This window comes from Paenibacillus sp. GL_099_B (assembly GCF_057835695.1).
The window spans coordinates 576,715-807,400 of record NZ_CM174430.1 but is presented as its reverse complement, the minus strand read 5'-3'; the positions used below and the strand labels follow the sequence as shown (position 1 = coordinate 807,400).

Genomic DNA, 230,686 nt, shown 5'->3' with positions numbered 1-230,686 from the left:
TACGCGGAAACGCTGATATAGTCTTCGAGTTTAAATGAGTAACCTTACTATTTTTTATATTGATAGACTTCCTGTTTGATAGAAGTCTTAGTTTTAATTGCCTCATCCACCAGTTTGAACACTGGCGGAGGGAAAGATTTGAGCTGGAGAAGCGAAAGCGGTCGCCTTTGCCCCCCGGAATGTTTCCTTTTGAAAAAAGGATTCCAATCAAAACATTCCGGGGGCAACAGCGATCGTAAGCCAAACTTTCCCGTAGCCTACACTCAAACCTTAGCCTCCTCAAACTTTCCCGAAGCTCGCTCAAACTTTACACTCTATTATTTCGTTAAATGGTTATAAATATCGACGTATCTTGCGGTTGTGGCCTCCACTACTTCTTGTGGCAGCGGGTCAGGTTTGCTGTTCTTGTCCCAATCGCTGCCTAACAGATAGGTGCGCACTGGCTCTTTATCCATGCTGTCGATCTCGATGTCGAGTGCATAATTCTCCTTGGCCCAGAAGCGAGAAGCGTCTGGAGTGAAGATTTCATCGATCAGAATGACTTTGTCATCGACCATGCCGAACTCGAATTTGCAGTCTGCAAGAATGATGCCCCGCTGATCGCAATAGTCGCGAGCAAATTCGTACAGTCGCAGGCTCTTTTCCTGAAGCTCGATCGCGAGAGCATCTCCGACAATTTCTTTCATTCGATCCATCGGGATGTCTTCGTCGTGACCGACATCATTTTTGGCTGCCGGGGTGAAGATGGGAACGTCGAGCTTGGCGTTTTTGCGAAGTCCATCCGGCAGCTTGATGCCGTTGACCTCTCCGCTTTTCTCATATTGTCTCCATCCGCCTCCGGTAATGTATCCACGTACCACACATTCAATATCAATGCGCTCGGCTTTGCGGGTCACCATGATGCGATCTTTGAGCAGTTCAGGATCAGTGATGATATCGCCCAATTGGTTTACATCCGTATGCACCACGTGGTTATCCATCATGTCGCCCGTCAGTTCAAACCAGAAACTACTCAGTTTATTAAGCACATTGCCTTTCTCGGGAACGGCTGGGTCCAGCACATAGTCAAATGCCGAAATCCGATCCGTAACCACGATGAGAAAATGTTCACCCAGATCGTACAACTCACGTACTTTTCCCTTATATAACAAAGGAGCTTTAACGAGATCTGCCGCAGTGGACAGCGCCATGGAGGCTCACCTTCTTTCAGGAGATGTAAAATATAAGTTCCATTTCCCTAATCTCGCTAACCACTCCGAATGCAGAACAACCTTTCGATCGCTGTTATTCCCGGATTTTTTGATTCCACTTTTCCAAAGTGAAAATCCGGGAATAAAGGCGAGCGCTTCGCTTCTCCAGGTTTTTTCTGCCTTCTTCGTTCCAAGCGTGATCACATAACCAACCTATATTTAAGTAGTAATTAGTCGTTCAAACCAAGCTTTTTGAAGATGGTGTCTACGTGCTTCAGGTGCCATGATGGGTTAAACGCATCTGCGATTTCCTCTTCGCTCAGCACTTCAGTGATTTCCGGTGTGGATTTCACGATGTCTTGGAACTGGCGTTGTTCTTCCCATGCCTGCATTGCACGTGGTTGAACGGTATCGTACGCTTGCTCGCGGCTGAAACCTTTGTCGATCAACTTGGTCATCACTCGACCGGAGAATGGCACGCCGAAGGTGCGCTCCATATTACGTTTCATATTTTCAGGGAATACCGTCAAGTTCTTCACGATGTTACCGAAACGGTTCAGCATGTAGTTCAGCAGCATCGTTGCATCCGGCAAAATGATACGCTCTACGGAAGAGTGCGAGATATCACGCTCGTGCCACAGTGTCACGTTCTCGTATGCCGATACCATATGTCCGCGAATAACGCGGGACAGACCGGAGATATTTTCACTGCCGATTGGGTTACGTTTGTGCGGCATTGCCGAAGATCCTTTTTGACCTTTCGCAAATGCTTCTTCCACTTCACGGAACTCACTCTTTTGCAGCGCACGTACTTCTGTAGCGAACTTGTCCAGAGATGTTGCGATCAACGCCAGTGTAGCCATGTATTCTGCATGACGGTCACGTTGCAGCGTTTGGGTCGAGATTGGTGCAGGCTTCGTGCCCAGTTTCTCGCATACAAACTCTTCAACAAATGGATCGATGTTCGCGTATGTGCCGACTGCTCCAGAGATTTTACCGTATTGTACGTTGTCTGCGGCGTGGCGGAAACGCTCCAGATTCCGTTTCATTTCTTCATGCCATAGTGCCATTTTCAGACCAAACGTCGTTGGCTCCGCATGTACCCCATGTGTACGTCCCATCATTGGCGTGTGCTGATAAGTCAGCGCTTTTTCACGTAAAATTTCGATAAAGTTCACGATGTCACGTTCCAATATTTCGTTTGCCTGACGCAGTACATATCCAAGAGCCGTATCAACGACATCCGTGGAAGTCAGTCCGTAATGCACCCATTTCCGCTCAGCACCCAGACTTTCAGATACCGTACGTGTGAAAGCAATAACGTCATGACGTGTTTCCTGTTCAATCTCGTAAATGCGGTCGATGTCAAAAGAAGCATTTTGACGAAGCAATGCTGCTTCTTCCTTAGGAATGACGCCAAGCTCTGCCCAAGCTTCACATGCACAAATTTCAACTTCCAGCCATGACTTGAATTTGTTCTCCTCAGTCCAAATGGCTCTCATTTCGGGTCTGCTATAACGTTCGATCATAAATTTGTATTCCTCCAAAGATTAGTTTGTTCAATCCATTGTAATCCTTCTTCGACATCCTGACAGAGCAGATTGACATGCCCCATTTTCCGTCCTGTCTTTGCTTCAGTTTTACCATATATATGAAGCTTAGGAATCACACCGAGTTCCAACGCTTCCGCGTCAGCCTGACCGGTTCTGGCAATTATACCTTCCAGATGTTCTCCAAGCACATTGACCATAACAACCGGGCTCAATAATGAAGTATCTCCAAGCGGCAATCCGCAAATCGCACGAATATGCTGTTCAAATTGTGATGTGGCACAGGCCTCCATCGTATAGTGGCCGGAATTATGCGGCCTAGGTGCCAACTCATTCACATACAGTCTTCCATCTGCCGCAACAAACAACTCCACTGCGAGCAATCCAACGGCTTGTATGGATTGAGCCACTGCTGCTGCCAACTTCTGCGCCTCAATCTGTATTTCAGTCGCCACTCTTGCGGGTACAATCGAAGCATGCAAAATGTTGTTCACATGAATGTTCTCCGCAGGCGGGAACGTCTTAATTTCTCCATTCGTGCTGCGTGCAACAACGACTGAAATCTCGCAGTCAAATTTAATAAATTGCTCCAATACCAGTTCAGCACCGGTAGCTGCGAGTTCTTCATAGGCAGCTATCGCCTGATTGATTTCGCGAATAACCCGTTGACCCTTGCCGTCGTATCCGCCGGTCACTGTCTTCAGTACACAAGGAACACCAAGTTCACTCACGGCTGCCTTCATTGTGTCCTTGCTTGTAATTTCCCGGTAAGGGGCTACACGTACACCAGCCGCCTCAATGGCTCGTTTTTCACGCAAACGATGCTGGGTTGTGTACAATAACGCACTTCCTTGCGGTACATAGGATTCCCGTTCTAGGAGAGAAGCAACATCTGCGTCTACATTCTCGAACTCATAGGTGATTACATCACACTGCCGAGCCAGTTCGAGTGCAGCCTTTTCATCGTCATACCCCGCTTCAATCTGATCGGCAACTTGTCCACAAGGAGCATCTGCTGCAGGATCAAGTGTAACGAACCGATAACCCATCGCTGTTCCGGCAAGTGTCAGCATCCGTCCAAGCTGCCCGCCTCCGAGAACACCAATGGTTGTTTTTCCTGGGAGCAAGACACGTTCTGCTTCGCCTGATGATCCGGGTTGAATTTTTGTATTTGTCATATTTCGCCACTGCTTTCGAGCACTTCTTGTTTGATTCGCTCTCTGCGGGCTTCGCTGCGACGTTGGACATCCTGGTCAAAAGCACCGATGATCTGAGCCGCAAGCAATCCGGCATTCGTTGCACCTGCTTTGCCAATCGCTACCGTTGCAACGGGAATGCCACCAGGCATCTGAACAATGGACAGCAAGGAATCGAGACCATTTAGCGCCTTGGATTGTACGGGAACCCCAATGACCGGGAGCATCGTTTTGGAAGCGACCATACCGGGCAGATGTGCTGCCCCACCCGCACCTGCAATGATAACCTTGAATCCACGGCCAATTGCTTGCTCCGCATATTCAAACATCAAATCTGGTGTGCGATGCGCGGATACGACCTTTTTTTCATACCCAATCTCCAGCTCGTCCAGCACCTCACAAGCATGCTTCATCGTTTCCCAATCCGACTTACTGCCCATAATCACAGCCACCTGTACTGACATGAATACATCCAACTCCCGTCTGAGCGTTTTGGTTTCATCCTGTTGCTTCTCGTTTAATTGTGAAATGAAAAAATCCGCTACCCGCGAAAACATCACATTTTCTCCGGACACCGGACTCCAAGAAATACGTATCCCGCATTTGGGCATGCCAAAGGCAGGCTTGCTGTCCGCATCTGATTTCATGCGACTCTCAGCCGTATCTCCTCGTAGTCCGGAAATTTACGGTTCCCGGGTAGATACTTCCGGGCCCTATTCCCGGCGTTATACGAGCAAATATCTATTTCAACAAATTAGTTCAATAATATTGAAAATTCCACATCTTTCGAACCCACTCGACCTTATATATAACTGATCGACACATCTAACATTCTAACAATCCCCTACAGCTAATGTCAACTTAAAGACGAACATTTAACATATTGACAAATTTAATGTTCGGAAATAACCGATCATTCGGAGATACAGCATCCCTTTTATTCCAAAAAAGAAAGCCGACCCCTCTTCAACCTATCGAAGACAGCCGGCTTTTTCTCTTTTATGTGTACACACATATTCTATAATTATTTCACGATAAGTACCGGAACCTGAGCATGCTGCACTACGTTGTGACTGACGCTGCCCAAGACAAATTCCCGGATTCCACCAAGGCCACGGCTACCAATAATGATGATATCCGATCCGTTCTCTTTGGCATAATCGAGAAGGACCTCGGCAGCAGCTCCTTGAATCAGATCCACGTTCGCTGTAACGCCAGCAGCCTGAATCCGCTCTTTCGCTTCATCTGTCGTTTGCACCGCCAGATTATAGTAGTCATTATTCAAAGAAGGTGGCAGAGGTGCTAATCCTTCCCCGATGAATACACGTGGAAAGTCAAAAGCATGAATAACATCCAAGACAGCACCCGGTGAAACTTTGGCTAACTCAATCGCACGATCAAGCGCTTTATTTGAAGCTTTCGAACCATCATATGCTACTAGTATTTTGGAGAATAACATGTAAATCCCGTCCCTTCCTTTATATGTAGAACATTCGAAGCCAGCTTCGGTCTGACATAAAATACAAGAACCATGTAACTCCTTTTTAAACGTCCCCAGGTCTAAATGAACCATTTATAAGAAACATTTTACATAATCATTCTAGCCACTCACCTGGAGTACAGCAGATCCCAACCATTCAATCCATACCTTATTGCAGGAAATAACCATAAATAACCGCATTCAGAAACAACAACAACGGAATGCCAATCGTGAAGCTGGGATGTTTTGTTTTGTGACGTTTACGATACATTGCAATCCATACCCCCAATGCCCCACCAATAAAGGCCAGCAGGAACAGCGTTCGTTCGGGTGTACGGTCTCGACGGCGCTGCGCACGTTTCTTGTCGTCCGACATGACCAGGTAACCTACGACATTGATAAATAAAAACCACAGTATCAATCCGGTTTGCATATAATTCTAGCGGTCCCCCTGTCCCGGGACATCTCCCTGTACCTCCATTATAATCCTCTGAAGGAACATGATCAACGCGAGAAGGGAACCGCAAAGATATTTAGAAGCAATGAATCCCGAATACCGAACCTATGACTCCTGTTTAGGAATACCATTCAGGTTTGGTGCTCTTTTTGCTGCCTTGTCGGGACGTACAGAGATACTCTCTTCCTGAATGCTGTCTTTGTTCTGCTGATTATGAATCTTTTCTGGTTTGTTATGTGGCATCTGCGTATCACCTCCTAGGCTTACGTTGCCTGAAAAAGGAGAATCTTATACGACGGTCTTACTCTCCCTTTTTCTCCATGGCTGCCTTCAACAGTTCTCCCAGATTGGAACCGATCGACTCCTGTTTCGCAAATTGTTTGACCAGCTTTTGCTGATCACGTTTGTTCACATGCTGTTTGTCTTTATCCAATGTTTCCGTTATGCCGCAAGGCAGACATTGCACGTACAAACCTGCCTTAGCCTCTTTAATTTCCATCTTTTTGTGACACTGTGCACAGCGACGGTTGGATAATCGTTTCTCTGCCGAACGACGATATCCGCAATCCTCTGTTGGACACACGAGGAACTTGCCACGTTTGCCCTTCTTCTCCAGCAAGCGTGCGTTACAATCCGGGCAGTGACTATTGGATACATTATGTGGCTTATACTCCGCTTTGCTACCTTTTACCGTAGATACAAGCTCTTTCGCCATTGAACGAATGCTCTCCAGGAAAGGCTCTGGCTTCCCTTGTCCACGAGCAATGCGCTCCAGTTCAGCTTCCCAGCGGGCTGTTAAATCCGGTGTACGCAGCTGAGGAGCAGCAAGTTCAATTAACTGCTTTCCTTTTCCCGTTGGATGCATGCTGTTCCCTTGACGATCAATGGTGTCGGAACTTACCAGCTTCTCGATAATATCCGCGCGTGTAGCCGGAGTACCCAGTCCATACTTCTCCATTTGGGAAAGCAAAGCTGCTTCGGTATACCGTTTGGGTGGCATCGTCCGTCCACTTTTGATATGACAACGTTGAACCGTCACGGACTGACCTTGCTGCACGTCTGGCAAAAGCGCACGCTCATGGTCTGAAGAATCGTCAGCACGATCATCATCCTCATTGCTATAATCTCCGCCGTATACTTCACGCCAGCCGCTTTCTTTCACCGTTGTGCCTTTCACATGAAAGGAATCGTTGCCCACCTGAACAGTGATCGCAACAGAGTCGTACTTCGCAGCCGGATAGAACAAGCTGATAAAACGGCGTACGATCAGATCGTATAGCTTACGTTCCTCTGGATTCAGCTGATTGAGGAGAACCGTCTGTTCTGTTGGAATGATCGCATGGTGATCAGTTACCCTGCTGTCATCCACGATACGTTTGGTGATATTCAGATTTTTGCGCAACAACGGACGAGCCAGAGACGCATAGGGGCCAATCGCTACACTATCCAGTCGTTCTTTCAGCGTTCCCGTCATATCCGATGTCAGGTAACGGCTGTCTGTACGTGGGTAGGTTACCAGCTTGTGCTGTTCATAAAGACGCTGCAGCACATTCGATGTTTGCTTGGCGGAAAAACCATATTTCCGGTTGGCATCCCGTTGTAATTCCGTCAGGTCATAAGCCAGCGGATGCGGCTCAACCTTTTCGCTTTTTTTCACTTGGGCAATCGTACCCTTGCGACCCTCTATTCGTTTCTTCAATTCTTGTGTCTCTTGCGGATCGAAGATGCGTGAATCCCCACCTGCAGCGCGCCATACCGCCTGGAAACCTCCCAGATCGGCCGTTAACGTCTCATACTCTTGGGAACGGAATCCGTTGATCTCATTTTCCCTGTCCATAATCATGCCAAGTGTAGGGGTCTGTACCCGTCCAGCTGACAATTGTGCATTAAATCGAACCGTCAATGCACGCGTCACGTTAAGACCAATCATCCAATCTGCTTCTGCCCGGCAACGTGCCGATTCATAGAGACGATCAAACTGGCTACCTGGCTTCAGTGATGCAAATCCATCCTTGATGGCCTTGTCCGTCTGGGATGATATCCACAGCCGTTTAAACGGCTTTTTCCACTGGGCCATTTGCATAATCCAACGAGCCAGCAATTCACCCTCACGTGCTGCATCCGTTGCAATGACCAATTCACCAACATCCTGACGTTTCATCAGCTGCTGTACCGCTTTGTATTGATGGTTGGTCTCTTTGAGTACCTTCAGCTTGGTGCGATCAGGCAGAATCGGCAGATCCTCCAGATTCCAGGTTGCATACTTTTTGTCATAGTCCTCTGGTTCAGCCAATCCAACAAGATGCCCAAGCGCCCAGGTCACGATATATTTCGGGCCTTCCATATAGCTTTTATGTTTATCACGCGCTCCCATCACTCTGGCTATTTCTCGTGCCACAGATGGTTTTTCTGCGAGTACTAATGTTTTCAATCCATATCTTCCTTTCTTTGATAAACCTATGACTCTCTTGCTTCTATCGTAATTAAAAGAGTTCTTCTACTTCTATCTTTTCATTATATCATTTCATGGTATTGGTTTGCTTTGGCTTAACAAATAACGATTTGTCCCATAAGATGCCTATCTTTCGGCTCTTATGTCATATTAGTTAACATAATATTCTTCGACATTTTTCTTCCGCGCATGGAATTAGGAGCATTTGGTAGGTTCTATAGCGGAAAAATAGTATGTATACGTTTTTTTGGATAAATATGAGTGTTGTAAGAATACCTTACATGTACTTAGAATGTGAAAAAAGCAACTATATCAGATTCGCCAACACACATCATTGATACACAGGAAGGGAGCGTGGATGCATGACTTATCATGGATCTGTATTGAAAAAAAGTGGGGCCTTGTTACTGGCCGGAGCGGTTGTTGCCACAACATGGGGAGGAACGGTTCCCTCAGCGTCAGCTGCAACGGCAACGCCTTCTAGCAAAACTACGGTTGCAGCCGTAACAGCTGGTAAGGTACCTGTCACAGCAGCAGCATTTGTTCAAGCCATGGAAGAAGCGGCTACACTTGCAGGTGTTCCTTTTTCCATGGACAAACTTTCCGGCACAACAGTACAGCGTAAAGATGCTGCTTTAGCTTTGCAAACCTGGCTGAAGCTGGAGTCCACTCCAGAATCGTTCAAGGATGTTCCGGATCAGGCGAGTTTTTCCAGTGCCGTTGGTGCGCTGAACACCGCGGGGTTGATGAAAGGATATACAGACTCCCTCTTCCTTCCTAATGCAGTACTGACCCAAAATGATGTTGCTATATTGAAAGACCGCATTTATAACTACATAAAACCATTTGTTCTGGAGGAAGCGACCATTACGGATCTCCAGGCTGCCATGACGCAAGGAAAGCTGACATCCAAAGAACTCGTGCAGAAGTACCTGGATCGGATTGAAAAATATGATGATCAGGGTGTGAGCATTAACGCAGTTCTGACCTTGAACCCGGATGCTCTCAAAATCGCTGAAACGTTGGATGAAGAACGTGCAGCTCAGGGCCCTCGCGGACCTTTACATGGTATTCCGGTTTTAGTTAAAGATAACTTCGATACCAACGATATGCCTACAACCGCAGGTTGTATCTGTCTGAAAGATTCCGTACCTGCTCACGATGCTGAACAAGTGAAGAAACTCAAAGCAGCAGGGGCTATTATTTTGGGCAAAACCAATCTGCATGAATTCGCATTCGGCATTACCACGTCCAGCTCACTGGGTGGACAAACACTGAATCCTTATGCGCTGGATCACTATCCAGGCGGGTCAAGTGGTGGTACGGGTGCCGCCATTGCCTCAAACTTTGCAGCTGCGGGTATGGGTACTGACACGGGCGGATCAATCCGCATCCCTTCCAGCTTCAACAGCCTTGTCGGTATTCGTCCAACAATCGGACTGTCCAGCCGTGAAGGAATCATCCCTCTTGCATTGACCCAGGATGTCGGTGGTCCTATGGCTCGTACCGTAAGTGATGCTGCAATCATGCTGGATGCTACAGCCGGCTATGACAAAAACGATGTCGCTACAGCTTATGCTGTAGGCAAAATCCCTTCCAGCTATACAGACTTCCTGGATGTAAACGGTCTGAAAGGTGCACGGATCGGTGTGGCCACCGAGCTCATCTCAAGCACCAAAGCTGAGGAAAAAGCCGTCGCTGATGTGATTAACAATGCTGTAGAAGAACTCAAAACGTTGGGAGCTACGACAGTCCCGATCAGCATTCCAAACCTGGCGGAAATCAACAAATACCCAAGCTTGAGTGGATACGAGTTCAAATTCCAACTTAATGACTATCTGGAGTCTCTTGGTGACGAAGCCCCTTATCACAGCTTGTCCGAAATTATTGCTTCCGGACAGTTCGACAAGTCACAAGAACAGTCGATGAAGACTCGCGATGCACGGGAAACGTTGGAGACTGCCGAATATAAGGATATCGTCCTGAAACGTACCCAAATCACGCGTGAGTCCTTGCTGAAAGTTATGGCGGACAATAACCTGGATGCCATCATCTATCCTACGTCCACGCAAGCCGCTGGTGTTATTGGCGAAGGACAAAACTCCGGTGGTAACAACCGCTTGAGTCCATTCTCTGGCTTCCCGGCAATTACCGTACCTGCTGGATTTACAACTGAAGGTCTTCCAGTAGGTATGGAATTCCTGGGCCGCGCCTTTGATGAAGGAACTTTGATCAAGCTGGCTTACAGCTATGAGCAAGGGACTCATCACCGCCAAGCACCTAAGCTCACGCCATAAATCGTTCATCAGGTTAAGCACTCTTTATTGCTACACCAAAAAAGTCCATCCAAATTCATGTAGCCATGAATTTGGATGGACTTTTCACTATTTTGTCCGTTTTGTCCGCTACTGTTCGATAGATTACCTGTTCGTTGTTTTTCTGTATTGCCACTTCAACAGCTCCCAAGCAAAGGCTACATCTTATTGCTGTTGCCAGTCACTAATTGAATAATCCTTCTTGGCCAGTTTTTCTTCCACTAAAAAGTTTTTCGTGCCTTCTAGTAGCTTCAACCCTTCCTCCGTAAACGCCGTATCCTTGATTTCACTGATCGGATTTACCTGCTTCGCCAGTTCAGGTGTAGTGTCCCCAATTTCAGCGAGGAACTGATAATATTCATCTTCATGCTGCTTGAGGTCAGTTAAAGCCTTTTGCCTTGCCTCATTCCATACTTGAGGAAAATCAGGGAATTTAGCGAGGAAATCCTCCGCTACAACTGTAACGCTGCTGCCTAGAAGATCTGGATGCTGTGAAGCATCATCCAGATGCGTATAGCCTTCGGAAATGAGCTTTAGCGCGGGTACACCCAGGTTGGTAGTTGCATCCACATCCCCTCTTGCCAATGCAGCAGTTGCATCCGGAGTTAACATATGAACCAGCTTGTAGTCGGTTACTCCTTCTTCCTGAAGCAGGCCGACCACGTAACGGTGCATGAAGGAACCTTTTTGAATTGCAATTGTTTTGCCTTGCAGCTCCTTAACCGTTTTTGGACCGTCCTTTTTACCAATCAGATAACCCACATTGTTAACCATGGATTGAGTTATCAGCCTGGTCTTCGCTCCGGAAGCATAAGCAATAATGGCTGGCGTATCGCCCAAGCTGCCAAAATCCAGCCGTCCGCTGATCAACGATTCTGTCTGGTCAGGTCCATTGGGGAATCCGGTCAGTTTCACTTCCGTAATACCGTATTTTTTCATTTCCTCTTGAATAATACCTTTATATAGTCCCCACCCCTCGGCACCACCAGGCAAATTCAGCTTGTTTGAGCCAATATAACCATAATTGAGAACGGTAGGTATATCGTCTGACCTTTGACCGCTTGTCGCCTTCGATTGACCTTCATCATTTGAGCCTGTCGCGCTACTGGTATTTCCTGAACCAACGTTATTCCCACAAGCCTGAAGAGTCAGTATTACCATAACAATGCTAACCAGAACCGACAGCCGCAGCCACATTGCAGTTGTCACTCGGGTATTCTTCTCCTTGTATCTGTGTGCCTGTTTCATTGTTGGTTTCCCCCTTGAACATTTGCATCTTCAGAATCCGGCTCTCGCAGAGAGTTGTACCATAAAGTTATGACTTGCTACTGGCTTTCTGCCCTTGCCCCAGCCTACCTTCTCACGATATCCACCTAGAAATCCCTGCTCCTGAAGCTCCTGCTCGGTTATTCCAGTAAGCTTTTCGGAATCAGGTGCAACATACAAGGCATCCACTGGACAATACAGCTCACACATGAAACAGGTCTGACAGTCGTTCTGCCGTGCAATAACGGGTATTCCACCCTCTACTCGATCGAAGACATTGGTTGGACAGACGGCTACACATTGGTTGCACTCTATACACTTGGTCGCACTGATAACTTCAATCACAAGGGAACACTCTCCTTCGCCACTTCCTCGGTTTTCACCCATACCTGATCCAGTCCGCCACTGATCAGCCGATGATGCTGTGCCGTATCGGACTCTTTGTAATCCTCACGTTTGTGCATACCTCTGGATTCCGTGCGAACCAGTGCAGAGTTGTACATCCAACGTGCGGTAGCCGTCATGGCGGCTGCCTCACGAGCCTTCACACCTTCCGGTGTTCGCTGAACCTGTATATTGCGTTGAATGCTCCATAACTCATCAAGACGACCAAGCGCCGAGGACAAACCTTGCTCTGTACGGAACAAGTTCACTTCATAAGGCTTCACCTCAGCCTGCACAGCGGATACATATTCTGCTGTGCGAGCTGCCGTCCCTTGCTTCACTTGCCCTTGCACCAGTGGAGCAGAAGATAAGCCTGACGGATTACGTTTTGCAGCATTGTGCCCGAGCTCCAACACGTACTCTGCCGCGCCCTCCCCGGCGAAAGATCCGGAAGACATCGCCCACGCTGCATTATGGCTGCCACCTCCAGTAAATCCACCACAGATCAACTCGCGTGTAGCTGCATCTCCTGCTGCATAAAGACCCGGTACGCCAGTTCCACAATTTTCATCCGTCACCCGAATACCGCCAGTTCCACGAACTGTCCCCTCCAGACGCAGCGTGATCGGGAACAACTCCTTGAATGGATTAATTCCAAGCCGATCAAACGGCAGGAAAAAGTTCGTTTGCGCTACTCTCAGCAACGGCTGTAGATCTTCCGGCGCCTGATCCAGTCTGGCGTAAACCTGACGTCCAGCCATTAGATGGCGAGCGATGACAGAGCGCCCCTTTTTGGAGCCTGCCCCTTCAACAAGGGTGCCATCTTCATGATAAAAGCTGGCATAATTGTAATAGGCCGTCTTCGTTACGGAAGAGAACGTCGGGCAGATGGCATATGCATTGGAAAACTCCATGCCTGAAAGAGACGCTCCCGCCTCGGCTGCAAACAGGTAACCGTCGCCAGTAAGTACGTTGCAACCCAACGCTTTGCTGAGAAATGCGCATCCTCCAGTAGCAATAACAACAGCCCCTGCATGAATAGTCCATGTTTTCCCACTCTGCGTCTGTACTCCGGCTGCACCTGCTACACCATATTCATCCGCAAGCAACTCCATGGCTGGGCTATGGTCCAATATTTTAACCCCTGCCCTTTTTACCAGCTTACGCATCAGTCGCATATATTCCGGCCCTTGCAGACCACGACGATGCTGCTGGCCTTCTTCATTGATCGGAAAAGGGTACCCTGATACTCCCAGTCGATTCATATTGTCATATGTTCGATTCAGCACCCGATCCATCCAGCGATGCTCGGCCAGTTGACCTCCCATAAAATACCGGCTAGCCTTCGCTTCTTCCCGTAGCTTCTCATCAGGCTTCACATACCACACCCCTGTTCCAGAAGGGGCAGTGGCTCCGCTTGAGCCGCAATATCCCTTGTCAGCCAGTACAACTGAGGCTCCTTTAGCAGCTGCCGCGAGAGCTGCCCATGTACCCGCTGGTCCTCCACCAATAACCAGTACATCTGCCAAAAGGAATAATGAATCTTCTCGTACCGCTTCACTCATGTGCATTGACCTCCCTGAAATGTTCAGCCCTGGTAGCTGTCTCGCCAGAACAGAAATTTACGTTCTATCATACGAAAGAGCGAATCAATCCCCTTGCCGACAATAGCGAAAATGAGAATACCGACAAAAATGATGGCCGTATTGGCATTCTGCTTACCCTCATTGATCAGAAATCCGATTCCAGACTGTGAGCCGATCAATTCCGCCACGACCAATCCAATCCAGGCTACGGCTAACGAGAGCCGGAGCCCCAACAAAATACCCGGCAGTGCTGCTGGAAGAATCAACCTGCGTATTCGCTGATACGGGCTGAAACCGAGTACCTGTGCTACTTCATATAGTTTTTTGTCCACCCCACGAATGGCCATAAAAGTGTTGATGTATAAAGGAAAAAAGGAACCACTCATAATAATGACCACCTTGGATACTTCTCCGAAGCCAAACCACAAAATAATGAGAGGTGCAATCGCCAGATGGGGCATAAGTCGAAGCACCTGTACGCTCGGGTCCAACATATATTCTGCTTGACGAAAGAGTCCGGTTAGGATACCAAAAAACAGTCCGAGTACCCCGCCAATCAGAAATCCCAACCCTGCACGCCCCATACTGACGCCAAGATGATGGATTAGCTCTCCTGTTGCCGCAAGCTCGGTCAATGTGCTGAGGATACTCAGTGGGGTTGGAAGAAATTCAGCCGATAACCACCCTATGCTGCCAGCAATCTGCCATAACGCCAGTGTACCCAGTGGAATCAGCGACCCGATGACCACATCCGACAGCGAGGTTTTCCATGAACGCGATGGTAGCTGTAAACAAGAGATTACTTTAGTCCGTGCAGCAACGATCGGAGCTGTTCCGCTGATATCTCTGGAGTCCAGCGCGCTTTTAGCTGTTTTCATTATGGCTTCCGTTCCCTCGTTCATACTGCATCCCTCCTATCATTTCGAGCTTTGTCATTCATTCTTTAGCCTTTCAATTAACCTGAAATGCTGTCCTTCCATCGCAATAATCGCTGTTCCAGCAGTCGAACCAATGTATCGCTTAACAACCCTGCTGCAGCAAAAATGAATATACCCACGAACACGACAGGTGTATCTGCGAACTGCCGAGCATCCGACATCATATAACCGATGCCTGAGCTGGAAGCAATCATCTCTGCCACGACCAATGCCAGCCAAGAAAGCCCAAGTGACAATCGCACGCCAAGTATAACGTTTGGCACAGCCGCCGGAAGCACAAGGCGGGTAACTTGCTTGATCCGGCTGTAACCCAGCACCCGTGTCACCTCAAACAACTTATTGTCCACCCCACGTATGCCCATAAAAGTTTGAATATATAAAGGAAAGAATGCAGCCTTTGCTATCAACAGCACCTTTGATTCCTCGCCTATACCAAACCAGAGAATGAATAAAGGTACAACCGCAAGGCTTGGAATCATACGAATCATTTGTAACGTAGGGTCCAACAGTTTTTCTGATTTGCGAAACAAACCTACCAGAATACCGAAGAAGAGGCCAAGACCCCCGCCAAGAAAGAATCCCGCCAATGCTCTCACAGCACTAATTTGCAGATTAGCCCACAAATCTCCCGAAACAACCAGAGTCACCAAAGCCACTGCGATTGTATAAGGCGTCGGGAACAGCATTTCCGAAATGATTTCGTAATGCCCCAAAGTTTGCCACAGCATCAACACAATACCCGGCAAAATAAGACCTAATGCAAATTTTACTGTTTTGCCGGTTTTTTTATCGGTCGCTTTGAGCGTTGCCGCTTGTTCTGACATTAGATAATATCCTCCTCCACTCACTTAAACGTATTTATTTTATTGAATTACTCGGATTAATATGTGAAGTGTATCAATCAGGTTAACTTCATTTAAATCCCGGCCCCATCCTTAAGTTCCAACTCTTCCAATTTCTCAAACTCACTTAATACCTTTAACCGAACTTCTTGAAATGAATTCGAAGCTTTCTTTCGAGGATAAGGTAGTTCAATAGGTACGATTTTTCGAATTTGTCCCGGGCGGGGTTCCAAAATCACTACACGCTCACCCAGAAAAACTGCCTCATCAATATCATGGGTTACAAAAATCATCGTTGTCTTGTTGGTGCGCCAAATATCTAGTAGCACCGCCTGCATATGAGCCCGAGTGAATGCATCTAGCGCACCAAACGGTTCATCAAGCAGCAGAATTTGGGGACTTCGGAGCAGCGCTCGCGCAATGGCGACACGCTGGGCCATACCACCCGACAACTCGCGCGGATAGGCTTGTTCAAATCCTTGCAGTTTCACCAGTTCAATTAGTTCATTCACCTTGCGTCTGACTTCCGGGTTACCGAGCGGCAGATCAGAAGCGATGTTCTTCTCTACAGTGAGCCAGGGAAAGAGTCGATGCTCCTGAAAAATAAAGCCCTTATCGATCCCTGGTCCTTTAATTTCGTTCCCATTCAGCGTTACGCTACCAGTATAACCGCGATCCAGTCCCGCTACGATACGCAACAAGGTGCTTTTTCCACAGCCACTTGGCCCTATAATCGTTATGAACTCTCCTTCTTTCACATGTAAATCCACATTATACAAAGCCTGGACCGACCCTCCTGTGGTATCAAACTGCTTGTTTAGTTGAGATATAGCCAATAACGTCTCACCCATTTGAGTCCCCCTCCCAGATGAAAAGTACAAAAAAGAGGTATCCTGCAAATATACCTTTGCAGGATACCTCTGTCTAAACAGTCGGTATATAAAATTATAGTAAAACAAAGTAAATCAATTGGAATTTGTATGATTAAATTATCATCTTTCCTTAAGCCTGTCAATACACAACATAAAATTACCCATAAATACAACTAAAGGATTGAGCTTTATTTTATAGGACTGTCCGGTACACTCCATCTAAGCACAAGCCCTGCGTAGGTCAGGCCGCCTCCAAAACCAAACAGGGCTATTTGATGCCCGTGCTTTAATTTCCCTGCGTCTACTGCAAGCTGTAAAGCGAGCGGAATGGAAGCTGCCGAGGTATTTCCTCGGTACTCCACACTTGTTAAAGTGCGTTCCAATGGGATAGGACCGCGTTCACAAACCGCTTCAATCATTCTTAGATTCGCACTATGGGGTACAAACCAATCGATTTGCTCCGGTTTCATCTCTGCTTTGGCTATAAGCCCACTCAATTGTTCTGGAATCGTGCGTACTGCCCACTTATAGATCTCTCTGCCATTCTGGACAAGGCATCCCTCACCCTGCAGAGGTACGCCATTCATCTCCGAAGATAGACCCGTCTTATAGAGATGAATACCTCCTTCACCACTCGTACCTGAAATGGCTGCCATAAAGTCACCTTTCCCAGCAGCTCTTTCTACCAAAAACGCTCCTGCCCCGTCCCCGAACAATACACATGTCGTACGATCTGTATAATCGGTAATCTTGGACAACGTCTCTGCTCCAATAACCAACACTTTATGATACATACCACTGGTTACCAGACTGTCAGCCAACTGCAATCCATACGTAAATCCTGCACATGCCGCATTCAAATCAAGTACTCCCGTATGTGGAATCTTGAGATTCGCCTGTACTCTGGATGCTGTGCTGGGAAATGAATATTCAGGTGTGCTGGTAGCAACCAAAATCATATCCACATCTTCTACGCTAACATTATAGCGACGCATCATATCTTCTACAGCCTTGGTAGCCAGATCCGATACAAATTGATCATCTGCTGCAATGCGCCGTTCTCTCATCCCTGTACGCTGTACAATCCATTCATCACTTGTGTCGACCAGCTTCTCCAAATCAGCATTACTTAATATTCGATCCGGTACATACGTACCCATTGCGGTAATGGTTGACATTGATTGATTCATACCGGTAGTCACCTCGTTTGTTTTTTTATCATTATAGCACTAAGTATTAGTACTTGGTACTAATTTTAAAAATATTTATTATGATTCTTTTGCCAGTTGTTTACTTTAAGTGATCTCTTCATCCTATTACCCAGAGTCATGCAAGCTATCGCATGCATTTTTGATGAAGAATTGTGGAGATCCTCTGAGTAACATGAAGAATGCCTTAATTAAATGCGTTTTCTATAGACAGTCCATTCCAACAGGAGGAAAATAAACAGATTGCCCTACATTACTAAAGAATTGAGATGATGTATACCTATGAAAAAAGAATTTAATATCCTTGCCGTTTCCGGCAGTCTGCGCAATCAGTCCTCCAATACGTTACTAATGCATGCCATGATTAAGCTGGCTCCTCCTAACCTTAAGTTTGGAGTATATGATGAATTAAACGATCTACCGCATTTTAACCCTGACCTCGATGTCGAGGAAGGTCCAGAGTCCGTGCAAAATTTGAGAGCCCAACTGAAACATTCGGACGGAGTTCTGATCTGCACCCCGGAGTATGGAAATGGAGTTCCTGGGGTCTTAAAAAACGCATTAGATTGGATTGTATCTTCTGGAGAATGGCTTAATAAACCCACCATTGCCATCGCTGCTTCTCCAAGCCCCATGGGCGGTGACAAAGCCCATGCTTCACTATTGCTGACGTTAAACATGATTAATGCCCAAGTCTTACATGAGGCCTCTCTAACCATTCCTCATATTACATTGAAGATGAATAAACAAGGAGTCATCGTTGATTCAGAGACCCAGCATGCATTGGAGAACTCGCTTTTAAGCCTAGGGGATGCATGCAACCAAATGGATAAATAGACAGAGAGTCTGCTTAAATTAAACTGACTATACAGAAATGAACAGCCTAAAAAGATTTAACACATCCACATAAATTAAAATAAAAAAAACAGCCCTGGATTTTCTCCGGGCTGTTACGGTTTATATTAGATACCTCGTATTAAACAAATAAAAACCACCACCGAATAACATCGGCAGTGGTTCTTTGCTTGGCGGCGTCCTACTCTCCCAGGACCCTGCGGTCCAAGTACCATCGGCGCTAGAGGGCTTAACGGTCGTGTTCGGGATGGGTACGTGTGGAACCCCTCCGCCATCGCCACCAAACGCATAGCTTAGCTTACATTCAGAGATCATTCTCTGAAAACTAGATCCGAAACGAAATGTGCGATTTACAACCTGCATATTGGATAAGCCCTCGACCGATTAGTACTGGTCAGCTCCATGCATTGCTGCACTTCCACCCCCAGCCTATCTACCTCGTCGTCTTCAAGGGGTCTTACATACTGGGAAATCTCATCTTGAGGGGGGCTTCACGCTTAGATGCTTTCAGCGCTTATCCCTTCCGTACATAGCTACCCAGCGGTGCTCCTGGCGGAACAACTGGTACACCAGCGGTACGTCCATCCCGGTCCTCTCGTACTAAGGACAGCTCCTCTCAAATTTCCTACGCCCACGACAGATAGGGACCGAACTGTCTCACGACGTTCTGAACCCAGCTCGCGTACCGCTTTAATGGGCGAACAGCCCAACCCTTGGGACCTACTTCAGCCCCAGGATGCGATGAGCCGACATCGAGGTGCCAAACCTCCCCGTCGATGTGGACTCTTGGGGGAGATAAGCCTGTTATCCCCAGGGTAGCTTTTATCCGTTGAGCGATGGCCCTTCCATGCGGTACCACCGGATCACTAAGCCCGACTTTCGTCCCTGCTCGACTTGTAGGTCTCGCAGTCAAGCTCCCTTATGCCTTTGCACTCTTCGAATGATTTCCAACCATTCTGAGGGAACCTTTGGGCGCCTCCGTTACTCTTTAGGAGGCGACCGCCCCAGTCAAACTGCCCACCTGACACTGTCCCCGCACCGGATTACGGTACCAGGTTAGAACCTAGATACGATCAGGGTGGTATCCCAACGGTGCCTCCACGCAAGCTGGCGCTCACGTTTCAAAGGCTCCCACCTATCCTGTACAGATCGTACCCAAATTCAATATCAAGCTGCAGTAAAGCTCCATGGGGTCTTTCCGTCTTGTCGCGGGTAACCTGCATCTTCACAGGTATTAAAATTTCACCGGATCTCTCGTTGAGACAGCGCCCAAGTCGTTACGCCATTCGTGCGGGTCAGAATTTACCTGACAAGGAATTTCGCTACCTTAGGACCGTTATAGTTACGGCCGCCGTTTACTGGGGCTTCGGTTCACAGCTTCGGATTGCTCCTAACCGCTCCCCTTAACCTTCCAGCACCGGGCAGGCGTCAGCCCGTATACTTCGCCTTACGGCTTCGCACAGACCTGTGTTTTTGCTAAACAGTCGCTTGGGCCTTTTCACTGCGGCCCCCTCGTGCTATTCACACTACCGGGGCACCCCTTCTCCCGAAGTTACGGGGTCATTTTGCCGAGTTCCTTAACGAGAGTTCTTCCGCGCGCCTTAGAATTCTCTTCTCGCCTACCTGTGTCGGTTTGCGGTACGGGCACCATCACCTGGCTAGAGGCTTTTCTTGGCAGTGTGAGATCATGACCTTCGCTACTATAATTTTCGCTCCCCATCACAGCCCAGCCTTAACGATGTGCGGATTTGCCTACACATCAGCCTCACTGCTTAGACGGACATCCATCAGTCCGCGTCACTACCCTGCTGCGTCCCCCCATTGCTCATAACGGCTTACGGTGGTACAGGAATTTCGACCTGTTGTCCTTCGACTACGCCTTTCGGCCTCGCCTTAGGTCCCGACTTACCCTGAGCGGACGAGCCTTCCTCAGGAACCCTTAGGCTTTCGGCGGATCAGATTCTCACTGATCTTTTCGTTACTCATACCGGCATTCTCACTTGTATAATGTCCAGCGCTCCTTACGGTACACCTTCAACCCTTATACAACGCTCCCCTACCCCTGATGCAAAGCATCAAGCCATAGCTTCGGTGGTGTGTTTAGCCCCGTTACATTTTCGGCGCAGAGTCACTCGACCAGTGAGCTATTACGCACTCTTTCAATGGTGGCTGCTTCTAAGCCAACATCCTGGTTGTCTGTGCAACTCCACATCCTTTCCCACTTAACACACACTTGGGGACCTTAGCTGATGGTCTGGGCTGTTTCCCTTTTGACAATGGATCTTAGCACTCACTGTCTGACTCCCGGAAGTAAGTCTATGGCATTCGGAGTTTGACTGAGCTTGGTAACCCTTGCGGGCCCCGCACCCAATCAGTGCTCTACCTCCACGACTCTGTTTTCCGAGGCTAGCCCTAAAGCTATTTCGGGGAGAACCAGCTATCTCCGAGTTCGATTGGAATTTCTCCGCTACCCCCACCTCATCCCCGCATTTTTCAACATGCGTGGGTTCGGGCCTCCAGTGCGTGTTACCGCACCTTCACCCTGGACAGGGGTAGATCACCCGGTTTCGGGTCTACGTCCACGTACTAAGTCGCCCTATTCAGACTCGCTTTCGCTGCGGCTCCGGCTCTTCACCTTAACCTTGCACGGGAACGTAACTCGCCGGTTCATTCTACAAAAGGCACGCCATCACCCCTAAAACGGGCTCTGACTTTTTGTAAGCACACGGTTTCAGGTTCTATTTCACTCCCCTTCCGGGGTGCTTTTCACCTTTCCCTCACGGTACTGCTTCACTATCGGTCGCTAGGAAGTATTTAGCCTTGGCAGATGGTCCTGCCGGATTCATACGGGGTTTCACGTGCCCCGCACTACTCGGGATACATCTCGGAGAGAACAGACTTTCAATTACAGGGCTTTTACCTTCTTTGGCGGGCCTTTCCAGACCTCTTCGCTTAACCGGTTCCTTTGTAACTCCATGTGAGACGTCCCACAACCCCAAAGAGCAAGCTCTCTGGTTTGGGCTTCTCCGCGTTCGCTCGCCGCTACTGACGGAATCACTATTGTTTTCTCTTCCTCAAGGTACTTAGATGTTTCAGTTCCCTTGGTATGCCTCTACATAACCTATGTATTCAGTTATGAGTAACTGGAAATTACCCCAGCTGGGTTTCCCCATTCGGACACCCCCGGATCAAAGCTTGCTTACAGCTCCCCGAGGCAGTTTCGTTGTTCGCCACGTCCTTCATCGGCTCCTAGCGCCTAGGCATCCTCCGTGTGCTCTTAGTAGCTTAACCATATCGCTCGTGTTCGAGCTGTCTCTTCCCTTGTTTTGCTTGCGCAAAGCCAAAAGTCGTTCCATTTCGATCACTCGCTCATGCAATCTACCTTATAAACACTTCACTTGTTTACACAAGATCAGCTTAAAGGAATGTTCTAATTCGCAAAATTTCGTTTCGATATCTAGTTTTCAAAGAACAAGCTCCATGCAAAAGCAAGCTGTTTGAGAGTTTGAGCTCTCAAAACTGAGCAACGAGTGAGTAGTTTTGCAGATCTAGTCTGCGTATTTGAATGTTTCCACTCGGGAAACGATTCTCCATAGAAAGGAGGTGATCCAGCCGCACCTTCCGATACGGCTACCTTGTTACGACTTCACCCCAATCATCTATCCCACCTTCGGCGGCTGGCTCCTTGCGGTTACCCCACCGACTTCGGGTGTTATAAACTCTCGTGGTGTGACGGGCGGTGTGTACAAGACCCGGGAACGTATTCACCGCGGCATGCTGATCCGCGATTACTAGCAATTCCGACTTCATGCAGGCGAGTTGCAGCCTGCAATCCGAACTGAGACCGGCTTTTTAGGATTCGTTCCACCTCGCGGCTTCACAGCCCGTTGTACCGGCCATTGTAGTACGTGTGTAGCCCAGGTCATAAGGGGCATGATGATTTGACGTCATCCCCACCTTCCTCCGGTTTGTCACCGGCAGTCACCTTAGAGTGCCCACCCGAAGTGCTGGCAACTAAGATCAAGGGTTGCGCTCGTTGCGGGACTTAACCCAACATCTCACGACACGAGCTGACGACAACCATGCACCACCTGTCTCCTCTGTCCCGAAGGAAAGATACATCTCTGTACCGATCAGAGGGATGTCAAGACCTGGTAAGGTTCTTCGCGTTGCTTCGAATTAAACCACATACTCCACTGCTTGTGCGGGTCCCCGTCAATTCCTTTGAGTTTCAGTCTTGCGACCGTACTCCCCAGGCGGAGTGCTTAATGTGTTAACTTCGGCACCAAGGGTATCGAAACCCCTAACACCTAGCACTCATCGTTTACGGCGTGGACTACCAGGGTATCTAATCCTGTTTGCTCCCCACGCTTTCGCGCCTCAGCGTCAGTTACAGCCCAGAGAGTCGCCTTCGCCACTGGTGTTCCTCCACATATCTACGCATTTCACCGCTACACGTGGAATTCCACTCTCCTCTTCTGCACTCAAGTCACCCAGTTTCCAGTGCGATCCGGGGTTGAGCCCCGGGATTAAACACCAGACTTAAATGACCGCCTGCGCGCGCTTTACGCCCAATAATTCCGGACAACGCTTGCCCCCTACGTATTACCGCGGCTGCTGGCACGTAGTTAGCCGGGGCTTTCTTCTCAGGTACCGTCACCTTGAGAGCAGTTACTCTCCCAAGCGTTCTTCCCTGGCAACAGAGCTTTACGATCCGAAAACCTTCATCACTCACGCGGCATTGCTCCGTCAGGCTTTCGCCCATTGCGGAAGATTCCCTACTGCTGCCTCCCGTAGGAGTCTGGGCCGTGTCTCAGTCCCAGTGTGGCCGATCACCCTCTCAGGTCGGCTACGCATCGTCGCCTTGGTGAGCCGTTACCCCACCAACTAGCTAATGCGCCGCAGGCCCATCCCCAAGTGACAGATTGCTCCGTCTTTCCAGTTCTCTTCAGGAGAAGAAAACAACTATTCGGTATTAGCTACCGTTTCCGGTAGTTGTCCCAAACTTGAGGGCAGGTTGCCTACGTGTTACTCACCCGTCCGCCGCTAACTATCAGAGAAGCAAGCTTCTCTGATAGTCCGCTCGACTTGCATGTATTAGGCATGCCGCCAGCGTTCGTCCTGAGCCAGGATCAAACTCTCCAATAAAGTATTGAAAAGAGCGATAAGCTCATTTTGAAACTGACGAGATTAAAAATCTCATTTGTGCTCCAGTCGATTCAAGCCAAGGCTTGTCTCAAACTTTCGCGTTCATTCTGCAAGCAGAATGTTTACTCACTCGTTGTTCAGTTTTCAAAGATCAAACTTGTTTCACTGCCGGGTGTTGTTCACCTCAGCAACTTTTATATCTTATCACATCCGAACCAACTTTGCAAGCTCTTTTTTTAAGTTTCTTTCGAAGCTTATTTGTTTCGCTTGCCGCACTGTGTTTCTCGTGTTTTCTTGGCCGGACTTAGAATATACCATGTACAGATTCGGAACGCAAGCTTTATTTTCAATTTATCTGTTAGCGGTTCTCTTCTTCTTCCCTACTCCTATTATACCTTATACGATACCCATCCCTCATCAGCAACTATCTTTCCAATCTCGGAGAATAGCGTCTCTCTCACATTACACCGATATCTATGTATATATAGTAGATATAACTTTCAAACTAGTTATATCCAGCTTGCTGTTTACTCACCTCAATCCGTTCAGATACACCTATCTGCCCAATTCATAATCATTTATAAAACCAAGAAACAGAATCAGTTGTTTCCACTTCCGTTTTCATGAACCCTAGATGTTGCTATGTAATCCTTATCGTGATGTTTTTCAAGTTTGCTATTTTAGTACACACATTAGGGCCTAATGATCTCACCGTCCGAGCTATTTACATCAAAAAAACCAACGCTATGCTTTTTAGCCAACTCACGCATCATTTTATAGGCATCTTCCGCAACAGACCATGCGCATGCAGCATAAATCACTTCTTTTCCAAGCGAGTATTCTGTTAATCGATTATCTGTTCCCGCTTCTTCCATCGCTTCAAACACATCGTCGTCCACATTCATAGAAGGAGATGTCAGTACAAGTTCTTCATAGAAACGTTGCAACTACTCTGAACTCACCTTAATGTCCGAGTAGGAATGATCTTCCGACCGCTTTGACTGGATCAAAAACCATCAAATCCTAACTCATGTTTGTTCCTCCTTTATATATAGAAGAAAGTCGATTTCATTTATCCTACAAAATAAGAATATCCCCTGCGCGTAACATTTCAAATTGTCTCCTGTCCCTTATTTCAAAGTTTATGCCACTTATATAGAAGAAACAAAAAAAGCGAAAGCCACGATAACATACCGAGGCTCCCGCTTCCTTCATTTACATTATAACGAATCATCATAAGTAACGACCCAATTCATTCAGTCAAACCTTTATTCTCCACCTATAAATACATACCGACATATAACAATGATAGCCAATATCCACATAAGCCAGTGGATCTTCACTTTGCGCTCCGTAACCAGGTTACTGAATACGGCTAGAATTACATAGGATACAATCCCTGCGGAAATCCCGTTTGCAATTCCTCCAGTGAAAGGCATCAATACGATTGTAAGGAACGCCGGGAAAGCTTGTAGGAAGTCATCCCACTCAATGCTGCGAACCTGACTCATCATCAAGACACCCACGATGATCAATGCCGGAGCTGTTGCAGCGGACGGAACAACCAATGCCAGCGGAGCAATAAACAAGGCCAGGATGAACAGGATACCTGTCGTTACAGAGGTCAGACCTGTACGTCCACCAGCTTCGACGCCAGAGGCACTTTCAACAAATGCGGTAATTGTACTTGTACCCAGTGCAGCCCCTGCACTTACACCCACTGCATCGACGAGCATTGCTTTACCAATTGTTTTCTCGCCTTTTTTCTTATCCTTCATAATCCCCATTCGTGTTGCTGTACCTACCATCGTTCCGAATGTGTCAAACAGCTCTACAAAGGTGAAGATAAAGATGATCTCAAACAATCCAAGACTAATTGCACCTTTCAAATCCAGTTGTCCAACTGCCAGATCGCTGAAGTTAGGCAACCAGCTTGCACCGGACAAACCGCTGAGATTCGTAACGCCCATAGGGATACCAATCAACGTTGTAGCAATGATACCGATTAGCAGTGCACCTTTGACGCGCATAACCATCAGTACAGCTATAATGAGCAGCCCAATCAGTGCCAGTAATGCATCATGATGCGTGATGAAATTACCCAAAGACAGATTAAAACTGCTGCCAGGAATCGGTTGGCTCAGATCTGCATCAGGTGCAACATTAACTGTTACAGCGACCAGATTAGCCAGTTTGAAACCTACAATGGTAATAAAGAGACCAATACCAACTGTGATTGCCATTTTTAATGAGTCTGGAACTGCAACGAGCAGCATTTGACGAATTTTGGTCACTGTCAAAATAATAAACACGATACCAGAGATAAATACGGCTCCGAGAGCTGCCTGCCAGGAAATCGCACCGTTGGAACTCAGAACCACGGTCATGAAGTAAGCGTTCAAACCCATACCTGGTGCAAGGGCGATCGGAATGTTAACGAACAATCCCATAATGATGGTCATCAAACCAGCACCTACGGCTGTTGCAAAAAATACTGCATTGTCCGACATACCGGCTCCGGCTGATCCCAAGAACAACGTGTTTACGAAAAGAATGTACGCCATTGTCATAAAGGTAGTAAGACCCGCAACAATCTCCGTTCTAACGTTCGTTCCGTTTTCTTTTAGTTTAAAGAAACGATCCATAATTCACTAATTCCTCCTTAGAGATGTTGAAGCCTTATTGAAAAACGACAAATACCCCTGAAGATGAATGCATCACCCAGGGTTTTAGCTGATGAGGAGTGGCACTGTGCCAATTACGGAGAACAAAAAAAATTCTAATGTGCGTGATGTCATGCCCGACGCAATCATGTAGAATTCATGTGCTCAGCCTTCTCCTCTTCGTAGCCAGATCATTAGGGTGATCTCGTAGAGACTCCCAGGCCAATCCCCGGGATTATACGAAGTAGTATGCGCTATTTGTGTGTTTCCAATCACTATTTTAGGAGGGTTACCTCTAGTTTGTCAATGAGAAAAACGAATATTATTATCACTTATCATATAAATCGTTCGTATTATTTAACAAAATGAACCAGTTCAGCGGTTTACCACCCAAATTAAACTGAGGTTTCACAAATCAAAAAGCTACCGCAATCAAAGGCGGCAGGCACACTTTGATTGCGGTAGCTTCATGGGTTACCGTACCGAGAAGATGGTTATGTGATGAGGATCATGTATTTGGATATTCAAAAAGCTTAGGTATGGAGAGCAGGCTGCTACGGTTACTAGTTCATTTTTTTACATGATAGGTCCTACGCCATATATTCTAAATCTCTGTCTGAAGCACGTCCTGTGCCTGCTGTTGTTCCTGACCTGTATTATCGGTCGATCCCTCAGACAATTCCTGATTCTGGGCTTGATCGGAAGATGAATCTGCTGCCTCTAAGTTCACAAATGAAGAATCCCCCGCACCAAGAGCCAAGTCCTGCATACCCGAGCCGCATCCTGCCAGCATCACCATCAGAAACGCACTTCCAATGCCCATCTTCCATTTGCTCATATTGTCGGTTTTACGCATACATTCAATTCTCCTTTCAGTTGCCATATAGCCGTATTCTGTACTTAGTGTACAAGCCCGACATGAAAACAATATGAAACGAACTTAAAAAAGAAATTAAATATTCAGAGATTCATCGTTATACCACCATCCGCTCTCATCCCACATGCCTGCTGCCATTATCGCCTTCTTCGCCACTTTTTGCTGTTTGGCACTTTTCAAATGACTTTCCAAGAATTTATGATGAATCAGGGATTCGATATATTCGGCATTAATATGCTTAATTTGCAGAAGAGCGAGCTCTTTCAGACTTTTGGAAGTCTTTGCCCATTCAATATTCTCCACATTCACATTGTTCAGGAAAACACGCTGTAATTCAGTCAGATTTTCAAGAGACGGCAGACTCGTTAGATGCGGTTGGTCCTCAATCCCTAATAAGCGCAATCCCTTCAGTTCAGGCAATACGGATAGGTCCGATAAACCTTTCACTCTTAGGAGCTTCAACAATTGCAAGGAATCCATGCCCGCAAGGCTATCCAGATTCTCTGCTCCACCAAAACTGAGATGAAGTTCGCGCAAATTCGTTAAATCTTTTAAGTATCCCAATTCCTTTAATGGCATTCCCGAAATATAGAGGGACCGGAGTGAAGACAATGTTCCGATCGTTTCGATGTTAGTTGTATGACCATTCACACTCAGCATGTTAAGTGCGGTAAACCGGCTGAGCACAGACAAATTGGTTTTCTTTGTTTTGGTTTTGCCGATGCTGAGCTGTTGTAAAGTAGTGGGTACAAGTTCTAATACATCAAGAGATTCCGCTTCGAATACGTCAAAAGCAAACTCTTTTAGCCTTAGCAATTCACCTAAGCCCTCAATCCCATGAATGCGTCTGTTGCAATCAATCGCAAGCTTTTCTACATGGTTCATATATTTTAGAACAGACAAGTCGCCAGATTGCGAATGAAAGCCATATATACGAAAAGTAACATCGGGTCTGTTTGCAAACAGCTCCTCATTCAATGTCTGAATCAAGTTTACATCCGGGTTCAAGCTCGAGTCTTTCCTTCATCCGTCGTAGTTCCTCCTTACAGAGTGTTCTTCTTCGTAATATCTATTGGATGGTCCATTGATTATCGTAAACCAAAGTATAAATAACGTCTGGTGCAAACACAAAATTAAAAAAAGAGACCGAAGCTCCTTTGACGGAAACTCCGATCTCTTGTTATTAAATCTGTATAGATAACTTCTATTCCCACTCAATCGTTGCTGGTGGTTTGGAAGTTACGTCATACACGATACGGTTTACGTTATCCACTTCGTTAACGATCCGCACGGTGATTTTCTCCAATACGTCCCAAGGGATACGTGCCCAGTCAGCTGTCATACCATCGATGGATGTTTTAAAATTTTCATAAACAAAATTGCATTTTACGTTTCATAGCTCATCGACACGGACAGTCTTGTTTAAGTTTCCCTCCCTTATCAGATTAATTTTCTCCACGAAACATGTATACTAATATTAGGATGGGAGGAGAAATATGAGAATTAACAATAATCTGCCAGCATTAAACGCCAAAAATAGAATTAATAATAATAGTAATTCCAAAAAAACTTCTTTTGAAAGACTTTCATCCGGTCTACGCATTAATCGCGCTGCGGATGACGCTGCTGGTCTAGCTATTAGCGAAAGTATGCGTGCTCAGATTCGGGCTTTAGAGCAAGGGGCAAGAAATATCCAAGATGGAATTTCATTAATTCAAACTGCGGAAGGTGCTCTCGATAGCATAACAAACGGGCTTCAAAGGATCAGAGAACTACTTGTTCAAAGGGAAAACGATACATACACCTATAGTGATAAAGAAACAATTAATCTAGAAATTACACACAACCTCCGAAATATAGAGGATATAACAAACAACACACAATTTAATGGAATCTACCTTTTGAACGGGTCACTTACTAATGCTGCTATCCATACAGGTACTGAAACAATTCCGCTAAGTATTAATGACATGCATCTGGACCTATATTATCGGGAGAATTTTAACGATCAAAATAGGTTTTCACAATGGCATCCTGCGCAAGGTTTCTGGACAGTCCAGAACGGTTCATTGACACAGTCCACTGAAGGAGTTGGTGACAAAACGATTCTCTCGGAAGTTATTCAAGGCAACGATATGACCATCACAGTCAATGGAAAATTCATGACGACACATCCGGATGGAAATATTGGCATAATTATTAAAGGAAACGACTTTAACAACCAAGTTTTTGGTTGGTATAGCCAGTACGGTGGATTATATATTGGAGAACGCGTAAACGGATCATATCGATTAATTACCTCCATAGTGGTGGATCCTGCGCAATTGGATCAGAACTATGAACTTACTGGAACTGTTGTAGGCAATTATTATACTTTTTCTGTCACGGGTGTAGGAAAGATCGAAGGCTATTCTGCCAATACATCCATGCTTGAAGGCTACACCGGATTGTTCACCGCTTTTTCGGAAGCAAGTTTTGATGATTATGAAGTCATTCCTCATCTCACAGTATCAGATATCAAAACCGCTTTAGATAAAGTCACAGGGGAGCGTGCAAAATTAGGCGCCTATCAAAATCGACTAGAGTACGCCTATAACAACACATCCAACTATTCTGAGAACCTTACAGCATCCGAGTCACGAATCAGGGACACTGACATGGCCAAAGAAATGATAAAGATATCTACACTGAGTATTCTAACCGAGGCCTCTCAAGCCATACTTGCTCAAGCAAACAGTCAACCCCAACGAATACTGGAGTTAATTCGGAACTAGGGTTGATTATTTCATCTAACCAAAATAAAAAGCTCATTCTTGATAACAATTTATCAAGAATGAGCTTTTTATTTAAAAATTCAAGGGTTCCAACCATATCAGGGCTTCTAAGCAATGAAGTCCACTAATATTTCACAACCTATTCCCACTCAATCGTTGCTGGTGGTTTGGAAGTTACGTCATACACGATACGGTTTACGTTATCCACTTCGTTAACGATCCGCACGGAGATTTTCTCCAATACGTCCCAAGGGATACGTGCCCAGTCAGCTGTCATACCATCGATGGACGTTACAGCACGGATACCTACAGTATAGGAATACGTACGCGCATCACCCATAACCCCAACACTCTTCATGTTAGGCAGGGCCGTAAAGTATTGCCAGATTTCGCGGTCAAGACCGGCTTTGGCAATCTCCTCGCGCAGGATGTAGTCCGAATCACGAACGATTTTGAGCTTGTCCTCCGTTACTTCGCCCAGTACACGGATAGCTAGACCCGGACCTGGGAATGGCTGACGCCATACAATTGCTTCTGGCAGACCGCACTCTTCGCCGACTTTACGCACTTCGTCTTTGAACAAGGCACTCAGTGGTTCGATCAGCTTGAAGTTCATGTCCTCAGGCAATCCGCCCACATTGTGGTGGGATTTGATGGTCTGAGCTGTCGCTGTGCCACTTTCCACGATATCCGTGTACAGTGTACCTTGCGCCAGGAATGCAAAATCATCAAACTGCTTGGACTCTTCGTCAAATACGTAAATAAACTCGTTACCGATGATTTTACGTTTTTGTTCCGGATCATCCACACCTACCAGTTTGGACAGGAAACGCTCTTGTGCATCGATTTTAACAACTTTCATGTCGAATTTGCCGACGAACGTCTCCATTACGCTCTCCGCTTCGCCTTTGCGCAGCAGACCATGGTCGATAAACATACATGTCAGTTGGTCACCGATGGCTTTGTGAAGCAACGCAGCAACAACGGAAGAATCTACACCGCCGCTAAGTGCGCACAATACTTTACCGTCGCCCACTTTTTCACGAATATCCTTGATCGTATCTTCGATGAACGTCTCCATGCTCCAGTTGCCTTCACAACCACAGATTTCGTACAGGAAGTTTTTGATCATTTCATTACCGCGAACAGAGTGGCGTACTTCTGGATGGAACTGAACAGCATACAATTTGCGCTCATCGTTACTCATTGCTGCGATTGGCGCACTTTCCGTGCCTGCATCCAGTTTGAATCCAGCAGGAAGAGCAACCACATGGTCACCATGACTCATCCATACCGTATGTTCACCTTCGATACCTTGTGCGAGAGCAGCACCTGGTGCAAACTCAATATCCGCTTTACCGTACTCACGCTTCTCAGAACGCTCCACTTTACCATCAAGCTGTTGCGCCATGAGCTGCATACCGTAACAAATTCCGAAGATTGGCAATCCCAGATCATAAACGGCCGGATCTACGTGTGGTGCATTTTCTGCATAAACGCTAGATGGTCCGCCCGAGAAGACGATTCCCTTTGGTGATAATTCTGCGATTTTCTCCGCCGGTGTGTTATACGGCAAAAGCTCGCTGTATACGCCCAGATCCCGGATTCTTCTGGCGATTAACTGGTTGTATTGGCCCCCAAAGTCAAGGACAACCACTATTTCATTTTGCTTATTCATTACCGAGCCTCCCTCAATTAATGAAACTAATTATACGCAACGACAAAACATACCGTCAAGGAAAGGCGAAACTCCTTTTTTCGACATCTCAAAACATGGCATATTCAACGCCTGAGATTACAATATTTAGTCGAATATTCTCGCCTCCATTCTATATATTTCCGATCGGAAATATAAGAAAAGGGTTGACGCACTATTTTCAGCATAAAAGAGATCTTCCGCATGAAGCTCACGGTGTATGATCGCGGAAAGACGCCTCGTTCGCTTTATGGGCGAGAAAGGCGTCCTATGTTTAGTGCTGCGCTGTACTTCGTGTTACAGCGCCTGCATGCGCCGGGCCAGTTGAAGTGCCCGGCGCAGAAAGTCCAGACTGTCCGCGCGCAGCGGACGGTCCGGCCCGTACAGCAGCCGTTCCCAGTCGGCTGCAAACCGCGCGATGTCCGCGCCGTCTGTGCCTGCGGCCACGGCGGGTGACGCTGCATATTCACGCAGCGTCATTCCCGGCGACCGCGGGCCGTAGCGGCGCGCGAGCGCGGCCCAGACCGGAGAGGCGGCGCTAAGCAGCCGCTCGCGGTCCGGAAAGCTGCTGCGCGGCCACGCCAGCAGCAGCCTCAGCCGCAGCGCGGGGCGTAGCCGCCGCATGCGGATGGCCCCAGCGGCGCACAGCAGCGCCGCTGCCGCAAGGGCTGCCGCGAGCCATGGGTGCGCGGCAATGGCCCGTGCGCGGGCGAGCAGCCATGCGCCCGCGTGAGCAGCCCCGCCGTCCGTCTGCGGCGGAGTTACGGCAACGGGCTGCTGCCCGCTGAGCGCAGCCGCGTCTTGGGCTTCACCCTGCGTCATGGTGAAGCCTGGCGTAGCCTCGAACGGCATCCAGCCCGCGCCTGGAAAATACACTTCTACCCAGGAGTGTGCATCTCCCTGGGTCACGATGTATTGCCCAGAAACGTCCGCGTCCGCTTCCCCGGGTCCGAACCCCTTAACCCAACGTGCCGGGATACCCTCTGCACGCAGCAGCACAATCATAGCTGTTGAGAAATGATTGCAATATCCCTGCCGCGTAACGAATAGAAAATCGTCCACAAAATCAGTTCCGCGCGGTGGCATACGGGTATCCAGCGTATATTCGGCGTGGTCAGCAAGGTAAGTTTTTACAGCCTGCACGGCATCATAACGGGTCTCACTTCCCTGAATGATTTCCTTAGCAAGTGCCTGCACGCGTCCGGGAAGCGTAGTTGGTAGCTGCAGATACGTTCTGCGAATTGCCGCCGGATCTTTCATGTTGGACTTCTTTCCCAGAAGGCGAAGTTGTTCAGGTGTTGCCACGGGAATCATGATGTCTGCCGTATAACTTTTGACCGGTTGATCATCATAGGTAGCCGCGAGCCATAACGTTGCGGAATCTTCATTTGATAGCAGTAAACGTTTATTCTTCTGATTATCCCTGTTCTTATCCTGGAACGAAAGATTGAGTGGCATTCCACCTGTAAAGAGGGGATTGGGTCCTCTCCACTCTCGCTTCATCGTTACCGTTTGACGAATACGTTGCCAATAGGCTAGGTACTCCCAACCATCGGTACGCACCAATCCGGATGGACTTGCCGTCTCAAAGCTCTGCACAGGATCACTCCAGGTGCTTCCGTTATAATATGAACGGGTCTCGCCCCGCCAATACGTAGCTTCCGGACTTTTCGCCGTAAAAAAGATCGTGTCTCCCTGCACCAAAGGTGCGCCCATTGGTGCATCCGCTGTACTATATCCTGTGACGGCGGTTGTGGCAGGAATACTTCCGTGCTGTGTATAGCCTGCCCAGCGGGCCAGCCGTTCACCCATCTGCTCAAGGGATATACGTTCCGGTGGAGGAATGGAAGCAAGTTGACCAGGGATCGCTGAGAAAAGTACCATACCTGCAGACACCGCAAGCGTTACCGTGCACCAACGGCCATAAGGACTATGCTTAAAGATCGGTGTAGTGACCCCGCCATTAAGGCGAAGCAACTGTAACATGGCCTGAATGAGTAGAATCCACAGCACAGAACGTATCACCGAAGCATATACATCCAGCCCGGCAAAGGATTCAAGCAGCAGCAAATAGACCAATGTTGCACTGCCAAAAAGCATCACACTTCGTCGCAGCAGTACAAGGGACTGCACGGAAGCCATCAGCATGCTCCAACCGCACATCATGAGCAGACCTCTTGTCTCCACACTAATCGAGTGAAAACGCCACGTACTCATGAAACTACCCATATCGGCAGCAAGAGTGGTCGGATAGGTAACTGCCCATCCAGCAAGGTCATTACCTCCATACATGCAACATAATGCGGCTAGAGCAATGAAGAGTCTAATCAGTATTCCCGTGATCCAGCCCGTACGAAGCAACCCCGCGAGCAGTAAGGCCCCCGTTAATCCTGCCATCACGGATAAGAATCGTTCACTGCCCTGCTGACCCGTTGACGTAACCGGATAAATCCACTCCATGGACAATATAAGCAAAATGGCAGAAAGACCGATTCTGTAAAGGAGAGGCTCCGAATTTTGGCCATGACTCTTCAAATCTACTCCAGATGTCCTGGTTTCCGCTTTATATATGGAATGCACAGACTCTAACCCCAAACTTGCGGTGTGCCTCCGGTCAGCCACAGTGGAATTCGCTTGAGAGTTTCCATTATGCTCCCACATCCGTTACCTCCGCCTTTCTCATTGAAGGTAAAGAGCCGTCTGTAATCCAATGGATCTGTACTCCACTTTGACGAAGCTGTTCCACACTTTCATTGTCCATGTCACGAATAGTTTGATCTGTTGCAATGGACTGTGCTGTTGCTACAGCTACAGTGGTATCTGCCGCATCAACATGATGTCCTCGCTTCTGAGCCATATGGCTGCTGAGTGATTCCGCTCGCGATATAGGTGATGAACCTTCTCCGGCCATGAACTCCGTTAACTGGACCTCTACCCTGTATCCCAACCCGATTGCACACATTACCCACTCCACCAAAGCGTCATCCATTTTGCCAGTGAGGATCACAATTCGTGAGCCGATCGCCATTCTATCCAACATCTCTGTACGAAGCGATGGAGATACAGCTTGAGGCGCGGAAATTCGTGCCTGCGCCAGCTTGTCCAGCGCATGGTTTTCAGGCGAGTGCAGGAGTTCTTGCTGCCATTTCTCCTGATGAGCAGATCCTGACCCACCACCTTCCGTCCACAGTTGATAAGGAATGTTGTCACGTTCAGCGGTATGAATCCAACGGGCAGCTGCACGGACTACACGTTCAAAAGCGGGCGTATCTCTCTTCTCTGACTGCCGCACTTCATAACCGGATGCGCCTTCATACACCAGTATACCCAGCGAGACAGAATCAGAGGTTTCAGGCAAAAAAGTCTGAAGTCGACCCGTTTTGGCTGTGCTTTTCCAATGAACACGCCCAAGTGGGTCTCCTTGCTGATATTCCCGGAACTCAGGACTGCGATTCCCTTGACTGCTTCTTCGCTCAGACAGTGCATCTTCTCCCACTGCCGAGTATTCTCCGGGATTATTCTCACCCCATTCCGCTGCTTGGGGAACAACAATGAGCGAGGTATGATTCACAGTCTCTGCGGAGACCGTATTCCATCCGAAAACATCACCCCAGTACAATCTGCTTGATTCCCATCTGTATACACCTCTGCGCAAACCCGATAATTCATATTGATACGTAAACTGGCGACGGGTTCCCGGAAATAGTAACTTACGGTGTACACCGGCAGGTGTATTCTCACACAGAATGATCCATAACAGTGGAATCGGGCAGTCGAATTTCAGTTCCACGGCCACTCGCGTTCTTTCGCCTACCACAACCCGATTCGCATGCATTTGCCGCCGAATGTTAATATTGCGCGGACCGAGAAAATGGATAATCAGTGCGCTTGCGAGCATCAAGGCTGCCATAATGGATAGAAAAAGCGCGGCCTTGCCGCCATGCCATACATACAAAGAGGCAAAAGCTATGACCAGGACAGCACCCAACATCCGTTGACCCAGCGCAGTCATTGACGCCGTCCCCTTCCCTGTGCCGCCATCTGTACAGGTACAGGAACCGATGACAGAGCTTCCTGAATCACCTGCGCCTGTGCCCAGATTTCCGCTCTGTTCTGGGATTTCAATTGAACGCGATGGGAAAGGACAGGCAAAGCCATCTCTTTCACATCATCGGGAATGACATAACTGCGTCCTTGCAGGTAAGCAAACGATTGTGCAGCGGCCATCCAGGCCAATGTTCCGCGCGGGCTGATACCCAATCTTACCGCCGGATGACTTCTGGAGGCAACGGCCACAGCAACCAGATACTGTTTGACAACAGAGTCCACATGTACATGTTTTACTTCACGCTGCATGGCTACGACTTCTTCAGCAAGCATGACAGGGCGAAGTTCATCAAGCAGTTCTCTGCTTTGCATCCGGGTTAACAGTTCGACTTCCTGCTCCGGATCAGGGTACCCCAGTCCGATCTTCATGATAAAACGATCCAACTGCGCTTCAGGCAGACGATAAGTGCCCTCAAACTGCAACGGATTCTGCGTCGCCAGCAAAAAGAATGGGCGCGGCAAAGCATAGGTTGTGCCATCCACCGTAATGCGTCGTTCCTCCATCGCTTCCAGAAGTGCCGACTGGGTACGGGGGGAAGCGCGATTGATTTCATCGGCCAGAACAATATTGGACATGACGGGGCCTGGTCGAAACTTGAATTCTCCCGTATGCGGATGATACATCGACGTGCCCGTCACATCTGCCGGCATCACATCCGACGTGAACTGAATTCGTCCCATGGAGCAATCCAGCGCAGAAGCGACGGCGCGAACCAGCATCGTTTTGCCTGTACCCGGTACATCTTCCAGAAGTACATGACCTCCACTAAGCATTGCAGTTAACACATAACGAATCTCTTGTTTTTTGCCAATGATCACACTTTCAACTCGCTTCATAACTCTATTCAGCAATTCAACGGCATGCTCATGTTCCATTCGGATATAAGACATTTCTCCTGATCTCCTTCCATCCATCGGCATTCCTGAACCATACTAATCTATGATTCAGTGTTGCCCGGAAGTAGAGAGAATAGTCCTGCACGAACGACTTTATTCAGATCAATTTATCCAAATACATGCTGTTAGCAGCTGCCAGAGGAACGCTGGCTTTAACCGTCCATTCCTTTTCATTCACCTTTAGTGAATCCACGGTTACTCCCATATGCTCCATCAATTCACGTAGCGGAACCCAAATCGTTCCTCCCTGGCTCTGCACGACTCCCTCTGTCATCCTGTCATTCATCTGGTCTGCACGTTTCGTTGTCAGGTCTCCGCTGATACTGTCTGCATGGATGGTTCGGTCTTTCCATACGGCTGTAGCTGTCCTGGTCTCTGCATTCCAGCGAGCGCTGCCACCGAACTTTTTCATAAAGGTCCGCAAAGGCACCATGATCCGCTGATCTTCCACGCGAAACTCTCCTTGCTTCAATGTGGCTGCTGCCAAGCCGATTTCCACCTTCAGTTCCTTGCCAGCCAACCACAAGTTGCTGTTCTCTTGTACATTTTCTGCGACCCATTCCTTACCCGGAGCTTTGCGTGACTTGTATTTACCATTGGAATCGATGCGGAATTGAACAGGCTGATCCGAGGCCTTCATCGTGTCAAAACGAAAACCCTGATCGCGGTAATACTTGATAATGCCAGGTAGTGCTTTTACCGTCTCGGCATGAGCGCCTCCATCATGCATCAATACAATAACCGAATGTGCCCCGGCAGGCACCTTGGTCGCATTGTGTAAGATTTCTTTGGCCGGAACACCCTTCCGTTTGGAATCACCGCTGTCTACGTTCCAGTCCATAACGGTGTACCCGCCCAATTTCAGCAGATCAAAATAACTCTTATCAAAATGTCCGTAGGTACCTCCCGGTGCCCGGACCAGATTCGGTCGAAATCCGGTAATTCGCTCTACTACTGCCTCTGTCTGTTTGATCTGCTTCCAGAACACTTTGAAATCACTGTACAGCTGTTCATAATTATGATTAAACGTATGATTGCCCAAAGCATGTCCATCTTCCACAACCGCACGGATCATCTCAGGATAACGTTCTGCTTGCTCACCAAGCACAAAAAATGTAGCCAAAACCTGTTCCTTGCGCAAAATATCCAATACTTCACGGGTATGGTTACCCGGTCCATCGTCAAAACTCAAATAGACTACCTTGTCTTGAGGATTCTCTTCTTGGGAGGCGGGTGCATCAGACCCCGATACAGAGGAAGCGTAAGTTGTGCCTGCCGATGCAGCGAATACACACAGCAGTACCACAATGCGAAGTATAAGCACAGACCATTTTCCAGATAAAATTGTATGTATTGGTGTTACCATGTTCGAATCAACCTCCAACGTCTCTAGTGAATTTGCTGATAGACTTCAGCAGATTTGTTAGAATTATATGGAGGGCGCGCTGAAAAAAGACGCGATTTTGTTTTATAATTTTTCACAATTTGGGATGGCTCGTGATTGATTCTTGGCTTCGGATTAGGTAGCATAATGGACAGGTAGGATCGTGAACAAAACTCCTTGGAGAGTACGTATCTCCTCCCACCCTGTCTGCAGGAGAGTGAAGTCTATTGGAATTGCTTGAGAAGGTCCAGCATCTGTTTGGATCCTACGGATACAGCGTTTTGTTTTTTGGCTTATTGCTGGAATTCATCGCCCTTCCCTTCCCGGGAGAAACGACTATGGCTTATGCAGGTTTTCTGTCCTACAAGGGTCATCTGGACTTCGGAATACTCGCCATCCTCGCTTTTCTGGGAACGACGATTGGCATGACGATCACTTATTTTATTGGGGCCAAAGCAGGTCTGCCGTTCATTACACGATATGGAAAATGGTTTCTGATGAAACAGGACAAGCTGGATAAAACGCAAAAGTGGTTTGCTAAGTACGGCAATGCCCTGATCTTCATCGGTTATTTCATTCCGGGAGTGAGACATTTCACCGGATATTTCGCGGGTATAGCCGCTGTTCCCTTTCGCAAATTCGCTCTCTACGCCTATTCAGGCGCACTGTTCTGGGTCATGCTGTTCCTGGGCATCGGCAAAATATTTGGACCTCAATGGAACACGGCGTTTCAGCTTGTTCATCAATATGCACCTTACATCGTGGCGGGGATTGGACTGCTGCTGATTGCAGCCGTACTGTACCGTTATCGAAAAGCGTGGGCAGCCCGATCGTTGCGCAAGCCTGCCGCTATTCGGCAAAGACAAAAATAAACGATAGCATTCACATATCTATCGATGATATCAATGGTTGAATTCAGACACATTTAGCGCAGAGGTTTTTCTGCCCTATTAGATGTGGGACCTCCGGGTTAACCTTTCTGTTAATAGTAAGGAGCTGCATATTGCGGCTCCTTTTTTTCATGTTCTTTTTTATTTTGTGGGATATTCAATAACACTTTTGTGATAATCCTGATTCATCCAGGTCATACTAATTTGCAAATATAGGGTGTATAAGGGGTGAAGGAATGAGTACAGCAGCGCAGAGCAGTCAGGATCAGAGAATATCTCCGAATCTTACGGAAAATACGGATTATTGCAAGAAAGTGATGGGGAATAGCAAAGACTTGATGATTCGTCCTCTGCAGTGTTTGCACAAATGGCCTTCTGTCATGTTGTACATCGATGGGATGGTAGACGTGCAGATTGTGAATCATTCCATTCTGGAATCCTTGTTACAGACCCGTGAACTGCCTGACTTTTCGGCGGAAAACGAGCATTTGAGCTATCTCCAGAATGATGTCTTAGTCGCCAGCAATGTAGTATTAATCAAAGAGTTAAAAGATGTTCTTGACGCCCTTCTGGCGGGCTTTGCGGTTGTACTCCTAGAAGGTTCCGATCAGGGACTGAAAATTGCAGCTGCAGGATGGGAAGATCGTGCCGTCGGTGAACCGATTTCCCAGACGGTTGTAAGAGGACCCATGGAAGGCTTCAATGAAAATTTGCGTACGAATACAGGCTTGATACGCAAACGAATTCGAGACCCCCATCTCTGGATTGAAGAAAGGGAGATTGGCCGAGTTACCAACACCAGGGTTGCTGTGGTCTATCTCGAACATATTGTCGATCAGGAGGTTGTAAAAGAACTGCGGCGCAGACTTGATGAGATTGATATTGACGCTATTCTGGAAAGCGGATATATCGAAGAACTGGTGCAAGACAAAACAGGTACGATCTTCCCTACGGTCTATAACAGCGAGCGACCAGACACCGTATGTGCTGCTTTGCTGGAAGGTCGGGTTGCGATCATTATAGACGGTACTCCCTTCGTACTGCTTGTCCCAGCCTTGTTTGTTCATTTCTTTCAGTCTCCCGAAGACTACTACCAACGGGCCGATATTAGCTCATTAATTCGAATGATTCGTTACCTGGCCTTCTTTATCGCGCTGCTCGCTCCATCCTTTTATATTGCCATTACAACCTTTCATCAAGAGATGCTGCCTACCAACCTACTTATCAGTTTGGCAGCGCAGCGTGAAGGCGTTCCATTCCCAGCATTTATTGAAGCCATCTTAATGGAGTTGACCTATGAAATTTTGCGGGAAGCTGGCATACGGATTCCGAAAACGGTCGGTCAGGCCGTTTCCATTGTGGGTACCCTTGTAATTGGTCAAGCTGCGGTAGATGCAGGCGTTGTATCGGCTGCCATGGTTATTATCGTATCCATTACAGCGATATCCAGTTATGTTATTCCAGAAAATGGATTATCCATTTCTGTACGGATTCTACGATTTGTCCTGATGATTCTGGCTGCTGCCTTTGGTTTCTACGGAATTCTGATGGTTCTGCTAATTACAGTAACCCATTTATGCAGTTTAAGATCTTTCGGTGTGTCTTATATGTCCCCATTCGCACCTTACATTGGGAAAGATCTCAAAGATACTATCTTCCGCGTGCCTTGGGCCCGGATGAAGACCCGTCCACTTTCTACCGGAACTGCGAATGAAACCAGACAAGCTGACAAAAAAACGAAGCGATAATCGGTAAGGAGAACGTGTATGAACAAATGCCTACAATTGATTCTGTCTTTTGCCGTTCTGCTCCCTCTCCTTACCGGATGCTGGGATCGCCAGGAACTCAATGAACTCGGTATTATGCTGGGACTGGGTGTGGACAAGGATGGTGATATGATTAAAGTGAGTGCTCAAGTGGTTGTCCCTAATGAAGTTTCGTCCAAATCAGGGGGAGGCAAAGGGACCCCTGTGACTCAGTATCAGGCTTCTGCCCCAACGCTGTTTGAAGCTATTCAGAAACTGACAGAGTCAAGCCCACGTCGTATCTTTATGGCGCACATACGTATTTTGGTATATGGCGAAGAATACGCCCGCAAAGTCGGGATTTATGATGTGACCGAAGCTCTAATGCGGGAACCTACAGTTCGGCCTGACTATTACGTCATGGTGGCAAGAAATACAACGGCTTCCAAAGTGCTTGACGTGATGACACCTCTTGAAAACTTACCTGCGGAGAAAATGTTCAATTCATTAGATGTCTCTACCAAGACATGGTCACCGACAACAACTGTAACTGGCGATCAGTTAATGGAATATATTTTGTCTCCCGGAATACAGCCTGTGATTACCGGTGTAGAGGTCGTTGGCAATCCGGAGAAAAGCGGACATCAAGAAAATATTGCAACTATTAAAGCTCCTGCGCGACTGAATTCAACCGGGCTGTCTGTATTCAGAGGAGATAAACTGATTGGCTGGCTAACGGAGGATGAATCCAAGGGGTATAACTACATTCGAAACAATGTAGTATCCACCATCAGTCATCTGCCTTGTCGCAAAGACGGATATGTGACCTTCAAAGCACTCCGCACAACGACAAAACGGAGTGCAAAAGTCGTTGACGGACATCCTGTAATCAACATCAAAATGAAAAATGTATCCTCCATCGGTGCGGTGGAATGTGAAATAAAAATTGGTTCAATGAAAGTACTCAAAGAATTGGAACGAGATAGTGAGGAACGTCTTGTAGATCTAATGCAAAAATCCGTCAAATCGGTACAGCGCAAATTCCACGTTGATATTTTCGGATTCGGGCAAGAGGTCTATCATGCTGATCCCAAGTTCTTCAAAAAGGTGGAGAAGGATTGGGATCACTATCTAGAAGATCTGGATGTCGATTACAAAGTTAATGTGCAAATCAAACGTGTAGGCACATTGGATGATTCATTCAGAGATCAAATTAGGGAGTGAGACAGGTGTTACTTACACTTAGTGTAGTTGTGACTGCAGGGATCATTGGATGGTACGATCTGCCTGGGCTCATACGTCGCAAGGAATGGAAAGAAACAGCTGTTTATGGTGTCTTGCTGATCATTGCTACCTTTCTAAGCATTTTCGCGGCAAACCTGTGGGAAATCCCAAGCCCACTTTATCTCATCATATGGATCTATGAACCTGTAAATCAATTTCTGGCACACTTGACTGGAACTTAAGGGAAAAAGGAGGGGACATTATGCTTGAGAAGGGCCGCATCGGAACAAGACAATTGTCCATCCTCATTTTCATGATGGTGGTCGGGGATATGATGCTCATCTATCCCTCGGTCATCACATCCTATGCCAAACAAGATGCCTGGATATGTGCTCTTATCGGGGTTCCATTGGGAATGGGCCTCATCCTTATGTTTTTAAAGCTGTGCAACCTGTATCCGGAGAAAAATCTGATACAGATTGCACGGAGCATTCTGGGATTTTGGCCAGGCACTCTGGTATCCGCATTTTACCTATTCTTTTTTGTTATAGGTGCCTCCACACACACACGAGAGGTTGGAGATTTCCTTACCTCCCAAATCTTTCAGTACACCCCGATTCGCGTCATCATTCTAATGTTTGTGATTACGGTTGGTTGGGGGTTATATCATGGTCTGGAAACGATGGGGAGAAGCAGTGAATTGCTGATGCCTATCCTGATTGTGTTTATTCTCGTGCTTGCATTCTGTTTACTGCCTCAAGTTGATCCCAGCAACTTGAAACCTATAACGGATACCGGCGTCGTGCCCATCCTGCAGGGCATTCTCGTAAGTATCATATATCCGGTAGGTGAACTGGTCCCCATTATGATGATTATTCCCTACACGCTAAAACAGGCTCATCGAACTCGGGATGTTCTTATGGCAGCAGGACTTGGCAACTTGTTGCTGGCAATATTGGTTACCATCTCTCTGCTTGTTCTAGGTGCTTTTCTTACACAGCACAACATCTATGCTTCCTTTAATTTATCTCAGAAGATTAACATCGGTGGTTTCTTTGAGCGTATTGAAGCCATCATGGCCTCTTCCTGGCTGATCTCCACGTATGTTAAAGCGATGGTGTATATGTACGCATTTATCGTCGGATGCGCCGAACTATTTAAGCTCAAGCAGTATCGAATACTCATCCTGCCTGCATCATTGCTTATATTCGGCCTTGCCAATCTGGTTTCGCCCAATTTGACCTTCATCGTCATTACGGTCGTCCCATATTGGGTAGATTGGGACACCACATTGAGCATTATTTTGCCGGGACTATTACTGTTGGTGCATATGTTCAAAAAGGGCTGGAAAAACAAACCTTCGGTATAAGGTAATGCTGGAGTTCTACTATGTCAGTAAGGAGGCTGGAGACCATGATAATTAAAGATAAAATTACCATTAGGCAATTCACCTTGCTTACCTTTCTTGTCATGGTTGGGGATATGATTTTGATCTATCCATCGCTGGTCACTACCTTGGGTAAACAGGATGCATGGATATGCTCATTCCTCAGTCAGCCCATCGGTCTATTTATCATTTGGATTTTGTACAAACTACAACAAACCTCCCCTGAACTATCTTTAATAGAAATTTGCAAGAAATTGCTTGGTACATGGATTGGATCGGTCTTGTCTATTGGTTACCTATTCTATTTTGCAATAGGCGCTGCCATTTGTATCCGCGAAGTTGGAGACTTTATGACGACTCAAATCTACCTCGAGACCCCCATCCGTGTCATTTTGATTATGCTCATGTGTTCACTGATCTGGGGCCTAATGAAAGGATTGCAAACCATGGGAGCAACCAGTGAACTATTGACCCCTATTGTTGTTGTCTTCATGGCACTCCTGTTCGTGGGGTTGCTGCCCAACATAAAAGTTTCACATCTGCAGCCTATCTTTAACATCAGCCGGGTTCATTTGATTGAAACCGTTGTACGTGGAGCATTTACATCCTTCGGGGAGTTGCTCGTGCTTACGATGATTCTTCCTTATGTAGTGTCAGGGCCGCACCTTAAACGAGACCTGTTGCTTGCCACTTTCTGCGGAGGTCTGCTCCTGTGTATACTGTTATTGTTTTCCCTTATGGTTGTGGGTCCTTTCCTAACCCAACATAACATTTTTATTTCGTATACCCTGTCTCAAAAAATTAATATCGGTAACTTCTTTGAGCGTATTGAAGCCTTCATGGCTACTGCCTGGTTAATTGCGACCTATTTCAAAAGCCTGCTGTACATGTTCGCTTTTGTTATCGGACTAGCTCAGCTGTTTCAGTTGAAAACCTACAAACCGCTCATTCTCCCTTCATCCTTGCTCATGTTTGCATTGGCCATCCTGATCTCCCCCAATGTCATTTTTTATATCGAAACCATTATGCCTGCATGGGTGGATTGGGACATTACTTGCAGTTTTATTATTCCTCTGCTGCTTTTACTTGTTCATCGCATTCGCTTTGGCAAGAACCGGAAAAATCAGCCCCCTCCAGAACGCTTGCCCACATAAAAAGGCTGTGATTCACGGTATAAACCGCGAACACAGCCTTTATTTATGAAGTAAACATTTTTTCGATGTATAGAGAACAGACGAGTAAACTTCCTAAAGTTGCTGTAAAGCCTCCAACGCAGCCTCAATATGCCCTTTGACTCGCACTTTCGACCACGACTTCAGTAGTATACCCTCTTCATCAATGAGAAACGTGGAGCGCTCCATTCCCATGTATTCCTTGCCATACATCTTTTTGAGCTGCCATACGCCGTATTGCTCGGCAACTTTATGTTCTTCGTCGGATAACAGGATGAATGGCAAGCCGTATTTGGCTATGAATTTGTCGTGCTGCTTCATCGGATCAATACTAATCCCCAGAATAACTGTATTTAACCCCTTGAACTCCTCATGACGATCACGGAAATCACATGCCTGCTGTGTGCAGGAAGAAGTCATATCCTTCGGGTAAAAATATATCAACACCCGCTGTCCGCGATAATCCGAGAGCTTCACCGTCTCTCCCGTACTGGACGGAAGTTCAAAGTCTAGTGCCAGCTTGCCTTCGGTTAATGTCATCTCATTTCCTCCTTTATCTCGTCTATCCTTTCACAAAGGTCTTCTGTTATGATCCTGCTCCGCGATACTTTTTCACGCCATAATTCCATAGGAGAAGACCGATCGAGCCAAACACCAATCCCATCACAGGTGTCAGCATCGCCATACGATGCATCTCGGATCGTTCCAGGAAAAGGGCCGCCGGATAAATGCCCACGAAGGCAAATGGAATGACCCACGTTAACAGGACCTGAATCGCACGGTTATAGATGGTTACCGGATAACGTCCATATCCCTGAATGTTGTACATTAATGGCAGGATGCCTGTAGGCGCGTCCGAATAAAAAGATAACGACGTCAGGGTGATGTAGATTCCTGCATAGATCAGTACTGAACTCAAAGTCAGAATAATGAGAGCCGGAATATGCCACCATTCCATAACTAGCCCCATCTCCGCACCGCTGATGCCCATGATGATCAGGCCGATAAATGATCCTACAAGCGCAGGCGGGTCCACATTTTCGAGTAAAATCTGGAACAAGTTATGCGCAGGCCGAGTTAATATGCGATCCATCTCACCTTTGACAATATACCGTTCACTGAACCCCCACAGATTGATAAAGCAACTGAAGATGCCGTAAGGCACCATAAAATATCCATAAACAAAAAGGACTTCACTCTCACTCCAGCCTCCCAAATTATCCGTATGTCGGAAAACCACAAAGATAAAGATCAGATTGGTTGCCTGGAACAGCAAATCCGAAAGGATCTCGACCCAAAAGTCGGCGCGGTACGTGAGACGTGTCTTCATGTAATTTTTTAAATATTCCCAGATCAGACCCATATAGTACACTCTGTTATCCTCCTTGCACGAACAGACGCTTGCGCGCCTGACGCCAGATCAGCATCATCGGAATGAGCAGTATGACAAACCAGAACACCTGAATGCCGAGTACACTCCAGATGCCTGTGCCTTCCACTCTTCCAGTGAAAACCGAGCCGGGCAGATACGTAATGGCCTGAAAAGGCAATACTTTCATCACTGCGGACATCCAGCCTGGATAGAGGCTGATTGGAATGATCAGACCGGAGAACAGATCAACCACGACGCGTTTCATGCGCATCATGCCTTCATTGTTTTCCACAAAGAATGCGGCCAGTCCCGTAATGACATTGATCTGGGAGTTAATGAGGAAACTGAAGAACAGCATAACCAGAAAGCCAATCCACGCGGACGGCGCCGTAGGCAGTTCAACCGGAAACAACAGAATGGCAATGAGCATTCCAGGAATCATGAGCAGCAGGAAACGGAAAATACCTTCGCCCAGCCCCTGCATCATTTTGACCATGACATAGTTGATCGGTCTTATGAATTGAATGGCAATGGAGCCATCCCGAATGTCTGCGGCTATTTCCCGGTCCAGGTTGTTAAAATAAAACGCACGCGCCATCCAAGATACAGCCACATATGTCGTCATCTGAGCTGCAGTAAAACCGCCCAGTTCACCACTACTGCCGTAAATGGCTTGCCACGTAAAGTAATACACGCCGATATTCAGCGTATATATCAAAATGCCGGAATAATAATTCACCCGGTATGCAAGCATCGTCAGGAACCGGATGCGCATAAAATCAAAAAATGCACTATTCATGTTAGGATACACCCACCGCTTCATTCTTTGCTCCCACAATCTCGGGACGCTCGGCTGAACCGGATTGGTAAATACTGCGCACGATCTCATCCGTGTTAATCTCAATAATCTGAATATCGGTAATATCTGCCTGTCCAACGACACGTCCCAGCACATCCGACACGTTGAGTTCAAGTGGAATCCAGACCGATGCGGACAGTTCGTTCTCCACCGTCCAGCGAACAGGAAACGCAGCTGTCCATCCCAGCATTTGTTCCATAGGGTGAGCCGTACCAAACTTGAACCGGATTTCCCGTTCTTTGCCCCACTGGGATTTTAGATGATCCAACCCGCCATCATAGATGATATTGCCCGCATCGAGCATAATAACTCTTGAACATAAAGCTTCGATGTCCTGCAGATCGTGGGTTGTCAGCAAAATGGTTGTTCCGTGTTCCTTATTCATATCTTTCAGGAATTCGCGGATTTCCGACTTCACAACAATATCCAGACCAATGGTTGGCTCATCCAGAAACACAATATCCGGATTATGCAGCAGCGCAGCAACCAGTTCACAGCGCATACGCTGTCCAAGACTGAGCTTACGTACCGGACGGTTCAGCAGATCCTGAAGCTGTAACCGCTCAACCAATTCATCCAGACGTTTGCGGAAATCGACCTCACCTACTCGATACACTTTGCGCAGCAGATGGAAGGACTCAATGACACCAATATCCCACCAGAGTTGGCTGCGTTGACCAAAAACGACACCAATATTCTGTACAAACTTCTCACGTTCCTGATACGGAACATATCCACCAACCGATATTTGCCCTGAAGTAGGCACCAAAATGCCGGTCAACATCTTAATCGTTGTTGATTTACCGGCACCGTTCTCCCCAATATATCCGCATATTTCGCCTTGCGGAATTTGAAATGAAATATCATTTACAGCCAAGACCTCCTGGTATTGACGTGCAAACAGATCCTGGAATGCGCCCTTAAGTCCTCCTCGACTTTTCTGGACGCTAAACGACTTGCGTAAATCTTTGACATCAATCGCCAGCATGATTATACCTCACTTGGATTTTGTTGAAATTGCTTGTAGCCCAAAAAGAAATTATAATAGTATCAGTCAAAATTCAGCAAGCTTTAAAAAATAGTCTGAGGCCGCGTCCTCTGTTTCATCTCACAGATATGTCGTGTACGGAAAGCCCGGGCTAGATCAAATTGGACTCATCTTCATTTATTTTGAATACAAAGGAGAGCTAGCATGACCAGAAAGACGAAGAGAACCATTTGGATTTCTCTTGCCGCCTTCGTGCTGATTGTTGGAGGCGCTGCGGCATTTTATTTCGGTTCTATTCTCAATCAGTTGAATGGCTTGCAAAAGGAAGGCGATGATTCGCCGTTTGCCGGTATCGAAAATGTTGAAAAAGTAAGTACACCGGATCCTCCGAAATGGGAAGGCACCGAAACGGTAAATATTCTCGTTATGGGTGTTGATGCCCGCGGGCTGGAGAAGGGGGAAGTCCCTCGTTCTGACAGCATGATGGTCGTCTCGCTTGACCCACTCACCAAAAAAATTAATTTATTCTCCATTCTGCGCGACACATACGTCAATATTGACGGGTATGGCAAGGAACGCATCAATACTGCTATTACCCATGGTCCCAACGCGGCAATGAAAGCTGCCGGAGACCTGCTGGGTATCCCTGTCCAGTATTATGTGTATACCGATTTCCAAGGATTCATCAAATTGGTGGATGCCGTTGGCGGTGTGGATTTTGACGTAGAGAAGGACATGCACTATACAAGTAAAGCAGACAATAATGAATACGATATTGATCTGAAAAAAGGCTACCAGCATTTGGATGGTGATACGGCTCTCATGTACGTTCGCTTCCGTCATGATGCCATGTCGGATTATGCCCGCTCCGAGCGGCAGCGCGAATTCCTGAAAGCTGTAGCAGCGAAAATGCAGTCAACAACAACAATTGCCAAATTGCCTTCCATTCTGGAAGAAGTAAATCCTTATGTAGATACCAATCTGACCCTCTCCGACATGTGGAAGCTGGGCGGACTCGGATATCAGAGCAGCATGAACGGCAGCGAGCAAATTCCGCCAATGAAAATGCTCAAGGAAGAACGTACACCAGGCGGAGCTGAGGTGCTGTCGGTAACCAATGAGGAAAAACTCAAGCAATATATTCAAGATATCATTCATCCTCCTGCTCAAGAAGAAGGCAGTACTACCGGAGCCGAAGACAAAACGGCAAGTGGTGACGAACAAGACTCGAAGCAACCTGCACAGTAATGAAGTGCACACGAAGAGGGCAGCCCATATGCTGCCCTCTCGCTGTGTTTTGTTTATCTAATATGAAAGGAAGTTATCTTATGAATCCATCACGTTCCCGTTCCGAGCTTTTATACGAAGAAGCACTTCAACATATTGTAGGAGGTGTCAACAGCCCCTCCCGTTCATTCAAAGCGGTGGGTGGCGGTGCACCTGTCTTTATGAAAAAGGCGCAAGGAGCGCACTTCTGGGATGTCGACGACAACCGTTATATCGATTATCTCGCGGCGTATGGTCCGATTGTTACAGGACATGCTCACCCTCATATTACTCAGGCGATTACCGAAGCAGCAGCAAATGGCGTGCTGTACGGCACGCCTACGGAACTTGAGATCAAGCTCGCCAAAATGCTGAAGGAAGCCATTCCTTCAATGGACAAGGTTCGTTTCGTAAACTCCGGTACAGAAGCGGTCATGACCACCATCCGGGTTGCCCGCGCCTACACCAAACGTAATAAAATCGTGAAATTCGCCGGATGTTATCACGGTCACTCCGATCTGGTCCTTGTGGCAGCAGGTTCGGGGCCTTCCACGCTGGGTATTCCGGATAGTGCAGGTATTCCAACGAGCATTGCGCATGAAGTCATCACGGTACCTTTCAACGATCTGGACAGCCTGAAAGCAGCTCTGGAGCGTTGGGGCGATGATGTCGCCGCAGTCATGGTTGAACCGATTGTCGGCAACTTCGGTATGGTTATGCCGGAACCTGGCTTCTTGGAAGGACTCTGTGCCATGACTCGGGATAACGGCTCACTCGTTATTTACGACGAGGTCATTACAGCCTTCCGTTTCCACTATGGCTCCACACAGACGTACGCGGGACTGGACAATCATGCGGAGATCGAACCGGATCTGACTGCACTTGGCAAAATCATCGGCGGCGGTCTGCCCATCGGTGCTTACGGCGGTCGTAAACAGGTTATGGAGCAGGTTGCTCCACTCGGCCCGGCCTATCAAGCCGGAACGATGGCTGGTAACCCTGCGTCTATCTCTGCGGGTATCGCTTGTCTGGAGGTTCTGCAAGGCGAAGGTGTATATGCGGAGATGGAACGTCTTGCGATTGATCTGACTACAGGCCTTCAGGCTTCTGCGGATCGTCATGGCATTGCGTTAACCATTAACCGAATTCATGGTGCCTTTTCCACCCACTTCTGTGACCATCCGATTACGAACTATGATCAAGCCCAGGATACCGATGGGGAACTGTTTGCTTCCTTCTTCCGTCATATGCTGAATCGTGGCATTAATCTGGCTCCTTCCAAATATGAAGCCTGGTTCCTGACCACTGCACATACGGACAAGGATATTCAAGAAACATTGGAAGCCGCAGAATCTTCCTTCAAAGCTATGGCTCAGGCGTAAACCGTTATCTAACAATTCACATGTCGCAGCATAGCATGTCACTGAAATTAAATTAATCACATGAAATAAAGGCGTCCCACAAGCGATTATTCCGCTTGTGTGGACGCCTTTTGCAGTTTCATTATCTCCTCACGGATAATCCTCAGCCCTTCCTTGATCCGTTGCTTAGGTACATTGGATATGTTTAACCGCAGCATTTTATCCTGATGTACCTCCTGTGCACCCTCCGGAAAATATCGTTCTGTTGTATCGGCAATCACTCCCCGTTGCTCCAACCGGGACAGCAAGACCTTGAGTGGCATATCCTTAGGCAGTGGCAGAACCGTATGCTCCCCTCCTGTGCGTGGTGCATTCACAAACGGAGCAAAGTCCGGGTAAGCATTAAGCTGTTGATACAGCTTGTTCATCCGGGCAGCATAACGACTGCGGATGACTTTGCCATGGTGGGCAAACATCCCGTTACGGATGTAGACTTCAAGTGCTGCCTGGGATAGTACTGCAGTGTCAATATCGAGCATTTTTTTGTATTTACTAAACGATGCAGTAAGACTTGCAGGCAGAATAGCCACGCCAATCCGCAGGCCGGGAAACAGGATTTTGGAGTAACTTTTCAAATAAATGACTCGCCCTTCTGTATCATAGGACCATAATGGGTCCTGCTTCGTGTTCTCTTCCAAATCAGCCAAGAAATCATCCTCTACCAGATAGACATCATAACGCTGCGCCAGGCGGATTAATTTTTTCTTCTCAGCTGCCGTCAGGGAAGTCCCAATCGGGTTGTGAAAACGCGGCATAACATAAAAAAATTTGATGTCTCCTTCGCGGAACTGTCGTTCGAGCGCGTCCCAATCCAGGCCCTCCAGAGAGCGCCTGACACCTGCAATAGGGACATTCAGTCCTTGTAGAAGCGAAGGCATATTATGATAACCCGGCAGTTCCAGCATTACCTGCTTTTTCCCATTTGGAAAAGGCATTAACGCCAGCACAGCTAGAGCTTGCTGCACCCCTGAAGTAATAAAGAACTGCTCCTTCCGGGCAAACACCTGATAATCGGCGAATTGCTTCTGCAACAATTCAATCAAGGAAGGCAAGCCTCTCTCGGTTCCATACAAAAACAAATCCGCCTGTTTCTTCTCCATTGCCTGGTCCACACAATGGCGAAAATCGGAATAAGGGAATACTCGCGGATCAGGAGCTGCGGAGGCAAAATCCAGCGGTCCCTGCCACTCTCCATCCTCCACTTCGGCTCCATTCTGTACCGCATAATATCCGGATTGAGGCACCGCGTAGACCAGATGCCGCTCTTCCAGCCACTCATACGCTCGTATGGCTGTACTCACACTACATTGATATTGCTCAGCCAGAACACGCACAGCCGGCAGTTTGATTCCTTTATCCTGCCATTGTCCACTATTCTGCTGCCGCAATTGGTCCTGAATCCATTGCTTAAGTGATTCGGCGATGATTTCGTATTTTCTCATTGGATTCTGCCACTCCTCCGACTTCAGCATTACCTTAAGTGTACCGGTACAATAAACGTTTTTGTCTATTGTACCACTATTGGTCTGGCAGTATATTAAATAAGGTCAGACAGCGTACGCAGCAACATATGCGCCGATGTAGTAGTAAAGAAAAACCGTATTATTGGAGGAAACCCATGAACAATACTCAAACTAGAACATACGCATATGTAGCAGCTATTTTATATGCAGCCATTATTGGTTTATCCTTTTTATTTGTCAAAATGACGGTGAGTGTCGCACATCCAATTGATGTACTTGCACATCGTTTTGCTTTGTCATTACTCGTAGTCAGCATCCCTGTCATTTTCGGATGGATCAAGATCAAGCTAACCCTTCGTGATCTATGGCGTATCATTCCGCTAGGGCTGCTCTCTCCTGTATTGTTCTTTGCCTTTCAGGCATTCGGGCTAGTCTCGTCCAACTCATCGGAAGCAGGGATTATCCAGGCGATGGCCCCCGTATTCACACTTGTGTTGGCCTCTATCTTTCTAAAAGAACGTACATCCCTTTTGCAAAAACTGTTCCTGCTGTTGTCCGTGGCAGGTGTAATCTTTATTTTCTTGATGAAAGGGAGCGGGATGTCGGCAGGCAACTTTAAAGGTATTGCTTTACTGCTGCTCTCCACGGTGTGTTTTGCAGGTTATGGTGTATTGGCAAGACCCTTGGCGCAGAAATATAAACCGATGGAATTGACCTGGGTGACCCTGATGGTTGGATTTATCGTCTTCAACGCAGCTTCTCTGATTCGTCATGCGTCGAGCGGAACCATGATGGATTATGTGAAGCCACTCGGAGATGCATCTTACCTAGGAGCACTGGCCTATCTGGCTGTCCTCTCTACCATGTTCTCCACGCTGCTGGCGAGTTATGCCCTGACTCATCTGGAAGCTTCCAAAATGAGTGTATTCAGTAATTTGTCCACACTCATTTCGATTGCTGGCGGAGCCTGGATATTGCATGAACCTGTCCATGGATACCACTTTGTTGGAGCCTTGCTGATCATCGCAGGTGTACTTGGCACCAATATGAGCGGAAGAAAACGCAAGCTGGTCAATCCAGATAAAGCATGATACAATGTGAAAAATTATAAACGGATGTTATCAACAATGATGAAGAGAAGTACACAGGACAGGATACCTCAGAGAGCCGGCGGATGGTGTGAGCAGGTGTATCGGTCATGTGGAAATGGGCTTCGGAGTTCCGAGTTGAACCCTTTCTGCCACCTGTACTCAGGAGCGCGGATCGTCAGTAGGCAAGGCGGCATGTTCAGCCGTTATCCATGGACAGGATATCGATAAGGATTATGTGGGCTTCCTGCATATATTTATCCGTATCCCTCAAGTGGGCCGCAACCAGCGGCCAATTAAGGTGGCACCGCGAAGCATAAGCCTCGTCCTTCTATTCTGTTCCCGTCTGGGAAACAGGATGAAGGACGAGGCTTTTTAATTTATGTATGTACCCAAAACTGTTGCAGGCTGAAAGGAGGTGATGGTCGTGGAAGACGGCTGGTGGCGTCAGCAATTAAGGATCGAAAAATCACAACATCAAAGGAGAATGAACCATGAACAAGAACAAAGACATTATTTTAACCGGAGACCGGACAACCGGACAGCTTCATCTCGGCCATTACGTTGGCAGCCTGCGCAGTCGGGTGCAATTGCAGGATGAGTACAAAACGTATATTTTACTGGCTGATGTACAGGCGCTTACGACCCACTATGATCAACCGGGACTTATTGCAGACAGCGTGCACCAAGTGACACTCGATTATCTTGCCGTAGGTATCGATCCCAATAAAGCCACTCTGTTCATCCAGTCGATGATTCCGGAAATTGCCGAGCTGACTGTCATCTTCTCCATGTTTATCACGGTGAACAGTCTTCGGCATAATCCCACGATTAAAAACGAAGCGCGTGACCGTGGCTATAAGGATCTCTATTACGGATTTCTCGGTTATCCTGTCAGTCAGGCTGCGGATATTGCGTTCTGCAAAGCAACCCTTGTTCCAGCGGGGGAAGACCAGATCCCACATATCGAAACAGCGCGGAAACTGGTCCGGCGGTTCAATGAATTATATTCGCCCGTTCTGCCTGAACCACGTATTCTGACCGGAGAACGGCTGGGCGGACTGGATGGCGTGGGCAAAATGAGCAAAAGCATGGGCAATGCCATCTCGTTGAATGCTCATCCTGATGATGTGTATGCCAAGCTGGCCAGGGCAAAAACCGATCCTGCCCGCATTCATCGTTCTGACCCGGGACATCCGGATATTTGTCCGGTATTTGCCTATCACCAGCTGTTTCGAAAGGATCAGGCCGCTGAGATTCATGCGAGCTGTAGTGACGGCACCATTGGTTGTAAGGATTGCAAGATGATTGCAGGCACTGCAATTAACGAACTGCTCTCCCCTTTCCGTGAACGGCGAAATTACTATGAACAACGTGGACATGAAGTGAAAGAAATCCTCGTGGAAGGCACACGCCAGGCCCGTCAGGCTGCACGTGAGACGATGCTTGAGGTTCGTGAAGCAATGGGGATACGTTATTTCGACTAACGGTATGAGAAGGCTTGATCACGTTAACACTGCTGAGAACAGTATATTGGGAAAAGAGGTCCCCTCAGCATGAAACCAACACAGCCTTCTTTTTTGCAAGCCATGATGTTAATGATGTTATCTGTTGGCCTGATCAGTCACGTCCTGATCATCCCTGCCCTTTTGTCTTCGGCAAAAAGAGATGCATGGATATCCGTTCTGTTGTCTGCAGGGCCTTATCTTTTATTCACTCTAATGCTTGCCTATGTCTCTCGTTTTCTCCAGCACCAAACCCTGCATGAATGGCTGACTTCCCATCTTGGCAAGCCTCTTGGCATGCTGTTTCGGGTGGGAAACAGCCTCTTTTTTCTGTCCGTGATCTACTTCACTCTGCATGATACCACCACTTGGGCCAAAACCAATTACCTGACGGAGACGCCAATATTGGTTACAAGCATTGCTCTGATGTCTCTCTGTGCCTATGCGGCCTATAAAGGAATACGCTCTCTGGCATTTACAGCAGGATTGATCCTGCCCCTGGTTGTGCTGCTTGGCTTCTATGTAGCTATCGTCAATACACAGTACAAGGATTACAGTCGTCTTCTGCCTGTGCTTGAACATGGCTGGAATCCTGTGCTTCATGGCACAGTCTACAGTCTTGCAGGCATGTTTGAGTTGCTGTTCATCTGGTATCTGCAGCCCCACCTTTCCAAACGGATACGTGTATGGCAGTACCTGATGCTCGCGATCATTATCCTTGGGCTGACACTCGGTCCACTCATTGGGGCGATCGTGGAATTTGACCCTTTTGAAGCTGCCAAAATGCGATATCCCGCCTTTGAAGAATGGCGAATTGCGTCCTTGGGCAAATATATTGCCCAGACTGATTTCTTTTCCATTTATCAGTGGCTCGCCGGTTCTTTTACCCGGATTAGTCTGGCCATGTATATTGTAGTAGAAATTTGGAATATTAAGAGCGCCTCCAGAAGGATCATATGTTGTGCCACTCTTGGCGTCTTTTTTATTCTTACCATGCTGTATCCTCTGGATGATATGACATTCGAAAAACTGCTTGTCCAATACATATTCCCGTTCAATCTCGTGTATCTGAGCGGACTAGCGGTGGTTGCAACAGCAGTTGCATACATCAGTTCACGCCATCAGAGGAGGAAACATCATGGAGCACCAAACGATTGACACCACGTCCCATGAAACGCTGCTTGCCTCTTTCGAAGAGCAGTTCAGTCCCTGCGCAGATGTTGTTATTCAAAGCTTTCCTGCCAAAGATGAAACCGATATGTCGGTGATTATGCTCTATTGCGACGGTTTGGTCGATGGTAAACAAATCAATCAGTTTATTATCCCACGGCTGGAACAGCATTCTCTACATGAAGAAGAAGCACATCCCAAAGAATTGGGGTTAACATTGAATCCGGTGGATGATCTCACAGATACAGAGAATTTAAATCTGCTGATTTTCAGCGGACAATTACTGCTCATTTTCGGAAATGGTGATCAATCCTGCAGTCTAGATATCGCGAGTATACCAGGAAGAACCCCTGAGGAGTCGGCGATCGAGTCATCGATTAAAGGACCTCGGGATGGGTTCACTGAGGAGTTATCCGTGAATATTGGCCTCATTCGCAAACGAATGAAAACCTCTTCCATGTGTTATGAGAAATATGTTAAAGGTGGTCGTACCCAGACCGCTATTGGTCTGTTGTACGTCAAAGACATCATTAACCCGGATATTCTGAAAGAAGCACGCCAAAATCTCGACCAAATTGAAATCGATGGCATTCTTGGTACCTCTATTATGGAACGTGCCATTATGGGGGGAATTCGCAGCATCTTCCCACTCACGGATAATACGGAGCGACCCGATTATGTCGTGGACTCCCTTTTAAATGGGCGATTTGCGGTTCTCATTGAAGGTTCACCAGTAGCCATTATCGCTCCAACCACTCTGTTTAATCAGTTAAAATCGCCGGAAGACGAGAGTACCCCTTTTTTCATTGTTACTTTTGAGCGAATTTTGCGCATTTCCGGATTACTGATTGCCTGCTTCTTTCCTGCCTTCTATATCGGCCTGACTAGTTTTAATGTGGAGCAGATCCCCTTGCCTCTGCTTGCAACCATTTCGGGTACACGGATGGGTCTACCTATGCCAGTAACGCTGGAAGCATTTTTAATGATATTTATGTTTGAGCTATTTAATGAAGCCGGCCGCCGACTCCCACGAGCCTTGGGACAAACCGTCAGCGTCGTAGGTGGGCTTATTATCGGAGATGCAGCTATTCGAGCAGGAATTACTTCCCCCACGATCATTGTCACGGTGGCTATTTCAGTAATCTCCAGCTATATCTTGGTGAATACCGTGCTTAGTGGGGCTACTGCTCAAGTCCGGATTGGGATGCTAGTCATTTCTTCCATTCTTGGGTTATTCGGTTTCATGATTGGACTACTGGGTCTGCTGGTGCACCTCGTATCCTTGGAGTGTTATGGCGTCTCATACCTGTCACCCGTCTCACCTTATATACCCGGCGACTTCACCCAAGCCGTATCCATGCCCCCTTCTATGAAACGGACCAAGCGCCCAGCTGTACTCCATACACAGGATTCCACTCGCCGGAGGAAAGGCTCGTGACAAGATGGATGGCTAAAGTTAGCTTGTTAATAAGCTGCTTTATCCTGCTGACCGGGTGCTGGGATTCCAAAGAGGTTCAGAGCATTAACTTTATCACGGCTGTAGGAATAGATTATGTAGACAACCAATATGTTGCTTACGCCCAACTCATTGATTTCTCCAGTATTGCCAAGCAGGAAGGGCCAACTTCAAGGCAAGCAAGTGATATCTGGATCGGACGGGGTGAGGGTTCTACGCTGAGTATGGCTATTGATGATCTATATCAAACTTCTCAGCAACAAACGTTATGGACCCATGTAAAAGCGATTGTCTTATCCAAAAATGTGTTGAATGGACGGCTGGAAGATGTCTTTAATACACTGTTGCATTCAGGCCAACTGAGATATACCCCATGGCTCTACGGTACAGAGCGTAACATTACAGATGTACTCGCTCCCTCTGCACTGCTGAACCAATCCGCCCAGACCATAGAGCTGTTTGAACCGATGAAGCTGTATAAGCAACATTCCGGTTATGAACCCATCCGGCTTCATCAGCTCCTTGACGGATTTCGGGAGCCTGCTTCAGTTATTCTTTTGCCTTCCATTACCAATCAGAATGAGACCTGGTTTAACGGAGAAAAAGCCCCCCCGCTTATTAGGATGGATGGGTTTTACGTCATTTCAAATGGTAAAAGTCAAGGCAGGTTAACGGGTAAAGACGCTGATGGCACACGATACGTGAATTATGACCGCGTCTTTCAATATCCGCTGTATGTATACAGCAACGGGAGCAAAACGCCGGAGCTGACGCTTAGGCTTAATCACCCAAAGACCACGATTAAGGCGAGGAAAGAAGGAAACGGTGTAACATTCGACCTGGTTACGTCGGTTAAAAGCGCCATCATCGAGGATCATAACTCTCATCGCTCTCCCCATGTTATGGAAAAGGAAGCGGAGAAACAGATTGAGTCCGAAATTCGCAATACATTTGAGAAAACCAAAGCACGCAAGATTGATTCCTACGGTTTTGTGGAACATCTATATCGTCATGATCTCCCCCTATGGAGACAGGCGGTATATAAACGGGCCAACCCACTTGAGGGGTTTAAACTCGGTAAGGTCGAGGTTCATGTGAAAATCCTCAATGCCAGTACGTATAAATACGATGAGTAACGCAAAAAGACGATCAGCAGCCTGCAGTCCATGCAAGGTTACGGGTCGTCTTTTCATTTCATAATTAACTTAACGTCTTATCCCAGTGGAAACGCCATAACACTCATGAGTGCCAATTCAGGCTGAGTGGTATCCAGACGACTGTACTGTATGATAACAGGAACATCGCTGGAGACGGTAATGGCATAGGGTACTCCAGGAGGGATGAGTTGTTCACCCGATCTCAACGACGCTGTCCGAATATGCTTTGTTCTCCGCGCAGGCACCTCAGCCACGATGTCTTCGAGCGGTTCCCTATCTTCAAAATAGATCGTTATTTGCAGCTGTGCATCCACTGTGCCTGTATTTAGCACACAAATGCTCTCGTGACTCTCCAGTGAGCCCGAGCTGTCCGGTGGAATGTAACCATCGGGAATCACCCAGTAGGTGTGACCTGTCGCTGTGGAAGATATTTTATGTGCTGAAGTGTTCGTCTGATCCTGTGCCATTAATAATTCCTCCTTTGCTAATGCAATAATTAGTTAAACACGCGGGAGGCTTGCGGGGCGGAAGCTTCGGTGGGCGGATCGGGCTGTGGGCCTCTGTTGGCTCGGGATTTCTTTTTCATTCCCCCTCAGCAGGGGAAATCCCGCTCCAAAGGCGGACGCTTCGCTCCCTCTGCTCCGATTCCGCCCTCCTTCGCTGCAACGCTCGCCATGGCTTTTTAAAGGCTTATTGCCTTCGCTATATTCGCTGGGCAACTTAAAAGCAACTTTGCTCGTTACTTCGTTAACTCGCTGAATAAAAAGGCTGCTCGTGGTGCAGGCGCTTCGGTGGGCGGATCGGGCTGTGGGCCGCTGTTGGCTCGGGATTTCTTTTTCATTCCCCCCTCAGCAGGGGAAATCCCGCTCCAAAGGCGGACGCTTCGCTCCCTCTGCTCCGATTCCGCCCTCCTCCGCTGCTTACCTCAAATACATTTGCAGCGGCTGCAGTCGCAGCTCGCGGATGGCTTCCGTCACCTGCATGGCGAGGCGACGGGCACCGCGCTCCTGAAAATGCGTGTTATCCTCCACGCCTGCTGGGAAGTTCACGTACTCACCCGGCAGCACCCACATGAAATCCTCCTTGCTGCCTTCAACGCCCGCTTGCTCGAACAGGATACGGCTTCGCTCAGCCAGATCGATCAGCGGTACACCTTCCTCTTCCGCCAGCTCACGCACAGCGACGATATAATCGCCATGGGTGTCGGTCAATGTGCCGTCATCAGCGAAGTAACGCCGATGCACCGGTGTCACGAGCACCGGACGCGCCTTAGCTTCGCGGGCGGCATCGATATACTTTTTCAGATATTCCTTATATGTTGTGAAAGGCTCCGTTCCCCGGTCAGGGCCCGGCTTCTCATCGTTATGTCCAAATTGAATAAACAGAAAGTCTTCCGGCTTAATTTTCTCCAGAATGGCATCCAATCTGCCTTCATTGATGAAACTGCGGGAGCTGCGTCCAGACTGGGCATGGTTATCCACAGCAACATCATGTTTGAACTGTGCAGGCAACAGCTGGCCCCAGCCACAGTATGGATATCCACTTTCCGGCTGATCCGTCACGGTAGAATCACCAGCGATAAATACAGTCATCGTCTGATTGGCAAGCGTGATCTCCAATGCATTAATCCGCGGCGCAGGACCGGAGAAGGATAGTCGGAGCTTTCCGCCACGAACCACAACCGAGAATCGAACCTCTGCACATTGCCCAGGAACTGTACGAATGGTTGGCAGCATCAGCCTGCCCTCTCCGGCTTTGATTCTGGTGATCGTCTCCGCCAATTCATCCCCTGCAATTAACAAGACTTGATAGGTTCCATCAGGTACATCAACGATGAAAGATGCCTTGAGCGGAATACAAAAGCTTGAACGCAATCGGGCAGACACATTGGCCTGCCCTTGTTTGCCGTTGTTTGCCCTACTGGAATTCGATACTTCGTCTTCACTTATCCGTTGTTTCTCATACACAAGGGAGCCGGATTCAAAACCGTATTCTCCCTGTTCTACATATGCGGTGCTGGCAGACACTTTCAAATAACCCTCAATCTCACCTGCACTGCCAAAGTCCGGTCCAAAATTGAACTTCCAATGGGTAACGGTGTTTTTACCCCTCTCTGCCGTTGCCTCTGTGGCAACAGCCTGACTACCCTGGGCCTTATTCAATTGGAACAACCTCCTTGTTCAACATGCTAATCCGGGTTTGAATCCAGTGGATATCGTTTATCCTTTCAGTCCGCTGGTGCTCATACCCTGTACAATTTGTTTTTGGAAAATAAAGAACACGGCTACAACGGGTACAAGACTCACAATGGACATCGCGAACATCGCTCCCCAGTTGGAGGCAGACTCACTGTCCAGGAACATTTTCAATGCCATGGAGACCGTATATTTATCCGGCGAGTTCAGATACAGTACTGGACCAAGCAGATCCTCCCATCTCCAGTAGAAGGAGAAGATTGCAGCCGTTGCGAGTGAAGACTTGATGAGCGGCATAATAATCTGGACATACAGCCTGAACTTATTACATCCATCAATGGTAGCTGCCTCATCCAGCTCTTTCGGAATCGTACGAATGAACTGAACCATCAGGAAGATAAAAAACGGCATCCCGAAGAACGTAGGTACAACTATTGGCAGAATGGTATTCAACCAGCCAAGCTTCGTGAAGATAATATATTGGGGTACGAGTACAACGTCATGCGGTAACATCAGGGTCAACATCATCAGGGAAAACCAAAAGTTACGCCCTTTGAAGTTGAGTCTAGCAAAACCAAAGGCAATTAGCGACGAGGATAACACTGCTCCAATCGTGGAGATGACCACAATAACGAGTGAGTTAGTAATGTAATCCATAAACGGTCTTCCGCCTGCACCTTTCCAGCCATCCGCATAGTTACTCCAGATCCATTCCGTAGGGAACAGGGAATCGGCAGTTACGAAGATGGTGCGGCTTTCCTTGAAGGAACTGAACAACATCCATAGCACCGGATAGAGCATTAGGAGGGCCAAAGCTGCAACGAACAGGTGATAGATGGGCCATTTCACATTTCTCCAAACCATCGTTACTTCCCTCCTTCGGATTCATAAAACACCCAGAACTTGGATGTCAGGAACACCGCGACTGTGAGTATACCGATCATAATAAGCATGATCCAGGCCATGGCCGAAGCATAACCCATGTTGTTAAACATAAAGGCCTGACGGAACAGATACAGCGAGTAAAGCATCGTACCGTCCATTGGACCACCTTCGCCTTTAGAGATGATGTATGCAGGTACGAAAGTCATGAATGCACCAATGGTTTGCATAATCAGGTTGAACAGAATGATTGGACTGAGCAGCGGTAAGGTGATACCAAAAAACTTGCGTACCGGGTTGGCACCATCCACACCTGCTGCTTCGTACATCTCGGGAGAGATATTTTTTAGACCGGCGAGGAAGATGAGCATGGAAGATCCAAACTGCCAAACAGATAGCGAGATCAGCATAACCAGAGACGCATTCGGATCACCAAACCAGCTAATTGGACCGATTCCGATTGCCGTTAATGCACTGTTAATGACACCTTCATTACTGAAAAGGTTACGCCACATAATCGACACGGCCACACTACCACCGATAATGGATGGAAGGTAGTACAAGGTACGATACGTTCCGACCATACGGGAACCCGTATTCAGGATCATGGCTACGAAAAGCGCGAAGACCAGCCTTAGAGGGACACCAATGAACACGTACAGGAACGTTACTTTAACCGAGTTCCAGTACTTCGGATCATCAAAGAACATTTTGGTGTAATTGTCCATCCCGATCCACCGCGGGGAAGTAAACAGGTTATAACTCGTAAACGACATGTATAGGGATACAAACATCGGAATAAGCGTAAAGCCCAGAAAGCCGATGATAAAAGGACTAATAAAAGCATACCCGGTTAGGTTTCTGCGCAACGAAGAATATTGCCTCAACGGAACGAACCTCCTTTATTGATCTGCTTGCTTCGAGCTACTGGACGGGGAAAGGCCCTCGCGTTATGCGAGTAGCCCTGTTCCCGTCCATCCCGGTAAGGGGATGAGCAAGCGATCATATTCAACAGTTATTTATTGTTGGCAAGAACAGCTTCGGCATTTTTGCGGAATGTCGCTGCTGCTTGTTCCGGTGTAACCTTACCAAAGTTCAGTTCCTCAACAACATCCGCCAAAGAAGCAATGACTTCCGGCGAACCTACCGGCGGCGGCGGGCTCATTGGTGAAGCCTTAGGCTCCATGGACGCTACGAAGTCAAATACCTGTTTCGTTGCATCACTCAGCTCAGGAGCGATAGCTTCCTTGATTTTGCCTGAGATCGGCACACCGCGCTCGCCTTTGATCAGTTTGTTAGCTTCCACATCGTTCACCCAGAAATCGATGAATTTGGCCGCTTCTTCCTTCACTTTCGAGTTCGATGTTACCGCCCAGTACATACTTGGCTGCATGTAGAGACCTTTTTCCATGTCCGGTCCTGGCATTGGAGCAAATTCCAATGGACGGTTAGCTACCTGTTGCACGGCTACGAACTGGTTGGACCATTGCCAAATACCGATTCCCTTTTCCTTAACGAGATCTGATTCCTCGATAATACCTTTGGTTTGGTTAGCCAGATCTGGCGAAGGCGCTGCGCCCTGCTCGATCATCCGGCGCATGAGTCCGAAGAATTCAACGAACAGTTTGTCGTCATCATAGCCAAGACCTGTTCCTTCTGCATTGTAGAGGGACAACCCTTTGGTCCGCAGGAAATAGTGGAAGAAGATATCCGGCGCTACGCCCCCGTCCAGAAAGAGTCCTTTGGCAGCCGCTTGCTTGCCAAGCGCTTCATACGATTCCCAGGTCATATTTTCAGGAATGGCATCCACGCCCGCTTTTTTGAGCAGAGCCGGATCATACTGGAAGCCAAGTACGTTAACACCCGCTGGTACGCCGTATTGTTTATCTTTGATAATGCCCGTGCTGATTACGTTCTCGGATACGTCATCCACTTTGATCTGGTTTCCGAGGTACGGGGACAGATCTTCGAGCTGTCCGTTCTGAGCATATTGGCTGATGTAGGAAATATCCATCTGAACAATGTCCGGCAGTTGATTCGCTGCAGCTTGTGGAGCGAGCTTTTTCCAGTAGTCATCGAACGAAGCATATTCCACGTCAATTTTGACGTTCGGATTTTTCTCTTTGTACAAGTCAATGACCTTCTGTGTGTATTCATGACGTGCATCTGATCCCCACCACGCGATACGAAGTGTTACCGAACCATCCGCAGATGTTTTGCCCGATCCTCCGCTGCTGCTGCATGCCGTTGTTAATACCAGCAATGCCGCCATCATCAGGAATATCGCCTTTTTCACCATGCCAATCTCCCCTTTTATGTTGAAATGGTTGTGTGAACGAGTTATCTTCCACTTTCTGATAACGCTTTCACGAACTTTATATTGTCATTTTCGCAAATGTCGGACCATAGTTGAATACACAAAACCGTCTTGTTGGTTCAAAAAACAGAGGAGGACAACTGCACCTCTATCGGCACTGTTAGTCCCCCTCATATATCGACTCCATGATCGTCAGTCAATTGTTATAAGCCAGTTCTGCGAAATTCGGTAGGTGTCATACCGGTCCACTTCTTGAACACCTGACTGAAATATTGCGAGTTCCCTCCAAAGCCAAACAATTCGGCAAGCTCAAAGACCTTCACATCTCCACCTCTGCGAATATGGTCGCAGGCACGCTCAATGCGCAAACGATTCACATAATTGGAGAAGTTTTCTCCCGTCACTTTTTTGAAAATTTTGCCGAGATAATCCGGATTCATATATAACATCTGATGGGCAACCCCGTTAAGAGAGAGATCAGCTTCGCCATAATGGCGATCCACAATATCCATCATCTTCTCTACGGCAGAAGATTGACGACTAATATGATTTTTGTAATAACCGGAGGTTAGCCGAGCTGCGCTACTGGCAACAAAAGATTTTAAGCCAGACAATGTGTCGATATGGGGCAGCTCTGCCATACGCTGGGTAAATTCCGTCGCCTCCTCAGGAGGACAGACATGAATCATTGCAGAGTACAACTGCACCACATACGAACGAGTAATCCCGATTTCAAGCTGCTGACCTGACAAAAGGTCGAACAGGCGATCCACTTCAGCTGCCGCTTCTTCGGTATTGCCTGACTTAATCAACTGGCATAACTGCTCGGCATCTTGTTCAACATGTACACCATCACATTCCCCGGCCAGCTCCAGATCACTTTTGGTAATCAGCTTGCCTTCGCCGATAAAAAAGCGATGGTTCAGGCATTGCAGCGCCTCACGGAACAAACGCCGGGACTGGATCATTCGATCTGCTTCACTGAGGGCAGCCGTAACTTCCAGTTTATATAGTCTGGTGAAAGCAGTCCGCACTTCCTCGATGCTCTCCTTTAGACCGACCGAATCGGCAGAGTCCCCCAACAGAATTAACAGTTTGCCTTCAATGGTAGTGCTTAATAGAACATCGGGCAGCAGATCACTGGCAATGTTTTTGATTGCAAATAGATGACTATAATCATGTTCATCTGCAATCCGGAACAGCAGCAGCCGAACTTCGTTATCCTCCAGCTCCAAGTCAAACAGCTCCTGATAATACTCCAGATCGACCGGACCATAGGTTTGGTTCGTCATAAACTCCAGCAGGAACTGCTCCTTCACATGTGGCAGCACCCGCTGCAGACGCTGTTTCATCTCTCCGGCCACATGTTCCTTTACCTGGGCATCCTGGTGTTCCTGAAGCAACTCGGACAAGGCATCGTGAATCTGGTTCTCGTTACACGGTTTGAGCAGATAATGTTTCACTCCATATTGCATCGCCCGACGAGCGTATTCAAACTCTTTGTAGCCAGACAACATGATAAAGCGGAGTCCAGGGTAAGCTTCAGATGCTTTTTCAATGAGTCCAAGACCATCCAGGCCCGGCATTGAAATATCCGTAATGATAATATCCGGTCTGGAATGACCAATTTTATCCAGCGCTTCAATCCCGTTTCTCGCGGTATCCACCAGTTCCGTTCCCGCTGCAGCCCAATCCACAACTTGCGAAATCCCCTCCAGAATGACACGTTCATCATCTACGAGCATCACTTTGTACATCGTCATCGTCCTCTCTAACCCAAGGTATTCTGATCGATACTACGGTCCCTGATCCGGGATTGCTGCTCATGATCATTTCGCCTTCTTCGCCGAAGGTCAATCTGATCCGTTCTTTGATGTTCGACAGCCCGATCCCCTGTCCCCTCGTCTGTACGCGTCCCTCTTGCAATTGCTCCAGAAATTCGGGAGTCATACCCGGACCGTCGTCCTCCACCTCAATTACAACGTTGTCTCCATCCGCTCTCGCCCTAATCCGAATACGGCAAGGTTCTATGCTTGGCTCCAATGCATAATGAATGGCGTTCTCCACCAATGGCTGCAGAGTTAACTTCGGAATGCGTGCAGTTCCCACTTCGGGCGCAATGTCCATGTCAAAATCAAGTCTTTCCTCGAATCGCGTGTGCTGGATCGTCACATAACTGCGGACGATGTCCAGTTCCCTTTCCAAAGTAATCCACTTCTCGGACATGTTCACTGAGCTTCGCAGAAGAAATCCGAGGGCCTCAACCATTTCGGAGATTTGATGCTGCTTCTGCACTTTGGCAAGCCAGTTGATCGATTCCAGTGTGTTATATAGAAAATGTGGATTAATCTGTGCCTGAAGCGCTTTCAATTCAGTCTCTCGGATCACGAGTTGCTTCGCATAATTCTCGTCAATGAGTTCACGTATACGCTGTACCATCATCTTGAACGTGCGATGCAGCAATCCGACCTCATTTTGTGAAGATACCGGGACATTGCCCAGCGCTACTTCCTCCAGCTTATCCAGATCGCCTTTTTCGATATTGCGCATTTTCTTGATCAACTGGGCGATAGGCTGTGTAATACTGCGGGAAAACTTGGCTCCGAATATAAGTGCCGCTAGGAATATCATGATAAAAATGACAGTCACCAGCTGTTTAACAAACTGGATCTGCTTAAACATCTGGTCAAAGGGCGTCATATACAGATACACCCAATCTGTATATGGAGAATTCGCACGAGCGACAAAATTCCTTCCCTGCTCAAACATCGCTATCCCATAGGGCTGAGTGCGCTTCAGTTCAGACTCGATTTCAGATTTACTGACAGTCGACTCTGTTGGATAGATTACTTCCCGGCCATCTGTAATTAATAGCTGTGAATCCTCTGCCGGGTGTTGCATCTGGTCTTGGACAATCCGATCCAATCGTACACGAATAACCAGGGTGCCCAACTTCTCCAGCGTAAATGCTCCACCGGTAAAAGACTTTACCTGTCTAACCGACAGTAATCTGGCTTGTTGGTCCCCGCCTGTGTACCAAGCATTAGAGCCCGAATATTGCTGTCCCAAAGCAACCAATTCTCTTTGCTTCTTCTCCGAGATTCCCTCCCGGTTTCCAGCTGCCATAATATTATTATCATTATCGATAAAGATCATGGAATAGACGTATTTCTCTGAACCTGCATATGCCACCAGTCTGTTGGTAATTTTTTTGCGCAGGCCATTTTTCTCATACCCCGATTCAGCCTTATCCAACTGAAGAAGATATTGCTGAAGAGGCTCGTCGGACATGACCTTGAAGGATAGATTGGAGATCTCACGCAGTTGGTTCTCGATGCCCACCGAAGACATATTAAGCACCTGTGAGGATTTCTCATAGATTTGTCGATCATAAATGCCGAACACATATCCCAGGACAGATACATAGAACGTGAAGCTGATCATCATCAGTAATCCGATGAGAAGAATGGTTTTGTGATGAATCGGCAATGTCGTGAAAGCGTTTTTAATTCTACTCATCCAAAGCGCTCCTTTGGCTCGCGAAGGGTGCAATCATTCGAAACTGTTTTCGATCTACTGTAAGTTATTTTCATATTTACACATCCATGGTCAGATGACAAGTCATATTTATGCAACATTTTAGGTCATTTCCGAAGGTGTGTATCCTTGGTCTGGTATGAACATAGACGCAAAAACAGCCAGATTCCCTGAAAAGATCAAGGAAATCTGGCTGCTCGATATCATAAGATAGTATACGATTTACTTATTACGTTACGGATTCACAAAAACGGTTTTTAACTTGGCTACATACTGCACATCAAAACCAAGACCCTCGGCCACCATGGCGAGAGGTACATACGTTTTGGATTCTGTGCCCACCTTGTTCAGGAATGCAGGTGTATCCACGGCTACGGATGCACCATTCACCTGAACAGCCGTTGCACCAATCTTCACGGCAACCTTCCGATCTCCGTATGTAATCGTTGCGGTTGATGTTTTGTTATCCCATACCGTAGTTGCGCCAACGGCGTTCACGATATCCTGGATCGCCACAAAGTTTTTGCCATTGCGGATGATTGGTTTGTACGGCGTATCCAGCGTTTTACCACTGACGATGATATTCATCGGTTGGCCTGCAGCAGGAGCCGTCAGCTTGGTATAATCGCCCCAGATCGTTTCTGCAAATACTTTGGCAATCGCTTCATATCCGAACTGATTCGGGTGGAAATCGCGGTCCTTAATCATGTGAGTCATCGTGCCTTCACCGCCAATAAACTCCTTGGCGACATGGGCTACTTTTACATCAATCCCTTTAGCGGAAAATTCAGTCGCAATTCCATCAATAGTTGCAGTAAACCCTTGGGAAGCTTCCATTAGTTTCGCATAGAGTTCTTTGCCAGCTACTTCAGGCATGGGTTGGTACTGGTCTGCGATCACGATTTTAGCATTAGGATTAATCTCATGAATATCATTGATAACTGCGCTAACATTGGCTGTATAGGAAGATAGCAATTCCTTCACTTTTGCTTCCAGTTCCGCATCACTCAGCTTATCTGCTGTTCCGAGCAACTCGGATACATCGTTCCCTCCGATCGTGATGGCAACGAGATTGGCTCCAGCTACACTCTCCCGGATGGCAGCAATATTGGCTCCAACTTGTGCCGCTCTTGGATCAGGAAGGTTCGGTTGAATAGCTTCGGAAGTGAGCGCTTTCCCTTCTTTAATCGCATCTGCAAAGTTTTTCAAACCACTGCTCTTCAATCCGGCAATACCATAGTTGTCCACCTGAGTACGTCCGTGAAACAGGCCTTGTTCCTGCAACCGTTCTACATAACCATATGGCAGTTCTTTCAGGTTCGGCTCATACCCTACGGTGATGGAATCCCCCAATGTGACGAGGCGGAATTCCTTGGTTACCGCTACCGCATCTTTCTGTACAGGCAATGATGATGTTACGCTTCCAGCTGGTAACGTATTGCTATCCGCAGCATGAGCAGACTGTGCGGATGATGCTAAAATCAGCATCCCTGCCAGCATACTTGCCGTTAATCCCGCGGCGGTACTTCTCCATATGCGTTTACGCTTCATTCTTAGAACACTCCTTTTCTCGTATCTATAAAATAAAATATAATTACATATTACACTGTTCACTCCGATGACAGAAGTTCGTGTAACTCTATTCTAACATTATTAAAGGGGCGCTGTCGTCTGGACTCCATATCCGCACGAAATAACAGACTCCCCTAATTAGGGAAGTCTGTTAGTCTGTTATCCGTTGAGTATAAGCAAGGTGTCCACTCGTTAAGACTGTGATTTTTTCGCGTCTCCAGAATCAGAACCATCCGTGTCCATTTCCGGTTTGTTCCCGGCAGACCGCTCTAGGTAGCGATCATAGCGATCGTCCACCTCACGTGCCATGTCCCGGTACTTCAACGTTTCTTCAACAATCGGGTCCCGTTCTGTCTGAATGCGCACCTCGTACTTAGGAGGAATCAGCTGACGTTCACGTTTGTCAGCATCGCCGGACTGCTCCATGTCCCCTTCAGTCAGCATATCACTCAAACGTCGTTCCAGTTCTTTGGATTCATCCATTGTTGTTCGCTCCTTCAGTAAATTTTTACTCCAGGCCGGTTGCGTTTGCTTCCTTGAGCACACCAGTCAATGCATCATGAATCTTGCCATTGCTGGCAACCACATGACTCACGGACAGTTGGTAAGGCGTTCCCACGGTATCGGTAACCTTGCCGCCGGATTCCTCAACTAGCAGTGCACCTGCGGCGATATCCCAAGGCTTCAAACCAACTTCGGTATAAGCGCTCAGACGACCCGCAGCAACATATGCCAAATGCAGGGCAGCAGAACCACCTGCACGCAGACTGCGTACTTGCGGTGCCAGTGCTTGGACAGCGGCCATATTGATCGGCAACGCGTAGGTGGTATCCGCCGGGAAGCCAACCGCGATCAGACTCTGTGCCAGTTCCTGTTCACCAGATACAAGCATCCGGTTTCCGTGGACATATGCGCCTTTCCCTTTTTCCGCAACAAACATCTCGTCACGGGAAGGATCGTAGATTACCCCCACAATCACCTCTCCGTTATGGGCCAAAGCAATGGATACGGAATAGAACGGAAAACCGTGTACAAAGTTCGTCGTTCCGTCCACCGGGTCCACAATCCAGAGAAACTCTTCTTCCTCAGCTTCTTTCAGTGCCTTCGCTGATGCTTCTGGTCCTGGTTCCACGCCTTCTTCACCCAGAATGGCATGATGGGGAAAATGCGTCAGAATCAGGCGGCGGATCATCTGTTCCGCGCCTTTATCCACTTCAGTAACCAGATCCTGCGGCGAATACTTGGTTCCGGGCTCCCCCACAGTTCCGAGACGGCTCTTGATCCACTCTCCAGCTTTGGAAGCTGCATTAATGGCGACGGCAGTATAGCTTTTGCTTGTCACGACATAAGGTGTTTTTTCCTTCTCATTCAAAGCGTTCACTCTACTTTCTATATCAATCTACGAAAAATTAAAATACTTTTTAAAAGTATACGCCCCGAGGGTCGTAAAGTTTCTCGTTGCCCAGGCCCCTTTTGGCGCTACGGATGAATGATAACCGTTGACTCGTCCACCCACTCCACACCCTCTTCGTGATAGAATGCTAGTTTCTGCATCAACTGCACCAGCGCTTCATCCTTGCGTTTGGCCTCAATCATCACATCAAGGGCGAGCGTATCTGCTGCAATATGACGTAAAAAAGCAAGCAATGGTTCCACCTCAACACCGTCAGCATGACCACGCAGGTCCTTCTCACTCTTTGGACTGGATACGTGAATTTTGGGCGGCAACGGCTTGTCTGCCGGTGATTCTGCTTGGGCGAGCGGGGACTCCCATGTCTTCAATATATCAGGCCATAGATCCCACGGCTGTTCGCCTTCATTGTTCACCCATTGATGATGGATATCCAGCACCATGGGTAGCCCCATACGTTGACATACCGCAAGTGTCTCGGGCGCATTGAAGGTTTTGTCATCATTTTCGAGCGTTATCCGTTCCTGAATATCCCGATCCAGCTTCAGAAAATTTTCTTCAAAACGCAGCGCTGCACTTGGCTTGTCCCCGTATGCACCACCAATATGTATATTGTTCTTGGCAGTGGCATTCAGCCCCATGGCATCCAGCATGCGTACATGATGACGAAGGTCGCGCATGGAGTTGCGCAGCACTTCCTCCCGAGGCGTGCTGAGTACCGTAAAATGGTCCGGGTGGAAAGACACACGCATCTCGTTCTCCTTCACAAAATCGCCAATCGCGGCAAAATCCTGCTTAAGTACGGGAAACGGGTCCCAATCACTCAGATCTTCATGTGTTGCCAGCGGAATTAATTTGGAAGAGAAACGATATACATGAATATGGCTTCCTTTGTTGTGTTTGAGCAAACGTAATGTATTATGCAAATTCTCGGCTGCAATCCGTTCCAGCTTGCGAATTGCCGCTTCCCTATCATCAATTTTCTTGAAGCTGGACATGGTCATCGTCCGGGAAGGTGAAGCATTCTCCACAAGCACGGACATCGCCACATAACCAAAACGTACGAGCATGAATTTCTTCCTCTCTATTAGGGCGGGATTCCTTCCCGGTATATGAAGCCGGCAGTCTTCCCTTCACTTTATATAACCAAGTTTTACCCTAAAAGAGTGACCATAATCGTGATTTGGACAAATCCATCCATTCGTTCCGGTCCCACGTATAACAAACTACCCCTGAGCCTGTTCACCAAAGAACATCTCGTCCGCGAGAGCGGTCTGAATGCGTGATTCTTCCTCGTTCAGTTTACGGATCAATTGCATCTCCACTTCGGTCACTTCCTGACCCTGGAAGTTAATCTCCGCAATGGAGACTACGATTTTTACGATGGCTACGGCCACGTTATCCGGTGTGTAAGCAATGACTTTCTGTCCGGTAGGAAATACGCGAAAGCCTTGTTTGACCATTTTGCCACGGCCGTATTCAAGCAATTCGAACAGCTCTTGTTCATTCTTGAATTTGCACACGGAATTGAATTCGGTCTGAAATCCCATTCATACCCCTCCTTATATTGTCGTCCCCAGGCTATGCCTGTACGCCGTTCTCGTAGTTCAGTGCCTGCTTGCGGTTGTAGCGTTCCAGAGCCAGCTCAATCATGCGATCCAGCAGTTCGGCATACGATACGCCCGTCTCACGCCACAAAAGTGGATACATACTGTATGGTGTGAAACCAGGCATGGTGTTTACTTCATTAATAAGCAATGCCCCATCCGATTTACGAATGAAGAAGTCTGCACGGGAAATGCCATTGCCTTCAATCGCACGGAATGCCTGCAATGCCGCCTCGCGGATACGATCTGCAGCTTCCGGGTCTAGCGGAGCAGGGATCAGCATCTGAGACTGTCCATCGATGTATTTGGCTGCATAGTCATAATATTCACCGGAAGATACGATTTCTCCTGGTACAGAAGCCATCGGTTCGTCATTTCCAAGTACACTGACTTCAACTTCTCGAGCCTCTACAAACTCCTCAATGACTACCTTGGTATCGTAACGGAGAGCGAACTCCACTGCTTTCTTCAGTTCATCCCGGTTACGCGCCTTCGAGATTCCTACGCTGGAACCGAGATTGGCCGGCTTAATGAAACACGGATAGCCCAGTTGATCTTCCACCTGCAAGATCATTTCATGTTCGGTCTGTTTCCATTGAGTAGCGTTAAAATACGTAAAGGCACATTGGTCGATTCCGGCCTGCGCGAACAGTTTCTTCATGACCACTTTGTCCATGCCGCCTGCCGAAGCGAGTACACCTGCGCCAACATAAGGCATATCCGCCATCTCGAACATCCCTTGAATCGTGCCATCCTCACCAAACGTACCGTGCAGCAGCGGGAACATGACGTCCATCGCCTCTTCTCCGCCATATAAACGGCCGAACAGCGCGTTCAGCGCTTCCTGTGTTCCGCCCGCCGCCTGCTCCAGCTTCAAATCTTCAATCTGCGCGAATGGCGCATGCATGACGGATCCTTTTTTCCACGTACCTTGCTTGGAGATATAAAAAGGAACCAGTTCATACTTCTCATAATCAAATGCGTTCGTTACAGCAAACGCCGTTTGCAGCGACACCTCATGCTCGCCTGACTTTCCGCCGTAAACGACGCCTACTGTTAATTTATCCATACTCATGTGTAACCTCCGATTATCTGTGCAATGATGCTGCCATGTCTGCATGTTCAGCACCACTTTTATTCTGTTATCTAGACTTATTTTACACGGAACCGGATGTCCACGTCACCGAATCCCGTAAAATCTTTGACCATCAAAACTCATCTGCAATGTGAAAAAGCCGGTACACCGTCCGCTCGTTCCAAGCGTAAGAATCCCGGTAATCCCAAAAACGGTGGCGGCTGCTGACTGTATGTGCGTTCACAAGTGGCATGCCCCCCGCATCAAAAGCGGTCACAACCGTACTGTGCTGAAACCTGCCGTCCCCGTCCCAGTCATAGAGGACTACATCTCCAAGCATTAGCTGCTCTGGACGATCCACTTCGGTTGCTGACAATCCCCAGCTGCTGCCAGATAAATAACGCTCCAGACTATTGGACACGGCCCAGCTGTAACTCCACATTTCAGAGCCATTTACATAGCCTTTGTACCACCATCCTGCTTCTCTTTTACCAGTATAGTGGATGGGTGCTCCCCCTGCAAAGAGACATTGGGACACATAATTGGTGCAATCTACTTCGAATTCCTCAAATGCCGGGTTTCCCGCATTCCACCACCGGTCCGCATAGGCGACAGCCAGATCCCTGCGATACAGCTGCTGCTTCGATCTCCTACCCTGTCCCAGTACTTCTCGGTTAAGCAGCGGCCGATTCATCGCCTGTACAAAATCAGCTTGTTGAAAAGGACGGCCCTCTCCTACCGGGCGACGCTCCGGCACTTCACGTTCTACACGTGCAATGGTCCAAACTCCACCTTGCCTAAGAAAGGTCAGGCGTTCCCGTTCAATCCGGTCTTCCCGATGGGTCAAACCATTCTTCTCATAGAACAGCCTGCTGTACAATTGCACATCGACGACCGATTCATCGGACCCATCCATAAGTGTCCGCACAAGCTTGGCGCTGGTCTCACTGCGAAGAGGCACCGCCCGCCGCTTGCGGTACCATTGGTCCAGTCTGGCCATCCGCTCTCCCCGTTCCAGCACAAATTCCGGATCGGTGACAATCCGTTCGCTTGTCTGTGGACGGTAGTCGATCTCACAGCGATTATACTGGTTCACGTAGGTATATAAGGCACTCTTCCATTCGCGTTCCAAGCCTGTGTCCCCCTTTGGCATGAGTTCTGTCCGGAATGATCCATTGCATGAAAACTCTTTTTTATTTATATGAGAGAATTTCGGTTGTATGTGTCTGGTTCTGTTTTGAAGCCTTATTATCGGGGATAATGCGTACGGAAGAGATCGCGTCCATTCCCTTTACTTGAGAACGCATTCAATCTCTCAATGGCTTGGCTGGACAGGCAAAAAGCCCTTTACGTACGGAGTTGAAAACGGTATACTTAAAACTAAAGTTACGATTATGAAATTACGTTTCACCTAATGAAACTAACGAACAAGGACACGGAACGATGAAGGCCTGTTCTTCACCTAAATGAACGTTTTCTTCATCTCACCGACACATTTTAAGGAGGTACATGTATGTCAGCCAAGAATCATTTCTCCGCGGCCCGCAGTCTTGAGGTCGGAGGCAAGTCTTATCGCTACTACAGTTTAGATGCTCTTCAGGAAGGCGGCTACGGCGACCTTTCCAAGCTCCCTTTCTCCATTAAAGTGCTGCTCGAAGCAGCTATTCGTCAATTCGACGGACGTGCTATTACCGAAGAACATGTAAAACAACTGACCGGCTGGGCAGAAGGCCGTGACAATAACAAAGAAATTCCATTTATCCCTGCACGTATCGTTCTGCAGGATTTCACTGGTGTACCCGTGGTCGTTGACCTTGCAGCAATGCGCGATACCGTGAAAAAAGCAGGCGGCGATCCAAAACAGATCAATCCACTCGTTCCCGTCGATCTCGTTATCGACCACTCCGTTATGGTTGATGCGTTCGGAACGAACGATGCACTCGACTACAACATCAAGGTTGAATTCGAGCGTAACGAAGAGCGTTACCGCTTCTTGCGCTGGGCACAAACGGCATTCAACAACTTCCGTGCAGTTCCACCATCCACAGGGATTGTTCACCAAGTTAACTTGGAGTACTTGGCTTCCGTGGCTGCAACCAAAACCATTGATGGCGAAACTGTTGTATTCCCGGATTCCCTCGTAGGAACGGACTCCCACACCACCATGATCAACGGACTCGGCGTTGTTGGTTGGGGTGTTGGCGGGATCGAGGCTGAAGCAGGTATGCTGGGCCAACCGCTTTATTTTGTAACACCGGACGTTATCGGTTTCAAATTGACAGGTAGCCTGAGCGAAGGCTCAACGGCAACGGATCTGGCACTCACAGTTACTCAAATGCTGCGTAAAAAAGGCGTTGTCGGTAAATTTGTCGAGTTCTACGGACCGGGTCTTAGCAACATCAGCCTGGCTGACCGTGCAACGGTAGCCAACATGGCACCAGAGTACGGCGCAACAATTGGTTTCTTCCCTGTTGATAGCGAAACACTGAACTATATGCGTAATACCGGCCGTACCGACGAACAGGTGGATCTGGTTGAAGCTTATTACAAAGCTCAGAACATGTTCCGTACTGCTGATACGGTTGATCCTGAATTTACAGATGTGATCGAACTTGACCTGGCATCCGTTGTACCAAGTCTCGCGGGACCTAAGCGTCCACAAGATCGCATCGAGTTGACTCAAATGAAGGATAGCTTCAACAGTATCATCCGTACGCCGATCGACAAAGGCGGTTACGGACTGAGCGACGAAAAAATTGCAGAAAAAGTACCTGTGAAACACCCGAACGGTTCCACTAGCGAACTGTCTGCTGGTGCTGTCGTTATCGCGGCAATCACAAGCTGCACCAACACATCCAACCCTAGCGTTATGGTCGGAGCGGGTCTACTTGCGAAAAAAGCCGTTGAACGTGGTCTGACTAAGCCTGGCTACGTGAAAAGCAGCTTGACTCCGGGTTCCCTCGTTGTTACCGAGTATCTGGAAAAAGCAGGTCTGATCGAATATCTCGACAAACTCGGATTCAACGTTGCCGGCTATGGTTGCGCAACTTGCATCGGTAACTCTGGCCCACTGCCAGACGAAGTAAGCGAAGCAATCTCCGAGAACGATTTGACGGTAGCGGCTGTATTGTCCGGTAACCGTAACTTTGAAGGTCGTGTGCACGCGCAAGTCAAAGCCAACTATCTGGCTTCTCCGCCACTCGTTGTGGCGTATGCTCTCGCGGGTACCGTTAATATTGATTTTGCAACCGATCCAATCGGTTATGATACCAACAACGAGCCTGTATTCCTGAAAGACCTCTGGCCTAGCTCCGAGGAAATCAAGGATACCATCGCTAGCTCGCTGAACGCACAGATGTTCCGCAACAAATACGAGAACGTATTTACAGCTAACGAACGTTGGAATACGATCCCTGTACCGGAAGGCGAATTGTATGAGTGGGATCCAAACTCCACGTACATTCAGAATCCACCATTCTTCCAGGAGCTTGGCGACAAGTTGACTGATATCGCAGATATTCGTTCCGCACGTGTTATGGCATTGCTTGCTGACTCCGTAACAACGGATCACATCTCGCCAGCGGGTAATATCGCACCATCCAGTCCGGCTGGACTGTACCTGAAAGAACATGGCGTAGAACGCAAAGACTTCAACTCATACGGCTCCCGTCGTGGTAACCATGAAGTTATGATGCGTGGTACGTTTGCCAACATTCGTATCCGTAACCAAGTAGCTCCAGGTACTGAGGGTGGCATTACGAAATACCTGCCAACGGACGAAGAAATGTCCATTTACGATGCTTCCATGAAGTATCAGGACGAAGGACAGAACCTGATCGTTATCGCAGGTAAAGAGTATGGTACAGGAAGCTCGCGTGACTGGGCGGCAAAAGGAACATTCCTGCTTGGCGTCAAAGCCGTTATCGCAGAAAGCTTCGAGCGTATTCACCGCAGTAACCTGGTGGGCATGGGCGTAATGCCATTGCAATTCCAGGAAGGTCACGGCTGGTCCAGCCTCGGTCTGAACGGTCGTGAAACGTATGACATCACAGGTCTGAGCAATGATGTGAAGCCAGGACAAGAACTGACGGTTACCGTAACCCGTGAGGACGGCACCAAGTTCGACTTCCCTGTCATCGCTCGTCTGGACAGCATGGTGGACGTGGACTACTACCATAACGGCGGTATCCTGCAAACCGTATTACGTCAAATGATGAAAAAATCTTAATCGCATTTATATTTAATGCAATTAATTTATACAGAAAAGCTCCCCGCCACGTGCGCTCTGCACGGTGACGGGGAGCTTTTTTTGATTTTGCCATTTTTAATAATCGATATATGTTTAAAAATCATTCTTCAATCCAACTTCCGAATCATCAGGTGGCGCAGGAATGCGATATACACCTCTACAGTTTAATTTCTCCACGTTGATCCAGTCTGCAAAATCATCCCCACCGTAGCAACGTACAAAAACACCATATTCTTTCTTACCCTCATGATCAATATATTCGGTATATTGGGTGAATGGATGTTTCCCTTCTATACTCTGCAAAAAATCAGAAAACTCCCCTCTCCACTTATTCATCTGCTCTGCATATTGATCGGGAACATAATAATAGAAACCATCTGGCGTAAAGTATGAAATCTTCATTATCATCTAGCAGACCTCCTAGATCCTAATTTGATAGCAGTTTAAAGTTTTAAGATTTCCATACCTTCTTTTAGAAATGACGAGACGAGTGTATGATATTGAATTCTATCTGCTATTTCTTGTTTTGTTTTATGTACCAGAAAGTGAGAGTATTTCTTCATCAGTTCATGCTCATTCAACTCAATGGGTAGGTAAATAAGCTCAACGTTATCCGAGTCAAAATAGTGTCGATATCCTCTCTCTGATTGCCCTACCTCCATCACGGTTGTTATGACCAGTAACTCATCACGTGTAAAGGTTTTTATCAAATCGGATCTTTTCTGTTCTAAATCACGCACAAATTCTTCACCTTGCTGATTACGCTCAGCTTCAGCAATTTCACTTTCAATGTCCATGATCCCTTTCATTCTTCCTGCGAGTTGTTTAGCCAATGAATACAATATATGTCCTCCTTGTAAGGATGTGGATTACTGAATGTATCACCTCTACTCTACTCCATTAGCGATTCAACTCGCAAACCGCATCATTATTTGTTTTAACTTACTTAAACCTATCTGGCAGATATAAAAACTCCCCACCATGTACTCAACACGCGATGGGGAGCATCTCTTATTAATATGACAAAGGCTGTGTAACGCCTCTACACTTCCTTTTAATATCCAATGTAAAGTGAAGCTTGATCGAGAGATTGCATGTGCGCTTCCCTACTTACACCCGACTCTGATTGGAATTATACTCTTTTTTCGCGGTGCGAGCTGTTCCTCTCACAATCATTCGTTTCATGCTGATAAGCATGGTATACAGAACATAACCAATCATTCCACCAAAGGTGTTCAACATAAGATCATCCACGTCGAATATGCCCATGCCCGTCAATAGCTGTGTCGCTTCAAACGCAAAACTTAAGAGCAAGGAAAGTACGAGTACCTTGGCCCCTGACAACAGCTTGTTCCCCATCAGCACTGGAATGAAAATACCCAGTGGGATAAAGGCCATGACATTGCCCAACAGATGAATTGCGGTACCTGGACGATGTAACGACAGGCTATGCCAGTCTCTCGAGATTTCCTGAAATGGCGTCAGGTTAACGGTTCGCGTATGAATCAGATCCGGCTGATGCGCGATCGCGATAAGTTGAACCCTCACGATGTCCCAATCCACCGTATGCCCCTTGAATAATATCAGCTTGGTTAGCAGATACAGATAGACGATCAATGCCGCGACCCATATCATCTTCATGTTGAACTCCTTAGGTTTCATAAACGAACCTCCATGTATTTCTAGTTGTTTATTCCTCCACCGTCACGACAACTCCCTTCATGTTGTCTCCCGATATCTCATATTGACCGTGCTCAGGTATATTAATGGTCTCATCTTTGGATGCATCGTAATAACGTACAAGATAGTGTTCGCCCCCGACTTCAGCGGAAATGCTCTTTTTCTGCTGCAGCAGCTCCAGATATTGCTCCAGCACCAGATGATTATGATACATGATGGCGCTGTGCGGCAATCCCACATATCGGAAATGCCATGGTTCGAATTGGATGCCGGTGATGTCCACTTTATCCTTCGGGTAACGCAAGATGAATCCGAATTTCCATGCATTCTTTTCCAGCCAAGCTCCTTCCGGTGCTTCACTCATAGCAGCCAGAGTAGAGCCGATATCCATGGACAAGCCCAGATTATGTTCACTGTGACCCGCGGGAAGCGCATAGTCCGATCCCTTTTCTTCATAAAGCTGCTCCTGTTTCGTAAAGTCCCGATAGCCGCTGCTAATAATGAAGTATCGTACATCATCTTTCCCAGCAGCTTCAACCATCTTCTGGAATGCTTGCGCTACGTACTTTGACAACATAATGTTATTATCCAGCAATCCATATCCACGGACCAGCTCATGTTGTTCCGCCAAATTGACAATGTCGGTTCTAATCCCTTCCGCATGAACGGGATACTCCGAATTGACGAGCAATAAATTCCCTTTATGTACTTGATTCTGCATATCCACATGAATTGTTTTGGTATATCCTGCACGAATTTCACCCGTATCCTGAACTTCCAGATTCGCCTCTTCCTTCTGTTCAAACAGTGCGGGTGACTTGGAAAAGATATATCCCAGTACAATGATACATATCAAAAATCCCCACTTTTTCATTCCATGCTCCTCCTTTACCTCGTAATTCAAGGATAGAGAAAACTAGTTAAAAAAAAGCAGGGCAATTCTAAAGTTTTTCTTAAATTCTGTCTTTTACTTCATTCTAGTGCTGGCAACCGAACTTCAAATACGGTCCGTACGATATCACTTTGAGCCGAAATGGAACCATTATGCTGCTCCACAATATTTTTGGCGATAAACAGGCCCAGACCTGTTCCACCTTCCTGAGGTGTCCGCGCACGATCTCCGGTATAGTACATATCGAAAATATGAGGCAAATCATCCGGATGAATATGTCCCCCATAGTTCATGATCTGAATGATAACCTGTCCTGCATCACGGTGCCCATTGATATCCACATAAAGACCATCTGTACCGTGACGTGCTGCATTAATCAACAGGTTCTCAAACACGCGTGCAAGCACCTCACCATCGCCGGAAATGGTTAACTCGGAATCGATATGCAGTCGGGTGACCAGGCGGTTCTTTTCAAAAACAGGGTAGAGCTCTTCGTTCATCTGCCTTAGCAGTTCACTAAGATCAAGTCTCTTTTTCTCAATCGGCAACATGCCATAGTTCATTCGTGTAATCTCAAACAAATCATCGATCAGTTTCTCGAGACGCTGAGATTTGGTAAAGGCAATCGCTGTAAAGTGCCTGACCTGCTCCTCCGTCAGCTGATCATCCTTCATCAACAGATCCAGATAACCCAATACTGATGTTAAAGGGGTACGCAAATCATGCGCCAGGTTCACAACCAGCTGGTCCCTGCTGCTCTCCGCAAAATCTCCCCGTTCTACCGCTTCCCTCAGTTTCAGACTCGCCAGATTGATATCCTCTGCAATCGCGCCCAACTCGTCCTTCGTCGAAATTTGCACACGGTGCTGGAAATCACCGCTCGCGAGTTGCCTGATACCTGTGGAGATATTTTTGAAGTAGGTAACATACGGCTTGGTAAACCAGAAGAAAAACAGGATCGCAAGCGGTATGAACAAGATAAGGAAAAAGTAAATATCCCCTATACTTCTCATAAAGTGACGATATTCCGCTAACTGATCTTCCGCACGCACACCGGTGTAATAGTATTGCATCAATTTATATACCCCAAAGGTAATCGCACCAGATGCCAACATGCTTAAACCAAGCAACAGAATCATGGTCGTTCGAAAACTTCTGCGTTTATTCATTGAACGTGTACCCCACACCCCAGATCGTTTTGATAAACTTGTTCTTGTCCACATCTTCGCCCAGCTTTTTGCGCAGGGTCCGAATATGAACCATCACGGTATTGCCGCTCTCATAATAAGCCTCTCCCCAGACTTGTTCAAAGATGCTCTCCGCACTGAACACCTGTTTGGGATGACTTGCGAGCATATACAGGATGTCAAACTCCTTCGGTGTTAACTCTACTGGCTTGCCATAAAGGGTGACACTATGTTGATCTGGCGAAATAATGAGCCCGCCTTTCTCCAGAATGGAGCGCTGAATCGGTACAGACTGGCTGAATTGAAGTGAACGGCGCAGCTGGGAATTGACCCGCGCAACCAGTTCCATCGGGTTAAATGGTTTCGTCATGTAATCGTCTGCGCCCAGCACGAGCCCGGTGATTTTATCCATATCTGAGGTTTTGGCGCTTAGAAAAATGATAGGCAGGTGATACTGCTCCCGAATTTTGCGGGTCACCTCATATCCGTCCATACCAGGCATCATAATATCCAAAATGGCCAAATCTATTGCTTGTGTCTGAACGGCTTGGACCGCTGCTTTCCCATCAAATGCCTTGATGATGTGATATCCTTCTTTTTGCAAGTGCAATGCAACAAGATCAGCGATCTCAACTTCATCATCTGCGATCAAAATCGTAATACGCTTCATTGCTTATTCCACTCCTATATGTGATGCTCAACAATATAACATATCTGAATCCAACTTATAAATGATTGAAGGGAATCCAATATATGAAACTCGACCGTTTATTAGCCATTGTTGTGCTGTTAATCAATCGTGGCCGGGTACAGGCCAAGGATCTGGCTGATACGTTTGAAGTATCCATCCGTACTATCTACCGAGATATAGACACGCTGGGCCAGGCGGGTATTCCTGTCGTCACCTATCAGGGCGCAAGCGGTGGTATTGGCCTGGCAGAGGGCTACCGACTTGACCGAAATGTACTGACCGAGAAGGATCTGGCCTCCATTGTCACTGCGCTGCGCAGTGTCTCCACCTCCCATACGAATGTAGCACGGGATCTGTTGATGGAGAAACTCAGCAGTATCGTGCCTGAAGCCAAAAATGAGGATTTCCAGGCTAATACCAGCCGCTTCATTGTGGATTATTCGATGTGGACCCATCCCGAAGCGCTGCAAATGAAACTTCAACTCATTGAACAGGGCATGGATCAACTGCGGCCTATTACATTTACCTATTGTAGTGCAGAAGGTACTCAAACTCATAGAACGACCGACCCACATACTCTTGTGCTCAAAAAGCATTCCTGGTACCTCTATGCATTCTGTCACGAACGCAACAATTTCCGCATGTTCAAGCTGGTCCGCATGCGTGACGTCGTCCTTGCCCAAGGAAGCTTCGAACGCAAGCCGATCAACCTGCAGGACAGGCCCTGGCAGCAGGAATGGGCAACTCCGGATAATAAAGTGGCCCTGAGCCTGAGATTCCATGCTCGTATCCGTCACATCGCAGAGGAATGGTTTGGCATAGAGAACGTCGTTTCTGATGGTGAGGGGTATTATATGAGCCAAGTCGCATTCCCGGAGGACAACTGGTTGTATGGGTTCATTCTTGGATTTGGCGCGGATGTCGAAGTGCTGGAGCCTCTGCATATTCGGGAAGAGATTCTTAGAATTGCTGAACAAATTGTACAAAATTATAAAGCCCCACCCCTAACCTGACAGACAGGTGTCCAGTTCCTCACGTTATACTTCTACTATATTCAAGTTGTACATAACGAGGAGGAATTGATGATGAACGTCACAGTATGCCAGAGCTGCGGAATGCCACTTACTACCCCTGCTCAATTCGGAACAGAAACGGATGGTACTACAACCCGCGAATACTGTATCTATTGTTATAAAGAAGGCAAGTTCGAGCAGCCCGATATTACGCTGGAGGGCATGATCGAAATGTGCACCGCCATTCTGAGCCAAGAAGGTATGGACGAGGAATCAGCAAGGGCGATGCTGCGCAACCAGCTTCCTTTTTTGAAAAGATGGAATACCTCCGGCTCAGAACGGAACGTGACATTTGGAGCAGAAAAATCAGATGAGTCCGTTGAATTTAATCAAGGAACTCGCGACAATCGGCTTTCCACAGAGCCCATTCGGTACGTCACACTGCCAGGAAAGCGCCTTGCAGGTGTGTCCGCCAGAACAACCAATTCCATTGAGATGAGTGGCAAAGGCTGTATTCAGGGACTCTGGCACAGCTACTTCGCCTCAGATTATCAGCCTGCCCCTGAAGCGAACCGCTATGGCTGTTACGCTGATTATACAGATGGCATAAATGGAGAATACACCATATTGGTGGGTCATGAGGTGGGTCCGGATGAAGCGTTGCCTGAGGGAGTGAGTTCCGTTGACCTGCCGCCTGCAACATATGCGGTATTCACCTCCAGAAAGGGCCCGATGGGCGAGGTCGTAGGTGAGGCCTGGGGTGCGGTGTGGGCTTGGAACAATCGGGGGGAGCGCACGTTTACTGGAGATTTCGAGTTGTATGATGAACGAAGCCTCGATCCTGAGAACGTACAAGTGGACTTGTATATCGCTGTTCGCCAAGAAAAACAAGAAAAAAAGTGATTATGGTCATTTCTTAATTCCAATTGGACCATTTCGATCTATATCTCAGCAATGGAATACCGCTCCCGGATTTATGCAAAATGCTGTTAGGCTGTCAGGTTTTCCTGACGGCTTTTTTGGCGTTTCCCCTTTGTCTGTCCGTTCAAAATTGCCCTAATATGCACCCGACAACCGACCATTGTACCAAGTTAGCTAGCTTTCGCCGTACCTATACAACCAGACAATATGTCTTAATTTCGACACAATTGGCATTCCGAAAACTGGGTCTATTCACTTAACAACCGCTTCTATCCTCCCATACGAAACCTCACATATGCGGTCCTTTTCTCCTGAATTTACTTAAAAACGTTTACATCTCCTGAATACGGGGTAAAATCACTACAATCCAATTGGAATTACACCTTAAAGTTGCCTGTTTCGTCTAACAAGTCACATATACCTACTTGCGTAACAGAGACGATAACCCGTCGGAATACATAACCTAATAATAATCACATATGCATATTCGAAAATGCATTAAAGGAGGAACCAAGATGATCCGCATGCCTATTCAGCAAATGATCCCGTACCACCATCAATATCCGCGCAACACGGCGACCACTGCTCCCAAAAAGGAGAATGAGAACACTCAAGGTCTATCCTTTCATGAAATTTTGCAACAAAAAATGGCTAAAAAGAATGCTACCCCTTCTATGCGATAAATGAAAAGACGAGCGAATTGAGAATCGCTTACGTGGTTTGCGCCGTTCCTCTGCGAAGTTGTAGATGAACGGTTATTCGCGTTTTCACGATAAATGTTGTTATCTCAATATTTTAAATATGTACAGTCTATTGTCACATCCCTATAATGGGTTAAATATCTGCGGAACTTATATGAGACATAATCCATTTCAGGGGGCAAGTATGATGATGACCATTGGCTGTTTTCACGCTCACTATTCCAATATTTCACTGATTGAAGAAGCTCTCGCTCCTTATGAGGTTGAACTTGTACATTATGTCGATCCGGGGCTGGATCGCCTCAAACATGATGCTGATTTCACCGAGGCAGTTACGCATGAGAAAGTATCACAAACGCTGCAATGGATCGCACATTGTCATGCAGATGCCATCCTCGTCACCTGTACTCTGTTTGCGGCCGTACTTGAGAAGGAGGCACAGCATGTTCCCATCCCCGTGATTGGAATTGATGATCCATTACTTCAGGAAATGCAGCAGAATCCTGGCGAGTACATTCTAGCGTTTACCAACCCAGCAACGATTGAGGGAACGATGGCGCGGGTGAATCTGGCTTTGCAGCAAGATGATGAGGATGAGCAGCGACACGAGGCCGTGACCATAAAGACTGAAGCAATACTGATCCCGGGCACATTCGAGTTAATTATGCGAGGCGATAAGGAAGGCTATCTTGCATCGGTGAGCACCGGACTACAGCAACTTGCTGAGCAGTATCCAGATAACACGGTAGTCGCTGCTCAACTGTCGATGGCTCCCGCAGCAGTACGGGTCACATCAGATACAGGCATGGCGATCTATAGCCCGCTGGCATCGCTTGCAGCTTATTTGGAGAAGAAGTTGAGCTTGAAGCTGCGTTGAGTGTTGAACTCATGAAGCAAAATAAAAAGACTCTCGAATGAGAGACTTTCGAATGGTATAATTATTTTGTACAGCCAATTTGTGGTGGGAAATAGGTTGCCTCCGGTGGGAGGTGATCCTATGAACTTCTCTTTCAACGACGTAATCGTGTTCGCAATGTTAATTATTGCGCTCCTGACATACATCGACCGTAAAAAGAAGTGACCCGCCACAGGTTGACGGCCTGACGGGTCACTTCGTCTGAACTATGCTGCACTTGGAGGAATACCCACCGCAAATGCTGTGCAAGAGTAGCCATTGGCCTGGCTACTCTTATTTGTTTTTCACTTATATTCATTTTATTAAACATCTGGCAGACAATCAACCTATAACTGATAAAATATGTTGTGTCGTTATCCTTGTCCTTCGAAGTTAAGAGTGCGCACCACATACCAAGTAAGAGACGGCTCTTCTCCGCAATCACGGAGAGGAACGGCTTTTCACCATGTCAGGCTGCCCAGATTGCGCTGTAACGGCGCCTAAGAGCGTGTCCGGTATTCCTCAGCCTTTTCCTGCATGCCCGCGGCCACAGCCTCATTCTCGGACAAACCTTTGTCTGCGGCAAAAGCACGAATATCCTGCGTAATGCGCATGCTGCAAAATTTCGGTCCGCACATGGAGCAGAAATGGGCTTCCTTGGCCCCTTCGGCTGGCAACGTCTCATCGTGGTAGGATAGCGCACGTTCCGGGTCCAGCGATAGGTTGAACTGATCCCTCCAGCGGAACTCAAACCGTGCTTTAGACAATGCATCGTCCCGACGCTGGGCACTCGGGTGACCTTTCGCCAGGTCAGCAGCATGAGCAGCGATCTTGTAGGCGATAACCCCTTCCCGCACATCATCCTTATTGGGCAGGCCCAGATGTTCTTTTGGCGTAACATAACAGAGCATCGACGTACCGAACCAGCCGATCATGGCTGCTCCAATTGCCGAGGTAATATGGTCATATCCTGGTGCAATATCGGTCGTCAGCGGTCCCAGCGTATAGAAAGGCGCCTCCTTGCAAATCTCCATTTGAAGATCAACATTCTCCTTGATCTTGTGCATCGGCACATGCCCCGGACCTTCAATCATCACCTGCACATCATGCTTCCAGGCGATTTGTGTTAGTTCACCAAGTGTAGCCAGTTCCGCCATCTGGGCTTCATCATTGGCATCGTAGATGCTTCCTGGGCGCAGTCCATCTCCGAGAGAAAATGCCACGTCATACCTTTTCATAATCTCGCAGATTTCTTCAAAATGGGTATACAAAAAATTCTCATGATGATGCGCAAGGCACCATGCTGCCATGATGGACCCGCCCCGTGACACAATGCCCGTCATACGTTTGGCTGTCAGCGGAATATAACGCAGCAGCACGCCTGCATGGATCGTAAAGTAGTCCACACCCTGCTCTGCCTGCTCTATGAGCGTGTCACGATACAACTCCCAGGTCAGTGCTTCGGCTTCCCCATTGACCTTCTCCAGCGCCTGATAGAGCGGTACTGTTCCAATCGGTACAGGTGAATTGCGGATGATCCATTCGCGGGTCGTATGAATGTCCTTGCCTGTAGAAAGATCCATCACCGTATCCGATCCCCAGCGTACCGCCCAAGTCATCTTCTCCACCTCTTCCTCGATGGAGGAAGATACCGCCGAGTTTCCGATGTTAGCATTGATCTTCACATGAAAATGACGTCCGATCAGCATCGGCTCACTCTCCGGGTGATTGATGTTTGACGGCAGGATGGCCCTGCCACTCGCCAGCTCCTGCCGCACAAACTCCGGTTCCACACCCTCACGAATGGCGGCGAACTCCATCTCCGGCGTGATCATCCCCTGCCGTGCATAATGCATCTGGGTCACGCTGCGCCCTGCCTGTCCTCGTAATGGTTTACCGCGCAAGCCCGGATACTCCTCGGCTCCAGCTCGCTTTCCTCCAGGTTTTAATCCGTTATCCTCTGGTTTTACCGTTCGACCCTGGTAGGCTTCAACATCTTCACGCTCCGTAATCCAGCGGGTACGCAGCGCTGGCAGACCTGCCCGGATATCGGCATGAAATCCGGGATCAGTCATGGGCCCGCTCGTATCGTAGACACGCAGCGGTTCGTTATGCTCCACTCCTTGAGGAGTATTGGTGTCATGAAGGGCAATTTCACGCTCCGGTACAGCAATATCCGGTCGTGAGCCATGAATGTATACTTTGCGGCTGCCCGGGAAGGGCTGAACCCGTCCTGTCGTACCTTTTTCCTCTGCCAACTGCTGATCCTGCTTGTCCTGTCCCATCGTTCGGTTTCCTGTGCTCATCGCTCTTGTCTCCTCCTCATTGGTGATTGCCTGGATTGAAATGCTTGCGCACGAGTCCAAATCATACACAACATAGAAAAAGAAAGAGCGACCCTACGACAGAAAACAGGGACATACACTTCAAGTAATACAGACATTCGAGGCAAAAGATATCCACCCCAATGCTCGCCAATAGCTCCCAGCTCTTTATCCAAAAGCAGCTCCGACACCGGCTTTCGCCTGTTTACTGTATAAAAAAAGCCGGTTCCCAAGGGAACCGGCTTATGTCCATCACCAATAACGAACCTTATTCAGGCTCCATAACGGAGTCCATCCATAAGTCACATCATATGGTGTTCGTGGTCGTATCGCCGATTACTTCCCTACGCTGGTATGATCCAGATCAGGTGCAAAGGGTCCAGAATCTCATGCGATTCCGTCTCAGTCCGGACAATTCGGACTCCCCCAGTAACGTTAACAAGTTGCAGCATCTAGGCCGCAGATTCATATTCAATTAAGCTGACCCCATTGGGCCGTCCATTACAGAGTAGCGCAACCGAATCATAAAAACAACCTTTAAATTCCAGAAAATAAGATCAGGATAACATAAGTCCCATCTGCGTAGCAGCTTCCTTCAGCACAGGTGCGTATTCATGCAACGTCTCCTGCGATAGGCGACTAACAGGCCCGGATACCGACAGGGCAGCTGCGATGTTGCCTTTCCGATCCATGATGGGAACAGATACTGCGGCGGCTCCTGGTTCACGTTCCTCATAACTTGTTGCGTAGCCATATTCCAGAATGTCTTTCATCTGTGCCAAATATACTTTGGGATCGATAAATACCGGCCATTCCGGTCCATTCATCAGATCTTCGCGGTCCTCTTCGGTGGCAAAAGCCATCAGCACTTTGCTAGACGCTCCCACGGATAGCGGAAGTCTGACGCCCACCGGAGCTACACGACGAATCGCCTGATCACTCTGCACAGCTTGAATTCGAATCCGCTCACTGCCGTCACGCAGATATAAACTCACGGTTTCGCCCAGTCGATCTCTCAGCCGCTCCATCGCAGGAAGGAGCAAAATGGCCGGATCATCGCTGCGAGACATATGGGCAGACAGTTCCCAGATGCGTATGCCAAGCCGGTACTTCTCGGTGGCTGCATCCCGGATCACGAACCCCTTGTCCTCCAAAGTAGCCATCAGACGATGGACTGTACTTTTGTGCAGACCGATCTGGCTGGCAATTTCCGTGAGTCCCAGATCACTGCGGGTTGTAAAACACAATAATATATCCAGCGCCCGTTCTACAGCCCGGACGGTTAACTTTCGGTCTTCCATGGCAAGTTGCCCTCCTCATGTTTCATCACATGAAACTTGGTTACATAAATTATATGAGAAACGGTCTCATCTGTAAACCAAAAAGCGCCATTTGGAATAGGGATATTTGTAAATATTTTCTTTTTATAAATTAGAATCCCCTGCATTTTGCACCCTAAGGAAATGTTACCCATATATCTTCAAAACTATATAACAATTGCGTAACAAATGGCCTCAATCAATTGACTTTGACTATATTGGAACATACGATAAAGATATATTAAATTAAGATTTCGCTTCATAAGTAGTCAGAAAAATCATTTATCCGCTCTGTTCGTCTCGTTGTTATCTTCATTTGATTTTTAAAGGAGGGGCAATCATGTATCCGACATCCCAGAGCGAAGCCCCGCTGCAAACGAAAGTGTCAGATCTGCCTTCTTCGTTATCACCGAGGCTGATCCGGTTCAAACATATTGTCGTGGCGTTGTTGCTCTCCGTTATATTTTTTCTGCTCTTTTGTTTCATTGCACTACACGGTTATATTGCTTGGGTATTATCCAATCCAACTGTAGCGCCTGTATTCTCCAATCCCATGCAGGCGAAGAACATGAAGTATCAAGACATCACGTTCCCGGCAGCAGACGGCAGTCGAACGATGCAGGGTTGGTATATTCCAGCTGACGATAATGCAAATAAAACCATCATATTCAGCCATGGATATGGTGCGAATCGTGAAGAGACCTGGGTACCGATGTATGACCTGGCCCATTATGCTCACCAACTCGGCTTCAATGTGGTGATGTTCGATTACGGTTTCGCTTCACAGGTGAACAAAGCTGTCGCCACAGGTGGCAAAGCCGAGTCCCAGCAGCTGCTTGGTGCTATCCAGTTTGCGAAGCAGCGCGGAGCTCAGGAGCTTGTCGTATGGGGCTTCTCCATGGGTGCAGGTACAGCCCTGCAGACTGGGCTTATTACCAAAGATGTGGATGCTATGATTCTGGACAGCACGTTCCTGCTTGAGCCGGATACGCTGTATCACAATATCCATAATCAGATTGATCTTCCGCGTCAGCCTACGCTGGAGATTATGAACCTGCTGTTCCCGATTCTGAATGGTACCGGATTGCAGCAGATTCCATACCAAGAAGTGAAAAAAGAAGATTATCCTTTCCCAATTTTCTTCATCCATGGTACCGAGGATGAGAAAGCTCCTTACCCGATTGCGGAGCTGCTCGCAACCAACCAGACCAATCCGAATTCCGATGAATGGATTGTGGACGGTGCGCATCATGAGCTGATCTTCCGAGAGCATCCGAAGGAATATCTGCGCCGTGTCTCCACGTTCCTGAGTCATGTGACTAAGACGAGCAGCGATGATGTGGAAAATACCAATACCGGAGAATCGTGAAAATCCGATAATTCAAGAGCCCTATGGGGCTCTTTTTTTGTGTACACATAGGACAACATGCCTGGAGAATATACTTTTGGGACGTAATTAAAGACAGCTCTAGCTTGTATATTACAAATTGAGCGAACCTGGTGATCCAATTTTTTTTCTGCTGCTGGATCTGAATTTGAATTCATCTGAACGGAGGTTTACCGCTTATGAATTGGTATGGATATGGGCATCTGCTACCTCTGCGGGTACTCGAAGAAGTCCGTTTCTGGAAAGAGCAAGAGAAGGAACACACCCTTGTCATCCGTGCATTGGTTCCTGATCTTGAACCCTCATATGTCAAATGGCTTGCGGAATGGGAAGCGACCTTTGAGAATAGCGAACGAGTCGCGAATCAGCTGTTAAAGCAAATACTGCCGGGAACCCAGCCGCCTGCCCCCTACATCATACGCTGTATTGAACAGCTCGTGGCTGCTGCCTGCTCACAATCGCGGGAGTTCATTAGACAGCTGTATGTCCTGCTGGAGCAAAGTACTGCTGTGCAGAATGGGCCGATTGCCAAAGTCGTTATTCTGCATTTCATTCGCGAATCCGAGTATTTCCTGGGGGTACTTGAAACGCTGAAACAATCTGGAGCGTTGCGAGATTTGGTGTCTGATCCATCTTTTTCACTGGAACATATTCTTCAAACCTCGGGACAACCGGCTAATCCCAACGTACTAATTGCTTCAACGCCCGTGTCTGAACAGCCCTATCGTGAAGCTGTAGAAGAATCGTCCAATACTACGAAAAAAATCAATAACCCCACTCCAGCGGTACAGGCACAATCTTCAGCGGTTGTACAGTCTCCCAATGCAAATGCAGAGGGCACAACCAACTCTTCAGCAGCGCCAGTCAAAGAGAAACCTGTACCTATTGGTGGACACACACTGCCACCCCTACCCTATGCCTACAATGCGCTGGAACCACACATCGACGAGATGACGATGCGCATACACCATGACAAGCACCATCAATCCTACGTGGACGGACTGAACACCGCGGAGAAAAAGCTCGCAGAATCACGGAAAAAGAATAATTTTGAACTCGTCAAACATTGGGAACGTGAACTCGCGTTTAATGGTGCAGGCCATTACCTGCATACGATCTTCTGGACAATCATGAACCCCAAAGGTGGAGGCAAGCCTTCCGGTATGCTCGCAGAGCAGATCAAGCGGGATTTTGGCAGCTATGAAGCGTTCAAGAATCAATTCACCGAAGCCGCCAACAAAGTAGAAGGCAGCGGCTGGGCCATGCTGGTCTGGAGCCCGCGGGCGCACAGATTGGAAATTTTGCAGGCGGAGAAACACCAGAACTTATCTCAGTCCGACATCGTGCCTCTCCTGCCGCTTGATGTATGGGAACATGCCTACTATCTGAAACACCAGAATGAACGCAAAAAATATATCGAGGATTGGTGGAAGGTTGTGTACTGGCCAGCTGTGGCGGAACGTTACGAAACTGCGCGCAAGCTGTTATGGCCGCCTTACTGAGATTAGGATTGGAATGATGCGAAAAAGAGATATCTCCAGCTTACAGACTGAAAGATATCTCTTAGATCGCAAAAAAAAAGCAAGCCTCCTGAATCAAGAAGACTTGCTTGTAATAGAATAATCTATGGACCTCAAGCCATTAAGAGGCGCAGCCTTCACATGCAACATAGTTGTCGCCAACCTGTTTGCTAATTGCGATCAGATCGCCCAGCTTGATATCTTCTTCACCTGTAAATTCAAGATCAGCGATACGCGCAACGATCAGGGCAGATGCTTCTTCCTTGCTTGTAGCCATTTGGCTAAATTCAGACTTTTCGCCTGTGGAAATAACCTCATATAAGTACGTATATCTTAAAGTTTCCATGTAGACACTCTCCTTCCGAAATCACATCATATCATCTCTATTACCCAATTCCAAGTCCTAGCTTCTAAACCTAATCGTAACGCAGTTTCATCTGCTCAGCCGTCAGTTTGACGGCTTCCCGATCCACGGTCAACACTCGGCTCGTCTCCGCCAGGGGAAAACGCTGACGCAGTGTACGTACCAGCGAGGCTGTATACGCCGCAGCAGAAGGGACACCTGCAAGTTCCTGCAAACTTGCCATCGTTCCAGGCCGAACATCCGGATATCCTTCGCTGGCACCGTCCGATGCGTCCTGATAGAACTTACGCACGTCTGCTGCCAGTTGGTCTCCTTGTCCTTCCACGATGATAAAGGCAGTAATGATATAAGCCTTGGCCTGTCTGCGCTGGGCAATACCACAGAATTTCAGTCCACCCACACTGACATCATAATCACCTGGACAGAAGGCGCCTTCGATCTCACCCGTACGTGCCTGACTCGACCATGGTATTAGCGATTCAGCGATCAGTGAGGCCATCTCCCGAAAATCATCGTGAATATTGATGGCACGTCCCGGGTTAGGCAGAATTAATGACACGTTAACCACCCCTGGATTCAGGGGAACTGCTGCACCACCCGATGGACGAACGCAGACCGCCGTTCCCTGGCTTCTAATGCGTTCCATCGCTTCTACTGCCTGAGGCAGCCTCCGATCCCGCAGCCCTGCTACAAAGGCATCTGGATGCCGCCAAATGTGAGCAACAGGCAACTGACCTTCTCCCACCCGGCGGCACATGACTTCTTCCCAAGCAAATGCTTCAAGTACACTGCTCCCGTGCCGCAGCAGCGGTGTCTCCCAAATCTGTAGACGCAAAGAATGATCCAGCTGCATCTGCTGCTCTGCTCCCGGCGATCCGGGTTGATCTGAATTGGACGGTACACTCATGTATGATAGCCTCCGACTAAACTAATCTGGATGAATTGAAGTAATTGCGTGATCCTTAAGTATCCCCTTGTGTGAATGCAAATGTAATATATAAATAAGCCGGTTCCCCAGGGAACACGGCTTATTTATGAAAACTTCCATTGGCACAAGCATGTATCCTGCCATTTCAGATCCAGCAAATTGCCGACTGGAAACAACATGATGGTGCCAAAGGATTCAATGCTTCTGGCCTGTCCAATGAGTGGAATGAGCCGAACTTAATCTTTCATCAGCGACAGGAACTCGGCACGCTGTGCCGGATTGTCACGGAAAGAACCACGTACGGCAGACGTTACCGTCTTACTGCCCGGCTTCTTCACGCCGCGGGAACACATGCACAAGTGCTCACCTTCCACGACAACCATGACACCGTTCGGCTCTACCGCTTCAGTCAGAATATCGGCAATCTGAGAGGTAATTCGCTCTTGAACCTGCAGGCGGCGGGTAACTGCCTCCACCAGACGGGCCATTTTGCTCAATCCCACAATTTTGCCACTAGGTACATATCCAATGTGCACCTTGCCGAAGAAAGGCGCCATATGGTGTTCACATTGGCTGTAATAGACAATGTCCTTCACAATGACCAATTCTTCATGATTCTCGTCAAACGTAACACCAAGTACATCGCGCGGGTCCACTTCATACCCACCAAAAATCTCTTCATACATCCGGGTTACGCGTGCAGGCGTTTCTAGCAGCCCTTCCCGCGTACTATCCTCACCGATCAATTGCAAGATCTGCTCAATGTGATACTCGATCTTCTCCCGATTGTCGGATACTTTTGAATTCAAATAATCTTTAACGCCAGCCACTGCCGAACGCCTCCTTTCGAACCACATGCTGCAAGCAGCTATTCACTTCAGCATTATGCAAAATGCTCGCTCACAGCTATTATTTTCGGCGGCCCGAGTTTTTACGCGCAGGATGTTGTTGCGGCTGAGGCATCTTCGCACCAGGCTGCTGGTTCTTCATCATCTGCTGGGCGCGCTGCATCTGCTTGCCATTCAGGTTATAACCCATTTGCTTCGCCATCTTCTGGAGCATGTCGGGATCACTTTGCATTTTCTCAAGCTGTTTCCGCAAGTAGTATACCCCAATGAAAAATCCTCCGACCAGACCAACAATCAATGTAATAATCGGTATTGCTATTTCCATCTCTTAGACACCTCTGTATGCAATCTAAAAAGCCTGATGATCCGTGTCAACACATGATGTTATACGCTCAAGATGCAAACATGACACGCACCGGATTTCCTGAAAGTTATCATAGCATTTCCGCACGCCTTGAGCAAACGGATTTTCCAGCTAACTGCTGAATTTAACATCCAGAAAACAGATAGAAAACATTCAGCAAATCTCTCAGTAACATCCGAATAAGTTACATCAGTACCGCCTCTATGAAAACGGTTGTATGCTGAGCCAGATCCACTTCAATCACATCCAGATCATAACGTGTACTGCCACGCGCAACCCGAATGACCGGCCTGCCGGGCAAACCCCGGTGCTGACGTACAATGACACCGGTCTCTTTGGTAGACAATCGAACTGCTGTTCCATTCGGATAAACGGACACACTCCGGTTGAATTCTATCAGAATGTCACGATCCAGCTTCGTGCCAGACATCGCCATCATCTCTTCACAAGCTTCATGTGGCAGCATACTTCTACCCGATAGGCCATTGATCAGATTATCATACGTGTTAGCTGCACTGACGATTCTAGCGAACAGATGAATGTCTTTTCCCTTGACACCTCTCGGCAGTCCCGTGCCATCCACATGCTCATGATGCTGCAGAGCTGTATGTGCCACAAGCAGATTGAACTCCCGTTTGGACTTGATCAACTCGAACCCTCTCCACGTGTGATGCAGGGAAGAATTCGCTGCGGAACCGCTGCCTGGTGGCTCCCCTACTTTGCCGATGTCATGCAATAGGGCTCCGACAGCCAGATCCTTGAGCTGCACATAGTTAAGCCCCAGATTCAGACCAATGACAGAAGACAGCAAACATACATTCATGGCGTGAACATACTGTGCGTTATCTTTGGTCCGAATATCTGTGAGCTGGACAAGCAGTTCACGCCCGTTCAGAACATCGTTCAGGAGTTTGTCTATGCTGATGGCGACCTTTTTTGGGCTCCAATCCTTCCCGGAACGGATAGATTCAAGCGTTACACTCATTTCATTAATAACTGCCTTTTTCGTGGCTTCATCCAGAATGTCTTCTGTATCCACATCTTTATAAGCTTCATCCTGGATGTATAGCATGGTCACGCCAATACGCTTCAGCGTATTAACCATAAATACGGTGAGTTGGACTCCGGCAGACAGCATTACCGTACCGTTACCGGAATATATGGTTTTGCCCAGAAACTCTCCCGCTTCCACACTCTCCACGTTAACATACTTCATGAACGTCCCCCGCTCTTACGATTGCTGCTCCAATGTGAGCAATTGCTCTTTGGTTTGCAGACCGCCTACATAACCCACCAGGGTTCCATCTTTACCGCTGATGCGGTGACAGGGAATAATAATCGGAATCGGATTTTTACTAATAGCATCCAGAACTGCTCGAACAGCTTTGGGCCTGCCGATGATTTCCGCAACCTGTTGGTGTGTTGAGGCCTCTCCATAAGATATATCGGACAGGACTTGCCATACTTGTAGCTGGAATGGTGTTCCAAACAAATCGAGCTTCAGATCAAACGCTTTTCGTTCTCCTGCAAAATACTGGTGTACCTGCTTCGCAGCTTCGCTAAGCTTCTCTTCATTTTTCTCATATCGATATTCGCCAATCCAGGTACGGGCCCATTGTTGCAGATGCGCTTCGCGCACATGAAACGCCCCGAAATCAATATGACACAGGCCCTTATCCGTAGCACAGAGCGTAAGCGTACCAATCGGTGTCAGCACTTCATCGTAATATACCGGCGTACCATGCAAGCCTGTTACGGCCGAAGGTCGCCAAGCCGCAGCTTCCGGTTTGGCAGGCTCCGTAGTTTGCCCGCTTTCCTGTTCGGATGCCTCTTCTGTTTTCTGATTCGGCTGTTGCACATCCAATTGGTTAATCGGATTATTCTGTTCCTTCTGATCCTCAGGCTTATTGTTGCTCGTTTGCTCTGCCTGAGGCTTATCGGGTAAGGTCTTGGACGAACTCAGTCGTTCCTTGGCCTTCTGCAGCATGCTTAGCACGTTCCCATCTTGTTCGTTAGCGGCAGCTTCCCCAATGGCTCTCATTGCGTCTTCTCCTCCAATTCTGCTCAGCGCCCAAGCTGCAGTTCCCCGCAGCTCGGGACGCGGATCACGCTTCAGTACCTCCGTTAGTTTCGGTACAGCGGTTTTGTCTTTGAAATTGCCCAAGGCAATCACGGCGTTGCGCTGGATTGGCTTCTTGCCCCGCCAAGCGGCGGAACTTTGGCCGAAGCGCTCTTTGAATTCACGGTTACCGATGTCAAGCAGCGGTATCAGCAAAGGTTTTACAATCTCCGGATCGGGATGAAACTCGGGATGGTGGTCCCAGTTTTTACCCCGATTCTTCGGACAGACAATCTGGCAGGTATCACAACCGTACAGACGGTTGCCAATTTTCAGCATAAACTCTTCATCCACGAAGCCTTTCGTCTGGGTCACAAACGAAATGCAGCGCTGTGCATTCAGTTGTCCCGGCCCCACCAATGCTCCTGTTGGACAGGCATCAATACACTTCGTACATTCACCACAATCCTCGGTCACTGGGTTATCTGGCTGAAACGGAATATTCGTGACCAGCTCGCCAAGAAAGATCCATGAACCGAATTTGGGCGATATAATGGCACAGTTCTTGGCACTGAATCCAATCCCCGCCCGCTGGGAAACGGCACGATCCACCAACGCCCCCGTATCTACCATACTTTCGATCATGGCTTCAGGTACGCGTTCACGTATAAAATGAACCAGCTTGTCCATCGCTGCACGCAGGACTTGGTGATAATCCTGACCCCAGGCGGAACGAGCCAGAATACCGCGGTATGCACCCGGCTCCGACTTCGGCGGATTGACCATCTTCGATGGATAAGCCACGGCAATGGCAATGAGCGAAGCAGGCTCTCCATCTTTCAATTCGGGACGCACCCTTTTCTCAATATCTGGCTCCTCAAATCCGGACTCGAACCCTTTCGCCCGATGTTGCTCCAGAATGGATTTCAATGTCACGAATGGTTCTGCCGAAGCAAACCCTATATCATCAATACCCATATCGGGAGCAGCTGCCTTAATCTCTTGTTTTAACTTCTCCCATACAGCTGCTGCCTTTGCTGCTCCGGTCTGTACACTCGTCATATCTATTCCCTCTCTTCTTCCACGCTAATTCCGTAAATAGTGAACGCCCGCCTCAGGTGGGAGGACAGGCGCTGATTTCGATATACAAGTCGGACATACCGGAGCTAGAAAGAAACCGAGTCTATATCGTTTAACGCAAAATGCAGCGTGAAGTTGTTGTCCTTGTCCTGCTAACATTTTACAGTTTTTTAATTTCCGAGAACGGCCAAAAAATAAACTCCGCCCTGCCTACAATTTCACTGGATGTAATGCTGCCAAACACACGGCTGTCCTTGCTCTTGCCTTCATGACGGTTATCTCCCATCACAAAGTAATGATCCGCTTCAAGTGTAATCGGTCCAAAATCAGGGTCCTGAACCTCAGTATCCGTGTACGTTTCAGCTTGCTGCTCCCCATTCACGAATAAATGATGATTCCGTACTTCAACCGTGTCTCCGGGAAGTCCGACAATCCGTTTGACCAGAAAATCTTTTTTCTCCACACCTTCGCTTGGATCACGAAGCACAATGACATCCGATCGGGACGGCGTCCCAAAATCATATACAATTTTATTCACAAACAAACGGTCCCGCTCAACCAGCGTGGGCTGCATCGATTGACCTTTGACCATCGAAAGATTGAATACAAACAGGTTCAACAGCATCATGATTACAAAAGCAATCACTATGGTTTTCACCCAGTCCCAAAGCTCTGCACCCCAGGATTTCCCCGGTTGATCAGGCACTCCCGGACCATTTCGTTCCTTGGAAGCCACATGCTCCGTTGAAAGATTGTTGGAGTTCAAAGAGACACCTCGTTTATCAATTTTGTGATAAAAAGTCGATCGACATACTTTCAAAGAATACAGATCGCATATAGTGAACGTTTTTCTTAAAAATATCAGGAAGCTGGCGCTCCGCATTTATATGTTCTGATATTACCAAAATTGAGTGATCATAATCCTTTTAATTCTACTTCATTTGCAAAGGTGAAACAATTGGTTATGAGCACCAACACGACTTGAAGGGTGAATAACACTGTGATTAAAACAGTTAAACCAGGGATTAAGTTAAATGGAATGGCGTTCAGAAGTGGCGAAAAAAGGGGAATAATCGGTGAATAGCACCCATATAAATAGAAAGGCATACCCCTCACGTGGTTACACGCTGAAAGATACGCCTAATATGAAATGAAAATCTGTTATATTTCTTTTTAACCATGCAAACTAAGCTTTTGACAAGATACTAAGTTTCTGGAAAGCGCTCATAATCTGATTGGCACCGTAACCCATTGCTTCATAAAGAGGCATGGCTACTTTGTTGTGCTCATCACCCGCCACCCATATTTGACTGACTTTACGCTGCTGGAACCTTTGTTCCATGGCCTCGACAAGTTTTTTGCCGACTCCGCGGCGACGATAGTCTGGATGGACCGCAATACGATAGATGCATCCCTGGTTGTGGTCAATCGTACCGATCAAAGCGCCGACGAGGTCTCCCTCTTCTTCCGCAACCATGATCAGGTCAGAATCCCATGACAATTGACGGGCAAACGGGCCCATCGTGTTCTCATAACACTCTTCCGATAGTGCAACCTGGAGAAGCTCTGTCATCTGGCTTGCATCACTCAACTGAAAGGAACGAACGTGCATGTCTTAAATCTCCCTTTTCGTTAGCTTAGATGAGGTTTTACAAAAAGGGGCTCCCCTTTTTACCAAAAACCCAATGTTCATATAATGACAAAAAACGAGAAAATACCGCTTCTTCGTCAATTAAACCATACTTTACTCCATAAAACACGCATTTTCTTTTGAAAGCGCTTAATTGTAACCGTTTACATCCGAATATTAAACTTTCCCTCTATTTGAACGCCTGAAATCACATAAATAGTTTCATAATGGGTAAAATATGTTTGTTATCTCTGACCCATGAATGGATTAACGTCTGGGGGGACTTAATAAACAAAAATGTTGCTTAATTAGCCCGAATGCGGTTTAATATTAGTGACAAGGGTATTATTACATAGGTACCTGTGGCAATTTGCATAAATCCTGTGAGCGACTTTCACTCAGCAAGATATAGATCGAAGTGAACCTATTCGTCTAGAACTTGTCCCGGAAGCGATTCGAATTGAATTATGCAAAATGCTGACCTTAACAAAAATTCAAAAATCTCAGGAGGTATTTCACTATGACTTTTCAATTACCAGCACTTCCTTACGCTAACGACGCACTGGAACCACATATTGATGCGCAAACGATGGAAATCCACCACGATCGCCATCACAATACTTACGTAACGAACTTGAACGCAGCTCTGGAAAGCGCTCCTGAACTGCAAGGTAAAAGCTTGGAAGATCTGATTGCTAACCTTGACAGCGTACCTGAAGGTATCCGCACAGTGGTTCGCAACAATGGTGGCGGACATGCTAACCACAGCCTGTTCTGGGAAATCATCGGACCTAACGGCGGCGGCGCTCCTACTGGCGACATCGCAGCAGCAATCGATAGCGAACTGGGTGGCTTTGACAAATTCAAAGAAGATTTTGCAAAAGCAGCTACAACTCGTTTCGGTTCCGGTTGGGCTTGGCTCGTAGTTGGTAAAGATGGAAAATTGTCCATCACTAGCACACCTAACCAAGACAGCCCTCTCTTCGAAGGTCTGACTCCGGTTCTGGGTCTGGATGTATGGGAGCACGCTTACTACCTGAAATATCAAAACAAACGCCCTGACTACATCGGTGCTTTCTGGAATGTAATCAACTGGGACGAAGTAAACAAACGTTACGCTGCAGCGAAATAAGACTGTTGGCATAATAAAAAAGCCTGATTTGGTGGTATTATCCCCTTTAAGTAGACACTTAAAAAAACCTTCATGTTATCATGAGGGTTCAAGTGACACTTGGAGGGGATATTTTAATGGCCAAAAAAGGGCAAACATTTCAGTCGTATACCGAAGAATTTAAATTGAATGCAGTTAGAGCGTATGTCGAAGGTTCTTCAAGTTATAGGGTGGTCGCTGAGCGCGAGGGGGTTCGAAATTGTTCACAACTGAAGGTGTGGGTGAAAAAGTGGAAAAACGGGGAAGCGTTCGATGAGCGAAAAAGTAGTGAAACGAATCCAATGAAGGGACGTACTCGTACAACCTTTAGCAGTGTAGAAGAAGAACGAGACTATCTTCAAGCACAGGTGGATTATTTAAAAAAGCGGTATCCAAATCTAGTAAAGGAAAAGCGCTGAGCCAACGGGAGAACTACGATATCATAGACGAATTGCGCTGCTCGCATGGCATTACACGCCTGTTATCGATTGCAGGAATACCTCGTTCTAGTTACTACAAATGGCGAGCCACACAGCCGCAGCGAGACGCAAGACAAGACCGTGAGCGTGAGATCAAAGAACACATGATGGCTATTCATTTTACAAACCGAGAGTTTGGTTATCCTCGCATGACAACGGCTTTGTGGGAGGCTGGTCTGAACGTCAATCACAAGAAAGTATGGCGAATCATGCGGGAACTATCCATCCAATCGGTGATTCGCAAGAAGCGGAAGAAGTCCAGCTATACGCCATCTGTCATCTATCCGAATCGCCTGAAGCGCCAATTCCATGCGACAGCACCCCAGCAAAAAATGGTGACGGATATTACCTATATTTCGAATGGAAGCACATTTGTTTACCTGTCCGTGATTCAAGACTTGTTCAACAATGAGATTGTAGCTTGGCAGTTGTCTAAACGGAACGATGTTCAGCTCGTATTGGATACGGTGGAACAATGGACACAAAAAAGAGACGTTTCAGAAGCCGTACTCCATTCGGATCAAGGCTTCCAATACACGTCTCAGGCGTACAACACACGATTAGAAGCATTCGGCGTGAAGGGCAGCCACTCTCGCAAAGCAACCTGCCTAGATAACGCATGCATCGAATCCTTCTTTTCGCATCTCAAGACAGAGAAGCTGTACCTTAACCAGTGTAATTCAGAAGTAGAGATTCGACAAGCCGTGGAAGATTATATGTACAATTACAACTACCGACGATTTCAAGCCAAACTCAAACAGCGCGCACCGATTGAATATCGATGCGCACTGGCAGCATAGCTTTTTTCATCTGTCTACTTGACAGGGGTAAGACCATTGGTCAACGCGACCGAATCAGGCTTTTTTTTGTGCTTTTGCTTGCTGCACTTCGTTATGAGTAATCCTTCTACGGCTACGATCTTTAAGTTAAGAATACTTAGTCCTTAGAGCAAGTATCCTCATCAAAGACGGTTAGTATGGAATAGTTTCACTATTCATTAACATCGTCATATGCTCCCGCAAAATAACTGCTGATCAGCTTCAGGAATATGTTCGGGAATGCCATTTTGTCCATATCTTCCGGACCAATCCAGCGATAGGTCAGGCCATCGCCTTTTCCACTCATTACATCATGCGCCGGGCTACTTGCGGCAAATGCTGACAACGGCTCGCCCTGCTCATCAAGCGAGCCTGAGATGTTGGCTGCATCGATGTTGCCTGGCTCCGATGCTTGGGCTAGAGCAGTGGCTTCCTTGGCAGCCGCCTGTGCGTCGTAGGCGGCTCTGGCTTCCGCAGCGATCAGCGGAAGCTCGTTACTCTGGTCCTGCTCGGTGCACTTGTACACCTGCAGGCTCCAGACAATGTGGCTGAACACATGCTCCGCATGGGTAGCCAGCCCTTCCGGGCGGGCAGCGAAGCCTTCCGCCCACAGACTGCCGGCCAGTAAAGCCATGGCCGGCTCATCTGCCAGCGGCCCCGCCGCCTTGCCGGCTGCGGCGGGCGCCGCCAGCACATGCGGCAGCTCCCACATGCGGGCCAATAGGCCCGTCGCTGGGCGCTGCCGCACAAGCACACGGCCGCGATGAGCACCGCGGCCCTCCACAATGGCGACCAGCCGCTGCTCAGGGCGTGGCGGCTTCGCCTTGGTCTTGACCGGCAGCGTGAGCTCCCGTCCGGCGATACGGCCGGAACATTGCTCCATGACCGGGCAAGTCAGGCAGTGCGGCGCTTTGGGCGTGCACACCAGCGCGCCAAGTTCCATCAGCGCCTGATTGAAATCACGCGCACGCCCTTCTGGAATGAGCTCTCCCGCGAGCTCCTCCATCAACACCCGGGTGCTGCCCTTCATAATGTCCTCATCAATGAGGAAGTATCGGGACAGGACCCGCATCACATTGCCATCCACCGCTGGCTGCGGCTGGTTGAAGGCAATGCTGAGAATGGCCCCGGCTGTATACGGGCCTACACCTTTTAACGCAAAGACTGCCTGCTTGTCCTGCGGCATCTCCCCACCGTGCAGCTCCATGACTTGTCTGGCAGCTGCCTGAAGATTGCGGGCACGCGAATAATATCCGAGTCCCTCCCAATTTTTCAAAACCTCTTCTTCCGGTGCTTCAGCCAGAGCCTGTACGGTCGGAAAATTCCCAATAAAACGGTTGAAGTACGGAATCACCGTATCCACCCGAGTCTGTTGAAGCATAATTTCCGATACCCACGTAAAATAAGGATTGTTGTGGCGACGCCACGGCAAATCCCGTCTGTTGACCATATACCAATCCAGCAAATTCACGCTGAAATGTCGTTTCTGTTCCAATAAACCCATATTCCCGTCCTCTCCTGTTACCATGCTTACGTTCTTCACACGTTCCCCACATTGTTACTGTTCAGATCAAGGCAACGTCTTCCCCATCTGCTCTACAATAGCAAAGGCCGCAGCCAGCTCCGTCTGGTGCGTAATGCTCAAATGAATATCATACTGTTTGCCGTATGGCAGTTGCAGTCGTTCCCATGCTTCATCAGACAGTGTGGCAACGGGACGCCCTTTCGCATCAGGCAGCACTTCAATGTCGGTAAAACTCATCATGCTTCCAATGCCGCAGCCAAACGCCTTGGACACTGCCTCCTTTGCTGCGAATCGGCCGGATACAAACTCTACCATCCGTTTTCCCCGATGATCCGCAATCTCACGCTCTGCATGCGTTAAAATTCGCTTCATAAACGCTTCGACGTGCGACCCTGATAACAGCTTACGCATGCGTCCAATCTCCAGTATGTCGTTTCCAATACCATATATCATCAACGTTTCACCCGCTTAACCTTTTATGCTGTAAACGATCTCCATTCGGTCATCTGATCCGTAACTTATCCGAACACGTATTCTATTGTAGCAGGAGGCGCACACGGATGCGAGTACCTTCGTCCACATTACCATTTATGTTAAAATATGAATCAGGAATAGATGAAACTTTAGGAGGAATAAGATATGTCCACAGCATTTGAACTGCCTGCTGGCGGAGATGCCGTCATTCGCGGAAATATATTCACTGCACGGCAACCCGCTCAAGGAATCATTGTCCTGGCTCACGGTTACAAAGGCTTCAAAGACTGGGGCATGTTCCCCTACGCTGCATCGCAGCTAAGCGAGAACCATCACGTCCTGACCTTCAATTTCTCTCACAACGGAGTTGGAGAAGATCTGGAACAATTTTCTGAACTTGAAAAGTTTGCAGTCAATACGTACAGCCGGGAGCTTGCCGACTTGGCAACGCTGCTTGACTATGTGTCCACACAGCCTGAACTTAACGGACTGCCGGTATTTCTACTTGGACATAGCCGCGGTGCAGGCGTAAGCCTTGTGTATGCGCTGGATCATCCCGAGCAGATTGCAGGCGTACTTTCCTGGAACGGCGTAACCAACCTGGATTTGTTTACCCCTGAGCAAAAAGAAGAAATGCGCACACAGGGCCGCAGCCATGTCACGAACGGGCGAACCGGCCAGCAGATGCCTCTGGACGTTTCCATTCTGGAAGACCTGGACAAGCATAAGGATCGTTACGCCATCATTGATCGTTTGGCTTCTTCCCCTCTTCGCGTAGCACTTATTCAGGGAACAGAGGATGGCAAACGGTTGCGTGACGGCTCGGCCGCACTGGTTCAGGCTCGTCCGGATATCCCGTGGCATCAGATTCCCGGAGGAAATCATACCTTTAATACTGTGCATCCATTCAAGGAATCGACGCCGCAGCTTGAGCAGGCGATCGCAGAAACACTTCGCCAGATCGCAACTTGGATTAACTAATCTTGCATAACAAAAAGAGTCGCTGCCTTATGCAGTGACTCTTTGCTGTTCAGATGCTTTCATTGTCCATATCATATCATGGCATGCTTGCGATCCATATTAGATGCCAGGAATGGCATTACGTTTGTGATGGGTACGTGTGTAGAATGCTTCAAGACGCTCTTGTGCAGCCGGATCAATCTGTTTGCCTTCCAGATAGTCACTGTTCGCTTCATACGAAATGCCCAGTTCATCTTCATCGGTCTGGCCTTCCCAGAGTCCTGCTGATGGAGCCTTGTCCAAAATGGCCTGTGGCACGTTCAAATACGCAGCCAGCTGACGCACTTGACGTTTGTTCAGGCTACTAAGTGGTGTAATATCCACGGCGCCGTCACCCCATTTGGTATAGAAGCCCGTAATGGCTTCAGAGGCATGGTCTGTTCCGACAACCAACAAGTTTTCCTCAAAAGAAAGAGCATATTGCATCACCATACGGGTTCTCGCTTTCACGTTCCCTTTGCCTTGGTGAGTCATATGACGTGGGCTACCCATGGATTTGAAACCTTGTTCCACTTCGAGCGCGATCTCGTTAACTGCATCTTCGATGTTGGTTTCCACGACATGCTTCAGGTCATAGGCTTTTGCCACAGCATAACTATGGTCAATGTCCGATTGCTCACCGTAAGGCTGGAATACACCCAGCGTTTTGTATTCCTTATTCTCTTCTGATGTAAGCTCGTCCGTTGCCTTTTTGCAAAGTGCCGTAGCTACAGCGCTGTCAATCCCGCCACTGATTGCGATTAGCAACCCTTTGGAATTGGCATTTTTCACATAGGTTTTGAGAAAGTCAACGCGCTTGCGCACTTCCTCTTCTTCATTAATGCTTGGTTTAACCTTCAATTCAGCGATGATCTGTTGTTGCAAACTCATCGTTCACACACCCCGTTTCTAAATTAATGAAATTTGATGTCCATTTTGAAAGGTCCGAATGGTTCAATAACCCTATTTGCTCAAAATGAAACGCCCCGGCATCGGTCATCCGAAAGGCGGGGCGTTGCTTGAGCTAATTAACGGCAGTAACGGTCAAACACACTTGTGAGCTCAGCCGCAATTTCCTCTGCAGAACGGTCTTCCACTTGATGACGCTCAATAAAGTGAACGAGTTCTCCGTCTTTCATCAAAGCGATGGAAGGTGAAGATGGAGGATACGGTGCAAAGTATTCACGAGCTTTAGCTGTAGCTTCCTTGTCCTGACCAGCAAATACCGTATACAGGTGGTCTGGTGTAATATCATGCTGAAGTGCTTGGGATACACCTGGGCGGCATTGACCTGCGGCACATCCGCAGACCGAGTTAATAACAACCAGAGCGGTACCTTTGGCATCCGGCAAACTTGCTTCAACTTCTTCTGGAGTACGCAACTCCTGAATTCCCAAACGAGTCAGATCATCCCGCATCGGTTGAACCATATCTTTCATGTATTGATCAAATGACATAGACATTCGGTTTCACTCCTTAAATATGTGAGTTCTATTATTTAAAAAATTAAATGCTTTTGTGCTATTCCTATTATACATCCCTAATCAATGAAAGCAAGGTTCAAACACCGCCTGCGGAAAGGCTTCTCCTTCAATATTATGTCTCATTCCTTGGCAAAACATGCTTGAAGTTCAACGTTGAAATGCAACCTTGAAAGTTGTACCCTGCCCTTCCTCTGATTCGATGGTAATAGTTCCGTTATGCCGTTCGACAATGCTTAGACACATGGATAATCCCAGTCCGGTTCCTTTGGCCTTGGTCGTAAAAAAAGGTTCGAACAGCTTCTCCTGCTTCACTCTAGGTATTCCCGGGCCTGTATCTCGCACACACAGCTCCACGGTGTCATCCACCAACCGAGTCTCAAGTGTAAGTACCCCTTTTTCATTCATGGCTTCCATCCCATTACGAGCCAGATTAAGTACCACTTGTTTGATTTCCTTTGAATTCAGATGCAGCTTCGGCACATTGTGAGCAAGCATAAATTCAATACTCTGACCTCGCAGATTTGCATCAGCCCATAACAAAGGACTTAGTTCATGGATGATATCATGCAGCTGGGATTCTTCCTTCTCGGCAATTCGATTCTGAGCCAATGACAGAAAATCATTAATAATGCTGTTCGCCCGATCAAGCTCCTCCAGAACGATCCGGTAATAGTGATCCAGGGACTCCGGACTCTTTTCCTGCATTAATTGAAGAAAACCACGCACAACCGCCATCGGGTTTCTGACCTCATGGGTAATACTTGCGGCCATTTGCCCTACAAGACTAAGGCGATCCACATTATCGAGCTCGCTTCGCAGCATTTCAAGCTCAGTAATATCTTGAATGATCAACATGGCTCCGATAGCTTCTCTTGGCAGTTCTGCTGAGTACGCGTAGATGGGAACGGTCCTGGATTGAAATACGTTTGAACCGTAACGCACCGTAAGTCCACTCACTTCTCCATGAACAATGGCTTTACGTATACTGCTCTCCATCTTGTCTGCCTGGGCTTGTTCGACAAACTGACTCGCAGGTTGCCCAATCAAATCCGGTGTTGTAGTGCAAGGCAATTGATCCCGCGCCGTTTGCTCCATCGTATCGTTGACGAACTGCACGGTCCCCTCTTTATCTAAGGTTGCGATGGATAAAGGAACAGCATTCAGAATTTGGTTAAGCTTTTCCGTTTCGGCTATGTATCTATGATGAACTTCGGACAAATGTTGCTCAAGCCCCCGGTGATGTTGCATCTGTTCAATCCAGAGCATACTAAGACTTCCAGCAAGAACTGCACCGATTGTATATCCCAGCGCTAGTAATACCCACTGTACTATTGAGAATGTTGGCTGGCTTTCCATCGATGGAATATACAGTACATTGGAAACAACCAGCTCTGCCGTTATTAAGGCGATAACTGTCCCCATTTTGCGTGAACGTGTATAATGCTTGAATCGTTTGGCTGACAACCATACAATAGGATAGAGAAGAATGCCCGTTTGAAGTAGAAATCCGTACAGATTATAGGGATGCGCAAAGAGAAAATAGAAGAGTATCTGGAGAAGAGACAGCGTTAGGCCTATGCGAGGCCTGCAATACAATATGACGAGCGTCAGGGGCACAATGCCCAAGGAGATAGGGACTGATACCGGGTTCCCATAGTGGGCAAAAAGCAGACATAGCAACATGCTCACCACACTGGTCGCAGCAAAACTGGTCTGTACCATCCTATGATATCCTGCCTTGGCGACTGCTTGCCTGGAGAGCCCCAAGTGCAATAATGGAATCAGGAATACCGCAGCTCCTGCAAGCAGTATTTGTAAAAGAATGTCCTTCAACGCAACCACAATGCCATCTCCCTCCTCTGCCTGCACATTCCCTCATGTATTTCTGATTAAAACATAGGCGACAGTATATTACAATATATCCCTTAAGACAGCATAATAGAACTGCTAATACATTTGTATTGTTTCATAAACAGGCAGGAGTAGACAGGGTTTTCGGAAAACAGACAAAATCAATGAAAAAAGAGGGTAATAACGCATGTATGATGTCATAGTAATTGGCGGTGGATCTGCGGGCCTCATGGCCTGTGTCGCCGCTGCTGAGCATGGAGCCTCGGTGCTACTGCTGGATAAAGGAGATCAACTCGGCCGCAAACTCGGGATCTCTGGCGGCGGTCGCTGCAATGTGACCAATGCCAAGGAGACGGATGAACTGATCCGACATATTCCGGGCAATGGACGCTTTTTATATAGTTCATTTCAGAATCTGGACAATCAGGGAATTATGCGTTTTTTTGAAAATCTCGGTATTGCCCTGAAAGAGGAGGATAACGGGAGAATGTTCCCCGTAACCGATAAAGCCAAAACGGTCGTTGATGCGTTGGTAGGCAAAATTGTTTCCCTTGGGGTAGAGATTCGCACCAAACAGCCGGTTAAGGAATTAATTCAGAACGGTCAACACGTGCAGGGCGTGAAGCTAGCTTCTGGCACAACGGTGCTTGCACGCTCTGTTATTATAGCTACCGGGGGCAAATCAGTTCCTCAAACCGGATCAACCGGGGATGGCTATCCTTGGGCTGAAGCGGCTGGACATACGATTACAGAGCTGTATCCGACGGAAGTACCGATTGTGTCTGGCGAGAGCTGGATTCAATCCAAAGAACTGCAAGGCTTATCCTTGCGGGATGTCGGGTTATCTGTTCTAGATGCCAAAGGCAAATCGATTATCTCCCATCGCGGAGATATGATCTTCACCCACTTTGGCGTATCAGGACCGATCGCACTTCGTTGCAGCCAGTTCATTCGCAAGGTGCAAATGAAATCTGGGAACCCCCAGGTCACGATGAGTATTGATCTGTTCCCGGACCTGTCTGCCGGTGCTCTTGAAGCCCAGGTTCAGCAGGTGCTGGAGCAAGAATCCCGAAAAGCCGTCAAAAACATACTCAAAACATGGGTTCCTGAGCGCATGATTCCATTGATGATGAAGCGTGCAGAGATCAGCGAAGACCTCACATTTCACCATTTCCCCAAAGGTATGTTAAATACATTAGTGGGGTTAATGAAGGATTTTACCTTCCGCGTAGACGGAACTCGTTCTCTCAAAGAAGCCTTTGTGACTGGCGGGGGAATCCACTTAAAGGAGATATACCCAAAAACTATGGAATCCAAGCTGCTGCCGGGACTATTCTTTTGCGGTGAAGTTTTGGATATTCACGGCTACACGGGAGGCTATAATATTACCGCTGCCTTCTCTACGGGGTACACAGCTGGCATGCATGCTGCAGAGTATAAAAACGCTCGCTCATGACTTGAACATAAGATGTTCATGGACCAATTCACGTTCCACATCACGAAAGTTTATTAAGAGCATGAAAAAACCTCGATCCCGCTATCTGTGGGGTATCGAGGTTTTTTTGAGATGTATGCAATCCAGAATCACTGTCACCAACAAGGCAAGCAGCAGCGTTGCCCATGTTGTATTTATGCCTTCACACTGCCCGAGAAACCATCGACTGAGTCATCGAATGTCGGATCTTCATCCCGGTTAGACATCACCTGTTCGGGATTGCCCCCCTGGATTCCGCTCGCATAACCTTCATTCCAATCTTCATTCACGAGATGAGCCGGAATAGATATATTCTGAAACTGATCCAATCCATCTGTTTCGGAGAGAAACACCGCACTTCCACCGTGTGACTGTACGATTTCCACAGCAGATAGCGTATCCTGTCGATCTGTAGGAATGTACAATTCAAGCGGTCCTGACTGGTATGGCTTATACCCAAGTTCCTCCAAAGTTGCCTGCGCGGCGAGCAACGCTGCATTGTCTGCAAAATGCACCTGAAGTTCACTATCATCCAACATGATTTTTTCCTCCTTGCGAGAGCTGATCCCTTACTTTCAAAATCGTAAGATCCGTCTCCTATAGCATGGTCAGTTACTTCATCTGATATGCTACTGATCAAGGAAGAATATCATCTAAGCCGATCGGATGTAACGAATCCAGCCTGTTATAGACAGGACGAACAGCCCGAATGCCACGACAGCCGCAGCCGTAACGATACCTTCCAGCCAGCCTAGCCAGGCTGCTCCCAGTGAAAATCCCATTAAAATCCCCAGCGGAACGAACAACATCCGTACCATGGTCACACCTGAACGATTTAACGCCTCCGAATCGTAGGATACGAGCTGAACATACTCCGAGGTTGCAAATACCTCCCAGGAGCGATAGAAAAGTACGCTCAACATGATGACCAACAAGCCACACACGATTATATTGACCGGGAAAGGTGGCAAAGCAACGGCAGCGATCGAAAGGCCGCCAAGCTGCAAGTACAATTTCATCGTTGATGAGTTACGAAAAAATGCTTTGAATGCCGTCTCGGCTGTCCGATTAGAGATCGTTCGATGACGCAGCAACTTACGCTGCTTGCGGAATATGATCGTCCGGGTGCGCGGCGCTTTCGGCTTAGTCACAGAACGACTCAGTAAAAGGGCGGTAAACTTTAGCCGTTCTCGTAAATCTTCACGCACATCGCCCTCAAAGGTTCCCTTCATCTCCAGCCTCATTCGGCCAACCATGATCAGAAGAAGGATTGCGGCCACAATGCCTGCAAGCAGTGTCCAGATGTGTCCATGCATCCAGGATGTTACCCCAATCATGATAATGCCCATCGCAATTGCCAAGGGGATCATGCGAAGCCAGCGTCTCCATCCGGTATAACGCACTTTCGTCATATGGAGTGCAATGACCTGGAATGAAGCTACTGTGCCAAACCAAATCGCTATTAGCGCGATATGGATAAAAGACATGTCATACACACGGGACCATAGTGGTGAGGTCAACGCCGTAATTGCAATCATTTTACTCAAATGCTGCAAACAAGCCCGGTAGATCCCCTGTTTCATCAATGTACGCATCCACAGCGACCGCGACTTCAGGAATAACACATCCGCTTCTTCTACAAATATAAGAATTCCACCTGTAAGCATAATGATGTCGATCAGCCCTGTCAGTGTAGGCAGCGTTAATCCGGTTGCCCAGGAGGGCAGCGGTTTGGACCATAAACTCACGTACCATCCGCTGAGATACAACAGACCCGGAATAAGCAAGTATACCCATACCGTCCAGTCTACTACCAGTTTCAGGTTTTTCAATTGTTCATTGAAGTGCTCCTTGCGTCTGCGTCTATATAAACTAAGTGGCGTATATGCTCGAGAGGTCTCCATCTTTCTCCCCCCTTCCCGGTTAGGATGTCAGTGTGTCAAAACAATCAAACAACGAGGCATCCGGCAAATCTGCGGCTGCACGGATTTCGTCCAGTGTTCCTTCGGCAGCAGAGCGCCCGGAATGAATAAGAATAAAACGATCACAGATTCGCTCAGCGGTATCCAGTACATGTGTTGACATAAGAACACCCGCACCACGGCGGCGCTCATCGTCCAGCAATTTTAGAAAATCCTTGGTTGCGCGTGGGTCCAGCCCGATGAAAGGCTCGTCCACAATATATACATCCGGCGAGGACAGGAAGCCGATCATCAGCATCATTTTCTGCCGCATCCCCTTGGAGAAACTGGCCGGAAGATCATTGCGGACGTGGTCCATGCCGAAACGAACCAACATCTCCTCCGCCCTGGCGACAAAGACCTCTTCTTCCATCTCATAGGCAGCCGCTGCCAGATCGAGATGTTCCCACAGGGTCATGTATTCATAAAACACAGGTTGTTCCGGAATATAGGCATAGCGTCCGTCTCCCCCAATGGTTACTTCATACTTCGCATGTTCAAGCAGGCCAAGTAATGTTTTGATGGTAGTGCTTTTGCCAGCCCCATTCGGTCCGATAATACCCACCAGCTCCCCCGGCGCCACGTGTAATCGGATGTTCCTTATCGTGGATTGACCCACCTCATATCCTGCTTCCGTAATATGTACGTCCAATATGGACTCCTGTGCGGCTGTATCTTTGTTTTCGATTTCCATATCATTCACTCCCTGTCCTGTCAGGTGCTTGTTCGGTTCTTTATTGATATTGTAATCGAGTTCGTGATGAATTGTTTGATCATTTTGAGCTTTTCTTTTCTATATTAAATGGAACAAAGATTATTTTACACTTACCACTCCGATGCCAGAACAACCTTCCGATCGCTGTTATCCTCAGATTTTTTTCATTCTCTTTTTCAAAGGAGAAAATCCGAGGATAAAGGCGAACGCTCCGCTTCTTCAGGTTATTTCTGTCCTCTCCGTTCTCGTGTAAATGTTTAGTTCAATTTATATAGATTATAAATTGGATTTAGATAGGAAATTAAAGAAAACAATAAATCATAGTAATAAATGACCTACTGTTTCTTTTCTTCGTTTATAGAAACGCAGTATGTACGAATAGTCGAGACTACTTCTTCAAAATTATATTTGTGATTCACCATATCAACGGTAAAGTCCTCAGCCATAGATTGTTTCATTTTGAGATGCAGATTGTTGTAACGCAGAAAGATAACCAATGCGGTAAAAGCAGTCCTTTTGTTGGCGTTGTGAAAAGGATGATTTTGCCCCAGGGATTCAAACAAGGCCGCCGCTTTTTGATATATCGTTGAATAGGCATCGTTAAAAAAAGCGGAAGACCTGGGTCGCAGCAGAGCAGATTCAAGCAGACCAGAATCCTTTACCCCGATCTGCTCCCCCGGACTGTAACGCTTTATCATGGCTACGTTGATAGCTATAACTTCTTGGACAGTCAAATATCGGATTTGGTTCATCTGTCTTTAAGACCTTTCAAAGTTTGGTCATATTCACCCATAACATCAGAGAGTGTGTCCATAAAATCACTACTGATTCCATTCGGTAGATTAACTTTTGTGGACTTTTTAATAACGATTTCTCCGTTGGATTGGTCTACCTCAATGTGAACCATATCTCCCTGCTCAAGTCCAAGTTGCTTTAAAGCATCTGTCATGGTCAAGCCCAAACTGTTACCAAATTTAGTTACTTTTCGTTCCATCTCATTCACCCTATTCATTCAGTATCCCTCCTTAATTATATTATTCAACTGTTATAACAATTATACTAGCACTTAATCCCCTCTATATAAATTCGAAATTTTAAGTATTCTTGTTGCCTGTTCCAGTAAAACGAAAAAAGCAGGGGTTCCGGAACCCCTGCTTCTTTATATTACAGTGAAAATCTCATATTACCGATTTGACTCCACCACAGTTGAAGTTTCGCTTTCTGCATCTGCATTTACATTCAGACCCAGATCCAATGCTCCACGGCTTTCGCTCGCGTAGCTGCTGCTATCTTTACGGTCGCGATCATTCACGCTATTGTTGCTTTCGGATTGAGCCCATGTTGCACTCTCGCCTTCAGCTTTCGCGTTCAGACCCAGATCCAGCGCTCCACGGCTTTCACTCGCATAGCTGCTGCTTTCGTTACGATCACGGTCGTTTACGCTATTGTTGCGTTCGGTTTGAGCCCATGTTGCGCTCTCTCCTTCTGCCTTCGCGTTCAGACCCAGATCCAGCGCTCCATGGCTTTCACTCGCATAGCTGCTGCTATCGTTACGATCACGGTCATTGACGTTGTTATTGCTTTCGGTTTGAGTCCGTGTTGCGCTCTCGCCTTCTGCCTTCGCGTTCAGACCCAGATCCAGCGCTCCACGGCTTTCGCTCGCATAGTTGCTGCTGTCATTACGCTCACGGTCTTTCACGCTGCTGTTGCGTTCAGATTGAGCCACGGTTGCACTCTCGCCTTCTGCCTTCGCGTTCAGACCCAGATCCAGCGCTCCACGGCTTTCACTCGCGTAGCTGCTGCTATCGTTACGACCACGGTCATTTACGCTATTATTGCGTTCAGTTTGAGCCCATGTTGCACTCTCGCCTTCTGCCTTCGCGTTCAGACCCAGATCCAGCGCTCCACGGCTTTCGCTCTCAGAGGTGCTGTTCACGTTCCGTTGTTCGCCGCTTCGTGAATAGTCGCTCATCGTTGTACTTTCTCCCGACACATTGGCATTGAGACCAAGGCCCAGGTTACCAGAACTGCTGCGTTCAGCAGTATGATCGGAAGAACGATCATTGTAACTGTTCATGCTCTCTGTGGATAGGCCGGCATTCAAACCGAGATCCAGATTTAATGCTCCAGATGCACTGGACGAACCTCCGTAGCTGCCATTGTTGCCATAACCTGCGTCACGGTGTCCTGACAGAAGAGATCCCAGCTCCAGTCGCAAACCTGCATTCAAATCCAGATTTCCGCTGCTGTTATTGCTATAGCTATCCGCGTAAGTTGCTTGCGAAGCTCCCAGCAATCCAGCGACCAACGTACCCGATAATACCGACAATTTTACCCAACGATTCACTTTTTTCATGATAATATACACTCCTTCTCCATTTTGGTTGAATTAACGCCATTGTGTTTGAGAGAAAGAGATATATTGCGGCGGCCGCCCTGGCGGCGCTTGTGACCATTGACTGAAACCATCCAGACGTTCCATCCTGAAAGCAAAACCGTAATCTGGTGTAGCCAGTCCGGAAGTTGCTCCTGGAAGTGCGGCGGCTGGAGCGGTTGATCCTCCACCAGTTACACCGGAGGAACCGGAGCTCCCACCTGCGGCAGCATTCGCTGCTCCAGGAGAAGTTGCCGTAACAGACCAATCCGTTGACCGTTCTGTACGCGGCTGCAATGGTGACGCCTTATTGGAATCATCCTCTAAGTTAACACCTTTGTTATTCTGCACTGGATCAATGACAGCTGGTTTAACTAAAGACTGATCCACCAGGAATTGCTCCTCATCTGGCAATACTGCATTTGAACTAGAATCCTTCTCCAGGTTAGATTCTTCTACAGGCACTGCCTGCGGAGTAGCAGGCTGTTGTGGACGTACTTCCGATTGCCAAGTGACGTCAATCACGTTGCCCGTAACATGCACAGCAGTCTGTCCATCTTCATCATCCTGCGATGAAACCTGATGTACTGACTCCGTTTTGCCGATTGTAGGCTTTTCAACGTTCGATGTATTAAAGACCGAACGCTGTTCCGGCGTAACAGTTGGTTTTTCAGGCTTCACATCCACTACAGGAATCGCTTCTACCGAAGGAAGCTGAACCTTACCTTTCGTCAGATCCACACGGGATGAAGAGACATTAACCCAAGTAACTTCAGGTACATCCACCTTCACGGAAGGCAATTCAACCTTGCCCTGCCGAAGATCTGTTTTCACAGCAGACGTCTCTGCCTTGATCACCTCGGGTACCTCTGCGGTAACACCAGGCAAAGAAGCTGTCCCTTCGTTCAGGTTTACCTCACTGCTCGATACATCCGCTTTTAATACCGTTGTATCCGCCTTCACAGACGGTAGTTCAACGGTTCCCTTGTTCGCATCAATGTCGATCTCTGATGTTCCTGCCGATCCAAGCGGCGTATCTACCTTCAGTTCAGATACACTCAGCTTGCCTGTCAATTTATCCGCTTTGATCGACGGAACTTCAACATCCAGTAATGGTGTGGATACAGATACCGACGGAGTCAGGTTCAACCCACCATCCGAATCTCTTGAAAACAAATTCAGCGATAAGCCACTGGACTTGTTAGCTGAAGATGCCTGAGAATCATCTGCATACACATGCGACGATCCCAGTCCTATAATCAGCGTCCACGCGAGTATAGCCAGTGGTATGCTTCCAAGACGAACAATCGATTTTGGTAACTTTACATTCAAGTTGCTTCACCCCCTTTCCGCTACTGCGTTGGTGGGAAAAGGCATATGAGTTTTCCCCTAAGATTAATTAGAATACAGGGATTTCTGCCTGTTCCTCATTAAACGTGAAGGCGTTTACTCAAACGTTTTTTATTCAAAAAGTTAAAATTTTAATGAAATTCTACCAAGAATTTCCCCATTTCCACCTCTGTAACCGAGGTATTTGCAAACTCGTTTCACTTACCAGTAATCATGGAGTTTGCTGCAAGACTCCCGTCCATGTCTTTCTTTTTTTGCCTGCGAATCACTACATAAGTCACGCCAAGCAGCGTCAGCAAAATGCCTGAACTGATAAAAGCCGGAATAACTCCGAATGAGGTCACCAGAAATCCACCTACCACCGGACCCATGATGTTACTGGCCGTCATGATGCTGCCAACCGTTCCAAACACACGGCCCGTCTTGGATTCAGGCGTTTGCTCCTGAAGTAGAATTTGGAACGGAACAATGGCAAACCCAACCCCCACACCTGCCAAGGCAAATAACGATATCAGCAGCAAATTAGCGCCAAGACCAGCATGCGGCCATACTCCTACGATCATGCCTACTCCACCAATGACAAGACCCATCAATGATGTTCCAAGACCCATCTTGATTACATGCCCCGCCTTCTTCCACTTCTGAACACTCATCGCTGCAATTAACGTTCCAACACCGCTAGCCGCGACACACCATCCAAGCAGATCACTTGAAATACCAGGAAGCTGTCTGAACAGGACTACCGTCTGGGAATCCGCAAATTGCAGAAACAGAAGGGCTGAGGCAAGCAGGACTAAAGAGGTACCCACATGAGGAAGAGATGCGAGCATGCGGATGCCTTCCATTGTATCTTTCATAAACGTAGCTTTTTTACCTGCTGGAGCAACACCTGCTGTCTCTTCCCTTACTTGTTCTACGTTCTGATTCACAGATTGGATCACTCGTGCTCCAGGAATCCATAGCAAAATAATGCCTGAGATCAGAAAGGACGCGGAATCCAACACGAAACACCAGGTGATCCCAAAAGCGGCAACCAACAGCCCGCCAAGAGCCGGGCCGATAATTTTGGACATCTGTTCAATCACCGAGCTGATGGACACCGCCTGCCCCAATTGCTCCTGGGGTACAATTTCCTTAAGCTTGCCGTTCTTGGCTGGTGAGAACACCACATCGAATAAAGACTTGAGAATAAGCAATACATACATATGCCAGATTTGATCGGCAAAAATGAGCCCTCCAACGATCACAATTCGCGCACCGTCTGCACCGATCATCAGCCACTTACGATTGACCCGGTCCGCCAGCGCCCCTGCAAATGGACCTGTAAGCAAGACAGGCAAAGCTGCACAGAGCGTGGTGAACGTAATCTCCCACGGCGTGGCATTCCAGCGAATGCCCACCAGCGTAAGGATCGCAAGCAGGTGCAGCCAGTCTCCCAAATTGGAGATAGCCTGCGCAGCCATCAAAGTGATAAAAGATCGATTGTGCTTCAGGGGTCTTCGTTCCTGCATCGTTAATCCATTTGCCATCATTCTTCTCCTCCGCCCTCAACCCATTCATGATATGAATTTATTATAGAGAGCAGGCTGAGCTCCCACCTCCTGCCAGAGACGGAGAGTACGCGCTACCTTCAGGATGATTTTCCCATTACTTATTTTCAAATCTCTCATGATTGCTGACTATAAAAATTGAACTAAACATTTACACAAGAACGAAGAGGACAGAAATAACCTGAAGAAGCGGAGCGTTCGCCTTTATCCCCGGATTTTCCCCTTTGAGAAAGGGAATCCAAAAAAAATCTGGGGATAACAGCGATCGGAAGGTTGTTCTGTCAGCGGAGTGACAAGTGTAAATATTCATTAGTTCAATTTATATTGACGAAAAATGATTAAATTTTAATTGCTAAAAATGCAAATCTTGTGACATATCGCATGTTTTTCGTGCAAACAGATGTTTACAATAGAAATATGGCGAACCTCTGAATCGTCAAATGTAAATTCATCAACTCCAATAAATCTGAAAAGGCGGGATCAGTATGCTGGAATTACAGGAAATCGGAACCGAACGTTCTCTTCATCTGTACCGCACCTTGGCCCAGACATTTAAGAGCGTGAATGAACACGCTGTATCCGGAAGCAAAGTGCATGGCTTCAACCCCACCGCTTACGGGGTGCTCGAAGTGTTATATATGAAAGGAGCACAGCCCATTCAACAAGTCGGTGCACAGCTTCTGCTGCAAAGCGGGAATGTCACTTATGTCATTGACAAGCTGGAGCAAAAGGGACTTTTACATCGAAAACACTGTCCTCAGGATAGACGCATCATTTTCGTAGAATTGACCGAGGAAGGCCAGCGTACGATGGATGACATCTATCCAGGCTACGCACACAAAATAGATCGTGCTGTCAGCGGTCTGAGCGAAGATGATAAAACATTGCTCTCTGAGCTGTTGGAAAGGCTTGCACTCGGTGCGGATCGTTTATCCGCAAACGGCTAAGACCAGCCCCATATCACCTGATCCAAATTAAAAATAACCGGTTCGCCTAAATAGGCGGTACCGGTTATTCGTATTGTTAATCAAAGGTACAGAATCCACATCAACACCGTGAGGGCAGCGACAACCAATCCACCCGCAATCAGCAAATCGACAATGTAACTGGACAGACCTGAACGGCTGTGACCCTCAATCTCCCTCTGAGTCTCTTCGTACTTGCTTTTGGCTTCATCTTCCTTCGACGAATTCAGATTATTGGGAAACATCATCCTCACCTCTACTCCCAATGAGATATCTATATTATCCTGTGTTGGTCTGCTCCTGCTTACGGACTCTATTCAAAATCCATCCCAGACCTGATTGCCACAGCAAAAAAACAAAAGATGTTATTACTACGTATTGATAAGGGCCAGCATACTGAAAGGCATCCATTTTGTACACAAAGATGGAGAACAACAGCGCACTGCCTACACCAAGAAGAAAATAAGCTACGATTGTATATATTACCTTGGATACAGGTCTGTTCATTTTCAGGGAAGCAAGCACACTGTCCGCAACTAACGATAAAGGCAGGATCAGAAACAGAAGAAGAGCCAAGTTGATAAGAATGCTTATGATCAATGTATACCAGATGGGATAGTAATATGTATGTTCCGCTCGTTCCGCCAAGGGAACATATTTCATGAGTCCGACAACTAGGGTAAGCGAAATACATGTCAGATTGACTGCCAGCAGCTTGATTGGAAAGGGTATTAACCAGAATGATTGCAGCGATTGCTTACTCATGTTAACTCGCCTCCCATTCCATTATTGTAAATTATAGATAATCCCTTCTAGAAAATAATAAACAAAAAAGCAGCCGAGAAACAGCTGCTTGATCCAAATAATTATTCATTTTACTTCGTTTAATTCCCTGAAGCTTGTGCTTGTGGCGGAGCATCTGCATTTTCGGGAACGATTAACCGTTTGCGCAAGGCCAGTGTCGTTACCCATGAGATAATGGCAATGACAAACATGATGACGAACAAGGAATGCAGACTTCCTTCCAACACGTTACGCAGTAGCGCCCATTTGTCATCCGACAGAGCAGCTTCCGTATGCGGAGCAAGCAGTTGATTCAGATCCCCATCCGAGATCCCCGCTTCCGCCAGATGCTGTTCGCTCGACAACGTTGATATTCGGTAATTCAACCATGTGCCGAAGGCTGCTGCACCAATGGTTTGTCCGAGCGTACGCATAAAGGTATGTAGCGCCGTCGAAGATCCACGCTCTTTATACCCAACCGACGACTGTGAAATGATCGTGAATATCGTAAAAGCAAATCCGAATCCGAGTCCGTAAATAAAGGTCAAAATAAACAGTACGGCTTGGGGTGATGTTCCACCGACCAGGAAGAGTCCACCCGATCCAATGGCAATCCCGGTTAATCCAATCACCGCTGTTAAGCGTGATCCAATTTTCATCAGCAGACGGCCGGCAAGTACACTACCGATCAGCCAGCCAACAGACATCGGTGCAAGCAACAACCCTGATTCGGTCGCGTTACCGCCCCGAACCCCCTGTACCCAAAGTGGCAAATAACTGGTTAGGCCAATCATCAGAGTACTGGTCAGTAGTCCGGCGATATTCGCCACCCGGATGTCCCGAATACGGAATAGATGGAGAGGTACCATCGGAGCCTGGGCTCTTTTTTCCACCACAAAAAATAAAATCATAAACAAAATAGCCACGATACTCAATCCCACAATAATAGGAGAACTCCAGGCATAATACTGTCCACCTGCGGACAATACAAAGAGCAATGCTGTGATGCCGACGGTAAAGGTCAACGCACCCATATAGTCAATTTTCGCGGTACGCGGAGACATTTCTTCCTTCAAATAACGGAATACAAACCACATCGCCAGCAGTCCGAACGGCAAATTAAACCCAAAAATCCACTGCCAGCCCAGATTGTCAACGAAATAACCGCCCAGCAGCGGTCCGGCCAGAGATGAAATGCCCCACACGGAGCTAATCCAGCCCTGTATTTTGCCCCGTTCTTCAAGGCGATAGATGTCACCAATGATCGTAAACGTAACAGGCACAACCGCACCTGCACCAATCCCTTGAATCGCTCTAAAAATAATCAGTTGCTCCATGTTCTGCGAAAGGCAGCACAGAAGCGAACCCAGTAAGAATAAGGCACAGCCAATCAGGAATACTGGCTTTCGTCCGTATAGATCACTGATTTTGCCAAAAATCGGCGTGCTCACAGCCATCGTTAACAGATAAGCAGTGAAAATCCAGCTCAACAGCTGCACACTTCCCAACTCACTGACAATGGTTGGCCCTGCCGGACCAATTACTGTACCTTCAATTGCAGACAAAAAAGTCGCCAGCAGCAATCCCGCCAGGATGAAACTGCGGTTCAAACCTCCGGTTGTATTCACACAAACCCTTCTCTCTTCAATTCTCTATATAATTTGGAACATTGATTTACACAGCCCACTACGAACCAGAACAACCTTTCGATCGCTGTTATCCCCAGATTTTTTTCATCCCCTTCAAAGGGAAAATCCGGTGATAAATGCGAACGCTACGCTTCTCCAGCTTTGTTCTGCCCCTTCGTTATTGTGTAAATTTCAATGTGAAAAAATTATATATTGTTTTCTCTATTTATCTCTCTTACGCAAAAACTCATCGTATAACAATGAATACATCACCATATCCTTATATCCGGTAGACGTATGCTGCACCTGACGCAGCAGGCCTTCCCGCGTGAAACCGCGGTTCGTCAGAAACTCTCCCGAAGCGAGATTACGCGGATCAACCAGCGCTTCAATCCGATTGAGCCCCATCGTCTCATACCCAAACGGTAGCATAACCGAAAATACTTCCGTCATATAACCGTGACGCCAGTAGTCGCGCCCAAGTTCATAACCGATCTCCCCACGGAATGCGCCTTCAAGTTGCCATGTGTTATATCCGCAACTTCCGATGAGCCGGCCCGTTTCCTTGAGTTCAATGCCCCAGCGAATCGCCTCCTCTTCTCCTGCCATTTGGTTCAGCAGCCCAATCATATCCGCAGCCTCACTTGTCCCAATCATGGGCGCCAAATTCATATACCGGGTCACCTCCCGGTCTGACCAGCAAGCGAACATCTGGGCCGCATCCCGGCGGCGCATTTTGCGTAGACGCAGCCTTTCTGTCTCTAGTTCGGGAATTCTCCCTTTGCATTTATACATGAAAAGACACTCCGTTCCGATCTATCCCACAGACCTCATATTCAATAGCCATCTAACCATAACCTGCACCGAATGGCAACTGTTCAATCATCGTAATTACGTCAAAAAACCGGGCCACTTCCGCTCCCGGTCTTGTTGTACGTATGGATCAACTCAAGTTTGCATCCTATTTCGGGACACCTTATCCCAATTTGGTCAGGCTGTAGACGTCTTCTTGCCCGTCCCCAGCAGCTCCTCACTAACCCGGCCGAACACGGCTATGATTTCCTTAAACTCCTCAATGCCAGTCCCGGTAAGGCTCCATTGATCTCCATGGGCGGTTAGGAAGTTCTCCTGTGTCAGATGCTCAAGCTCCTGCTTGATCTCCCGTTCTCCAACGCGATATCCCCGTTCTTCCAATAGAGGCAGTGCGTCGCTAACGGTTAAATCCTGTTTTTGGGCTAGATATAGAAGATGAATTCGTACAAAAAGATTCTGTACCTCTGCATGCATAAGCCAAGCTCCTTCCCGGGTTGTAGCCCGCCGTGGTTGCTAAGTATTTACCCCACGCAGGAAGATGAGAAACAGGAGGAATATTCATGCCTGACCTGCCCTTTCCGAAATCCTCCGCTTGACTAACCGCATGCTCTGCACTATCTTGAAAATAAGTACCATTTTTGCTCGGGAGGGTGATTCATCATGTTTCAAGCTGTTTCTTATGAAGGAACACGAAGCGAGCAGCAAACCGCCGTCCTGGGACAGTTAAGTGCTCTGATCCGCGATGAACCTAGCGATATTGCCAATCTGGCAAACGCTGCGGCGTTGCTCAATGTATTTATGACCGATACCAATTGGGTCGGATTCTATCTGTATGATGGAAAAGAACTTGTACTCGGTCCATTCCAGGGACTTCCTGCCTGCATCCGTATTCCACTTGGACGCGGTGTATGCGGCACTTCTGCTGCGGAACGACGTACGATGGTCGTTGAAGATGTTCATGCCTTTCCAGGCCATATCGCCTGTGATGCCGCATCGAACAGTGAAATCGTTGTACCCATTATCAAAAACGGCGAATTGTACGGGGTGCTCGACATCGATAGCCCGCTCAAAAACCGTTTTGACGATGAAGACCGCGTCTTCCTGGAAAAGGCGGTAAGCCTGATTACAGAGCAGCTGGAGTTATCCTAACTGCCTGAAGTAAGGTCTTAAGCCGATGGAGAGTTCATCGGTTTTACGATGATATGCAATAACAAAGAGCGCACTCCTCCTAGAGGATCTGCGCTCTTTGTTATGATTATTTTTCTTCACACCCATGTTCTGCTCGCCCATGATACTTTATGCATCTAGGATAAATCCTGTTCCGCCTTAATCATCATCCCATCTCGTAAAAACTCGGCCAACTTGGGGTGGTAACCATCATACATCTGGCGAAAATTTTTGTGCTCGACGTACAGATTGCCCAGATCACGGTAAATCTCTGCCGTTGGGGTGTAATAATCCTTGATCCAATCGAGATGTCTGCCAATAATCTGCTGTACTTCCGAACTGGCGGGTTCTAACCCATCCTCAATAGCGCCCTGCAAGTCCAAGTGAATCCGGTCAATCTTCGCCTGTGAATCGAGAAAATCTTCCTTCGACTTCATCTCCTGACCCTCAGGCAGTGTGGATGACTCCGGGGTATTGGCGCTGTACTTCTGACTGGCCTCTGTCTGCAACTGTTCATAATAGTCATTCTTTGCCGCATGGTCAGAGGTCGTTTCATTCAAAAGCTGGTGACGCCCCTTATTCGAAAAACCAGCGTACAGTTTGTACTCATCCAGTTCCTGCTCTCCACGTAAATAGGAGATGGTTTTGTCCAGTGTCTGAATCATTCCGTGCAGATGAAGTGCCTTCTCCAGCATCTCGATCCGATGCTGCTGCATAATACGGATCATGTCACGGGGAGTATCCCTGAGCATGGGGCCGATCTCTTCCTCCTCCATGCCTACTTCTTTACAGAACAGAATCTGCTGTAGTCTCAGCAGCTCAGGCTTCTCATAGTAGATACCCTCATCTTGACCCACGAAGGCTGGATTCAGCAGACCTGTCTCTGCGTACTGTCCCAATTCACTCAGACTTACACCGGACATCCCGGATACATCAACCATGGAATATGCCATTTGAATACACCTCCTGTCTCGCCTGTAACTCCTAGGTTCAGGCTTGTTCATACTGCATTTTATTTAAATTCAAGTGAGATATTATAAGACTTTCAACAATTCTGTACCCCAGTAATCCGTTCATTTCTCTGGATGGATACACAACGCTTCAGTGATATGAACGGCATGTATTTGTAGATTTGCGGTATGATAAGTATTTATACCCTTCTCATCAGATGTGAACCCGAGGTTAATAAAGAAAGGCTATGTATTTTTTTTACGGTAAGGACTGGATGTAGAAAAGAAAAAAATCCTGCACCCACTAACTTGGGCACAGGATCACCTTGTTCTATTTCATCTCGAATATCCGCTCGTCCTATGAGTGGATATTTAATTCTTGTTAAACATAACAAACTTCAATTCGGTCATTTCCTCTACGGCATATTTGACACCTTCACGCCCCATCCCGCTCTGCTTCACACCGCCATAAGGCATATGATCTACACGGAAAGTGGGAATATCATTAATCATCACGCCGCCAGCTTCGATGTGGTCCGCTGCATGCAAAGCAGTATGAATATCATTGGTGAATACACCCGCCTGAAGCCCATAGATGGAATCATTCACATGCTCAATGCCTTCTTCAACCGAATCCACCGTATTAATGACAACAATCGGGGCAAAGACCTCCTGACAAGACACCTTGGCATCACGAGGAACGTTAACAAGCACAGTTGGACGCAATACGCCTCCCTCAGCTTCACCGCCTGCTGCAACCTTAGCGCCTGCCTGCTTGGCCTCATCAATCCAATCCAGTGTACGCTGTACATCTTTGGAAGTGATGAGCGCAGAGACAACGGTATCCGGATTCAACGGGTCTCCAACCACGACTTTTTGGGCTGCTTCAGCAAAACGACGAATGAACTCATCCGCGATCGCGCTGTGCACATAAATCCGCTGCAGCGAGATACATACCTGACCTTGGTAAGTAAAAGCCCCGGTCACACATCTCGGTACCACGTTGTCCAAATTGGCATCCGCGTCTATAATGACGGCTGCATTTGACCCCAGCTCCAATGTTACGCGTTTCAGTCCGGCTTTGCTGCGAATGCTGGTACCTACAGCGGGGCTGCCTGTAAACGTAATATGGGCCACGTCAGGATGCTCTACAAGTACATCACCAATCGTTTTGCCGTCACCGCTCACCACATTCAATGCGCCATCCGGTAATCCCGCTTCCTGAAGCAAATTGGCAATATAATACGAAGACAACGGCGTCTGCTCCGCAGGCTTCAATACAATTGTATTGCCTGCTGCCAGCGCCGGTCCTACTTTGTGAGCCACCAGGTTCATCGGAAAATTAAACGGCGTAATCGCTCCAATAACGCCCAAAGGCTGCCGCATCGTGTAGCCTACACGTCCTTCTCCGCCTTTGGCTGCGTCCATGGGAACCGTCTCTCCTGTAAGCCGCTTGGCTTCCTCTGCGGCGAAACGATACGTTTCCACCGTACGGTCAACCTCGGCGAGTGCCGCAGTAATCGGCTTCGCTGCCTCCAGTGCAATTATCCGTGCTGCTTCTTCCTTCCGTTCTTCCAGCAGGGTGGACAGCTTGTAAAGGATATCTGCACGCTGGTAAGCAGGCATTCTGCGCATCTCTTTGCCCGCCTGAACTGCGGCGGCAATCGCGGCTTCCACTTCCTCAGCTGTCGCCGAGGACACGTCTGCCAGTGTTTCTTTCGAGTACGGTGCCTGAAGTGCTATATAGTCTACTGATTCGGTGGGCTTGCCCCCGATGAACAGATGTTGTTTTTTCATTGTTGTATCCTCCATTCATGTTTAACGCAGAGTTTTCCCATACCTATTTATACACCACTTTAGCATCATCAACACAAGAAAGTCATACCACTATTTGACAGTCATCACCGGACATCCTGCATGTTTCAAGACGCCGTGGCTGACACTGCCCACGACGATTTCAGCGAGCATGCTTTTTCCGGCCGTTCCCATCACAATGAGATCACAGTCTCTATCCTTCGCTACACGGCCGATCTCATTCACGGGATCACCAGCAATCAGCAATGTTTCATAATGAACAGAACGAGCGGCTAACAATTCATTAACGGGTTGTATGATATGCTGCCCTTCTTCAGCGATCCGCGCTTCCAGATCTACACCCAGTGCGGGCTCATTTAGCGAGATCGAAGGATTAACATGTACAATAATCAAGGAAGCCGTTTGTTTCAGACTTTCTGCCAGAACAACAGCTTGCTCCAGAGCTTTGTGTGCATGGTCCGACCCATCGACAGCAACCAATATTCGTTTCAGCATTTTCCATTCCTCCTGTTCATTAATGATGCGTAATGGCAGCATCGATATCACGCAGATGTCTGCGGCGTACCAGAAGCACAACGACCCCAATCAGAACCATCAATGCGCCAAAATAAAACGGTGTCTCCGGCAGGAACCACTCGGACAATTTACCAGCAAGCCAAGGTGCCAACGCACCTCCAAGGAACCGGACAAAGCTGTATGCAGCCGATGCCACAGAACGTTCAACTGGTGCAGCTTCCATAACTGCCGTCGTAATTAATGTGTTGTTGATCCCAAGGAAAATCCCGGCCACAATAACGGCCACAATAACCGTTGTGGATGATCCCATCACCGTACCCACAGCCATCACCAGCAAATCTAAGGCGAATAGGGTCAGCATGACGCTCATGGAAGGAACCGATCCGAATCGACGTTGCAGTCTTGGTGCAACAAATACAGACGTAATTGCCAGCATCAAACCCCAACCGAAGAATACATAACCAAGTCCGTGCTCATCCAGATTCATGACATAAGGTGAATAAGCCATCAAGGTAAAGAAACCAAAGTTATACAGGAAGGCGGTAATCGCCAATGTTTTCAATGAAGGATAACCCAGAGCCTTGAACGGATCGGACAAGGAACTGCGTGTTTTGGGTTTGGCCATCTTAGGCAGCATAAACGTAATACTGATAAAAGCAATCGCCATCAGAACAGCTACACCAAAGAACGGGCTACGCCATGAGATGGAACCCAGTTCACCACCGAGCAATGGACCAACGGCAATCCCCAGACCAAGCGCTGCTTCGTATAAAATAATCGCTTTGGCTGTCCCCGAAGTGGACAGTCCTACAATAGCGGATAATGCGGTTGCGATGAACAGGGCATTCCCTAGTCCCCAACCACCACGGTAACCGACGAGAGCACCTACAGTGTCAGAGGTCCCGCCGAGGAAAGAGAAAACAATGATCAGCAAAATCCCGCTGAGCAGTGTCCACTTCACACCAATCCGGCTGGATACAACACCTGTAATCAGCATGGCTACCCCGGTAACCGCGTTATAACTTGTAAACAATAAAGATACCTGGCTTTTGGAAGCATGCAGTTGATCTGCAATCGCAGGCAAAATCGGGTCAACCAATCCTAGTCCCATAAAGGAGATAATACAGGCGAAGGCTACTGCCCATACCGCTCTGGGCTGGGATAACAGACCTCCACGGGATGACGGCAATTCGTCAGGTAATGAGGGTTCTCTTTTCATATGTGATTCCTCCTGGTTCATGATTTATGTTGTGAAACAAATTGTGAAAAAGAATGAAATTCTCATCATTATTTTCAGAAATTTAGGAAAGAAAACGGCACAAATGACACCGGATCTTCCGGTGCTAATCGTGGAATACTCAGTTATGTGTCGTTCTCGTGCCCTTCTAATCGTCGAATGCCGTTCTGGACCCGTTCACGCAATTCCTCAAGTTCCTCCTGAACGGCGTGAATGCTCTGAAGTTTCTGCTCGATCAGTTGCAGCTGGTCATCCAACGTCGTTTCCATCTTGGTGAGTTTTTCGATCCGCTCTCTCACTTCAGTGGTCTGCTGGTAGTCAAAACGCTGTTCGTTCAGCGCATCCGCCGTTGCCACATAGGTATGTAGCTCCTGAAGCGAGAAACCCAGCACTTCCTTCGCCCGAACCACCTTTTTGAGATAATCTATATCTTCCCGGGTGTATAATCGTGTGCCCCCGTCCGTCCGCTGAGGTGAAGGCATAACACCGATCTCTTCGTAATACCGAATGGTACGCTTGGTCAAACCACATTCCTTGGCTACGTCATCGATTTTATATAAACTCATTTCCTTCACCTCACTTTTATATGTCTATAATGTTATGTATATAATTATATATATTATTAACGTTAACGTCAACGTTAGATTTTTGGCTCGAATATGTAGTATGTCTCAAACAAGGATAAATTATCACAGTGTTAATTTTTAAAATACGTTGTTAAAAGCAGTTATCTGTTATCCTCCGCCTCTATAAGATGCAAAAAAGATCCGCTCGCGCGGATCTTCGTTCAGGTGCGATTTCACATTGTGCCTCTATGCGCCTTGCTTCTTCTGTCCCTGTTGCTGGACACGCTGCATTTCCTTCAAGCGGCCTTCAACCTTAGTAAACAGTCGTACCGTATAGAACACAACAGCGAAGAGACTCAGAACCAATGCTTGTACATCGGTAAACCAGAAACCGAGAATACCAAACACCGTAATAATCACACCAAACTGCATCATCAGATTGGCGCTATATCGTTGTGCTTCTTCCCACAATTCCGGGTTACTCATCGCGCGCGGGGTGCGGTAACCATATATGCCATTAATTTTTTTCGGCGGTTTTTTGTAAACCATTAACCCCAATACGAAATAACATACACCGCATATCAAACCAACAATTGCTCCTGCCACAATGTCCTCCCCTAACTCCATTAAAAATACACCACAGATATTAAAACAAAAAAACGGCTCTACGTATATACGAAGAGCCGTCCGGATCGTTTCGTAAAACTTAGATGTCCTTCACCCGTAGTACACGCATGGCATTAAGGACAGCCAGCACGGTCACCCCTACATCAGAGAATACTGCTTCCCACATGGTGGCAATTCCGAACACACCCAGTAGCAGGAAGATCGCTTTGACACCCAACGCAAAACCTATATTTTGCCAGACAATAGTTCGTGTTCGTTTTGCAATCCGGATCGCACTTGCCAGTCTGGATGGTTCATCCGTCATGATGACAACGTCTGCCGCTTCAATTGCGGCATCCGAACCAAGTCCACCCATCGCTACACCAACATCGGCACGCGCCAGAACTGGTGTATCGTTAATGCCATCACCGACAAACACCATTTTCTCCTTCGGTGATTTAGCAGCTTCGAGGCCCTCCAGCTGTTCGACTTTATGCTGTGGCAACAGCTCAGCGTATACTTCATCGACACCCAGCTCACGCCCTACAGCTTCACCAACAGCCTTGGCATCCCCGGTCAGCATCACTGTTTTGCGGATACCGAGCTTCTTGAGTGCCTGAATGGCTGCCGCTGCATCATCCTTCACCTCATCGGCAATGATCAAGTGACCGACATACGAACCGGATTCGGCAACGTGCACCACCGTGCCTACGGTTTGTGGAGTCGTGTAGGAGATACCTGCCTGCTCCATCAATTTGGCGTTACCAGCAAGCACTTCACGTCCATCCACACTGACCTTGATGCCATGTCCAGCTATCTCATCGTAATCGGCGACACCCTGGGTCCGGATATCTTTTGCCCAAGCTGCGCGAATGGATTCAGCAATCGGATGATTGGAATGGGCTTCGGCAATTGCAGCAAGCTCCATCAATTCATCTTCCGTACGCCCACCTTCAGGACGGATGGCTGTTACTTTGAAAACACCTTTGGTTAGTGTACCCGTTTTATCAAAAACAACGACTTTGACATCGTTCAAGGCTTCAAGGTAGTTACTTCCTTTGATGAGTATACCGTTACGCGAGGCAGCTCCGATGCCCCCGAAAAAACCAAGCGGAATGGAAACGACCAGCGCACACGGACAAGAGATCACGAGGAAGACCAGTGCACGATAGATCCAATCGGCGAATGTCGCACCACTGAGCATCAGTGGCGGAACGAGCGCAATCAATGCGGCCAGGATGACAACAACCGGCGTGTAATACCGGGCGAATTTGCTAATAAAATGTTCCGTTTTGGCTTTGCGGCTGCTCGCATTCTGCACCAGGTCCAAAATTTTGGATACAGTGGATTCACCAAATGTTTTCGTTACTTCAATGGTCAACATCCCGTTTTTGTTCACGAACCCACTCAGTACATCACTGCCGGGTTCCAGTTCACGCGGAACTGACTCACCTGTCAGAGCGGAAGTGTCCACCATGGAACGACCTGACTTAACGATCCCGTCCAGAGGTACCCGCTCACCCGCTTTAACCACGATGCGATCTCCAATGCGCACTTCTTCCGGAGAAACCCGCTTGGTCTCTTCTCCTGCACCAATCAACATATTGGCATAGTCCGGGCGAATATCCATAAGCGACTGGATTGACTTCCTTGAGCGATTAACCGCCAGCCCCTGAAACAGCTCACCAAGCTGATAGAAGAGCATAACCGCAACACCTTCGGGGTATTGACCAATGGCAAAAGCACCGATGGTAGCCACGGACATCAGGAAGTATTCATCGAATACCTGACCGCGAATAATATTTTTGAACGCCTGGAGAACGATATCTCCCCCTGCGATCAGATAAGCGACAACATAGAGTGCAAGCTGCGCCCACCCTTCCAGCGGAGACCAGATCGCAGCTGCCATCAGAATGGAGCCTGCCGCCAAGCGTGCCAGCAACACCTTTGTCTGTCCAGCGCCATGTTCATGCGAGTGTCCGGCATGAGCGTCATGGTCGTGACTGTCTGCATGACCGTGATCGTGTCCGGCAAGACTTCCCTGATGATGCGCGTGATCTTGATGATGGCCGTGGTCATGATCATGCGTTCCATGTGCATGATCATGGTCATGGGAGTGACCAGCATGATCGTGCCCACTCGGAGTATGTTCATGCGTGTGAGTCCCGCTGTCTGTATGCGCCTGCACATTGCGGTTGGCGTGATTTATTGAATCAGCAGCACCACGACTGCCTTGTGATGATTTACCTTTTTCCGAAATACGAATATGCGGCTCCAGCCGAAGCACTTTGCGTTTCGCTTCTTCCACCACCTGCTCATCCATATCGGATGTGGTGTGCATGGATAAGGTTTTGGTCACAAAATTGACCGAGCAATCGGTAATGCCTTTAATTTTTTTGACGCCATTCTCAATCTTCAATGCACAGTTCGCGCAATCCAATCCATCCAGCAGCAGTTCCCTTTTCACCTGTTCCTGTCCGGTTCCCATGTGAACTCTCCCCTTTGCAGTACGTAAAGCTTGATTATTTTCCGTAATTTTTTTATGTTACAATCAATATATGAGCAATCATTCATATGTTTTGTTAACCCTATTATATGCACGCTTAAACACGAGTGTCAACAATTCCAGTTGATTTTTCATACAAAATATGCTAATAGTAATCATTTCGCTTTAGACGTTTTTTGGATATAATAGGCTTATCGAAGAACATTTGATCAAATCAAAGGTTGAGTTAATATAGGTGGTGATAGGAAATGGAACAACCGGTTAAAGCTCCAGCCGAATGCGACGCGGCCTGCTCTGGAACAGAGGCTGACGTGCAAACCATTCGTGCTTCTCTCATGGATCGCGAGACCTCTTCGGAGATGGCTGATTGGTTCAAGGCTTTCAGCGACCCGACACGGCTTCGTATTATTGATGCGCTGTTGCAGAAGGAATTATGTGTGCACGATCTGACGGTGCTGCTCGATATGGGACAGTCGGCCATTTCGCACCAGCTGCGATCACTCCGTAACATGAGAATTGTCAAGCGGCGTAAAGAAGGCAAGACCGTTTATTATTCTCTGGATGATGCACACATTGAGCAGATCTTCCTGCAGACGCTTCAGCATATTAAACATAGCTAGGCATTAGCCTGCCTGTTCACACAACAGAACCCCCGCCTCTCGGCTGTTAGCCGATGGACGGGGGTTCTGTTAATTAAGGGCACCGTTTTGCCAGAAAAGGAAGTTTATCATGGATCTAGCCACGGATATGCCCACTCCAGTTACAATAGATTGTTATTCTTCGGATCATACAGGCCGGATCTTTCCTTGAACCAGTTGAAGATATGCGACACACATACTTTCAGCACCGCGTATCCTGGAACGGCCAGCAGAATGCCCACTACACCGAACAGATTACCTGAAGTCAGGATGACAAAGATAATGGTAATGGGGTGAATTTTAAGCGTTTTGCCCATAATCTGAGGTGAGATGAATTTACCCTCAATTAATTGCACGACCGTCCACACCGCTACCATCTTCAGCAGCATGAGCGGAGAAGTGACCAGAGCCACGATCAACGCAGGCGTTATCGCGATTGCAGGTCCCAGGTACGGTACAACACTGGTGAAGGATGCAATAATCGCGAGAATCAGCGCATAGTCCAGACCAATAATCATATAACCAATGTAGAGCAGAATACCAATGCAGAAGCTGACGATAATCTGTCCACGAATGAACGAACTTATCTGGTGATTGATATCTTCCAGCACATGCATTGCACCTGTACGACTCTTGATTGGCAGGAAAGACAGAATTTTCGATGGAAGCTTCTTGCCGTCTTTCAACAGATAGAACAGGATAAACGGAACCGTTACAATGGATAACACCGTCTCGGTGAACGCTCCGAGGAATCCGCCCAATTTGGTCCAGGTCGAGTTCAGAATTTCAGTGGCTTTCTGGGAGATTGTGCCCCACCAGTCCTGAGAATTCAGATTCACTGTCTCCTGGAACTGACCGAACAGCTTGCTACCCGTAAGCTCCTCAAACTGATGTTTAACCGTCTCACTGTACGTTGGGAAGTTTTCAATCAGTCCCACAATCTGATTACGTACGACCGGAATGACCGCCAGCACGACGACTGTCAGAATACCCCCGATAGCGAGATATAAGATCAAAATGGACCAGCCGCGCTTGATCTTCCACTTTTCCATCACATCCACAATCGGATTCAGCAGGTAATAGAGAATACCCGACAGAATAATCGGCAGCACAATCGTCTTGATCAGTACCGCCAGCGGGTGCAAAACAAAGGATACTTTGGTAAGAACCATCACGTTCAGTCCTACCAGCAGCAAAATTAACAGAAAAAGGACAAACTTATTATTCAAAAAAAATCGTTTAAACCGATCTGGCCAGATGCGGGGTTGCTCGGGTTGCTCCATAGGCGTGTCTTCCTCTCTTATGTATCCTTTATCAAAGCATAAGCTGTAAACCTGCATGTTTCTTGACTGCGCATAAAGTTGCTTGTACAAGCCAACATATGTATAACACACTGAGTTTATACGTATGGCGCTGTTTAACCGTTTCAAATTAGACCAGTAAGTTCATTTTACCCTAAAAAGAACCTTCTGCCCCATACGTCTCCTTTGAAAAATATCCCTACCAAAAAACGGCTCGCCTCCGAAGAGACAAACCGTTAATATCTCAGCGGCATTCGAGCCTTATGTTCACGTCCGCTGTTACGTTTATGCTTTTGTTTATGCTTTTCCCGCAAGTTGAGCGATCAGCTCGTACGAGTGTAGGCGTGCCTGATGATCATAAATCATCGACGTAATAATCAGCTCATCCGCCTGTGTCTGAGTAATAAATGATTCCAGTTGACCACGCACGGTCTCTGGAGAACCGTTTACAGCTGCTTTCAGCGTCTGCTCTACACCAGCTTTCTCACGATCCGTCCATTTGCCTTCCATATCGGCTGGTGGCTGCACCAATCCGGTTGTGCCACGAATAATGTTCAGGAACTGCTGCTGCATCGTCGTACCAAGCCATGCGGCTTCTTCGTCGGTATCCGCAACGACTGCATTTACACCCACAATAACATGGGGCTCTTTCAAGTGATCGGATGGCTGGAAACTGCTCCGATACGTTTCAAGTGCAATCCGGGTGTAATCCGGTGAGAAGTGGCTGGCAAAAGCAAACGGTAATCCCAGCTGTCCTGCGAGACGAGCACTGAAATCACTGGAGCCGAGCAGGTAAATCGGGATATTCAATCCTTCACCGGGTACTGCGCGAACAGGCGCATGATACGATGTAGCAGAAGCATCGAAATATGCTCTAAGCTCAGCCAGCAATTCGGGGAAATCTTCACCGCTGTTCAGGTCTTTGCGCAAAGCGAGAGACGTGCGTCGGTCACTTCCTGGTGCACGGCCCAGCCCAAGGTCAATACGGCCTGGATACAGGGACTCCAGTGTGCCAAACTGCTCGGCAATCACAAGCGGAGCATGGTTAGGCAGCATGATTCCACCTGAACCGAGACGAATGGTCTTCGTTCCACCTGCAAGGTAACCAATGACAACCGAAGTCGCGGAAGAAGCGATGCCCGGCATGTTGTGGTGTTCCGCTACCCAGTAACGGTGATATCCCCAACGCTCTGCGTGCTGAGCAAGATCCAGACTGTTGCGAAGCGCATCCGCAGGCGTGGCCCCCACAACGACAGGAGCCAAATCCAGAATGGACAATTTAACGTCGTTAATATGTTTTTTATGGGATGAAGCTGTGTTTTCGGTAGACATAATAGAAATTTCTCCTCTGTGGGTATATTTTTATTTTTGTATATCCAGATATATAGATGTAAAAGCGTAAAAAATGATGTTTAGAGCTACTCCTCAAGCCGTTTACATCCGGACGGAATACCCGCTTGCACCTGCATTCTTGCTTCCGTCTCGGCGTCCGGCTTATAGCTCGTGCTGTACGTACTCGGCAAATTGACGAATGGTTTCTTCGTTGCGGCGATAATACGTCCACTGTCCCCTGCGCTCGGAGATCAGCAACCCGGCTTTGAGCATGGTCAGCAGATAGCTGGATATGACGGATTGAGCCAGTCCGGCCTTCACCTGAATCGTTCCAACACATATGCCGCTCTTTCCTGCATCCGGATGCTGGGATAACTCCAGCGGTGGAAAGTGTTGCTCCGGGTTTTTGAGCCACAACAGAATCTGTCGGCGTGTCTCGTTGGATAATGCTTTGAAAATGAGTATAGGTTCCATGGGTAAGATTATACCGCCTTTCTTTCATTTTGCAAACCAAACAGACCGATTCGACGAACGAACCGGCCTGCCAATAAATACATGTGTATACGTTTAGAACTTGGTGCTGACCGTTTCTTTTACTTGTTCCAGCATGGACTGATAAGCCGTAGCTTTACATAGACACCTATTTATATTCAAGCTTTTTTTAATGAACGAGCCCTAGACCTTCCATTGAGGAAGAACCGGGGCTTGTGATATTTATATATATACATGAGATCACGTTAACTTTAATCAAGCCACTGCGTGACTTTATCCAAAGGCTGACGGGATTTCTCGCGTGGTGGATCTTCCGCACGATAACCAAAGGCTGCCATGACGGAAACATCCCATAGTCCATCCTCCAACAGACCTTCCTCTTCCAGAATACGATGTACACCCTCATAGTTAAACCCTTCAATCGGGCAGGAATCGATACCAATCAGCGCTGCCGCAGTCATCATATTACCGAGAGCGATATAGGTCTGTTTGGACGCCCAGTCAAATAAAGTACGCGGGTTCTCAAGCATTCGTTGGTTCTTTTGGAACTTGCCATAAGCTTCACGGGTCAACTCAAATACGTCATCTGGCATGCCCTTGATTTCTTTCAGCATATATTCTGCGTAAGGCGAGTTATAACTCGCATCAGACCGCGCCAGAATAACAATAAAATGGCTTGCCTTCGCCAATTGTTTCTGAGCCCCGGAAGAAACTTCGGACAGATGCATGCGCAAGTCCGGGTTCTGCACAATCAGAAATTTCCATGGTTCTAATCCGATTGAGCTTGGCGACAATCGTCCCGTTTCTAGAATAAACTCAAAATCTTCTGCCGAAATGATACGTGAAGCATCAAACTGTTTGGTTGCATGCCGAAAATAGTAAGCATTCAAAACGTTTTCTTTTATAATGGCTTTTGCCGAAGATTCCATATGATTCGCACATCCTTTTCTTGTTTATGTTCATGTTTATGGTATAAACCGAACACCTGAGTGTTATTTTAGTGTTTATAATCAAAATATAAAAGTACGCACAATAATGTTTCTTAGTTTATAAAAGTAACTTTTGTTTTCTAACAAGGGTTTCCAATGGTCAAGGGCGCACCCTATTGTAACAAAAACAAGTCGCCATGGATCTGCTGCTCCCCAAGGCGACTTACCTGTAATTCGTATCAGAGGTTATTGTGATCACGACAATTACAACTGTTCCATGAACTCATTTTCCGAGATGACCGTAAATCCCTCTTGCCGCAGCAAAGCAGAAGTAACCCCTTCGCCCACGACTTTGTGGTTGGCAAAGTTGCCATCGTAGATCATCTGTGTACCGCAGGAGGGACTGAATTCTTTGAGCACCACACAGCTGACATCCATTTTTTGCGCCCATTCAAGTGTCTGGTAGGCTCCTTTAATGTACAGATCCGTGACGTCCTTGCCACTCTTCTCAATTACCTTGGCTGTTCCTGCCAGCACATCCTTACCCGTACCGCCGATAATTTCAGCTGGCTCCCGCGGGGTGGAAAATCCTCCAAGCAGCTCCGGGCAGACCATCTTTGCCTCATCCTGCTCCACAAGCTCCTGAATCTTTGCATCCAGACTCGCTGTTCCGTTGTAACGGCAGGCTACGCCAGCAAGACATGAACTCACCAAATATTTCATCGTTATGCTCCTTATGCTCCATCCATCTATTAAAATTGATTGTACCATATGGAATCAAGTCTAAAGATTGGCATCCCTTGTAATCATCGTAATACGAGCATCCTCATTATATCGAACCTGAAAAACATCCTTAGTCGATTCCAGTTCAAATGTAACGATTCCCGGGGCTTCGGTATTTCGACGGAGTTTATATGCTTGAAGATCAACTTTGAATATTTTTTTAATTAAAGGTTCTACCTTTTCCCTGAGGGTCGATTCTTTTACTTGAAGAAGCTTCTCATGATAAGCCTCCACTTCTTCCCAGGTAGTATAGTCTTTTTGATAAGAATTCGCATCTATAATGGCATAATTAAGACCCAAAGTACCTTCAATCGTCTGAACAAAATAGTTATTTTCAAAGCTAAAAGTAATGATATCTCTACCATTTTCATCATCTTTTGTCCGGTGTATGCTAATCAGATCAAGATCAGCGTTGCCAGTAAACGCCTCAATGGAATCCTCTGCATACACCAAAGCAGTTTGAGAAACTTGTTTAGGATCGAGATCACCGGAAACAGAGATAGCTTCATCCCGCAACCAAATAATCTCTCCATAGCTTTTTTTATTCTCTAACATAAGTGTAGTATACGATTCCGGCTCTAATTCGCCCTGCTTCATTCCCACATATCGATTGGCTGATATTGGTGTGAGCGCAGGGTCCCCACCAATGCCTTGAAGCAGTGAAGGAACTTGACGCAGGTACCGATGCTCCAGCTCATTAGCCGACATCTCCCGTCTCATCTGTACCTCACGTAGATTGCCTGTTGCCGCATCAAGCCATATCAGCGCATATTCTGCATCTCCTTCTTTTCCAGCCTCGACCGAGACTCTTCCGGAGACAGGCAGGTCCTGCACTTTGGTTATGAGTAATTGTTTGCCAAGATAGTCTCGCATCGTGACGGCTACATTCTTTTTCATCTTGTCTGTGAGCAGGCTCATGCCGGCATCATCCGTAAATTGCAGCGCTGCTGTGGGATATACTTTTTCAATTACAGGCTCCACAATCTGTCCGTTCCAGAGAATGACCGCCGCTGCCACGGCTGCAATCGTCGTGCACGCCATAACGGCTCTACGGGAGCGAAAACGGCGTCTGTGTTGATTTTGCAGTTTTTTTTGCTCGGCAGACTTATCCCCAGCAGCATCGCTCATTTTCTGTGCAGATCCCGATTTAAGCCAGGCTACCTGGCGAAATACGTTCTGCTTATGCTCCTCGGTAAAAGGAGACACCGCAAACGGCTCCTGTTTGACTACTTTTTCCCATTCGTCATCGATATGTTTCATTCGCTTCGCTCCTCCCACTGTTTCCGTACTTTGGCCTTCGCCCTGGACAGTCGCGATTTGACCGTTCCCGCGCTGATGCCCAGCATTTCCGCAATTTCCCCCGTCGTAAGCTCATACTTCAGATGCAGCAAAAGCATTTCCCGGAATTTGTCCGGCAGAGCCATGATGATGTCCCAGATTTCATGAACGTGCTCCCTGCCAATCGCCTCGGCTTCGGCAGAGGGGTGAACAAATTTTTCAGGCTTCATTTCGCCTTGGCTCGTATTAACCTGTTCCGTGTGGATTGGCAGTGTCTCTCCCCATAGACTGCTGCGAAAAAATCTGGACTTCCGGTATGTAAATGTCGTGTTCCTAGTAATGGTCAGCAGCCATGTCTTCAATGAGCATTCTCCTCGAAAATGGGCGATCCCGGAATATGCCCGGATAAACACCTCCTGTGACAATTCATCTGCCTGCTCGGTACTTTTGGTCAGAAAGTACGCGTAGTTCCATACGTCGTTCCCGTAATCATCCATCATATTGCTAAGTGTGTAATTGTCGATCGTCTGAGCGTGTGCCAGATATTGATAGTCCAACTGATGTTCACCTCACTTAATAAGACTGCATCCAATCGGGTTTAGTTCCCAAACGGTTTATTTCTTCTCCCTATCCTGCAAAATAAAATAAACCAGCAAGGTCCAGATGTACTGAACGCGCTGGTATATCTAGTATAAAACCTATAAACTTCATTTTGATGCCAAAAGCTGCTGCTCAAGCCTTAACCGCAGCAATCATCAGAAACATCGGTCGACGATTCTCGTCTCGCATACCTGGAACCTGCTCCATCATCTCAGGGGATGGTTTGGACTCGGCTACCTGTTGAATGACAAAACCAGCTTGAATCAATTCATTCAGATGAGTCGCCATCGTCCGATGATATTTCACCACGTCCTGGTTCAGAAAGTTCGCTACCCGCTGCCCTTCCTCTTGATAATGATCCACAGGCCAATGCAGTATTTCACCCTGAGCTCCATAATGCCAGTCCTGCTCCGCCCGTGCCGTGAAGATGGGATGTTCCGCAGACAAGACAAACGTACCTCCTTGGACAAGACATGCATTGATTTTGGCGTATACCTGATCCAGACGCTCGATATAATGCAAAGCCAGGGAGCTAATTACTACATCAAATTGTCCGGGTACAAAATTAATATCCTCAATCGCCATACGCTGGTACTCGATATGAGGATCATCCGTCATCTCGCGTGCACGTTGCAACATATTTTCAGACAAATCCACGCCAACCACAGAACTAGCCTGTTGCTCACGTGCATATCGACAGTGCCAACCAAAGCCGCACCCCAAATCCAGTACGTTCTTGCCCTTTAATTCAGGCAGCATCGTTTGCAGTTCATGCCACTCGCCAGCAGCCTCCAGCCCTTGGGTTGATCGGGCCATCTGACTGTAATTGCCGAAAAACTCGGCTTCATCGTATTTGTTTTGCTTCATAAAGAGATTCCCTCCCGTATCATCAAAGATGCTCCATTAACTCTATCATATAAACGATCATCTTTTGGAAAAGTTGCCAACCAAATTCTCGGCATGTTATTATACAGAACGAACGTTCAGTATAATATAATATAGAATGAACATTCAGTATACTAACGGAGGTCATCATGAACACAAATTGGACGCATCCATTAGAAAGGCAATCTGTAGGTAAAGCATTTGTAAGCTACCTCGTGCCTTCCATATTAGGGATGCTGGTTATCGCTTTCAACTTTATTATCGATGGCATTATGGTTGGACACAAACTGGGTTCTACAGCGCTGGCGGGAATCGGGATTGCTTCTCCTGTCTATACGCTTTTTGTAGCTATGTCACTATGGATTGGAATGGGCGGGGCAACCTTGTATTCAACCTATATGGGTAAGAAGGACCCCACGACAGCGAAGCAAATTTTCACTAAATCCATTACGATCATTTTGCTGATTACGATGGTCATCGGATACACTGCCTATACATTTAAAGATAAGCTTGTCTTCGCCCTTGGTGCCAATACCGAAACTTTCCCGTTTGCCGCGGACTATATGAATATTATGTTGTTGTTCGGTTTTGTCTTCACCATTGAGAATGCACTCACTATTTTTGTTCGTAACGACGGAAATCCCAATACATCCATGTATGCTCAGATTACGTTTGCGGTAGCCAATATTGTACTCAACTATATAACGTTATACGTGCTGGAATGGGGCGTACGTGGCGTCGCAATTGGTACAATTGTATCGGCATCTCTGGCGCTTCTTGTGTTGCTGACTCACTTTTTCAAAAAAAATAATAATCTCAAATTCACCCGATTCAAATGGAATACCAAACTGCTGGCTTCCATTGTACTCATTGGTTTTCCCAGCTTCCTGGCTGAACTAGGCATGTCCGTCTTCTCCATCTCCCACAACATCTCACTGGACCAGATTGCGGGCACGGATGGCGTAGCATCTTTTACAGTCTTGAACTATATTCATGGCGTTGTACTGCTGGCATTTCTCGGTCTGGCCTCCGCTGCCCAACCTTTGGTCAGTTATTATCACGGAGCCAAACAGATGGATCGGGAAAAACAGACCATTCGCTTGGCCTCCAGAACAGCCCTGGCATGCGGGGTCCTTCTGTTACTCGTTGTACAACTGGGAGCACCTTATTTTGTGCAAATCTTCGGGAACTTCAGTGCCAGCGTGACGGATAACGCCGTGTACGGTTTGCGAATATTTACTTTTGCATACTTGTTCATGGGTATTAACTTTGTTATGAGCACATACTTCCAATCTGTCGGAAATGCCAAAATGGCCATCTGGATTACAGCTGCACGCGAGATGATTATTATGGTTGCTTTGATTGCGATCCTCCCTTCATTCTTCGGTGTCACTGGCGTATGGCTTGCCGTTCCGCTATCTGAGATGGTGGTTCTGGTGACTATCGGCATGTATTATAAAAAAAGAGCCATCTCTGAACGGATAAACGGTTTAACGATTGATTAAAGCATCTGAACAACCAAAAGACCTGCTTGATCTATAGAGATCAGGCAGGTCTTTTGGTTGAGCTAATCAGCTATAACTTATCGATTAGCTCGTTGGTTTAATATATTTTATATTCAGTTTTATATTTAGTTCTGTATTTAGTTCTGTATTGCCTCTTATATCCGTATATCAAAACGGCCATTGCTGTCCGTCGTTGCATTTGCAATTTCTTGCGGGGACGCTGCTTGCATGCCATTGGTTGGTGGGTTGGCCGGCGGTGCTTCTTTAGTTGCGGTTGTCCCGCTGCTCTGGGAGCTTTGCTGCGAGATTTGAGCTTCGATTTGCTTGATTTGCTGCTGCAGCTGCTTCGTTTTGGTCTCCTTGGTTTTCTCATCGTCCTTGCTGGATTGTACTTTCTCCAATTCGGCCTCAAGCTTCGTCTTTTGTTTCTCCAACTCACTTGTGCTGTTCGAACTGGATGAAGACGTGGATATGTAGGATGTCGTGGAACTTGCTGCTGAAGAAATATTCATTGTTGATCTCCTCCTCTTTCTTGGTTCCACTATATCCCATCCAGATGGAAGGAACGTTAAATTCAACTGAAAGGTAGCTGAAATTGTGGCTCTAAAGTCCAGAGTGCTCCAAGCACAGTGCAAAAAAGACGAGCTCTCGGCTCGCCTTCATGCTTCTTTTCACATTACTTGTGATTGAAAGATTCCTAACTTCTCAACCTTATTTGGACAATCCATGGGCTTCTCGGACGAGTGAGAAATATTCATCCGCCTTCACAACCTGGAATTCTGCTCCAAGAGATTCCGTGATCGCCAACACATCTGATGGTGTCATACTCCATGCGTTGATCCCAATCGAAATAAACTTTGGAGATTTGCCATCCCAGTCTTTCTTTGCATCAGTCAATACATTTTTACCGTCTTGAACCGTTGAGGTGCCTCGCATCATAGATACTGGAAGGCTCCCATTCATGATTTTAATATCCTCTTTATCTTCCCCTGCCAAGAAAAGACCTTTGAGTTTATAATTTTTCTCATACGCAGCTGCCGTCGACTCGCTGAGCGGAATGTCTTTTCCAAGTTCCCGATTCAGCACATAAGGGTACGACATGTCGGTTTTCTTAAGATACGAATAAGATTGTTTCAGGTATTCCGGAAATGTCTCCTTCGGCCAGACATGCGGATTGAAGTAACTCGCTCCAGATGGTCCTGCGACAAGCAGGTCATTTTTTGTTGCAGTTGAGCGGTAATAATTTAGAACGGCAGGAGCTGCATCATACAGCAGCGGACTTGAAGTCCAGTTAATGGGTACTTTGCCCCGAGCGGGATCATCCCATAAGTTACGCATGTGATTCAGGTCGTATTGCAAATTGTCGCCTTCGCCAAAGGTATAGGTCACGTAAATTTTATTCTCAAGCTTAGGATCAACTCGTTTAGGTGTCGGTTCTTGTTTTACTTTTGTTCCTGAAAATACGGTCATGTTATGAAACCAGTCAGAAGGTATAACATAGACACTATGACGAGACGTTAGTTCGAGGCCAGCGACCTCCCCTTCGAAATCATTGTCGAACCATCCCATATAAGGTGTCCCCGGCTTTACGTCGGACAGAATCTTCTCGAAAAGCGCCTTTTCCTCAGGTACACTTGTTGACAGCCAGAAGACCATTGCTTTGTTTGCTACGGCATAATCACGTAGAAAACCATAAGGTTCCTTCTCTTCAGATGAGAGTGGTTTAATATTGCCCGCAGATACTTTGTATTGGTTCCACATTTCAATCGATACTGTTAATTGCTTCGTATTGGCTGCAGGTTTAAATTCGTATACAAAGTAATTGCCGTGATCTACGAAGCGGTGATCGCTTCCAGGTAAAAATTTGGAGTTATGTCGGTCATAGAGAAACGTTTCTTCCTCGGAGGTACCCGTTTTAAAATCTGAGATGACCTGTCCATCTGCCTTCACTGTCACTTGATGAACGGCTGGCCCCCAGCCATCCTGAGGAAAAGCATCTTCGAAGCGGAGATAGACAGCCTCTTTTCCCAAATAGGAAGACAAATCATATTCAAATGTTTTCCGATTATTTCCATCACGTACTTGTTCCTTCTCGACAGCAATCGTTTGGAACGAATCAAAATTTCCTGGCGGGATCGGGATGGATGTGTCCGGACTCAATCCGACCAACATTCTTTGAGTCGTTTGGCTCCAAAGATTCTCATATTGCCAATTGTATGCGTCCATACGATTCTTGAATTTGCCTTGTAAGTCTTCAAGTACCGACAGGTTATACGGTGCAGCAGTTAATTGTTGTGCAAGTTCTGGACTCGCGACAACGGCATCTTTTAGTCCAGCAAGTGTAGTTGCCACATTAATGGAGTCCGGTAAATTTGGATCATATACAATAATGCCTTTAATCTCTTTTGCATATTTCTTGAAAACATCCATAGCGTTGTCATATTGCTTATATGGAACCTTTAAGTCCTTAAGCCATGGGTCAACTTTATTCTGTAGCACATAAATTCGTGGCTTTTCCCGATTCACAACTCCTGAAAGAGTTGTCAAAAGCAATTTGATATCCCCCTGTGCCTCATATACATTGGCAACATCCAGGTGTTCGACTTTACCGAAGTTTGGAAGCGCTTGATTTTTAGGCCATTTCAAAGAATCCACATGCTTTGAATCATTAGAAGCAGCAAATGCGCTAACCGAGAACACTGTTGTGCAGACAAGGGTAATACACAAAACCGCTAACTTACGAATCATAATTTTCATTTCTCCTTTTAATGTGATGTGAAATGTGAAGTCATGTGGTGCCATGTGCAGTAATGGAACAAACAGCGTCCTCTTCTTATACACTCCCTCCTCGGCGAATAAGTCATTTCATTTATATATTAAATATATAATATATAACTTTCAATACCTTTGACAAATGTTCCTTAAATTCGACATTTAACAACAAATTAATTAACTCCCTCAATTGTATGATGTCGTATTATTACATTTTATAGCTTAAACACGCCCTTTTTGAATCGGTTCATTTATATCCTGAATAACTATATTAAATATATATTATGAGGCGATATAGTTATAAACAAATAAAGAATGACCGGACCTTTTAAAGACCAGTCATTCTTATCATAAAAATTGAAATATAGTCCCTATCCTAGCGCTCGCCGCACCAACCTCACCTGTCCATTCATCCCTGAAGGAAGTGCTGATTTTCCATATAAATTCTCCAGTGTGTTTGCTGCATGAATGTTAATTTTATTATTTCTTTCTTGTACATATGGCGTTATGTTCCATTGGTAAGGCGGCCATAAACGGATGCCTGCTTCAATATCATTCACATACAAACATGCCGTCTCCCTTATATCTTCAGCTACCAACCATAATTCATCATTTGCAGTTAAGCTGACATCAGTCAGGTCCACATGTTGTGAGTAAAATCCTGTGCCCGAATAATAAGGATAGCCAGCAGAACCCCAACATCCAACCACATGTTCCACATCGGAAGTTAACGTAGTATGATCTTCTATTGCGAATGGACCAATCAGAAATGCTGGGAATGAAATAGCCGGCATCGGTTCCAGTAAAGAAACCGTCAGAATCTCCAGCTCATTCTCGCCAACCAACAAATGTGGTGTGATATCTACACTGTCGTAATAAGCGTCCTGCCAAGAAGATGGTTTCAATGCTTCCTGGCGTATACCATTGACGAAGATTTCAAGATTCCTTCTACGTGACAGAAAGCCGATATGAGATGGAATCTTCTGCTCTACATCGTCTAGAATCAACTCAATCTTGGCCGATTGTTCTTTTCCTGACTCATCGGAATGACCCGAATCGCTCTGTGATTGTACAATCTCGATCAATTCTTGCGTCATCATAAACGTAGTGCGATACGTATTCACTTGTCCAGGCATCGTGGCGTTCATCCTGGACTGTCGGTCATTCAACGTTACATGCCATTGATCTAGCAGAAGAACGTTGGGGTCGGCAGTTTTGAACTGCCACTTCTCATCAAGAACTACCACATCCGTAGAAGTTCGCTCTCCATTGTTCATTTGTTCTTGCGGAAAGGACGGACGCTCATGAGGTCTTACCGATAGTACTCGCAGCTCTCCCGGCACAAATGAAAGAACCACTTCACAGTCTAACCGACGTACTCCCCCGCTCTCCAAGTCCCATTCTTCCAAGTAATCCTTATTTTCTCTTGGATCAAGCTTAATGGTCACTGGCTGATCCGACCAATTCATAAACCACACATACACATGATCCCCGATCTTGCGTTCCACCCTAATCAGATCTTCAGACTGCCCTTTTATCAGTTTATAGGGAATAGCTCGTGGTTCTCTTAACAAATCACATAATAGAGCACAAAATGCTTCCAATCGATCCCCAGCCTGATCCCCTTCATGAGCAGAGTCGTTCATGGAATAGAACATGCTGTATCCCTTGCCAACAGCATGTAATTTCCCATGCCGACGATCGGAACTGAATAACTCACTCATATACTTCAGCAACTCTGGATCTTGCCGAAGGGCCTCACTATGCTGTGGAGTCGTTCCTACTGCAATTAGAGTGCCTCCTTGCTTCACAAAGGAAACGAGTTGTGCAGCGATGTCCTTAGACATGACCTCAATCTCTGGCATAATCAAAATCGAATATACATTCTCATTCCCGCCAAATCGATACCCTTCTCCATCCACGAGGGTGGCATCACGAAGCTGACATTCATCTACATAGTCATAGTCGACGGACCCGCGCAGCATACGATCCGACAGGAGCGAGAACAGTACATCTGAAGAAGGATGCATATTCGATTCACCGGATGCGAACATATTTTGGTACACTGTATGAATAGGCGATAACAGGAGTACCTCTGGCGTTCGTATACCGCTTGCACCTAGCAGACTCAATCGGCCAATATAATCGGCAAAAGCTCTATAATGCGGCCAATGCGGTGCATGTTTGAATTCCGTCGGAGGGAAATCGGTCTTACGATACCCGGCAAACGAATAATAAAACGCATGCGGAATAAACAGATTCACACCTAAGAATGCCATGAAATTGGCATCGAGTCGCCTCTGACGCATGGAATAGCCGTGACCGCTTGCGCCAAAAGATTCACATATCACTCGTTTCTTCCTATCCAGCTGTGCTACAGAAGCCGCTGTCTTAACGGACACGATGCGATGCGGATTCTCCTTTGAACCGATTCCGGGAGTCAGATAATCCACCCCTGCGTAGTGGAACTGCTGCAATACCCGGGTCTGATTGCCTTGAGACCTAGCCTGTCCCCAGACTGGCTCCTCCAGCGTATGACCGATATACAGCAGTCCATGCCGCTCACACCATGTACGAATCGCAGCATGATAGCCCTCAACATACCAGCGCGTAATCGTATCATAATATTGCTGTTTCGTTGACCGGCTGCCATCTGCCATGTTATATAACAATGCGCCCAACCGCGAGATAAGATCATACCCATTCTCATGTTGATACCGCTTTGCCATCCCATGTGTCCATGCGAAGACCATGCCCGGCAATGTAGCACCCACATCATCAACAACCGTTCGGATCGCTTCCACCCCGGAGAAACCATCATGAATCATGAGCCCTGGCTCGTCGGTAAATACCCCTTGAATTGTGGAGCCGAAATATTTCTGCAATGGCAGAAACGGTTCATAAGACATTTGAATGAAGGTCTGAACGGCTTCCGGATTCAACGTATCGAGATAGTACCCTTTGGCAAACGTGATTCCTTCAGCGATTTCACAGGACCAACAGGCCAGCACGATATAAGTATCCTCCGTATCCGACTTCCAATCCTGCCCCCATAAATGGTGATATCTTCCGGTTCATCATAGAGCAGCCACTCCCCATCATGGTGGACGGAACGATAAGCCAGAATGGCGATAAGCTCATTGTGATCATAAGAGGCAAAGTCCAGCTTCAATCCTTCCTGCTTAGGACCTCGCGAATATCTTTTTTCCTCCATTCTTAAGTAACGCATGCGATATTCTGGATGCTCACGTGTTAGCTTACCGCCTAGAGTTCCGCTCGGCCAATTATCCTCATCGTACAGCCAGACGACCATATTGCGTTTCTCGCACTCTGTTGTACAGAACTCCAACACTTCCATAAATTCTGGCGACAGGTATGGGGTTTGCATACCATGACGCGCATGCAGGACAACCCCACCGACTCCCGCTTCAAACATCGATTGAATCTGGCTCTGGAGTTCCGGCTTCTCAAGTTCATGATTCAGAAACCAAAAAGGCTGTGGGCGATACGTTGCATCCGGGTTTTCGAATTGCTGCTTTAGCTGTATTAGGTCCGTACAAACTTCCTCGATAATGTTATTCACATTCATCACCTGCCTTCACACGAGTTTGCCTGTAGAATCTTGCATGAGTAATTGAATGAAGAAGCCCCCGACAACGGAACGATTCTGGAAATTCATCTGCTTTGTGGTGATGGTGTCATACCAATCCGTTACCGGAACACGAGCCGAGGTTTCATTCATGAAATCCCATAGAGGTGAGATCAATGACTCGAACTGTGCTTGTGTTGAACTCATGGAGGCACACCATACCAGCCAATCCGATTTGGTATACGTTTCACGGCTATCCAGCGGCAGGCCATAGCGATTTTGTTTATGCATGTAGTATTCAAGCTCTTTAGCAGCGACTTCTTTTGGGAACAGGTGTAAGTCGAGCAGATGGTCCCACACCAGATTGTATTTCATGCTCCATGAATCGGCTGGACTGTCAAAAGTCAGCTTATAGTGATCCCCGGCATCTGCCATGGTCATCCATTCATGCGCCATTTTCCGAGCGGCTTCAAGGTAAGCGGCTCCTTCCTGCAAACCGAGCTTGTCACACATGTACGAATAAGCAGCAATGCCTAATATAGCCTTAATAGATAGATTTGTATTGTGTGCCAAATGTCCGGCGAAGTCATCGGTGCACAGCTGGTTTTCAGGGTCGAGTCCATTCTGAAGCAGATACCCCGCCCATTTCGTAAGAGGTCCCCAGTGTTCACGGGCAAAATCGATATCCCCCTCATACTTGCTCACCGCAGCAGCCATCAAGAGCATATTTCCGCATTCCTCAATCGGCATCTGGTCTTCCAACTTGTTTTCACCATATACCTGACCGTTGGCTTTCGGATAAGTTCCTACGTCGTGAGGCGCAAAATCAAATGTCCAATCACGGCTCATGGCATACTTATAAATCGGACGCATCATGCCCTTGATCAGTTCCGGGTTATATCTCAGGAACAATGGAATCGACGGGTAACTGACATCCACTGTAGCGATACATCCATTACTGAAGTTCTCTTTGGAGAAAAATAAAACATCTCCCGCTTCATCGGCAACCAATTTATGCGCGGCAATCGCCTGTCTGTACGTAAGAGCCAGAATATCCCGGTACTTCTCACCGCCTGCTGCTTGGCTCTCTGCCAAGAGCTCACGATTAAAGCTGTCGCATCGTTGCTGGATCTCTTCATATTGATCAGCTGCCATCAGCAGCATTTCATGAAACGTCAATCCATTTCTTTTCCAATAAGCATTCAGAGGTTTATGAAAGTATTCAATCGCACGAACGTCGTCATACGCAAGCATCAGGTACTGCGATAACGGTTCTTCCTGTATTACACCCAGATCGATCTCTGTTGCCATGACCGTCATGTTATCGGAAACAGCTCTCGGCTGGTGCTGATCATCCTCTGTCGGCAATTGACTGGTTCGTACATACTGCTCTCGACTCGTCACGGAATGTATCACCGTCTGGATACGAGGGGTCTGAGGAACAGCCAGAACCATATATCCCCAATCAATTCGTGTATCATCACCAGCAAGCTGCAATACGGGCTGTTCGACTGTACCCATGGACATTGCATTGAGTTGTCCCTCGATCACGTGGCGTTCCCAGGTCACTTGCTGATCCGTTGTATGTACACACCATTCGCCTGTGACATCGAAGTAAATCTTGACTTGATGGGATTTCCCATCGATAGATTTTGCTTGAAAAGTCACATACGTCACAGGTCGGGATAACAGATCCAGATCATCCAACAATAAAGGCGTGTTGAACTGGACCTGAAGTTCAATCCCTTCCCCCTGAAAGGTGTATCGAGTCGTTACTGGCTCCACCGTCAGATCGGTTTGAACGAGTGCCTCCGGCTCCTGAAATTCAGACTGATCCCGCAATGCCACTTTCCCCATAAATCGTCTGGCCTTACCATCAATGATCGCAAGCCCAACCATGCCATTCGTTTTGTTCGTCCAATGTCGGGTATGATCTTCATACAGATGGTCTGCAGCGGACCATACACTAAAATAAGGATCTACGGTTACAAGAGGTACAGATGGAGGTCTGAAATTTGTCGTCATATGAATACAACTCCTTAAAGTAAAGTCAATATCAAGAATAACGAATACCACGGATGTATTTTTCATAAAGAGTGGATATCCTCACGCTCAAGCAAAACAACGAAAGACTTCGCTCCCTCGTTTACCAAGATGCTGCGAAGCCTTTCGTGTTACCGGGCTCCCTTAATTATGGAAGTCATCAGTTCGGCATCTGAACGGTTACCACGTCTTTGCCTTTCAGATTTTCGTTCGTGAACTGTATGGCTTGATCATATCCGGTCTTTCGGAGCTGCTCGCGAAGGTCATTGATAATGCCCATCGCCGCTTCATCTGATTTCGCAAAGATTGCTTCCTTCCAGGCATCATTGATCCGGTCCATCGAAGGTTTCAGCATTTCCCATTCGGGCGCTTTGGTAATCACATCGCCCGGGTTATAGGCTGTAATCACCTGAATGCCGTTAGGTCGCAGGATTTTGCGGGCTTGCTCCATGGCATCGAGACGTTCCTGATCGGCCCAGATATCTCCGCCAGCAGCGGAATTGATGCGATCAAGCCCCGTAATCGATTCCAGGCCGATGCTAATGCCTTCGTTCTTGCGAACTTTTCCCGATTGATCTGCCGTAAACTTATCAAACCACTCTTGATTAGCGACAGGTTTACCATCTTTCATATCCCAATGAACGCCCTGAACTCCGTATCTCGCCAGCATGAAGCCTTCATCGGAAGCCATATAATCCAGGAACTTTAGCGCCGCATCTACACATGCGCCCTTGCAGTCTTTGGTGATGGCTGTTACGTTGTTGCCTTGAATGCCTAGATCCGCGGGGCGGTTCGGGTCAACATCTGCCCACTTCAATGGGCCAATAGGAATGTAATCGCTTCCGGGATGCGAAGTGACATATTCTTTGGAAGCATCCAGAATGGCCGGATAATGTGCAGCAAGGATAGCGATGCGGCCCTGATTGATTTTCTCTTTAGCGATTGGGTCTGTCTGGGTAAATGCTTCAGGGTCCATCAGCCCTTCTTCAACTAGCTTCCGATAGAATAGTGTGTACTCTTCATAGCCTTTGGTGAAAAAGTGATGCTCTACTGTTCCGTCTCCTTTGTCGACATATCCAGCACCCGAATAGAACATGGTATTCCCAATGCCCACGGACCAGCCGTTACTGAAGCCACCCAGCGGGAAGACCGGCTGACCGTTCTCCTGCAGATTGGCATCTTTGATTGTTTTGAGGAAGTTATAGAAATCCTCCTTCGTCACGACAGACTGAGGGTCCACACCGACCTTCTCAGCGATGTCTTTACGGACATAGAAGCCGTAAAGCCAGTCCATGCCGTCTTCGTTCTTGGCAGGCTGATTTTGTAGGAGTAGATATTTTTTGCCGTCATATGCATCAATTGCTTTCTCGTATAGAGCTGGGGGTACATTTTCTTCGGCAATGGATTTCGCAAGGTTTGGATAATCCCCCAATTTGTCGGAAATATCCAACAACTGTCCTTCTTTGGCAGCCTTGATAATGCCGTCCAACTCGCCTCCCCATGCAGGTCCAGTATAGATATCCGGCAAATCCTGCGTGGCAAAAATCTGGTTTACTTTCTCAGTCTCACTGCCTTTTGTATATTCCCACTGGAGGGTAACGCCAGTCTTCTCCTTGATGACTTCTTCCACAGGCGTCATGCCATTATCCGATCCCCCTGATCCGTTCCAATTGTGTAGTATTTTGAGTTTGTATGAACCATCGGCTGCTTCTCCACCATCACCGTTCCCTGATGAATCCGTACAGCCGCTCAACAATCCTCCAACCAAGATGGACACGAGTAATACGGATACGCCTTTTGACCAAATCTTGTTCAAACCAATCGCCTCCTGAAATATGAATATGAATGATCTTGGTCAAGCTTGGTAAAGCCAAGCAAATTCCGGGTCAGGATAACCTAACCTTTCACCGAACCGATCATCACTCCCTTTACGAAATACCGTTGCATGAACGGATAGATGCACAAGATCGGGAAAACCGTGATGACAAGCAAAGCCATACGAAGGGATTCAGGTGTCGCACCTGCACCTCCTGCACCACCAACCGTCTGCCCGCCCTGTTGGGCTGCGCGTTGCATCGAATTGGATAACGACTCTGCTTCCGTCAGCATCTCCTGCAAGAGGGTTTGCACCGGGATCAGATCTTTGTTGGATACATAGTAAGCCCCTGAGAACCAGTCATTCCAATGGGCTACCCCAATAAAGAGGGAGATGGTTGCCAGTACCGGTCCCGAAAGAGGCAGGATGATCCGAACAAATATTTGGAAATCCCCATACCCGTCAATGTGAGCAGATTCCTCCAGCTCTTCCGGAATGCCTTGCAGAAAGGTTCGGATAATGATGATATGCATGAAATTAAATAACAGCGGCAAGACGTATACCCAGAAGCTATTGATCAAATGCAGTTTCTGAAGCGTAATGAAGAACGGGATGAACCCGGCACTGAAAATCGTAGGCAAGAAGATGTAAAAGGTGAAGAACGATCGGCCGGGCAATGTTTTTTTGGAAAGCGCATAGGCCATGAGCGTACACAGGACAACATGGAGGAACGTACCCAGCACGGTGCGCATGATTGTAATTTGGTACGCCTTCCAGATGCGGGCGTTATCGAATACTTGAGCATAGTTCTCAAGCGTAAATTTTCGAGGAAGAAAATAGATCGCGCCCTGCATCGAATCCTTACCGTCATTCAATGAATAAGCCAAAATGTAAATAAACGGGTAGATCATGGAGAAACCAACCAGAGCAAGCAAGGTATAGTTGACTACTGAGAATAAAGACCATTTACGTGTCATAACGTCACCTCCTTAGAACAGGGATACATCACTGACTTTGCGGGCAATCCGATTGACCGTCAGAACCAGGATAAGACCAATAACGCTTTGGAATAATCCAACAGCTGCGGCGTAACTCAGGCGCCCTTCCCGGATACCAGAGTTAATGGCATGCACATCCAGTACGCTGCCCATGCTGGCAGTCCCAGGTCCGTTCAGGAGAAGAAGCTGCTCATAACCGGCGCTCATCAAATTACCCACGGCGAGAATAAATAATATAATGGCCACATTACGGATACCTGGAAGTGTCACGTGCCACATCTGTTGAAAGCGTCCTGCGCCATCGATCTTGGCAGCTTCATATTGCTGCTGATCAATTCCTGCAATGGCGGCCATAAAGATGATCGAATTCCAACCGATGTTTTTCCAGATGTCCGATCCGAGAATCATCTGATAGAACCAGGTGGGATTGTACAGGAATTGGATCGGATCGGTTCCAAACGATCCCAGCAAATCATTGACTGGCCCGCCATATGGAGTAAGCAATCTCTGCATCAGGGTGACAACCACGATCCAGGATACAAAATAAGGTAAATAAGAAAGAGTCTGAACGGTTTTCTTGAACCTGATCATCCGTATCTCGTTTAAAAGAATGGCAAGAATGATCGGCATCGGAAAGCCGATAAGCAGTTTCATGAGACTGATGATCACCGTGTTGCGGATGATATCACCGGATTGATAATAGTTAAAGAATTGTTCAAAGTACTTGAAGCCCGCCCATGGACTTCCACTGAAACCGCCAACGAAGGTGTAATCCCTGAAGGCAACTTGAATTCCATATAAGGGCACATAGGAGAACAAGAAAAACCAGATGATTCCAGGCAGCATGAACAAGTAAAAGATCTTATGCTTCCAGATTCGCTTCATTAACAGATTGTTAGACTTATTCACATTCCCAACGCTCCTTTCCCTAGTGGAAGGTTGAACCCGTTATTCTTGCTAACCTTTCAATCGCAACGAGATGATTTCGAATGGTGTAAAGGACAAGACTACGTCAGATTGATTCTGAAGTTCCAGCTTTGAAATGTTATTCTCCATGAGATCAACCTCCCAGACTTCAGCTGCATTCCATCCGATAGACAATTTCGTTTTGACCTGGGTTCCCGAGGTTTCATACAGACGGACGATGATGTCGTTACTATCCTCGGCTTTTTTTACCGACTCCACCATGATGTGCGGATGATCCGGCTGCAAGAATGCTTTCATATAAGGCAGTTTTCCCTCTGATACATCCGCTGAGGATACAGATAAGGAGCTCAGGCGAAGCGGAATATTCAGCTCATTTCCTTTTCGATAAATTTCAGCCTGCACGTGATTTCCTTGATGCGGATATAACGAGTAGGTGAATTGATGCTCTGCACGATCCGCCACCGGATCTGGATAGGAGCTGCTGCGCAGCAAATGAAGGTCAAGCACATTGTTGATGGCTCGATGCCCGTATTTGCAATCATTGAGCAGGGCGACTCCGTAATCCGGCTCCGATAAATCCACCCATTGATGAGCGCAAATCTCATCCTTCGCAAAATCCCACATCGTATTGCGGTGAGTCGGTCTGCTCAAGCTGCCGAACTGGATTTCACAGTGAACCTGATCGGTACGGATGTTAACTGGGAAAGAAGTACGTAACATCTTACCGTTTTCTCTCCAATCCGCGCCGGTCTCGAAATCGATACGTCGACTACCCTCGGTTAGAGTGACGGTCTGGGTTAGAGTAGACTCTCCGTAGCTGTAATCAAAAACCAGCCCAACTCTCGGACCATCCCGAAGCTCCCGGATATCATTCAGAATTAATGGCATCCCCGCCTGCGCTGAATAATCATGACGGAAATCCCAGGCATCACCTTCGTCATGATACACGCGAAGATCGTTCCCCCGCTGCCCTTGCAGGATGACTTCACGAGCCTCCAGCTTATCCAGGATCGAGGTGATGCCCCCATTCTGGTCAAATTTCACGATGAGGATGTCATTCTCTATGCTCCGTTCTTCGGCTGTAACATGGAAGCCCGAATCCAACGTTTCCGACTCGATTTCAATGCTGGACGCTACTTCCCGCTCGACACCCTGGTTGCCATAATCGGATACCACAGTGTATCCCATCGATGGAACCTGCACTTTACACCATCGTCCATCCATGTGGAGCCATTCCTCGCGTTCCCAAGGCAGTGAATTGAACACCACGACTCCAGAGGAGTCTGCCTCACTCGATGAGATATGGTCTGCTAAATAGTCGTAGGTTTCGGTGATCATGGCTTCCGTCTGCTGGAGCAATTCTTCATACCGTATTAACGACTCATCGTACACCCGCTTAATTGAAGATCCTGGAAGTATGTCGTGGAACTGGTATAGAAGGACTTCCTTCCAGATCGTCTCCAGCGTCTCGGACGGATAAGACTTACCCAACTGAGCAGCTAGTACAGCGGCAAACTCCAGTTCACGTAAAGCCTTCTCCATCTTGCGGTTGTACCGCTTACTTCGTGCCTGACTAGTCAGGGTCCCTTGATGCTTCTCCAGATATAGCTCACCACGCCAGGTCTGGAATCGTTCTCTTTCTTCATTCAATCGTTCAAAGAATCTCCAGGAAGGTTCCTGTACAACAGGCGCCAGACCGAGCAGGTTCTTCTCTCGCTCCAGCCGTTCCAAATGTTCTTCTCCCGGCCCACCGCCGCCGTCTCCAATGCCGAAGAGCATCAGTGCGTGGTTGGATACATTTTTATCTAAGTACTCCCGCTCTGCTTTGGCAATGGAACGTGGAGCCGCCGGACTGTTGTACGTATCCTCAGGCGGCATATGTGTTAATACTGAGGAACCGTCGATCCCTTCCCACAGAAAGGAATGGTGAGGATGACGGTTGTACTCACTCCAGGAGAGCTTCTGTGTCATCATGTAATCCACACCGGATTTTTTCAATAACTGCGGCAAGCTTGCGGAGTAACCAAATACGTCTGGCATCCACAGTGACTTCATCTCCATTCCAAATTCCTGTTGAAAATACCGTTTGCCATACAGGATCTGACGCACAAGAGATTCACCACCCGGCACATTGGTATCCGACTCTACCCACATCGCCCCTTGCGGTTCCCATCTGCCTTCCTGCACTCGTTCCTTGATCTGGTCATATAGCTTGGGATAGTGTTCCTTCATCCAATCGTATAGCTGAGGCTGACTCGCCCCGAACACATAATCGGGATAACGTTCCATCATGCGAAGCACCGTCGAGAATGTTCTTGCACCTTTTCGGATCGTTTCACGGATCGGCCATAACCAAGCCAAATCGATATGCGCATGACCAACGGCACTTATGTTCATCACGGAATCTCCACCGCGAAATGATAATTGTTCGTTCAATAATCCCTTAGCACGATGAATACGGTCTGGTGTGAATTCCGTCAATATTAATGAAACGTCATATAGGGATTGAAGAATTTTTTCTCTACGCGCTGTGTCGGCAGGGAGATGCTCTGCCGTTTCCAGAAGTACCTCTGTGTCGTAATACAGACTTCGGATCCCTTCATGGCAGATCGCAATAACCGCTTCTTTTACAGTTCCACCTTGGTATTTGCCAAATAAGTCGTTATTGCCAGCATCGGCCCACAGTTCGAATGCTCCCTCCGCCACCTTTATCGAAGAATGATCCAGTTCAACCACTCTTTTCCCAGGGAGACCCAATGTGAATTCAAACTCCGAATTAATGGTTGTCAAACCCTGCACAGGCGTTCCTTCGTGGTCCACCAGACAGAGTTCGCCGTTCACGTCCAACAGAAGAACAACCTTGGCGTCACTTCCAGACGGTGGAATGCTGCCAGTAAAACAAAACCAGGCACAATCCCATAACTCCCCCCAACGCTCGCCCTGTGAAAGGGTGATTTTCTGACCTGACATTCTTTCCTCGAATGAAACGGGCTCGGGGGTAACCCATGCCGTCACATTCAACTTGGCAATTGGCTCATATATCGCTTCACGGAGTTTGGATAGCATTTGATTCAAATGCCCGAGTCTAATCGGTTCATATGGCATAATTGTTTTGTTCTCTCCTCTCATTCATCAAGCTTTTGTATTCTCACGACCCCACCTTACTTGAATCTCCACCTTGTTCTTGCTGCCATGCTCATACTTCAGCAGTACGGTTTTCGACTCCGTATCCCATTCCCATCCGGTAGTTACAGTCTTATGTTGATCTATACTAGAAACGGATATCGGTTCAAATGGACAGTAGAATCTGGCCGTGGCCTGCATATTTGACGGACCCTTGGCTACACATTGAAAACCTGTATTCGTTATCGTCAGATCTTCAATTCTGGAAGAAGCTGAGACTAGGCTGACCTTGTCTTGCTGTGGCCTTCCGGCCGTAATGTCGTATAACAATGCTTGCTCACCAGGAGCTAGCCTTACCTCTTGCAGAACATGCAGGGCAGGATCGAACAAGTCTACAACCGGACCTGGAATAACCAGCGGTTCTTCGGATACAGACTCTTCCAGGACAGAGGCAATGATGTAGGGCCCCCGTTTAATCTTAAAATAATGCTTGGCTTCCCAACGGAAGTTGGAATCCTGAAGTTTCTCCAATGTTTCTTTCACAGACTGGCGAAGTTGATCTGCACCCGATTTACTTGACGAACATGTAGCCGGATGTACAGAGAGCCACTGAACCAGTCCTTTGCCCACATGATGAATCCCTTCCTGCTCTACCTTAAGCCCAAGCTGTTCAAATAAGTGCTCTCGTGGTGAGTGATACATGGTATTAGTGCTTTCACTGCGTTGGTCGTCATTCCACCATGCTCGAATGTTGTGATACGGGTCGCTGTCATCCCCAATATAGATCAACGCGCCCCCATCCTGTACCCATTGGGCCAGTGCATAATGGATATCAGAGTGTTCTGGCTTCATAAACTCATAACTCAAAAGAAGGACACGATATGGAGCCAAGTAATGGGGATAGCGCCTCACATTATCAAGTTGGACAGGTCTCACCGGTATCCCGTGTTTAAGTAAGGGTAACGCAAGACCATAGAATGGAGAGAAATCTAACAACTCTGTATCGCCATCCTCTTGGAATCCTTCTGGATCTGTGCCGTCATACTTTCCGGCATCAGGTTCTTCCGGCTCCGATTTCATGCGCTGAAACATCGCTGAATCTGCAATCAATACACCAACCTGAGGAGATTCACCTTCAATTTCAACATTGTCCTGATCCATGTTTCCAAGTGTGTGCATAACGTGCAGCAATGTCGTTGCATAATCAGGAGGAATCTGCTCTTTACCTGCACCATCATCAGATGGATAATTCCCTTTAAATATTCTTCGCGGCCATGGGGCGACCTCGTAATGGGAAACTCCAGGATGAAGAAGTGAAGCAGCAACCGTCTTCAGGTAGTTCTGTTTATAATCGGCCCATGTGTAATTCGGATTGTCTTCGATGGGATCATGCAGAAACCACATTCGTCTGTCTGTTCCCCTTACTAGCTCTTGCATAACACCATATTCTAAGTATGCGGTTTCAAACGTTCGTTCTTTTCGTACCCCCTCATAAACGTTGGGTGTTCGTGAAGTCCCTGTCCAGATTTGCGCAATATATCCATCTACAGACGGAAGCTCAATCAAGCGAGACTGCGGACTAACGATTCGCCACTGCGTATAATTAATCAGACTGTGGGTTGGAACGTAAAACCGAAGAACGCGATTGTAACGCTTTAGAGCATAATCTTTCATCTCGGTACATAATCGGTCTAATACACGTGTATATAAATACGCTTTCAATTCGGAGGCCCGAAACTGTGCATCGGGTGAGGAATGAGGCGCTCTCCAGGATTCTTTGTAATACAGCTGCCATTCTCTCTTAAACGATTCCGAGTATCCGCCGTTCACCCAGAATTCAGGCTCTTCCAGATGAATCGCCTCCACGCCCGAATCAACAGCTACACGTATGCGTTCAGCAATATATTTGCCAAAGGAAACGGTTGGGACCATGTAAGGAATAATGGGCTCCTTGCCATGAACAATCATCTCACCATGACGGTCCGTTTGCGCTTCATCCCAATGCGTTTCTCCGTCTACTTCCCCGTCCAGGTAGCTGTTATAGGTCCCCCATGCTACTCCTGTCATTAAATGCACAACGTACCCTTTATTCTTCCATTCCCGAATACGTTCCTGCATCGTTTCGTCAATCCCGTAGACCATGACAAAGTCCGTTTGCAGATCATAATCAGGATGATAGGGCGCTGATTCCTGAAATCCAATTCGTTCTTCTTTACGATCTCGAAGCATGGTCCTAACCTCCTCACCCATGTTTGTCTGTCTTTCGTGGTTTGTGTATCCACCATTTCATAAAATATAATATATATTAACAATATATTCAATATGTTTTTTAAAAATAAAAAGTCCTTTCCGGATCATATACGGAAAAGACTTTAATCAAAACTTGGAAATTACGATATGGGACAGATTCCCGAGGTTTGTCGAATGACAAGTTCAGGTTGAATTAGTATCTTGCTGAAGCCGGTAGTATCTCCGCTACTACGAATGACTTCGACAAGCTGGCCGGCTGCACGGGATCCCATCTCGCTCTCAAACTGCTTAACATGCGTGAATATACTAAATTCCTCCACGATGGAAGTTGGATCATCAAAGCTCACAATCGACACATCTTCGGGAATACGGAGTCCTGCTTGCTTGGCCATTTGATAGATCTGAACACCCAACCTACCGTTAAGTGAAATATAAGCCGTGACCATTTTGTTAGAGATATATCGGTATAATGGATGGGATTCTGCGTCCTTCAGGACAGACAATGGCTTGAAATCTGTAATCATATGAGCAGGATTAATAAGCGCCCCTTTATCTTTCAATGCTTCAATATAACCATCAATTCGCTCCTGGACCGTGACGGTTTGCAGCGGTGAATCCGAGCAGATGGCTATATCACGATGTCCAAGATCCCACAGATGTTCAACGGCCATCCTCACACCTAGTCTTCCATCAGCCGCGATGTAATGGGTTTCGACTCCCGGCAAATATCGGTCAATCAGCAAAAAAGGGAAGCCGGATAACTTCATGCCGAGAATTTCCTCGTTATAATTCCCTTCATCTACAGGAAAGATAAGTAGCCCCTCCGCTCCAAGTGCTTTTAGCTCCTTGATCGCATCCTTTTCTTTCTCGATCTTGCCATTGGTCAACATGATCATGCTGCGGTAACCTTCTTGATTCAGTGTTTGTTCAATACCCTCGATTAGTCGGATAGCAAAGTAGTCGTGGATCGTAGGCATGATAATACCAATCAGGCCTGTACTAAGCCCCCTTCTCATTGTAGTTGGAGATTCAGAAAATACTGTGATAACTGCGTCCGTCTCTTCTGCGACAAAACTACCTTTACCAGGAACACGGGCGATCAGCTTCTCGTTAGCTAAGCCTGTTAGGGCATTGACAACCGTAATTTTGCTAACATTAAACTGATCCATTAGCTCCTTCTCTGTCGGTATCCGATCACCCGGCTTCATATTCTCCGAGGTAATTATTTTGCGGACATAGTCCTGAATTTGTTGGTATAACGGTATTCGATCATTAGTACTCATGATAATCACATCACCAATTCATTTGTTATATTTTTAATATACAATATATTTTTACACATATAAGCACAATAAACAACCATATAATGCCTGTCCATGTTATCGTTAAAGCCAACTTTAGCTTTAATGTAGGCCCTTGGTAGATTTAGCACCTGCAGCACTTCGCTGTTGTTAGGAGAAAGGTGGCTGAATGGGTTTCTTTATTAGAAACTTTCTAACATTTTTTGAAAATCTCCTATGATTTATCTATGATGAGGCCATGCTGCATGCATTTTTTTCATATTTCAGCAACAGAATATTATCAAAATTTGTTATTAAGAGGTGTACTTCATGACTGTCATCACAATTTGTGCAATTCTAAAAGCAAAACCTGGACAAGAGGAACAGCTACGCGATGAATTGATCAAACTTATTGAACCGTCTCGTGCAGAGAAAGGCTGTATACAATACAAGCTGCATAAATCGCTTGAAAAAGAAGGCACATATGTTTTTTATGAGTCTTGGGCTGACGAAAATGCCATAATCGAACATGTGAATACCGAGCATTACCAAACATACCGGAAAAATATAGAAACCATAATTGACACCATGGATGTGTATCATTTGGAAAACATTGAGACATAAGATCAAAGCTAAGTACGTTGTTATCGTTTATGTAAAGATCAATCGATTCTCCAATTGGTATTATCATTGTATCCACCGAGAAAAGTTTCTTTTATAGAAACTTTTTTTCTTTATTTGAACTCATTTAAGTTCTCACTTAATATTGGCCTACATAAGGAGGTGAAAGTATGAATTCAAAAATCTTTATAGCACTAATGTCACTTGCAATAAGTGCTTTTGCTATTGGAACGACAGAATTTGTTATTGTCGGTATTCTGCAAGAGGTAGCCACCGATCTTGGCATATCGGTAACGCAAGCTGGGACCCTGGTGTCAGGGTATGCAGTGGCCCTTGCTATTGGAACCCCAATCGTCGTAGTTATTACCGGGAAATTGCCTAAAAAAGGATACCTGGTGTTCCTCATGGTCGTCTTCACTTTAGGAAATGCTCTAGCAGCAATATCTTCCACCTATTTCCTTTTGCTCTTATCTAGGATAATTACAGCTATTGCACATGGTGTATTTTTCGCTGTTGCAGCTACAGTGGCCGCAGATATGGTGCCTGCTAACAAGAAAGGCACCGCGATCTCCATTATGTTCACTGGGTTAACCGTCGCTACCATTTTGGGTGTTCCCCTTGGAACCTATATCGGGCAGGAATTTGGTTGGCGTATGTCATTTGCCGTGGTCGCAGTTTTAGGGCTCATAGCCTTGTTGGTCAGTCTTGTGGCAGTAGAAAAAGTCCCTCGTTCAATGCACTCACCGACCTTAAGAGATGTTGGAAATTTGATTGTTAATCCTCGGATCATCACTGCCTTGTTAATGACGATTCTAGGTTTCGGCGGAACCTTCGCTTTATTTACGTATATCTCTCCTATCCTTGAAGAGATTAGCGGCTACTCATCTTCGTCTATTTCATGGCTACTGCTGATTTACGGTGTTGCTGTAGCCATTGGGAATATTATCGGTGGGAAATTAGCAAATCGACATCCTGTAAAGGCACTTCGATTCGTATTTCTGTTTCAGGGCATTGCTCTGCTGCTCCAAATATGGCTATTGCCCAACAAGACGCTCACCATTTTGTCCCTCATATTAATGGGTTTCTTCGCTTTTATGATGTCTCCCGGCGTACAGGCTTACATTCTAATGCTCGCAGAAAAGCTGGTTCCTTCTGCCAAGGATGTCGCTTCTGCATTAAACATCTCTGCATTTAATATTGGGATTGCTGCTGGTTCAACATTGGGTGGACTTGCAGTAGACCACTTGCATATGATGGACACGGCTTGGATCGGTGCAATTATGGCAGGATTCGCCTTTTTACTGGCAGCTATAAACTACAGAATGGATAAGAAACAGAATCTTTTTGTTGAGGAGAGAGGATAAATGGATTTGAAATCACTAGAACTATTAGAGGAAGAATTGGAATTTACAAGTTTTAGCCATCAAGATGCTCTTGTCATTGGTAACCAGATTGTGCAGTATGCTCAAGAAAACAACGTAGCGGTGGCCGTGCATATTGAACGTAACCGAGTTCCCGTGTTTACACATCTCATGGATGGTACTTCGGAGGAAAACTACGTATGGTTATTTCGCAAAAAACGGATTGTCGATCACTATAACCGCAGTTCTGCCTACATTGACCAGCGCTTTCTCCAAAGCGGTGCTTCTCATGCAGAACACTCCCTGCTTTCCACTGCAGAATATCAAGCGGTTGGCGGTTCTATTCCCATCCGTGTCAAGGGTGTTGGCGTTGTCGGATCTGTAACGGTTGGCGGATTAACCGGCGAGTTGGATCATGCTTACGCAGTTGAGGGCATTCGCCTGTTTTTAAAAGGAGAATAAGTGTCATGGTTATGGTCATAACCACTTAAATATACCTGAGAGGGTTGGGCATAAAGCTCTTTCCCTCTCTTTTTCATTTGTAATGAGGTCAGAATAAAGAATGTAATCAGTTTATATGTCAATAATTCAATTATAATAATTTCCCGCTTTCAGTAAAACTGAAACTACATTGGTGTTCATAAAGACAAAATTAAAGGATGCTTAGAGGTGAATCAATGGATCAATATGAGGTTGCAACCCTAAAAAAGGGACTACTCATTCTAGACGCGTTGCAACAAGGTGCACCCATGAGACTGACTGAGATCATGCATCGGTTTAACCTTAACAAGTCTACAACTTTCCGTCTGCTATATACGCTGGAAATGACAGGATTTATTCAAAAAGATGGTCACACGTACAAAGCTTCTGAATTAAAGGGGCACCATTCATCGTCTGCTAACACTCGACTTCATTGGTTAGTTGTTCCATCCCTGCATCAATTAGCACAGGATCTTGGCGAAACTGCCTATATCGGAGTTTTAGATGGAATGAAAGTCATGACAGTCCAAGTGGTGGAGGGCAATCATGCCATCCGTAGCCATACACGTGTAGGTGATTCCGCTTATGCCCATCTAAGTGCCTTTGGGAAAGTTATCCTGGCGCACCTAAGTGATGAACAACTAAAAAAAATGCTTACACATCTTACCCAGCACAAAGCAACAAAGCATACCTTTGACGACAACCATCTATTAAAAGAGCATCTAAACGTAATCCGTCAACAAGGATACGCCATTGATGATGAAGAAACAGAAGTGGGTTTACGCTGCGTTGCTGCTCCAATATTTTATAATGGTAAAGTGATTGCAGCATTGGCTATATCCGGCCCTGCCGCGCGATTAAGTCGAAAGAGAGACCGTGCGGTAAGTAGAAAATTGAAGGAATGCAGTACACAAATTTCCGGTCTACTTTGACCCGCTCACCTACTAAAATTCAGCCCACATTGTGATAATTGCAGTCCCTAGTGTACGTAACCTGAACTGCGTATCGAGTAAACTTTTTAGGTTCAAAAGAAAAATGTCATCAAAAAGGGGAATATACCGAGGCTGGGCTTCCAAGAGCTTAGCGACGATTAGCATAGTTCTTTGAGTAGAAGAACGAATTCTATCATGCGGTAATTGACGCGTTAGGGAATCCACTTCGCTTCGACTTGACCGGAGTCGAAGCGTATGATACGAATGCCAATTCGGACTTCCTAGTAGACTTGGCCTAAAAATACAGTCCTTTCGCGAAAATCCCTCCAAAGAAATATCTTTAATTTCCGAGGGCTTGAATATCCACCCAAACCTTTCTATATCAGCCTTTGTCAGGCGTTTTGAAAGAACTTCCGAAGCGTCAATAAAGGTAGCGCTTACAAACATCCGAAAAAAGGGTTGATAATTGAGAAACCATCCACTATGATAATCTCATCAGTCCGGATAATAAAGTTAAAGCACTTTAACTTTCAATTACATAACATCACATGAAACCTTTTTATTTCGGGGAAAATTAACTACGAAAGTTAAAGCGTTATAACTTTATATCAAATAGAAAGGTTGGTGTTTATGTGACCCATCGCGAAAGCCGGCGGCAGACATTTTACATGTACCTCTTCATCTCTCCATGGCTTATCGGTTTCTTCGTGTTTGCCTTGTATCCGATTCTGTCATCCCTTTATTACAGCTTTACGGACTATGACATTATCCACCCGCCAAAATATGTCGGACTCGCGAATTACAAAGAAATGTTTCAAAATGACCTGTTTTGGAAATCTGTTGTCGTAACGGTGCGCTATACATTTATCAGTGTACCGATCCAGCTGCTGCTGGCACTCGGATTTGCTCTCCTGCTCAATGCGAAAATACCGTTCCGCGGATTTTTCCGAACCGCCATGTATTTTCCCAGTATGGTATCCGGAGTGGCGATGTCTTTGCTGTGGTACTGGATTTTCAACCCATCGATCGGTCTGTTCAATTACGTGCTATCCTGGTTCGGCATTAGCGGCCCAGCCTGGCTCATGAGCCCCGATTATGCGCTTTACGCTCTGATGATTATGTCCTTCTGGACGGTGGGCTCAGGCATGATTCTGTTCCTTGCGGGACTTCAGGGCGTTCCTGCCAGTCTCGTGGAAGCCGCCAAGCTTGACGGTGCGGGACGCTTCCGGATTTTCCTGAACGTGACGCTGCCCATGATTTCACCGGTACTTTTGTTCCAACTGATTATGGGCGTCATTGATTCCTTCCAGGTATTTACGCAGGCGTATGTAATGACCCAAGGGGGTCCAAACTACTCGACCTGGTTCTACGTTTACAACCTGTACACCAGTGCCTTCAAGGAATACAGAGCGGGCTACTCCTCGGCACTCGCTTGGGTGCTGCTGATCGTCGTCATGGCGTTTACGGCGCTCATTATTAAACTCTCGAACCGTTATGTTCACTATGAAGGAGGCGGACGCAAATGAGTACGATTCCGACTGCCGGCCCAGGGGCTTCACCTTCTGTGAATAAACGCCGACGCAAAATCGACGCGGTTAGCATTGCCAGCTTCATTGCCCTGGTGGTCACCACCTTTCTCATGCTCCTCCCTCTGTTTTTCATGGTCTCGACCTCACTGAAATCGAAGAAGGAACTGCTGACGTTTCCTCCGACCTTTCTGCCGGAGTCCTGGCAGTGGAGTAACTACAGAGAAATTTTCGACACGCTGAACTTCGGTCAAATGTATATGAACAGTCTCATTATCGGCATTTTGACTGTTGTCGGCACCCTGTTTTCGTCGGCGCTTGCAGGCTATGGCTTCGCCAGATATCGGGGCAAGGGCAGTAACTTGTGGTTCATGCTCATGCTCAGCACCATGATGCTTCCATATCCAGCGATTATGATCCCACAGTTCATTCTCTTTTCCAAGCTGAACTGGATCGATACCTTCCTGCCGCTGATTGTCCCTGCGTTTTTCGGTTCAGCATACAACATCTTTTTGCTGCGACAGTTCTTTACCACCCTGCCGGATGAGCTGTTTGACGCCGGACGCATCGATGGCTGCAGCGAGTTCCGGATGTGGAGACAGATCGCTTTGCCTCTGTCCGGTCCGGCGCTTGCCACCGTTGCGATCTTTGCCTTCATCTACAGCTGGAACGACCTTTTGACACCTGTGCTCTATTTAAGCTCATCGGATAAGTTTACGCTTCCGGTCGGTATGTCTTCCTTCACATCTTCGCGTTTCCGAATTCCGCCGTGGCATCTGCTCATGGTCGCCTCAGTGCTCGCCATGCTGCCGATCGTGACCCTGTTTGCGATAGCCCAGAAGCGGTTTGTGGAAGGAATTGTACTTACAGGCATCAAGTAAAGACTCCGCCGCAGGGGCGGCAAAAAACTTGAATATATGGGGGACTGTAATTCATGAAAACGATAAGGATCAAAAAGTCTTTTACACTTTTGCTTGCGACCAGCATGCTCGTCGTATTGGCATTGTCCGGCTGTAGCGGCGGCAAATCAGCGGGAGATGTCGTACCCGGTAACGATGGCGATAACGCTAAATCCGGTTCCTCAGGGGGCCAAGTCACTATAACGCACTACACCATCGATTCCGAGGATCGCACCTTTATTGAAAAGCTGGTTCCGGATTTTGAAGCCCAACATCCGAATATTAAGGTGAAAATCGAGAAAGCTCCTTACGAGCAGTTCGACAGTAAACTCCAAACGCTGATTGCCGGGGGCAAATCGCCTGACGTCACAAGCCATTATGGATACGGCGGTTTTGCGGAGTATTACAACAAAGACATGCTGCTTGATATGAACGACATTATTAAGGAAGACGGATTTAAAGCGTCCGACTACAACATCCCGGATGATCTTATGAAAATCTACACCGTCAAAGACCAAGTCTACGGTATTCCGGTCAACATGTACGTCTCTCTGATGCTCTATAACAAAGACATGTTCGATGCTGCCAACGTTGCTTATCCTCCAAGTGATTACGAGGACAAGAGCTGGACGTTTGACAAAATGGTCGAAGACGCGAAGAAAATGACGCATGTATCCAATGATATTGCCAAAACTCAATATGGCGTTGACTTCACATGGTCCGAGCGCGATATGCGCCCGCTCTATTTCGGAGCAGAACCCTACTCCCAGGATACCTGGACCAACGGCGGCGTACCATCCGAGACTCATTTCGATTCGCCTGAAGTCATCGCAGCCTATAATAAGCTGTTCAACCTGATCTTAAAAGATAAAGTGTCTCCGACAACGGAATGGAGCAAAAGCGTAGCGGGGCAAAACGGCGATGCGTTCGTAACCGGCAAGGTGGGTATGACCGTCAGCGGCTCATGGAGCCTTGCCGGCTCCAATGACTTCCCTTTCAAAGTTGGTGTGGCTGCAGTGCCTGCCGGCGGCAATGACAAGGTCCGCAGCGTGCTGTTCGTCGATCCGCTCTTGATTCTGAAGGGTTCCAAACATCCAAAGGAAGCTTTTGAATGGATCAAGTATCTCGTCAGCGACGAAATTCAGGAAAAATCCATCGACCTGAGCGGTGGCAACCCTCCTGTCAATACGAAGGCAGCCGAAACCTATTACAAGCATTTCGATGGCATCGATGCGGCAGATGTGAAGAAGGTTTACGAAGGCGCTGTGGAATACGGATTTGAATCCTATAACCACCTGATCACCCACTATTCTCAGATCAATGACATGTTCATCAATGAGATGCAGCCGATCGATACCGGACACAACACCGTTGAAGAAGTGATGCCGACGATTCAGAAAAAGGTCATGGAAATTATCAAACGTTAACGCTAGACATTGTGCCGTCCTGCAAGGGGCGGTGCATCTATCAAATTAGCTTCGCGGCTAAGCCTCCGTACATGTATACTAATGTTAAGTCAATATAAAGTACGGAAAATCTGCCGCAAGGAGAATAAACAATGAAGGTTAGTATATTTGATGTTGCAAAGAAATCAGGGCTGTCCGTCGTAACGGTCTCACGCGTCTTAAACGGTGCCGAATCCGTGCGAGAGAAAAATAGGCAAAAGGTTCTGGAAGCCATCAAGGAGCTCGATTACCATCCCAACGCTGCTGCGCGGAGTTTAGCTCGCGGTAAAACAGGAATCGTCGGTTTGATCATGACCACTCTTCAGGATTCCTTCTTTGATACCGTCGTTAAAGAGCTGAACGAGGTGCTTGCACTTCACGGCTATTTTCTTGCCGTCTCGGTCTCTACCGGCATTGGCTCCGATGAAACCCATTACCTGATCCAGGAGGACCGGGTAGACGGACTTATTCTGCTCTCGCCGATGGAAGAGGATAACTACATTGTAGAACTGAAGCGGCGCAATATTCCTTATGTCCTAATCGACAATCAGAAGCCGGAGAATGATACTTTTTCGGTAACGATCGATAACTACAAAGGTGGCTATGCCGCTACGAAGCATCTGCTTGATCTCGGCCATACCTCCATCGCGCACTTAAGCGGACAAAACATGTTCCGCAGTACGAGAGAGCGTCGCAGCGGTTTCCTGCAGGCACTTAAGGAAAAAGATCTGGCTCCATTTGAAATGATCACGGGCGATTTCGAAATCGATTTTGGTTATGACATCTGCCGCAAATGGCTGCGTGAGGGACGCCTGCCTTCCGCGGTGTTCGCGGGCGATGACCATATCGCGCTTGGGGTCGTGAACGCCCTCATGGAAGAAGGCATCAAGGTGCCTGAACAGGTAGCTATCGTCGGCTATGACGATCAATATATTTCATCCAAGCTGCACCCCCATCTGACAACGGTCCGGCAGCCTGCCGACCGCATTGGGGTCGCCGCTGCCGATATGCTGTTGAAACGCATGGACGGTACGATGAAACGCGGGGCTAATGTAAGGATCGATCCTGAACTCATCGTGAGAGAATCTACTGGATCACCAACAAAAGGTACGACCGGATAAAAAAATATAACCTTATATATAGGAGTGACGACCATTGGCTTACTACTTGGGAATCGATGGGGGAGGAACAAAAACATACGCCCTGCTGACCGATGACTTCGGCAATGTGCTTGGCAAAGGCGTGGGCGGCAACGGTAATCACCAGATTGACCGCGCCTTGGCCGCACAAAGCATACGGGAAGCTGCAGAAGGAGCTCTAAACGAAGCAGGACTGCGGATTCACGAAATCTCGCACACCTATTTCGGACTTGCAGGCGCAGATCGGGAGGTAGATTACCGAATCCTGCACCCTCTGGTTCAAGGAATCGGATTCACCCAGAATTACTCGATTAACTGTGATACGATGATCGGTCTGCGCGCAGGCACGAACCGACCTTACGGGGTCGCACTGATCTGCGGCACAGGCACCAACTCTGCAGGCCGTAATCCGGCAGGAGAACATGTGCAGGTCGGCGGTTTTGATTATATGTACGGTGATTTCGGCGGTGGTGGTTCCCTCAATATTGAGGTGTTCCGCTCTGTCATCCGTTCTTGGGACGGTCGTGAGCAGCCAACGCTCCTAACTCCCCTGCTGCTGAACTTCCTTGGATATGACAGTGTCAGCGACATGTTCGATGACTTTCAGGATCACGGCAAGCATGTGCCTGTCCATGCAGCGAAGCTGCTATTTGAAGCGGCTGCAGAGGACGATGCTGTAGCTCTGGAAATTCTGAACCGCCAGGGCGTCGAGATTGGCAAATCAGCCGCTGCGGTGATCCACAAACTTGGAATGGAAAAGGACACTTTTGACGTAATACTTGCAGGAAGTCTGCTAACAAGGGGAGATCGTGGATGGATTCGCAGCCAAGTTGAACAGACTGTTACAACCCTCGCTCCGAATGCGACCATCGTAACGTTGGCAACCGAGCCTGTTGTCGGTGCCTTATGGTCTGCTATGGATGCGAGCGGACATGCGGTAAGCCAGGATGTATATAACAAAATGAGGGCCTTCCGTGACTTCGAACATATTAAGCAAACAACAAGATAAACGTCTATAAACACTGTCATCATAAAAAATTCTTAAAAGACTGGAGTGTGCAAAATGGCATATGAACAAGGGCTAAAAATAGCGGTAATCGGCGGTGGATCTTCCTATACTCCGGAGCTCGTTGAGGGGTTCATCCTCCATCATGCCGAGCTTCCTGTACGAGAGCTGTGGTTGGTAGATATTGAGCCGGGAGAGCGCAAACTGAATATTGTCGGCAACTTGGCCAAACGCATGGTGGAGAAATCGGGTCTGCCGATTGAAGTTCATTTGACGTTCGACCGCCGCGAAGCCATCAAGGGTGCGGACTTCGTCAGCACTCAAATGCGTGTCGGTATGCTTGACGCCCGTGGCCGCGATGAATCCATTCCCCTGAAATACGGCGTGATCGGTCAGGAAACCACTGGTCCCGGAGGCATGATGAAGGCGCTGCGGACGATTCCGGTCCTGCTTGATATCTGCCGTGATATTGAAGAACTCGCTCCTAATGCCTGGCTGCTGAACTTTACGAATCCGGCGGGTATGGTCACAGAAGCCATTCTGAAGTATTCCAACGTGAAAAGCATTGGTCTCTGTAATGCACCGATCGGCCTAATCAAGCAAACCTCGGCCAAATACGGCGTAGAAGCGGACCGCATCTATGCCGAGTTTGTTGGCCTGAACCATCTCCACTGGATTACGCGTATTGATGTGAACGGAGAAGACAAACTGGATGACATGTTGGCCGATACGGCCGGTTACAGCGCGAAGAACGTGCCTGCACGGGAGTGGAATCCAGAATTCCTGCAATCCCTGCATGCCCTGCCTTCTTACTATCTGAAATACTTTTATATGACCGATGCCATGCTCGAAGAGCAGCTTGAATCCTTACAAAAAGGCGGCAACCGTGCGGAAGTGGTTAAACGCGTCGAAGAAGAACTTTTCGAACTTTACAATGACCCGGACCTGAAAGATAAACCGAAACAGCTGGAACAGCGGGGGGGCGCCTTCTATTCCGAAGCAGCCGTGAACCTGATGCGCTCACTCTACAACGGAACGAATGACATTCAGACGTTGAACGTAGCCAATCAAGGTATCATTGATTTCCTGCCAGACGATGCCAGCATTGAAGTCAACTGCGTGGTCACCAAAACCGGTCCACTGCCCCTACCGTTGACCAAGGTTCCCCCAATGGCAGTTGGACTGATCCATGCGGTTAAAACCTATGAGCGCCTCGCCATCGATGCTGCCGTGACCGGCGATCGTGGATTGGCCATACAAGCATTGGCTCATCATCCTCTGGTTCCTTCGGTCGAAGTGGCGATTCAGATGCTGGATGAAATGCTCGAAGCCAACAAGGAATATTTGCCGCAGTTCTTTACTGAATCTGCAACTAATGCATAATTCGGCTGTCATCCATTCGTCCGGATACCATAAGAAAAACGTCTATCGACGTACTTTCACATTAAACGAAACCGCCATATCCCAGGATTTCCTGAGATATGGCGGTTTGTCGTTTCTAGGCATTTGCCATCTATAAGGCTTTCTTAATTCAATCATTAAATACATTCTCCTAGCTCTCTTTCCATAAAAAAAGCAGGCCGGGAGCTAATCTCCCGGCCTGCTTGCATATGAGCAATCATCGGATTATAAGTTGCTTAGTATGTCCACCAGTTGCCGGACATCACGATCATAGAGAACAGCTTGATGCTATCTTCATAGTAGCCTTCATTGGAGCTGCCGGCCGTTTTGGTCCAGACGGAATTCAGCCAGTTTTGGTTCACGGACGAGGTCATAGCACTGACACCAAACGGTGCATAGAACGCGCCGCTGCCGCCGGAACCTGTAACCGTGCCGTTGAGTTTATAACCATCCTTTACGTTGCTAGGATTACCGCTTACTTTGGCTGAGATCCAGCTATTCATTTGATTGAGCTGATTGAGTGCCCGGCTGTCACCAGTCATCAGGTAATCCGTTGTGATCCGCCAAGGCGTACGACACGAGTTGTAATCGTAGCTGCCATCGTTCGCCCCTTCCAGAAAATCGGCTGAAGCTGGCTTGTACGTCGATCCCGACAGAACGACGAAGTCTGGAAGCAATCCGGTTGATGAGCTGTACCCGTTGTATAAGGAGTTGACAATGGTATAGGTTTTGTCGATCACGTTCGCCCATCTGGCATCACCCGTTGCCGCCTGGAACGCCCTCAAGTGATTCAGCATAAAGTCCGATGGACGGGTAGCATTTTTGAACGTGTTGTCTGTTGCCCAGTCGCCAAGACGCAGCGTCCATTGGGACTGATTCACGTCACTTTGCATGATGGCATTGATGATGTCCTTGCCGGCCTGAAGGTAGTTGATACTGCCGCTGCTACCCCACTGCTTGTCCGCAAGCAGGAGCGAATAAGCAATGTCCATGTCTCCATCCGTGGCCGAGTCGGCGCCTTCAATGTTCTGGAAGCTGCTGTTTTGTTTCCATGCCATCAATTTCGAATTGTTGGCGCTCGGATGCGCTTTATAATATTGATAAAGTCCGTCGAAATAGGTCTGCGCATTGCCGTCATAACCGGCCATTATAACCGTTGCCAGCATTCCGTACCCGTGTGCCTCAGATACGGTATCCCCGTTGGACTGATACTTTACATAATACTTGCCTGTGCCCGCCGTTTTCAGATAAGCCGATTTCCAGCTGTCCCATTTCGCTTTCACAGAGCTGTCCATCGCACTTTGAGTAACATGGTTAGGCTTGATCGAGCCGCTGGTATATGTCGTGTGCTGCGGGAACGGCTTGTTTGGAGCGGCGAAAGCAAAGCTCGCCGGAATCAGAAGAAAAGCGAGACAACACATCATAACAGCCTTGCTGCTAAACGAAAATCCCCTATTTTTTCTCATAAATTTACGCTCCTTTTAGGTCCAAATGGGTTTTGATCCATGACATAACCTTTAAGCCTAAAATTCAATACAGCATCTTGATGGAGAAACAATGATTCGATACTGGCGAGACACAATCACCTCCACCTTAAAGTTAAAGCGCTTTAACTTTTAAAACGCTTACATTTATTTTAATTGTTCTTCTAATATTTGTAAATATATATTTCTGAGATTGAATCTAAAGTCCTGATTCGACATTTTAGCAAATATCACCGTGTTCTTTCCCTAATTAATATCAAGTCTTCATTCACTCACGTATGGATGACTACTCCCTTCTTCACAGGCATACAAAAATCCCCTCAAGCTTCCAGTGCTTGAGGGGATTTTAACGATCTCTTTTTTCACTATTGTCTACCATGAGGGGAGAATACCAAGCTCCCATAAAAGGAGCTTTGATTCTTTTATTTTCGTACCACTGTATATCCTTTATCTTTCAGCAACTTCACGATCCCATGATCGCCCAAGTAGTGCGCTGCACCAACCACGATGAAGTACTCTTCACCCTTGCCGTTTTTCAGGTAACCATCGATCTTATCAGCCATTCCAACATTACGGTCAATGAGCATCGCTTTGTTGTATTCTTCATCATCAGAGAAACTGTTCGTCAGCTCCAGCAGTTGTTCGTCATTCCCTGTCTTCCACATTTCGGCCATTTGATTCACGCTGTCATCCAACACATCGAAATTGTCCAAAGTAGCTTTTAACGTTTTCTCTTGCAGCTCCTTAGAGAAGTCATTGAACATTCCCAATTGAGATTCATAGGACTCCAACTCGATCACCGGAAGTTTGCGCTCGATTGCCTTCTGTATGAAGTACAGATCAACCCCCGCAGAAGCTTCATAGCCCGCTTTCATAGACTTCAGACTGGCTAACGTGCTCTCTACTACCCAAGGCTTAAAGGTATCCAGTGCATTCGGTTCCAATCCACTTTGCTTCAAAATATCGCCCAGTTGAGTATACGTCTCGCTGGAGATGTGATCTTTCAGTGTTGTGCCATCCTGATACGAGCCCAGATCCAGAACAATCTTCTGCTGCGCTTCTTCAGCCGCTTTGCTGATATCGATCTCTACGCCTAGGTAATCCGCCTCGGCAAAGGCTTCTTCAAAATCCTTACGCAATGGATAAAAGCTTTCATCCGCAATATGCATAGAACCTACCAGGTACACGGTGTTACCGTTGCTTTCGACTTCCCACATGAAGCCACGTCCACCGGTTTGAACAGTTTCTGTTTCGCCACCTTTGGAAACCAGCAGCACTGTGCGTGCAGCAGCATCCCAACGGACCTCATAACCAGTTGCATCCCCTACAATGCGAATCGGCGCATATGTTACGCCATTAATACGTGTAAGCTTGCTCTTCAAAGTAATCGTCTTGCCGTTAACGACGGCTGTGATCGTATCACCTGTTGCTGTCGTCAGCTTCACGTCCATTGCGTCCAGCGTGGAGCGCAGCGGCACAAGTGTTGTTCCTTTATCGTTAATCGGTGCACCCGTCGTGTATTCAACCGTTTCGTCATTCACCTTTACCGATGTCTCTTGCGGAGAGGCCATAGCCGGTACTGCGGATGCGAGCAAACCGACCGAAATAGTTAGAGACAAGAGAATGCGTTTCCAGTTTTTCATATTATGTATTCTCCTTTAAGCAATATAGTAGTTTGAATAAGGATATTTGGATTATTACGAATTAAGCAGAGAAGATGCTCCTCTCTATTGCATAGCACCTTCTCTGCTTTAATTACTCAAGCCAATTTCGTTCTGGATCATGAAGGTTCTATTGAACCACTAATTTAAAATTTAATACTCACTCGTTCGTAAACTTGGATCAGATTTTATATGCCTTCATCGCTTTGAACAATTCCTTGAACGTTGGGCGTTTACCATACATCAGCACACCTGTACGATAGATTTTCGCTGCCAGCCAGCCGAAGATCATAATCGATACCACGAGAATGGCCAGGGACGTCCAGATCTGCCAGGTTGGCGCAACGCCTGCCCCGATCCGTACCAGAATTGCCGTTGGCGATGTGAACGGGATGAAGCTTGCTACTTTCAACAACAGGATGTTCGGTGTAGCAATACTGAAGATCGCGATATAGAAGGATACCAGGGACAACATCGTAATCGGCAATACGGCCTGACCCAGTTCTTCTGTACGACTCACCATCGAACCAATGGCCGCGAACATCACCGCATACAGGAAGTAACCCAGAATGTAGAAGATGAGTCCATATACAATGACTGCGACGTTCACATCACTCAGATTCATATTGAAATCGCTCAATACATCACGGTTATGCGGTAACAGCATATTACCAGCAACTACTGCACCGAAAATACCGATTTGCAATAGACCTACCATGAAAATACCGATAATTTTACCAAACATCTGACTGAGCGGAGATACACTCGTAATCAAAATCTCCATAATACGCGAGCTCTTCTCGGCCGTAATCTCGGAAGCAATCATATTACCTGTCATCATCGTTGATGTGAACAACAGGATAATCAGCAGGTAGACAACCACGTAGTTGATGCCACTCATGGTACCTTCCGACCCCGCAGCAGCTCCGCTTTGGTCAGAATCAAGGCTTTGCTCTGTCAGTTTTACCGGCGTACTGATGAGCTGTTTTTGTTCCGCCGTGAGTGTATCCTTCACCACCACATCCAGCTTCACAATTTGCAGCGCAGCTTCAATAGGTGCTATAACCTGCGGGGAAATATCTTCGCTTGAGTACAAGACCGGCTGTGGGAAATCTTGCCCCGCAACAGGTTCGAACTTCAGGTACCCATCCAAAAGCTCCGACTCCACATCGGCTTTGAGTGCCGCTTCATCTTTACTCGCGTCGTTAACAAAACGATACGTCTGGTTGCCTTGTGCGGAGGAGTATGTCTCCAGCTTCTCGGCTACCTCCGTTTGTCCGGTGCTCAGCAGACCGATATTTACCGGATTCGTGCTCGAGCCTCCACCGATGGGACCACCATTAAATAAAGTAATGAAATATGGAATATTGAGTCCAATCGTAATTAAAACTGCAAGTACAATGGTCGTGACCATGAAAGACTTCGTTTTCACTTTGTTTTTGAACGTAAATCCGATAATCGTCCCCATTTTATTCATTCGACTCACCTACCTCACGAATAAAGATTTGGTTAAGCGTTGGTTCCTTGATTTCAAAATGTTCAACGGTCGTCTGAGCCATGGCTGCTCTCAGAATTTCCTGAGCTGCTTCCATCTGACCAATATGGATCAGGTATCCACGCTCATTTTGCTCTACCTTTTTCACACCAGGCAACTGTTCCAGACCGCCCACATTACCCGTAGTGCTCAGGAATACATGCTCACGTGGATAACGGCTCTTGATCTCTTTAATCTCTCCTTGCACAACGGTATTGGAGCGATGCAGAATTGTTATCTGACGACATAATTCTTCAACGTGCTCCATGCGGTGTGTCGAGAACAGAATGGCTGTGCCTTCGTCACGCAACTCCTTCACCGTGGATTTCAGTAACTCCACGTTCACCGGATCGAGTCCGCTGAAGGCTTCATCCAGAATGAGAATTTGCGGTCTGTGGACCACTGCGGCAATAAAGCCCATCTTTTGCTGATTCCCTTTGGATAGTTCCTCAATCTTTTTGTCGTAATACTCCGGCACTTCGAATCGGTCCAACCAATACTTCAGGCTCTGATCCGCATCCTTTCCATTCATGCCGCGCAGACGGGCCAGATAGTTGATCTGTTCACTAACCTTTACCTTTGGGTACAAACCGCGCTCTTCCGGAAGATATCCCATAATCTGCTGCAATTCTGTGCTATAGGGTTTGCCGTTGTACTGGATATTTCCGCCGTCCGGGTGAATCAGCCCAAGCACCATACGCATCGTTGTTGTTTTACCAGCACCGTTGGCTCCGAGCAGACCGTAAATCTCCCCCTCTTTTACATTAAGCGTCACACCATTAACTGCCGTTTTGTCTGCATATTGCTTGACTACCTGCTTCAATTCCAATCGGTTCATCATTTATCGTCTCCCTTCGGTTATTTCCACTGTACGGGTGCATACCCGGCAATCCAGAATGCCAAGACTTCATCCAATTCCAAGTTACGGATCTTCAATACCCGGTTATTTGCCAGCTCCAGCCTTTCCTGCGCTTCGCTGACCCGGGTTGTTATGACACGAACCAGTCCTCTCTCTTCAGAAGAAGATTCCACAACCCCAGGGATACTCTCTGGTCGTAAATCTCCTTCATACCAGACTTCTTTCCACTGATCGAGCACCATATCTTTCTCGGCCATCCCCAGCGACTGACCACGGTGCATCAATACGATGTAATCTGCGAGCCTTTTGACTTCATCCGCAATATGTGTGGCAATCAGAATCGTGGTGTCTCCCTCAGCCATGAAGGTACGGAACTGGTCGACCATTACTTTCCAGGCAAAGGGGTCCAGACCTGATGAAGGCTCATCCAAAAGCAATAGTCTTGGGCGAGCTGCGATTGCAGCAGCGATCTCGAATTTCCGTCGTTCTCCCTTGGACATCTTGTTCAGCTTCACATCAACAGGTACTTCCATATCGTGAATCAGTTGGTTGAACAACTTCATATCCCAACGCGGGTACCAGTAGGCTCGAAAATCAGCTGCTTCCTGTGCAGTAATCCGGTTCTCTTCGAGCCCAGCGTTGTCAGCCACAAAACCGATCTGTTGTCTCAGTTCAATGGGAAGAGGCCCCTCATGTTCCTTCCCAAACCATATAATCTGCCCTGCATCAGGCAGTACCAATTGTTGTAACATGTTAAGAAGTGTGCTTTTACCTGAACCGTTATGACCGAGAATAGCAACTACATACCCTTCCGGGATGGTCAGATCGATTGGGCCAATAACTCTGCGTTTTCGCATTTTGGATACGCCGTTCAACTGAACTGCTATGGGCTCCATGTATGAATCACTCCCTCACTTCGAGTAAACTGCCTTGAGGACTTCCCGGAACAGACTCTCCAGTTCTTCTTCCGTACATCCCACCGATTTTCCGGACTGCACCGCTGCCTGCATCGCTTCATGCGCGGCCTTCAATCTATAATTTTCTCTGTCGCCGGCTTCTACCTGGGCCACAAATGTACCCGTCCCCTGCTTCGTACGAAGCAGCCCTTCATTCTCCAGATCCTGATAGACCCGTCTAACCGTTATAACACTGCAATTCAGTGATCCGGCGAATTCGCGAATGGACGGCAAATGTGTTCCCTCCCCCAACTGACCCGTAACAATTAACGATCTTAACTGATTTTCAATTTGGTGATATAAAGGTTCAGCGCTATTTTCATTAATTTGAATGGGTATTTTCACATCTTGCACCTCGCCCTCCGGTACACTCCAGTCTGTTACCTGTCCGTGCCGGTTTCATCCTGTATTCATTCTTGCGTTCATCCCTCATACCGTTAACTCAAATCCCGAATGGAAAGTTTCTTCAGCGTCAATCGACTGAAAAGCCATAATCCCGCTATGCCAGCCACCAAAGCAACCCACATAATCGGGGAAAGCAGCCCCCATGATTTACTCACATCAATTACAATCGAAAATCCGTAACTGCCCGACGTTCGGATCAGCAAGGATATGATGATCGTAAGTGGCAAGAACAACGAACTGAGAAGCAAATATTTTTTACCACTGTACAGAAACTCTCCGTAAATATATAAGCCTGTCATGAGAAGTCCGTAACCTGTACAAGTTATGCCAAAGGCCAGGTACTGATCCCACCGGAACCCTTCCTCGTGCAACCCGACCACATACAGTGATCCATAGAAAAAGATACCATTATACGTAAACGCCATCAGAGACTGCTGAAGTCTCGACCACATCACTGTCTCATTTGGAATGGGAAGTCTGCGATAGTAGGCCAGCATCTGTGTATAGGAATCCTCCTGTATGTAACGGAAAGATCGTCTGCTGAACACGAATCCCTGAAATGGCACCATGATCAAAAAGAAAGTATCTACAACAGGATTAATGAAATCTGTCTTCTGTTGTCCTAATAACATCACACCACTCATGCCACCCGTGTATATCATAAAAATTGCAGTCCACAGCCATTGGAGCCTATCCTTGTTCATCTCACTACGGGTCAACCACCACGCCTGCTTCCATGCGCTCATATCATTGCCTGCCTTTCCATCTGTCATTGGAACACCTTGCTCACTGTATCTACTGTATATATCAATATACACAGTATATAGACCACTCCCTATTCCCGTCAACCCCTTATTTTCCTGAATCAGGGAGAAGGAATGGGATTCATGTCAGAGTTACGATAAAATAAAACTTGATTCTAAACGTACAGTGGTTCATTGTAAATTCATTCATTCTTATATACATAGAAAGGGTTGATTCACCTATGGATTGGCTAGTTGAGATCGGGTTTGTGCTCCTGTTCCTTATCGTGGTCATCTGGCTCATTGTTCGCGATGAACCCAAACGGCATTCTGCCAAAAAAGGCAGACATCGTGTGCGTCATAACAACGGCTACACCGACTCATCTCCGGCATACCCGGTCATTACCACCAATGATGACTCCTATACTCATCATTCCAAACACACTCACGAGCACAAGCATTATGATGGTGATTCTTTTTCGGAATCTAATCACCATCACAACAGCGATAGCGGAAGCAGCAACGACAGTGGTGGGGATAGCGGTGGTGGGGACAGTGGCGGCGGTGGTGGAGATTAAAATAACTCCTCAAACCAAAAAAAGAGCTGTATCCGATATTGTGCAAACACAATTCGGAACAGCTCTTTCCTATTTCCCGGCACCTGAATACTGAAGAGGTATAATCCTTAAACGAGGTTGTAGCCACTCGGCAGAGTCCGATTACTACGGATCGTACGAATCTCAGCCAGAGTCAATCGCTGATTGGTGGAGATCAGGGATTCCACATCATTGCCACGGATCAGATCATCCAAATCTCTCAAATTGGTGTTCCCACGAAAGACGCGGAATCCGCCTTGAAAGTTAGGTCTCGTAAACACAACCAATGTTGCATTTGAACTTGTCGAGAAGAAACGCAGGCTCTCTACCCCACCCAGAATGTTATCCAGATTACGGAGAGCCGTGTTGCCACGGTATACCCTGCTTCTTCCACGATAATCCTCTTCTGAATACACCGTGAGACGTGGATACGTTTGACTTACATGGACTGTTTTTTTCATTTGTTTTCCCCCTCTCGATCTCATTCTATGAATGAATGCGAGAGGATGCTTGGACCAATCAACGGATCGATTCATCCATTTTCATATTTTCAAAGAATTTAATTCATCGCATTAAACACCCAGGATGACTTCCCATACCGGACGAGTGTGTCCACCAGGATACAGCAGGTACAACAGAACGTATACAATAACGCCTGTGATGGCACTGCTAAACCAGATCATGGATGTGAATCGCCCCCAGCGGCGATGTGTCTTGAATTTCTTTTTGAACCCAAGCACCAAAGTGGAAATCCCGAAGACCGCTGCCACCGTGGCGAGGATAATATGAAAGATAAGAAATATTCGATAGAAGATCTCCATCTCCGGGTCCCCACCCCAAGCTGTATTCCCGACAAAGATGGTACGAGACGTATATATGACAAAGAACAGCAGCGCAGCAATGGCCCCTGCAATCATCGCGGTTTGGTGCGCCTCCCGTTTGCCACGGATAATTAGCACCCAGCCAATTCCAACCAGCACCGCGCTAATCACAATGAAAGAAGTACTGATCGTGGGTAGCAGAAAATACATATCCATCGTGTGTTTCCCCCTCTTGTCCAAACAAAACTTGTGTTATTTCGCTGCAGGATTAAGCGGTCCTCCCCTATTCTCTACAGGGTAGGGATCATCATCATCTTCCCGTTTTTCCTTGCGGTACCATTGGAAAAAGACATACGCCAGCATGGAGACGAAGATGCCTTCCTGTATGAATTTCATCAAAATACCGCCCACCTGCTGATCCTCCTTGGCAGAGGACAGAAAGTTGAAGAACGCCGGCCCACCGAATGATCGCAGCAATGCCGTGGAATCGCCGGATACACAATACCGCATTGCCTCAGCCCATACGGCAGGATTGCTGTAGGTCGCATACAACGGTTCGGAAGCAAAAATAATCAGTCCACAAGCTGGTGTCAGAAGCACCATGTTCAGAAAAATAAATCCAATCTTGGACAGCCCCGATGCTTGTCTTCCTTCCGGCAACGGATTGAGCAGCGTCCACCACATCAGCATAGATGTAATAAAAAGTACAATGTAATACAAACGGTGAACCGTAAAATTTAACATTACGTAATCATGTACTACTGGCAGATGATATAACGAGAACAATCCGTTAAACAGCACAGCCGCCACGATTGGATGAGCCAAAAAAGATAACTGCCGTGTCGGCAGCCACCGGATGATCCCACGCCATACCCAAAGGGGCAATCCCTTCATCAGTAACGGTGGCGCTACCAGATAGGACAGAGCCATACTCACCATATGGAAGCTGAACATCACATGCCCCAGCAGATTGAATGGCCCCGCTTGTGCAAGATACAACACCGTAAGCCCTGTGATAAACATCATTTTCTGTGCAGCCGTGGCCTGATCTGCCCCCTTGATCCGCTCACTGAAAGGACCAACGAGCACCAGATAAGCTGCGGCAATGAGCAGAAACAACGCCAGAATAAGTGGACTCCATAAATCGTTGAAACTAAAATATTGCAACCCGAGCATACGGGAGACCTCCCCGTGACCTGATTTGGTTGTTGCCTGAATCCATTGACGGATTGGTTCGCCTAAAAGGGGAAAAGACGGCGACACTGCGCCGCCGCCATCTCTTTTACCACCAAACCCAATAGAGTGCCATAATGATGCACGTAAAAGCTACGAAAAATCCGAAGCACATGAACAGGATCGGCATCAAATGCCCTTTATCCTTCAAGTGCATCCAGTAACCGAGCTGTACAAACACCTGCAGGATCGCCATAACCACCAATATAATAATGGTAAAGGTCGTATTGACTCCTCCCGCGGCAGCAGCCGCGAACGCAATTAGCGTCAGGATAATCGAGAAGATAAAAACAACGACGTGTTTCTGTGGACCTTCCGCCCGGTGACGATGCTTCACAGGCTGCTGATCACTCTTATCCTGTACCGACATGTGTTACCCCACCTTTCCGAGCAGGTACACGACCGTAAAGATAAACACCCAGACCACGTCAATAAAGTGCCAGTACATTGCGGAGACGTATACTTTAGGTGCAGTTACGACCGTTAATCCTTTTCTGAACAGTTGCCCAATAATGAGCCCGATCCACATAATACCAAATGCAACGTGCGCTCCGTGGAACCCAACCAGCGTATAGAATGCTGAACTGAATGCACTTGTGGTCATGCCGAACTCTTTATGTTTCACATATTCATAGAACTCGTAGATTTCCAGACCGAGGAATCCGAGACCCAGTACAACGGTAATGCCAAGCCAGAGAGCAAGAGCATTGCGCTTGCCCTTATGCATAGCCTGGATGGCAAATACACTTGTCAAACTGCTGACCAAGAGAATAAAGGTTGCGGCAGCCACGAGTGGCAGATGAAACAATTCATTCGCCGTCGGTCCGTCATTCGTTTGGCCACGGAGGGCCAAAAAGGTTGCGAAGAGGGTTCCGAACAATACGGTCTCGCCGCCAAGGAACAACCAGAAGCCAATAAGCTTGTTGCGCCCTTCCAGCGTTGCTTTCTCCGGCTCATGCGGCAATTTGCCGTTTACCGGTTCAGCATGTGAAGTTGTCATGTTCTAACCCCCTTCTCATCCTGATCCTCCGGTTCAATATGCCAGCCATGATCATCGTAGAGTGACCGCAGCGCCATTGCACCAAATGTAATCAGAAGGCCAATAATGACTACAATATAATTGTTAAACAATCCGTTCATAAACGCATTCCCAAAATCATCTTTGCTGAACATGAGACCAAGTCCGGCAATGAATATACCGACGGACATAACAAACGGCAGTGGAGTCGCTGACGGCATATGGATCGAACCTACAGGTTCGGCCGGTGTCATCTCCGTATGTCCTGCCATCTTTTCTTTCCAATACGCATCAATTCCACGTACCAGAGGCGTCTGCTTAAAGTTGTATTCCGGCGGTGGAGATGGAATCGACCATTCCAACGTACGGCCATCTTCCCACGGATCATTCGGTGCGTCTGCTGGTTTTCTCGTTGTGATCACGATGTTCACGAGGAACATGATAACCCCAACACCCATCAGGAATGCACCAACCGAGCTGACCAGGTTAAGCAGGTCGAAATCCTGATTCGGCAAATATGTAACGATCCGGCGCTGCATCCCCATCAAACCAAGGAAATGCTGTACAAAGAACGTTAGTTGGAAACCGATCATAAACGTCCAGAACGTCCATTTCCCGAGCGTTTCGCTCAGGACACGACCGAACATCTTCGGCCACCAGTAATGTAGTCCGGAGAACAAACCTAGCACCAATCCACCAACGATAACGTAATGGAAGTGAGCCACAACAAAGTACGTATCATGGAACTGGAAATCCGCAGGCGCAGAGGCCAGCATGACACCAGTTACCCCGCCCATAACGAAGGTTGGAACGAATCCAACAGCAAACAGGTTTGCCGCTGTAAAACGGATCTGTCCGCCCCACATCGTAAAGAGCCAGTTAAATATTTTGATCCCTGTTGGTACAGCAATCAGCATGGTTGAGATCGAGAACAATGCATTGGCGACTGTCCCCAGACCTGTCGTAAACATGTGATGCGCCCATACCATGAATCCCAGAAAGGCAATCAGGATGGTTGCAAATACCATGGAGCTGTAACCGAACAATCTTTTACGTGCAAAGGTTGGAATAACCTCTGAGATAATACCAAATGCCGGCAAAATGAGAATGTATACTTCAGGGTGCCCGAAGATCCAGAAGATATGCTGCCAGAGTACCGGGTTACCGCCACCTGCAACATCGAAGAAATTCGCCCCCAGTATGCGGTCAAACGTTAACAGTACAAGTCCTACCGTAATGGCAGGGAATGCAAAAAGAATAATGGCTGATGTAATAAATGTGGTCCAGGTAAACATCGGCATCCGCATATAGGACATTCCCGGCGCGCGCATCGTAATGATGGTCGCGAGAAAGTTAATGCCCCCGATGAGTGTCCCTAGACCGGCGATCTGGAGTCCTATCGTGTAGAAATCCACACCGTGCGTCCCACTGTACTCGCTGCCAGAGAGTGGCGTATACGAAGTCCAGCCGGCATCCGGTGCCCCTCCCATCAACCAACTCAGGTTCAAGAGCAGTCCACCAAACAGGAACGTCCAGAAACCAAGCGCGTTAACAAAAGGGAAAGCAACGTCCCGTGCCCCAATCTGCAAAGGCACAACGGCATTCATAACGGCAAAAATAATAGGCATGACACCAAGAAATATCATTGTTGTTCCGTGCATCGTAATCAATTCGTTGAAGACCTGCGCCGACACAAAATCATTCATCGGTTTCATGAGCTGAATCCGAATCAAAATGGCTTCAATGCCGCCGATTCCAAAGAAAAACCCACCTGCAATTAAGTAGAGCACGGCGATTTTTTTGTGATCGACGGTGGTAATCCAATCCATCAAGCCCCTATACCGCTTGACGCTATGAGCATGAGCCAAGGTTGTGTACCCCCTTCTTCGTCCTTGCTGTTCTATTCATAGTCCAATTTGTAGTTGGCCAAATATTCGGCAATTCCGTCGATTTCTTCATCTGTGAGTCCAAGGTCTTTCGGATTAGGCATCGTATTGCCTGGCTTCACGGATTGTGGATCATGGAGCCATTCTTTCATGTTGTCCAGCACCGGATTACCGTCTTCCTGGCCTTCGCCCTGGTTCAGCAGAATACCTGCCACGGATTGCTTGCCACCGATACCTGTAAGGTTAGGCGCAACTGGCCCGCCCTGATCCCCAACTGCATGGCAAGAAAGGCAGTTCGTTTTGAACTTCTCAGCCAATTGGGTATCTTCCGGAAGTACCGCCGGAGCTTTCATTTCATTGACCCATTTGTCAAAGGATTCCTGGCTGACCGCTTTTACCTTGAATTCCATGAAGGCATGTGATCTGCCGCATAATTCAGCACATTTACCTCGGTAAACGCCTTCATTTGGCGCCGAGAAGCTGAACTTGTTAAGCGTTCCATCCGGGTTTGTGTCCATTTTACCCGCAAGTGACGGCACCCAGAAGGAGTGAAGCACGTCAGCGGTTTTCAATTCGAATGCGATTTTCTTTCCGGTCGGGATGATGAGGTCTTGAGCGGTGGTTACGTCATATTGAGGATAAGTGAATTCCCACCAGTACTGATGCGAGGTGACTTTGACCTGAATTGCATTTTTGTCGTTGGACAGATCTTCGCCTTGGGCAAAAATCGTTTTTACCGTCGGTACTGCCAGAACGATAACAAGCAACAACGGAATGGCTGTCCATATTACTTCCAGCTTGAAATTGCCTTCAACCTGTTCGGGCATCTCATTCTGCCCGGCTCGTCTGCGAAACCGGATCAACACATACGCAGCAATAGCAAATACAATGATGAGCACCACGATCATAATCGTAATGGACAGCTTCATCAGATCATATTGGCCTTGCGCCACAGGACCCTGAGGTTTCATTACCGACAAGTCTTCCCGCCCGCATGCGGATAGCAGCAAAGAGAACACCGCCAGCAAGGGGAGAATTCGCTTTGCAACCTGCCACTGTTTCATCATTGATCTACCCCACTTTTTTAACATTTTCGTAGATTGCCGTTGTCGCCCGAAATAAACTCATTCAGTCCATTTCAGGACGATACACGTAATCCTGTCCGACATACAGAATGCTTACAAAAATAACGCTTCCACCACTCCCGTCATTTCCTGCTAAGGGCATGTCTGCGCATTCTTCCAATTCATTCTATATGGTTCAATCACTTATTAAATATAAGTTGAGGGTATGATTTTGTCAATCTTTGGACACATGTTCACAAATTGTTCACTTTATGTAAAAAACCGCACCACAACTTGATTTGCAAACGATTTCAGTTAAAGATATTAGTCTCTACATTTGAAAATTTTTGCCAAATTTCGGTGATAAAACAAGATTTTTTGGCGATTTTTCTCACATTGAAAACATGCAGTATTATGCAAAAAAGAAAAGCAAGCATCAGATTGTCTCTCTTACAACTACTGGAAGCCGCAGTAAAGCCCCATACCGCTCCCTTTTAGAACCAAACGGCATGGAGCCTGAACCTATTGAACATCCCGGAAGCCATTACGCACTCTCTTACCAGCTTTCCATAGATACAGCGTCTAAGTCCCGTCAGTTAGTATAAGAGGACCATCACTTGTTATGGCTACCGTATGCTCATACTGAACGCCCCAGCTTCCATCCACTGTTCTCACCGTCCAGCCATCCTCATCCCATACAACCGCTCCAGAGCTGCCTTTTGTAAATATGGGCTCAATCGTAATGACCATGCCCTCTGTCAGCATCATGCCCGTCCTGCGTTTCCCGTAAGGGAGGACGTTCGGGGGTTCATGGATGTATTGACCAATCCCATGACCAATAAGAGGTTTCACAATCCCGTAACGATACAGCCTTGCTGTCCGTTCAATCGCGTTACCGATATCCCCCAGCGTATTTCCTGGCACTGCCTGTGCTATCGCCTTATGAAGCGCCCTTTCCGTTCGATTCATTAGTTTGCGTATGGACCTGCGTTGTTCACCGATCCCATACGTCCATGCAGAATCGGCAAGCCAGCCGTCTTTGTTCACCACCATATCAATAGTCACCACATCCCCTTCGGCCAGTTTCCGGTCATTAGGGAAGCCGTGGCAAACCACCTCATTAACTGAAGCGCATGTAGCGTAAGGATAACCTTTGTACCCTTTTTGCTCCGGTGTAGCTCCTCTTTCAGCTAGAAAAGCCTCCACCCGTTCGTCAATATCTCCTGTCGTTACACCGGGGGCCAGCCACTTTTCAATATACTCGTGACAGCTTCGCAGGATTCGCCCCGCTTCCCGCATGTAGCCAATCTCTTCTTTTGTTTTTAAAATAGGGTCCACTTGCATTCATCCTTCCTGCCATATCTGTACTTCCATGTATATGCAGTAGGAACGAAACAAAGCCCCCAAAAGTAGAGGGATAGCTTGCCGGCTTATTGTGTTTACTTTAGGTGAACGGTTTACACATTGGAAATATATACATATCGTTTTCCAATCAAAAAAAACCGTCTGCCGGAGCTTAACGCCCGGGAGACGGTTCTATTCATATCGGAACAGTATAATCAGAGTTGTGTGTGTTTCAGGACACGGAAGAATCCATCTTGACAAGCTCATGCTCAACCACAGAAGTCAATTCTTCCTCGTATCCACCCGTAATCCGGTATTTCCTCACGTACTCCTTCACGAATTTTTTTGGATCTTTAGGACGGAAAATCCGAGTCATTTCCCTCAAACTTTCTTTGACCTCATTGTGACCTTTCGTTGCCATTGTAATTCCCTCCCAAAACGTTGAAAGTGAATGCTCCGTTTAGAGAATGCCGAATAAGTCTTAAATGCCATCCATGAAGTTGTGTGCGCGGCTCAAAGCAAGCTTTTAGGTCGGGAACCCTTGCTTAAGCAAGTACCTGACACTATAAATACCCGATATGATTCGGTGTGAATCATAATCTTATTGTAGCATATTCGGAAGTATCTGACGACTTGACGAATTTACCTAATATTTATAACGGTTTATATGCCCAAAAAGTTTAATTCCGAATCATATGTTACAAATACGATACTTCTATACGGAATTAATATATCCAGCATAACACTGAACTATTCGGGGGATATTATCACGGACAACCCATACAGTTAAAATACTGGGATCTAAGGAGGCGTTGTTTTATGGATCAGAAAGATAAAGAAATGCTGCCCCTTTCGCATGAAAAGGTGGAAGTGGACGGAATATATACCAACGAAGCCGGACAAGAAGAACATCTGCATCGCGGACAACAATTCCCGGCCGATCCCGTTCTCGGCAAGACGGAATGGGAACTGACGGAATTCGCTTTTGACAACCATCACGAAGGTCGTACCGACGAGCGTTTGGTTCCCAAAGAGAATGACACCGATAAGATTGGCAAGACCACACATCCACGCAGACATTTTCAGCGGGGTGACCGTTAAGTTCTAAACGCAACAAATCACTTTAAAACTAGGGAGCATCATACCAATCATTGGTTGGTGCTGCCCTGTTTTCTATACTAAATGCAATTGAGAATACAGAGGGTTAGCTTGCATCCCTTAGATCGTTAAGAAGAATTTTCTGGGAACGCTGTTCCAGCTGTCGAAACTCCTCATTGATTCTTCGTTCTTTAGCAGCATCCGGCCGATACGCAGGAATCATCGCCCAGTGCTCACGAATCAATTCAATGCGATTCTTCATTGGAGGATGGTAGCTACGGTTTTGAGTATCATTCATTTCCTGTATCCGCTGAATACGAAGAATTCCCTGAGTTGGAACGGCAGAAATCCGTTTTCTAAACTCCTCAGTACCCACGAATTTCATCCATAAGCTGTTCGTATGCTGTGCGAGCTTGGGCAATATACCTCACTTCTTTTTCTGCTCCCTGTGCTAGTTGCTACTTCTTTAACTCTTCTGCCCCTACCTGTTCACGTTTTGCCATTCGTTTCATCCTCCTTTGATTTTGGGCATGCAAAAAAAACTCATTCCTACTCATAGTTCAAGTGGGAAAGAGCTTTTGAAAGTTTATCAAGTGTTTGAATTATTTAGTGTTTGGTTTGTCGGTTGTATTTTACGGTCTTGTTGTTGGGATTGTAAAGAAGCTTATAAAAAATATTCACTCTATCACTCAATATTTTCATCATCGAGTGCATCCAGAACTTCATCCCTAATGTCTTGTGGGGGAAGTTCCCTAGTTATTGCCCCAGAATTACGCGGCCATCCATGCTTGCCACTTACTAACTCATTATGGTGATAACTGATTCTTCCACCTCTCTCAAACAACTTAATAATAGGGTCATATAGATCGTGAAACTTCAGAGCGATAGGCATTTGTTTGTCTACCACGTATGCCCATTCAAGATAAAAAGTGCAAAGATACTCTGTAACCCAATCAACGTTAGCGTTTACTAATCCATTACATTCTTCCTTTATATGAGCAGGTGTATCAAAATTAATTATTTCTGCTGCATTAAATACAGCACGTCTATTATCATCCATGGAGTTAAAATCTAAAAAAATATTCCCTCTTCTAATAAACTCTGTAACTAGGATCGCATATGAAGGTTTATCCATTCCATTATTTTCCCAGTTAATGTTATTTATCCTTTCACTGGCTTGTTCAAAGTTAGAATTCAATTTTCTCACCTCAAAATTTTGGTTTAAATCCTGGAAATCCGCCGGGTTGTGGTGGTGCTAACTCATGAGCACCTTTTGTACTTTCGTTCATTGTACCATCTTTGAAATAGTTTATATCACGATACGGCAACCCTTCTTGCATCATTTTACTTTCTGCCAATTCATGGTCGGCTAATTGTCTAAACCATGCTTTTTCCTCTGCTGATAATTCACCTTTTAGTGCTTTTTCCCATCCATAGGCCATATCAATATCGGGATCAAAATAACCTTTATAATAGTACTTGCCGTTAACAGTATCAACTAAGTTCATGTGTTCAGTCAGTATTACATGTGTTTTCAACTGACTTGCCTCTTCAAAACTAAGTCCTGTATTCCGTGAAAAGGTCTCTAACTCTCCAGCATCTAAACCAGTGGATCTTAACTTTTCATACGTCTGCAAAGCTATCTCTTCCTGTTTAAAATTAGGAACAAACTTAATAGGTTCTCCACGAGGGTCTATTGGTTTAGGTGTTCTAGCTTTTCCCGCCCCCTCAGTATCCCCATCCCTAACCTTAGTTCCATCTTTCGATGACGGAGCTTCTTTAGGTTTAGACGCATCCTTCGGCTTAGCTGACGTAACGCTCGAAGAAGTAGACGACTCTTTAGAAACGGTTCCTTTCGACGACATAATGTTCTCTTTCGAATCCACATGAGAAGTGTTCGGTGATCCCTTCGAATTTCCAGGACCACTGTCTTTCCCACGATTTCCACCTGGTTCCGAGAACATGTGACTGTCATTCTTCACAATCACAGGCACGGTCTGGCCGTTGCTCAGCCTCATGCGCTGAACTCGCCATGGAACGCTCGCTGCAGCGCCTGCGGTCATGTTGCCCAAGGCCTGGCTGATTCGTTCTCCCAGCTCTGCAAGAGATGAAGGCATTAATGCTGCATTGGTCTTAAGCTTGCCATCCTTCATGGCACCGCCTGAGGTTCCATCTGGCCCATCTCCATGACCATGCGGAACGCCGCCCTTGGCTCCATCTCCATGGCCAGACTTCTTACCACCACCCTTGAGCACCTTGACTCCATTTTTGACCAATGATGCCCCGCCAAATATGGCCCCCGCCGTATCCACGACTCGCATCGTAGCACCAACATCGTTTAACCCAGCGTCGTGGCTCTCCTGTTCCGTCATAGTCAGCATGGTGCGGTTGTCTTCGCCTTTCAGATCCATGAACGGCTTGGCATACGCTTCTCCCGCACTGGATACATCCTGCCAGATCTCTTTCCCTGATTTCTGACCCGTGACCAGGTCTCCCGTATAATCGATAACGTTATTTACGCCCGTAATCGTTCCTTGTACCGTGGCATTCCGCTCCGTTAATGACCCTACTTCTTCTCCCTTTACCCAGCTGTATAATCCCTGGGCATTGTCACCCCCGACGATCCCTGTAAATGCAAGGTCAGCCACATCACCGACCATACTGAGCAGGCTTTTGCCCTCTTCGATCACACCGTCCAATTTGCCCTTTTCACGTGCTTCCCAGTTTCGTTTCAGCCGCGCTTCCTTCAGCGCGCTCTCTCCCATACTGGCCAGACTCTGATCGAATGCAGACTGAATCATGTCAAAGGAACGATGGATCTCGGCTTCCAGTACTACATTCTCACTCTTTCCATTAACCTCTTCCACAAGTTCCACATGATCTGTCATCGTCTGAATATACAGACCTTCTGTACCCTCAAGACTGATGCTGGCTCCGCTGATGTTCAGGTCACCCATGCATTGGATCTGCACGTGGGTTGTGCTATTCAAGGTAACCCCGTTACCCGCAGCCATCGAGATATACAAGGCGCCCTCTTGGGCGTTCATGACAAGTTCGCTGTCGCCCCTCTTCTCCACATGTCCCGCTTCCGTCGGTTCCTGACGAACCGACTGCATCACCATGGCTTCGTCTTCTTCCGCACTTGGGAAATACAGTTTCACTTTCGCTCCGGGTTCGGGCAAAACAAAAAAACAGGTCAATCATGGTGGTATCTGACCATAATCAACCTGTTTGATGTATCGGAATAGCACTATTTAAGTTATAAAAAGCATTTGATGTGCGTACAACCCAAATCGAGAAACCTTTAGACGGGTATTACATGAGTTAAACGTGTTATTAGTTCAATATTGAGTTCGTTCGGCACTGGGTATTATCCGATGTGGATCATCGTTCAATACAGTTTTTGAATTTGGTACATCGATATTGATAATTGGAAATTCGCTCTGACAAAACTTAATTCTCGTTCAAATTGAGAATTATCAAACTATCCATCTTTAAAATTGATCTCGGATAGTAGGCATGCCTCCTCAGCCTGGTTATTAACCGTTACTCTTCCATTTTTTCTTGCTAATAAAACGCTTTTTCTTTGCTCCCAATACCCTTGTATCATCATTAATTGATAGTCGCCAGTAAATTTAATTGTGAATTGCTCAAAGAAACACAATAACCTCTTCAATCTTGAAGTATCATTAGGGCCAAAAATTTGATTACAGATTAAATTTATTGCTGTTCCAACATTACTAATATGAAGCTGTAACCCCCCCCCCCAGTTGATAGTAAATTCTGAAGAGTAGTCGGGGTCTTCCACCACTTTAACCTTATATTGATTCTCATGGTCCTCAACTATTTTCACGCCTTCAAGTTTGATTTCGTTTGTAGTAAAGTTACCTTCAATCCGTAGACAAATTTTTTTGTATGTCCCCTGAATGTAAGGAAGATTTAATGCTTCATAATCAGTATTAAAAAAGTGACTATCTACGAGTATATTGTTTTTTCTTCTCTCTAATATTTTATATTCAGAATCTTTTAAAAGTAACGCCCCTCCGTCATTGCTTTTTAGTAGACTACCTAAAAACTCAATGAAATTCCTATTACCATTTTCGTATATATTAAACTCCAATCCATAATTCACATTGACATCATAGTCCCTGGATATACTCTTTACATCGAATAATGTAGTGGTGAAGCTGAAAAAATCGCATTTAACATATAATGTATCTCCTTCACCTTCCTCACTTTCTTCTTGTTTTGCAAACCTAAGAGCACTTTTATTTCCAATAAGATTTTCTACATGATGCAGAAGAAAATCTTCAACTTCTTCACTTCCATGAAAGTTATTGAAGAAAAAATATGTCATTTCCATGCTAATCACCTTTCCAAAACCATCTAGTGATTTTACCGTCTTTTACAACAAGCAACTCTTGTAAGTATTTCAAATCACCATTAGGGTTAACCTTTCTCAATATCTCTTGTTTTAAAATATCTATGTCCGTAGGATTAAAGTCATCAAGGTTCAAAATAATTCTTGTTGCTTGTTTTTTCGTTTTACCTTGAATTTCTTTAATCTTATTTTTTTGAAAACTCCCCTTGAGGAGCATAACAGTCAAATACTTTACCTTGTATCATAAAAGATCTGTCATCGTTTACAACAAAAAAACAGATCAATTACGGTGGTATCTGACCATAATCAACCTGTTTGATGTATCGGAATAGCGATATTTAGGTTTTAAAATTAAAGTATTTGATGTGCGTACAACCGAAATGGAGAGATCTCTATAGGCCCACCATTCTCACTATTTCAAAAGATGCTCATAGTTTTGCATCATTTACAGTGGATGAAAAATCACCTTACGCGCTATGTTCCTCTTTAATTTGCTCGAACCATTCCTTCGCAATGTCGTCTGCGGTTTTTACAGGGTCATTTGAATAAACCAACTCATATTTATATTCTGCTTTAAGGCTATTTTTTGTAACATCATATACCAATTTTATTTCGGTTGGCATTTCTCTTTTGTGTTCGTCGCATAATCTATATATCTTTTCAATATCATCGTTAATAATATTCAGAGCGCCTTTTTGTCTTTCGACTGATATGTCATATAGAAGACCATAACTATCATCTAATGCATCGTTAAGTTTGTGTTTCTTTACAAGCCTACCATTAATAAAATAGAAAAAATCACTAGAAATAACTCTTTCTTCAAATGAACAATAAATATATATTTTTTCGGCTCTTTTGTGAACATACTCTAAACAAATGGAGACCATGTCAGCTTGAAGTTCACTAAAAATATCTTCAAATACTTTGCTCATAGTAACCTGCCTTTCTTAATTTAATATACTCTTTGAGAAAGCTTCTCCATCAATTTCATACTGTACATTAAATTTAGATGGGCGTATACTGTCTCCGTCATATTTCACTTCAACATTTACTTTTACTTTTTTCCCTTCTTTAATCGCATTAGCCCATTGATTCTCAATTTTCTTATATTGGCTTAAATTCACATTGCTTAGTTGTGAAACAAGGTTGTCAATTTCTGGTGAACCACCAAATCTATCCCCTGCCAAATGCCCTGCATGGTCGCCCGGCTCTTTGCCTGGAGTATCTGGATCATGAGGTAATCTGCTATCCCTCTCAGTTAATTTTAAATCGTCAGCAGTAAATTTTTCAAGCCTTCCCTCACTATCAGTTTTGTAGATATATTCATATTCACCTGTTTTATATGTTACATTTGGCTTTAGCTCCCCATCTACTATATGGCTTCCATCTCGTAAAATATCATCAGCCTGGCTACCAACCTCACCAATTTTCCCCGTCCCCTCAGTATCCCCATCTCTAACCTTAGTTCCATCTTTCGATGATGGGGCTTCTTTAGGTTTAGGAGCTTCCTTCGGCTTAACCGGCGTAACGTTTGAAGACGTCTTAGACGATTCTTTAGAAATGGTTCCTTTCGATGGCGCACTACTCTCTCTCGAATCCACATGAGATGTGCTCGGCGATCCCTTCGAACTTCCAGAATCACTGCCTTTCCCACGATTCCCTCCTGTATCCGAGAACATATGATTGTCCTTCTTCACAATCACCATGACACTCCGGCCATCTACCAATTGCATACGTTGAACTCGCCATGGAACGCTCGCTGCTGCGCCTGTGGTCATTTTACCCATAGCCTGGTTGATCCGTTCTCCCAGCTCTGCAAGAGATGAAGGCATTAATGCTGCATTGGTCTTGAGCTTGCCATCCTTCATGGCACCGCCTGAGGTTCCATCTGGCCCATCTCCATGACCATGCGGAACGCCGCCCTTGGCTCCATCTCCATGGCCAGACTTCTTACCACCACCCTTGAGCACCTTGACTCCATTTTTGACCAATGATGCCCCGCCAAATATGGCCCCCGCCGTATCCACGACTCGCATCGTAGCACCAACATCGTTTAACCCAGCGTCGTGGCTCTCCTGTTCAGTCAGGGTCAGCATCGTGCGGTTGTCTTCGCCTTTCAGGTCCATGAACGGCTTGGCATACGCTTCTCCCGCACTGGATACATCTTGCCAGATCTCTTTCCCTGATTTCTGACCCGTGACCAAGTCTCCCGTATAATCGATAACGTTATTTACGCCCGTAATCGTTCCTTGTACCGTGGCATTCCGCTCCGTTAACGACCCTACTTCTTCTCCCTTTACCCAGCTGTATAATCCCTGGGCATTGTCACCCCCGACGATCCCTGTAAATGCAAGGTCAGCCACATCACCGACCATACTGAGCAGGCTTTTGCCCTCTTCGATCACACCGTCCAATTTGCCCTTTTCACGTGCTTCCCAGTTTCGTTTCAGCCGCGCTTCCTTCAGCGCGCTCTCTCCCATACTGGCCAGACTCTGATCGAATGCAGACTGAATCATGTCAAAGGAACGATGGATCTCGGCTTCCAGTACTACATTCTCACTCTTTCCATTAACCTCTTCCACAAGTTCCACATGATCTGTCATCGTCTGAATATACAGACCTTCTGTACCCTCAAGACTGATGCTGGCTCCGCTGATGTTCAGGTCACCCATGCATTGGATCTGCACGTGGGTTGTGCTATTCAAGGTAACCCCGTTACCCGCAGCCATCGAGATATACAAGGCGCCTTCTTGGGCGTTCATGACAAGTTCGCTGTCGCCAAGGGTGAACGATTTCCCTTGCGGGTTACCGAAAGACTTTACACCCGGGTCTTGCATCACTTTGCCGCTCTTCTCCACATGTCCCGCTTCCGTCGGTTCCTGACGAACCGACTGCATCACCATGGCTTCATCTTCTTCTGCACTTGGGAAATACAGTTTCACCTTCCCGCCGGGTTCGGGCATCATATACCATACTTGACTGCCTTCCGCAGCATACGGGAACCAGCGTGCCTCTCCGGCCTGCTGATCCTCATCCATATCCAGATGAACCTTCACCTGGTTACGTTTCACATCAATGATTTTCCCTTCGATAGCAGCACCAGTGATCATCGTTTGAAGCTGTCTGGGCAGTGGATGCGATGCTGGCAATGCACATGTATATTTCCACTGTAGCAAGCTCCGTTCCAGCATCGCCTGGCGAGAGGTTATGTTGTAGATATGGCCATCAGAGGATACTTCATCCCCCAATTGAAGCTCCTGCCCCAGATCGAAGGTATACGTTGTATACTTCTCCTCGGTTACCGCATGTTTTCCCTGGGCTTTGGTATGTAAAAAACGCTCAATATTACGACTCTTCTCAAAAGGGATGGCTTTCAGCTCAAATGCCCCTCTGCCTTCGGGATAACCAATCCAAAACCTGGGCTTGTGTGCAGTCACATCCGGCACCAGATCTGCTCCCAGATGAGAAGCGAGCCGTTTCAGAAAGCTCCAGTCGGTCTCCTGATACTGCATAATAAAAGCGCCCGTCTTCGTCTCATCAAAGGCAAAATCAATAAAGTCTCCTTCAGGATAACCCTTCATAACACGATTAACAATGTCCAAATAACGTAGATTCTCGTTCTGATAGGATTTCGTTCTCTGTAAGGCATCCAGTTCATAGGTATGTGAGATGACTACAGCCATCACATATACGATCCCTCTGGTGGCTTCGACTTTGATCTCATGGAGTTGTCCCTTGAACAGGGGTAACTCCCTTCCGGATTCATCCATCCGGATGAATCCGACTCGATCGTGACTCCCAGCTTTCTGGATAATGGTTTCTTCCCATTCTTCATCTACCCATCCACTGAAGGATAACCGACCATGTGCCCCTGCTTGCTGGATCAATTCCAGCTTATCCAGGCGTATCTTGCCATACGGCCAGTGGACATGGATATCCCCATAGGTTAGCGTTGATTTTTCCAAGGTCTGCACAGTGTTCCCCCCTTTCTTATCCGTCTGCATCTTACAACTGACCATCGACCTCAATCTTGATAATCCCGCCTTTTCGGCATATCAGTTCAGATCGACTGAGCAGAGCGGCCTCACCTTCCACCAGCACGTCCTCCTTGCCCTGGCTCCATTTGTTGAAGAACGTATCTGGTTCACACAATGCTCCGTCCATTTTGCAAAACCCGCATCGTCCAACGTTAGCCAGTGGAATCACGTCCGCAACGTTTAATACAGGCTGTTCCTTAATATAGATGCCGTGGGAAAGCGGCAGGTTCAGTACACCCGGATCTGACCCCTGACTACAGAAAATCTCGGCACCTCTGACCACATAGGTAAATTCACCACCGAAACCTCCTGACATCAAAGCTTTGAACAGCATGGGTAGCAGCATTCTAGTCCCCCCTATGTTAATAATCGATTGGTCCATTTCCGTTTTCACTCATCTGGGCACATGTAAATATCGCCCTTGTTAGAAGTCGCCATAGATGAAGCTGTTCAACCGGAAAACGGACATTCCCTGTGACCGCTCTTCCTTTTACCGATGTAACGATCACAATATCGTAAGCCATTCCCAAGTTTGAGGGCTGAATGGATTCTCCATAGAAGACAATCAGGCTATCTCCTTGTACCGTCTCCTCATGTAACCATTGCGCATCCTTTTTGAGCGTTCGCATCTGATCTGTGATGATACTGCCCATTCCCTCAATCTGGCTGACGTGCAATGGATGAGATGATCTAGATAGGCTTAAGCTGATACCCTTCTGCTCATCAATCCACATGACCTCATCTCGTTCATGGCTGTTTCTGCCCTCCTGTAGTTTGCCACGGGGAACCTGGACCAGCTGATCCGGTAAAGGAAGAGTTAGTAGCCCATCCCAGATCCGGTAATTATTCAACGTGATGATTTCTGCTTCGGTCTCGATCAGACCCTGGCGTACTCCGTATGTAACCTCTTCCTGCGTCATCAGCTCACCACTTGCCGCTTCAGCTTCCTGGATGCGCTTCGCCAAACGGAAATCCCGATCCATTTTCAGCAGCATCTCATCACCATATCGGTTCATTCCAGATCCACCTTTCGTAAAACAAAGCCACTCAACCCTCTGCGAAGCATGCTCTCTGCTACATCAAGACGCACGATTACACCACTCCCTCTTACACCCTCCAATGTAAACATGCGTTGATCTTTAACCGCCTCACCCTGCAATACAAGCTGCTGTATTGAACCATTCCGATAAAACAGGCTATCGTCAGACAAAGCCTGCACAGCAGGGATATGACACGCCCAGTAGCTCAACTGCTCCCCGCTACCATGATCGATGAAGGTGACGGATTTGAATATCAGTGCTTCATCAACCATTTCCATCAGCCGCTTCATGCGATCACTAACAAAATATGAAGGCCTACTTATCCAATCGGTCGGCTCTTCATTCAGTCTGCGTTCAATCATCATGACAGTTGAAATGGGCAACTCATCAAAACTGGTTTGTAATATGGGAGGCCTGAACGGATTCAATATCCGATGATCTTCGGTCAGTTCATAAAATCGTGGGACCATAGCTCCTCCTCTTCCTCATGGGATACAACCCAGCGTATCGATTCAATCTGCTCTTCATTCAAAACATGTGTATACCTCTCACGGTCATGAATCCATATCTGTGCCTGACTCAGCCTAGCCCCCTGAAAATCAGCATGGAATAACTGTGCTCCCCTGAGGTCAGCGCCTTCCAGATTGGCTCCGGCAAAACAGATTCCCTGAAGACCAAGAACACTTTTCTCGAATTCCATACTCGCTCCGTCACTGACATCAGACAGGTTGGCTCCACGCAGACTGCATTCCCGGAACACAGCATCCATAAGTAGCGCCCCTCTGAGGTCAGCTCCACTCAGATCACTCTGTTCCCATTTGGTCCCAATCATCACAGCACCTCTTAAGTTACTCTTGTTCAGATCGGCATGACTGAAATCGGAATACCTGATATCAACGTGGTCATATAATCCCTCTGCCATGGATAGTGACGTATAGTCTCCATAAGCACATTCCAGCCCTTCCGCTACTGATAATTTCTTGCGAATGTTCTGCATGTCCCTATACCCATAGTCCCTGATATACACGGGTTCACTCCAGTCCTTATATTCACCTACCCTGATCTGAAACTGATCTGCACGGTTGATGTGTTCCATCTCTTTCAAATTCACAACATGGGGTACGGCCAGACGTGCAAGCGTAATGACGTAGGCATTGAATCTCCCCGCGGACTGCAACATCATCCGTTCAACATCAGAAGCATTCAGTACACCTCCATAACGTCTCATTTCGATATGAAGCAGCTGTTGTAACGAAGACAACGGCTGGAATGCCCACGTCGCATCATATGTGTGCATACACTCCACCTCATCCCAATACCATTGATCGGAGTAGGCTTCCATTAAGCAGGTGTAACTCCCCTCCAATATAGATGTTCTCAACATGGAACAATGAAGGATTGAGATTGGTTCTTTCCCGAGTTCCTGTTGGGCCCATTCTGCTTTTACACAGAGTTGCCGCATAGACTCTACGAACGATTGGATTAACGAGTTCTGATGTTCCATAATGTACACTCTCAGACTGGAGAGATGATCCTGAAGTACGGGTTCCAATATTTCCTGCTGTAAATGTGCAATCGCTTCCGCTTTGTTCATTTCTCTTCCTTTCTACCACTCTTGGCTAATTCATCTTGATCTCCGCCCCGTGCATCTTCAACTCTTCTTCCAACGTGATGGTATTGCCCTTTCCGGTTAACTCAACTTTCTCGCCTGCGATCCGAATAGTTTGTCCGGACATGACGACATCCTGACCCGCTGTAATGCTGACATTCTGATCGCTTACAATCTCGATGCCATTCTCGTCACTAACCGTGATATACATTCCACCCGCCGAGATCACAATTTTGTCTGGAGCCAGCATGATCTCTTTCCCATACTTGGTTCGGAATGTCTTGATGTCTGGATTGCCCATTCGGTCTTCCGGCACCGGGGGCGGGGCTACTCTGCTGGCCGGGCTAGATTTACTTCCACCTCCACCCGCGCCTGAACTATTACGATTACTCCCGCTTGGACTTCCCCCAGACTGTCCCGAAGCCCCACCCTTTCCAGCCGCAGATGATGCGGTTGAAGCCTGTTTCGGTGTAGCTGGCACAATCTCAGGATCTTGCCTTTTTACAGAGCTTATGGCAATGCCGTCTTCCTCTTTTTTGCTCGGAAAATAAATACGAATGCTATCATTCACTTCAGGCATGCAATACCAGCCTGTATTGTTCTCGGAAGCATAAATCGTTGAATAGGGAAAGAAATAGGCTGTGCTCTCATCCTGCTGCTCATCCATATCGAGCTTCGCACGAACTTTGTCCCCCTTGACTTGGAGAACCGAAGCCTGAATGGAAGCGCCAATAATGGAAGTATTGTAGCTCTTCTTATAACGAAGCCCCTCCGCTGGAAATAAGGAATATGTATGATTTAGCAAACTATCGATGAATCGGGTCTTCGCCTCACCTACAATCCACTTTTTGGATTTAAACTCTACTTCATTCCCTACTTCGAACCATTGCCTGCTGTCCGCTTCGTATACGATATAATCCGGATCTTTGACACCCGGTACTTTGTTTTCCTTGGCAGATCGATAGTCGGCAATTCGTTTAGTTGCTGTGTAATGGGATGCTTGCAATTCACCCTTATACTGGCCTTCCGGTAAGCCAAAATAAAACTTAGGTTTGCCTGACGCTGTATCCGGTACAACTCCAGTGTAGAAATGGGAAGCCATCCTTTTGATAAATTGCCAATCTGTTTCCTCATACTGCATCACAAAATCTCCGATTTTACGGCCATCTGTAGCAAAATCAATGACATCTGAACCTTCATAGGGAGAAATAATCTTGCGCACCAAATTCTTGTAGGACAGATTGGGATTTTGGAAGGAACGCTTATGCAGCTTTACATCCAATAAGTAGGTATGGGATACAGCGTCAACCATTAGTGTATGTACATCATTAATGACGTTCACTTTCACATGCAGCACCACACCGGAGAAGAACACCTTCTCATGTCCTTCGTCATCGGTAATTTTCACTTTAATATCGGTTTGGGATGTTGTTGCTTGCACATAGCTGTCTTTTCGAGCTTCCGGTATCACTGCCGTCATTCTCATTCGTGCATGTCCGTTCATCGTTTTATTCACTTCAAGGGTTTGAAGACGAACGATTTCGTAAGGTGTTACCCGAACCTGACCGTATGTTGTTGCGGATATATTCATGAATAAGCCTCCTTGTATCTCAAATTAATTAATGGTGCCCCTTTATAATTGTATTTATATAATTCGGAATTTTATGGAATATTTTGAATATGTAGAAAGTCTCAAATTGGATGTGTATATACGCACTTCTATTTTCAAATGAATCTATAGTCTCACGTGGTGTTTACCTATATTGAGTGTTACATTTTCTTTGTCCATCTGGAACATTCCTTGATCAAACCGGTTCAGTTCTGTCCACCTCCCTCATAACCTAGTTAAAAAGGACAAAGGAGGCTGGACCGAATGTCCCCCATGAAATCATCAAGCGGTCTGGATGAAAATATTGCCGGCATGCTCTGTTATCTGTTCACTTTTGTAGGTGGAATCGTCTTTCTGGCTGTAGAGAAACGTAGCCGGTTCGTTCTGTTTCATGCACTTCAATCCGTCACGGTATTTGGCCTCATTATGGTCGGTCATGTGTTGTGTGCATTTCTCCCACTGTTTGGGCCACTGCTGGCATCGCTGTTGTCCCTGCTTGGTGTGGTGGCCTGGCTTCTCATGGTGGTCACCAGTCTGCAAGGCAAATGGCTGAAGCTGCCATGGGTTGGAGACTTTGCAGAGAAACAGATGCGGCATCTGTAATATGTAACGTGTCTATCGGCTTCATCCCAAAGTAATTCATCTTGTGAGTCTACATAATAATCCATCTTGTTTTCGGCAAAAAAAGAAAAAACACCGGATCTCCTGCTCTCTAATGGTATTATCCCCTTTAAGTAGACACTTAAAAAAACCTTCATGTTATCATGAGGGTTCAAGTGACACTTGGAGGGGATATTTTAATGGCCAAAAAAGGGCAAACATTTCAGTCGTATACCGAAGAATTTAAATTGAATGCAGTTAGAGCGTATGTCGAAGGTTCTTCAAGTTATAGGGTGGTCGCTGAGCGCGAGGGGGTTCGAAATTGTTCACAACTGAAGGTGTGGGTGAAAAAGTGGAAAAACGGGGAAGCGTTCGATGAGCGAAAAAGTAGTGAAACGAATCCAATGAAGGGACGTACTCGTACAACCTTTAGCAGTGTAGAAGAAGAACGAGACTATCTTCAAGCACAGGTGGATTATTTAAAAAAGCGGTATCCAAATCTAGTAAAGGAAAAGCGCTGAGCCAACGGGAGAACTACGATATCATAGACGAATTGCGCTGCTCGCATGGCATTACACGCCTGTTATCGATTGCAGGAATACCTCGTTCTAGTTACTACAAATGGCGAGCCACACAGCCGCAGCGAGACGCAAGACAAGACCGTGAGCGTGAGATCAAAGAACACATGATGGCTATTCATTTTACAAACCGAGAGTTTGGTTATCCTCGCATGACAACGGCTTTGTGGGAGGCTGGTCTGAACGTCAATCACAAGAAAGTATGGCGAATCATGCGGGAACTATCCATCCAATCGGTGATTCGCAAGAAGCGGAAGAAGTCCAGCTATACGCCATCTGTCATCTATCCGAATCGCCTGAAGCGCCAATTCCATGCGACAGCACCCCAGCAAAAAATGGTGACGGATATTACCTATATTTCGAATGGAAGCACATTTGTTTACCTGTCCGTGATTCAAGACTTGTTCAACAATGAGATTGTAGCTTGGCAGTTGTCTAAACGGAACGATGTTCAGCTCGTATTGGATACGGTGGAACAATGGACACAAAAAAGAGACGTTTCAGAAGCCGTACTCCATTCGGATCAAGGCTTCCAATACACGTCTCAGGCGTACAACACACGATTAGAAGCATTCGGCGTGAAGGGCAGCCACTCTCGCAAAGCAACCTGCCTAGATAACGCATGCATCGAATCCTTCTTTTCGCATCTCAAGACAGAGAAGCTGTACCTTAACCAGTGTAATTCAGAAGTAGAGATTCGACAAGCCGTGGAAGATTATATGTACAATTACAACTACCGACGATTTCAAGCCAAACTCAAACAGCGCGCACCGATTGAATATCGATGCGCACTGGCAGCATAGCTTTTTTCATCTGTCTACTTGACAGGGGTAAGACCACTAATGAGCAAGATCTCCGGTGTTTCGTTTATTATGCCTTCAATAACGATTCACAGGATAGATGATTCATCCCCTGAATAGTTCAGGCCGTTTAACTTTTTTATTCACAACATTTATTATTCAATCCATGAGGAATTTAAAGTTAACATAATATACATGTTGAAGGCGTCGGGTAATGGCAACGACGATTTCAAATCTTTACTTTTTACGCCGACTTGCCGTTATCTCCAAGGATCACATCCGCTTGACGTTCAGCTATTTCGGCAGCCGTTGCTTGAGTACCCAGACCATTAAACAGCAAATTCATGAAAATGGCAGTAAAGCTACCTGCAATAATTCCGTTACCGAGCATAATCTGTGCCCAGTCCGGTGCACCAGCGAACAATTGAGGCACAACCGTTACACCCAGCCCCATGCCTACAGAGCAGGCGATGATGAACAGGTTCTCATGACGGTTCAGATCAACCTGGCTGCCCAGAATACGAATACCAGACGATACTACCATACCGAACAATGCAACCATGGCCCCGCCAAGAACAGAACCTGGAACAAGCTGTGCCAATGCAGCAATCTTCGGCACAAAGCCGATGACCACAAGCAATCCACCCGCTACAACGATAACATCGCGCGTTTTGACACGAGTCATCTGTACAAGCCCTACGTTTTGTGAATAGGTCGTGTACGGGAATGAGTTGAAAATACCACCCAGCACAATCGCCAAGCCTTCTGCACGGTAGCCACGGGCCAGATCTTTGGAAGACAGGTCTTTATCTAAAATTTTGCCAAGAGCCATAAATACACCAGTGGATTCAGCTACGCTGACAATCGCCACCAGAATCATGGTCAGAATCGGTACAATCTCAAACGTCGGTTTACCAAAGTAGAACGGCTGCACGACGTGGAACCAGCTCGCTTCGCGAATTGGCGCAAAGTTAACTTCACCCATAAGCCCTGCTGCCACTGTGCCCACGAGAAGGCCGATTAGCACCGAGATGGAACGAACGAATCCTGTCGTGAACCGTGTCATCAGAATGATGAACACCAATACGCCGAATCCGAGCAGAAGATGAACACTACTGCCAAAATCTTCTGCGCCCTGACTGCCGCCGAGATCGTTGAACGCAACCGGAATCAGAGTCAGACCAATAATGGTTACTACTGATCCGGTGACGACTGGCGGAAAGAGCCGAATCAATTTCCCAAAAATGCCCGAGAACAATACAACGAATATCCCTGACGCGATTATCGCACCATAAATGGCAGACACGCCGCTCTTCATCCCAATTAAAATCATCGGTGATACAGCCTGGAATGCACAGCCAAGCATGACGGGCAGACCCACTCCGAAGAAACGATTGCCCCATACCTGAAGCAGTGTTGCTACACCACAGGCGAGCAGGTCAATCGCAATCAGATAGGTTAACTGCTCTGTTGTAAAACCAAGGGCCTTGCTGACAATAATCGGTACAACGACAGCTCCTGCATACATCGCCAGCACGTGCTGGAGACCTAGCGAGAACGTTTTGATCGGATGCCGATGCCGCTGAAAAATACGTTCGCGTGCCATATTAGATCGTGACCTCCTCGTCCGCAAACGTAACTTTTCCGTCTGACAACGCCCCGATGCGAACCAGCGATTCCACACGATATCCTGCTTCCTTCAGCAAGCGGCCTCCTGGTTGGAACGCCTTTTCAATCACGATGCCAATACCAACCACTTCAGCACCTACTTGCTCCACAATGCGGGCCAGACCAAATGCTGCCTCGCCATTGGCTAGAAAGTCATCAATGATCAGTACACGGTCACCAGGCTGCATGAACTTCTTCGCAACTGTAATTTCATTGGTCTCCTGCTTCGTAAAGGAGTACACCTTCTCAACCAGAATGTCTTCCGTGAGTGTAAGTGACTTCTGCTTCCGTGCAAAAATAAGCGGAACGTTGAGTTCCAGCGCAGTCATGATACCTGGTGCGATCCCTGATGATTCAATCGTTAGTACACGTGTAATGCTCTCCCCTTCAAAACGGCGGATGAACTCCTTGCCCACTTCCTTCATCAGAACCGGGTCCATCTGGTGGTTCAGGAATGAATCCACTTTGAGTACCTGCTCGGACAGAACGATTCCTTCCTGTATTACCTTGTCTTTTAACAATTGCATCGTAATTCTTCCCCCTGTGCGCCCTCCCGTACAGAAGCCTGCATGACCTCGATCCCCTCTGTAAAAAAACAAAAAGCCCGCCTTTTTACACGCTGCGGAAGAACCGGAGACGGGAAAAGACGGACTTGTACTTATGTGGACAAGCCGCATGGATACTGCAGTGTAGTGTACTGGAAGAGCATGATAACAGGATAACTCAGAGCGAACCTCAAATCTCCCTATCCAAGAAGGGATATGAAGCTGCCTGAACATCCTTTTTCAGACACACGGCCCGAGAATCATCTCTCTCCATACCTTAAAAACGTTGCAGGATCTTTCCCGTAGTCCGATCATTCCGGTGATCGGGTAGAAACATGCAGGCCTATTCCTGCACATATACGAGTCGGCATATTTAATTTTTAAGCTCCATGATTCGGTACAATGTATGATCGCGAACCTGAATGTAAAAGTGTGAACGGAACTGATAATGTTAGAAGTATACCGAATCGGCGGCGTGAAATAAAGAAGTATTTTCATGGAAGTTGCGGAAACTTGTCTTAATTTGCATTAAAGGGATGATTGCTGCGGTTTTTTTATGTACAATATGAGAACGGAAGCGCGTGTCCGAACGGAGAATCGATGGAAACGCCGCCTGTATTATGAATTTATTTGGTAAAGGAGATTTGCAGACATGAAAGGCGTACTGAAGGAATTTAAAGAATTTGCTGTACGTGGCAACGTCATCGATCTGGCGGTCGGTGTCATTATCGGGGCTGCTTTTGGTAAAATTGTCACGTCCCTCGTGAATGACATTATCATGCCACCTGTAGGTAAACTGCTTGGAGGTATTGATTTCAGTCAGAAAATCATTAATCTGGATCGGGATATGAAAACAGCCAGTGGACAGGAGATCACAACACTCGCTCAAGCCAATGAGGCTGGCGCTACGGTGATTGCATATGGGCAGTTTATCAACGTTATGATTGATTTTCTCATCGTCGCTTTCTGTATTTTCATGCTGGTGAAGGGTATCAATTACATCAAAAGCAAAGAACACAAAAAGCCCGAGCCGCAAAAAACGACCAAGGCTTGCAAATACTGTCTGTCCGAAATTCCGGCTGCGGCTACTCGCTGTTCGCACTGTACTTCAGAGCTGGAAGCAGAAGGTAACGGCGCAACGGCTTAATTGTTTCCATGCTTGAAGCGCATCAGAATTCAAAGTGTAGCCCTAACTCTATATAGAGGACAGTAGAGGAACATTTTTATTATAATAAAGCTTTATGTAAAAAAACTCCTGCTTGATCTGTCTGTCATGCTTCTTCATCCGTGTTGTTGCCATCCCGCACGGGGCGGGTGGAATCAAATCGGCTCCCACATGAAAGGTCTCACCGTAAAGGTGGGGCCTTTCTTTATCTCACAAGCAGGGTATGTTGCTCTACTGTCATTATTATCCTTACACTCACCATGCTTACAAACTAGAATCGACGCGGCAACAAGTGTTCCAAAATCGACTTCAAATCCCGATCTTCCTTATAAACCTCTTCCCCGGTATCAAGCTCCGTTACCCGGATATAATCAAAATTCATCGACGCATCCACAGGTTTAAACAACAATTGGCTCTCGTCTTCCAGACGTACGTTGAATCCCATATCTTTGAACATCGTTGTTAGCTGGCTATTCGCCGGTTCCTGACCTTGACCTACCATAATCAATCCTCTAAGACTTTTACGTTCCTGAGGTTGCGGATAAATGACCTGAAAGTGTACAATGCATTCCATAAGATGGTTCCCCTTTCGTTTAAAACATACTTTGTGAAATTTTGAACTTTAAAACTTGCTATATAAGGAGATACGTATCATGACCCCAGAACGTTTCGATATTTACGACGATCAGCAAAATTGGATAGGTACAGAGCTGCGCAGCGTGGTCCATGCCAAAGGATTCTGGCACCGTTCATTCCACTGCTGGATCGTGCGGGACGAAGGTTCACAGCGGTTGGTTCTATTTCAGCGAAGACGGGATATCAAGGATACCTTCCCCGGATGTTACGACATTACAGCAGCAGGGCATCTCACAGCCGGCGAACAGCTGCATGAAGCCAGTCGTGAGCTTGAGGAAGAATTGGGCGTGCAAGCGCCTTTTGAAACGCTGACCTACCTGTTGACTGCAAGACAGCAACTTGAAGGGCAGGTTCTCGGTGTACCTTTTATCGATCGGGAATTCAGCTCTGTCTTTGGACTGTGCTTGAACCAGCATCTCGAAGCCTATACCTTGCAGGCAAGCGAAGTCGACAGCCTATACGAAGTGCCTTTGGATGACTTGATTGCCTTGTTCCGTGGTGAAACCCATGTGATTCAAGCCGCAGGAGTACAAGCCGTACAGTCAGCGTCCGACCAGACGGATCAGGCCAATAGTAACTCTGTTCCTCTTCACGTTCAAACACGTCACATGCGTGAAATTAGAGCAGCCGAGTTCGTGCCACACGGTACGGAATATTATACCGATGTACTTGAAGCGTTGTATCACTTGCCCAAAAACTAACCAATTTTGCCTATGATGAAGTTACGTTCATAGCTTCATTTTCTCAAAAATAGCATGAATTCATACCCTATTACATTAGCTCAACAGGGAACATTTGCTGTGATGAACATCACTGCTTCTGTTAACTAGCATGAAGAGGCGTCTGCCTCATGGCAACGCCTGCTTCCTTTAAGCACGTATTTTGGTGTTCATAAGATGTCTGCTCTATTCACATTGTAGCCGTAATTGCGGAACCCTCGAGCCTTTAATCAGACTTAATTCCCTCTGAAGGTACTGACCAATAACGTGCTGAGAGGTTTTGGTATCGAGGGCCGTATCGTGACTCCAGTTCCTCCCCCATGTCCTGCTCCAGTTCATACAACACCAATTCCTGAGCAAAATGATTCAGCAGCAGTCCGGTCATGACCGGATGTTCTGTCACCATCGCTTGAGTGGCGCAAGATTCTCCGCGCATCCCTAACATGCACCAACGACGATCTACCACTAAAGAGAACTTCCGGCCATTCCCTGTTCCGTATGAAGGCAAGCCTGGCCAAGGAGCGGGCTGATCCATAATACCCTCTCCACCATCACATGACCATAACAGGCGCACACCTCGGTCTTCGGCACGCTTCAAGTCGGCACGCAACAACTCCGCTTCCTCACGCCACACGTCCACCACAATCTCATGTTTGGCCTCAGCAAGTTCACGGCTTAGATTCTCAAATACATTTTTGTCGCCTTCAATGTTGTAAAAGACCGGCTTCTCCGGCTCATGCTGCGGCATACTGCTCTGCACATATTCAAGGGATGCACGCATCTGACCAGAGATCATGCTTGTCATCTCCTCAGGCTTCAAGACACTGTATTTCGCAGGTTCTCCTGCGCTGCAACGCAGGAATCCCCGCTGTTCCAGCCGTTGCAGGGTGGCATATACATTGGAACGGGACACACCTAGCCTTTTTGCAACCTCATATCCCGAGGCCGAGCCTTGGCGAGCGAGTTCCACCATAATTTTAGATTCCATCTCGGTAAACCCCAGATGACGCAAATGATGCAGCAGTTGGTCCATATTCCCGTCCCCCCATGCTGTAAGCAACCAGCGCTGCCTCACAATGATTCGGCAGCGCTTCTACTGCATCAGATCTGTTCTGCTCCGCAGCGTGGGCACCATTTCGAACCTTTGGGCAGCTCTGCTGCACAAATCTGACAATTCACCATTTCGCGTGGCACTTCGGTCTGTACGTCCACCGTGTTCACGATCGGATTATTTTCTTTCCAGTACCGAATGCGCTCATCCAGCTCCTGCTGGCGCTCGCGCTCCCGTTGCATTTCTTCATCCCGACGGCGTTCCCACTCGGCATCGAACGCTTCCTTTTCCTCTTGGGTAAACTCCGTACTGTTATATTCGGATTCGGTCTCCAGGTCCGCAATGGATGGAATTACCGTGTGATACGGCTCAGCTTCCTCCAGTTCCTCTTCAGCTGGCGCATCATAGAATGGTCCCTCCGGGCTTTGGGCCACAGCTGCTTCCTGTCTCGCAGGGTTTGTCGCCCCTACAGATGCTGCTGCGGGTTTGAATTCACCCAACTTGCGTCCGCATTTCGGACAGAAGTTGGCATCCAGTGAAGCGACGTGTCCACACTCGCATAAGCGCTCATTTTTGAGTTGTGCAATCTTGTTGCGCAGACCATCGATCTCATCCTGCAATTCATCGCACAGCCCCGATAGATCCACCATCTCTTTTTCGGCATGCGTCATGTCCTGTGCGCGATAACCTTCATAGAAGATACGACCCATATCTGTAAAATGGACTTCCTGTTCCTGTTGCAAGCCCACAATCTGATTATTTATTTTTCCGATTTCAACGGCGTGCTGGGCACGCTCTGTAGCTTTGTTTGCTCCGTTCTTAATTCGCTGAAGCAGTTTCATGACTTCTCCTCCTCTGTCCCGTCAGAGTTGAACCTTTTGATTCAACATCATTTGTTCCAAAACCCATTTTCATTTGATTTTTATAGTATATAACTTATACGATATCATGCCAAAAAGTTGCGAAATCTCGCGCGAATGCCCGTTTTCTGCCGATGCTGGATGAATTCGGGGGCTTTCGTCAGGACCATACGTTCGGGTATAATGAAGCTTTGGCCCTGCTGATCCGCCTACTTGGGCGGTTATCCCTATCATACCAATTTACAATGCGATTGTGAAAAGGGCAAATGAATTACTTTTAAGCCGGGATAGTCCTATCCCTGAATGCATATAGAGGTGGATGAATGATGTTAAGTCCGAACTCAACGTTTTACCCCCGTCCGCTTGGGGTTACCCCGGCGGCATCCCTGCCCCAGTCCCCTTCTGCTCCGCTGGAGACGAGTAGGCAACTCGTGAGCAGTGATGAACGGGATGCACCTTACTTCCGCTCTCTGGAGGAGGTAGGCATCCGACTGAACGGACCCCAAATCTCTGCGGTTCGCCATGGTAAGGGACCCTTGCTAACACTCGCTGGAGCTGGCTGCGGCAAAACAACCGTGCTGGCTGCACGAGCCGGCTACCTGATGGAGATCAGTGGTGCTCACGCTGGGAGTATCCTGCTGGTAACGTTCACGAACAAAGCGGCCACTGAGATGAAAGACCGTATTGCCGCGCTTCCTGGCATACGCCCCTCAGCCGCAAGGGCAGTGCAGGCCCGTACATTCCACTCCTTCGCGCTGACGTTACTGCGTCATTACGGCGTGCAGGAGGAGATCTTTGGTGAGTCCCGGGCCCAGCATACCGTACTCAAGATGCTTCTGCGCCAGAATGGCATGAGTGAGGCGTTTCAGCCTGAGAGTCTGCTGGCTATGCTGTCCGCTTGGAAAATGCAAGGCTCAGAAACGAGCGATCTTCCCGAAAAATCACAGGAGGAACGGGATGCCAAACGTGTTCTCCTTGGTTATGAAGCCTGGAAGCAGGATCGCAACAAAATGGATTTTGATGATATTTTGCTGCGAGCTGCCGCTCTGCTTCGTGATCCTGCTGTACTGGGGCCGCTCCAGCAGCGTTTTCAGTACATTATGGTCGATGAGTTCCAGGATACGAATAGTCTGCAATATGAAATTGTACAAAAACTGGCTGCCGCCCATCGCAACCTGATGGTTGTGGGAGACGATGACCAGACAATTTATACGTTTAATGGAGCACGGCAAGAATCCATTTTGGAATTCGATAAAGTTTACCCCGGTGCACGCATCGTGACGCTGGATATCAATTACCGCAGCGATGCACGTATTCTGGGACTGGGCAGCGAATTGGTCGCCCGGAACAAACGAAGACGTGACAAGCGGCTGCGCGCAGCCGGACATCGTGGAGATGCGCCTCGGTTCGCCACCCCTTCCAATACCGAGGAAGAAGCAGCCTGGGTTGTTAACCAGTTGTGTCAACAAGTCGAGGAAGGTCTGCATACGTATCGGGATATCGCGATCCTGCACCGGACAGCCAGCAGCAGTCGGGCTATATTTGAGCAGCTTGTGTTGAAAGATGTGCCGTTTGTACAACATGGTGCTTCCCCGGTCTTCTATGACCAGTCATTGATTCGACCGTTAATGGATCATATGCGCTTGTCCCTGAATCCACGTGCTGTAGATGCTCTGCCGAGTGCGCTGGGGCCTCTCTATGTTTCCCGTGATGCAGGATTGGAGTGGATTCAGCGCAGTGAAGAGCAGCAGGCGAAGAAATATCCGCTCATCCATCTGGCCAAATGGGACAAGCTGAAGCCTTTTCAGCAGGAACAGGTCAAGGAACGCATCAAGCTGATCAAATCACTGACGAAGCTGAAACCGGTGATCGCGATCCAAGAGATGCGCCGCCAGTTTTACGACAAGTATATGGAAAGCGGTGATCCAAGCATCTTTACCCATTACAAGGAAACGATGCTGGAGACACTAGACGAATTCGAAGCTGCGGCCAAAAAATTCGAAACCGTTGAAGAGTTCATCCAATTCGCCGATGAACTCACCCGCAGACACCGCGAGATGGAATCACTGCGCCGTTCACAGGACAGCGATGCAGTCCAACTGATGACGATTCACCGGGCCAAGGGACTTGAATTCCCATGTGTATACTGGATCGGCGCCAGCGAAGGAATCGTGCCTCACAGCACGGCACTGCGGCAGGATATCCCTGAAGACCAGAAGGCTGCTCTTACCGTACAGCAGACAGATGCCGAACTGGACATGGCTCTTGAAGAGGAGCGACGACTCGCCTATGTCGCAATCACACGAGCCAAACAGTACTTATATGTTACTTCTCCCGCCAGTCATCACGGAAAACCGGCGGACGTTTCCCGCTTTCTGCTGGAAGCCTTCGGCATGGAGGTACCGGACAAACGCAAAAAACGCGAGGATGGACCGACTAGCAATCACGCGTCATATGGCAATAGTAGCAGCAACTGGAAGGGTAACGGGATCACGAATGGTAAAGCTAACGGCAATGAGAGTAGAACTAGAAATGGAAATGCAGCATACGCCCACTCAGGTTCGCGGCCGCAGGGACGGGATGCAGTGAGTCCAGTTCAGCGTGGTTCAGATCTACGAAGTACAGATCAGCGCAGCGCGATCCGTCAAAGTGATCGGCGTGATTTTGAAGTACTCGATGAACGAGACGAGGATCGTCTCAGTGAGCGGCGCGGCAGCGGGGTGATTCGAAATCACACGGCGTTCAGTACCACGGGTGTGAATCAGGCAGCTTCGTCTTCCTCAAACAGTTCTGGGTCGCATTCCTCAGGAAATACAGAACGCACGGAGACCGTGGCAATCTGGAAGTGCAGCTCGTCCACCTGCAAAGCATGGCTGCGCCAGAAACCGGATGGTGCTTCTGCCAAGTCATCCAAAAAGGCGACCTCTGGTCCTCCGCCCTGTCCGCTATGTTCAGGCACTATGGAGGCCAGTACGCGTAAGGTTCCCGTGACTGGACGGTTCGGAAGGTGAACAATTGCCATTCGTTTCAGGACGCTTCCTGCTGTTTATTAACAGTAGAAGCGTCTTTTTTCCATTTTAGAATGGAGGTTGGATTATGCAGGACGGCAAAAAGCATTACTATGTATCGGTAACCCATAATCATATTGAACAGACCAAGAACGAATCAACACCGTTTGAAATCATGGTGGACGATGAACAGCTAAACCGGCTGAAAGACCTGATGAAAGTGCTGGAGGATGAAGATGCCTATACATTGCAGCGAGCTCCGGTACCCTACAAATCGGCGGATCATGACGAGGCCACAGAACAATTCTCAGATGGCATGACGTTGCTGTACACGTTTCTTTACGACCATGGCACTTCGGATACCCGGCAGGCGATTGAGAGCATGAATGTACTTTCACGGCTGCAAGATACGGATTATGATGATCCGGGGTATGAGAACTCACCACTGAATAAATGAACTCTTATCACAAAGACTTCCTCTCCGATGAATTCAGGTCAATGACCTGCTTCAGGAGTAACGGGAGTCTTTATTTTTTACAATTCGGCCCCAATAGTATCATTATTGATACTATAAACCAAAAATGATACTACTGTTCATTTCGGATATTATACTATATATTTATATATAACTTATTTCTGCGAGGAGGATAACTATAGCGATGGGAAATCCAATCATGATGAAAGCGTTCGGATATTACGAGCCTGGGCTAGAGACCGACATACCACCATTTCAGGAGGTAGAAGTTGAGAAACCAAAACCTACAGGAAAGGATTTACTCGTTGAGGTGAAGGCGGTATCTGTCAATCCGACGGATTGGAGATCGCATCTTTCCAAACATCCGGACGATTTATCCCTGACCGTGCCTGGTCGTGATGTAGCGGGCGTAGTAGTGGACATCGGCTCCGATTGCAATTTGTTCAACGTTGGTGACGAAGTGTATTATGCGGGGAGCAATATGCGTCCAGGCGGACACAGTGAGTTTCATTTAGTGGATGAACGAATTGTCGGCAGAAAGCCGAAAAATCTGGATTTCGCCCAGGCGGCAGCTTTACCTCTGACAAGCCTTACGGCAGGAGAAGCTTTTTATGAACGCTTGGGCATTTCCAGAAATGCATCGGATAATGAGGGTAACAGTATGCTTATTATCGGGGCAGCGGGAGGCGTCGGATCGATCGCTACTCAATTAGCCAAGTTGGCTGGACTTAAAGTTATAGCAACTGCCTCTCGTCCCGAATCAGTCTCTTGGGTAAAATCAAACGGAGCAGACCACGTGATCAACCATCATCAACCATTTAGACCACAACTTAAAGATCTCGGACTCTCTGGTGTACAATATATTTTCGTGCTAAATCATATAGATGAGCATATGGATGAGATGGCAGAAGTTATTTTGCCGCAAGGGAAAATTTGTTCTATTCTGCCATTTGAGAAACCAGCCGAACTTCAAAAGTTATTCTCAAAAAGCGTAACGCTTGTTTGGGAAATGATGTTCACCCGCCCAATGTTCCAGACAGATGATATGATTGAACAACATCTTCTACTTAATGATATCGCAGATCTGGTGGATGCTGGCAAGATTCATACAACGATGGCAGAGCGGATTGAACCGATTAATGCCGCTAACCTGCTGGAAGCCTACCGAAAGAGCAAATCGGGCACTACAATTGGTAAAATCGTGTTGGAAGGGTTTGAAAAGTAACATACATCCGTTTTGTCTGATCACGATCAATGAATCAACCAAAGGGTGTTGTCTCTCCATTGATAAGATGGAGAAACAACACCCTTTAATACCACGTTATATTCAATCTCTATATCAGTCCAGACGAATCTCCTGACCTTTTTCGGCTGACTCGTAGATTCCGCACAGCATCCTTGTCGAAGCCACACCATCCGCAATGGGACTGATGGGTTCGGTACCATTCAGACAACAATCCACAAAGTGATCAATCTGATTCTGGAAGGCACCGTGAATATCGAGACCTTTATAGTCTGTCTGGGGTTCAATGTTCAGGATCGTATTGTGTTTCTCGGTGACGATTAGCATCCCCGGCTCCAGCTCAAACCCACCACGCTCGCCGTACAATCTGACTGAAGATTCTTCCCCACGGGCATGCAGGGTAAAGCTCACATCTACCGCCAAAGAAGCCTCGTTCTCGAAGCGAATCAGTGCGTTCGCCATATCCTCCACATTGTTGACAGCGGAACTGTAATCTGCGGCTTTGTAAAAAGAAAGATGCTCGATATGTGCACGATTGCCCAGTTTTCGATACGTATTGCCACTCACCGAAACAGGTTTCGGTTTGCCCATCAGATACCAGCATTGGTCGATAATATGTACGCCAAGATCAATGAGCGGGCCACCGCCGGAACGGTTTTTGTCCGCAAACCAGCCTCCGGGATTTCCCAAGCGACGCAGGATAGAAGCTTTGGCATAATACAATTCACCAAACTCACCCGCATCAATGAAACTACGCATCATCTGCATATTGTTATCATAACGACGCACAAATCCCACGACAAAAGTACATCCGCTTTTCTTCACAGCCTCTTCAATCCGCAGCGCATCTTCCACATTGGTTGCTACCGGTTTTTCCAGCAGCACATGTTTACCTGCCTCCAGGGCAGCGATCGCAAATTCAGCATGCGTATTATTCCACGTACAGATACTAACAGCATCCACATGCGGATCCTTCAGCATCTCGCGATAATCTGTGTACACGGATTGTGCATCATACTTCTCAGCAGCCGCGGCTGCACGCTGTTCGTTCAAGTCACAGATGGCGTAAATGACTGCATCCTCGTTCTTGGCATAACACCTCATATGAAGATCCGAGATGGAGCCTGTGCCGATCATGCCGATATGCAGCATTTTGCTTGTGCTCATCTTCTTCCTCCCTTCCTTTTCCAGAACTTGAATATCGTCTAGTCTGCCCGGAGCATGCCTTTGTAAATCCCTGGTGTTGAATTTTCGATCTTCACGGCCCCCAGGGTCTGAGCATAGAAATCCACGGGTCCTGCCGATCCTATAATTGCGTAAGCGTAACCATTTGTCTTCATGGCGTGCATACAGGCCAGCAGCAGCGCTGTACCGACACCTTTGCCCCGTGCCTCCTGACCAACACCTGTTGGACCAAAGAAATTACGACACGTTGCTTCATAACAAGCGAAACCGATCATTTTCCCATGCTCAAGCGCAATATAACAAGTCACGGGTTGACGTGCAAAAGCTACATCACATTCATCCACCCAGGGCTGGCTAAAATGGGATCTCACCCAATCCAGCACAACCTGCTTCTCTGGTGCGATGGCTCTTCGGATGACAATGGAGGACTCCTCCAACTTTTTCAGTCCACTCTCTTGCTCTGGCAAATGGTAAAGCGCAACCAACATATCACTCATATGATTGCCCCCCTCCTCATATTTGGACGCTCCACAACCCCATGTAATCCAATGTTAATTCAAAGTCTGAATCACACGTTTTCCACTCATTGATCCTTAACCGCATCCCGCTTCTTATAACCGGCAATATCGTCTGTTTTTCAAATAATAGACTAACATGCTGCTCACATTAATTACCTCAAAGTGCAACACTGGACGAAGTTGTCCCGTCTATAAGGTTGGAACGTGGCCTTAATAGGAGTTTACCGCGTCATAACCAAGATGAGAAGGGATGAAATCAACAATGAACAACAACATGAAAAAAGTTAGCGCCCTGATGGTCCTGTCCTTAGCCCTGGGCGGGGGAGCCGCATACGCAGCAAACCTGGACAGCATTCAGCCCATCAATTCAACTTCCGTATCAGCCGACAGCAAAGGAACTGAAGCCGTAAAAGTATCTGTGAACGGTGCACCGATGACTGATGGTTATTGGAACAAGGATGGTCAAGAACCCATGATCGCGCTGCGTGATCTCACAGAAGCACTTGGCATTGAACTGAAATGGAACAAGGAAAACAAATCTGCTGAGCTGACAAAAGGCACCCTCTGGACAATCGTCACCACAGGCAAAGACCAGTATTCAGTCAATAAAATGCTGCTTAAGCTGGGAACAGCGCCTGAAATCACAAATGGCACACTGTTTGTACCCGCTTCTTTTGCAGATAAAGTACTGCACGCACAAGTGAATACAACAGGTAACCAAGTAACCATCTCCAGTGAAGAGGAAGTGAAAACCGTTACTGAGCGTGGGGTCATTACGGGAATTAACAGTGAAGGCAAGTATCAATCCATCCATATCGGCGGTGCAGGTACAGATGGTATCGTACTTAATGTTGGTGAGGATACCACTTTCAAATCCGCGGATGGCAAGGATATCAAGCTTACTGATCTGACCCTTGGCATGAACGTGGAAGCTGAGCATTCAGAGATTGCAACCCTCAGTTTACCGCCGCAAACACCTACTTACAAAGTCACTGTACTGGATACTGCTACTTCGGAATCCGAAGCACAACCAAAAGAAGTTCTGGGTACAGCAGGCACGATTGAAAATGTAAAAACAACAGAAGATAATGGTACTCAGATCGAGATCTCCGGCTCCCGTCTGACAGAGACAGCACCTGATCATGTTATTCTTAACATTAGCAAAGATACAGAACTGGTGAATCATCAAGGGGAAACCATCAAACCAGAGGAATTGACCAAAGGGGCCAAAGTGATTGGTTTCTATAGCCCGGTCCTGACTCGCAGCCTGCCGCCAATCGGAACGGCTTGGAAAGTAGTAATCGAAACACCAGCCGATCAACCTGAAGCGAAATAAGCTGCCAGAAAAGAAGGCTAGCCTAATTTATGCGTAGAGCACAGTAGAGCTAGATCACACTATATCAATGCAGAAATAACCTTATCCCACACTTCCTCCTTCATGGAGGTTGGGGTAAGGTTATTTCTCTATACTACATTTTGTATATATGTATGTAATAGCTCTATTCCGTTATTTCGGCATCAACTTCAGCTTGTGCTTCAACAATCGCTTCTGCCTCAATCTCCACCATCAGCAAAGGATCAATGAGTCCACTAACCTCCACCATCGTGGCGACAGGCTGGATCTGACCAAAAAATTCACCATGAGCCTTGCCCACTTCTTCCCACCGGGAAATGTCGGTTACAAACATGCGGGTTCTCACGACATGAGACATGTCTGCTCCCAATTCTTTCAGTGCATTTTCAATGGTCTGCAAAATAAATCTCGTCTGTGCATATGGATCACCTGCTCCAACCACAACACCGTCCTGCATGGCCGTAGTACCCGCAACCTCAATCCGGTTGCCAACACGAATGGCACGGCAATATCCCACAAGCGGCTCCCATGGAGAACCGGTAAACACCTGCTGTCTGTTCATTCTGCTTTCCCTCGCTTTAAATGTGATTTGAAATCCCGATTAAACATGAATTATATCAGTCTGCCGACCTGCTGAACAAGCAAATAAAATAGGATATAAGCTGAATTTAGCTCAAACCAAAAAGCCCCTGAGTGATCTCCCGTGCCTTGGACAAGGGGAGAATCATTCAGGGGTCTATGAAATTGAGATCCTAGTCCTCAATCAAAAGATGAAGCACCAGGCTTACAGCTTGATATTAGCCTCATCAAAGTATTCTTCAAGTGTCAGTCCACTTTTCACAACATCAGGAGCCAGATCAGTGCCGACATAGCGAATATGCCATGGCTCGTACACATAGCCGGTTATCCCTTCCTCACCTTTTGGATAACGGATGATGAACCCATATTCTGCTGCATGCTCAGCCAACCACTGGCCTTCTTTCGATGTGCCAAACACCTCTTCTATGGCATTGCCTACACTTGGACTGGAAACGTCAATCGCTAGTCCGGTCTGATGTTCGCTGTGGCCTGGCACAGAGCTTACACGATCCGTGTATTCTTTACCTTTGGTTTTGACATTGTTGTTATAGATCGAAACCTGACGCTCATAAGAACGATATCCAGATACCGCACGAAGTTCAATGTCGTCCGCTTTGGCCCCTGCAAACAGCTTCTCCAACGCCTCGGCAGCTTCCTTGCGCATATGGCGCTTTTCATGCGGCCCGTCGAAGGAGAACGGCACGTTAGGCTCAACCAGATCATCCGGCTCGTATCCTTCTGGCAAGCTGCGCTGTTTGTTAACGATCACTGTCATCGCTTCTGAATTGGTCACTACCGCTTGTGCATCAATGGTCGTTTGCAGCGCGCTAATGCTGCGTTTCTCCATCAGGGGATCCTCTGCTGTGGCTCCATTGCCTGCGTCAGAAGAACCCTCTCCCCCAGTTGAAGCATCGCCGGAACCACTATCCGTACCTTCATTGTTATTGTCCGAAGATGAGCTGTCATCCCCACCTGTGTCATTGCCATCCTTGCCAGTATCCTCAGTCAAATGAACCGTGGTACCGTCCGACTCTTGCTGTGCGCTTCCTGCTGCGTTCAGATTCTGGTTCTCCTCCGAGCCCGAGCCGTCCTGGCAAGCGGATAACAAAGCTCCGCATATCATAAGTGAGGACAGCATAACCGCAACTTGGCGCTGTCGTCCTGTACGTAATTTCATGTAAAAACTCCTATCGCATATTGTAATAATGATTGCAGTATTCGTGCATGTGGGCTTGTATTCCCCTGCGACAGTATACCTTAAATTGCAGCGAAGCTCCACCGGTAAAGACCTCCCTGAGAGGAGGTCACCCTAAAAATATGCCGGGTGTACAGCTTGTACGGTCGTTTTTTGGACTTTTAGAGCCCTATCCCAAGGTTCAACGCCATAGAAGCGAATTAGAAATGTATATATCCATTTTGGATAAAAAGGATTACGCCGATGCACATCACAAACAAGCGGGGGATGATCTGAGATCTCCCCCACTCCGAATGGTGCATCATTTGGTTGCTGGGCTGTCCTTCTTCTTCTTTTGGACAGCCTCCCACATCCGCGCAGCTACGCGCTCGCGGATCAATGCTAGCCCTGCGGTGGCAGGCACTCCTGGCAGCAACGCCGCCAGTTCCGGCGTTGCCGGGGGCTTCCCCGGCTGCACCAGCCGCACCTTCACGGCGCCGAAACCAGGCCCCGGCTGGTGCATGGCGCCGTCCGCGGCTGCCTCGGCGATCCATTCGCCGACGGCTGCGCCGCCTTCGCCGCCCCGCGCCTGCGGGCGGCCGGCCGTTTCGGCTGCGCGGCCGGGGCCGCTGGGATCATGGGCGAGTTCTTCCGCCCATGATCCCAGCACGCCGGCGAGCAACGCTTCGCGCGGCAAGCCGGCGTGCGCCAGCTGCAGCAGCGGCTCGGCCGCGAAGCGCGTTGCAACGGCGCGCTCAGCGGCCGCGGCATGCGCGCAGCCCGTGCGGCCGCAAGTGCACGTCGCTGCGCCGCCAGCGCTAAGCGAGCCGCCAGCGGCTGTGCCCAGCTCAGCCTCGCTTGGCGCAGCGGGCAGCAGCCCGGCGAGCTCCGCCGGGGCAGGGCCGCCGCGCAGCAGCGCGTACAGCGCCAGCGGACGCTTGCGCAGCTGTGCCAGCACAGCCTCGCGTTCAGCTTCACTGAGCTGATGCAGCGTGCCTGTTACTGTGAACAAGCCTTCGTCTGATTCGGTCTTGCCTGCGGCGGCTAATGCCTCTTTGCTTGCATCAACCGCCGCACTTACTTCTGCTGTCCATCCACCGGGGGACATATGCAGCTCTACATTCCATTTTTCGCTCACAACAATCCCCCTTCCTATCATTACACTCTGCATGTATGTGAGTGTGTATCTATATATGTTTAACTAAACATTTACACAATAACGGAGAGGACAGAAATAGCCTGAAGAAGCAAAGCGTTCGCCTTTATCCCCGGATTTCCCCTTTTATAAAGGAATTAAAGAAATCTGGGGATAACAGCGATCGGAAGGTTGTTCTGTCATCGGAGTGCCAGTGTAAATATTCATTAGTTGAACTTATATAGCAACCTACAGCCATGTCTCGCCCTGAAGCGAGATCAGACCGCGCAGCTCATCATCCGACATCTCGGTCAACCAGTTCTCACCGGAACCGACCACCTGCTCAGAAAGAGCCTTTTTACTCTCAATCAGCTCATCAATCCGTTCCTCCAGGGTACCCTGACAGATCAACTTATGCACCTGTACGTTTCGATTCTGCCCAATTCGGAATACCCGGTCTGTCGCCTGATTCTCCACCGCAGGATTCCACCAGCGATCGTAGTGAACGACATGACTGGCACGCGTCAGATTCAGGCCTACACCCCCGGCACGAAGAGACAGGACAAACAAGGATGGGCCCTCCCCTTTTTGGAAGGTTTCCACCATATCATCCCTTTGCGACTTCGAAACGCCGCCATGCAGGAAATACGGTTCTTCCTCATACCGCTGTGTAAGCCGGGATACGAGCAGTTCCCCCATCGCCACATACTGAGTGAAAATCAGCGCAGATTCCCCGTTGTCACGGATCGCATCCACCAATTCCAGAAGACGTTCCATTTTGCCGGATGCCTCAGCCTTGCCATGTTCCTTCCGGCTGCTGTCCGCCAGCACCGGATGATCACAGATTTGCTTCAGCTTGGTCAGGGATGACAACACAATTCCCTTACGGGCGATACCGTTTCGTCCATCCAATCCGCCCATCAGATCATCCACCACCCGCTGATACAGAACGGTCTGCTCTGGTGTCAGGGAACAATAGGATTTCAGTTCCAGCTTCTCCGGTAGATCTTTGCGGATATCCGGATCACTTTTCAGCCTGCGCAGCATAAAGGGCGATACAAGCCGATGAAGTTCACGCAAAGAAGCTGCATTTTCTTCGGATGGGCCCAGTCCGGTATAGCGCTGGCGGAATGAAGAAGCCGTACCCAGATACCCCGGATTGAGGAATTGAAAAATGGACCACAGTTCGCTTAGTCGATTCTCCACTGGCGTACCCGTCATCGCAATGCGATGCGGCGTAGACAGACGCATGACGCTTTGCGCTTGCTTTGTACGGTAATTTTTAATATATTGCGCCTCATCCAGCACAACGGTAGACCAGTGCAACGAAGCCAGATCCGGGCCATCCCGACCAGCCAGATGATAGGTCGTCAGCACAATATCATGGGACTGCGCTTCTGCCTGGAAGGCATTGCCGTGCAACCGTTGTCCGCCATGGTGAATATATAACGACAGATTCGGGGCAAACCGCTTCAGCTCACGCTGCCAGTTCCCAAGCAACGAGGTAGGGCACACAATAAGTGAAGGCAGATGCGCATCATGCACGTGCGGCTGTTCAACGTTCGCGGACTCTTTTTCCATCCCCATAAACGCTTCGTGCTCACGTGCTTCCTCAGCCGCGGCTTGCTGTTCCTCATGTTTCAAGTCCAGCAGGCAGGTAATAACCTGAATCGTTTTCCCCAGTCCCATATCATCGGCAAGACATACTCCGAACCCAAGCTCACGCATGGCGGATAACCATTGGTACCCGCGCTCTTGATAGGGTCTCAACTCGCCATGCAGCTCTGCCGGAACCTGCCGAGGCTCAATACTGCGGAGCACCTGTCCGTCGAGCAAAAAGGACAGCAGCCCCTCGGATTCCGCACCAAAGACGGAAAGCCCCTTCCATGCGGTATCTTCGCCTTCTTCCGCTGCCAGATGCAGCCATTCGGAGAGTGGCATATATTGTTCTTCTTCTTTTTTCATATAACGCAGAACCTGACGAATCTCTTTTGTATCCACTTCAATCCATTCGCCGCGGAACATCACATAAGGCACCGTTGCTTCCGCAAGGGCAGCCAGTTCCTCCGCCGTAACAGGTTTGCCGTCCAGCATCGGTTCTGCCTTGAAGGCAACCAGCTGCTCCATGCCCAGTGCTGACGGGGCCCCGAGCGGTCTTTCTATTCCACGATTGAGCATTTGCAGACGTAGTCCAGCGCGGCGTTTCCCTGCACGGCTCCAGCGGGAAGGCATTAACACGGTTACTCCCGCCTTCTGTAGACGAGGCACAGCATAGGTCAAAAATTCAAAAAAGGCTTGCTGTTCCAGCTTCATTCCTTCCGGTCGTGCATGAAGAAGCGCCGTTTCCAGCTCCGGTGCCAGTTCTGATGCATGCCCCAGCGCCATCAGGAGCTGTTCTGCAGCTGAAATATAACGTACTTTGCCACGGTCCAGATCTCGTTCGGGATGCGCCCAGATCGTGCGTGCAGGCAATCTCAGGCCAGATTCCTGCACACTGTCTGCCCAGAAGGTAATTCCCCACAATGATTCATGATCACCAAGGGGCGGTTCCAGCCGCAGTACCAGCTTCAGCTCACCTTCCGTGGGAGCCGTATCTTCACTGCCTACCACGGGTCTCGCTGTACCGCCAGCTTCTTGCAGCGTTCCAATGAGTTCTGCCATTTCCTCCGTAGGTCCCTGCACCGTCACCGGGCGGAACATCGAGATCAGACTATTCCACCACAGCTCTGCTACCGGTGAGGACCCACGCCGGAATGGCGTGCGGTAACGAGACAGTTCACTATCCATACTTTCCATCTCACCCGTGACAACCGCATGAACCATTCCGCTCATAAATGAAAATAATACGGCCGCTCCCGCTTCCTCCCGTGATTCCGGTTCAGAAGATGCGTATGCTCCGGGAGCAGACAATCCGATCGGCGGCATAGATTCCGCCAACTCCCGGAATCGTTCTACATCCGCTTCCTGCAACAGACGTGGACGCCATACACCTGTCAACGTTTCCTGTCCGGTGCGACGACGCGCCCCCGTCTTGGCCGCAAACTCAGCGGACGGAGCAAATTCTCCGCGCAGCAGCAGTTCCTGTGTAAACTGTGCTGCTTTTACCCAGTAGCGAATCTCTTCTCCGGCCTGAATTCCTGCCGCATTCAATATACTGTCGTCCCAATGGAGCAGCAGCTTGAATGTATCTTTGGGCGAGATTGCGAGCCCTTCCAACGTCCGTCCGAGCAATTGACGTCGCTTCGTACCCTTCGCTTCCGCGGCATTACGCATCGGATTGGGCCAACGAAGCTCCGCAAGACGCAGAGCGGCAGGCTGAAACAGACGACCCCCGTCGCCAAAATTCAGCTTCCGTACCACGTGGCTCCACGCATCCACACGTGGTTCCGATGTTTCACCGGAAAAACAAAAAAATACGTCACCAAGCCATACTCCATACAGCGATTGCATCATTACAGTCTCCCGTCATCCCTTCGCATTGTTACTCTCCATCATATACGAAAATGCTCGGATTTAAAAACTTTTACGCATAAAAAGTGCTACATTACTTCGAAAAACCATCTTCAAACCACTTCATACTATATTAAGTATGCCTGTTAAAAGGTGAAACACACCGCGTCATTGCATTCAAGGATAAGGTGATCACACTAAAAAATGCCCCTCATCCCCACAAAGGGGTAAGGAGCATTATCATAATCAAGCGGATATGTGCTTTGTATATAACATTTCAGAGTGCGTTTACTGCGATTTGGTTAAATTACCGAGCAAAACATCCAAATTAAGAATGCCGGCCTCATGATCGTCATTGTGTGCGATTTCCTTGAATATTCCCGTTGTGTAACGACGATATTCTTCCGTAGGCTCTTCAAACCGATCATACATTACCACGGAATCCACGGAATCGACGACGAGCGGTACATAGTCGTCGTGGTAAGGCACGACGATGATACGAGTGGAAGGTGTAGTCTCCTCGTCAGTCATGCCGAGCAGGACGCGTACACTCACAACAGAGACCACTTTGCCGTACAAGGGCGTGAAACCCTTGATCTCAGGACTGCCAAAAGGAACGGTGGTTACAGGGAGCATTTTGATAATTTCATGAACTTCATCAATACGAAGCGCACAAATCTGATTGCCGACCGAGAAATTAATGTATTGAATTTGAACTTCCTCATCCATAGATGTTTTCATACCCTTCTTGTTTTCAGTTTCAATAGAAGCTTTTTATAGTCATCTTGATCATGAATAATTACATTTCATGTTGCATTCTCTGTGTTTATATCGGTTGAAGCGAGAAAAATTTTTACCCATATCTTAATATGTAGATTTCTATCGTCAGAAATAAAGGCAGCAGAGAAGATAAAAAAGAAAAATGCAAACTGAGCCCCGAGTAAACTGGAGTTTTGTTTGCATTTTCTGAACGTATTTTTCAACTCAAATGATCACTTCTAATACAAATGACACGCCACCTGGCGTCCCGGTGAAATCTCCCGCAGCTCCGGGATAACGGAGCGGCATTCGTCCTTCACATACGGACAACGGGTATGGAACGTGCAGCCGGACGGTGGATTTTCCGGATTGGGCACATCGCCGCCCAGGACAATCCGTTCCTTTTGCACATTCGGATCAGGAACCGGAACAGCGGACATCAATGCTTTGGTATATGGATGCAGCGCCTCGGTGAACAGCTCGGCTGTCGGCGCAAGCTCCACCACTTTGCCCAGATACATGACAGCCACACGATCACTGATGAACTTGACGACGGACAGGTCATGAGAGATGAACATATACGTCAGCCCGAATTGTTCCTGCAGATCCTGCATCAGGTTCAGCACCTGTGCCTGAATGGACACATCCAGCGCTGACACGGGCTCGTCACAAACAATGAACTTGGGATTCAAAGCGAGAGCACGGGCAATCCCGATCCTTTGGCGTTGTCCACCCGAGAACTCGTGCGGAAAGCGGTGTGCCTGATAGGGGGATAATCCGACCACTTCCATCAGTTCTTCGATTCGGCTTTTCAACTCGTTTTTTTTCAGATTATGGTGGGTGAGCAGCGGCTCCTCCAGTGTGCGCTGTACCGTCCAGCGCGGATCCAGTGAAGCGTATGGGTCCTGGAACACCATCTGCATATCCGTTCGGAAACGGCGCAGCTCTTCTGGCGGAAGCTTCCGTACATCCTTGCCTTCGAAGAACACCTCGCCATCCGTCGGCTCAATCAGACGCAGGATGGCACGTCCCGTGGTGGATTTTCCGCAGCCAGACTCTCCAACCACGGCGAGCGTTTCCCCGCGCTCCACAGACATCGTTACACCATCGACTGCCTTGACGGCACCAACCTGTTTGGAGAACAGGCCCTTGCGGATAGGATAATGCTTCTTGAGGTTTCTGACTTCCAATATCGCACTCATATAATCCCCTCCTGTTGCAGCAGACAGCGACAGCTATGACTTGGTGCTGTCTCCAGTAATTCGGGCTGTATCGTCTCGCACCGTGCTTCCTTAACCGGGCAACGAGGAGCAAAGCGACAGCCAGACGGCATATGGGCGGGATTCGGTACCTGACCCGGGATGGACTGGAGACGGTCCTGATCCCCAGCAAGCTGTGGCAGCGAAGCCAAAAGACCGCAAGTATATGGATGCTTGGGATCGGCAAAAAGGGTTTTGACATCCGTCTCTTCCACCACTTGTCCTGCATACATCACCATGACGCGATCACACATCTCAGCTACAACACCGAGATCATGAGTGATCATCATAATTGCCATATTCTCCGTCCGCTGGAGATCACGCATCAAGTCCAGAATCTGTGCCTGGATGGTCACATCCAGGGCTGTTGTTGGTTCATCCGCGATGAGCAGCTGCGGGCTGCATACCATCGCCATGGCGATCATCACCCGCTGGCGCATGCCACCTGAGAGCTGGTGCGGGTATTGTTCTGCAATTTTGTCAGGACGGGGAATACCGACTTTGCGAAGCATATCAACCGACCGTGCCCAAGCCTCTTTTTTGCCCAGCTTCAGATGGTATCGTGCCGCTTCCGAGATTTGTTTGCCGATTTTGAATACCGGATTGAGCGAGGTCATCGGCTCCTGAAAAATCATGGCCATTCGGTTACCCCGAATTCGGCGAATTTCTCGCCCGGACAACTTAAGCATGTCTTTCCCCTGGAAACGGACTTCCCCTGACGCCACGCGGCCGATCTTTTTGGGGAGCAGCTGCATGATTGATAACGATGTAATACTTTTCCCGCATCCCGATTCTCCGACAATACCCAGCGTTTCACCCTGCCGTATGGAAAGACTGATCCCGTCCACCGCGCGTATCACGCCTGCATCCGTAATGAACTCTGTCCGCAAATCCGAAACTTCGAGCAGTTCAGTCATGTTGTTCCCCTCCCATACCATTACGTTCTGAACCTTTTGCTTTTTTTCTTCTAAACAGAATTAACGCTTGGACGTCGTGGCTTCTTCGGAAGCCGCACCATTCAAATTCTTCAATGACGTCTCATCTTCCATACCTTCCACGCCCAAATATTTAAGCGCGCTCAGCGCATACACTTTGGCGCACTGGATAATCTGCCATACGGGTGCTTTTTCGTTAAAATTGTGAATCGTGGACAGCTCTGCCGGACCATATTGCAATACCGGAATCTGATGATTACGGAAGTGGCGTGCATCGCTGGATGCCCATTGAAGCACACCGTATGCCTCTTCACCGCTGACTTCGCTGATACTCTCCACCAGTTGGCTAACGATTGGTTCATGCGCTGGAGTCCAGTTTGCGTTGCCCTGGAAGCCAAACGGCTTCAACTCCGATTCTATTCCTGCTTCAAGCAGAAGCGAGCGAGCACGGTCCAATACATCCCGGTAATCCACTCCAAATGGAACGCGAGAGTCTACCTGAACAGTGCAGCGATCCGCTACCACATTCACCTTGGTTCCACCCTGAATCGAACCGATATTCACCGTTACATGGTCGAACACCTGATAGGCCAGACCTGCCTTCTCCCGATCACGCGCATACTCCTGCGAGATGCGGATAATATCCTTCACCTCTTCCGGGATGTCTGGCTTGATGTCCCACAGCCGCTGCAATGCTTCAATGCCTTTAGCTGCCTTCACAATCGCATTATCGCCTACAATGGGTTGAAGACTGCCATGACCCGGTGTTCCTTCCACCGTAAACTCAAACCAGCAGCTCCCCTTTTGTCCAATGGTTGGATGCTGCGGGCTGGACGGCTCTGCAATTACCGCGGCAGTTCCGGTTGCAAGACCACGTTCCAAAACCCACGGAACTCCCAGGTCACCGCCTGTTTCTTCATCAGGAACAATCATCAACGACAGATCTCCGCGCAAAGGCACATTCAACTTTGCCAGAATAACCGTCGCAAAGATTAAGCCGGCAAGTCCGGCTTTCATGTCGGATGCCCCGCGTCCAAGCATATATCCGTCCTTGATTTCACCGCAGAACGGATCAAAATCCCAACGGGAAAGATCCCCGGCTGGCACAACGTCCGTATGACCACAGAAAATCAGATGTTTGTCTGACTTGTCCGCCCCTTCTCCGTTCAACGTGGAGATCAGGTTAAACATGGTTTCCGTTGCCGCGTGTACTTTGGTGTCAATTCCAGCCTGATGCAGATATTCGATAATAAAAGCGCTAATCTCACGCGAATCCCCTGGAGGGTTCTCCGTCGGAAAACGAATCAATTGTGAACAGAGCTCCAGTAATTCATCCTGGCCTGCCTCGATTGCATCAAGTACCTTGCTTTTCCAATCCATCCTATTCAGGCTCCTTTCAATATTGGCTGTATTGTGGTCAGTACGAATCGTCAGAAGACAGGCATGATTGCCTGTCCCCCAAATCGACCGTTCGTTTACTGCTCTTTGCTAAGTGGGTAGAAACGCAGAACCTCATCCGGGTAATACACGTATCCGCTGACCTTGTTATTCATGCCGACAACCCGGTTGTATTCGTATAGATACGCCCATGGCGCTTCTGTCGTAATAATCTCCTGTGCCTTCATGTATAGCTCGTTGCGTTTCGCCTGATCCGGTTCGGCGCCTGCTTCTTCCCACAGTTTGTTAACTTCCGCATTGTTGTAATGAATGTAGTTAGAAGAGCCTTCACCATAGAGCAGGAAACCCAGATGGTATCCGGGATCGTTAACAAAAGAAGTCCATTTGGAAATATAAGAGACTAAATTCCCGTCTTTTTGCTGTTCCAGGAACTGTGCACGAGCAACTTTGTTAATATTCATTTTGACACCGATCTTGGCCAGTTCCGCTTGAATCAGAACCGCATCATACTCCCAATCGTCAAATCCGGAACCGAGTGTAAAGTCAAAGCTGAACCCTTCCGCATAACCTGCTTCTTTCAACAATTCCTTGGCTTTGTCCAGATTGTACTCGTACACATAGCCTGCATCCGTAAAACCTGGTGTGTTGCTCGCTACAGCACTCTTCATCTCTTTGGCCTGACCATACATGACATCGTTGATCAATTGATCATAAGGGATCGCATAGTTGATTGCCTGACGCACTTTTTCATTATCAAACGGTTTCACATTGTTGTTCATGGCGAAGAACAAAATGCGGTTACTCGCATTCGACTTGATGGTCAAATTACTGTTCTCCTGCAAAGCTGCAACATCTTTGGGAGGAATCTCGATCGCCATGTCCACGTCACTCTTGTTCAGCAGCAAAACACGGTTGGAGGCTTCCTTCGTGAATTTCAGCGTGACTTTGCTAAGCTTCGGTGCACCCTGCCAGTAATCTTTGTTGGCCTGGAAGACCGCTTCACTGGCAGGGTCCCATTTTTCAAGCGTGAACGGGCCTGATCCGGCAGCATTTGTTTTCAAATAATCATCACCTTTTTCCTCGACCAGCTTCTGGTCCACAATGGAGAAGGTATACATGGCAATAATCTGGGTGAACATGTGGTTTGCTTTATTCAGTACGATCTCAACGGTGGAGTCGTCCTTGGCGGTCACACTCTTGATGTCGGCCATTCCGTATAGAAAGCTGCCGGAGCTGGACTTCGCCACACGGTCAAAAGAGTACACAACTGCATCCGCATTGACCGGATTTCCACTTTGGAATTTCAGACCGCTTTTGATTTTGAATGTATACGTTGTATTGTCATCAGACACTTCCCAGCTCTCGGCGAGCATCGGCTGAATATCCTCCGTGTTGGCTACATCAGCACCATCCACCGTTTTGACACCATAGGTTACCAATTGGTCATAGGTTGCCAGTACCAATGTATCCGAGGTCAGGTCATTCGCCTCCGCCGGGTCCATCGTGGTTCCACCCTCAGAGTAAGCAACCGTCAGTGTAGGCGCGGGTTTCGTTTCCTCTCCTGAGCCGGATGCCGCAGGCTGCTGGTTGGCATTGCTGGCACAGCCGCCAAGAACAACGGTAAGAGCAATCATTGCAGAAAACCATTTGAGCTTTTTCATTTTTAGTTTCCTCCCCTTTTTGAACCAGTCTTATGATGTGATACTGTAAAACGTTGCAGCTTTTATTAGACAAAGCAAATGTGTGCACCAGTACCTTGGAAAGCAACTTACCCATTTCCTGATCCAAGCGCAGCAGCATTCGTTCATCCTTCTGCCAATGATGGAACCTTGCCTGCCGTTATCTCAGGCATTCCCCGCAAGTCGGTTCCACCATTCAGCTATCTATGAATCGGTTCTTTAGGGACAGGTGATCACCAACCCCTATTTTCCCGAACGCAACCTTGGGTCCAGTACATCACGGAAACCATCTCCGAGCAGGTTAAAGCCAAGAATGGATGTGGCTATAGCCAGTCCAGGGAATGTCACGAGCCACCATTGTCCGGAAATGATATACTCCCGACCTTCAGAAATCATGGCCCCCCATTCGGCTGTAGGCGGTTTGACGCCAAGACCGAGAAAGCTCAAACTGGATGCCGTCAGGATGGCAAAGCCCATACCAAGCGTGGCTTGTACCAACAGCGGTGCCAGAGCATTCGGCAAGATGTGGCGAAACAGAATCACTCTGTCCCTCACTCCAATGGCTCTGCTGGCCTCCACGTACTCCTTTTCGCGTAGGGATACTGTCTGTCCATACATCAATCTGGCAAATTCGGGAATACCCACAATCCCTACAGCAATCATGGCACTTGTCAGTCCGTTGCCGATGGAAGCCGCAATTGCCATGGAGAGTACCAGCGAGGGAAATGCAAGCAATACATCCATCACCCGCATGATGATATTGCCAGTACGTCCGCCGTAGTAAGCAGCAATTCCGCCCAGCGGAACCCCGATGACAAACGAGATGCTTACGGCAATCAAGCCTGTCCAGATGCTGATTCTGGCCCCATACAGAACACGACTCAGAATGTCACGACCATAGTTATCGGTACCAAACCAGTGACCACCTGATGGGGATTCCAGCTTCACAGCCGTATTTGTCACGTACGGATCATAAGGGGCAATCCAGGGAGCAATAGCTGCGATGACAGTCCACATTACGATAAAGGCTAGACCAATAGCAGCGAGCCGATTGCGGAGCAACAGTCTCAGAAAGGTTTTGGGTTTGGGAACAACCGCTGGTGCAGGTTTGGTTCCCATGGAAGTCGGTGCGGCAGTACTCACAGCGGTACTCCTCCTTTCGCGGCGACCCTATTCATAACGGATTCGTGGATCAATCAATCCATAAACCAGATCCACCGCCAGATTTATAAAGCTGAACAGAATGGCACTTACCAGTGTGAATGCCTGAATTGGTGCATAATCGGCAGCCAGAATCGAATCTGTCACATAACCGCCGACGCCGGGCCAGGAAAAGATGGTTTCCGTGATTACCGCACCACCGAGTAATCCGCCAAACTGCAGGCCAAGAACGGTCAACGTGGGAATCAGAGCATTGATCAGGGAGTGTTTGCCGACGACCGCAGTTTCGCTCAAGCCCTTGGCTCGTGCGGTACGTACATAATCCTGTCCGATGACTTCCAGCATGCTGGACCTGGTCATACGCGCCACAATCGCCATTGTCCCTGTGCTCAGGCAGATGGCCGGAAGCAGCAAATGAGCAAGACTGCTTTTGAGTGCAACCATATCTCCGGTCATAAGACTGTCTACCACGTACAATCCGGTGATATGCGTCGGTGAATTGAGGTCTCCGCTGATGCGTCCCATTGGAGCTGGAGCCCAGCCGAGGATGGAATAGAAGATGTAAATAAACAGCAGTCCCAGCCAGAAAATCGGTACACATGCTCCAATCAGTGAGAACACCCTGGAGATGTGGTCGATAAAGGACTCTTTTCGAGTTGCAGCGATAATGCCTACCGGAATCGCAACACAGATGGCTATAATCACACTGGCCAACGTCAGCTCAATGGTTGCCGGAAAGCGAGTAGCGAAGTCACTCAGCACCGTATGACCGGTATGGTAGGCGAATCCCAGATTCCCTTGAAGCAACTGTCCCACGTAACTAAAAAACTGTACAAATAATGGCTTGTCCAATCCCATGTCCATTCGGATTTTGGCAATGACATCATCCGTGGCCTGTTCGCCAGCCATGACAATGGCGGGATCTCCCGGAAGAACGCGGGACAGGATGAAGGTAATCACCACAATGCCGATCAACGCCGGAATCATCTGCAGCAGCCTTCGGAGCGTGTAAGCAAACAATCGATCAACCCCTTTAACTCTGATGTCTCACTTGCTGTTTTACGGTTCTCTGTGGACGGCCCAGTCTTGAAAACTTGTCTGTTTATCCGTCTCTTCTTTGTAATTGTGCTTATTTTACCTAGAATCCGAGCGTCGAACTACGTCCCTTTTAGCTAAAAAGAAGCACAACCGTTTGTCGATTGTGCACTAATGTCTCTTATTAATGTCATGTTAAATTACACCCTAAGACATAGTTCGCTATTTTTCGACCTATATCTACCATATCATCCATTGTTGATTTTGCTGTAGAAGCAAGTATT

At 47.5% G+C, this 230,686-nt stretch carries 202 protein-coding genes, 3 rRNA genes, 2 pseudogenes, 4 riboswitches and 1 other annotated feature; of the genes and pseudogenes, 53 read left to right on the top strand and 154 right to left on the bottom strand.

The window, feature by feature from the left end:
• Positions 1-317: 317 nt before the first annotated feature.
• The 8 genes from AC3ITG_RS03810 to AC3ITG_RS03775 form a co-directional block, all read right to left on the bottom strand.
• A complete protein-coding gene (locus AC3ITG_RS03810; RefSeq protein ID WP_489252844.1) occupies positions 318-1,190 on the bottom strand; it encodes a phosphoribosylaminoimidazolesuccinocarboxamide synthase in 873 nt (290 codons plus the stop codon).
• Positions 1,191-1,420: 230 nt separating this feature from the next.
• On the bottom strand, positions 1,421-2,719 hold the full coding sequence (gene purB / locus AC3ITG_RS03805) for an adenylosuccinate lyase (protein WP_247900710.1): 1,299 nt from the start codon (positions 2,717-2,719) through the stop codon (positions 1,421-1,423).
• Positions 2,716-3,918, bottom strand: coding sequence for a 5-(carboxyamino)imidazole ribonucleotide synthase (gene purK / locus AC3ITG_RS03800; protein WP_489252843.1), 1,203 nt, complete (start codon positions 3,916-3,918; stop codon positions 2,716-2,718). Before purK ends, purB begins: the two co-directional genes overlap by 4 nt.
• Complete coding sequence (gene purE / locus AC3ITG_RS03795; protein WP_489254406.1) at positions 3,915-4,400, bottom strand: 5-(carboxyamino)imidazole ribonucleotide mutase; 486 nt, start codon at positions 4,398-4,400, stop codon at positions 3,915-3,917. The genes purK and purE overlap by 4 nt, the downstream gene beginning before the upstream one ends.
• A gap of 187 nt (positions 4,401-4,587) precedes the next feature.
• Positions 4,588-4,689: riboswitch (purine riboswitch) on the bottom strand.
• 271 nt (positions 4,690-4,960) lie between these two features.
• Positions 4,961-5,395 carry a universal stress protein gene (locus AC3ITG_RS03790; protein ID WP_024633549.1) on the bottom strand — a complete coding sequence of 145 codons (435 nt, stop codon included), beginning with the start codon at positions 5,393-5,395 and terminating at the stop codon, positions 4,961-4,963.
• A gap of 190 nt (positions 5,396-5,585) precedes the next feature.
• On the bottom strand, positions 5,586-5,849 hold the full coding sequence (locus AC3ITG_RS03785) for a DUF1294 domain-containing protein (protein WP_063568208.1): 264 nt from the start codon (positions 5,847-5,849) through the stop codon (positions 5,586-5,588).
• A gap of 129 nt (positions 5,850-5,978) precedes the next feature.
• Positions 5,979-6,116 (bottom strand): hypothetical protein, encoded by a 138-nt coding sequence (locus tag AC3ITG_RS03780; RefSeq protein ID WP_175480788.1) that lies wholly within the window; start codon positions 6,114-6,116, stop codon positions 5,979-5,981.
• Between the two features lie 58 nt (positions 6,117-6,174).
• Positions 6,175-8,304, bottom strand: coding sequence for a DNA topoisomerase III (locus AC3ITG_RS03775; protein ID WP_489252842.1), 2,130 nt, complete (start codon positions 8,302-8,304; stop codon positions 6,175-6,177).
• Positions 8,305-8,687: 383 nt separating this feature from the next.
• Between AC3ITG_RS03775 and AC3ITG_RS03770 the strand changes: the two genes are divergently transcribed.
• On the top strand, positions 8,688-10,622 hold the full coding sequence (locus AC3ITG_RS03770) for an amidase family protein (RefSeq protein WP_489252841.1): 1,935 nt from the start codon (positions 8,688-8,690) through the stop codon (positions 10,620-10,622).
• 183 nt (positions 10,623-10,805) lie between these two features.
• Here the strand turns inward: AC3ITG_RS03770 and AC3ITG_RS03765 are convergent, their stop codons facing one another.
• The 7 genes from AC3ITG_RS03765 to AC3ITG_RS03735 form a co-directional block, all read right to left on the bottom strand.
• Positions 10,806-11,888 carry an ABC transporter substrate-binding protein gene (locus AC3ITG_RS03765; protein ID WP_489252840.1) on the bottom strand — a complete coding sequence of 361 codons (1,083 nt, stop codon included), beginning with the start codon at positions 11,886-11,888 and terminating at the stop codon, positions 10,806-10,808.
• Positions 11,889-11,918: 30 nt separating this feature from the next.
• Positions 11,919-12,251: a 4Fe-4S binding protein gene (locus AC3ITG_RS03760; RefSeq protein ID WP_489252839.1), complete on the bottom strand. Its 333-nt coding sequence runs from the start codon at positions 12,249-12,251 to the stop codon at positions 11,919-11,921.
• A complete protein-coding gene (locus AC3ITG_RS03755) occupies positions 12,248-13,855 on the bottom strand; it encodes an FAD-dependent oxidoreductase (RefSeq protein WP_489252838.1) in 1,608 nt (535 codons plus the stop codon). The genes AC3ITG_RS03760 and AC3ITG_RS03755 overlap by 4 nt, the downstream gene beginning before the upstream one ends.
• 23 nt (positions 13,856-13,878) lie before the next feature.
• A complete protein-coding gene (locus AC3ITG_RS03750) occupies positions 13,879-14,778 on the bottom strand; it encodes an ABC transporter permease (RefSeq protein ID WP_489252837.1) in 900 nt (299 codons plus the stop codon).
• Positions 14,779-14,831: 53 nt separating this feature from the next.
• Positions 14,832-15,638: an ABC transporter permease gene (locus AC3ITG_RS03745; protein ID WP_489252836.1), complete on the bottom strand. Its 807-nt coding sequence runs from the start codon at positions 15,636-15,638 to the stop codon at positions 14,832-14,834.
• 92 nt (positions 15,639-15,730) lie between these two features.
• Positions 15,731-16,507, bottom strand: a complete 777-nt coding sequence (locus AC3ITG_RS03740; protein ID WP_489252835.1) for an ABC transporter ATP-binding protein — start codon at positions 16,505-16,507, stop codon at positions 15,731-15,733.
• Between the two features lie 209 nt (positions 16,508-16,716).
• Positions 16,717-17,718 (bottom strand): ketoacyl-ACP synthase III, encoded by a 1,002-nt coding sequence (locus tag AC3ITG_RS03735; RefSeq protein ID WP_489252834.1) that lies wholly within the window; start codon positions 17,716-17,718, stop codon positions 16,717-16,719.
• Between the two features lie 300 nt (positions 17,719-18,018).
• On the opposite strand from AC3ITG_RS03735, the gene AC3ITG_RS03730 reads away from it, so the two are divergent.
• Complete coding sequence (locus AC3ITG_RS03730) at positions 18,019-18,573, top strand: NADPH-dependent FMN reductase (RefSeq protein ID WP_489252833.1); 555 nt, start codon at positions 18,019-18,021, stop codon at positions 18,571-18,573.
• Positions 18,574-18,759: 186 nt separating this feature from the next.
• On the opposite strand, the gene rrf is transcribed toward AC3ITG_RS03730, so the two are convergent.
• From rrf to AC3ITG_RS03690, 8 genes and pseudogenes are all read right to left on the bottom strand, one after another.
• Positions 18,760-18,876, bottom strand: a 5S ribosomal RNA gene (gene rrf, locus AC3ITG_RS03725).
• 79 nt (positions 18,877-18,955) lie between these two features.
• A 23S ribosomal RNA gene (locus AC3ITG_RS03720) occupies positions 18,956-21,882 on the bottom strand.
• 305 nt (positions 21,883-22,187) lie between these two features.
• A 16S ribosomal RNA gene (locus tag AC3ITG_RS03715) occupies positions 22,188-23,739 on the bottom strand.
• Together the 16S, 23S and 5S rRNA genes form the textbook arrangement of a ribosomal RNA operon.
• Positions 23,740-24,431: 692 nt before the next feature.
• Positions 24,432-24,686 (bottom strand): hypothetical protein, encoded by a 255-nt coding sequence (locus AC3ITG_RS03710; protein ID WP_489252832.1) that lies wholly within the window; start codon positions 24,684-24,686, stop codon positions 24,432-24,434.
• 321 nt (positions 24,687-25,007) lie between these two features.
• The gene (locus AC3ITG_RS03705) at positions 25,008-26,384 is read right to left on the bottom strand and encodes an NCS2 family permease (protein WP_024630796.1); all 1,377 of its coding nucleotides are present in this window, start codon (positions 26,382-26,384) and stop codon (positions 25,008-25,010) included.
• Between the two features lie 181 nt (positions 26,385-26,565).
• Positions 26,566-26,665, bottom strand: a riboswitch (purine riboswitch).
• Positions 26,666-27,006: 341 nt separating this feature from the next.
• Positions 27,007-27,258, bottom strand: a complete 252-nt coding sequence (locus tag AC3ITG_RS03700) for a hypothetical protein (protein WP_064642317.1) — start codon at positions 27,256-27,258, stop codon at positions 27,007-27,009.
• 96 nt (positions 27,259-27,354) lie between these two features.
• Positions 27,355-28,287, bottom strand: coding sequence for a leucine-rich repeat domain-containing protein (locus AC3ITG_RS03695; RefSeq protein WP_489252831.1), 933 nt, complete (start codon positions 28,285-28,287; stop codon positions 27,355-27,357).
• A gap of 196 nt (positions 28,288-28,483) precedes the next feature.
• Positions 28,484-28,636, bottom strand: a pseudogene (locus tag AC3ITG_RS03690) (GMP synthase (glutamine-hydrolyzing)); the annotation flags it as partial.
• Between the two features lie 139 nt (positions 28,637-28,775).
• On the opposite strand from AC3ITG_RS03690, the gene AC3ITG_RS03685 reads away from it, so the two are divergent.
• Positions 28,776-30,053 (top strand): flagellin N-terminal helical domain-containing protein, encoded by a 1,278-nt coding sequence (locus AC3ITG_RS03685; protein ID WP_489252830.1) that lies wholly within the window; start codon positions 28,776-28,778, stop codon positions 30,051-30,053.
• Between the two features lie 139 nt (positions 30,054-30,192).
• On the opposite strand, the gene guaA is transcribed toward AC3ITG_RS03685, so the two are convergent.
• The 5 genes from guaA to AC3ITG_RS03660 form a co-directional block, all read right to left on the bottom strand.
• Entirely contained in the window at positions 30,193-31,731 is a 1,539-nt protein-coding gene (gene guaA, locus AC3ITG_RS03680) for a glutamine-hydrolyzing GMP synthase (protein ID WP_489252829.1), read from the bottom strand.
• Positions 31,732-32,046: 315 nt separating this feature from the next.
• Positions 32,047-34,410, bottom strand: a complete 2,364-nt coding sequence (locus AC3ITG_RS03675) for a DUF4129 domain-containing transglutaminase family protein (RefSeq protein WP_489252828.1) — start codon at positions 34,408-34,410, stop codon at positions 32,047-32,049.
• Positions 34,397-35,761 carry a DUF58 domain-containing protein gene (locus AC3ITG_RS03670; protein WP_489252827.1) on the bottom strand — a complete coding sequence of 455 codons (1,365 nt, stop codon included), beginning with the start codon at positions 35,759-35,761 and terminating at the stop codon, positions 34,397-34,399. The genes AC3ITG_RS03675 and AC3ITG_RS03670 overlap by 14 nt, the downstream gene beginning before the upstream one ends.
• A complete protein-coding gene (locus AC3ITG_RS03665) occupies positions 35,758-36,747 on the bottom strand; it encodes an AAA family ATPase (protein WP_489252826.1) in 990 nt (329 codons plus the stop codon). The genes AC3ITG_RS03670 and AC3ITG_RS03665 overlap by 4 nt, the downstream gene beginning before the upstream one ends.
• 103 nt (positions 36,748-36,850) lie before the next feature.
• On the bottom strand, positions 36,851-38,119 hold the full coding sequence (locus tag AC3ITG_RS03660; protein WP_489252825.1) for a polysaccharide deacetylase family protein: 1,269 nt from the start codon (positions 38,117-38,119) through the stop codon (positions 36,851-36,853).
• A gap of 245 nt (positions 38,120-38,364) precedes the next feature.
• Between AC3ITG_RS03660 and AC3ITG_RS03655 the strand changes: the two genes are divergently transcribed.
• From AC3ITG_RS03655 to AC3ITG_RS03630, 6 genes are all read left to right on the top strand, one after another.
• Positions 38,365-39,009, top strand: a complete 645-nt coding sequence (locus tag AC3ITG_RS03655) for a DedA family protein (protein WP_489252824.1) — start codon at positions 38,365-38,367, stop codon at positions 39,007-39,009.
• 254 nt (positions 39,010-39,263) lie between these two features.
• On the top strand, positions 39,264-40,775 hold the full coding sequence (locus AC3ITG_RS03650) for a spore germination protein (RefSeq protein WP_489252823.1): 1,512 nt from the start codon (positions 39,264-39,266) through the stop codon (positions 40,773-40,775).
• 18 nt (positions 40,776-40,793) lie between these two features.
• Entirely contained in the window at positions 40,794-41,996 is a 1,203-nt protein-coding gene (locus tag AC3ITG_RS03645; protein ID WP_489252822.1) for a Ger(x)C family spore germination protein, read from the top strand.
• Between the two features lie 5 nt (positions 41,997-42,001).
• Positions 42,002-42,238, top strand: coding sequence for a hypothetical protein (locus AC3ITG_RS03640; protein ID WP_489252821.1), 237 nt, complete (start codon positions 42,002-42,004; stop codon positions 42,236-42,238).
• A 20-nt stretch (positions 42,239-42,258) separates the two neighbouring features.
• A complete protein-coding gene (locus AC3ITG_RS03635; protein ID WP_489252820.1) occupies positions 42,259-43,365 on the top strand; it encodes a GerAB/ArcD/ProY family transporter in 1,107 nt (368 codons plus the stop codon).
• 44 nt (positions 43,366-43,409) lie between these two features.
• The gene (locus AC3ITG_RS03630; protein WP_175382198.1) at positions 43,410-44,537 is read left to right on the top strand and encodes a GerAB/ArcD/ProY family transporter; all 1,128 of its coding nucleotides are present in this window, start codon (positions 43,410-43,412) and stop codon (positions 44,535-44,537) included.
• A 93-nt stretch (positions 44,538-44,630) separates the two neighbouring features.
• Here the strand turns inward: AC3ITG_RS03630 and bcp are convergent, their stop codons facing one another.
• Genes bcp through AC3ITG_RS03610 form a run of 4 tightly spaced genes read right to left on the bottom strand, consistent with a single transcriptional unit; the run spans position 44,631 to position 47,774 of the window.
• Positions 44,631-45,095 carry a thioredoxin-dependent thiol peroxidase gene (bcp, locus tag AC3ITG_RS03625; RefSeq protein ID WP_489252819.1) on the bottom strand — a complete coding sequence of 155 codons (465 nt, stop codon included), beginning with the start codon at positions 45,093-45,095 and terminating at the stop codon, positions 44,631-44,633.
• A 46-nt stretch (positions 45,096-45,141) separates the two neighbouring features.
• Positions 45,142-45,918, bottom strand: coding sequence for an ABC transporter permease (locus AC3ITG_RS03620; protein WP_489254405.1), 777 nt, complete (start codon positions 45,916-45,918; stop codon positions 45,142-45,144).
• Positions 45,919-45,931: 13 nt separating this feature from the next.
• The gene (locus AC3ITG_RS03615; protein WP_053779604.1) at positions 45,932-46,726 is read right to left on the bottom strand and encodes an ABC transporter permease; all 795 of its coding nucleotides are present in this window, start codon (positions 46,724-46,726) and stop codon (positions 45,932-45,934) included.
• 1 nt (position 46,727) lies between these two features.
• Positions 46,728-47,774 (bottom strand): ABC transporter ATP-binding protein, encoded by a 1,047-nt coding sequence (locus tag AC3ITG_RS03610; RefSeq protein ID WP_413028930.1) that lies wholly within the window; start codon positions 47,772-47,774, stop codon positions 46,728-46,730.
• 204 nt (positions 47,775-47,978) lie between these two features.
• On the opposite strand from AC3ITG_RS03610, the gene AC3ITG_RS03605 reads away from it, so the two are divergent.
• Both AC3ITG_RS03605 and AC3ITG_RS03600 read left to right on the top strand, forming a co-directional pair.
• Positions 47,979-49,022, top strand: coding sequence for an LCP family protein (locus AC3ITG_RS03605; protein WP_489252818.1), 1,044 nt, complete (start codon positions 47,979-47,981; stop codon positions 49,020-49,022).
• 80 nt (positions 49,023-49,102) lie between these two features.
• Complete coding sequence (locus AC3ITG_RS03600) at positions 49,103-50,422, top strand: glutamate-1-semialdehyde 2,1-aminomutase (RefSeq protein WP_489252817.1); 1,320 nt, start codon at positions 49,103-49,105, stop codon at positions 50,420-50,422.
• Between the two features lie 86 nt (positions 50,423-50,508).
• Here AC3ITG_RS03600 and AC3ITG_RS03595 read toward each other — a convergent pair whose 3' ends face one another.
• Complete coding sequence (locus tag AC3ITG_RS03595) at positions 50,509-51,903, bottom strand: aminotransferase-like domain-containing protein (protein ID WP_090953912.1); 1,395 nt, start codon at positions 51,901-51,903, stop codon at positions 50,509-50,511.
• A 176-nt stretch (positions 51,904-52,079) separates the two neighbouring features.
• On the opposite strand from AC3ITG_RS03595, the gene AC3ITG_RS03590 reads away from it, so the two are divergent.
• The 5 genes from AC3ITG_RS03590 to AC3ITG_RS03570 all read left to right on the top strand — a co-directional run bounded on the left by AC3ITG_RS03590 (position 52,080) and on the right by AC3ITG_RS03570 (position 58,279).
• Entirely contained in the window at positions 52,080-53,015 is a 936-nt protein-coding gene (locus AC3ITG_RS03590) for a DMT family transporter (RefSeq protein WP_079695718.1), read from the top strand.
• 27 nt (positions 53,016-53,042) lie between these two features.
• Positions 53,043-53,346 (top strand) — a binding site (T-box leader).
• Between the two features lie 160 nt (positions 53,347-53,506).
• Positions 53,507-54,499 (top strand): tryptophan--tRNA ligase, encoded by a 993-nt coding sequence (gene trpS / locus AC3ITG_RS03585; protein WP_072734832.1) that lies wholly within the window; start codon positions 53,507-53,509, stop codon positions 54,497-54,499.
• A gap of 69 nt (positions 54,500-54,568) precedes the next feature.
• Positions 54,569-55,675 (top strand): GerAB/ArcD/ProY family transporter, encoded by a 1,107-nt coding sequence (locus tag AC3ITG_RS03580; RefSeq protein WP_489252816.1) that lies wholly within the window; start codon positions 54,569-54,571, stop codon positions 55,673-55,675.
• The gene (locus tag AC3ITG_RS03575) at positions 55,656-57,125 is read left to right on the top strand and encodes a spore germination protein (protein WP_063568160.1); all 1,470 of its coding nucleotides are present in this window, start codon (positions 55,656-55,658) and stop codon (positions 57,123-57,125) included. Before AC3ITG_RS03580 ends, AC3ITG_RS03575 begins: the two co-directional genes overlap by 20 nt.
• Positions 57,122-58,279 (top strand): Ger(x)C family spore germination protein, encoded by a 1,158-nt coding sequence (locus AC3ITG_RS03570; RefSeq protein WP_090810359.1) that lies wholly within the window; start codon positions 57,122-57,124, stop codon positions 58,277-58,279. Before AC3ITG_RS03575 ends, AC3ITG_RS03570 begins: the two co-directional genes overlap by 4 nt.
• 77 nt (positions 58,280-58,356) lie before the next feature.
• Here AC3ITG_RS03570 and AC3ITG_RS03565 read toward each other — a convergent pair whose 3' ends face one another.
• The 14 genes from AC3ITG_RS03565 to AC3ITG_RS03500 form a co-directional block, all read right to left on the bottom strand.
• Positions 58,357-58,767: a sensory rhodopsin transducer gene (locus tag AC3ITG_RS03565; protein WP_072734835.1), complete on the bottom strand. Its 411-nt coding sequence runs from the start codon at positions 58,765-58,767 to the stop codon at positions 58,357-58,359.
• Positions 58,768-59,220: 453 nt separating this feature from the next.
• Positions 59,221-60,345: a rhamnogalacturonan acetylesterase gene (locus AC3ITG_RS03560; RefSeq protein ID WP_489254404.1), complete on the bottom strand. Its 1,125-nt coding sequence runs from the start codon at positions 60,343-60,345 to the stop codon at positions 59,221-59,223.
• Positions 60,346-60,519: 174 nt separating this feature from the next.
• Positions 60,520-61,359 (bottom strand): carbohydrate ABC transporter permease, encoded by an 840-nt coding sequence (locus AC3ITG_RS03555; protein WP_413375134.1) that lies wholly within the window; start codon positions 61,357-61,359, stop codon positions 60,520-60,522.
• A 2-nt stretch (positions 61,360-61,361) separates the two neighbouring features.
• Positions 61,362-62,264: a carbohydrate ABC transporter permease gene (locus tag AC3ITG_RS03550; protein ID WP_024633027.1), complete on the bottom strand. Its 903-nt coding sequence runs from the start codon at positions 62,262-62,264 to the stop codon at positions 61,362-61,364.
• A 128-nt stretch (positions 62,265-62,392) separates the two neighbouring features.
• Positions 62,393-63,676 (bottom strand): ABC transporter substrate-binding protein, encoded by a 1,284-nt coding sequence (locus AC3ITG_RS03545; protein WP_489252815.1) that lies wholly within the window; start codon positions 63,674-63,676, stop codon positions 62,393-62,395.
• 221 nt (positions 63,677-63,897) lie between these two features.
• Positions 63,898-65,451, bottom strand: a complete 1,554-nt coding sequence (locus AC3ITG_RS03540; RefSeq protein WP_489252814.1) for a response regulator transcription factor — start codon at positions 65,449-65,451, stop codon at positions 63,898-63,900.
• Positions 65,426-67,213, bottom strand: a complete 1,788-nt coding sequence (locus AC3ITG_RS03535; RefSeq protein ID WP_097156226.1) for a cache domain-containing sensor histidine kinase — start codon at positions 67,211-67,213, stop codon at positions 65,426-65,428. Before AC3ITG_RS03535 ends, AC3ITG_RS03540 begins: the two co-directional genes overlap by 26 nt.
• 252 nt (positions 67,214-67,465) lie before the next feature.
• Positions 67,466-68,782 carry an SGNH/GDSL hydrolase family protein gene (locus tag AC3ITG_RS03530; protein ID WP_489252813.1) on the bottom strand — a complete coding sequence of 439 codons (1,317 nt, stop codon included), beginning with the start codon at positions 68,780-68,782 and terminating at the stop codon, positions 67,466-67,468.
• 213 nt (positions 68,783-68,995) lie between these two features.
• Positions 68,996-69,286 (bottom strand): hypothetical protein, encoded by a 291-nt coding sequence (locus AC3ITG_RS03525; protein ID WP_489252812.1) that lies wholly within the window; start codon positions 69,284-69,286, stop codon positions 68,996-68,998.
• A 25-nt stretch (positions 69,287-69,311) separates the two neighbouring features.
• The gene (locus tag AC3ITG_RS03520; RefSeq protein ID WP_371121658.1) at positions 69,312-70,175 is read right to left on the bottom strand and encodes an inositol monophosphatase family protein; all 864 of its coding nucleotides are present in this window, start codon (positions 70,173-70,175) and stop codon (positions 69,312-69,314) included.
• Between the two features lie 107 nt (positions 70,176-70,282).
• Positions 70,283-71,284: a UV DNA damage repair endonuclease UvsE gene (gene uvsE, locus AC3ITG_RS03515; protein WP_489252811.1), complete on the bottom strand. Its 1,002-nt coding sequence runs from the start codon at positions 71,282-71,284 to the stop codon at positions 70,283-70,285.
• Positions 71,285-71,440: 156 nt separating this feature from the next.
• On the bottom strand, positions 71,441-71,764 hold the full coding sequence (locus AC3ITG_RS03510; protein ID WP_053779624.1) for a hypothetical protein: 324 nt from the start codon (positions 71,762-71,764) through the stop codon (positions 71,441-71,443).
• Between the two features lie 31 nt (positions 71,765-71,795).
• Complete coding sequence (locus tag AC3ITG_RS03505) at positions 71,796-72,896, bottom strand: D-alanine--D-alanine ligase (protein WP_063568050.1); 1,101 nt, start codon at positions 72,894-72,896, stop codon at positions 71,796-71,798.
• A 133-nt stretch (positions 72,897-73,029) separates the two neighbouring features.
• Positions 73,030-74,049 carry an amidase domain-containing protein gene (locus AC3ITG_RS03500; RefSeq protein WP_063568049.1) on the bottom strand — a complete coding sequence of 340 codons (1,020 nt, stop codon included), beginning with the start codon at positions 74,047-74,049 and terminating at the stop codon, positions 73,030-73,032.
• Between the two features lie 360 nt (positions 74,050-74,409).
• Between AC3ITG_RS03500 and acnA the strand changes: the two genes are divergently transcribed.
• The gene (acnA, locus tag AC3ITG_RS03495) at positions 74,410-77,124 is read left to right on the top strand and encodes an aconitate hydratase AcnA (protein WP_063568048.1); all 2,715 of its coding nucleotides are present in this window, start codon (positions 74,410-74,412) and stop codon (positions 77,122-77,124) included.
• A 114-nt stretch (positions 77,125-77,238) separates the two neighbouring features.
• Here acnA and AC3ITG_RS03490 read toward each other — a convergent pair whose 3' ends face one another.
• From AC3ITG_RS03490 to AC3ITG_RS03465, 6 genes and pseudogenes are all read right to left on the bottom strand, one after another.
• A complete protein-coding gene (locus AC3ITG_RS03490; RefSeq protein ID WP_489252810.1) occupies positions 77,239-77,553 on the bottom strand; it encodes a hypothetical protein in 315 nt (104 codons plus the stop codon).
• Between the two features lie 35 nt (positions 77,554-77,588).
• Entirely contained in the window at positions 77,589-77,987 is a 399-nt protein-coding gene (locus tag AC3ITG_RS03485) for a hypothetical protein (protein WP_489252809.1), read from the bottom strand.
• 268 nt (positions 77,988-78,255) lie between these two features.
• Positions 78,256-78,807, bottom strand: coding sequence for a VanZ family protein (locus AC3ITG_RS03480; RefSeq protein WP_489252808.1), 552 nt, complete (start codon positions 78,805-78,807; stop codon positions 78,256-78,258).
• A 231-nt stretch (positions 78,808-79,038) separates the two neighbouring features.
• Positions 79,039-79,366: pseudogene (locus AC3ITG_RS03475) on the bottom strand (M15 family metallopeptidase); the annotation flags it as partial.
• A 431-nt stretch (positions 79,367-79,797) separates the two neighbouring features.
• Positions 79,798-80,886: a sensor histidine kinase gene (locus tag AC3ITG_RS03470; protein WP_489252807.1), complete on the bottom strand. Its 1,089-nt coding sequence runs from the start codon at positions 80,884-80,886 to the stop codon at positions 79,798-79,800.
• A complete protein-coding gene (locus AC3ITG_RS03465; RefSeq protein WP_489252806.1) occupies positions 80,879-81,574 on the bottom strand; it encodes a response regulator transcription factor in 696 nt (231 codons plus the stop codon). The genes AC3ITG_RS03470 and AC3ITG_RS03465 overlap by 8 nt, the downstream gene beginning before the upstream one ends.
• Before the next feature lie 83 nt (positions 81,575-81,657).
• Between AC3ITG_RS03465 and AC3ITG_RS03460 the strand changes: the two genes are divergently transcribed.
• From AC3ITG_RS03460 to AC3ITG_RS03445, 4 genes are all read left to right on the top strand, one after another.
• The gene (locus AC3ITG_RS03460) at positions 81,658-82,608 is read left to right on the top strand and encodes a helix-turn-helix transcriptional regulator (RefSeq protein ID WP_310854519.1); all 951 of its coding nucleotides are present in this window, start codon (positions 81,658-81,660) and stop codon (positions 82,606-82,608) included.
• Positions 82,609-82,677: 69 nt separating this feature from the next.
• Positions 82,678-83,511, top strand: a complete 834-nt coding sequence (locus AC3ITG_RS03455; RefSeq protein WP_489252805.1) for a zinc ribbon domain-containing protein — start codon at positions 82,678-82,680, stop codon at positions 83,509-83,511.
• 533 nt (positions 83,512-84,044) lie between these two features.
• The gene (locus AC3ITG_RS03450; protein ID WP_163761517.1) at positions 84,045-84,212 is read left to right on the top strand and encodes a hypothetical protein; all 168 of its coding nucleotides are present in this window, start codon (positions 84,045-84,047) and stop codon (positions 84,210-84,212) included.
• 202 nt (positions 84,213-84,414) lie between these two features.
• Positions 84,415-85,107, top strand: coding sequence for a hypothetical protein (locus tag AC3ITG_RS03445; protein ID WP_489252804.1), 693 nt, complete (start codon positions 84,415-84,417; stop codon positions 85,105-85,107).
• 163 nt (positions 85,108-85,270) lie between these two features.
• On the opposite strand, the gene AC3ITG_RS03440 is transcribed toward AC3ITG_RS03445, so the two are convergent.
• The 3 genes from AC3ITG_RS03440 to AC3ITG_RS03430 form a co-directional block, all read right to left on the bottom strand.
• Complete coding sequence (locus AC3ITG_RS03440; RefSeq protein ID WP_256716868.1) at positions 85,271-85,405, bottom strand: hypothetical protein; 135 nt, start codon at positions 85,403-85,405, stop codon at positions 85,271-85,273.
• Between the two features lie 220 nt (positions 85,406-85,625).
• A complete protein-coding gene (thiC, locus tag AC3ITG_RS03435; RefSeq protein WP_489254403.1) occupies positions 85,626-87,410 on the bottom strand; it encodes a phosphomethylpyrimidine synthase ThiC in 1,785 nt (594 codons plus the stop codon).
• A 363-nt stretch (positions 87,411-87,773) separates the two neighbouring features.
• Positions 87,774-87,887, bottom strand: a riboswitch (TPP riboswitch).
• Between the two features lie 119 nt (positions 87,888-88,006).
• Positions 88,007-88,750 (bottom strand): IclR family transcriptional regulator, encoded by a 744-nt coding sequence (locus AC3ITG_RS03430; protein ID WP_063568040.1) that lies wholly within the window; start codon positions 88,748-88,750, stop codon positions 88,007-88,009.
• A 358-nt stretch (positions 88,751-89,108) separates the two neighbouring features.
• On the opposite strand from AC3ITG_RS03430, the gene AC3ITG_RS03425 reads away from it, so the two are divergent.
• The gene (locus AC3ITG_RS03425) at positions 89,109-90,137 is read left to right on the top strand and encodes an alpha/beta hydrolase (RefSeq protein WP_489252803.1); all 1,029 of its coding nucleotides are present in this window, start codon (positions 89,109-89,111) and stop codon (positions 90,135-90,137) included.
• Between the two features lie 197 nt (positions 90,138-90,334).
• Positions 90,335-91,657 carry a Fe-Mn family superoxide dismutase gene (locus tag AC3ITG_RS03420; RefSeq protein ID WP_489252802.1) on the top strand — a complete coding sequence of 441 codons (1,323 nt, stop codon included), beginning with the start codon at positions 90,335-90,337 and terminating at the stop codon, positions 91,655-91,657.
• Between the two features lie 139 nt (positions 91,658-91,796).
• Here the strand turns inward: AC3ITG_RS03420 and AC3ITG_RS03415 are convergent, their stop codons facing one another.
• The 8 genes from AC3ITG_RS03415 to AC3ITG_RS03380 all read right to left on the bottom strand — a co-directional run bounded on the left by AC3ITG_RS03415 (position 91,797) and on the right by AC3ITG_RS03380 (position 98,930).
• Entirely contained in the window at positions 91,797-92,021 is a 225-nt protein-coding gene (locus tag AC3ITG_RS03415) for a hypothetical protein (RefSeq protein ID WP_489252801.1), read from the bottom strand.
• 70 nt (positions 92,022-92,091) lie between these two features.
• Positions 92,092-92,946, bottom strand: coding sequence for a lipoate--protein ligase family protein (locus tag AC3ITG_RS03410; RefSeq protein WP_489252800.1), 855 nt, complete (start codon positions 92,944-92,946; stop codon positions 92,092-92,094).
• Between the two features lie 257 nt (positions 92,947-93,203).
• Positions 93,204-93,797: a GTP cyclohydrolase I FolE gene (gene folE, locus AC3ITG_RS03405; protein ID WP_063568443.1), complete on the bottom strand. Its 594-nt coding sequence runs from the start codon at positions 93,795-93,797 to the stop codon at positions 93,204-93,206.
• A 79-nt stretch (positions 93,798-93,876) separates the two neighbouring features.
• A complete protein-coding gene (locus tag AC3ITG_RS03400; RefSeq protein WP_076290490.1) occupies positions 93,877-94,140 on the bottom strand; it encodes a YneF family protein in 264 nt (87 codons plus the stop codon).
• Between the two features lie 223 nt (positions 94,141-94,363).
• A complete protein-coding gene (locus AC3ITG_RS03395; protein WP_489252799.1) occupies positions 94,364-95,395 on the bottom strand; it encodes an HD-GYP domain-containing protein in 1,032 nt (343 codons plus the stop codon).
• Between the two features lie 15 nt (positions 95,396-95,410).
• Entirely contained in the window at positions 95,411-97,300 is a 1,890-nt protein-coding gene (gene queG / locus AC3ITG_RS03390) for a tRNA epoxyqueuosine(34) reductase QueG (RefSeq protein WP_489252798.1), read from the bottom strand.
• Between the two features lie 178 nt (positions 97,301-97,478).
• Positions 97,479-98,084, bottom strand: a complete 606-nt coding sequence (lepB, locus tag AC3ITG_RS03385; RefSeq protein ID WP_489252797.1) for a signal peptidase I — start codon at positions 98,082-98,084, stop codon at positions 97,479-97,481.
• A 420-nt stretch (positions 98,085-98,504) separates the two neighbouring features.
• Positions 98,505-98,930, bottom strand: coding sequence for a GNAT family N-acetyltransferase (locus AC3ITG_RS03380; RefSeq protein ID WP_024632996.1), 426 nt, complete (start codon positions 98,928-98,930; stop codon positions 98,505-98,507).
• A gap of 538 nt (positions 98,931-99,468) precedes the next feature.
• Between AC3ITG_RS03380 and AC3ITG_RS03375 the strand changes: the two genes are divergently transcribed.
• From AC3ITG_RS03375 to AC3ITG_RS03365, 3 genes are all read left to right on the top strand, one after another.
• On the top strand, positions 99,469-100,080 hold the full coding sequence (locus tag AC3ITG_RS03375; protein ID WP_489252796.1) for a superoxide dismutase: 612 nt from the start codon (positions 99,469-99,471) through the stop codon (positions 100,078-100,080).
• A 116-nt stretch (positions 100,081-100,196) separates the two neighbouring features.
• Complete coding sequence (locus tag AC3ITG_RS03370) at positions 100,197-100,517, top strand: transposase (protein ID WP_489252744.1); 321 nt, start codon at positions 100,197-100,199, stop codon at positions 100,515-100,517.
• A complete protein-coding gene (locus tag AC3ITG_RS03365; RefSeq protein ID WP_489254400.1) occupies positions 100,514-101,377 on the top strand; it encodes an IS3 family transposase in 864 nt (287 codons plus the stop codon). The genes AC3ITG_RS03370 and AC3ITG_RS03365 overlap by 4 nt, the downstream gene beginning before the upstream one ends.
• A gap of 190 nt (positions 101,378-101,567) precedes the next feature.
• Here AC3ITG_RS03365 and mutY read toward each other — a convergent pair whose 3' ends face one another.
• Both mutY and acpS read right to left on the bottom strand, forming a co-directional pair.
• Positions 101,568-102,899 (bottom strand): A/G-specific adenine glycosylase, encoded by a 1,332-nt coding sequence (gene mutY / locus AC3ITG_RS03360; RefSeq protein ID WP_413375088.1) that lies wholly within the window; start codon positions 102,897-102,899, stop codon positions 101,568-101,570.
• 66 nt (positions 102,900-102,965) lie between these two features.
• Positions 102,966-103,373 (bottom strand): holo-ACP synthase, encoded by a 408-nt coding sequence (acpS, locus tag AC3ITG_RS03355; protein WP_489252795.1) that lies wholly within the window; start codon positions 103,371-103,373, stop codon positions 102,966-102,968.
• Between the two features lie 186 nt (positions 103,374-103,559).
• Between acpS and AC3ITG_RS03350 the strand changes: the two genes are divergently transcribed.
• Complete coding sequence (locus tag AC3ITG_RS03350; protein ID WP_489252794.1) at positions 103,560-104,375, top strand: alpha/beta hydrolase family protein; 816 nt, start codon at positions 103,560-103,562, stop codon at positions 104,373-104,375.
• 99 nt (positions 104,376-104,474) lie between these two features.
• On the opposite strand, the gene nadE is transcribed toward AC3ITG_RS03350, so the two are convergent.
• The 3 genes from nadE to AC3ITG_RS03335 form a co-directional block, all read right to left on the bottom strand.
• Positions 104,475-105,284 (bottom strand): NAD(+) synthase, encoded by an 810-nt coding sequence (gene nadE / locus AC3ITG_RS03345; protein WP_489252793.1) that lies wholly within the window; start codon positions 105,282-105,284, stop codon positions 104,475-104,477.
• Between the two features lie 137 nt (positions 105,285-105,421).
• On the bottom strand, positions 105,422-105,856 hold the full coding sequence (locus AC3ITG_RS03340; RefSeq protein WP_053779648.1) for a BrxA/BrxB family bacilliredoxin: 435 nt from the start codon (positions 105,854-105,856) through the stop codon (positions 105,422-105,424).
• A gap of 168 nt (positions 105,857-106,024) precedes the next feature.
• On the bottom strand, positions 106,025-107,746 hold the full coding sequence (locus AC3ITG_RS03335) for a two-component system sensor histidine kinase NtrB (RefSeq protein WP_489252792.1): 1,722 nt from the start codon (positions 107,744-107,746) through the stop codon (positions 106,025-106,027).
• 169 nt (positions 107,747-107,915) lie between these two features.
• Here AC3ITG_RS03335 and AC3ITG_RS03330 point away from each other — a divergent pair, with 169 nt between their 5' ends.
• Positions 107,916-109,184: a BaiN/RdsA family NAD(P)/FAD-dependent oxidoreductase gene (locus AC3ITG_RS03330; RefSeq protein WP_413375077.1), complete on the top strand. Its 1,269-nt coding sequence runs from the start codon at positions 107,916-107,918 to the stop codon at positions 109,182-109,184.
• 173 nt (positions 109,185-109,357) lie between these two features.
• Here AC3ITG_RS03330 and AC3ITG_RS03325 read toward each other — a convergent pair whose 3' ends face one another.
• The 8 genes from AC3ITG_RS03325 to AC3ITG_RS03290 form a co-directional block, all read right to left on the bottom strand.
• Positions 109,358-109,741, bottom strand: coding sequence for a hypothetical protein (locus AC3ITG_RS03325; RefSeq protein WP_489252791.1), 384 nt, complete (start codon positions 109,739-109,741; stop codon positions 109,358-109,360).
• Positions 109,742-109,855: 114 nt separating this feature from the next.
• Complete coding sequence (locus tag AC3ITG_RS03320) at positions 109,856-111,106, bottom strand: ABC transporter permease (protein ID WP_489252790.1); 1,251 nt, start codon at positions 111,104-111,106, stop codon at positions 109,856-109,858.
• Positions 111,107-111,125: 19 nt separating this feature from the next.
• Complete coding sequence (locus tag AC3ITG_RS03315; protein WP_489252789.1) at positions 111,126-111,857, bottom strand: ABC transporter ATP-binding protein; 732 nt, start codon at positions 111,855-111,857, stop codon at positions 111,126-111,128.
• A 356-nt stretch (positions 111,858-112,213) separates the two neighbouring features.
• Positions 112,214-112,630, bottom strand: coding sequence for a type II toxin-antitoxin system death-on-curing family toxin (locus tag AC3ITG_RS03310; protein ID WP_489252788.1), 417 nt, complete (start codon positions 112,628-112,630; stop codon positions 112,214-112,216).
• Entirely contained in the window at positions 112,627-112,890 is a 264-nt protein-coding gene (locus AC3ITG_RS03305) for an AbrB/MazE/SpoVT family DNA-binding domain-containing protein (RefSeq protein ID WP_489252787.1), read from the bottom strand. The genes AC3ITG_RS03310 and AC3ITG_RS03305 overlap by 4 nt, the downstream gene beginning before the upstream one ends.
• Positions 112,891-113,061: 171 nt before the next feature.
• A complete protein-coding gene (locus tag AC3ITG_RS03300) occupies positions 113,062-114,234 on the bottom strand; it encodes a hypothetical protein (RefSeq protein ID WP_489252786.1) in 1,173 nt (390 codons plus the stop codon).
• A gap of 33 nt (positions 114,235-114,267) precedes the next feature.
• Positions 114,268-115,584, bottom strand: coding sequence for a hypothetical protein (locus AC3ITG_RS03295; RefSeq protein ID WP_489252785.1), 1,317 nt, complete (start codon positions 115,582-115,584; stop codon positions 114,268-114,270).
• Between the two features lie 215 nt (positions 115,585-115,799).
• Positions 115,800-117,134, bottom strand: a complete 1,335-nt coding sequence (locus tag AC3ITG_RS03290; RefSeq protein WP_489252784.1) for an MFS transporter — start codon at positions 117,132-117,134, stop codon at positions 115,800-115,802.
• Positions 117,135-117,637: 503 nt separating this feature from the next.
• Here AC3ITG_RS03290 and AC3ITG_RS03285 point away from each other — a divergent pair.
• Positions 117,638-118,099 (top strand): MarR family winged helix-turn-helix transcriptional regulator, encoded by a 462-nt coding sequence (locus AC3ITG_RS03285; protein WP_062326256.1) that lies wholly within the window; start codon positions 117,638-117,640, stop codon positions 118,097-118,099.
• 80 nt (positions 118,100-118,179) lie between these two features.
• On the opposite strand, the gene AC3ITG_RS03280 is transcribed toward AC3ITG_RS03285, so the two are convergent.
• From AC3ITG_RS03280 to AC3ITG_RS03260, 5 genes are all read right to left on the bottom strand, one after another.
• Positions 118,180-118,365: a hypothetical protein gene (locus AC3ITG_RS03280; RefSeq protein ID WP_175480690.1), complete on the bottom strand. Its 186-nt coding sequence runs from the start codon at positions 118,363-118,365 to the stop codon at positions 118,180-118,182.
• A gap of 31 nt (positions 118,366-118,396) precedes the next feature.
• Positions 118,397-118,882 carry a hypothetical protein gene (locus tag AC3ITG_RS03275; protein WP_489252783.1) on the bottom strand — a complete coding sequence of 162 codons (486 nt, stop codon included), beginning with the start codon at positions 118,880-118,882 and terminating at the stop codon, positions 118,397-118,399.
• A gap of 119 nt (positions 118,883-119,001) precedes the next feature.
• Positions 119,002-120,510: an MDR family MFS transporter gene (locus AC3ITG_RS03270; RefSeq protein WP_413379425.1), complete on the bottom strand. Its 1,509-nt coding sequence runs from the start codon at positions 120,508-120,510 to the stop codon at positions 119,002-119,004.
• A 240-nt stretch (positions 120,511-120,750) separates the two neighbouring features.
• On the bottom strand, positions 120,751-121,323 hold the full coding sequence (locus AC3ITG_RS03265; protein WP_413375055.1) for a GNAT family N-acetyltransferase: 573 nt from the start codon (positions 121,321-121,323) through the stop codon (positions 120,751-120,753).
• Positions 121,324-121,518: 195 nt separating this feature from the next.
• Entirely contained in the window at positions 121,519-121,815 is a 297-nt protein-coding gene (locus AC3ITG_RS03260; protein ID WP_413375053.1) for a hypothetical protein, read from the bottom strand.
• Positions 121,816-122,001: 186 nt separating this feature from the next.
• Here AC3ITG_RS03260 and AC3ITG_RS03255 point away from each other — a divergent pair, with 186 nt between their 5' ends.
• Positions 122,002-122,490 carry a GAF domain-containing protein gene (locus AC3ITG_RS03255; RefSeq protein WP_090999242.1) on the top strand — a complete coding sequence of 163 codons (489 nt, stop codon included), beginning with the start codon at positions 122,002-122,004 and terminating at the stop codon, positions 122,488-122,490.
• A gap of 155 nt (positions 122,491-122,645) precedes the next feature.
• Here the strand turns inward: AC3ITG_RS03255 and AC3ITG_RS03250 are convergent, their stop codons facing one another.
• From AC3ITG_RS03250 to AC3ITG_RS03220, 7 genes are all read right to left on the bottom strand, one after another.
• Positions 122,646-123,461, bottom strand: coding sequence for a MerR family transcriptional regulator (locus AC3ITG_RS03250; protein ID WP_413375051.1), 816 nt, complete (start codon positions 123,459-123,461; stop codon positions 122,646-122,648).
• Positions 123,462-123,830: 369 nt separating this feature from the next.
• A complete protein-coding gene (locus AC3ITG_RS03245; protein WP_489252782.1) occupies positions 123,831-125,255 on the bottom strand; it encodes an aldehyde dehydrogenase family protein in 1,425 nt (474 codons plus the stop codon).
• Between the two features lie 90 nt (positions 125,256-125,345).
• On the bottom strand, positions 125,346-125,768 hold the full coding sequence (locus AC3ITG_RS03240) for a universal stress protein (protein WP_489252781.1): 423 nt from the start codon (positions 125,766-125,768) through the stop codon (positions 125,346-125,348).
• A gap of 19 nt (positions 125,769-125,787) precedes the next feature.
• Positions 125,788-127,008: an MFS transporter gene (locus AC3ITG_RS03235; RefSeq protein WP_489252780.1), complete on the bottom strand. Its 1,221-nt coding sequence runs from the start codon at positions 127,006-127,008 to the stop codon at positions 125,788-125,790.
• Between the two features lie 143 nt (positions 127,009-127,151).
• Positions 127,152-127,592 (bottom strand): helix-turn-helix domain-containing protein, encoded by a 441-nt coding sequence (locus AC3ITG_RS03230; RefSeq protein ID WP_090999248.1) that lies wholly within the window; start codon positions 127,590-127,592, stop codon positions 127,152-127,154.
• A gap of 246 nt (positions 127,593-127,838) precedes the next feature.
• Positions 127,839-128,198 (bottom strand): SdpI family protein, encoded by a 360-nt coding sequence (locus AC3ITG_RS03225; RefSeq protein WP_413375043.1) that lies wholly within the window; start codon positions 128,196-128,198, stop codon positions 127,839-127,841.
• 100 nt (positions 128,199-128,298) lie between these two features.
• Positions 128,299-130,686, bottom strand: a complete 2,388-nt coding sequence (locus tag AC3ITG_RS03220) for a heavy metal translocating P-type ATPase (protein ID WP_489252779.1) — start codon at positions 130,684-130,686, stop codon at positions 128,299-128,301.
• 266 nt (positions 130,687-130,952) lie between these two features.
• On the opposite strand from AC3ITG_RS03220, the gene AC3ITG_RS03215 reads away from it, so the two are divergent.
• Positions 130,953-131,324, top strand: coding sequence for an ArsR/SmtB family transcription factor (locus tag AC3ITG_RS03215; protein ID WP_076290511.1), 372 nt, complete (start codon positions 130,953-130,955; stop codon positions 131,322-131,324).
• 140 nt (positions 131,325-131,464) lie between these two features.
• On the opposite strand, the gene AC3ITG_RS03210 is transcribed toward AC3ITG_RS03215, so the two are convergent.
• From AC3ITG_RS03210 to AC3ITG_RS03175, 8 genes are all read right to left on the bottom strand, one after another.
• Positions 131,465-132,625, bottom strand: a complete 1,161-nt coding sequence (locus tag AC3ITG_RS03210) for an AI-2E family transporter (RefSeq protein ID WP_489252778.1) — start codon at positions 132,623-132,625, stop codon at positions 131,465-131,467.
• A gap of 315 nt (positions 132,626-132,940) precedes the next feature.
• A complete protein-coding gene (locus AC3ITG_RS03205) occupies positions 132,941-133,975 on the bottom strand; it encodes an LLM class flavin-dependent oxidoreductase (protein WP_413375038.1) in 1,035 nt (344 codons plus the stop codon).
• Positions 133,976-134,137: 162 nt separating this feature from the next.
• Positions 134,138-134,449 carry an ArsR/SmtB family transcription factor gene (locus AC3ITG_RS03200; RefSeq protein WP_063567799.1) on the bottom strand — a complete coding sequence of 104 codons (312 nt, stop codon included), beginning with the start codon at positions 134,447-134,449 and terminating at the stop codon, positions 134,138-134,140.
• Positions 134,450-134,718: 269 nt separating this feature from the next.
• A complete protein-coding gene (locus AC3ITG_RS03195; RefSeq protein WP_489252777.1) occupies positions 134,719-135,396 on the bottom strand; it encodes an NAD(P)H-dependent oxidoreductase in 678 nt (225 codons plus the stop codon).
• 264 nt (positions 135,397-135,660) lie between these two features.
• Entirely contained in the window at positions 135,661-136,119 is a 459-nt protein-coding gene (locus AC3ITG_RS03190) for a 2-thiouracil desulfurase family protein (RefSeq protein WP_489252776.1), read from the bottom strand.
• Between the two features lie 60 nt (positions 136,120-136,179).
• Positions 136,180-137,439 carry a hypothetical protein gene (locus tag AC3ITG_RS03185; protein ID WP_489252775.1) on the bottom strand — a complete coding sequence of 420 codons (1,260 nt, stop codon included), beginning with the start codon at positions 137,437-137,439 and terminating at the stop codon, positions 136,180-136,182.
• The gene (locus AC3ITG_RS03180) at positions 137,436-138,014 is read right to left on the bottom strand and encodes an RNA polymerase sigma factor (RefSeq protein ID WP_489252774.1); all 579 of its coding nucleotides are present in this window, start codon (positions 138,012-138,014) and stop codon (positions 137,436-137,438) included. The genes AC3ITG_RS03185 and AC3ITG_RS03180 overlap by 4 nt, the downstream gene beginning before the upstream one ends.
• A gap of 175 nt (positions 138,015-138,189) precedes the next feature.
• Entirely contained in the window at positions 138,190-138,924 is a 735-nt protein-coding gene (locus tag AC3ITG_RS03175; protein WP_489252773.1) for a class I SAM-dependent methyltransferase, read from the bottom strand.
• Positions 138,925-139,091: 167 nt separating this feature from the next.
• Here AC3ITG_RS03175 and AC3ITG_RS03170 point away from each other — a divergent pair, with 167 nt between their 5' ends.
• Positions 139,092-140,447, top strand: a complete 1,356-nt coding sequence (locus AC3ITG_RS03170; RefSeq protein ID WP_489252772.1) for an MATE family efflux transporter — start codon at positions 139,092-139,094, stop codon at positions 140,445-140,447.
• A 155-nt stretch (positions 140,448-140,602) separates the two neighbouring features.
• Here AC3ITG_RS03170 and AC3ITG_RS03165 read toward each other — a convergent pair whose 3' ends face one another.
• From AC3ITG_RS03165 to AC3ITG_RS03115, 11 genes are all read right to left on the bottom strand, one after another.
• Positions 140,603-140,959, bottom strand: a complete 357-nt coding sequence (locus AC3ITG_RS03165) for a FlxA-like family protein (protein WP_489252771.1) — start codon at positions 140,957-140,959, stop codon at positions 140,603-140,605.
• 199 nt (positions 140,960-141,158) lie between these two features.
• Positions 141,159-143,195, bottom strand: a complete 2,037-nt coding sequence (locus tag AC3ITG_RS03160) for a GxGYxYP domain-containing protein (RefSeq protein WP_489252770.1) — start codon at positions 143,193-143,195, stop codon at positions 141,159-141,161.
• A gap of 395 nt (positions 143,196-143,590) precedes the next feature.
• Positions 143,591-146,230 (bottom strand): glycosyl hydrolase, encoded by a 2,640-nt coding sequence (locus tag AC3ITG_RS03155; protein ID WP_489252769.1) that lies wholly within the window; start codon positions 146,228-146,230, stop codon positions 143,591-143,593.
• Entirely contained in the window at positions 146,158-146,802 is a 645-nt protein-coding gene (locus AC3ITG_RS03150) for a hypothetical protein (protein ID WP_489252768.1), read from the bottom strand. Before AC3ITG_RS03150 ends, AC3ITG_RS03155 begins: the two co-directional genes overlap by 73 nt.
• Before the next feature lie 15 nt (positions 146,803-146,817).
• The gene (locus tag AC3ITG_RS03145) at positions 146,818-148,833 is read right to left on the bottom strand and encodes a glutaminase family protein (protein WP_489252767.1); all 2,016 of its coding nucleotides are present in this window, start codon (positions 148,831-148,833) and stop codon (positions 146,818-146,820) included.
• Between the two features lie 178 nt (positions 148,834-149,011).
• Entirely contained in the window at positions 149,012-150,667 is a 1,656-nt protein-coding gene (locus tag AC3ITG_RS03140) for an extracellular solute-binding protein (protein WP_489252766.1), read from the bottom strand.
• Positions 150,668-150,747: 80 nt separating this feature from the next.
• Positions 150,748-151,644, bottom strand: coding sequence for a carbohydrate ABC transporter permease (locus AC3ITG_RS03135; protein ID WP_053779684.1), 897 nt, complete (start codon positions 151,642-151,644; stop codon positions 150,748-150,750).
• 12 nt (positions 151,645-151,656) lie between these two features.
• Positions 151,657-152,574 (bottom strand): ABC transporter permease, encoded by a 918-nt coding sequence (locus AC3ITG_RS03130; RefSeq protein ID WP_053779685.1) that lies wholly within the window; start codon positions 152,572-152,574, stop codon positions 151,657-151,659.
• 48 nt (positions 152,575-152,622) lie between these two features.
• Positions 152,623-155,697 carry an alpha-mannosidase gene (locus AC3ITG_RS03125; protein WP_489252765.1) on the bottom strand — a complete coding sequence of 1,025 codons (3,075 nt, stop codon included), beginning with the start codon at positions 155,695-155,697 and terminating at the stop codon, positions 152,623-152,625.
• Positions 155,698-155,724: 27 nt separating this feature from the next.
• A complete protein-coding gene (locus AC3ITG_RS03120; RefSeq protein ID WP_489252764.1) occupies positions 155,725-157,944 on the bottom strand; it encodes a hypothetical protein in 2,220 nt (739 codons plus the stop codon).
• Positions 157,945-158,105: 161 nt separating this feature from the next.
• The gene (locus AC3ITG_RS03115) at positions 158,106-159,248 is read right to left on the bottom strand and encodes a GntR family transcriptional regulator (RefSeq protein ID WP_489252763.1); all 1,143 of its coding nucleotides are present in this window, start codon (positions 159,246-159,248) and stop codon (positions 158,106-158,108) included.
• A gap of 327 nt (positions 159,249-159,575) precedes the next feature.
• On the opposite strand from AC3ITG_RS03115, the gene AC3ITG_RS03110 reads away from it, so the two are divergent.
• From AC3ITG_RS03110 to AC3ITG_RS03065, 10 genes are all read left to right on the top strand, one after another.
• Positions 159,576-159,869, top strand: coding sequence for a putative quinol monooxygenase (locus tag AC3ITG_RS03110; RefSeq protein WP_449009783.1), 294 nt, complete (start codon positions 159,576-159,578; stop codon positions 159,867-159,869).
• Positions 159,870-160,036: 167 nt separating this feature from the next.
• Positions 160,037-161,230 (top strand): MFS transporter, encoded by a 1,194-nt coding sequence (locus AC3ITG_RS03105; protein WP_413029036.1) that lies wholly within the window; start codon positions 160,037-160,039, stop codon positions 161,228-161,230.
• Positions 161,231-161,689, top strand: a complete 459-nt coding sequence (locus AC3ITG_RS03100) for a heme-binding protein (protein ID WP_413029038.1) — start codon at positions 161,231-161,233, stop codon at positions 161,687-161,689.
• A gap of 215 nt (positions 161,690-161,904) precedes the next feature.
• The gene (locus AC3ITG_RS03095; protein WP_489252762.1) at positions 161,905-162,639 is read left to right on the top strand and encodes an IclR family transcriptional regulator; all 735 of its coding nucleotides are present in this window, start codon (positions 161,905-161,907) and stop codon (positions 162,637-162,639) included.
• A 668-nt stretch (positions 162,640-163,307) separates the two neighbouring features.
• The gene (locus tag AC3ITG_RS03090; RefSeq protein WP_489254402.1) at positions 163,308-164,165 is read left to right on the top strand and encodes a carbohydrate ABC transporter permease; all 858 of its coding nucleotides are present in this window, start codon (positions 163,308-163,310) and stop codon (positions 164,163-164,165) included.
• A gap of 38 nt (positions 164,166-164,203) precedes the next feature.
• Complete coding sequence (locus tag AC3ITG_RS03085) at positions 164,204-165,046, top strand: carbohydrate ABC transporter permease (RefSeq protein ID WP_489252761.1); 843 nt, start codon at positions 164,204-164,206, stop codon at positions 165,044-165,046.
• Between the two features lie 53 nt (positions 165,047-165,099).
• The gene (locus AC3ITG_RS03080) at positions 165,100-166,491 is read left to right on the top strand and encodes an ABC transporter substrate-binding protein (RefSeq protein WP_413374999.1); all 1,392 of its coding nucleotides are present in this window, start codon (positions 165,100-165,102) and stop codon (positions 166,489-166,491) included.
• A gap of 131 nt (positions 166,492-166,622) precedes the next feature.
• On the top strand, positions 166,623-167,630 hold the full coding sequence (locus AC3ITG_RS03075) for a LacI family DNA-binding transcriptional regulator (protein WP_063567785.1): 1,008 nt from the start codon (positions 166,623-166,625) through the stop codon (positions 167,628-167,630).
• Between the two features lie 34 nt (positions 167,631-167,664).
• Positions 167,665-168,657: an N-acetylglucosamine kinase gene (locus tag AC3ITG_RS03070; RefSeq protein WP_489252760.1), complete on the top strand. Its 993-nt coding sequence runs from the start codon at positions 167,665-167,667 to the stop codon at positions 168,655-168,657.
• Positions 168,658-168,711: 54 nt separating this feature from the next.
• The gene (locus AC3ITG_RS03065; protein WP_489252759.1) at positions 168,712-170,037 is read left to right on the top strand and encodes a 6-phospho-beta-glucosidase; all 1,326 of its coding nucleotides are present in this window, start codon (positions 168,712-168,714) and stop codon (positions 170,035-170,037) included.
• A gap of 254 nt (positions 170,038-170,291) precedes the next feature.
• Here AC3ITG_RS03065 and AC3ITG_RS03060 read toward each other — a convergent pair whose 3' ends face one another.
• From AC3ITG_RS03060 to AC3ITG_RS03030, 7 genes are all read right to left on the bottom strand, one after another.
• Positions 170,292-171,521 (bottom strand): family 8 glycosyl hydrolase, encoded by a 1,230-nt coding sequence (locus AC3ITG_RS03060; RefSeq protein ID WP_489252758.1) that lies wholly within the window; start codon positions 171,519-171,521, stop codon positions 170,292-170,294.
• A gap of 440 nt (positions 171,522-171,961) precedes the next feature.
• The gene (locus AC3ITG_RS03055) at positions 171,962-173,182 is read right to left on the bottom strand and encodes a TraB/GumN family protein (RefSeq protein WP_489252757.1); all 1,221 of its coding nucleotides are present in this window, start codon (positions 173,180-173,182) and stop codon (positions 171,962-171,964) included.
• A 199-nt stretch (positions 173,183-173,381) separates the two neighbouring features.
• Entirely contained in the window at positions 173,382-174,677 is a 1,296-nt protein-coding gene (locus AC3ITG_RS03050) for an ABC transporter permease (protein ID WP_489252756.1), read from the bottom strand.
• Positions 174,670-175,572: an ABC transporter ATP-binding protein gene (locus AC3ITG_RS03045; RefSeq protein WP_024632126.1), complete on the bottom strand. Its 903-nt coding sequence runs from the start codon at positions 175,570-175,572 to the stop codon at positions 174,670-174,672. The genes AC3ITG_RS03050 and AC3ITG_RS03045 overlap by 8 nt, the downstream gene beginning before the upstream one ends.
• Positions 175,573-175,592: 20 nt before the next feature.
• The gene (locus tag AC3ITG_RS03040; RefSeq protein ID WP_163758903.1) at positions 175,593-176,489 is read right to left on the bottom strand and encodes an ATP-binding cassette domain-containing protein; all 897 of its coding nucleotides are present in this window, start codon (positions 176,487-176,489) and stop codon (positions 175,593-175,595) included.
• Between the two features lie 15 nt (positions 176,490-176,504).
• Entirely contained in the window at positions 176,505-176,894 is a 390-nt protein-coding gene (locus AC3ITG_RS03035; protein WP_489252755.1) for a GntR family transcriptional regulator, read from the bottom strand.
• A 92-nt stretch (positions 176,895-176,986) separates the two neighbouring features.
• Positions 176,987-177,700, bottom strand: a complete 714-nt coding sequence (locus tag AC3ITG_RS03030) for a hypothetical protein (protein WP_489252754.1) — start codon at positions 177,698-177,700, stop codon at positions 176,987-176,989.
• A gap of 239 nt (positions 177,701-177,939) precedes the next feature.
• On the opposite strand from AC3ITG_RS03030, the gene AC3ITG_RS03025 reads away from it, so the two are divergent.
• Positions 177,940-178,275 carry a hypothetical protein gene (locus tag AC3ITG_RS03025; RefSeq protein ID WP_489252753.1) on the top strand — a complete coding sequence of 112 codons (336 nt, stop codon included), beginning with the start codon at positions 177,940-177,942 and terminating at the stop codon, positions 178,273-178,275.
• A 107-nt stretch (positions 178,276-178,382) separates the two neighbouring features.
• Here the strand turns inward: AC3ITG_RS03025 and AC3ITG_RS03020 are convergent, their stop codons facing one another.
• The 9 genes from AC3ITG_RS03020 to AC3ITG_RS02980 form a co-directional block, all read right to left on the bottom strand.
• On the bottom strand, positions 178,383-178,754 hold the full coding sequence (locus AC3ITG_RS03020) for a hypothetical protein (protein WP_489252752.1): 372 nt from the start codon (positions 178,752-178,754) through the stop codon (positions 178,383-178,385).
• Positions 178,755-178,865: 111 nt separating this feature from the next.
• On the bottom strand, positions 178,866-179,330 hold the full coding sequence (locus AC3ITG_RS03015) for a DUF420 domain-containing protein (RefSeq protein WP_413374979.1): 465 nt from the start codon (positions 179,328-179,330) through the stop codon (positions 178,866-178,868).
• 36 nt (positions 179,331-179,366) lie between these two features.
• Complete coding sequence (gene ctaG / locus AC3ITG_RS03010; protein WP_489252751.1) at positions 179,367-180,290, bottom strand: cytochrome c oxidase assembly factor CtaG; 924 nt, start codon at positions 180,288-180,290, stop codon at positions 179,367-179,369.
• A gap of 106 nt (positions 180,291-180,396) precedes the next feature.
• Entirely contained in the window at positions 180,397-180,717 is a 321-nt protein-coding gene (locus AC3ITG_RS03005) for a cytochrome C oxidase subunit IV family protein (protein ID WP_163758917.1), read from the bottom strand.
• A 3-nt stretch (positions 180,718-180,720) separates the two neighbouring features.
• A complete protein-coding gene (locus AC3ITG_RS03000; RefSeq protein ID WP_062326294.1) occupies positions 180,721-181,347 on the bottom strand; it encodes a cytochrome (ubi)quinol oxidase subunit III in 627 nt (208 codons plus the stop codon).
• Complete coding sequence (gene ctaD / locus AC3ITG_RS02995) at positions 181,344-183,194, bottom strand: cytochrome c oxidase subunit I (RefSeq protein ID WP_373561767.1); 1,851 nt, start codon at positions 183,192-183,194, stop codon at positions 181,344-181,346. Before ctaD ends, AC3ITG_RS03000 begins: the two co-directional genes overlap by 4 nt.
• Positions 183,195-183,265: 71 nt before the next feature.
• Positions 183,266-184,318, bottom strand: coding sequence for a cytochrome c oxidase subunit II (gene coxB, locus AC3ITG_RS02990; protein ID WP_079348831.1), 1,053 nt, complete (start codon positions 184,316-184,318; stop codon positions 183,266-183,268).
• Positions 184,319-184,897: 579 nt separating this feature from the next.
• Positions 184,898-185,659, bottom strand: a complete 762-nt coding sequence (gene map / locus AC3ITG_RS02985) for a type I methionyl aminopeptidase (RefSeq protein WP_413374976.1) — start codon at positions 185,657-185,659, stop codon at positions 184,898-184,900.
• A gap of 232 nt (positions 185,660-185,891) precedes the next feature.
• Positions 185,892-186,080 (bottom strand): hypothetical protein, encoded by a 189-nt coding sequence (locus AC3ITG_RS02980; RefSeq protein WP_017690840.1) that lies wholly within the window; start codon positions 186,078-186,080, stop codon positions 185,892-185,894.
• Positions 186,081-186,478: 398 nt separating this feature from the next.
• On the opposite strand from AC3ITG_RS02980, the gene AC3ITG_RS02975 reads away from it, so the two are divergent.
• Complete coding sequence (locus AC3ITG_RS02975) at positions 186,479-186,760, top strand: hypothetical protein (protein ID WP_053779714.1); 282 nt, start codon at positions 186,479-186,481, stop codon at positions 186,758-186,760.
• Positions 186,761-186,863: 103 nt separating this feature from the next.
• Here AC3ITG_RS02975 and AC3ITG_RS02970 read toward each other — a convergent pair whose 3' ends face one another.
• From AC3ITG_RS02970 to AC3ITG_RS02915, 12 genes are all read right to left on the bottom strand, one after another.
• Positions 186,864-187,178, bottom strand: coding sequence for a hypothetical protein (locus tag AC3ITG_RS02970; RefSeq protein ID WP_413374973.1), 315 nt, complete (start codon positions 187,176-187,178; stop codon positions 186,864-186,866).
• A gap of 264 nt (positions 187,179-187,442) precedes the next feature.
• The gene (locus AC3ITG_RS02965; protein WP_413374972.1) at positions 187,443-187,955 is read right to left on the bottom strand and encodes a hypothetical protein; all 513 of its coding nucleotides are present in this window, start codon (positions 187,953-187,955) and stop codon (positions 187,443-187,445) included.
• Positions 187,956-187,965: 10 nt separating this feature from the next.
• Positions 187,966-189,918, bottom strand: a complete 1,953-nt coding sequence (locus tag AC3ITG_RS02960) for a hypothetical protein (RefSeq protein ID WP_489252750.1) — start codon at positions 189,916-189,918, stop codon at positions 187,966-187,968.
• Positions 189,919-190,241: 323 nt separating this feature from the next.
• The gene (locus AC3ITG_RS02955; RefSeq protein WP_489252749.1) at positions 190,242-191,120 is read right to left on the bottom strand and encodes a hypothetical protein; all 879 of its coding nucleotides are present in this window, start codon (positions 191,118-191,120) and stop codon (positions 190,242-190,244) included.
• Between the two features lies 1 nt (position 191,121).
• On the bottom strand, positions 191,122-191,355 hold the full coding sequence (locus AC3ITG_RS02950) for a CdiA C-terminal domain-containing protein (protein WP_489254401.1): 234 nt from the start codon (positions 191,353-191,355) through the stop codon (positions 191,122-191,124).
• A gap of 250 nt (positions 191,356-191,605) precedes the next feature.
• Positions 191,606-192,070 carry a DUF600 domain-containing protein gene (locus AC3ITG_RS02945; protein ID WP_489252748.1) on the bottom strand — a complete coding sequence of 155 codons (465 nt, stop codon included), beginning with the start codon at positions 192,068-192,070 and terminating at the stop codon, positions 191,606-191,608.
• Between the two features lie 15 nt (positions 192,071-192,085).
• Complete coding sequence (locus AC3ITG_RS02940; RefSeq protein WP_489252747.1) at positions 192,086-195,112, bottom strand: DNA/RNA non-specific endonuclease; 3,027 nt, start codon at positions 195,110-195,112, stop codon at positions 192,086-192,088.
• A 31-nt stretch (positions 195,113-195,143) separates the two neighbouring features.
• On the bottom strand, positions 195,144-195,521 hold the full coding sequence (locus tag AC3ITG_RS02935; RefSeq protein ID WP_413374968.1) for a DUF4280 domain-containing protein: 378 nt from the start codon (positions 195,519-195,521) through the stop codon (positions 195,144-195,146).
• A 16-nt stretch (positions 195,522-195,537) separates the two neighbouring features.
• Positions 195,538-196,191 carry a hypothetical protein gene (locus AC3ITG_RS02930; RefSeq protein ID WP_413374966.1) on the bottom strand — a complete coding sequence of 218 codons (654 nt, stop codon included), beginning with the start codon at positions 196,189-196,191 and terminating at the stop codon, positions 195,538-195,540.
• Entirely contained in the window at positions 196,188-196,685 is a 498-nt protein-coding gene (locus AC3ITG_RS02925; RefSeq protein ID WP_413374964.1) for an imm11 family protein, read from the bottom strand. Before AC3ITG_RS02925 ends, AC3ITG_RS02930 begins: the two co-directional genes overlap by 4 nt.
• A complete protein-coding gene (locus AC3ITG_RS02920; RefSeq protein WP_489252746.1) occupies positions 196,661-197,809 on the bottom strand; it encodes a pentapeptide repeat-containing protein in 1,149 nt (382 codons plus the stop codon). The genes AC3ITG_RS02925 and AC3ITG_RS02920 overlap by 25 nt, the downstream gene beginning before the upstream one ends.
• 25 nt (positions 197,810-197,834) lie before the next feature.
• A complete protein-coding gene (locus AC3ITG_RS02915) occupies positions 197,835-199,415 on the bottom strand; it encodes a hypothetical protein (protein ID WP_413374960.1) in 1,581 nt (526 codons plus the stop codon).
• A gap of 282 nt (positions 199,416-199,697) precedes the next feature.
• On the opposite strand from AC3ITG_RS02915, the gene AC3ITG_RS02910 reads away from it, so the two are divergent.
• The 3 genes from AC3ITG_RS02910 (at position 199,698) to AC3ITG_RS02900 (ending at position 201,414) form a co-directional block, all read left to right on the top strand.
• A complete protein-coding gene (locus AC3ITG_RS02910) occupies positions 199,698-200,036 on the top strand; it encodes a DUF4870 domain-containing protein (RefSeq protein WP_489252745.1) in 339 nt (112 codons plus the stop codon).
• 197 nt (positions 200,037-200,233) lie between these two features.
• Positions 200,234-200,554, top strand: coding sequence for a transposase (locus tag AC3ITG_RS02905; protein WP_489252744.1), 321 nt, complete (start codon positions 200,234-200,236; stop codon positions 200,552-200,554).
• On the top strand, positions 200,551-201,414 hold the full coding sequence (locus AC3ITG_RS02900) for an IS3 family transposase (protein ID WP_489254400.1): 864 nt from the start codon (positions 200,551-200,553) through the stop codon (positions 201,412-201,414). The genes AC3ITG_RS02905 and AC3ITG_RS02900 overlap by 4 nt, the downstream gene beginning before the upstream one ends.
• A 241-nt stretch (positions 201,415-201,655) precedes the next feature.
• On the opposite strand, the gene AC3ITG_RS02895 is transcribed toward AC3ITG_RS02900, so the two are convergent.
• Complete coding sequence (locus AC3ITG_RS02895; protein ID WP_489252743.1) at positions 201,656-203,017, bottom strand: nucleobase:cation symporter-2 family protein; 1,362 nt, start codon at positions 203,015-203,017, stop codon at positions 201,656-201,658.
• A 1-nt stretch (position 203,018) separates the two neighbouring features.
• A complete protein-coding gene (locus AC3ITG_RS02890; RefSeq protein ID WP_489252742.1) occupies positions 203,019-203,606 on the bottom strand; it encodes a xanthine phosphoribosyltransferase in 588 nt (195 codons plus the stop codon).
• A gap of 301 nt (positions 203,607-203,907) precedes the next feature.
• Positions 203,908-204,007, bottom strand: a riboswitch (purine riboswitch).
• 269 nt (positions 204,008-204,276) lie between these two features.
• Here AC3ITG_RS02890 and mscL point away from each other — a divergent pair.
• Positions 204,277-204,771, top strand: coding sequence for a large conductance mechanosensitive channel protein MscL (gene mscL / locus AC3ITG_RS02885; protein WP_063567891.1), 495 nt, complete (start codon positions 204,277-204,279; stop codon positions 204,769-204,771).
• A gap of 289 nt (positions 204,772-205,060) precedes the next feature.
• Here the strand turns inward: mscL and AC3ITG_RS02880 are convergent, their stop codons facing one another.
• Positions 205,061-205,363: a hypothetical protein gene (locus tag AC3ITG_RS02880; RefSeq protein ID WP_063567890.1), complete on the bottom strand. Its 303-nt coding sequence runs from the start codon at positions 205,361-205,363 to the stop codon at positions 205,061-205,063.
• A 79-nt stretch (positions 205,364-205,442) separates the two neighbouring features.
• On the opposite strand from AC3ITG_RS02880, the gene AC3ITG_RS02875 reads away from it, so the two are divergent.
• Positions 205,443-206,126 (top strand): NUDIX hydrolase, encoded by a 684-nt coding sequence (locus tag AC3ITG_RS02875; protein ID WP_489252741.1) that lies wholly within the window; start codon positions 205,443-205,445, stop codon positions 206,124-206,126.
• A 244-nt stretch (positions 206,127-206,370) separates the two neighbouring features.
• Here AC3ITG_RS02875 and AC3ITG_RS02870 read toward each other — a convergent pair whose 3' ends face one another.
• A complete protein-coding gene (locus AC3ITG_RS02870) occupies positions 206,371-207,177 on the bottom strand; it encodes a TrmB family transcriptional regulator (protein ID WP_489252740.1) in 807 nt (268 codons plus the stop codon).
• A gap of 68 nt (positions 207,178-207,245) precedes the next feature.
• Entirely contained in the window at positions 207,246-208,037 is a 792-nt protein-coding gene (locus tag AC3ITG_RS02865; protein WP_489252739.1) for a zinc ribbon domain-containing protein, read from the bottom strand.
• 344 nt (positions 208,038-208,381) lie between these two features.
• Between AC3ITG_RS02865 and AC3ITG_RS02860 the strand changes: the two genes are divergently transcribed.
• From AC3ITG_RS02860 to AC3ITG_RS02850, 3 genes are all read left to right on the top strand, one after another.
• A complete protein-coding gene (locus tag AC3ITG_RS02860) occupies positions 208,382-211,066 on the top strand; it encodes a UvrD-helicase domain-containing protein (RefSeq protein WP_489254399.1) in 2,685 nt (894 codons plus the stop codon).
• A gap of 85 nt (positions 211,067-211,151) precedes the next feature.
• Positions 211,152-211,520 carry a hypothetical protein gene (locus AC3ITG_RS02855; RefSeq protein ID WP_413374950.1) on the top strand — a complete coding sequence of 123 codons (369 nt, stop codon included), beginning with the start codon at positions 211,152-211,154 and terminating at the stop codon, positions 211,518-211,520.
• Positions 211,521-211,722: 202 nt separating this feature from the next.
• Positions 211,723-212,763, top strand: a complete 1,041-nt coding sequence (locus AC3ITG_RS02850) for a zinc-binding alcohol dehydrogenase family protein (protein WP_489252738.1) — start codon at positions 211,723-211,725, stop codon at positions 212,761-212,763.
• Between the two features lie 114 nt (positions 212,764-212,877).
• Here the strand turns inward: AC3ITG_RS02850 and AC3ITG_RS02845 are convergent, their stop codons facing one another.
• Together AC3ITG_RS02845 and AC3ITG_RS02840 are read right to left on the bottom strand one after the other, a co-directional pair.
• Positions 212,878-213,948: a Gfo/Idh/MocA family protein gene (locus AC3ITG_RS02845; protein ID WP_489252737.1), complete on the bottom strand. Its 1,071-nt coding sequence runs from the start codon at positions 213,946-213,948 to the stop codon at positions 212,878-212,880.
• Between the two features lie 38 nt (positions 213,949-213,986).
• Positions 213,987-214,463, bottom strand: coding sequence for a GNAT family N-acetyltransferase (locus AC3ITG_RS02840; RefSeq protein ID WP_489252736.1), 477 nt, complete (start codon positions 214,461-214,463; stop codon positions 213,987-213,989).
• Positions 214,464-214,746: 283 nt separating this feature from the next.
• Between AC3ITG_RS02840 and AC3ITG_RS02835 the strand changes: the two genes are divergently transcribed.
• Positions 214,747-215,820: a copper amine oxidase N-terminal domain-containing protein gene (locus AC3ITG_RS02835; protein ID WP_489252735.1), complete on the top strand. Its 1,074-nt coding sequence runs from the start codon at positions 214,747-214,749 to the stop codon at positions 215,818-215,820.
• A gap of 163 nt (positions 215,821-215,983) precedes the next feature.
• Here the strand turns inward: AC3ITG_RS02835 and AC3ITG_RS02830 are convergent, their stop codons facing one another.
• The 11 genes from AC3ITG_RS02830 to AC3ITG_RS02780 form a co-directional block, all read right to left on the bottom strand.
• Positions 215,984-216,400 (bottom strand): RidA family protein, encoded by a 417-nt coding sequence (locus tag AC3ITG_RS02830; RefSeq protein ID WP_489252734.1) that lies wholly within the window; start codon positions 216,398-216,400, stop codon positions 215,984-215,986.
• A gap of 222 nt (positions 216,401-216,622) precedes the next feature.
• Complete coding sequence (locus tag AC3ITG_RS02825; RefSeq protein WP_413374938.1) at positions 216,623-217,594, bottom strand: M15 family metallopeptidase; 972 nt, start codon at positions 217,592-217,594, stop codon at positions 216,623-216,625.
• 319 nt (positions 217,595-217,913) lie between these two features.
• Complete coding sequence (locus tag AC3ITG_RS02820) at positions 217,914-218,729, bottom strand: hypothetical protein (protein WP_489252733.1); 816 nt, start codon at positions 218,727-218,729, stop codon at positions 217,914-217,916.
• Between the two features lie 246 nt (positions 218,730-218,975).
• Positions 218,976-222,179 carry a DEAD/DEAH box helicase gene (locus tag AC3ITG_RS02815; RefSeq protein WP_489252732.1) on the bottom strand — a complete coding sequence of 1,068 codons (3,204 nt, stop codon included), beginning with the start codon at positions 222,177-222,179 and terminating at the stop codon, positions 218,976-218,978.
• 285 nt (positions 222,180-222,464) lie between these two features.
• Positions 222,465-222,917, bottom strand: a complete 453-nt coding sequence (locus tag AC3ITG_RS02810; RefSeq protein WP_489252731.1) for a chemotaxis protein CheW — start codon at positions 222,915-222,917, stop codon at positions 222,465-222,467.
• A 257-nt stretch (positions 222,918-223,174) separates the two neighbouring features.
• The gene (locus AC3ITG_RS02805) at positions 223,175-224,137 is read right to left on the bottom strand and encodes an ABC transporter ATP-binding protein (protein ID WP_489252730.1); all 963 of its coding nucleotides are present in this window, start codon (positions 224,135-224,137) and stop codon (positions 223,175-223,177) included.
• Positions 224,134-225,111 carry an ABC transporter ATP-binding protein gene (locus AC3ITG_RS02800; RefSeq protein WP_489252729.1) on the bottom strand — a complete coding sequence of 326 codons (978 nt, stop codon included), beginning with the start codon at positions 225,109-225,111 and terminating at the stop codon, positions 224,134-224,136. The genes AC3ITG_RS02805 and AC3ITG_RS02800 overlap by 4 nt, the downstream gene beginning before the upstream one ends.
• 60 nt (positions 225,112-225,171) lie before the next feature.
• Positions 225,172-226,509, bottom strand: a complete 1,338-nt coding sequence (locus AC3ITG_RS02795; protein WP_489252728.1) for a M20 family metallopeptidase — start codon at positions 226,507-226,509, stop codon at positions 225,172-225,174.
• Between the two features lie 95 nt (positions 226,510-226,604).
• Positions 226,605-228,188 (bottom strand): ABC transporter substrate-binding protein, encoded by a 1,584-nt coding sequence (locus AC3ITG_RS02790; protein WP_413374929.1) that lies wholly within the window; start codon positions 228,186-228,188, stop codon positions 226,605-226,607.
• A gap of 261 nt (positions 228,189-228,449) precedes the next feature.
• Entirely contained in the window at positions 228,450-229,325 is an 876-nt protein-coding gene (locus tag AC3ITG_RS02785) for an ABC transporter permease (RefSeq protein WP_063568004.1), read from the bottom strand.
• A 51-nt stretch (positions 229,326-229,376) separates the two neighbouring features.
• Complete coding sequence (locus AC3ITG_RS02780; protein WP_489252727.1) at positions 229,377-230,387, bottom strand: ABC transporter permease; 1,011 nt, start codon at positions 230,385-230,387, stop codon at positions 229,377-229,379.
• Between the last annotated feature and the right edge of the window lie 299 nt (positions 230,388-230,686).

What these genes read in the sequence shown, in the direction of transcription:
- AC3ITG_RS02920 (WP_489252746.1), bottom strand. Translation starts at nt 197,809, where the DNA reads ATGAACAAAGCGGAAGCGATTGCACATTTACAGCAGGAAATATTGGAA.
- AC3ITG_RS03500 (WP_063568049.1), bottom strand. Translation starts at nt 74,049, where the DNA reads ATGCCAAAGGGGGACACAGGCTTGGAACGCGAATGGAAGAGTGCCTTA.
- AC3ITG_RS03600 (WP_489252817.1), top strand. Translation starts at nt 49,103, where the DNA reads ATGAATCCATCACGTTCCCGTTCCGAGCTTTTATACGAAGAAGCACTT.
- AC3ITG_RS03025 (WP_489252753.1), top strand. Translation starts at nt 177,940, where the DNA reads ATGGATTGGCTAGTTGAGATCGGGTTTGTGCTCCTGTTCCTTATCGTG.
- AC3ITG_RS03595 (WP_090953912.1), bottom strand. Translation starts at nt 51,903, where the DNA reads ATGAGAAAATACGAAATCATCGCCGAATCACTTAAGCAATGGATTCAG.
- AC3ITG_RS03165 (WP_489252771.1), bottom strand. Translation starts at nt 140,959, where the DNA reads ATGAATATTTCTTCAGCAGCAAGTTCCACGACATCCTACATATCCACG.
- AC3ITG_RS02915 (WP_413374960.1), bottom strand. Translation starts at nt 199,415, where the DNA reads ATGAATATATCCGCAACAACATACGGTCAGGTTCGGGTAACACCTTAC.
- AC3ITG_RS03565 (WP_072734835.1), bottom strand. Translation starts at nt 58,767, where the DNA reads ATGGCACAGGATCAGACGAACACTTCAGCACATAAAATATCTTCCACA.
- AC3ITG_RS03810 (WP_489252844.1), bottom strand. Translation starts at nt 1,190, where the DNA reads ATGGCGCTGTCCACTGCGGCAGATCTCGTTAAAGCTCCTTTGTTATAT.
- AC3ITG_RS03465 (WP_489252806.1), bottom strand. Translation starts at nt 81,574, where the DNA reads ATGAAGCGTATTACGATTTTGATCGCAGATGATGAAGTTGAGATCGCT.
- AC3ITG_RS03510 (WP_053779624.1), bottom strand. Translation starts at nt 71,764, where the DNA reads ATGGGATTTCAGACCGAATTCAATTCCGTGTGCAAATTCAAGAATGAA.
- AC3ITG_RS03330 (WP_413375077.1), top strand. Translation starts at nt 107,916, where the DNA reads ATGTATGATGTCATAGTAATTGGCGGTGGATCTGCGGGCCTCATGGCC.
- AC3ITG_RS03075 (WP_063567785.1), top strand. Translation starts at nt 166,623, where the DNA reads ATGAAGGTTAGTATATTTGATGTTGCAAAGAAATCAGGGCTGTCCGTC.
- AC3ITG_RS03120 (WP_489252764.1), bottom strand. Translation starts at nt 157,944, where the DNA reads ATGCTTCGAGATCGTAAAGAAGAACGAATTGGATTTCAGGAATCAGCG.
- AC3ITG_RS03250 (WP_413375051.1), bottom strand. Translation starts at nt 123,461, where the DNA reads ATGGCATATTCCATGGTTGATGTATCCGGGATGTCCGGTGTAAGTCTG.
- AC3ITG_RS03055 (WP_489252757.1), bottom strand. Translation starts at nt 173,182, where the DNA reads ATGAAAAACTGGAAACGCATTCTCTTGTCTCTAACTATTTCGGTCGGT.
- AC3ITG_RS03610 (WP_413028930.1), bottom strand. Translation starts at nt 47,774, where the DNA reads ATGCTGGCGATTGATGTCAAAGATTTACGCAAGTCGTTTAGCGTCCAG.
- AC3ITG_RS02975 (WP_053779714.1), top strand. Translation starts at nt 186,479, where the DNA reads ATGGATCAGAAAGATAAAGAAATGCTGCCCCTTTCGCATGAAAAGGTG.
- AC3ITG_RS03145 (WP_489252767.1), bottom strand. Translation starts at nt 148,833, where the DNA reads ATGACGACAAATTTCAGACCTCCATCTGTACCTCTTGTAACCGTAGAT.
- AC3ITG_RS03290 (WP_489252784.1), bottom strand. Translation starts at nt 117,134, where the DNA reads ATGATGGCAAATGGATTAACGATGCAGGAACGAAGACCCCTGAAGCAC.
- AC3ITG_RS03050 (WP_489252756.1), bottom strand. Translation starts at nt 174,677, where the DNA reads ATGAATAAAATGGGGACGATTATCGGATTTACGTTCAAAAACAAAGTG.
- AC3ITG_RS03755 (WP_489252838.1), bottom strand. Translation starts at nt 13,855, where the DNA reads ATGAGTGAAGCGGTACGAGAAGATTCATTATTCCTTTTGGCAGATGTA.
- queG (WP_489252798.1), bottom strand. Translation starts at nt 97,300, where the DNA reads ATGACGAGTGTACAGACCGGAGCAGCAAAGGCAGCAGCTGTATGGGAG.
- guaA (WP_489252829.1), bottom strand. Translation starts at nt 31,731, where the DNA reads ATGAATAAGCAAAATGAAATAGTGGTTGTCCTTGACTTTGGGGGCCAA.
- AC3ITG_RS03095 (WP_489252762.1), top strand. Translation starts at nt 161,905, where the DNA reads ATGGATCAATATGAGGTTGCAACCCTAAAAAAGGGACTACTCATTCTA.
- purE (WP_489254406.1), bottom strand. Translation starts at nt 4,400, where the DNA reads ATGTCAGTACAGGTGGCTGTGATTATGGGCAGTAAGTCGGATTGGGAA.
- AC3ITG_RS03060 (WP_489252758.1), bottom strand. Translation starts at nt 171,521, where the DNA reads ATGAGAAAAAATAGGGGATTTTCGTTTAGCAGCAAGGCTGTTATGATG.
- AC3ITG_RS03100 (WP_413029038.1), top strand. Translation starts at nt 161,231, where the DNA reads ATGGATTTGAAATCACTAGAACTATTAGAGGAAGAATTGGAATTTACA.
- AC3ITG_RS03410 (WP_489252800.1), bottom strand. Translation starts at nt 92,946, where the DNA reads ATGAGTGTACCGTCCAATTCAGATCAACCCGGATCGCCGGGAGCAGAG.
- AC3ITG_RS03240 (WP_489252781.1), bottom strand. Translation starts at nt 125,768, where the DNA reads ATGCTGAAACGAATATTGGTTGCTGTCGATGGGTCGGACCATGCACAC.
- AC3ITG_RS02835 (WP_489252735.1), top strand. Translation starts at nt 214,747, where the DNA reads ATGAACAACAACATGAAAAAAGTTAGCGCCCTGATGGTCCTGTCCTTA.
- AC3ITG_RS03215 (WP_076290511.1), top strand. Translation starts at nt 130,953, where the DNA reads ATGGAACAACCGGTTAAAGCTCCAGCCGAATGCGACGCGGCCTGCTCT.
- AC3ITG_RS03505 (WP_063568050.1), bottom strand. Translation starts at nt 72,896, where the DNA reads ATGAGTATGGATAAATTAACAGTAGGCGTCGTTTACGGCGGAAAGTCA.
- AC3ITG_RS02875 (WP_489252741.1), top strand. Translation starts at nt 205,443, where the DNA reads ATGACCCCAGAACGTTTCGATATTTACGACGATCAGCAAAATTGGATA.
- AC3ITG_RS02880 (WP_063567890.1), bottom strand. Translation starts at nt 205,363, where the DNA reads ATGGAATGCATTGTACACTTTCAGGTCATTTATCCGCAACCTCAGGAA.
- AC3ITG_RS03450 (WP_163761517.1), top strand. Translation starts at nt 84,045, where the DNA reads ATGATCCGCATGCCTATTCAGCAAATGATCCCGTACCACCATCAATAT.
- AC3ITG_RS03045 (WP_024632126.1), bottom strand. Translation starts at nt 175,572, where the DNA reads ATGAACCGATTGGAATTGAAGCAGGTAGTCAAGCAATATGCAGACAAA.
- AC3ITG_RS03350 (WP_489252794.1), top strand. Translation starts at nt 103,560, where the DNA reads ATGTCCACAGCATTTGAACTGCCTGCTGGCGGAGATGCCGTCATTCGC.
- AC3ITG_RS02855 (WP_413374950.1), top strand. Translation starts at nt 211,152, where the DNA reads ATGCAGGACGGCAAAAAGCATTACTATGTATCGGTAACCCATAATCAT.
- AC3ITG_RS03235 (WP_489252780.1), bottom strand. Translation starts at nt 127,008, where the DNA reads ATGAAAAGAGAACCCTCATTACCTGACGAATTGCCGTCATCCCGTGGA.
- AC3ITG_RS03005 (WP_163758917.1), bottom strand. Translation starts at nt 180,717, where the DNA reads ATGTCGGTACAGGATAAGAGTGATCAGCAGCCTGTGAAGCATCGTCAC.
- AC3ITG_RS02895 (WP_489252743.1), bottom strand. Translation starts at nt 203,017, where the DNA reads ATGGCACGCGAACGTATTTTTCAGCGGCATCGGCATCCGATCAAAACG.
- AC3ITG_RS02845 (WP_489252737.1), bottom strand. Translation starts at nt 213,948, where the DNA reads ATGAGCACAAGCAAAATGCTGCATATCGGCATGATCGGCACAGGCTCC.
- AC3ITG_RS03160 (WP_489252770.1), bottom strand. Translation starts at nt 143,195, where the DNA reads ATGATTCGTAAGTTAGCGGTTTTGTGTATTACCCTTGTCTGCACAACA.
- AC3ITG_RS02950 (WP_489254401.1), bottom strand. Translation starts at nt 191,355, where the DNA reads ATGCTCCTCAAGGGGAGTTTTCAAAAAAATAAGATTAAAGAAATTCAA.
- AC3ITG_RS03260 (WP_413375053.1), bottom strand. Translation starts at nt 121,815, where the DNA reads ATGCATGCAGAGGTACAGAATCTTTTTGTACGAATTCATCTTCTATAT.
- AC3ITG_RS03310 (WP_489252788.1), bottom strand. Translation starts at nt 112,630, where the DNA reads ATGAACCAAATCCGATATTTGACTGTCCAAGAAGTTATAGCTATCAAC.
- ctaD (WP_373561767.1), bottom strand. Translation starts at nt 183,194, where the DNA reads ATGGATTGGATTACCACCGTCGATCACAAAAAAATCGCCGTGCTCTAC.
- map (WP_413374976.1), bottom strand. Translation starts at nt 185,659, where the DNA reads ATGCAAGTGGACCCTATTTTAAAAACAAAAGAAGAGATTGGCTACATG.
- AC3ITG_RS03645 (WP_489252822.1), top strand. Translation starts at nt 40,794, where the DNA reads ATGAACAAATGCCTACAATTGATTCTGTCTTTTGCCGTTCTGCTCCCT.
- AC3ITG_RS02980 (WP_017690840.1), bottom strand. Translation starts at nt 186,080, where the DNA reads ATGGCAACGAAAGGTCACAATGAGGTCAAAGAAAGTTTGAGGGAAATG.
- AC3ITG_RS03125 (WP_489252765.1), bottom strand. Translation starts at nt 155,697, where the DNA reads ATGCCATATGAACCGATTAGACTCGGGCATTTGAATCAAATGCTATCC.
- AC3ITG_RS03105 (WP_413029036.1), top strand. Translation starts at nt 160,037, where the DNA reads ATGAATTCAAAAATCTTTATAGCACTAATGTCACTTGCAATAAGTGCT.
- AC3ITG_RS03245 (WP_489252782.1), bottom strand. Translation starts at nt 125,255, where the DNA reads ATGAAAAAACAACATCTGTTCATCGGGGGCAAGCCCACCGAATCAGTA.
- AC3ITG_RS03525 (WP_489252812.1), bottom strand. Translation starts at nt 69,286, where the DNA reads ATGGATGAATCCAAAGAACTGGAACGACGTTTGAGTGATATGCTGACT.
- AC3ITG_RS03375 (WP_489252796.1), top strand. Translation starts at nt 99,469, where the DNA reads ATGACTTTTCAATTACCAGCACTTCCTTACGCTAACGACGCACTGGAA.
- AC3ITG_RS03590 (WP_079695718.1), top strand. Translation starts at nt 52,080, where the DNA reads ATGAACAATACTCAAACTAGAACATACGCATATGTAGCAGCTATTTTA.
- AC3ITG_RS03615 (WP_053779604.1), bottom strand. Translation starts at nt 46,726, where the DNA reads ATGAATAGTGCATTTTTTGATTTTATGCGCATCCGGTTCCTGACGATG.
- AC3ITG_RS02790 (WP_413374929.1), bottom strand. Translation starts at nt 228,188, where the DNA reads ATGAAAAAGCTCAAATGGTTTTCTGCAATGATTGCTCTTACCGTTGTT.
- AC3ITG_RS03455 (WP_489252805.1), top strand. Translation starts at nt 82,678, where the DNA reads ATGATGAACGTCACAGTATGCCAGAGCTGCGGAATGCCACTTACTACC.
- nadE (WP_489252793.1), bottom strand. Translation starts at nt 105,284, where the DNA reads ATGAGTTTGCAACAACAGATCATCGCTGAATTGAAGGTTAAACCAAGC.
- AC3ITG_RS03470 (WP_489252807.1), bottom strand. Translation starts at nt 80,886, where the DNA reads ATGAATAAACGCAGAAGTTTTCGAACGACCATGATTCTGTTGCTTGGT.
- purB (WP_247900710.1), bottom strand. Translation starts at nt 2,719, where the DNA reads ATGATCGAACGTTATAGCAGACCCGAAATGAGAGCCATTTGGACTGAG.
- AC3ITG_RS03530 (WP_489252813.1), bottom strand. Translation starts at nt 68,782, where the DNA reads ATGAAGCGTAAACGCATATGGAGAAGTACCGCCGCGGGATTAACGGCA.
- AC3ITG_RS02910 (WP_489252745.1), top strand. Translation starts at nt 199,698, where the DNA reads ATGTCCCCCATGAAATCATCAAGCGGTCTGGATGAAAATATTGCCGGC.
- mscL (WP_063567891.1), top strand. Translation starts at nt 204,277, where the DNA reads ATGAAAGGCGTACTGAAGGAATTTAAAGAATTTGCTGTACGTGGCAAC.
- mutY (WP_413375088.1), bottom strand. Translation starts at nt 102,899, where the DNA reads ATGGGTTTATTGGAACAGAAACGACATTTCAGCGTGAATTTGCTGGAT.
- AC3ITG_RS03540 (WP_489252814.1), bottom strand. Translation starts at nt 65,451, where the DNA reads ATGTACAAAGTGATGCTCGTAGATGATGAACGTGTCATTCTGGAGGGG.
- AC3ITG_RS02815 (WP_489252732.1), bottom strand. Translation starts at nt 222,179, where the DNA reads ATGATGCAATCGCTGTATGGAGTATGGCTTGGTGACGTATTTTTTTGT.
- AC3ITG_RS03000 (WP_062326294.1), bottom strand. Translation starts at nt 181,347, where the DNA reads ATGACAACTTCACATGCTGAACCGGTAAACGGCAAATTGCCGCATGAG.
- AC3ITG_RS03040 (WP_163758903.1), bottom strand. Translation starts at nt 176,489, where the DNA reads ATGGAGCCCATAGCAGTTCAGTTGAACGGCGTATCCAAAATGCGAAAA.
- uvsE (WP_489252811.1), bottom strand. Translation starts at nt 71,284, where the DNA reads ATGCTCGTACGTTTTGGTTATGTGGCGATGTCCGTGCTTGTGGAGAAT.
- AC3ITG_RS03205 (WP_413375038.1), bottom strand. Translation starts at nt 133,975, where the DNA reads ATGTCTACCGAAAACACAGCTTCATCCCATAAAAAACATATTAACGAC.
- AC3ITG_RS03770 (WP_489252841.1), top strand. Translation starts at nt 8,688, where the DNA reads ATGACTTATCATGGATCTGTATTGAAAAAAAGTGGGGCCTTGTTACTG.
- acpS (WP_489252795.1), bottom strand. Translation starts at nt 103,373, where the DNA reads ATGATATATGGTATTGGAAACGACATACTGGAGATTGGACGCATGCGT.
- AC3ITG_RS03790 (WP_024633549.1), bottom strand. Translation starts at nt 5,395, where the DNA reads ATGTTATTCTCCAAAATACTAGTAGCATATGATGGTTCGAAAGCTTCA.
- AC3ITG_RS03315 (WP_489252789.1), bottom strand. Translation starts at nt 111,857, where the DNA reads ATGGAAATCGAAAACAAAGATACAGCCGCACAGGAGTCCATATTGGAC.
- bcp (WP_489252819.1), bottom strand. Translation starts at nt 45,095, where the DNA reads ATGACATTAACCGAAGGCAAGCTGGCACTAGACTTTGAACTTCCGTCC.
- AC3ITG_RS02935 (WP_413374968.1), bottom strand. Translation starts at nt 195,521, where the DNA reads ATGCTGCTACCCATGCTGTTCAAAGCTTTGATGTCAGGAGGTTTCGGT.
- AC3ITG_RS03735 (WP_489252834.1), bottom strand. Translation starts at nt 17,718, where the DNA reads ATGAATCAATCAATGTCAACCATTACCGCAATGGGTACGTATGTACCG.
- AC3ITG_RS02865 (WP_489252739.1), bottom strand. Translation starts at nt 208,037, where the DNA reads ATGAAACTGCTTCAGCGAATTAAGAACGGAGCAAACAAAGCTACAGAG.
- AC3ITG_RS03425 (WP_489252803.1), top strand. Translation starts at nt 89,109, where the DNA reads ATGTATCCGACATCCCAGAGCGAAGCCCCGCTGCAAACGAAAGTGTCA.
- AC3ITG_RS02785 (WP_063568004.1), bottom strand. Translation starts at nt 229,325, where the DNA reads ATGGGAACCAAACCTGCACCAGCGGTTGTTCCCAAACCCAAAACCTTT.
- AC3ITG_RS03340 (WP_053779648.1), bottom strand. Translation starts at nt 105,856, where the DNA reads ATGTCTATGTCATTTGATCAATACATGAAAGATATGGTTCAACCGATG.
- AC3ITG_RS03300 (WP_489252786.1), bottom strand. Translation starts at nt 114,234, where the DNA reads ATGAAAAAAGTGAATCGTTGGGTAAAATTGTCGGTATTATCGGGTACG.
- AC3ITG_RS03280 (WP_175480690.1), bottom strand. Translation starts at nt 118,365, where the DNA reads ATGATGTTTCCCAATAATCTGAATTCGTCGAAGGAAGATGAAGCCAAA.
- AC3ITG_RS03065 (WP_489252759.1), top strand. Translation starts at nt 168,712, where the DNA reads ATGGCATATGAACAAGGGCTAAAAATAGCGGTAATCGGCGGTGGATCT.
- AC3ITG_RS03535 (WP_097156226.1), bottom strand. Translation starts at nt 67,213, where the DNA reads ATGAGTAGAATTAAAAACGCTTTCACGACATTGCCGATTCATCACAAA.
- AC3ITG_RS03170 (WP_489252772.1), top strand. Translation starts at nt 139,092, where the DNA reads ATGAACACAAATTGGACGCATCCATTAGAAAGGCAATCTGTAGGTAAA.
- thiC (WP_489254403.1), bottom strand. Translation starts at nt 87,410, where the DNA reads ATGGGACAGGACAAGCAGGATCAGCAGTTGGCAGAGGAAAAAGGTACG.
- AC3ITG_RS02795 (WP_489252728.1), bottom strand. Translation starts at nt 226,509, where the DNA reads ATGGATTGGAAAAGCAAGGTACTTGATGCAATCGAGGCAGGCCAGGAT.
- ctaG (WP_489252751.1), bottom strand. Translation starts at nt 180,290, where the DNA reads ATGCTCGGGTTGCAATATTTTAGTTTCAACGATTTATGGAGTCCACTT.
- AC3ITG_RS03575 (WP_063568160.1), top strand. Translation starts at nt 55,656, where the DNA reads ATGGAGCACCAAACGATTGACACCACGTCCCATGAAACGCTGCTTGCC.
- AC3ITG_RS03705 (WP_024630796.1), bottom strand. Translation starts at nt 26,384, where the DNA reads ATGGATCGTTTCTTTAAACTAAAAGAAAACGGAACGAACGTTAGAACG.
- AC3ITG_RS03630 (WP_175382198.1), top strand. Translation starts at nt 43,410, where the DNA reads ATGATAATTAAAGATAAAATTACCATTAGGCAATTCACCTTGCTTACC.
- AC3ITG_RS02850 (WP_489252738.1), top strand. Translation starts at nt 211,723, where the DNA reads ATGGGAAATCCAATCATGATGAAAGCGTTCGGATATTACGAGCCTGGG.
- AC3ITG_RS03700 (WP_064642317.1), bottom strand. Translation starts at nt 27,258, where the DNA reads ATGCGTAAAACCGACAATATGAGCAAATGGAAGATGGGCATTGGAAGT.
- AC3ITG_RS03325 (WP_489252791.1), bottom strand. Translation starts at nt 109,741, where the DNA reads ATGTTGGATGATAGTGAACTTCAGGTGCATTTTGCAGACAATGCAGCG.
- coxB (WP_079348831.1), bottom strand. Translation starts at nt 184,318, where the DNA reads ATGATGAAACAGTGGCAGGTTGCAAAGCGAATTCTCCCCTTGCTGGCG.
- AC3ITG_RS02945 (WP_489252748.1), bottom strand. Translation starts at nt 192,070, where the DNA reads ATGAGCAAAGTATTTGAAGATATTTTTAGTGAACTTCAAGCTGACATG.
- AC3ITG_RS03395 (WP_489252799.1), bottom strand. Translation starts at nt 95,395, where the DNA reads ATGAAGTATGTTAACGTGGAGAGTGTGGAAGCGGGAGAGTTTCTGGGC.
- AC3ITG_RS03190 (WP_489252776.1), bottom strand. Translation starts at nt 136,119, where the DNA reads ATGAAATATTTGGTGAGTTCATGTCTTGCTGGCGTAGCCTGCCGTTAC.
- AC3ITG_RS03420 (WP_489252802.1), top strand. Translation starts at nt 90,335, where the DNA reads ATGAATTGGTATGGATATGGGCATCTGCTACCTCTGCGGGTACTCGAA.
- trpS (WP_072734832.1), top strand. Translation starts at nt 53,507, where the DNA reads ATGAACAAGAACAAAGACATTATTTTAACCGGAGACCGGACAACCGGA.
- AC3ITG_RS03555 (WP_413375134.1), bottom strand. Translation starts at nt 61,359, where the DNA reads ATGGTTTGGAGAAATGTGAAATGGCCCATCTATCACCTGTTCGTTGCA.
- AC3ITG_RS03220 (WP_489252779.1), bottom strand. Translation starts at nt 130,686, where the DNA reads ATGGGAACCGGACAGGAACAGGTGAAAAGGGAACTGCTGCTGGATGGA.
- AC3ITG_RS03730 (WP_489252833.1), top strand. Translation starts at nt 18,019, where the DNA reads ATGAAAAAAGAATTTAATATCCTTGCCGTTTCCGGCAGTCTGCGCAAT.
- AC3ITG_RS03115 (WP_489252763.1), bottom strand. Translation starts at nt 159,248, where the DNA reads ATGAGTACTAATGATCGAATACCGTTATACCAACAAATTCAGGACTAT.
- AC3ITG_RS03195 (WP_489252777.1), bottom strand. Translation starts at nt 135,396, where the DNA reads ATGGAATCTTCGGCAAAAGCCATTATAAAAGAAAACGTTTTGAATGCT.
- AC3ITG_RS03200 (WP_063567799.1), bottom strand. Translation starts at nt 134,449, where the DNA reads ATGGAACCTATACTCATTTTCAAAGCATTATCCAACGAGACACGCCGA.
- AC3ITG_RS03745 (WP_489252836.1), bottom strand. Translation starts at nt 15,638, where the DNA reads ATGTCAGAACAAGCGGCAACGCTCAAAGCGACCGATAAAAAAACCGGC.
- AC3ITG_RS02870 (WP_489252740.1), bottom strand. Translation starts at nt 207,177, where the DNA reads ATGGACCAACTGCTGCATCATTTGCGTCATCTGGGGTTTACCGAGATG.
- AC3ITG_RS02905 (WP_489252744.1), top strand. Translation starts at nt 200,234, where the DNA reads ATGGCCAAAAAAGGGCAAACATTTCAGTCGTATACCGAAGAATTTAAA.
- AC3ITG_RS02890 (WP_489252742.1), bottom strand. Translation starts at nt 203,606, where the DNA reads ATGCAATTGTTAAAAGACAAGGTAATACAGGAAGGAATCGTTCTGTCC.
- AC3ITG_RS03080 (WP_413374999.1), top strand. Translation starts at nt 165,100, where the DNA reads ATGAAAACGATAAGGATCAAAAAGTCTTTTACACTTTTGCTTGCGACC.
- AC3ITG_RS02840 (WP_489252736.1), bottom strand. Translation starts at nt 214,463, where the DNA reads ATGAGTGATATGTTGGTTGCGCTTTACCATTTGCCAGAGCAAGAGAGT.
- AC3ITG_RS03635 (WP_489252820.1), top strand. Translation starts at nt 42,259, where the DNA reads ATGCTTGAGAAGGGCCGCATCGGAACAAGACAATTGTCCATCCTCATT.
- AC3ITG_RS03765 (WP_489252840.1), bottom strand. Translation starts at nt 11,888, where the DNA reads ATGAAACAGGCACACAGATACAAGGAGAAGAATACCCGAGTGACAACT.
- AC3ITG_RS03285 (WP_062326256.1), top strand. Translation starts at nt 117,638, where the DNA reads ATGCTGGAATTACAGGAAATCGGAACCGAACGTTCTCTTCATCTGTAC.
- AC3ITG_RS03030 (WP_489252754.1), bottom strand. Translation starts at nt 177,700, where the DNA reads ATGAGCGCATGGAAGCAGGCGTGGTGGTTGACCCGTAGTGAGATGAAC.
- AC3ITG_RS03740 (WP_489252835.1), bottom strand. Translation starts at nt 16,507, where the DNA reads ATGGGTGAGACGTTATTGGCTATATCTCAACTAAACAAGCAGTTTGAT.
- AC3ITG_RS03685 (WP_489252830.1), top strand. Translation starts at nt 28,776, where the DNA reads ATGAGAATTAACAATAATCTGCCAGCATTAAACGCCAAAAATAGAATT.
- AC3ITG_RS03255 (WP_090999242.1), top strand. Translation starts at nt 122,002, where the DNA reads ATGTTTCAAGCTGTTTCTTATGAAGGAACACGAAGCGAGCAGCAAACC.
- AC3ITG_RS03090 (WP_489254402.1), top strand. Translation starts at nt 163,308, where the DNA reads ATGTACCTCTTCATCTCTCCATGGCTTATCGGTTTCTTCGTGTTTGCC.
- AC3ITG_RS03605 (WP_489252818.1), top strand. Translation starts at nt 47,979, where the DNA reads ATGACCAGAAAGACGAAGAGAACCATTTGGATTTCTCTTGCCGCCTTC.
- AC3ITG_RS02810 (WP_489252731.1), bottom strand. Translation starts at nt 222,917, where the DNA reads ATGAAAACATCTATGGATGAGGAAGTTCAAATTCAATACATTAATTTC.
- AC3ITG_RS03175 (WP_489252773.1), bottom strand. Translation starts at nt 138,924, where the DNA reads ATGAAGCAAAACAAATACGATGAAGCCGAGTTTTTCGGCAATTACAGT.
- AC3ITG_RS03370 (WP_489252744.1), top strand. Translation starts at nt 100,197, where the DNA reads ATGGCCAAAAAAGGGCAAACATTTCAGTCGTATACCGAAGAATTTAAA.
- AC3ITG_RS03650 (WP_489252823.1), top strand. Translation starts at nt 39,264, where the DNA reads ATGAGTACAGCAGCGCAGAGCAGTCAGGATCAGAGAATATCTCCGAAT.
- AC3ITG_RS03110 (WP_449009783.1), top strand. Translation starts at nt 159,576, where the DNA reads ATGACTGTCATCACAATTTGTGCAATTCTAAAAGCAAAACCTGGACAA.
- AC3ITG_RS03305 (WP_489252787.1), bottom strand. Translation starts at nt 112,890, where the DNA reads ATGAATAGGGTGAATGAGATGGAACGAAAAGTAACTAAATTTGGTAAC.
- AC3ITG_RS03210 (WP_489252778.1), bottom strand. Translation starts at nt 132,625, where the DNA reads ATGGAGCAACCCGAGCAACCCCGCATCTGGCCAGATCGGTTTAAACGA.
- AC3ITG_RS03490 (WP_489252810.1), bottom strand. Translation starts at nt 77,553, where the DNA reads ATGATAATGAAGATTTCATACTTTACGCCAGATGGTTTCTATTATTAT.
- AC3ITG_RS03580 (WP_489252816.1), top strand. Translation starts at nt 54,569, where the DNA reads ATGAAACCAACACAGCCTTCTTTTTTGCAAGCCATGATGTTAATGATG.
- AC3ITG_RS03015 (WP_413374979.1), bottom strand. Translation starts at nt 179,330, where the DNA reads ATGGATATGTATTTTCTGCTACCCACGATCAGTACTTCTTTCATTGTG.
- purK (WP_489252843.1), bottom strand. Translation starts at nt 3,918, where the DNA reads ATGACAAATACAAAAATTCAACCCGGATCATCAGGCGAAGCAGAACGT.
- AC3ITG_RS03780 (WP_175480788.1), bottom strand. Translation starts at nt 6,116, where the DNA reads ATGCCACATAACAAACCAGAAAAGATTCATAATCAGCAGAACAAAGAC.
- AC3ITG_RS03445 (WP_489252804.1), top strand. Translation starts at nt 84,415, where the DNA reads ATGATGATGACCATTGGCTGTTTTCACGCTCACTATTCCAATATTTCA.
- AC3ITG_RS03660 (WP_489252825.1), bottom strand. Translation starts at nt 38,119, where the DNA reads ATGGTAACACCAATACATACAATTTTATCTGGAAAATGGTCTGTGCTT.
- AC3ITG_RS03440 (WP_256716868.1), bottom strand. Translation starts at nt 85,405, where the DNA reads ATGGCTACTCTTGCACAGCATTTGCGGTGGGTATTCCTCCAAGTGCAG.
- AC3ITG_RS02830 (WP_489252734.1), bottom strand. Translation starts at nt 216,400, where the DNA reads ATGAACAGACAGCAGGTGTTTACCGGTTCTCCATGGGAGCCGCTTGTG.
- AC3ITG_RS02860 (WP_489254399.1), top strand. Translation starts at nt 208,382, where the DNA reads ATGTTAAGTCCGAACTCAACGTTTTACCCCCGTCCGCTTGGGGTTACC.
- AC3ITG_RS02930 (WP_413374966.1), bottom strand. Translation starts at nt 196,191, where the DNA reads ATGAACCGATATGGTGATGAGATGCTGCTGAAAATGGATCGGGATTTC.
- AC3ITG_RS03380 (WP_024632996.1), bottom strand. Translation starts at nt 98,930, where the DNA reads ATGCACGTTCGTTCCTTTCAGTTGAGTGATGCAAGCCAGATGACAGAG.
- AC3ITG_RS03275 (WP_489252783.1), bottom strand. Translation starts at nt 118,882, where the DNA reads ATGAGTAAGCAATCGCTGCAATCATTCTGGTTAATACCCTTTCCAATC.
- AC3ITG_RS03675 (WP_489252828.1), bottom strand. Translation starts at nt 34,410, where the DNA reads ATGTGGGAGCATAATGGAAACTCTCAAGCGAATTCCACTGTGGCTGAC.
- AC3ITG_RS03135 (WP_053779684.1), bottom strand. Translation starts at nt 151,644, where the DNA reads ATGACACGTAAATGGTCTTTATTCTCAGTAGTCAACTATACCTTGCTT.
- AC3ITG_RS03460 (WP_310854519.1), top strand. Translation starts at nt 81,658, where the DNA reads ATGAAACTCGACCGTTTATTAGCCATTGTTGTGCTGTTAATCAATCGT.
- AC3ITG_RS03185 (WP_489252775.1), bottom strand. Translation starts at nt 137,439, where the DNA reads ATGAAACATATCGATGACGAATGGGAAAAAGTAGTCAAACAGGAGCCG.
- AC3ITG_RS03415 (WP_489252801.1), bottom strand. Translation starts at nt 92,021, where the DNA reads ATGGAAACTTTAAGATATACGTACTTATATGAGGTTATTTCCACAGGC.
- AC3ITG_RS03020 (WP_489252752.1), bottom strand. Translation starts at nt 178,754, where the DNA reads ATGAAAAAAACAGTCCATGTAAGTCAAACGTATCCACGTCTCACGGTG.
- AC3ITG_RS03665 (WP_489252826.1), bottom strand. Translation starts at nt 36,747, where the DNA reads ATGTCTTATATCCGAATGGAACATGAGCATGCCGTTGAATTGCTGAAT.
- AC3ITG_RS03320 (WP_489252790.1), bottom strand. Translation starts at nt 111,106, where the DNA reads ATGGAGACCTCTCGAGCATATACGCCACTTAGTTTATATAGACGCAGA.
- AC3ITG_RS02825 (WP_413374938.1), bottom strand. Translation starts at nt 217,594, where the DNA reads ATGAAATTACGTACAGGACGACAGCGCCAAGTTGCGGTTATGCTGTCC.
- AC3ITG_RS03230 (WP_090999248.1), bottom strand. Translation starts at nt 127,592, where the DNA reads ATGAGTTTATATAAAATCGATGACGTAGCCAAGGAATGTGGTTTGACC.
- AC3ITG_RS03265 (WP_413375055.1), bottom strand. Translation starts at nt 121,323, where the DNA reads ATGTATAAATGCAAAGGGAGAATTCCCGAACTAGAGACAGAAAGGCTG.
- AC3ITG_RS02955 (WP_489252749.1), bottom strand. Translation starts at nt 191,120, where the DNA reads ATGGAAATGACATATTTTTTCTTCAATAACTTTCATGGAAGTGAAGAA.
- AC3ITG_RS03620 (WP_489254405.1), bottom strand. Translation starts at nt 45,918, where the DNA reads ATGGGTCTGATCTGGGAATATTTAAAAAATTACATGAAGACACGTCTC.
- AC3ITG_RS02925 (WP_413374964.1), bottom strand. Translation starts at nt 196,685, where the DNA reads ATGGTCCCACGATTTTATGAACTGACCGAAGATCATCGGATATTGAAT.
- AC3ITG_RS03785 (WP_063568208.1), bottom strand. Translation starts at nt 5,849, where the DNA reads ATGCAAACCGGATTGATACTGTGGTTTTTATTTATCAATGTCGTAGGT.
- AC3ITG_RS02805 (WP_489252730.1), bottom strand. Translation starts at nt 224,137, where the DNA reads ATGAGTGCGATATTGGAAGTCAGAAACCTCAAGAAGCATTATCCTATC.
- AC3ITG_RS03670 (WP_489252827.1), bottom strand. Translation starts at nt 35,761, where the DNA reads ATGACTGCGCTGGGTCAACGGATGTTGGGTGCTGTCCTGGTCATAGCT.
- AC3ITG_RS03430 (WP_063568040.1), bottom strand. Translation starts at nt 88,750, where the DNA reads ATGGAAGACCGAAAGTTAACCGTCCGGGCTGTAGAACGGGCGCTGGAT.
- AC3ITG_RS03400 (WP_076290490.1), bottom strand. Translation starts at nt 94,140, where the DNA reads ATGGAAATAGCAATACCGATTATTACATTGATTGTTGGTCTGGTCGGA.
- AC3ITG_RS03480 (WP_489252808.1), bottom strand. Translation starts at nt 78,807, where the DNA reads ATGAAACCTAAGGAGTTCAACATGAAGATGATATGGGTCGCGGCATTG.
- acnA (WP_063568048.1), top strand. Translation starts at nt 74,410, where the DNA reads ATGTCAGCCAAGAATCATTTCTCCGCGGCCCGCAGTCTTGAGGTCGGA.
- AC3ITG_RS02800 (WP_489252729.1), bottom strand. Translation starts at nt 225,111, where the DNA reads ATGACTGAACTGCTCGAAGTTTCGGATTTGCGGACAGAGTTCATTACG.
- AC3ITG_RS03545 (WP_489252815.1), bottom strand. Translation starts at nt 63,676, where the DNA reads ATGGTGAAAAAGGCGATATTCCTGATGATGGCGGCATTGCTGGTATTA.
- AC3ITG_RS03750 (WP_489252837.1), bottom strand. Translation starts at nt 14,778, where the DNA reads ATGAACGAGGGAACGGAAGCCATAATGAAAACAGCTAAAAGCGCGCTG.